Origin of the sequence: Salinisphaera dokdonensis CL-ES53 (assembly GCF_040361215.1) — a bacterium.
GTDB lineage: Bacteria > Pseudomonadota > Gammaproteobacteria > Nevskiales > Salinisphaeraceae > Salinisphaera > Salinisphaera dokdonensis.
Genome location: NZ_APND01000001.1, coordinates 402088 through 629992, shown reverse-complemented (window position 1 = coordinate 629992; position 227905 = coordinate 402088). Strand labels below are relative to the sequence as shown.

The following is a 227905-nucleotide window of genomic DNA, read 5'->3' as shown; positions in this document are numbered from 1 at the left end:
TTCGCCGAAACCACGATGGACCCACCAGCCGTGCAGCTCCGGGTTGACCCAGCGATGCCCGTCGCCCGCGCGGCCGATCGTCTGCCGACTCATCTCCATATAGATACGGTCCAGATGCGTCGTGAGCAGCAGCGAGACGGAATCGAGTTCCGTATGCAGCGTTGCCGCCAGCCCGAACGACAGCTCGCTCGAGCGGATGGTCTGACCCTCGAAATGCATGATCAGCTCGTTCTCGCGGGCGGCGAAAGCGATCAGCTCCAGCAGGTAGCCGACGTCATTCTGGGCCCACAAACTGATCGCGCGCGCTGCCTGACAGGTCGGGTTGTGGCCCTGGTCCACGCCGCGCGGCTGGCCAAGCACGGACAGCGTGCCGGCCAGCAGCAGCACGTTGGCGTCCGGCGGATCCTGCCATTCGCTGGCGCCACGCAGCTGTTCACCCACGCTGGGATGAATCGCCAGCACCATCAGGCGGCGCAGGCCGGGCAGCACGGGCCGGATGAACGTCATGCCCTGTTCGAGCAGTTTCGACAGGCCGTAGATCGAGCGGGCAGTTTCCCGCCAGATCGCAAAACGAATCAGATCCGAGATCAGCGTCTGATGGGCGCCGAGACTCACCTTGCCGACCGCGTTGAGAGCCAGCGCAGGCCCAACCAGTTCGGGGGCGTTGTCCACCAGATGACGCAGAAGATCCGCGTGATGTGGGGACACTAAGCCCGTACGAGCCATCGCCTGCCCGAAGTTGTGGGCTTCCTCGGCGAGCGCGTTGATATCCAGCTTGGTGAGCGCCGCGGCGTAATCGTCACGCGTGCCCGCTCGCGACAGCGGCGTCGGCCCGTTGAGCGCGTGCATCCATTCGCGCGCGCGGGACACGGACGGATCGTCGTCGGGGAGTTCGTGGGTGGCGCGGTCCGCGGCCCGTAGCAGGGCTTCGACACGCTGAACCATGATCGGACGCTGCAACAGGACGCGCTCGGCTTCCTGGATCAGCGAATCGAGGATGGCTGCGGTCCCCAGGCGCTCGAGAATGAAATCGAACAGGTTCTTGACCCGTTCTGCAGCCGCCGGGTCGGCCTCGCGGGTTTCCTCGGTGGCCACCGGGAACAGCAGGTCGAGATTGCTCGCCAGGATTTTTTGCAGAAAACGGCGGGCGTCTTCCGGCGGCATGCCGGCATGCTCGCTATGCCCTTCGGCAATGGCGAGCATGCGCAGCTCACTCAGGCATTCGAGTGTGGCGTTGATGCCGCCGCCGCGCAGGGTGCCGCTCACCAATGCGGGTTGCAGCATCCGGGGCTTCTCCCAGTCGCCGCCCGCGAATACGCCGCCGGCATCGAACCTCGGCGCGAATGCATACAGATGGGCAATACCTTCCGGGCTGCGCAGCAGTTTTTGTGCGCGGGCCATCAGCTGTTGCTGTTGCATGGCCTTGCCGAAGGTACGGGCGGCTTCCAGGCGTTCCAGCACCTGTTCGAAATCTTCGGCCTGGCGGGCCGGACTGTTCACGCCGCCGCTTGTGACTTGGGCCATGGATCGCCCTCCAGTGATCTGAATGGCCACTCGGGCCATCGCAATCGGGTGTCGGCGCCGGGCACGTTCGCCGTTACCCCAGCCGCTGAGGCGGCGTTCAGATGGTAGCGGATGGTCGTGATCCGGTCGGATCCCCGTGCAAATGAAAGAGGCGACGTTAACACAGCCGGGCAGGCGCTCCTGGGCGCACGCGAGTGCTTGTCATGGCAACGTTATCGGCGCTGGGCGGCGTATCTAAAGTCCGCTTTGAGAACGGGCGATCATGGGCGTCCGGGCATTGGCAGGCCGGAGCTTGGCTTGAGCGGTCGGCTTCGAGGCGCTCAGGCCGGCCTGCGATCCGCCCAGCGCAGCCAGCGGCGGACGAGTCGGATGCTCAGCCATAAGGTGACGAGGAGCCAGCCTGCCGTCGCGATGAACAGCGCCAGCATCAGCGTGCCGATGCCGAGTTCCGGCCAGGCGGCGGCGAGTGTTTCCATCGGATACGGCGCATAGGCAAGCGTATTGAGCACCGTCATTGCACTGTTGTAGAGCGTCGGCAGGGCAGCCAGCGGCGCGAACAGCACCAGGAGCAGCGCCAGTACCGAGATCGCATGATGGCGGCCCAGCCAGCGGTGATGGGAGTTCACCAATGGTGTCTGTCCTGCGGCCGCCCACCAGTGAACCAGTGCGATCACGGCCATGAAGGGTATGAGGAGCAGGCCGACGCCCAGCCAGAGTGCTGCGGTCAGAGCACCTGCGCCGATATAGCCGAAGGTCACGCCGAAGTTGCTGTCTTCCCCGGCCAGGGGCGGATCGTTCTCGCTCATCGCGTGGGACCGGGCATTGCGCGATGTTCGGCGAATGCCAGCACGCCGCGGATGAAGCGGTACAGCCCCCAGCACCAGAGAATCAGGTAACCGAGAAAGCCGATCATCACCGTGGTGAGCACCAGGCACACCAACGACCACAGCACCGTGAACCAGAAGGTACGCATCAGCCAGCGATGGTGGCTGTAGGCGACGGGGTCGCGGCAGTCGCGAAGCTTGACGTGGTTGATGATCACGCCGGCCACCGCAGTGATGCCCGAGAAAAAGCCCAGCCCGTAAAGCACATAGGTCACGAGCAGCACATTGCGCTCGACTTCGCTGCGGGTGACGGGGGTGTTGTCTATTTCCTGGTTCATTTGCGGGCTATGCGAATCGAAAGCGGGTGGATCAGTCGTGTCGGTGAAGTACCGTGAACGTGGTGGCGCGGTTTTCGCGTGTCGGCGTTTGCTAGAATCGCGACATCACGAAACGTTCACAAGCCCGGTCACGGCATGCTTCAACTATTCACGCACCATCGCAGTGTGTCAGCGCACCGCGTGCGCATCGCGCTCAACTACAAGGGCGTGTCGTACAAGTCGATCTTCACGGATATGGATCATGCCCGTGGCGATCGGTTGAGCTATCTCAACGTCAATCCGCAGGGCCTCATTCCGGCGCTCTGGGCCGAGAATGATCTGGTCATATCCCAGTCTTCGGCCATTCTAGAATATCTGGAGGAGCGCTATCCTGAACGCCCGCTCCTGCATGGCGACATTGCCGAGCGTGCGCGTATCCGCTCCTTTGCCCAGATCGCGATCGCGGATACCCACCCGCTGAACAACCTGCGGGTGCTGCGCTATCTGCGCGACGGCATGAACGTCGATTATGAAAACCGCCGCAAATGGTTCGAGCACTGGATCCACAAGGCGTTCGCGCCGATGGAGTCCATCCTGGCCAACCAGGCGCGCGAGAACGACGAGAACAGCTACTGCTTCACTGCGCGCCCGAGTCTGGCCGATGTCTGTCTCGTGCCGCAGGTGTCGCTGGCCGAGCGCTATGACGTCGATCTGAGCGGCTATCCGACCATCCGTCGCGTTCATCGTGCCTGCATGACCCTGGCCGCCTTCCAGGCCGCCGACCCGGACAATCAGCCGGATACCAAATAGCCTGGATGCCAGCCTGAAAACCGCGCCCCGCGCGGTTTTGGTCACGGCATGGCGCCGCGTCTGTGCGAGTTCGTTTCGTCACCGGCAGAGCGCGGAAGGCGACACGCCAAGTTTTCCCTTGTAACCGCGCTGTGCGCCGCGCTTGTTAATGCCATACACCCGGGTCTAGGGTGGCGGCATCGGACAACGCGTATCCAAAGGGCGGCGGGTGATGAGCACGATAGCCACGATAGTTGCAGACGTCCGTGCCCGGGCGGGCACCTACGAGCCGGCAGCGCAGCGAGACCTGATGCTGCGCTTTGTCGATGCCTGGTTCGAAGGCATCACCGTCGACGCCATCGCGGCGCGCTCCGTGGATGCGCTCTATGCCGCGGTGTGTGACCAGTTCGAACTGCTGTGCAAGCCGCGCCAACCCGGCGAACCCCATATCCGCGTGCACGAACTCGATGGACGCGAAGGTCATTGCGACACCACCCTCATCGCCGTCGCCGACGACATGGCGTTTCTGGTCGACACCATCAGCATGGCGGTCCGCGAGACCGGAGCCGATATCGACTGGATGATGCACCCCATCATGCGGGTCAGCCGAGACGAGTCCGGGGCGCCGACCGACATTCGCTCCGCGGCCGATAGCACGACCCATGGCGACGAGGAGTCGCTCGTGCGGCTCGAATTTGCCGCGCCCGCGGGGCTCGTGGGTGAGGCGCTGGTGGAGTGCGTGGCCCGCAATCTCGGAGACCTGCGGGCCGTGGTCGGCGACTGGCAGGGCATGCGCCGTCAACTGCAGAAAGTCGTTTCGGAACTCGATACCGTGCCCAGCGGCGTGGATATCGATGAATGCGAGCAGACCCAGGCGTTCCTGCGCTGGCTCGCAGACGACCACTTCACATTGCTCGGCTATCGCCAGCGCGAGGTCCGCGCGAGCGATGGCGATGCCGAAGTCATGGCGGATACGCCCGGCTCGAGCCTTGGCCTGCTGCGCGAAGATCGCGCCGGCCTGGATCCGGACGGTTATGTCGCACCGGCCGCCGCGCTCGACAAGTACACCCAGTCGCCACGTATTCTCGTCGTCGCCAAGGCCAACAGGCGTTCGTGGATTCATCACGCCGAGACGATGGATGTGATCGCGATCAAGCGCATGGACGACACCGGCAACGTGATTGGCGCACATCGTTTTCTCGGCCTGTTCTCGGGCGAAGCCTATGCCGTGAGCCCGCGCCAGATCCCGTTGCTGCGCCAGAAAGTACGCGACGTGGTCGCGCGTGCGGCATTGCGCCCGCGCTCGCACAGCGCGAAGAGCCTGCGCTATATCCTCGAGACCTTCCCGCGCGACGAGCTGTTTCAGTCATCGGAAGACGAGCTCTACAACACGGTCATGGGCGTGCTGGGCATGCGCGAGACCGAGCGGCTGCGGCTGTTCATGCGCCGCGACCGCTATGCGCGTTTTCATTCCTGCCTGGTCTACATGCCGCGCGAGCGCTACACGTTGGAGCTGCGCGAACAGATACAGGCCGAGTTGGAACGCCGCCTGGATGGGGTCGCCCAGGAATCCGATGCGCAGTTCCTGCGCAGCGCGCTGGTACGTATCCATTACCAGATCGCGATCGACAGTGATGGCGATCACGACTTCGATACGCGCGAGCTGGAAGCCCATCTCATCGCGGCCACCCGCGCCTGGCCGGATCGCTTCGCCGCGGCGGCCGAATCTGCCGGCTCGCTCATGCCCGCCTACGCTCGCGCTTTCGACGCCGCCTACCGCGAGCGTTTTTCGGCCGAAGCCGCTGTCGACGATGCCTGCGTGCTGGCGGGTATCTCGGCCGGGGATACGCCGGTGCTCCAGGTTATCGGCGTCGAAGACGGCGACGTGCAACTCAAGCTCTACGGCAGCGGCGAGGAAATGCCGCTGTCCACGACGATGCCGATCCTCGAGAACTTCGGCCTGTCGGTCCACACGCAGCGGCCGTATCTCGTGCAACGGCCCGGCAATGCGCCGCAGTGGATCCACGAATACGAAGCCGATCATCCCCAGGCCGATGCGCTGACCGACGTGAGCCGGCGCGAAAGCATCGCCGACGCGTTTGCTGCCGTGATCGCCGGCAGCGCCGAGAACGACGGTCTCAACCGGCTGATCATCAGTGCGGGCTTCACGCCGCGTCAGGTTGTGCTCGTGCGCACCATCACACGCTATCTGCTGCAGACCGAGCTGCCGTTCTCGCCGGACTATATCCAGGAACAGCTGGCCGGCCACGCGGAGCTGGTCGCGCGTTTCGTTGCCCTGTTCGAGTCGCGCTTTGATCCGGATGTCCAGCATGCAGGCGTTGCCGACGACGCGGGCGTGCCGGACGATGACGATATCGCGGCGCGTCTGGATGCCGTGGCCAGCCTCGACGCGGATCGCGTGCTGCGCGCTTTCCACGGCGTGATCAGTGCGACCCTGCGTACCAACTATTTCCAGCCGGACGGGCAGGGCCGGCCCAAGCCCTATGTCAGCATCAAGCTGGACCCGAGCGGCATGCCCGAGCTGCCGCGGCCGTTGCCGATGTTCGAGACGTTTGTCTACGCGCCGGAAGTGGAAGGCGTGCATCTTCGCGGTGGCAAGGTCGCCCGCGGCGGGCTGCGCTGGTCGGATCGGCGCGAGGATTTCCGTACCGAGGTGCTGGGCCTGATGAAGGCGCAGATGGTCAAGAACGCGGTTATCGTGCCGGTCGGCGCCAAGGGCGGTTTCGTGGTCAAGAACGCGCCCGTCGACGAATCCCGCGAAGCCCGCCAGGCGCGCGGTATCGCCTGCTACAAGACCTTCATCCGCGGTCTGCTCGACATCACCGACAACCGCATCGGCGACGCCGTGGCGCCGCCCGAGCGTGTGGTGCGGCGCGACCCGGATGATCCCTATCTCGTGGTCGCGGCCGACAAGGGCACGGCCACCTTCTCGGATATTGCCAACGGCCTGTCACAGGAATACGGCTTCTGGCTCGACGATGCCTTTGCGTCGGGCGGTTCCGCCGGCTATGACCACAAGGCCATGGGCATCACCGCGCGCGGGGCCTGGGAAGGCGTCAAACGCCATTTCCGCGAGCTGGATCACGATATCCAGACCGAGCCGTTCACGGTGGTCGGAATCGGCGACATGGGCGGCGATGTGTTCGGCAATGGCATGCTGCTGTCGGAACAGATCCGGCTGGTCGCGGCCTTCAATCACCTGCATATCTTCATCGATCCGAACCCCGATCCGGCGACAAGCTTTGCCGAGCGCAAGCGCCTGTTCGAGATGCCGCGCTCGGCGTGGAGCGACTACGACGAGTCACTGATCTCGGCCGGCGGCGGCATCTTCGATCGCAGCGCGAAGACCATCGAACTCTCTGACGAGGCCCGTGCTGCGCTCGGTATCGAGGAACGACGGCTGTCGCCGACTGCACTCATGCATCAGATCATCAAGGCGCCGGTCGATCTGCTCTGGAACGGCGGTATCGGCACTTATGTGAAGGCGCGCTCGGAAGCCCATGCCCAGGTCGGCGATCGCGCCAACGACGGGCTACGCGTGGACGGGCGCGACCTGCGGTGCAAGGCCGTCGGTGAGGGCGGCAACCTGGGACTGACCCAGGCCGGGCGAATCGAATACGCGCTGGCCGGCGGGCGGCTGAATACCGACGCCATCGACAACTCCGGCGGCGTGGATTCGTCGGACCTCGAGGTCAACATCAAGATCGCGCTCGGCACGGTCGAAGCCGCCGATGCGATCGGCCGCGAGGACCGCAATACGCTGCTCGCGAAGATGACGCCCGACGTGATCGATCTGGTGCTGGCGACCAACTATCTTCAGACCCAGCAGATCAGCCTGATGGAAGCCGAAGGGCTGACACGCTTCGACGAACAGATCAGCTTCATGCGCGCACTCGAACGCGACGGCCGGCTGGACCGGCGGCTCGAGCGCTTGCCTGACGACGAAACCATCGAAGAGCGGGCCCGGAACCGCCAGGGGCTGACCCGCCCGGAGCTGGCCGTGCTGATCTCCTACAGCAAGATCGCGCTCGCCGATGCAGTGCTGGGCGGCGATCTGCCGGACGATCCGTGGTTCGAACATCTGCTCGAGGCCGGTTTCCCGCCGGCACTGGTCGAGCGTTTCCCGCAGGCCGTGCTCGATCATCGTCTCAAGCGCGAGTTGATCACCACGTTGGTGACTAACCAGATGGTCGATCGCCTGGGCATCGCCACCGCCCACCGGCTGCCGGCCGGCTTCGGTGCGCGCATGGACGCCGCGGTACGCGCCTATGTGCTGGCCGATGCCTGGCTCGACGGCGAAGCGCTGTTCGGCGAGATCGAATCCTGGGACAACCGTCTGCCGACCGAGCATCAGTACGAGCTGCACAAGATCGTGATCGCCATGCTCAAGCACGCGATGAGCTGGTGGCTGGGCACGCCGGGTATCGAGGGCGATCTGTCGTCGCTGGTATCCCGCTACCAGGGCGGCGCCCGCCGGCTACTCGAACAACTGCCCGATTTCCTCGTCGGCGGCTATGCCCGGCGCTGGCAGGCCGATCGCACGGAATGGATCGAAGCCGGTGTCGACGAAGCCTTTGCCTGCCGAATCGCCAGTGCGGATGCCGGCGGCGGCATCATGGATATCGTCTCGCTCGCCGAGGACCGAGGTCGCGATATCGACGAGGTCGCCACGCTGTATTTTGCTCTTGGCGACGAGCTGTCGGTCGACTGGCTGCAGCACGCCATTCACGGCCTGCCCGCGAACGGGCGCTGGGCCGCGTTGGCGCGCAGCAGCCTGCGCAGCGACAGTTACCGTATCCATCAGCAGATCGTGGCCCAGGTGCTCGATGTCGACAGCGCCGAACCATTGACGGAATGGCGCGCAGCGCACGAGCGCACGCTCGCCTTTGTCAGTGCCCGCATGGGCGAACTGCAGGCGATCGATCAGCCGGGCCATGCCCATCTCACCGTTGCAGTACGCGATATGGCGCGTCTGGCCACGGCCGGCCCGACGAGTCTGGGCGGCGCCGCCTGAAATTTACCGGGTCGCGGTTATCTCGAGACACCCCGCGAGGGCGGCAGTCTAGTGCTGCCGCCGCCAGGCCAGCGGGGTCTGCCCCTGCCAGCGCCGGAATGCGCGTTGGAACACGCTTTGCTCGGAATAGCCGAGCCGGTGACTGACATCGCCAATCGATAGTCTGCTGTCACGCAGGTGGCGTAGCGCAAGTTCGTGCCGCGCTTCGTCGACACAGCGGCGAAAGGTGGTGCCGCCGGTCTGCAGGCGCTGCTGGAGAACGCGTTCGCCCAAGCCCAGCGCTTGGGCGGCGCGGCCGAGTTCGGGCGTGGTGTTGCCGATGGTTTGCATGAGCCAAGCCTTGAGTCGGATATGGACATCGCGATCGCCAGCCGCCCGGGCGCGCGCTTCGACCCGGTCGCTCAGATGGGCGGCGAGTTGGGCGTCGGGCGTGCGCAGGGCCACGTCGAGCAGGGCGGGGTCGAAACACAGGCGACAGGCCGGGGCGCAGAACACGACCGGGCAGTCAAAGAACGCTTCGTAGAGCGCCGGATCACCCTGGGCCCGGTGCGAAAATTCCACCAATGTCGGCGATTCCTCCCGCCCACTGGCCCAACGGGCAAAGCGCACCCAGGCGCCGAAGGCTTCCTCCACCAGTGCCGGCATCTGCGAACCCGCGCTGTGCCATTCGAGCGCGACGTGGTGCTCGTGTTCGACGAAACGCCCTTCGCCGACGGCGTTCACTAGATGCGCGAAACGTGCCTGATAGGACAGCACCTCGCCGAGCGTCGCGCAGTGGCGCAGTAAAAAGCCCAGCGTGCCCCAGCGATCCGGTTGGGCTGCCATACCGAATTCGAGGCCGAGCAGCGGGTTGTGCAGGGCGACGATACCGGCCTGCATGAGGCGTTCGTAGTGGCTGGCATCGACCGTGCGCTCGGGATGCGCCAACACCTCGCGATTCAGCCCGGACGCTCGAGCGAGTGCGTCCGTATCGAGGTCCTGCGTGCCGAGATAGGCGAGCAGCGCACGGAGCATGGAAACGGCAACGGTCGCTTCGGGCATCGGCTGGAGGCGAAAGGGTTGATCACGCTATTGCCGATCAATCTGCGCGTGAAGTCAATTTTTTTGACGTGGCCATTGTTTAGCCTCGACCGCGTTCTTCGATCAAACACCACAGGCACGACACGATGCGGCGATGGAACGGCTGGGGCGACGACACTTTCGACAAGCCGGTACCGGACAGCGCGCGCGCGTTTCTGGAATCGCGCCTCGGTCGCGGTGAGGTCGGCAGCGATGCCAGTCTCGACAGTGCCTGCGCGCAGGTGCCCGAGTCCCGACTCGGCGCGATCGCCGGTTTCGATACGTCTGCTGAAGCGCGTCTGCGCCATGCCCACGGCCAGAGCTTCGCCGACTGGGCGGCGCTGCGCCATGGTCACGTCGGCCCGTTTCCGGACGCCGTCGCCACGCCGGCGACCCACGACGAAACCCGTGCCGTGATCGATGCCGCCCGCGCGGCCGAGGCGGTGGTGATTCCCTATGGCGGCGGCACCAGCGTGGTCGGGCATCTGAAGGTGATCGATGACGGCCGGCCGGTGGTCAGCGTGGATACGAGCCGCAATGCACGCTTGCTCGATCTCGATACGCATAACCACATCGCGCGGCTGGGCGCCGGGGCCGCCGGCCCGGTGGTGGAGGCGCAGCTGCGCGCGCACGGTTTCGTGCTGGGCCACTATCCGCAATCGTTCGACTATTCCACGCTCGGCGGCTGGGTCGTCACGCGCTCGGCTGGCCAGCAGTCGCGCCGCTATGGCCGAATCGAACAGCTGTTCCATGGCGCGCGGCTGGCCTGCGCGGCCCGCGATTTCGAGGTGGGCGGCCAGATCGCCTCGTCGGCGGGGCCGGACCTGCGCGAGCTGGTGCTGGGCAGCGAAGGAAGACTTGGCATCGTCACGGAAGCCGCGGTGCACGTGACGCGGGTGGCGGAGCGGGAATCCTTCCATGCGGTGTTCTTCGCCGACTGGAATGCGGCACTCGAAGCGGCGCGCGCGATCACCCACGCCGAGGTGCCGGTTTCCATGCTGCGTGTCTCCAACGAAGTGGAGACGGATACCCAGCTGCGTATCGCGGGCCACGAGTCCGCCATCGCGTGGTTGCGACGCTATCTCGGTGTTCGCGGGTTGGGCGATCGGCCGGCCATGATGATGTTCGGGGCCACCGGTAGCCGGAAACAGGTGTACCGCATCAAGGCTGATGCCCTCGCGACTACGCGGCGCGCCGGCGGTGTGCACGTGGGTGCGGCCATGGGGCGGATCTGGGCCAAGAACCGTTTTGCCGGCGCCTATCTGCGTAACGGCTTGTGGGATGCCGGTTTCGCGGTCGACACCATGGAAACCGCTGTGCCCTGGTCGCGTGCCACCGCCACCATGACGGCCATGCAGCAGGCCGCGCATATCGCCCTCGATACCTTCGATGAACGCGCCATCGCCTTCGCCCATCTGTCGCATGTCTACGATGCCGGCTGCAGCGTGTACATGACGGTGATCTGGCGTCGCGGCGCGGATTACGCCACCGACATCGGCCGCTGGCGCGCGCTCAAGCAGGCGGTCAGCGAGGCGATCGTTGCCCATGGGGGCACCATCAGCCACCAGCACGGCGTGGGCGCAGACCATGCGCCGTACCTGGCCGCAGAGAAGAGCGAAACGGGTATCGCCCTGATCCGGGCTGCGCTTGCCGAGCTCGATCCGCACGGCATGATGAACCCACACAAGTTGTTCAAGGATTCGCATGTGGACTGAAGGCTGGCGGTCACGCTTCAAGGCGGCGGCCGAGACGCATTTCGATGTGCTGATCATCGGCGGCGGCATCTCCGGCGCCGGCATTGCGCTGGAAGCTGCGCGTGCGGGCCTGCGGGTCGCGCTGGTGGAACAGAACGACTTTGCCTCGGGCACGTCGAGCTGGTCGTCCAAGCTAGTCCACGGTGGGCTGCGTTATCTGGCCAGCGGTGACTGGCGGCTGACCCGCGAGTCGGTACACGAACGTCAGCGCTTGATGCGCGACCTGCCCGGGCTCGTCGAGCCGCTGGATTTCATGCTGCCGGTCTATGCCCACGACAAACCCGGCCGCTGGGCGCTGGGCGCCGCACTGGGCATGTACGACCTGATGGCCGGCAAGCGTTACTCGCATTACATGAAGCCGTCGACTTTCGGCACCCACATGCCGTATCTCAACAGCGGAGACCTCAAGGGCGGTTTCGTCTATCGCGACGCGGTGACCGACGACGTCGGCCTGACCCTGCGCGTGCTCATCGAAGCACATGAATATGGCGCGCTGGCCGCGAACTATGTCCGCGCCGATGAATTCATTTTCGACAACGACAAAGTCGTCGGCGCCCGGGTTACCGACAGCGAAACCGGAGACGCTTTTACGATCCAAGCGTCCAGCGTAGTCAATGCAACCGGGCCGTGGAGCGACAAGCTACGCGAGCGCGTCGACGGACGACCACAGCTGCGCCCCTTGCGCGGTTCGCATTTCGTTTTTCCTTTCCATGCGCTGCCGGTCGCACGCGCGATCACGCTGTTTCATCCCGACGATCGCCGACCGTTGTTCGCGATTCCCTGGCAGGGCGCGACGGTGTTCGGCACGACCGACCTTGACCACGAACAGCCCATGGACGAGCCATCGCGCATGAGTGCGGCCGAGTCCGACTACCTGATCGCCGCGGCGCGGCATTATTTCCCGTCACGCGACCTGTGTGCGGCCGACGCGTTCTCGGCGTTCGCCGGCGTGCGCCCCGTGGTACGCGGCGAGCCGGGCGCGTCGGCGTCCGAGGAGTCGCGTGAATCGGCGATTGATGTGGAGAAGGGATTGATCACCGTCACCGGCGGCAAGCTCACCACCTTTCGTGTCACCGCCCACGAGGTGTTGGAACGGGTGGCCGACGCGCTGGGCCGCCGGTTCACGCTCAATACCAAAGCGCCGATCGTCCACGCTGGCACGGCTAGCGCTCACACCAGCCTCGAAGTTGCTCGCGGCGTGCGCCATGGTCCGGCCTATGCCGGCATGCCGGCGGGACAGAGCGACGCGACGCGTCTGGGCACGACGGACTACTGCCTGCGCGAACTGCGCTTTGCGCTGACGCACGAGGCGGTCGCGCATCTCGATGACCTGATGCTGCGTCGGACCCGGGCAGGACTGTTGCTCTGCAAAGGCGGGCTGCACCAACTGCCGCTGATCGAACCGCTGGTTCGTGATGCACTCGGCTGGAACAGTGCGCAGTGGGACCGCGAGGTCGAGCGCTATCTCGCCCATTGGCAGGCCGTGCACGCGCCCGCATGAGTACGTCGGACCGCCTGCTCGCGATCGATGTCGGCACGCAGAGCGTGCGGGCGCTCGTCTTTGATGACGTCGGTACGCTCTGCGCGCGCGCCCAGGTGCCGATCGAGCCGCCTTATCACGCGCCGCAGCCTGGCCATGCCGAGCAGGACCCGGCCGTGTTCTGGGAGGCGATCGCTGCGGCCTCTCAGAAGCTTTGGGCTGCAGACCCGGCGCTAGCCGAACGTATCGCGGGCATGGCCTTGACCACCCAGCGGGCGACGAGCGTGTTCGTGGACGACAACGGCGAACCGGTCGGCCGTGCTATCTCGTGGCTCGATCAGCGCCACGCGGCTCGCGTGCCGCGGCTGCCTACGTTATGGCGCGGTATTTTCGGCGCGCTAGGTCTGGCGTCCACTATCGATACCTTTCAACGTCTATCGCCGGCGAACTGGCGTGCGGCCCATGCGCCGGATCAGCACAGGCGCATGCGCTACGCGCTGCTGCTTTCGGGCTATCTCGTGCAGCGTCTGACCGGCGCCTGGCGCGATAGCGTCAGTGCGCAGGTCGGCTATCTGCCATTCGATTACAAGCGCCGGCAATGGGCAAAGAAGGGCGACTGGAAATGGCGGGCAATTGAGATCGAGCGCGACCATCTTCCGGAGCTTGTCGAACCTGGCCAGACGCTCGGCACGCTCGACGCCGCGGCCGCCAAAGCGCTGGGCCTGAGCGCCGGCCTGCCGCTGTTCAGCGCTGGCGCCGACAAGGCCTGCGAGGTGCTCGGCTCCGGCGCAATCACGCCCGAGACAGCCTGTGTGTCGCTGGGTACGACTGCGACGATCAATACCTGCCGTGATGCCTATCGCGAAGTCACCCGCTTCGTACCGGCCTATCCGGCAGCGATGCCGGGCGCCTTCACCGACGAGATCCAGATCTATCGCGGGTTCTGGCTTGTATCCTGGTTCAAGCAGGAATTCGCTGTTGATACGGTCGATGCCGCGGCGCGCGAACAGCGTGCGGCCGAGGCGTTGCTGGACGAGCGCATCGCGCCGATCGCACCGGGCAGCGACGGTCTGCTGATATTGCCGACCTGGTCGCCCGGCGTGCGTGTGCCGGGGCCGGAGGCGCGTGGGGCCATGGTGGGTTTCACCGATACGCATACCCGCGCCCATGTGTATCGCGCGATTCTGGAAGGTCTGGCCTACGCGCTACGCGAGGGCCGAGAGCGTATCGAGAAGCGTACGAAAACACCGATCACACGGCTACGGGTGTCCGGCGGCGGTTCGCAGTCCGATCAGGCCATGCAGATTCTGGCCGACGTGTTCGATCTGCCCGCCGAGCGCAGCCATACCCACGAGACCAGTGGGCTGGGGGCCGCTATCAACGCGGCTGTGGGGCTGGGCTGGTATGCCGATCACCGTGTGGCGGCGCGGGCCATGGTCCACTCCGGTGCGCGCTTCGAGCCCCGGCCCGAAGCCGTGGCGACTTACGAACGCTTCTATACCGAGGTGTTCGGCGCGCTCTACGGTGACCTCAAGCCCACCTTCGAGCGCATTCGAGCCATCATCGATCCGACGGGGCACGCTCGCGCATAGGCCGTGGCCGCATGTCGAGCTCGCCGCGCCGCGACCAGTTGAGCAGGCGCCAAGCCATGACCGACAGCGTGGCGGCGATGAACGGGTTCACCGAGAAGCGAAAGCGCTGGTTTTCGTCCACCTCGAAAGCGTTGCCGATCACGCTCACGTACATGATGTTCAGCCACAGGAAGATCAGCGTGGCATCGGTAGCGCTGACCTCGCGGCGAATCGCGAACTTGATCAGCAGGAACAGGCCATAGAGCACGCTCAAGGTATAGCCGATCGCGACCATCACGCCGATCTGGCCCATCTCGAGATCGAAACCGGGCTTTTCCGGATATTCCGGCTGGCCGGCGAGCAGTAGTGAAAACGCGCGGCTGTAGGGGTCGATCGCCTGGCGGTTTTCATGCAGGAACGGGTAGTCGCTGGCCGGGCGAAGGAACATCAGCCAGGCCGTGCCCATGGACTGCAGATAGATATCGGGACGGACTCGCACCGCGGCGATCGCGTCCTCGAGCGCCTGTTCGGAAACGTCCGCATACGCGAGATGGTTGTAGTTCACGTGGCCGGTGGATTTGCGCTTTTGATCGAGCACGGTGATGCCGGTCGGCTCGACGGCGTCGAAGAATTCCGCGTATTCCTCGGGCGTGTTGAAGGGGAAATCCATCAAAGACATCTCGGAAATCAGGCCGCTGTCGGCCATACGCTGGCGCTCATCCTTGTCGATGGCCAGCGTGGTGAGCTTGGACAGGCTCATGCCCATCCAGTCCGAGGTGGCGAAATGGCCGGTCACCATCAGGTTCTTGCCATAGAGCGCGAACACGATTGCCAGCGGCACGATGGCCGCGCCCAGTACCGCCTTGCGATAGCCGGGCAGTACCAGCGCGCAGAATATGGCCAGCACCACGAACCACTGCCACTGGAACATGGAGCGCGTGTAGATCAGTGCCGCCATGGCCAGGAACATGGCGAACGCGCGGCCGAAGGTGAAACGCTCCATGCAAAGATGGAACAGCCAGGCAATAACGCCCAGCAGCGCCAGGATCATCAGCGTGTAGTAGGGGATCGCTTCGTAGAGCACGAGCGCCGGCGTGAGCATAAACACCAGCGCCACGCCGAAGGCGAGCCACAGACTGCCGGTGAGCTTGCGGATCAGGCTATAGAGCAGCAGTACGCTCGCGATGGCCAGCGCGCCGTAGAAGCAGCGAAACAGCGTGGCGAGTACCAGCGGGTCGTCGCTGATCTTGAGCACCGCGCCGAGTACGAGGTTGTACAGCGGCGGCTGGCCAGGCATGTAGAACAGGCTTTCCAGCAGGTTTTCGCGCAGCAGCACCGGGTCGAGTATCTGCCAGGATGTGTCGATTGGCGCCAGGTCGAAGCGCACGCCGGCAGCGAAGAAACACAGCCGCGAGAGCACGTAGAAACCCACCAGCCAGAGCGCCGGCCGGGGTTGCGGATAAACGAGCCCGTCTTTTTTCATGGTTCGGTTCACAGGCCGGTGCGATGAAAGATCGCCCGCGGCAGGGCGGTGATGATGGTCATGATCAGCCGCCAGAAGCCGGGCGTGTAGCACACGGCCGTGCCTTTCTCGATCGCTGAGTGGATGTCCGCGCCGACTTTTTCCGGGCTGGCGAACAGCGGGCCTTTGTCGAAGTCGGCGGTCATCGGCGTGTCGACCATGCCGGGGCGGATCGTCACGACTTTTACGCCCGCCTTGAACAGGCGATGGCGCAGGCCGTCCATGAACGCATTCAGTCCCGCCTTGGCGCTGCCATAGACATAGTTGCTCGCACGCCCACGATCGCCGGCGACCGACGAGATCGCGGCGATCGTGCCGTGGCCCTGGCGTTCGAAACGGTTGGCGATATCGGTAAGCAGCGCGACCACGCTCACGGCGTTGGTATGCCAGGCGGCGACAGCCGTGGCCGGGTCGGCCGCGCAGGCGGTTTGATCCGGCAGGGTGCCGTAGGCGACCAGTACCGTATCCAGTCCGCCGAGTGCGGCTTCGGCGGCATCGATCGTAGCGCCGTGGGCGGACAGGTCGTCGGCGTCCATCACGCGTGCGGCGACCGTGGGCGCGCCGCGCACCTGCAGATCGTCCGTGATCGCGGCCAGGCGCTCTTCGTTGCGGCCGGTCAGAAACAGCGAGTCACCGGCGGCGGCGAACCGGCGAGCGGCCTGTTCGGCGATGGTCGACGTGGCGCCGACGATCAGAACCTTTCTCATGAATCCTCTCCTGTCACCCGCCGCCAGAAATCCGAGGAAAAGGCGGGGTCGACGAATGCCTTGAAGCGTTCGGTGGCCGGGAAATACTGTTTGAATGCGGCCGCGCCCATACGCGCGTCCTTGGCGGGATAGACCGCACCACCGGCGGCCCGCACGACGTCGTCCAACCGGTCGAGCAGGGTGAAAGTCTGGCGACCCCGATTGGGGAAATCCAGCGCCAGCGTCACGCCGGGCCGCGGGAACGACATCAGCCCCGGCGATTCCACATCGCCGAACACCTTGAGCACCGACAGAAACGAGCCGGCGCCGGCCGCGGCGATGCGCTCGAGCAACTCGGCGATCGACGCGCGCGCATCGGCGTGCGGCACCACGCACTGATACTGCAGAAAGCCTTTTGGCCCGTAGGCCCGGTTCCAGTGCTTGATGCCGTCCAGCGGATAGAAATATGGCTGGAAATGCTGTGTGTCTCGACTGCACGGCTGGCGCTTGCGATGGAAGTACAGCGTATTCAGCGGCCGTAGCGTGGCACCGTTGATCATCGAGATCGGCGTGACAAACGGAAACGTCGGCCCGCCGCGTTTGCGCGGATCCGGCTGTTGACCGAGCGCCGGCTTGTGATTGGCACGCATGAACCAGCCGCGCCCGAGCTTGCCGCCGCGGGCGGTGCAATCCACCCATGCCACGGTGTATTCGTAGTCGCTATCCGAAGCCGCCGAGATGGCAAAGAACTCGTCCAGATTGCGGAAGCGAAGCGTGTCGACATCCATGAACGGGCCTTCGATGCGCTTGAGCGCGATCGTGGCCTTGGTGACCAGCCCGGTCAGCCCCAGGCCGCCGACCGTGGCCGCGAACCATTCGGCGTTGTCGTTCGGCGTGCAGGTCAGCGCCGTACCGTCCGAACGCAGCAGGTCCAGCGAACGCACATGCCGGCCGAAGGTGCCGGCCCCATGATGATTCTTGCCGTGCACGTCGTTGGCGATTGCGCCGCCGACCGATACGAACTGGGTGCCCGGCGTGACCGGCAGGAACCAGCCCTGCGGTACCACCAGTTCGAGGATGTCGGTCAGCAGTACGCCGGATTCGCATTCAAGAATGCCGGTCGCCGGATCAAAGGAAATAAATCGATCCAGGCCGCCGATGTCGATGAGCAGGCCGTCGTTGTTCAGGCAGCTGTCGCCATAGCTGCGCCCATTGCCATAGGCGAGCATCGGCGTGCTCGAGGCGGGCAGCGCAGCGGGCCGTGCTGCGGGGCGTTGCACGGCCGCCGGCTGGCTCGCCGGGTAGCGGCCCCAGGACGGGTAATTCGATGCGCTCATGGCAGAAGTCTAACGATCGCGGGCAACTCGATCAGAGCGCCATGAACATGATCAGCGCGCCCAGCAAGACACAGATCCGGCTGCCGTTGTCCTTGGCCGCGAACACGATCGGGTCGTCGTGCATCTGGCCGCGCAGCGTTTTCAGCCAGATCCGGCTGATCCAATACAGCACCACCGGGCAGAGCACCCAGATTCGTGCCGGATGCTCGTACTGGTTGGTGATGTCCGGGCTGTTGATATACAGCGCTAGGATAACGACCGCGGTATAGCCGGCGGCGGTGCCGAGGCTGCGCAGCGGCGGCAGGTCCGACGCAATATAGCCGCGCCCGAGCGGTGCATCGCCGCTGTGTTCTTTCATCACCAGCAGTTCGGTGCAGCGCTTGGCCATCGCGAGGCTGAGGAAGATCGACATCGACAGCGCCAGCAGCCAGAACGACAGCGGAATGCCGGTGGCCGCGCCGCCCGCGATGATGCGCAGGGTGTAGAGCGCGGCCAGCGTGAGCACGTCGATAAGCGCGATCTGCTTGAGACCGAGGGAATAGGCCAGCGTAAGCGCGTAATAGCCGAGCAGTACCGCCCAGAAGAACGGCGGCAGGAAAGCTGCGATCACCACCGCCGCGCCGAGCAGTATGGGAATGGCGATAACCCCCTGCAGGATCGGTATCCGACCGGACGCGAAGGGGCGCTCGCATTTGCGCGGATGCTGACGGTCGTCGCCGAGATCGACCAGGTCGTTGAGGATATACACGCTCGACGCCAGCAGGCTGTAGGCGACGAAGGCCAGCACCGCAGCCATGATCATCCCGAAATCGGCGTACTGATGGGCGGCCAGCAGCGGCACGAAGATCAGCGCGTTCTTGGCCCACTGGTGCACGCGTAGGGCCTTGGTCCAGATCCGCCAGTCGGTTTTCTCCGGCGGAAAGCTGGCGCCCACGTCGAAGGATTCGTTCGCGCTGCGTTCGAGCTTGTCGCTGGCATTGACCAGAACCGCCTTGCGGGCGTGGCGCCAGATCGCGTTGTCCACTTCGTGATCGCCCGCGTAGTCGAACGGTCTGTCGCCGACTTCGGCACGGATGGCGGCGAGTTTCTCGTCTCCTGCCAGGTTGGTCTGGCCATCACTGGCGAGCACGGTATCGAACAGCTGCAGATGTTCGGCGACCTGGTGGGCGTATTTCTCGTTCGCTGCAGTCGCCAGAATCAACCGGCGGCCCTTGGCCTTTTCTTCGTGCAGGTATTCGATCAGCGGCCGGTTGTAGGGCAGCTGCTCGATACCCAGGTCCGCGCGCTGCGCGATTTCGGCCTTGAGCGTGGCCTTGCCGGCGCGCAACCATATCGGTAATCGGATCAAGCTCTGCGGCGAGCTCTTGGCCAGCACGAAGGCCGATTCCACGAGTAGGTCGGAATGTACCAGCGTGCCGTCGATATCGACGACCAGTGGTATCGCGGCGATATCCGTTGTGCCGGCGGACTTGGGCGAGGGCGTAGCCTGAGAACTCATCCGGGATTCCTGTTCGAAACGTTGCGATTGGTAGCCGAGACCGCGCGGCGCCGATCGAGTTCGATCGCGGCCAGCGAAATCAGTCCGAGCACGACGGCAAACCAGAGCGTGGCCACCCGTGCGATCAGCGTCATCGCCAGCGCGGTGGTGGCATCCACGCCGGACAGCTTGAGCAGCAGGACCATCACCGCCTCGGTACTGCCGAGACCGCCGGGAATGAACGACAGTGCGCCGACGAGCATGCTTACTGCGTAGATCCCGATGGCGGTGGTCAAGGCCAGCTCGATATCCAGCCCGTGGGCGATCACGTATAGCGACACGCCTTCGGCCGCCCAGGCCACCAGGCCAACGCCGAGCCCGGCATACAGCGGGCGTCGGCCGAGCAGGGCAAAGGCCTGATTCCAGGCCGAGACCAGTCCGTAGAGCAGGGTCTGAATCTTGCCGTGGGGATTGGCGGTTCGGCGCTGCATATGCTCCAGCAAGCGCCGTTGGCGGATCGCGATCAGCAGGCCGGCGAGTGCGGCCAGCGGTGCGACTACCCACCACACATAGTTCGAGAAGGCGATCAGAACCAGCATCGACAGCAAGGCGATCGACAGCAGGTCAATGAAGCGCTCGGCAAAGAAGGCGGCAAGGCTATGCGCATAAGGCACGCCGTGGCGGGCCAGATAGAATGAGCGCATGCCTTCGCCGGCCTTGCCGGGTGTCGTGGTCAGTGCGAAGCCGGCGATATAGATGAGCCCGTCGCGCCAGAGTCCGACGCGATCACCGAGCCAGCGCAGATAACCGTGCCAGCGTATGAAGCGCAGCCCGTAGTTGAACAGTGACAACGCCAGAATCGCCAGCCACCAGCGCATATCCAGCTTGCGCATGGCGGCAAGCGTGCGCTCGGCGTCGATGCCGGCCACCAGGGTGGCGTACAGCAGTAGTGCCAGGGCTAGAGAAAAGACGATCGTTCGTATGCGCGGCAAGACACGGCCTCATTGCTATGACGCCGAAAAGGCGGCAGTCGTGGTGATTCGTTTCCGACAGACCGCAGCCGCAAGCCGGCGCGCGGTCGGGACGCGTTTCGCTCGCGCGCGTCCGCTCAAGAACCCCCAGTCGTCGTGCCTCGAACAAAGTGTTCGAATACGTTTAGCTTATCGCAAACGCCATAGCGTGGATCAAGTCGGGAATGTACGCAGGCCCGGTGTCGACAGGGCCAGTCGCGTCTGGCAGGCCGATCCGCCCGGCAATTCGGGTTACCGAGTGTCGGGTCCGTCGCGGTATCGGGCACCATGCCAAGACAGATGTGCGCCGCCGAGGGTTCCGCAGGTCGATGGTCGTTCGGTCGTGAACCTACGGGCTGTCAGTAATGGCGCTTTCCCATACCATGACCGGCGTATCCGGCGGCGCGCCTGTGCCGCTTCGTTCGTTTCAATAGACGAGAACAAACATGGCCGAATATCGAGCGCCCACCCGCGACATGCTGTTCATGCTCAACGAAGTGCTGGACGCGGATCGAATCCGCAGCCTGCCGGGCTATGACGACTACGATCCCGACACCGTTTCCGCGGTGCTGGATGAAGCGGGGCGTTTTGCCGGCGAGGTGCTGTCGCCGCTCAACCGCAGCGGCGACGCCGAGGGCGTGAAGTGGTCGGCCGAGGGCATCACGCCTGCGCAGGGGTTCGGCTCGGCCTATCAGCAGTTTGTCGAAGGCGGCTGGAACGGCCTGACCGGCTCGGCCGATCACGGCGGCATGGGCATGCCACGCGTGCTCGGCGCGGTGGCCACCGAAATGTGGAACGCCGCCAACATGTCTTTCGCGTTGTGTCCGGTGCTTACCGCCAGCGCGGTCGAAGCGCTCGAGAATCACGGCAGCGATTCGCTCAAGCAGACCTATCTCGACAAGCTCGTCACCGGTGAGTGGACCGGGTGCATGGATCTTACCGAGCCGCAGGCCGGCTCCGATCTCGCCCAGGTGCGGACCAAGGCCGAGCCCGATGGCGACGCCTATCGCCTGTTCGGCCAGAAGATCTATATCACCTGGGGCGAGCACGACATGGCGGATAACATCATCCACTTCGTGCTCGCGCGCTTGCCGGACGCGCCCGCGGGCGTGAAGGGCATTTCATTGTTCCTGGTGCCGAAATTCATTCTCGACGCCGACGGCAACCCCGGTGAGCGCAACGACCTCGCCTGTGCCTCGATCGAGCACAAGCTCGGCATCCATGCCTGCCCGACCTGCACCATGAGCTTCGGCGAGAGCGGCAAGGGCGCGCTCGGCTATCTCGTCGGCGAGGAGAACAAGGGCCTCGCGCACATGTTCACGATGATGAACGCGGCCCGTCATGCCATGGGCCTGCAGGGCCTCGGCATTGCCGATCGCGCTTACCAGCACGCGCTGGACTATGCCCGCGAGCGCCAGCAGGGCGGACGCGCCATTGTCGAGCATGCCGACGTCAAGCGCATGCTCCTGACGATGCGCAGCCAGACCGACGTGCTGCGCGCGCTGTGCCTGGATTCGGCTGCCGCCATGGATGTCGCCGAGCGCAGCGACAACCAAGAAGACCGCGCCGCCGCCCAGGCACGCGCCGACGTGCTCATCCCGGTGGTCAAGGCCTGGGGCACGGAACTGGGCGTGGACATCGCCAATACCGGTATCCAGGTACATGGCGGCATGGGCTTTGTTGAGGAGACCGGCGCGGCCCAGTATCTGCGCGATTCGCGTATCGCGCCGATCTATGAAGGCACCAACGGCATTCAGGCCATCGACCTGGTCGGTCGCAAGCTGATTCGCGACGAGGGTCGCGGCATGCGCGCGCTGATCGCGGATATCCGTGCCACCGCCGACGGCAGCGCAGAAGGCGCCAACGCACACCCGGCGTTGTCTGATGCGCTCGATCTGCTCGAACAGGCCACCGACACGCTGCTCGAAGCCGGCCGCGATGCTGCTATGGCCAACGCCTTCAACTACCTCATGCTTTGCGGCACCGTCTTCGGCGGCTGGTATGCCGCACGGATCTCGGACGTCGCCAAGGCCGCGCTGGCCAACGACACCGACGAGACGGACTTCTACGAAGCCCGTCAGGCCTGTGCGCGTTTCTATATCCGCCAGATCCTGCCGAAGGCGCAGGGGTACGCCGCGATGGTGGCCGGCGGTCCGGACGCGGTCGATACCGTGGACGCGGCACGCCATCTCTGAGCGTAGAAGAAGTAGAGGCCGCGTCGCGCCCTGACGCGGCCTCGCTGTAACGCAGATCGCAGCGTTTCCTCGCCTGGCAATCCGGGCGGGGCGCTGCAGCGTGCATGGGGTACCCCGAGGCGGGTCCTGTGCAGGCGCGACAATTTGTCACATTCCGCGGGGGCGACGCGCTATTTAGGCTTCTGATCTGGCTGGCTTTTTACGCCGGTATTTCGTGATCAATCGGAGCCGTCATGCCCCCACGCAACCACAAGCCGTGGTCCACCGCCCAATGGGCCGCCTCGGCCGTGCTGTGCCTGAGCCCGCTTGGCGTCGCTGCCCAGACCTCGACCGGCGCCGAAAGTCAGCGCAATACCACGGGCGACGACAGCGTGGTGGCGTTGCCGGGGCTGACCGTCAACGCCGAAGCGGGCGCGGCGAATGGGCTGGAAAGCCTAGAGACCCCGGCGCTCGGCGTCGCGATCGAAGCCGAGCAGATCGAGGCCACCAACACGATCAACACCGAGGACGCGATCCGCTATGCGCCGAACCTGATCGTGCGCAAACGCTATATCGGCGACGCCAACTCGACGCTGTCCTTTCGCAACACGCACACCACGCAGACGCCGCGCGCGCTGGTAACCGTCGACGGTTTTCTGATTTCCGACTTCCTCGGCGCGGGCTTCGACACCGCGCCCAAATGGGCCGTGTTGGGCCCCAGCGATATTGGCCGCGCCGAAATCATCTACGGGCCGACGTCGGCGCGTTATGCCGGCAACTCGCTGGGCGGCGTGTTGCGGCTGGAAACGCGCGACATCACCGAGCGCAAGCTGCGAGTCAACGTCCAGAGCTTCGCGCAGGACTACGACTACTACGACACCAGCGAGGATCTGCTCGGCTATGCGGTCGATACACAGATCGAAACGCCGGTGGGCGATGACGGCGGCGTGGCGCTGGCGTATCGGCATTTCAGCAACGAGGGCCAGCCGCAGCAGTGGCGTACCGCTGCCTCCGGATCGCCGTTCGCTGATCAGGCCACGGTGGACAACGAGCTCGGGTTTCCCCTGCGTATCGCGGCCCAGGATTCGGTGGTCGATTCCACCGAAGACCAGTTCCGCCTGCGCGGCGAGATCGGGCTGGACGACAACTGGCGCCTGCGTGGTCTCGGCGCGCTACTCATCGACCAGGAAGAACGGCTCAACCCGGAGAGTTTCCTCGTCGACGGCGCCGGCGATTCGACCTTCGTGGGTATCTCGGGTGTGCAGCGCTACACCTCGGAATCGACAGAGCTGCTGGCAGGCGTGGGCCTGGCCGGGCGGCTGGCCGGCTGGGATACGGATATCACCGTCAGCCGCTTCGAAACACTCGACGATCGCGCGCGCCAGTCCGACGCCGCGGACATCGACACCGGCATCATCCCGCGAACCGGACTGGTCACCGACAACGATTCCAGCTGGAACAATGCCGGCGTCACCGGCGAGCGCGGGTTCGGCGATCATGCGATCGCAACGGGCCTGTCCTATCGCAACTACAAGGGCAGCAGCCGTACCCGTACGACCGACGACTTTCTTGCGGCCACCAACCTGTCCGGTCGCAATGCGTCCGGCGGTGAGACGCGGCTGCTCGGCGCATTCGTCGAGGATGCCTGGGCGCTGGCCGAGCGTTTCACGCTGACGCTGGGGCTGCGTTACGAGCAGTGGCGTGCGAGCGACGGCTTCCTAGTCGACGACGACAACGACGTGACGTATCCGACCCGCCGCCGTGATGCCTGGTCGCCGAAGGCCGCTCTGACATTCACACCCGACGCCGATACCGAAATCGTGTTCTCGGCGGCCAAGGCGACACGCTTTCCGACGATCGGTGAGCTTTATCAGGCGGACCTGATCGCGTTCGGCCCCAACGTGGGCACGCTGGACCTCAACGGCTTCAACCCGGATCTCGAACCGGAGCGGGGTGTGGATCTACAGCTCACCGGTACCCGTCGCTTCGGCAATGTCGCGGTCACGCTGTCCGGCTATCGCCAGATGGTTAAAGACACGCTGTTCTCGCAGTCGCTGATCGTGCCGGATGCCGCGTCGGGGGATCCGACAACCCAGTCGCTGGTCACCAATATCGACGAAGTGGAAAGCTGGGGCGCCGACCTCATCGTGGCCGCAAACGACGTGTTCATCCCCGGACTCGGCCTCGATGCCAACCTGTCCTGGAACGATACGAAGATCAGCGAGAACGCGCTCAACCCCGAGCTCAAAGGCAACCGCTTTCCGCGGGTGCCCGAGTGGCGGGCCAATGTCTCGGCGCGCTACGCAGTCTCGCCGAAACTCGATCTCGCAACCCATTTCCGCTACCAGAGCACGCCGGAGCGCAACCTTGAGAACGACAGCAGCTCGCGCTGCGAGACGTACTTCTGTGTCTCCTCGTTCCACTTCGTGGACATGAAGGCCACGGTGCATCTGGATTCTGTGGATCTCGACTTCGGCGTCGACAACGTCTTCAACGAAAAGGCGTTCGTGTTTCATCCCTACCCGGGCCGTACCTTCGTTGCCGGGCTGCGCTATCGCGGAGACTTCTGATCGCTACCGTCAACCCGACCGACGCCGGCCGCGAGGACACGCCGCCACGAACCGAGCGCTGGTATCGCACGGTGTGGCGCTGGCATTTCTATGCCGGCCTGTTCACCGTGCCCTTCATCCTGTGGCTGTCGGTGACCGGCGGCATCTATCTGTTCAAGCCGCAGATCCAGGCACTGATCGATCGTCCATACAACGATCTGGCGCTCGAGCGGCAGCCGTTGCCGCCATCGGCGCTCATTACGGCCGCGCAGAGCGCGGTGCCGGGGTCCGTGCTGCATCGCTATGTATTGCCGGCGGCCGACAACGATGCCCGCCAGATACTGGTGGGCGAGGGCGCGCAGCAGACGCGTGTGTACGTGCACCCGGCCACCGGCGCTATTCTCAAGCAGGTAGAGGAGCAAAGCCGTTTCCTGCGCCTGGTGTTTCATCTGCACGGTGAGCTGTTGGCGGGGCGCTGGGGCTCGATGCTGGTCGAGCTGGCCGCCAGCTGGGCGATCGTGATGCTGCTGACAGGGCTGTTTCTGTGGTGGCCGCGACAGACGACCCGACTGGCCGGCGTGCTTTACCCGCGGTTGCAACGGCGCGGGCGCATATTCTGGCGCGACATGCATGCGGTGACCGGCGTGTGGGTATCGCTGTTCGCGATCATCCTGATTCTGTCGGGGCTGCCCTGGGCCAAGAACTGGGGCAGCTATTTCAACGCCGTGCGCAGCCTGACCGGCACCGCGTCCGTTTCCCAGGAGTGGTCGCGTGGCAGCGCCGCCGAGGCCGAACTGCGAAGTCGCCTCGATACGGGCGCGCGTGCGGCCCTTGCGACCGACGGCTCAGCGCCCACCAGCGGCAAGGCTTCATCGGTCAGGATCGATCGCATGATCGCGAAAGCCGGTACGCTCGGCCTCGCGCCTCCTGTCGAGATCTCCCCACCGGCCGACGGAAAGCGCTACTGGCTGGTGAAATCGCAGACCGCCAATAGGCCACAGCGCAGCAGCGTGGAGATGGACCCGACGACCGGGCGGGTGATGGGCCGGAGGGACTTCGCAGACGGGCACTGGATCGATCGCACGGTCGGCTACGGTATTGCGCTGCACGAAGGCGCGTTCTGGGGTCTGGCGAACCAGCTATTCAATCTGGTCGTGCTGCTCGGCCTGGTGGTGCTTTCTGTCTCCAGCGTCGTGTTGTGGCTGCGGCGCCGACCACAGAAACAGCTGGGCGCGCCGGAGCCCAAGGGAAGACGGCCGCGCAGCGTGATGCTGGTTATCGCCGTACTGGCGCTGGTCGTGCTCGTGCCGCTGTTCGGTGCCTCGCTCGCGTGCGTGCTGATGGTCGAGCGTCTGCTTCTTGGCCGCTGGAAAAGTGCGCGGCGGTTTCTGTCGTTACGGAACGTTGCGCGCGGCTAGCGCCGTAGATGACGAAGGTGCGGCGACCGAGGCCTTGAAAGTGCGGCCTGGCGCCTGGGATCAGCGTTGCGCCTTGCTGCCTTTCTTCATTCTTCGGCAGAACGATGCGTGCCGAAGAAGTCGGGCATTCAAACGGACAGGTTCAGGTCGGCCAGAATCGCTTCGATCGCGCGGATGATCGCTTGCGATTTCGCCTCGTCGAGGGCGTCGTCATGGGGCCGGCCGAATGCGCCCTTGTCGTTGTCGAAGTACTTTCCGGAAGCCGTCGAGAATTCATCATCCAGCGCGGCGCGCACCAGTATGTCTGCGCCTTGTCGCACGTCGCCGCCATTCATACCGAAAGCCTCGCTCACCATTTTCGTGCCCAGCAGCGAGCCGGGATTCACGGCGATGATTGCCGGGCCGCTGTCTTCGAGCGACAAGGCCAGGCTGCGAGACCACATGGTCAGTGCCAGCTTGCTCTGCGCATAAGCGGCGTTGTCGGATAACCGGCCTTCGCCGCGCAACGCGTTCGAATCAACCGGCGATTGCGCCGCCGAGGACAGGTTGATCACACGCCCCTGCGGTCCGAGCAGCGGCAGGAGTCGCTGCGTCAGCAAGTAAGGGGCGATCGTGTTGACCGCGAACCGCACATCGAGCCCGTCCGGCGTGAAGGGTTCCGGCGTTTTGTAGACGCCCGCATTGTTGATCAGCACATCGAGCGCCGAGTGTTTTTCTGTGAGCGCCTGGGCGAACGCTTCCACGTCGGCCATACGCGACAAATCCGCCACGATACTTTCAACGCGGCCGGCGGTGGCCATCGCAGAAAGCGTTTCAGCGGCCTGTGCCAGCTTCGCGGGATTTCGCCCGTGTACCAACACGTGGTGGCCTGCCGAGACCAGCAGTTTCGCTGTTTCCAGGCCGATACCGTCCGTCGAGCCGGTCACGAGAATCGTCTTCTTCGTTGCCATGCGCTGTGCTCCAGTAAGCCGTCAGTGCGGTTGTTTTGTAATCAACGGATATCAATAACTACCTTGCCGATGGATTGTCCTCCCGTCAGCCGATCGTAGGCCTGGCCGACTTCTTCGAGATTGAATCGCTGTTCATCCAAGAGTGGCTTGAGAGCGCCGGCGTCCACGATCTCGCTGAGCTGGTTCAGGATCGTGCCGTGCGCTTCGCGCCGGTGGTTGTGCAGCATCGGGATCAGCATGAATACGACGTGCAGCGACAAGCCTTTGAAGTGTGCGGGCGTAAGATCCAGTTCTGCCATGGAGACCGTCGTGGCCACGTGGCCGTTCAACGCCGCCGCTTCGAAAGAGTTCGTCAGGTTGGCGCCGCCCACCGAGTCGAAAACCACGTCGAAGCCCGCGCCTTGGGTGTATTTTTCGACATAGTCCGCGACGGCCTCGGATTTATAGTCGATGGCGGGCACGCCGTAGTTCTCGATCACGCGGAGCTTGTCGTCGCCCGTGCCGGTGGCATAAACCTCGGCGCCGAAATGCTGGGCCAGTTGCAGGGCGACATGGCCGACGCCGCCCGCGCCGCCGTGGACGAGCACTTTCTGGCCGTCCTGGATATTGGCTCGCTTCAAGCCTTCATAGGCGGTGATGCCTACCAGCGGCAGTGCTGCTGCATCGCGCATGGACAGGCTCCGGGGCTTGTGCGCGATCAAGGCCGCGTCGGCCCGCATGTACTCTGCGAGCGCGCCGCGCAGATCCGCGAGCCCACCGGCACAGCCGTAGACCTCATCGCCCGGCGCGAACGCCGTCACGCCTTCGCCTACGGCTTCGACCGTACCGGCGAAATCCATGCCCAGAACCGCGGGCAGATCCGGCGCGAGCGGCAGATTGTCCTGGCCCAGCTGGCGAATCATCGTATCGACCGTGTTCACACTGGTTGCGGCGATGCGTATCAGCACGTGCCCGGCCGTTACCGCAGGCTCGGGAACTTCAGCGGCCTGGAACTGGGCGTGTTCGCCGTATTCATAAAGAGTCATTGCTTTCATCGGATATCTCCTTAGCGCTGCACTCGAACCGTGGTTCGGCGATATCGGGCGTAGCGCGGGCGTTGAGCGTGATTGGGGTGTGAGATGGAGGTCGAGCCGGTCGCAGGCCTGCTCGCCCACCGGGTTAGCGGTTCAATAGGTGCGGGCGAAACATCCTGTTACGGGTTCGATGGATCGCTTCGAGTTTCGGATCGTCGAGATCATTCAGAATCAGGCAGCCTCAGTACCTGACGAGCGCTCGGCTTTCGATGCTCTTTCTCGGTATTTCAGCGCTGTGGTCGCACACCATGTCGAGCGCACTGTGTGCAATCGAGGGCTTGCCCTGGTTGTCGTAGATGTTGAAGAACGCCACTTCATCGGGCGTCATGTCCGACAGATACACCCATTCATGGGCGTTGTTTGCGACCAGGCCCAGGATAGAACCCACCCGGTCGGGATAGATCAGCTTGATCGTGAGCCAGTCCTTTTCGGCGACCGAGCGCGGGCGCACGAAGCCGAGCGGAGCGTTCGTGATCGGATTGCCGACCGGGCGCCATACATTGACGAAGCTGAAATGCCCAGCTTCCCAAGTCTTGGCTTTTTCATCACCGAGTAAGTCTCTCAGTCGGCGGTGGGCCCCTTCCGGGCTGTAGTCGCTATGGACGTTACGAGCCGGCTTGCGCGTGGCGTCCGGATCGTTGACTCGAACGGTGTGGTCGAAAATGACGACTTCCCGCGCGCCGGCTCGTTCGGCTAGCAGGTCCGTGAGCTCGCTGTTGTATGCTTTTTCCCAATCGATTGTTACATCGAATTTTTTGACAGCCGAGACGCTTTTAACGAAGGACACGCTGTCCGCAGCAAAACTGACCGGCTCCAAGTCTTCGCGCGCGTCCGTAACCAGGATCTTGGTCGGCACGAGTTCGGGCGAGATAAGGTTGCCCACTACGCCGCCGGCGTCGATATGAAACGCCTGCTGCTCGGGGCTGGCTATATGGTAGTTGACCGTTGCTGTGGCTTGCATAGGTTGTTTCTCTCCATCTCGTAACGGGGCCGCACCGACGAACCGCCGGTGTAGCCGTTTTCGGGGCCGCTCGGCTTAATCCGCTAATGCGTCTTCGCCTTTGATAAGCACGTGGTGGCTTACGGAACCTTCGGTCCGTGCCTGGAGATGTGGCCTGTACTCTTCATCACTCACAAAAGCCTTCGCGGCTTCTTCGGATGGCCACTCGATGATGATCTGCAGCGCTGCGTCTTCGCGGTTTCCTTCGAGACGCTCGTGGTTCGAGGTGCGTGCAAGAAATTTTCCGCCATGCGCGGCGACGCGCTGATTTACGACGGGGATGTAATCGGCAACCCATTCATCGGTGATGGGCGTGACGGCGAGGATCGAATAGTAGGTCGTTTGTTCCTGGGCAGACGCCGAGGAAACGACCATGCCGAAAACGGATGCGAGTAATAACTTTTTCATTGTTGCGTTCCCTTGCTTGAATATTTCTCGATCGATGGTCTCGCTGTGGGCGACACGGCACGGCGTCACGCGCGATCAGGCGAGGTCGTCCTTGGCTTCGATAAGAAAATGGTGGCTGATCGATCCGGCGGTCCGGGCCTCGCGGTGGGGCACATAACCGGGATCGTTCATGAAGGCCTGGGCGGCCGACTTCGAAGGCCATTCGATGATGATGCGAAGGGCAGCGTCTTCGCCGCTGCCTTCCAGGCGTTCGTGGCTTTCGGTCCGGGCCAGGTACTGGCCGCCGTGCCTGGCGACGAGTTCGTTCGCCGGCTCGATATAGTCCGGAATCCAGTCCTCGTTGGTGGGCGTGACTTCCAGAACGGAGTAGTAGGTCATGGCGCATCTCCCGAGAGGGCGAATCCCCCTGATGCATCGAAGACTATCCTTATCCCAATGAAAGATAATCAGGCTTGTGGCGTTTTTATAATTCGGACATTTTTGATAAATGGATATCCTGTCTCTTCGCCTGTTTCTGCGAGTTGCCCATCTAAGCGGTGTGTCGGCGGCGGCGCGGGACCTGTCGCTATCGCCCGCGACTGCGAGCGCGCGACTCGCCAAGCTCGAAGAGACGGTGGGGGCCCGCCTGTTCAACCGCACGACACGCGCGGTGTCGTTGACGACGGACGGTGCTGCGTTCCTGCCTTATGCGCAGCACACCATCGAGACGATCGAGGCAGGCCTCGGCGCCGTCAGCGGGAAGGGCGAAGAAGCACAGGGTCTGTTGCGCATGACGATGCCCGGCTCCTTTGGCCGCATGCATATCGTTCCGGCTCTAGCTGCGTTTCAAGATCGCCATCCGCGCGTCAGTCTCGACTTGCGGCTATCCGACGAGGTACTCGACGTGGTCGAGGGTGCCTATGACCTGGTGATTCGGAATGCACCGCTGGCGGATAGCAGTCTGGCCGTAAGACAGCTCGCGCCTGATCGCCGTCTGCTGGTCGCATCGCCCGGCTATCTGGTTCAGCACGGCACGCCCGTCACGCCGGAAGAGCTGATCGAACACCGCTGCATCACCTTTCCTGGCGGCGGGCAGTGGAAATTCGTGAACGGCCAGTCGATCCGCGTGCCGCGGTCGTTCGTCGTCAACGACGGCGAGGCCATGCGCAACATGATCGAAAATGGCCTGTGTGTAGGGGTAAAATCGGTCTGGAATGCCTACGAGAGCTTGCGCTCAGGCCGGCTCGTCCAGGTACTGCCGGACTACCCGTTGATCACGACGTCGTCGATCTCGGCGCTGTATCCGAGGAATCGGATCGTCGCACCGAAGGTTCGCGCGATGATCGATTTCCTCGTCGAGCAGTTCGCGCCGGTCCCCCCGTGGGAGCGCTAGATCCCTGCGAGAGTTGCCTTTCGCTCGACGGTGATTCTGATGAGGTCTATGGATGCATCCTCTCGAATTCGCCACGAGCGCGGTCCCTGGACGGCGTATCGGGTGCGTGACGGGGCGACAGAATCGTCGGGCGTTTATCGATTTTCTCGAGTCCGGGACGCGGGCACGGCCATGAGCTGAAACAGCCACAAAAATTTAATCTTCCAGCCTATTCAGAATGGCTTGCGTTAGCCGTAATATACCGGCGACAAAGCTACTCGGCGCTCGCCGAGCGTCGTCCATCAGCTTCAGTATTTGCCGTGAAAGCGCTGATTTCGTTCGGTCTGACCCTCTATCGCGATTGCGCGGCGGCGTACCGGCGTCTGTCTCGCGTGCGCGCGCTGTTTGCCTGGTGGTGGATGTTGCGTTCCCGGCGCTACATCGTGCTGCGCAATCTCGTCATCCAGACGCCCGGTACTGCGATCCACGTCGGGCTGGTCGTCGTCAGCACGCGGGGACTGTTCATTGTAGAGACACTGGATGCCCGGCAGCCACAGGAATCGGGTTCTGCCCATTGGTTCGAGTGCGGTCGGTCCGTCGTCAGCTGCTATGACGACCCGATGCATCACTGCATCGAGCAGGCTCGCCAGATTGCCGATGTAATCGAGGAAAACGTCAGCTTTGTCAGTCCGGTGTTGCTGATCGCCGATGCCGGCGCTTTGCCCGAAGATCGGCCGCCTCATCTCGTGAGCGATCGCGGGCTGGTCGACTATATCCGCAGTTTTAGGGTCGAGGTGTTTTCCAGTCGGCGCACACAGCAGATCGTGTCGCAGTTGTCGGCGGGCACGGCCGAGCCGGTACGCCTGGCTGCCTGAGCCCCCGTATTGCGTGCGGAAGGCCTGTTGTCGTTCAGTCGGGGACTCGAATGCGTCGTTGGCGTGGCCAGGCGTCCCCACGCGCGTGTGAATTTTTCGCTGCGAGCCAACAATTAACCGGGCTGCGCTGAGACGGTTACCCAATCGGCAGCAGGCACGAAAAAGCCCGGCCGCCGTGAGGCAGACCGGGCTTGTACGCGTCGCTTAAAACGCTAGGCGTTGTCGAACAGCTTCTTGCGCAGGTCAAGCTTGCTGAACTTGCCGGTCGACGTGCGCGGGATCTCGTCCACGAACACGTAGTTGTCCGGCACCATCCATTTCTCCATGCGCTCACGCAGGTAGGCCGCGAGATCCTCGGCGGAAAGCTCTCGGCCTTCGCGCAGAACGACGGCGGCGAGAGGGCGTTCGCCCCATTTCTCGTCCGCCTGGGCGACAACCGCGGCTTCGGCGACGTCATCGTGGCCCATGATCTCGTTTTCGAGCTGCACGGAGGAGATCCATTCGCCGCCGGACTTGATCACGTCCTTGGTGCGGTCGGTGATCGTGATATATCCGTCGGTGTCGATGGTGGCGATGTCGCCCGTGCGCAGCCAGCCATCAGCAGTGAATTTCTCTTCGCTATTCTCGAGACGGTAGTAACTGCCGGTGATCCACGGCCCGCGGACCTGGATTTCGCCCATGTCCTTGCCGTTCCAGGGCAGGGATTGGCCGTCATCACCCATGATGCGGGTATCCACGAAGGGCACCGGCATGCCGGCGGTCGCGCGGCGGGCGTATTGCTCGTCCTCCGACATCTTCTGGATCGCCGGCTTCAGGCGCGCGGCTGAGGCCAGCGGTGAGGTCTCGGTCATGCCCCAGGCCTGCACGATCTTGCAGCCGTACTTGTCGAAACGGCGAATCATCGACTCGGGCACCGCAGAGCCGCCGACCGTCATGCTCATGCCATCGACCAGCTTCCAGCGATTAGGTTCGGCGTCCAATGCGTTGAGGATGCCCATCCAGATCGTCGGCACGCCGGCGGTGACGTTGACCTTTTCGCCCTCGTAGACGTTGAGCAGGCTTTCCGGATCCATATGCGGACCCGGGTAGACCTGCTTGGCGCCGGTCATCGTCGATACATAGGGCAGGCCCCAGGCGTTGACGTGGAACATCGGCACGACGGGCAGGATCACGTCGTTATAGGACAGATTCAGCGTGTCCGGCGTGGCTGCGGCCATGGCGTGCAGCACGCTCGAACGGTGCGAATAGACCACGCCCTTGGGCTTGCCGGTGGTGCCGGAGGTGTAGCACATGCCACAGGCGTCGCGTTCGTCTTTTTCGGGGTAGACGAATTCGCCTTCGGCCGAGGCCAGGAAATCCTCGTAGCTCTCCATGCCGTCGGGCACCGGCTTGCCGGCCAGCGGCACGACGATGATCTTCTCGAAGTTCACCTTGTCGGCGAACTTCTCGTACAGCGGTAGCAGTACGTCGTCGATGATCAGAATGCGGTCTTCGGCGTGATTGACGATCCATGCCACGTCGTCCGGCGGCAGGCGCAGGTTGAGCGTATGCAGTACCGCGCCGGTAATCGGAATGCCGAAATAGGCTTCCAGATGGGCGTGCGTATTCCAGGAAAAGGTTGCAACCCGGTCGCCGTGCTTGATGCCGGCCTGGGTCAGCGCCTGGGCCAATTGCTTGGCGCGCCGGACCATATCCGCATAGGTCTGCCGGTGCAGCGACTTGTCCGGCATGTGGGTGACGATTTCGACGTCGCCGAACTGAGCCCCCGCGCGCTCAAGAATGTCGTCGAGCAGCAGCGGTCGGTCCATCATCGTGGATTGCATGAGATCTCCTCTTGTCAGTGTTTAACGGTGTAACGATTTGTTCTTGTCACCGCCACCGAGCATCGCATTGGCGTTGATCGATCGTCCATATTCGTTGGTCTATACCTATAACCGGTGCACGCCAAAAGCGGTAATCATCGTTACAAAAGGCCGTCAGAATGCCGTTTCGACAGGGTGAATGCGGAACCGGCGGCGATATTCAGTTGCCATATGGCTGACGGCGTAGTCTGTGTGCCGGGCGGCGGTAGCGCGCATATCGCGCTTCGGCGCCGAACTGACGGAGGAAGTACGTCATGAAGAAACAACTGTTGTCTCTACTGTTTTCCACCGCTCTGGCCGTAGGCCACGCCGGCGGCGTGATGGCCGGTGAGTTGAATGTCGACGAGATGCAGGCCGAGCTGGATGCCGCCACGCCTGAACAGCCGGCAGACTTTTCCGGCCACGACCTGAGCCGGCTGGATCTGTCCGGCATGGATCTGTCGGGTGTCAATCTCGCGGGCGCCAATCTGAGCAATGCGCGGCTGGAAAACACGAACCTCGAAGGGGCCAATCTTCTGGGTGCGAATCTCGATGGCGCCTGGCTGATCGGTGCGAACTTCGCCAACGCGAATATGCAGGACATTCATCTGTTCGGGCCGGTGGTGGCGCGGGGTCTGGAACCGTCGCGTGAGCAGTCGCCGGTATTCGCGGGCGCTGATTTCAGCGGTGCACGCGTGATCGCCAAGCTGTCGCAGGGCAATAGTGATGGCGCGAACTTCAGCGGAGCCAACCTCGGCGCGGACATGAAAAACCAGTCCATGGGCCTGATGCGCTTCGAAGCCGAAGGCGCCCAGCTGGCCGAGGCCGATTTTTCGGGCGCCAAGCTCAATCATGCGTTGTTTCGGTTCGCCAACCTGACCGGCGCGGACTTCAGCGATGCCGATATCCGCAGCGCCGAGTTCAACGGCGCGGACCTGAGCGGGGCGAACTTTACCGGGGCGGATGCGACCGGCGCGGACTTTTCCGATGCGATCCTGACCGACGCTGAAGGCATGGACAGCGCCACCGGGATGAGCGTCGAGAACGCGGGCTAGCGCCGCGTTCTAACGCGGCCAGGCCAGCGCCAGCCCGGCAACCAGCAAAACGACATAGACCACTCGACGAAAGCGCAGCTCGTCGATGCGATCGTGCAACCGTTCGCCAACGAATACGCCGAGCACCAGTAGCGGCAGGTAGAGCGCGATATGGCCAAGCGCCGGGCCCAGGCTGCCGTCGAGCGCGAAGGCGAGCGTAAGTGCGGCGTTGAGCGTGAACCACACCACCACCAGAGTGGCGCGAAACCGTGCCTTGTCCAGATCGACACCAGCGAGCGCATAGACGAGTAGCGGTCCGCCCGAGGCGAACAATCCGTGGGTGATACCGGCGACAAACGTCCAGAACCGCGTCCACCATGTTGGGCGCGCGGGCGCATGTTTTGAGTTCAGGCTTGCCCAGAGCGCACGTGCCGCAAACCAGACGACCAGCAGGCCGAACAGATGCTTGAGCAGGTCTTCGTCCAGCCAGGGCCGCAGTGCGTAGCCGGCCAACGTGCCCAACGCCATCAACGGCAGCACCACGCGCAGCAGCGTTGGTAGATCGATATGCTGGCGGTACTTCAGCGCCAGATAACCGGTCATGACGATATTCAGCGGTACGAGTACCGGTAGCAGCGCCGGTATCGGCAGCAGCAACGCGCCCAGCGACAGCGAGATCACGATGCTGCCGAAGCCGGTCATGGCCTCCACGGCGTAGGCGAGCAGGATGAATACGCCGAGCAGCAGCCACGGCGTGGCGAGCAGTTCGGGCGTCATCGCGGTTCCAGTTCGCTCGCGAGCTTGCGCGTCATCAGATGCTGATAGAGATCGGGCGCGAGCCGCCAGAGCAGGCTGGAGAACCAGGTCAGCCGATCGGGGAAAAGCCGGCGCTCTCGTTTTTTGGCGGCGGTCACGATCCGCTCGGCCATCCAGCCGGCGCTGCGGATGCTGCCCACGGTCGACCGCTTGTGGGCAGCGGGCCGGCCGTCGCCGCCGAGCGCGTTGGTCTCGATCGGGGTATCCAGAAAGCTCGGGTAGACCATGAGGATACTTACGCCGTCCGCCGCGATCTCGCCGCGCAGGGTTTCGAAGAACTGGCCGAGCGCGGCTTTGGCGCTGCAATAGCCGGCGCGCCCGAGAACCGGCATCCAGCCGGCCATCGAACCGATATTGATGATCTGGCCGCGGCTGGCACGCAGCAGCGGCATGAGCGCGAGCGTGAGTGCCACCGGCGCCTGCCAGTCCACTGCCATGACCTGACGCAGCACGGCCATGTCGGTCTGGCAGGCGAGGCTGCGATGGGTGATGCCGGCATTGTTGATCAGCACGTCGAGCCCGCCGATGTCGGCTTCGATAGCGGCGATGAGTTCGGCCACCGCCTTGTCGTCGGTGAGATCCACTGCGTAGTGGTGGATCCGCTCGGGTGCCGCCGCGGCGAGATCCGCGGCCCGCTCGAGCAAGCGTTGCCGATCGATATCCACCAGAATCACGTCGGCGCCGCCGGCGAAGAACCGTTGCGCCAGCGCCCAGCCCAGCCCCGACGCGGCGCCGGTGATCAGCACGCGTGTCACAGCTGGGCTCGCCGGCGGGCGTGTTCGAAGAAATAGTCGAATACTTCGGCGCTGGTCTTGGCCGGGGTGAAGCCGAATTCCTGCTTGAGCCGTCGGTTCGACAGCACCGGCCGGTAGCGCAGGAAATCGATCTGGCTCGGGCGATGCCGGGTCAGCCCCAACGCGTGGCCGAGCCACAGCCCGGCCTTGACCACGGCGGCCGGCACGCGCAGCAACGGCTTGCCCAGCCGGGCCGCGATCTCGTCGATGGTCAAAGCGCCGTCGCCGGCCATGTTGTAGATGCCGCGGGCGCCGGTTGCGATGCCGCGCAGGATGGCATCGACCACGTCCGCGTCCCAGATGAACACGAAGGGCGAGTCTGAACCCGTGATGGCGAGCAGCCGTCGGCCGCTGAACAGGCGCGTGATCTGGTTGTCGGTGTGCGCGCCGAGCACCGTGCCCGGGCGGAATATCAGCTGGGACAGTTCGGGGCGTGCGCCGCGGTATTCGGCCAGCAGGGCCTCAACCGCCCGCTTGTGGTCCGCATAGGCGAACTCGGGATTGCCGCGCAGGGCGTCTTTCTCGTCCAGCCAGGCCGGGTTGTCGGCGTGATAGCCGTAAGCCGCGCCCGAACTGGTGACGATCAGCTGGCGAACGCCGGCCGAGACACAGGCCTCGAGCACGTTGCGGGTGCCGTTGACGTCGATATCGTAGTCACGAGCGCGGTCACCGGAATCTTCCAGTACCGCGGCGAGATGCACGATCTGGGTGATGCCCCGTTCGCGACAGATCGTGGCCAGCTGCGCGTCACGGATATCGCATTCGATGATCGGGCACGGCGGGTCGGCCGGCACGCGGATATCCAGCCCCACGACATCGTGGTCGGCTGCCAAACGCTGCGCCAACTGGCGGCCTATATAGCCGGCGGCACCGGTGATCAGGATGCGATTAGTCATGGCGTTCGTCCGCGCTGCGCGACCAGAGCAGGGCGAGCGTGAGTCCGGAGACCAGATGCCAGGTCCCCCAGAAGGCCGCGATCAGGATCATGCCGGAGGCCTGCGGAAAGAAGGTGAACAGGATCGACAGCCCGAGCCCCGAATTCTGGATGCCGACCTCCATCGTGACTGCCCGCCGGTCGCCACGCGAAAGGTGCAGGGCATAGCCGCCGGCCGCGCCCAGGCCCAGCGCCAGCGCGTTCTGGCCAACCACGAGCGCGACGATGCGCTCGGCGTTGGCCAGAAACACGTCCATGTTCTGGGCAAATGCGATGGCCACGAAGCCCAGCAGCACGAACAGCGACGCCAGCCGCAGAGGCTTCTGGGCGCGTTCGGCGAAACGCGGTGCATGCCGAGCGGTGAGCATGCCCAGCAGCAGCGGCAGAGCGAGCACCGCGGCGACCAGCATGAGGATATTGAGCGGGTCGAGCGCGATCTCGGTGACCAGCGCACGGGTCTGCGGATTCAGCCAGCCGTAGAAGGCGAAGTTGAACGGTGTGAGCACGGTCGCGGCCAGGCTGGAGACCGCGGTCATGCTCACCGACGCGGCGACGTTCGCCCGTCCGATCCAGGTCATGATGTTCGAAAACGTACCGCCCGGGCAGGCCGCCACCAGCATCATGCCCAGCGCCAGCTCCGGGTCCACGTTGAACGCCCAGGTAACCAGACAGGTGGCCGCGGGCAACAGCAGGAACTGGGCCAGCAGCCCGACCAGCGGCGCGCGCGGATCGCGCACGATACGGGCGAAATCGTCGACCTTCAGCGACAGGGCAACGCCGAACATCATGCACGCCAGGATGGCGTTGAGCACGATCAGCGCGGCGGGATCGAACTGCATGATCGGTCAGGCCGCCGTGTTCTTTTCGAGCGCCGCGATATGGCCGCGCACCTGCTTCAGGTAGCTGTCCTTGTGCACGTAGTAGGCCATGCGCGGCAGGGGCAGGTAGGCATAGCCGCCGTCGATACGGTCGGCCGCGTGCGCTTTCTTGCGCTGCTGGAGCTCGCGCGCGCCGGACTGGTCGGCGGCGAGCTGGCGAATATAGAGCGCGACCATCTGTGCTTGCAGGTTGCGGCCTTCCCAGCCCAGGCCGGTCGCTTCGATCATGCCCATTAGGAACAGGTTGTCGTGCTCGGGATGGAAGACGTTGAGATACAGGCTCGGCGCATCGCCAGACGACCAGTTCAGATGCTGCGCGTCGATGAACGGGTAGTGCAGCTTGTAGCCGGTGGCCAGCAGAATCAGGTCGTAGTCGGCCTGCTCGCCGTCGGTGAAGGTCACGGTATGGCCCTGCATGTCGGCGATATCGCGGCGTGGGGTGATATCGCCGTGGCCGAGATGATGCAGTACCAGTGAGTTGATCACCGGATGTGATTCGTACATGCGGTAGTCCGGATCGGGCAGGCCGTAGTCGCTGGGCTTGCCGACCACCATCTGGATCAGTTTGGCGTCGAGCCGCTGCTTGAGCCCGCGCGGCAGCTTGAACTTGCCGCCGAGCGTGTCGGTCGGGCGTCCGCCGATGAACTTGGGCAGGAAATGATAGCCACGGCGTACGGATAGATCGACGCGCTTGGCGTGATGCACGGCATCGACGGCAATATCGCAGGCGGAGTTGCCGCACCCGACGATCAGCGCCCGCTTGTCCTTGAACATGTCAGGCGAACGATAATCGCTCGCGTGCAGTAGCGCGCCGTCGAACTCGCCCGGCAGATCGGGCCGGTTGGGTTCGTGCAGCGTGCCGTTGGCGATGAGCACGCCATCGAAAACACGAAACTGACGGTTGCCGGCGTGTTCGGTCAGGATCTGCCAGCCGTCAGCATGCCGCTCGATCGACACGACGCGGGTGGCGAATTCATAGCGCCGGTAGAGATCGAAATGGCGCGCGTAGTCGCGGAAATACTGCTTGAGCTGCCGATGCGTGGGGTAGGTCGCCATCGACTCCGGCATGGGGAATTCGCTGAACTCGGTCATGCCCTTGGACGAGATCAGGTGCGCGCTTTCATAGACCGTGCTGTGCGGGTTGTCGATATCCCACAGCCCGCCGACGTCGTCGTGCAGTTCGAAGCCGACGAAGTCGATGTCGTAGCGATCTAGGTTGCGGGCGCTGGCCAGGCCCATGGGCCCGGCGCCAATAACGGCATACATCGAAAGGCATCTGTGGCGGTTTTGCTATGGTCTCGACTGTAGAACGCTGCGGAGTCAAGCGACATGGCATTTCGGGACAGCCCCGCCGTCTATTCGGGACATCCGGGCGATCGGCCGGCCTCGGCGGGTATTCGCTGCTAGCGTCATGTCTGCACGCGCTTTCCGCATCGAACCCACGGTCACCCCGCGCTTTACCCGCGCCCTGCTGCAGGCCGCAGTACGGCGGGACATAGCGGTGCCGCAAGCGTTGGTCGCGGAGCTGGAAGCCGGCGATCGTGTCGCGCTGGCTGCACAGGACCGGCTCTGGGGTTATCTGTGCGCCCACGATGACGACCCCTTGATCGGTCTAGAGCTCGGACTGTCGATTCAGGTCGGGCATCTGGATACCGCCGGCATGCTCCTTATGAGCAGCAACACCATCGGCGAGGCGCTTGATGCGCTGCTCGAATACCACCCGATCGTCGGTGAAGGCGGCAGCTTTGCCCTGCACCGCGGCGATAACCTGTGCACGCTCATCTACGAACCGCACTACGCCACGCGCTGCAGCGAACGCGTCGAGGCCGTCATGGGTTGCCTGCTTGCCTTGACCCGCTGGACCACGGGCGAGACCTTCCGGCCGGCGGCGGTGACCTTCGTCCACGCGCCGCTGGCCGATCCCGCGCGTTATGAACAGCGGCTGGGCGTGCCGGTACGGTTTCGCGGCGCCAGCAATGCGTTGTCCTTCGATGCCGCCAATCTCGCGTTGCCACTCAGCCAGGCCAATCCGGCGCTGTACGGGCATCTGCAGCGATTGGCGACCGACGAACTCGACGCCTTGGGCAGCCGCTCGCTGGCTGCGCGTATCGGTCATATTCTGGCTGCTCATCCGAGCTGGGGGCGCGAGCGCGTCGCGGGCGAACTCAACATCAGCGCGCGCCATCTGGTGCGCCGGCTGGCCGCCGAAGGCGAGAGTTTCAAGCAGCTCCACGATGGTCTGCGTCGGCAGCTCGCCGAGCGCGCCCTGCGTGACAACGAGCGTATCGGCGATATCGCCCAGCGCCTCGGCTTTGCCGACGAAAGCGCGCTGGCGCGCGCCTTCAAGCGCTGGACCGGCGTCACCCCGGCGCGTTTTCGCGAACAGGGCCGGCCGACGGAAGAAGCGCGTATCGGGAGCGTGGACGGCGGTTGAGTCCGCGCTGCGTTCTCGATTGGCCTTTGCTCACCCATACTTGGCGGTATAGTTCTGCGCTGTTGTCGAACACGGGACAGGCGCATGCGCTACTGGGAAGATTTCGAACTGGGGACGGTGGAAAGCTACGGCGCCTACGAGGTGACCGAGGCCGAGATCATCGAATTCGCGACGGCTTACGACCCCTTGCCGTTTCATGTCGACCCCGAGGCCGCGAAGGACAGCCCCTACGGCGCGTTGACCGCGCCGGGGCTGCTCACCTGTTCGATCTTCATGCGTCTGCTGGTCGATCATCTGTTGCTGGACGCTGCTTCGATGGGATCGCCCGGGGTGGATTCGGTGCGCTGGCTCAAGCCGGTCTATGCCGGCGATACGCTGTCGGTGCGCCAGGAGGCGCTGTCCAAGCGGGTTCTGGAAAGCCGGCCGGAAATGGGTCTGATCAAGAATCGTTTCGAGGTGCTCAACCAGCACGGCGAGCCGGTTTGCGATATCGCTTCCAACGGCCTGTTCCGGCGTCGCGACAGCGAAGGAGCCCCGGCATGATCCACTACGAGGATCTCAACATCGGCGACAGCGTCGATCTCGGGCCGACCAGCGCGAGTGCGGACGAGATGGTTGCCTTCGCGAGCCGCTACGACCCGCAGCCGTTTCACCTGAGCGACGCGGGTGCGGCGAACACCTATTTCGGCACCTTGGCGGCGTCGGGCTGGCATACCGCGGCACTGACCATGCGTCTGATGATGACCGGCCGCGACGAACCGTTGGCCAGTCTCGGTTCGCCTGGTTTCGAGAATCTGCGCTGGCGCCGGCCGGTGTATCCGGACGATGCGCTGACCGCGCGGGTGACGGTCGCCGACAAACGGCTGTCGAAGTCTCGCCCGGAGATGGGGTTGGTGCAGTTTGAAGTCGAGACACGCAATCAGGACGAGGTCGTGGTGATGAGTTTCGTATCCACTTCGATGATGGCGCGCCGCGAGCCCGACTGACTCCGCGTCAGCGACCGGCGCTCATCGGGTCGAGCCGCAGGCTGCAGCCGGGCGTGAACGTGCCGGCGCGTTCGGCTACCAGGCATACGGCCCGCGCGACCAGTGCCGGTTGTTCCAGCTGAATATAGTGACCACTGTCGCGGGCGATGAAATGCACGGTGCCCGGATGGGCGTCGACATACTCCTGCTGCAGTCGTCGCCATAGCCGTTCGCTGGCGGGCGGGTAGTCGGCCGAGGTGCCGATGCGCGCGCCGCGACTGACGACCACGATCGGGATATCCGGCAGCGGCGGCGCGATGGCCACCTGATGTTCGCTTTCACGAAAGCCCGCCAGTTCGTGATGCGCGGTACGCCAGGTCACCGGATCGTGGCTGAGTGCGCGGGCCTGCGCCGCTTCGGCCGGCGCCAGATTGGGTGGCACATGGCTGTTGATCGAGATATGAAATACGCCGGTGGGCGCGATGCGCACGCCCAGCTCGGTCTCGTAGCGCGCAATCTGGTTCACCTGGCTGCTGTCGACCAGCACCAGTCCGGCCGTGTCCTGCGAAAAACGTGCGGCGAACAGCTGCATGTTCCAGCCGCCGAAGGAATGGCCGACGAGCAGGTAGGGCGGGGCAATGCCGGCGCGCTCGAGCAGGTCGTGCAGCTCATGAACAATCACGGCACTGGTGCGGGGTGGCAGCGCGGCGTCGCTTTCGCCGTAGCCGGGTCGATCGTAGCTGCACACGGGCAGACTCTCGGCGATCATCGGCTGCAGGCGCGACCAGACCAGAGCGCTGTCGCCGAGTCCGGAATCGAGTATCACCGTAGGCTCGCCCGGGTCGGCGGCCGGGCCGCTGCACGTGAGTTGCACACGGCCGGCGTCGGTATCCACGAACCGAACGTGTTCGATCGCGTCCGCGCTGATCGCCCAGAGCAGAACCCATCCGGCGGCTAGCCACACGGCTGCGCAAACATGGCGGCCTCCACGACCGCGATTCGAGTCGAAGCCTGCCATCTCGACCCCCTGACGCTTGAGGTCCTGATATTACGATGATCAGGCGCAGCGGGTTGCGTGCCTTGCGCACGCCAAGGCGTCAGGCGCGGTGGGACTCGCCGAGATATTCGTTCGAGCTCATCTCCTGCAGGCGGCTGGCGGTACGCTCGAACTCGAACTCCAGGTGCGTACCCTGATAGAGATCGTCGGGTGCGGCTTCGGCCGTGCAGAACAGGTTCACGCGCCGGTCGTAGAACTCGTCGACGGCGTTGATAAAACGGCGCGCGGCGTTGTTCTCGTCGTCGTCGAAGACCGGCACGTTGGAGACCATGATGGTCGAGTACTCGCGCGCCATTTCGATGTAATCGTTGGCCGAGCGATTGCCGCGGCAGAGGTCCTCGAACTCGAACCAAACGACGCTGTCCGCGCGCTGGCGCACCGGAATCTTGCGCCCAAGGATCTTCACGTTGCCGCCCTCGACCGGCCGGCCGGTTGCGAGCCGGTCGAAGTGATCGGCGAGCACACCGTCGGCGTCGTCACCCGTGGGCGTCTGGTAGGTGGCGGCATCGTCGATGCGATCGAGCCGGTAATCCGTGCCGTCGTCCAGATGCATCACCGTGCAGTATTGCTTGATGCGTTCGATCGCCGGCTTGAAGCGTTCACGCTGCAGGCCGTCCTTGTAGAGATCGTTCGGATCCACGTTCGAGGTGGTCACGAGCGTCACGCCGCGCTCGAACAGCTCCTCGGTCAGGCGCGCGAGGATCATGGCGTCGGCCACGTCGGAGACGAAGAACTCGTCGAAGCACAGCACGCGATCGCTGGCCCATTCCTTGGCGATGAGCTTGAGCGGGTCGGTCTTGTTCGCGTATTTCTTGCGCGCCTCATGCACCTTCTGCATGAAGCGATGGAAATGCAGACGCGACTTTTCCTCGAACGGCAGGTTCTCGTAGAAGCAATCCATCAGATAGGTCTTGCCGCGACCCACGCCGCCCCAGAGATACAGCCCCTTGACCGCTTCACGTTTGGATTTTCCAAACAGGCTTTTCTTGGTCGTGGGGTTTGCCAGAAGTTCGTCGTGAATCGCCTGGAGCGCGTCGACGGCTTTCTCCTGTGCCGGATCGCGTACGAAGTCGTCGCGCGCGAGATCCGCGTCGTAGCGCGCGCGGGGCCCCGCGGCGCTGTCGGCTGACACTGCCATGCAAACTCTCGTCGTCTAAATGAAAACTATTATACGCTCCGCGCCATGGCCGCTATCGATGCCCTAGACGACGAAACCGCCCGGACGATCGAGTCCTTTCTCGATGGCCTTTGGGCCGAGCGCGGCCTGTCCGATGCCACGCTCGGCGCCTATCGCAACGACCTGGCACATTTCGCCAAATGGCTGGACGGCCGCACCGGGCTGGTTAAGGTCGGCCGTGCCGATATCCAGGCCTATCTGGCCGCTAAGAACACGCCGGGTTCCAGCCCGCGCAGTGCGGCGCGCCTGTTGTCCAGTCTGCGCCAGTTCTATCGCTACCAGCTTCGCGCGAACACGATCGACGAGGACCCGACCGCGTTGATCGCGATGCCGACCCAAGGGCGACGGCTACCCAAAACGCTCACCGAGGCCGACGTCGAGGCGCTGCTTGCGGCTCCGGATACCGACAGCGATATCGGCCTGCGCGATCGCGCGATGCTGGAACTGATGTATGCCGCCGGGCTGCGCGTGTCGGAACTGGTCGGTGCCACCCGTGCGCAGGTGAATACGCGCCAGGGCGTGATCCGTGTGACCGGTAAAGGCCAGCGTGAACGCCTTGTGCCTTTGGGCCTGGCCGCGATCGATTGGCTCGAGCACTACATGCGCGAAGCGCGCGGCCTGTTGCTCGGCGCGAAACAGAGCGACGCACTGTTCGTGACTGGCCGAGGCGGCGGTATGACCCGCCAGAATGTCTGGTATCGAATCCGCGACTATGCCGCCCAGGCGGGCATACGTGGGGACGTTTCGCCGCATGGATTGCGTCATGCCTTTGCCACCCATCTGCTCAACCACGGCGCCGATCTGCGCGCGGTGCAGATGCTGCTTGGGCATGCCGATCTGTCCACCACCCAGATCTATACCCATGTCGCCCGGGCGCGTCTGCAGGCGCTGCACGCGACCCATCATCCGCGCGGCTGATAGGCGGCATGGCGCGCAATATCGAGATCAAGGCTGTGGTCGCCGACCCTGCCGCGCTACATCGGCGTGCTGTGGCACTCGCCACGGATGGTCCGTATGTGCTCGAACAGCACGATACGTTCTTCGAATGCAGCCGAGGTCGGCTCAAGCTGCGTCGGATCGACGACGGAACCGCCGAGCTGATCTTCTATCGGCGGCCGGATGCGACCGGGCCGAAAACCTGCGAATACGAACGCAGTCCGGTAGCCGACCCGGAGGCGCTGGCCGACGTGCTCGCCCAGGCCTGGGGCGTTCGCGGCGAGGTACGCAAGACGCGCACGCTCTATTTCGTCGAGCGTGCGCGCATTCATCTCGACCAGGTCGAGCGGCTTGGCGACTTCATGGAACTGGAGGTCGTGCTCGGCGCTGATGAATCGATCGCTCAGGGCGAGCGCGAGGCCGAGCGCCTGATGGCGGCACTCGGCATCGCGGATTCAGACTTGCTGGAGGGCGCCTATATCGATCGGCTGTCTGGCAAAGCCGATCCGGGCACGCGGGCCTAGCGCTCGAGCAGCTCGAGTTTGTTCGGCTTGTCGGCCCATTCGTCGGCATCGTCCGGCGCCGGCTTGATCTCGGTGATCACCGGCCATTTTGCGGCCAGTTCGGCGTTGAGCTCGAGGAAATGCGCCTGGTCTTCAGGCAGGTCGTCCTCGGAGAGGATCGCCTCGACCGGGCACTCCGGCTCGCAGAGGGTGCAGTCGATGCACTCTTCCGGATCAATCGCGAGGAAGTTCGGGCCCTCGTGGAAACAGTCCACTGGGCAGACCTCCACGCAGTCGGTGTATTTGCACTTGATGCAGTTCTCGGTGACTACGAACGTCATCCTGGATCGGGCCTCGTAACGGAACCTAAGATAGGCGACAGTTTATCAGGAGCTGCCGGTCTCTACGTTCGCCACGCGGTCCAGATTCATGGCCCGCCAGTCGTCGGCGCCGAGGTTGTCGATATGCAGCTCGAAGCGCCCGCGCCTGCGGTCGGCGAAATACTGGCTGAGCGCGCGGTAGATCGTGGGGAAGGCCAGCTGGGACCATTCGATCTCGTCTTCGCCGAGCAGGTCGACGAACTGACTTTCCTGGCCCGCGCCATAATGGCTGCCCGACAGCGTCGCGCGATAGAAGATATGCACCTGCCCGATATGGGTGACGTCGATCATGGTGAACAGTTCGGCGTCGGTCACCTCGGCCTGCGCTTCCTCGCGGGTTTCGCGCGCCGCGCCTTCGAAGATCGTTTCGCCGAGTTCCAGGAAGCCGGCCGGCAGGGTCCAGAACCCCAGTCGCGGCTCGATTGCGCGCCGACACATCAGGATCTTGCCTTCGTGCTCGACGATGCAGCCGACGACGTTGCGCGGGTTGTCGTAGAAGATCTCACCCGTCGCCGTGCAGATGTTGCGCTCACGATCGTCGCCGGTCGGAATCTTGTATTCGGTGGGGGCGCCGCAGTTGGGGCAGTAGGTCATGGGTTTCGGCATGGCGGAAGATTAGCAGACAAGAAGAGGCCGTCCCTGCACTGCTATGGTCTTAAACGGCACGAACCATGCAGCCCGGAGAGCCATGAATCCTTCGATCAATGAAAAGCATCCCGCCATGAGTCAAACCGATGTAGCCGCTCACGACGAAGCCCTGCGTGCCCAGGTGCGGGCGGCCGGGGTCCTGCTGGGCGACGTGCTGCGATCGCAGGCGCGCGACGGCGTGTTCGATACCGTCGAAACGCTGCGCCGCGGTTATATCGCGCTGCGCGAACAGGACGACCCCGACAAGCGCGCCGAGTTGCAGGCGCTGGTCGCGGACCTGCCGGCCGAGACCATGACCGAGGTCACGCGCGCCTTCGCCATCTATTTCAATCTCGCCAACCTGCTCGAGGAACTGCATGCGCATCGCACACGGCGCGCGCTGGCCGCCGACGGCAATCCGCAGTGGACCGGTTCGTTCAACCGTAGCTTCACCGATCTGGCGGCCGAGGGCGTGAGCCTGGAAGACGCGTTGGCGCGGCTCGAGCGGCTGTCGTTCATGCCGGTATTCACCGCGCATCCGACCGAGGCCAAGCCGCGCGCCGTGCTGGATGCGCTGCGCCGGTTGTTCGAATGGTTCCGCGAACTGGCTTTCGATACGCCGGACGAGCGCCGGCACGCCGAGATCGAGGAGCATATCCGCCAGAACATCCAGGTGCTCTGGAAGACCGAGGAACTGCGCGGTTCGCGCCCGACGGTCGAAGACGAGATACGCAACGGCCTCTATTATTTTCGTGCCTCGCTGTTTGCCAGCGTGCCGGTGATCTATCGCAATCTGGAACGCGCGCTGTCCAACGCCTACGGCGAAACCGTGGAGCCGCCCACGGTGCTCGATTTTGGTTCCTGGATCGGCGGCGATCGCGACGGCAATCCGTACGTCACCGCGCGCGAGACGCGCTACGCGCTTCGCATGCAGGCGCGCGAAGTGCTCACCGAATACCTGCGCCGTATCGACAATCTCGCCAGTCGGCTGTCGTTTTCTGCGCGTTGGTGCGAACCCAGCGACGCGTTCTGGCAATCGCTGGCCGACGACGAACAGCGCCTCGCGGCCCATACCGGCGTGCGTGCCGAACGCTTCGCAGCCGAGCCGTACCGGCGCAAGCTCTATCTCATGCGCCAGCGCATTGCGGCGATGGTCGATCAGCTGCAGACCGAGCTGCGCCTGCGCGCCGAGCGCAGCGAACGCAGCCCACTGGCCTACGACAGCGCCGCCGCGCTGATCGACGAACTCAGGATCATGCGCGAGTCCATGGTGGGCCACGGCGATCAGGCGATTGCCGATGACGAGATCAAAGATCTGCAGCGGCTTGTCCAGACCTTCGGTTTTCATCTGGCGCGGCTGGATCTGCGCGAGGAATCCACGCGCCACACCCAGTGCGTGCACGAACTGTTCGCCGCGCTGGAGATTTGCGCAGATTACGAATCGCTGGACGATGCGGCGCGCACGAAGATTCTCGCCGTCGAGCTGGCCCGCGACGAGGTACCGGATGTCGCCCGCGTCGACGTCTCCGGCGAGGTGGGCGATACGCTCGACAGCCTCGCCGTGGTACGCGAATTCACCCGCACGCTGGGCGGCGATGCCTTTGGCAGCTACGTGATTTCGATGACGCACAGCGTGTCGGACATGCTCGCCTTGCTATGGCTCATGCGCGCGACCGGCGTCTACGAGCCGGGCGAGGGCACGCCGCCGCTATCGATCGCGCCGCTGTTCGAGACGGTGGCCGATCTCGAGCATATCGAGCCGGTACTCGACGGCCTGCTCGCCCAGCCGGCCTATCGCGACTTCCTCGAAGCCCAGGCGACCGACGGCACGCGCCGGCAGGAAGTGATGCTCGGCTATTCCGATTCCTGCAAAGACGGCGGGATCATGGCCTCGCGCTGGCAGCTCTACAAGGCGCAGCAGCTGGCGGTCGCGGTCTGCGACCGGCACGACGTGGACAGCCTGCTGTTCCACGGCCGAGGCGGTACGGTCGGGCGCGGCGGCGGGCCGACCCATCAGGCGATCGTGTCGCAGCCGCCGGGCACGGTGCGCTCGCGTATCAAGTTTACGGAGCAGGGCGAGATGATCTTCGCCAAGTACAGCAATCCGGAAACCGCGGTCCACGAACTCACGCTCGGCATCACCGGCACGCTCAAGGCCAGCGGCTTTGCGACAGACGATACCGATCACTCGCGCGTCGCCGCGGCGCTGTCGGATACCGGCGAGCAGTTCTATCGGCGTCTGACTGAAGACACCGACGGCTTCTTCGATTACTTCTATGCGGCCACGCCGACCGCGGAGATCGGCGCGCTCAACATCGGCTCCAGGCCCGGCCATCGCAAGGCAGTCCGCGGCAAGTCGTCGATCCGCGCGATTTCCTGGGTGTTTGCCTGGGCCCAGTCGCGCCACACATTGCCGGGCTGGCTCGGCGTGGGGGCCGCGTTGGCCGACGGCGGCATCGACAACGAAGAGCTGGTTGCCCTGTATCGCGATTGGCCGTATTTCCGCACGATTATCGACAGCGTGCAGATGTCGCTGGCCAAGTCCGACATGCGCATCGCGGCGACCTATGCCGAGCTCGCGCCGGACAACGCCGAGGTGTTCCAGGCAATCCGCAGCGAGTACGAGCGCGCGGTTGAGCATATCCTTGCAATAACCGGGGAAAGCGAACTGCTGGACGACGACGTGGTGCTCAAGCGCTCGCTGGATCGGCGCCGGCCGTATCTGGATCCGCTCAATCATATCCAGATCACTGCACTTACGCGCTATCGTGAGGCCGGAGATCGGGCATGGCTGGATCCGGTGCTGCGCTCGATCAACGCCATTGCGGCCGGTATGCGCAATACCGGCTGATTTCCATGTCATCTGCCACAAGAAGAAGATAACGACGCCATGATTGCAACCAACGCCTTTGCCCGCGCGTTCTCGCTGCTCGGGTTGATCTGTCTGCTCGCTGTCGCGCCCGCGGCGATGGCGCAGAACGGGGAGAGCGCCCAGCCCGCGCCGAAGACACAGCGGCCGGTCTATCTCGATATCGTCCCGGTCGCCGACGCGCGTTACTCGATGCTGCCCGAGGAACTCGTCGCCTCGCTCGCGAACGAAGCACTTTCGGACGCGCGCCAGGCCACGATCCGCATGAAGGGTCAGGACCTGCCGTCCGGCGTGCGCGTGCTGCGCATCATGTACATCGTCCACCAGCAGGAAGAGTCGGATGGCGTGACTGCCGCGGTGGCCGCGTCCACGGAATTGCTGCGCACGTCCGCCGAGGGCGACGGCGATATCCAGACGTTCTCGATCTACAACGGCCTGCAGCAGACGCTGGTGCAGGGCCCGGACGTCACCCGTGCCCGTGAGCAGCTGCGCATTGCCTTCAAGAAAGAGTTGCAGGCGCGTATCAGTTCGGCCTTCCAGAACGCGGAAGCGCTATAGAGCTCCAGGAGCGGCCCCGCACGACGACGTTTCGGCCGGTGCGAGCCGGCCGGCTTAGCCCCGGCGGGCTGCGCTGTTATCCTTGCCGCCATTGTTTTTGACGCTCAAGGAAAACGTCATGGCCGAAAACGAAATGCCCGAGATCAAGGTCGATGCCGACAGCATGTACCGCGAAGAGTCCTTCACGGACCTCAAGGTCGGCAGCATCCGTCGCCTGACGCCCGTAACCCGGGACGGCGAGGACGACAACTCGCGCGATATCATCTTCGAAGGTTCCGCCAGCCTGATGACCCCCGCCGGCAACCTGCCGCTGTCTTTCGAGCTGGAGGCAGACACGCTTTCCGGCGCCATCGACAAGTTCCCGGACGCGGTCAACGCCGCCGCCGAGCGCGCGATCGAGGAACTCAAGGAAATGCAGCGCCAGCAGAGCCAGCAGATTCAGGTGCCGGGGCAAGGCGGCTACGGTGGCGGCGGCCAGGAAGGTGGCGGCCGCATCCAGTTCTAGCGGCGCCAGTCAGACGGTGCAGCGGATGAACGCCGCCGCGGCTTAGTAATGCGGCGGCGTTTCATCGGTCTCGTTGGCGTCGCCGCCTTCGGACAGCGAAGAAATCCGTGATTCCAGCTGTTCGCAGCGCAGGGTAAGACGGTCCAGCGCGCGGGCCTGTGCGTAAATCGTATCGCTGAGCTGATTCAGCGTGTCGTCGATATACGCCATCCGCATTTCGAGTTCCTCGAGGTTGTTCGTCGGCATCGGATTGTCTCGTATCAATTCAGGGCGCTTCGGCGGGCCTTGGCACCGCCGGCACCGGATAAAGGCTGTTCTCATGCATCGTCGGATTCGTGTTCTTGTTCTTCTTCTGTCGAGCATTGTATTGGCAGGCTGCGCCGCAAACAGCCAGCGGCCTTCAGCGGCTGCCGGAGATGCGACCACCGTCAAGGGCCAGATCGCCTATCGCGAGCGCATTGCCCTGGTTCCCGGCAGCCATGCACGGGTCCGTGTCGAGGATGTCGCCATCGCCGATCGCAAGGCGCCCGTGATCGCGAGCCAGACCCTCGATCTCGCCGAGCGCGGCGTACCCGCTGCATTCGAGTTGGTTATCCCGCGCGACAAGCTGGCACCGCATGGCCGTTACAGTCTGCGCGCGATGATCATCGGCCCGGATGGTCGGCTGCTTTGGACGACCGACACCCACCATCCCGTGCATTCCGACCGGCGCGTCAACGATCTCGGTCTGCTGATGCTCAAGCGCGTGCATTCCGATTCGCGTGATCGCGAGGCCGCAGACAGGCCGCTGACGGGCGTTGAGTGGGTGGTCGAGGATATCGCCAATGCCGGCATCATCGACTTCTCCCGCGTGACCCTGAACTTCGACACCGATGGCCGGCTGTACGGGCGCGCCAGCTGCAATCAATACAGCGGCACCTACGAACTCGAAGGCGATCAGCTGAGCGTGGGCCGCACCACGGTCACCATGAAGGCCTGCGCGCCGGCGCTCAACAATCAGGAGCGCCGCTTTCTCGATGTACTTGAGGACGCGCGCGGTTTCGAGATCGATGGCACCGAAAAATTGATCATCCATACGGCCGCCGGGTCGACGCTCGAGGCGTATCCGCAGCGATAGCGCGCGGCGGAAAAGGCGCCGGTCAATCGGTCGCGCCGTCCTCGGCTGTCAGGTTCAGTTCGCGCGTGAGCGCCTGGCGGAGCGCGTCGATCTCGTGGTGCTCGTAAGCCCGCCCGGACTCCAGGTTGCCCCACACAGGCTTCGGCCAGCAGGGATCATCCGCGTGGCGTGCGATCACATGCACATGCATCTGGCGCACCTGATTGCCGAGCGTGGCCACATTGAGCTTGTGGGCGTCGAACCAGTGCGCCACGAAGTTTGAAAGCGAGCGGACCTGCTTGCTCACGCGGTCATGTTCGGCATCGTCGAGTTCGTGCCAGTCGACCGCGTCCGTATCCACCACCAGAATCAGCCAGCCGACGGCCGCATTGCGATTGAGCAGCACGCTGGCGCGGTCGAGCGTGCCGAGCACGTGGCAATCCGCGAGCAGTTGGTCGTTGATTTGCATGGGCATTCGCCTGGCGGCTCGAAAACGATCGGCGCGCTCGGCGCCGAGCGCGCCATTGTATAAGATCGCTCCGGGGCGCACTGTTTCGTGGGCGCGGTCGACGCGCCTGCCGTGGATCAACCGGGGGCACAATGGAAGTAATCAGAGGCTGGATCGACGTTATTCAGGGTGGCGGCTGGTCCGGCCTGCTCATGGCGGGTTTCGCCGTCGTCGCGGGGATGTTCATCTTCGCCTTCGTATCCAACAAGTACTTCTGGATCGTGCTGGCGGTGGTCGCGGCCGTGCTCGGCGCCTGTTTCTATTTCGGCGTCGATCTCTCGTTCGACTTCGACTTCCTGCGCTGAAGTCTTCGTCAGTGTGCCTGGGGTGACAGCGCCAGGCGCAGGCCAAAGCCGACCAGCACACTGCCGGTGATGCCATCGAGAGCGCGCGTCGTGCTCGGACGCGCCAGCGCGCGCGCGAAAGGGCGGGTCGCGAGCGTGAGCAGGATGAACCAGATCAGACTCAGCGCCGCATGAATGGCCGCGAGTAGCGCGCTGAAGGCGACCACGTTCACGTCGGCCGGCATGAACTGCGGCAAAAAGCTCACATAGAACACGCCGACCTTGGGATTGAGCAGGTTGGTGGTCAGCCCGCGAAAGAACCAGCGCAGGCCGGTTTCGTCGTTCTGGGCCTGCGCTTGCAGCGTGTGACTGTCGTTCCAGTCCGTACGCGCACCACGCGTGGCGGCATACAGCATCCGCCCGCCGAGCCAGATCAGATACGCCGCGCCAGCGAACTGCAGGATGCGATAGGCGATTTCGGATACGGCCAGTACCGCGCCCAGGCCAAGTGCGGCCAGCAGCCCCCAGGCGAGCACACCGATGACTACGCCAAAGGCGGCAAACAGCGCATTGCGCGCATTCTCGACCGCGGCGGTGCGCAGCACGAGCGCGGTATCGATACCCGGGGTGAGCGTCATCAGGCCTGCCGCCAGGGAAAAGCTGATCAGCGCAGACGAAATATCCATGGGCGGCTCCATCGAAACGCCGCGAGACGCATCAGCGTTTTCGGTCGGACAAGCCGTTCAGTGGTGCCCAGGGCGAGAATCGAACTCGCACTCTGTTGCCAGAACCGGATTTTGAATCCGGCGCGTCTACCAGTTCCGCCACCTGGGCCGCTGAACGCCGCGGAGTATACCGCTGTGACCGGGCGCGACCAATGCTTGGCGCAAAAAGAATCCCGAGTCCGGTCAGTAGTCGGCGAGAATCGCCTCCATATCGGTCTGGTAAGCCGTCACCGTCTGGCGATAGCTCAGCGACGGGCGCGAGCGGGTGCCGTTGATCACGAAGGCGAAGGCGCCGTAGCCGCCGCTCTGCAGCCGGAAATAACCGGCCAGCGCGCGCACGGTCACCGGCTCGCTGAGCGTGCCGGTCTTGGCATTGATACGGGTCAGCCAGTCGAAGTTGCCCTGCTTGAGCGTGCGCGACGGCGCCGACAGTGGCACCGGAATGCTGCCGTAGAAGGCGGGAAAGAGCGACGGCTGGCGATACATATAGGACAGCAGCGCAACCAGATCGCGCGCCGAGAGCTTGTTGCTCACCGCCAGACCGCTGCCGCTTTCGATTATTGGACCCGTGCCGGCCGTGGCCTGGCTTGGGAAGTTCTCGCGCAGGGCGCGATCGGCGAGCGCTTCAAGCGACTGCGAGGCGAGCGGCAGCGTGAGCGGGCGGTTGTAGCCGCTGTCGGCGGCGAGATCGAGCGTGAGCGTATCCGCCATGTAGTTGTTGGAGTAGGCCATCAGCGGGATCAGCTGTTCGGCGAGGGTGCGGCTTTCGACGTAGGCCAGCGTGTCGCCGCCGCCGGCATTGGTCTGCACACGCGGCTGGCCGCTGACCGAAATGCCCATATCTTCCAGCATGGCCATAAGCACGCGGGCCGTGTCGTTGGCCGGGCCGGTGACCGCGCGATGGACTTCATAGGGGCCGGTGCCCATCGGTAGCGCGCCGCGCAGATGCAGCGTCGAGCGGCCGCCGTCGTAGGTGCGCCAGACGCGCAGGCTCGGTCGGGTATGCGGCAGCCCGGTCGTGACCTCGTTGTCGATGTTGTAGCCGGACAGTCCGATGGGATGCAGGGCCACGCGAGCGGCATCGCCGGAACGCTCTCCGGGATAGACATTCGCCTGAATGGTTGCGAAATTGACGCCTGCCGAGGACAGCGGCGAGCTGTAGGCATGGGAGGCCACGCGCTGGGCATCGCAGCGGTCCTTGGTCAGACACGGCACGCTGCCGAACAGGCCGTCGTCGACGATCAGGTTGCCGTTCACCCGGTTGATGCCGCGTTCGCGCAGCCGGTTGATCAGCGACCACAGGCGCGGGTTGTCGAGCGCTGGATCCCCGCCGCCTACGAATACCAGGTCACCGTTGAGAGTATTGCCGGAGACGCTGCCGTGGCTGGTCAGGCGGCTGGTGAATCGATGCGCCGGGCCGAACTGTTCTAGCGCCGCGCTGGCGGCATAGAGCTTGCTCACCGAGGCCGGCGTCAGGCGCTGGTCGGCGTTGATCTCGTCGATCACCGACATGTCGTCGAGACGGATGACCAGTGCGCTGACATCGGCGCGCTGCGAGAGCTCGCGCAGCGAGTCGAGATAGGGCGCGGCCAGCGCGCTCGTGCTGAACAGCAGGGCGGCGAGCGCCACGGCCATGGCCGGTACGACACCAGAAACAGACTGGCCTCGGGCCGGTTTGCGAGCAATGAACATGTGTTCCCCATTGGGGCCGGTGAGCCCGGTGCGGCGCGGCGAAAGCGGCAGTGTAGGGGTAGCGTGGGCGCGGACTCAATTTGACGAATTGCCGCATGCCGGCGTCGACGCCATGCGATGGCGTGTCTACACTGCGCCGCCATGCATCTAGAACGTCTGGCCCAATCCGGCGACGCCCGTCGCGCCCGCCTGTCCCTGCCGCACGGCGTGGTCGATACCCCGACCTTCATGCCGGTAGGCACCTACGGCACGGTCAAGGGCATGACGCCCGAGGAACTCGAAGGTCTCGGCGCCCAGATCGTGCTGGGCAACACCTATCACCTGATGCTGCGCCCGGGCACCGAAATTGTGGGCCTGCACGGCGGCCTGCACGACTTCATGCACTGGGACCGGCCGATTTTGACCGACTCCGGCGGTTTCCAGGTCTGGAGCCTGGCCGAGATGCGCAAGCTCACCGAGGACGGTGTGGCCTTTCGCTCGCCGATCGACGGCTCCTCGCAGTATCTGTCGCCGGAGCGCTCGATCGAGGTCCAGCATGCGCTGAACTCGGATATCGTCATGTGCCTGGACGAGTGCACGGACTACCCGGTCGCCAAGGCAGACGCCGCGACCTCCATGCAGCTGTCGATGCGCTGGGCGGCGCGTTGCCGCGAGGCCCACGGCGACAGCAGCAACCTGCTGTTCGGCATCAATCAGGGCAGCGTGTTCGACGATCTGCGCGCCGAGTCCATGGCCGCGCTGGTCGATATCGGCTTCGATGGTTATGCCATTGGCGGCGTGTCCGTGGGCGAATCCTGGGAGCTCAAGGCACGCGTGCTCGAAGGCGTGTTGCCGGTGACGCCGGCGGATTATCCGCGCTATCTGATGGGCGTGGGCACGCCGTCGGATCTGGTCGCCGCGGTGTCCTTCGGTATCGACATGTTCGATTGCGTCATGCCCACCCGCAACGCGCGCAACGGCTATCTGTTCACCTCCGAGGGCGTGGTCAAGATCAAGAACGCCGTGCACAAGCGCGACACCGGCCCGCTGGACCCGAACTGCGGCTGTCCGACCTGTGCGAATTACAGCCGGGCTTATCTGCACCATCTGTATCGCTGCGGCGAGATTCTGTCCGCGCGGCTGAATACCTGGCATAACCTTTACTATTATCAGGCGCTTATGCAGCGCATACGCAGCGCGATCGAGGCGGATCGCTATGCCGACTTCATGCGCGAATTCTTCGATTCGCCTGAAGGCGCGGGCACGGCCCAGGCCGCCTGGTTTGGCTACGGAGCCGCCGGTGCCTGAGGCGGCAAATCGTAGCTCGGGGGTGAGATCGGCTGTGGCATACTACGCCGCTTGTTCAACGCCTGAACCACTAGTCATCGAAAGAGGCGACCTATGGATTTTCTGATTTCTCCGGCCTATGCACAGGCGGGCGGCCAAGCGGGCGGCATCATGCCCACGCTCATCATGGTCGGTCTGTTCTTCGTGTTCATGTACTTCATGATCATCCGGCCGCAGATGAAGCGCCAGAAGGAGCACAAGAAGTTGCTCGAGAGCCTGGACAAGGGCGTCGAGGTCGTTACCTCGGGTGGCGTAGCCGGCAAGATTCGCCAGGTCGGCGAAAACTTCATCGTCGTGGAAGTATCCGACGGCGTTGAAATCCGTATCCAGAAGAACGCTGTTGCCAGCGTCGTGCCCAAAGGCACGCTGGAATCGCTCTAGAGCGCATCCTCGTTTGGTCTGTCCGGCCGCGTGACGAGGCGTGGGTCGGGCAGGACCGTAGACCTTTGGTCGGGGCCCTATGAATCGCTATCCGTTGTGGAAATACCTGCTGCTGCTGTTCGTGCTTGCGGCGGGCGTGCTTTATGCGTTGCCCAACCTCTACGGTGAGCAGCCGGCGGTGCAGGTATCGCAGGCGAGCGGCGACCCGGCCAGCCAGGCGCTCGTGCAGCGCGTGCGCCGGACCCTGACCGAGGCGGATGCCGCGCCCAGAGACATCACGCTCGAGGAAGGGCGTCTGCTGGCGCTCTACGAGAACACCGAGTCCCAGCTCAAGGCCGCCGGCGTGCTCAAGCGCCAACTCGGTAACGATTTCACCATCGCGCTCAATCTCGCCCCGAGCACGCCGGACTGGCTGCGCGCGGTCGGTGCGGAGCCGATGGCGCTGGGCCTGGATCTGCGCGGCGGCGTGCATTTCCTGCTCGAAGTGGACATGGAAACGGTCTTCAACGAGACCTATGACCGCTACTCCCGGGACCTCCCGCGTTTCCTGCGGGACGAGTCGATCCGCTACAGCCGCGCCACACGCGACGGCGACACCGTTCGGCTGCAGTTCCCTAACACCGATGTCATGAGCGAAGCGCGCAATGCGCTGACCAGCGAATTCAGCGTGCTCGAATTCCGCGAGGCCTCGGGCGGCGACAACATGCTCGTGGCCACGCTCAACGAGACCGAGCAGCAGCGCATCACCGATTTCGCGCTGCAGCAGAACCTCACCACCCTGCGTAACCGTGTGAACGAACTCGGCGTGGCCGAGCCGTTGGTGCAGCGTCAGGGCGATTCGCGCATCGTCGTCGAGCTGCCCGGCGTGCAGGACACCGCCGAGGCCAAGCGTCTGCTCGGCAAGACGGCAACGCTGGAATACCGGCTCGTTGCCCAGGGCAAGGACGCCCAGGCCGCGCAGTCCAGTGGCACGGTGCCGGCCGGCACGGAGCTCTACCAGACCCGCGATGGCCGTCCGCTGCTGCTCGAGCAGGATGTGATCGCCTCGGGTGATCAGCTCGTCGATGCGTCGTCCGGTTTCGACCAGCAGTCGGGTAGCCCGGCCGTGTTCGTGACCCTGGATGGCCAGGCCGCGAGCAAGATGTTCGACGTCACCTCGGCGCATGTCGGTGATCCGATGGCGGTGCTGTTCATCGAGAACAAGATCGAGACCCGCTACGAAAACGGGGAAGAGATCCGCGAACGCAAGAAGGTCGAAGAGGTCATCAGCGTCGCGAATATCCGCAGCGCCTTTGGCAAGCGGTTCCAGACCACCGGCCTGGAGCGCAAGGAAGCCGCCGATCTGGCCCTGCTGCTGCGCGCAGGCGCGCTGGCCGCGCCGGTGAACATCGTCGAAGAACGCACCATCGGCCCGAGCCTGGGTGCTGACAACATCGAGCAGGGCCGCATGGCGGTGGTCGTGGGCTTCCTGCTGGTTGTGGTGTTCATGGTCATCTACTACCGCGGTTTCGGGCTGTTCGCCAACGCCGCGCTGTTCATGAACCTGATCCTGATCGTGGCGCTGCTGTCGTTGCTGCAGGCCACGCTCACGCTGCCGGGTATTGCCGGCATCGTGCTGACCGTCGGTATGGCGGTTGACGCCAACGTGCTGATATTCGAGCGAATACGTGAGGAGCTGGACGCGGGGAATACCCCGCAGTCTGCGATCAAGGCCGGTTATGACAAGGCGTTTTCGTCGATTGCCGATGCCAACGTCACGACCCTGATCGCGGCGGTTGTGCTGTTCGGCTTCGGTACCGGCCCGATCAAGGGCTTCGCGGTGACCCTGTCGCTGGGCATCGTTACCTCGATGTTCACCGCCATCGTCGGCACCCGCGCCATCGCCAATCTGGTCTACGGCCGCAAGCGTCGGCTCCAAGGCCTTTCCATCTGAGTCGTCCGATATGCGCCTGATCAAGCCCAATACATCGATCGACTTCGTCAGCTACGGCAAGTACGCGATCGTTTTCTCGGCACTGCTTGTGCTGATCACTTTCGTGTCGTTCTCGATGGAGAAGCTGTCCTTCGGTGTGGACTTCACCGGCGGCGTGGTGGTCGAGGTCGGCTACCCGGACGCGGTTCCGCTTGAGGATGTCCGTAGCGCGTTGGGCGAAGGCGGCTATCCGGATGCCACGGTCCAGCATTTTGGCGCTTCCGATGCGGTGATGATCCGTCTCGCCAGCGAAGAGGGCGCCGAGAGCTCCGAAGTCAGCACGCAGGTGATGCAGTCACTCCAGGGCCAGAACAGTGAGGCCGAACTGCGCCGCGTCGAGTTCGTTGGCCCGCAGGTGGGCGACGAGCTGATCAACAAGGGCGGCTTGGCGCTGCTCTATACCGTGATCGCGATCCTGATCTACGTGATCGTGCGTTTCCACTGGAAGCTGGCCGCGGGCGCGGTCGCCGCTCTCGTGCATGACGTGCTGATCACGCTCGGCGTGTTCTCATTGTTCCATCTGGACTTCGATCTCACCGTGCTGGCGGCGCTGCTGGCGGTGATCGGTTACTCGCTCAACGACACGATCGTGGTCTACGACCGTATTCGCGAGAACTTCCGGCGCATGCGCAAGGCAACGCCGACCGATGTGGTCAATGCCTCGATCAACCAGACGCTCGCGCGTACGTTGATGACATCCGGCACCACGATTCTCACGTTGCTGGCACTGTTCTTCCTCGGCGGCGAGATCATCCACGGTTTTGCCACCGCGCTGCTGATTGGCGTGCTGATCGGTACCTATTCGTCGATCTTCGTCGCCAGCGCGCTGGCGCTACGGCTGGATATCAACGCCCACGACCTGTTCCCGCCGAAGGAAGAGGACGCCGAGAAGGCGGCGCGGGTTACGCGTTAGCTTTTCTGGGCGGAGTGGCGTACGGCGAAAGCGGAGCTCGTCTGGAAGAGCTGAAACGCTGGTGGTGTGAAGCAATGAGTTCTGAATCAACGGCGTAGGCGGGCGCCGCTTGGGGTTTCGCACTGCTGTGCGAGTGTCTTTTATTTGCTTGTCCAAATAAAAGTCACCAATACAAAAGACACCCCGTCTTGCGTCGGCGCTTCGCGCCGATGCCCTGCGCTGCTCGCCCGGCCGGGCGCAGCCGGAACTCGCTTCGCTCAGACATCCGGCTGCTTGATCCCGGCCGCGCTCCGCTGCTCGGCGCTACGCTAAAGGGGCCCCAATACAGGCAGGCTCGCTGTCACTCGCTTAATCCGACAAGAGCAGAGTCGCACGCCTAATTTCTGTTCGGCAGGCGACGCGACTCTCGCTTTTAGCTTGGTGTCTTGTATCGGGTCCCGTTGCACGGCGACGGAGGCACGTAGTGGCGGCGGGTGTCCGGCGCACTGCGCCGGTGCGTACAGCATGTTTGAGGATCGCCAAAGCGATCCGAGTTCTGTACGCATCCCGTCGCCGCTGCGTGTTGGAGTGCACCGGCGCAGCCGGCGCCGTGCCCGGGTGTCCTTTCTCTTGGGCACTTCTCTTTGGACAAGCAAAGAGAAGTGACTCGCACAGCAGTGCGAAACAAAAGGTCCGTCAAACTCGTGAGCGCCGAAAGACTTGCGGCCCGAAGTTAGCGGTTCTTGAGCGTGATGACCGCGTTAAAAGAGCGCCGCTGGTGTGACCTAAGAAGCGCGCCCGCTCGGCGTGCGCTCGATCTTCTCGATCAGCTGCGGATAGAGTTTGGGATTGGACGCAATGACATTGCCGGTTTCCATCGGATCACGATCCTTGATATCGCCAGCGATACCGCCCGCGCCGCGCACCATGAGTATGCCCGCCGCCATATCCCAGGGCGCCAGACCCATTTCCCAGAAGCCGTCGAGGCGCCCGGCGGCAACATAAGCCAGGTCCAGTGCAGCCGAGCCGGCACGACGGATGTCCGAGCTCGCCGACAGCAGGCGGTTGAACACCGGCATATGGGTGGCGATGTCCTGTTTCTTGCGATAGGCAAAGCCGGTCGCGAGCAGGGCCTGGCGCAGACGCACGGTACGAGTCACGCGGATACGCTTGCCATCCAGGCTGGAGCCGGCACCGCGATCGGCGGTGAACAGCTCATCCTTGACCGGATCGTAGATCACCGCGTGTTCGAGCACGCCGTTGACCTGGCAGGCGATCGAGACACAGAAATGCGGGATGCCGGCAATGAAATTGGCGGTGCCGTCGATGGGGTCGATGATCCAGACGGTGTCCGAATCGCCGGCTTCGCCCGATTCCTCGGCCATGAAGGCATGATCCGGGTAAACGCGGCTGATGGTGTCGATGATCACCTGCTCGGCGCGCTGGTCCGCTTCGGTGACGAAATCGTTGCGGCCGCTCTTGGCGGTCACCTCGCCGGTATCGCCACGCCGGTAGTAGCCCAGGATCACGTCCCCGGCACGGCGGGCGGCCGTTACGGCGATATTGGTCAACGGTTGCATCGGCGAATCCTTGTCGAACCCCGGCATCGATGTGCCCGGCGAGCCATGAAAAGCCGGGTAGCGTACCATCTGCACGCCTTATGCGATGCGAGACGCGGTTATGACGGACCCGGCCACGCCCGAAAATCCGACCTTCGACGCGGCCCGCCTGGGCCGACTGCGGATTGTGCTGGTCGGCGCCCAGCACCCCGGCAATATCGGGGCGGCGGCTCGCGCCATGAAGGTGATGGGTCTGCACGACCTGGCGCTGGTCGCGCCCGAGCGTTATCCGGATGCGGAGGCGACGTCCCGTGCCTCCGGCGCCGACGACGTGCTCCAGAATGCGCGCGTGGTCGATACGCTCGAAGAGGCGATCGGCGATTGCGTGCTGGCGATCGGCGCGAGTGCGCGCCGACGCAGTACCCATTGGCCGTTGGTCGATGCGCGTACGGCCGCCGTGCGCGCGGTCGAGCTGGCGCAGGATCAGACCGTGGCGCTCGTATTCGGGCGTGAACGCAGCGGTCTGGAGAACGCTGAGCTTGATCTGTGCCAGCTGCATCTGCAGGTGCCGACCAATCCGGACTACCGCTCGCTTAATCTGGCGGCGGCCGTGCAGGTTGTGGCCTACGAGCTGCGCATGGCGGCGGGCGACGCGCCGGAAGCCGTGCCGGCGCACGAGCCGGTATCCACGGCCGACATGGAGGGCCTGTTCAGCCACTGGCAGGACGTACTCGAGACCAGCGGTTTTCTCGATCCCGAAGCGCCGGGTGTACTGATGCGCCGGGTGCGTCGACTGTTCAATCGCGCCGCGCCGGATCGTACCGAACTCAATATCCTGCGCGGCGCGCTGCGCGCGCTGGACCCGCGCCGGCGACCGCTTCGCGGCGCGATGGATACGGGCGATACGCGCACCGATCAGAACTGACTGTCTGTCGAAGAACGACTCGTAAGACTTGATCCGGTGGCGCGCGACCCGAAATAGTGGGGTACTGACCGAATAACGCCCGATCGGCGCGAGGACAACAGCATGAATCAGCACGATTCGCCATCAGTCGCGCAGGCGCCTGCGCTGGCTGCGCTTTGGGGCGCGAAATGATCGCCCGCATGCGCGAAGACATTCAGACCATCTTCGAGCGCGACCCCGCCGCGCGCAGCGTCTGGGAGGTGGTCTTCTCTTATCCTGGCCTGCACGCGCTCTGGTGGCATCGCGTCGCGAACTGGTGCTGGACGCACCGGCTGAAATGGGTCGCGCGCTTCGTATCGCACATGTCGCGCTGGGTGACGGGCATCGAAATCCATCCGGGCGTGACCATCGGCCGGCGGTTCTTCATCGACCACGGCTTTGGCGTGGTGATCGGCGAGACCACCGAAATCGGCGACGACGTGACGCTCTATCAGGGCGTAACGCTCGGCGGCACCAGCTGGAATCCCGGCAAGCGCCATCCCACGCTGGCCAACGACGTGGTCGTGGGCGCGGGCGCCAAGGTTTTGGGTCCGTTCACGGTCGGCGCCGGCGCGCGGATCGGCTCCAATGCGGTGGTGGTCAAGGAAGTGCCGCCCGGCTGCACCGCAGTCGGCGTGCCGGCCAAGCTGGTCAAGTGCAAGGACGGCACCCCTGAGGATCGGCGCCGCGAGACCGCCGATCGAATCGGCTTCTCGACCTATGGCGTAGCCCAGGACATGCCCGATCCGGTCGCCAACGGCATCGACGCCATGCTCGATCATATCGACTCGCTGGAACGTCGCCAGGACGAGCTGGAAGCGCTGACGAAGCGTCTGTCCGAGCAGCTTGGCGAGCAGCAGACAGACAAGGCCTGATTCAGGTCGCCCCCGCGCCATGAGCATCTATTTCGACCACAACGCGACCACCCCGATGCATCCCGATGTATTCGAGGCGATGCGCCCGTGGCTGACCGAACGCCACGGCAACGCGTCGTCGCTGCATCGTGCCGGTCGCGAGGCACGCGCCGCGGTCGACGAAGCGCGCGGGCGGGTGGCGGACTGCGTGAATGCCCATCCGTCGCAGGTGATCTTCACCGGTGGCGGTACCGAGGCCGACAACATGGCGCTCAAGGGCGTGGCGGCCATGCGAAAACCGGGTCGGATGCTGATTTCGCCGATCGAGCATCCCGCGATCACCGATGCGGCGGAAGCGCTCGAGCGCGACGGCTGGCGGGTCGACCGTCTTAAGGTCGATAGCGAAGGGCGGGTCGATACGGCCGATTTGGAACGCGAACTCGCGGCCCGCGACGTCACGCTGGTCTCGATCATGGCGGCGAACAACGAAACCGGCGTGATCCAGGATATGGCTGCGATCGCGAAGATCGTGAGCGCGGCCGGGGTGTGGCTACATACCGACGCGGTTCAGGCGATCGGCAAGCTGGGCTTCGATTTCGCGGCCAGCGGCGCGCATTGCGCGAGCCTGTCGTCGCACAAGATCCAGGGCCCGAAAGGTGTGGGTGCGCTGATCGTCGACAAGCAGATGGACATGGCGCCGCTCATCCACGGCGGCGGCCACGAACAGGGTCTGCGCTCGGGCAGCTACAACGTCGCCGGGATCGTGGGCTTCGGCGCGGCGGCGAAACGGCTCATGGTCCATCGCGACACCGAGATCGCGCACATGCGTGATCTGCGCGACAAGCTGGAGGCCGGGCTGGACGCCATGCCCGGTATCACCCGCTTCTCGGCACATGCCGAACGTCTGGCCAACACCTGCCAGTTCGCGGTCGCCGGCTATGACGGCGAAGGCCTGCTCATGCTGCTCGATCGCGAGGATATTGCGGTGTCGTCCGGCTCGGCCTGTGCTGCGGGCACCGGTGAGCCAAGCCCGGTGCTGCTGGCCATGGGCATCGACCCGGCCGTTGCCCAGGGCGCGATTCGCGTCAGCCTCGGGCCTCAGAACACGCTGGAGGAAATCCAGCAGTTCCTGCTTGTGCTGGGGCGCCTGTCCGATGGCGGCGGTGTAGCCATGCCCGGAAGCATCAGCGCCTCCGTGCTGGGATGAGCGCGGCGGGCGACGTTCTATATCTCGACCATGCTGCGACCGCGCCGCTCGCGCCCGGCGTTTTCGCGGCCATGCAGCGAGCGCTGCTCGATACGTCTGCAAATCCCGCTTCGCTGCATGCCCCGGGTCGCGCGGCCGCTGACGAGGTCGCCGCTGCCGCTGCAGGATTGGCCGGGCTCGTCAACGCCCGGCCGCGCGACCTGATCTGGACATCGGGCGCGACCGAATCGATCAATCTCGCGCTCAAGGGCGCGGCAGAATTCGCCGGCGGCGATGCGCACGTCGTGAGCGTGGTCACGGAACACAGCGCCACGCTCGATACGCTGGATTGGTTGGAAAAACGTGGGGCCCGGGTGACGCGTCTGGGCGTCGATGATCACGGTCGGCTTGATCTCGAAGCGCTCGATCGCGCCATTGCCGACGGCGCGACGCTGGTCTCGGTGATGCATGTGAACAACGAAACCGGCGTGATCCAGGAGATTGCCGCGATCGGGGACCTGTGCCGCGAGCATGGCGTTGCATTGCACGTCGACGCCGCCCAGAGCCTCGGGCGGTTGCCGATCGATATGGACGCCATGAACATCGCGCTGCTGTCGGTTTCGGCTCACAAGATCGGCGGGCCGAAAGGCATCGGCGCACTGTTCGTGCGCCCGCGCACCGGCATTGCTGCGCAATTGCATGGCGGCGGTCAGCAACGTGGATTGCGTTCCGGCACGCTCGCTACCCATCAGATTGCGGGCTTTGGCGCCGCGGCGGATCATGTCGCAGCGACGCGTGGCGAAGAGCAGGCGCGTCTCGGCGCGCTACGCGATCGCCTGTGGGGGCAGATCGACAGCCTCGAAGGCGTGATGCGCAACGGCGCGCCCGCGCAGGTCGCAGCGCCGTTTCTCAATGTCAGCGTGGCCGGCGTGCATGGCGAAGCGCTGCTGATCGGGCTCACCGAGGGCACACCGGCGCTGGCGGTCTCGTCGGGCGCGGCCTGTAGCGCGGCCAAGGGGCAGTCGTCCTATGTGCTACGCGCGATGGGGCGCACGCCGCGCGAAGCGGGCGCAAGTATCCGTTTCAGTCTCGGCGCGAACACGGACGACGCCACAATCGAGCAGGCGGGCAGGCGTTTCGTGGCCGAGGTGGAGCGGCTGCGCGCGCTGGCGCCGGCGGCATGAGCGCGTCGACGGCGGAGGACCCTTGGCTGGCGCGTTTTCTCGCGCCGAGACACGCGCTCGCTGAATGTGCCATTATTCAATGGCAAGGTGTGGGCGATGCCGACACCCCGGGCGAGGATGCGCACTGTCGAATCCATCTCGCCTGCGAGCAGGAAGACAACGAACGGCGTATCGTCGCGGCGGCGTTCGCGGCATTCGGCCCACCGGTGGTGGTGGCCTGTGCGGACTGGCTCTGTGAACAGTTGCGCGACCGAACGATCAATGACGCCCGCAGTCTAAAACTGCGGGACATCGAACAGGCACTGGCTCTTGCGCCGGGCGAGCGCTATGCGGCGCTGCTCGCAATCGACGCATTGGCCAGCGCACTGGGCAATCTGGGATGATGAGGTTATGAGTGAAACAGCAGTCGAAACCGAGGAAATAACGCTGACGCAGGCCGCAGCCGAGCGGATCAATGCCCAGCTGGCCAAGCGGGGCAGTGGCATCGGTCTGCGGGTGGGTGTGCGCAAGTCCGGGTGCAGCGGTTATATGTACACGATGGACTATGCCGACGAGATCAGCGCCAACGACGGCGTATTTGAAGGCTTTGGCGCAAAAGTCGTGGTCGACCGCAAGCACCTGGCGGTGTTGAGTGGCACCACCCTCGACTTCAAGTCCGAAGGTCTCAACCGCATGTTTCGATTCGATAATCCGCGCGCAAAGCATGCCTGCGGCTGCGGCGAGTCGTTCACGGTCTAGCGCGCGGCGGCGCGGCGCGCCCTGACAAGCGGTGGGGCAGAACGCTACAATGGGAGGTTAGCCATCGCGCCAGCCACTCGCTGGTGCGCATTTTTTAGCGATTTGCCGTTCCAGTAGGAGAGACCATGGCCGTTGAGCGCACCCTGTCCATCATCAAACCCGATGCCGTAGCCAAGAACGTTGTTGGTGAGATTCTCAGCCGTTTCGAGAAGGCCGACCTGCGCATCATCGGTGCACGCATGGTGCATCTGTCCCGCGAGGATGCCGAGAAGTTCTACGCCGTGCATTCCGAGCGCCCGTTCTTCGATGCGCTGGTCTCCTTCATGATCTCCGGTCCGGTGATGGTGCAGGCTCTCGAAGGCGAGAACGCCATCGCCAAGAACCGCGACCTGATGGGCGCGACCAATCCGAAGGAAGCCGAAGCCGGCACCATCCGTGGTGATTTCGCCGAGTCCATCGACGCGAACGCCGTGCACGGTTCGGACGCCCCGGAAACCGCCGAGCAGGAAATCGCGTTCTTCTTCGGTCAGGATGGCCTCTGCCCGCGATAAATCCGAAACGCGTCGTCTGTCCATGAGCACGAAAGCAAGCGAAACCAAAACGACCAGCTCCGCCGCCGCGAAAGCGACGCGCGTCAACCTGTTTGGTCTGGACCGCGAGGCCATGGCGGCCTTCTTTCGTGAGCACGGAGAGTCGGCGTTCCGGGCCAAGCAGGTCATGCAGTGGATCTATGCCCGCGGCGTGACCGACTTCTCGGCGATGACGGATCTGAGCAAGGCGCTCCGAGAGCGTCTGCCCGACATCGCCGAGATCCACCCGCCGGCCAAGATTCGCGAGCAGAAGGCTACCGACGGCACCCGTAAATGGCTGCTGGCGGTAACCGAGGATCTGGATCCGGATAACGCCATCGAGGCGGTTTACATCCCCGAGGCAGACCGCGCGACGCTGTGTATCTCGTCGCAGATCGGCTGCGCGCTGGATTGCTCTTTCTGTGCGACCGGCAAGCAGGGCCTCAACCGTAACCTCACCACGGCCGAGATCGTCGGCCAGGTGTGGATGGCCGAGCACGACCTCCGTGCCCAGGGCCTGGTCCACGGCGATCGGGCGCTGTCGAACATCGTGTTCATGGGCATGGGCGAGCCGCTGGCCAACTACCGCGCGGTAGTGCCGGCGATTCGTATCCTGCTCGACGATTACGGATTCGGCCTGTCTAAACGGCGGGTTACGGTGTCGACTTCGGGTATGGTGCCGTTCATGGATCGCCTGCGCGAAGAAGTGGATGTCGCCCTGGCCGTGTCGTTGCACGCGCCGACTGACGATCTGCGCGACGAACTCGTGCCGATCAACCGCAAGTATCCGCTGGCCGAGCTCATGGCGGCCTGTGATCGCTATGTCGAAGACAAGCAGCGACGGGCCCACGTGGTCTATGAATACGTGCTGCTCAACGGCGTCAACGACAATCCCGAGCAGGCACGCGGGCTGGTCAAGCTGCTGGCCAATCGGCCGGCCAAGATCAATCTGATCCCGTTCAACGCTTTCGAAGGCAGCGGCTACACCCGCCCCGACGAAGCGCGAATCCGCCAGTTCCAGGACATCCTGCACAACAAGGGGCTGCGCACCACGGTGCGGCGTACCCGCGGTGACGATATCGACGCGGCCTGCGGGCAGTTGGTCGGCCGTGTGCGGAGCAAGCAGAAACGGCACTTTCGCGATGTGCCGATCCGGGTCGAGTCCAAGCCGGTTGCGTCGGTATGAGGCAGCGGCGTGCTGTAGTCCTGTTGTTGCTGTTGGCCGTGCTCGTGGCGACTGCCGGCTGTGCCGGCAGCCGTAACGCGGTCGACAACCAGCGCGCGGCCGAAGCCAATGCCAGCCTCGGCGCGGATTTTCTGCGCAAGGAAGACAACGAACAGGCGCTGTCGCGTTTTCAGCGCGCCCTGGGGTATGACAGCAACAACCTGGCCGCGAACTGGGGCATGGCGATCGTGAGCGATCGGCTGGGCGAGACCCAGGACGCCGAGCGCTACTACGAAAAGACGCTCGACCTGCAGCCTGGTGCGCCCATCTACAACAGCTATGCCGCGTTCCTGTGCAAGCAGGGCGACGTGGATCGTGCGGTGAAGTATTTCAGTCGTGCATCCAAGGACCCGCGCTACGCCGGGCGTGCGGACGCACTCGCCAACGCCGGGCTGTGCCTGCATCGGGCTGACCGAGTGGAAGCGGCCGAGCGTTATCATCGTCAAGCATTGGCGGCCAACGCCGATCAGTTCACCGCGCTGTCGGACATGGCGCGGCTGAAGTTTGAACAGGGTGATTTTTTGCGAGCCCGCGCTTTCAATGAGCGAGCGGACTCGGTCAGCCAGCTCGCCCCCGAGCAGCTTTTGCTCGGCGCGCGTATCGAACTGGCCCTGGGCGATCGCGAGGCCGCAAGCGCCTACGTCGAACGCCATAACAGCCGTAAACCGAGTGCGACGCTGTCACTGCGCCAACTGGAGCAATCGCGCTGATGAACGAATCCATGCAGCCTTCCGATGAAAGCGTACCCGAGCGTCCTGCGCGCAACCGGTCCGACATGAAGTCGCCCGGCGAGTTGTTGCGCGAGGCGCGTCTGGCGCACGACTGGTCGGTCGAGGATCTGTGTGCCGAAACCAAGCTCTCGGAAAAGTCCGTTCACGCGCTCGAAAACAACGAGTTCGACCAGCTTTCGCAGCCGATCTTCGCCGGCGGTTACTACCGCCAATGCGCCAAGGTGCTCGACATCGACGCCGAACAGATGAATCAGGCTTATGCGGCCTGGGGCGGCAAGAAGACGTCGTCGCAAACGGCACCGCCGGCCGCCGTCGACGTGGTACCGCAAGACGTTACACCGCCGAACTGGCGCGCCTTCGGCATCATCGGCCTGGTTGTGCTGGCCCTGGTGGTTGGCGCAGTGTTTCTGTTCATGCCGGACGGCGACCTGCCGGAAGAAAATGCGGGCGCAGATGGCGATACGGCGGCGCTGGCCAGCGGCCAGGGCGGCAGCAGCTCTGGCAACCGTATTGGCAGCGGCAACAGCAGCGCGACAGGCAATGGTCGGCCGACCTCGCAACGTTCACGCGAGACGGGCACCAGCCTGCGCGTCTCGCCCGGCGCCTCGGATGGTCCGGGCAGTGCCGATCGCAGCGCGATGCCCAACACCGGGCAGCGCAGCGGCGGGCGGAACGTGAACGATACGCTCGGCATCGACCGCGAGGCCGAGCGCCGCCGGCGTGAAGCCGAGCAGGCGCCGCCGGAGCCGCAGGTTGCGCCCAACCATCTGGCCGTGAACTTTACTGATCGCTCCTGGGTGGATATCCGCGATGCCAACGGCTCGCGGCTGCTCACCGGCATTTACGAAGCCGGCGAGACGCGCGAGTTCGAAGCCGACGCGCCGTATCGCATCACGCTCGGCTATGCGCCGGGGGTGAGCATGCAGATCGGCGGCCAAGACGTCGACGTGCAAGCCCAGACCACGAGCAACAGCACCGCCCGACTCACCGTCGAAGCCCGCGACAACTAAAAGCCCGACTCGACCCATGAGCCAGCGTATCCAGTCCATCCGCGGGATGAACGACATCCTCCCGGCCGACAACGCGGCCTGGGCAACGCTCGAACGCGTGGCCGCGCGCGTGTTCGCCGGCTACGGCTACGAACAGATCCGGCTGCCGATCATGGAGCGCACGGGGCTGTTCAAGCGCGCCGTCGGCGAAGTCACCGACATCGTCGAGAAGGAGATGTACACCTTCGAGGATCGTGGCGGCGAATCGCTGTCGCTGCGCCCGGAAGGCACGGCCGGCGCGGTGCGTGCAGGCATCGAACACGGCCTGCTGCACAACGCCACCCAGCGTCTCTGGTACACCGGCCCGATGTTCCGTTACGAGCGGCCACAGAAGGGCCGTTATCGCCAGTTCCACCAGTTCGGTGTCGAGGCCTTCGGCCAGACCGGGCCGGATGTGGATATCGAACAGATCGCCATGGCCGCGCGTCTGTTCGCCGCCCTCGGCGTGACCGGCATGCGCCTCGAGATCAACACCCTCGGCACGCCGGACGAACGCGCCGACTACCGCGATGCGCTGCACGCCTATTTCAGCGCGCGTCCGGATACGCTGGACGAGGACAGCAAGCGCCGTCTCGACCGCAATCCGCTGCGTATTCTCGATACCAAGAACCCGGCGATGGCCGAATTGGTCGAGAAGGCGCCGACACTGCGCGAGCATCTCGGCGACGAATCCACCGCACATTTCGACGGCCTGTGCGAAGGCCTGGACGCGCTCGGGATCGATTACACGATCAATCCGCGGCTGGTGCGCGGGCTGGACTACTACACGCGCACGGTGTTCGAGTGGATCACCTCGGACCTCGGTGCTCAGGACGCGGTCTGCTCCGGCGGGCGCTTCGACGGTCTGGTCGAACAGCTTGGCGGCAGCGGAACGCCAGCCATGGGTTTCGCCCTGGGTGTGGAACGCCTGATTGCGCTCATGCTTGATCAGAACGTGCCGCTTGATGATCTCAAGCCGCAGGTCTATCTCATCCATACCGGCGATGCGGCGAGTGCCCGTGTGCCGGCCCTGGCCGAGGCATTGCGTGATGCATTGCCGGAGCTACGCCTGCGTGTGCATGCCGGCGGCGGCAGCATGAAGTCGCAGTTCAAGCGCGCCGACAAGAGCGGCGCGCAGTTCGCGCTCGTGTTCGGCGACGACGAAGCCGCGGCCGACGAAATCCAGATCAAGCCGCTGGCGGATCGGCGCCCGCAGGAACAGGTCGCCATTGATCAGGCCGCCGAACGGCTGGCTGCGCTGCTGGCCGGCGAGTGAATGAACCTGCTGGCTTGATTGCAGTCTTTACAACGTCTTTCTCCAATAACAACGCAAAGCTCGACGCATGGCCCAATTCGAAAACGAAGAAATGAACAGCCTCAAGCGCTGGTGGGATTCCAACGGCATGGCACTGGTAATCGGTGTCGTGGTCGGGCTGGTCGTGATCATCGGCTGGCAGGGTTGGCGCTGGCATAGCGAGAACCAGGCCACCGAGGCGGCCGACATCTACCAGCAGGTAGAGCAGGGCGTCGCCAATGGCGAGGTCAACGAGACGGTGCTGGAAACTGCGACCCGTCTGAAGGACGACTACGCAGGCACGCCGTATGCGGCCAACGCCGCGCTGCGCCTGGCCGGTCACTATGTGGAACAGGAAGATTACGCCAAAGCGCGTGAGCAGCTCGATTGGGTGGTGGAGAACGCTGCCAGCGAGGGTGTATCCCACATCGCGCGGGTACGTGCCGCACGTTTGGCATGGACTGAAGGCAACGCCGACGAGGCCCTGAAGATGCTCGACGCCGAGCATCCCCCGTCGTTCGACGCACTCTATGCTGAGGTGCGGGGCGATATTCACGCGGCCCAGGGCGATCGTGAAGCGGCCTACAAGGCCTACCAGCTGGCCCTCGAGAACCTGCCGCAGGACACCCCGAGCCGTGCGCTCGAGACCAAGCTTGCCGATAACGCGCCGGCCGATGCGGCCGACGCGCCGACCGATAAAGAGAGCGCTTCTGCATCATGAATGATCGACGCACGAATTCTGTTCGCACGACCGGCCTGATCGCCGCGCTGGCCCTGTCGGGTGCGGTACTCACGGCCTGTGGCGGTGGCGCCAATGTGACCGAGCCGACCCCGTTGACCGAGCTCAACGCGCCGGCCTATCGCATGAATACGGTCTGGAAGACGGACGCAGGTGAGGGCGCCGGCGAATACGTCAGCGGTTTTGATCCCGCGATCAAGAACGATCGGGTCTATGTGGCTAACAGCGACGGCTATGTCGTCGCGCTCGACTTGGCCAGCGGCGATCGCATCTGGCGTTCGCGTACCGGCGATCGCCTGATCTCGGGGCCGACGGTGTCGGGCGGCCTGCTGCTCATGGGCACGCGTGACGGCGAGATCGTCGCGCTGTCGGCATCGACTGGCGAACGCGAATGGACCGCGGAGCTGTCGAGCGAGATCATCGCTGCACCCGCCGCCAACGGCGAGCTGGCCGTGGCGCGTACGCTGGACGGCCGTCTGGTCGCCCTTGACCTGGCCACCGGCAACCGCCGCTGGACCATCGAGCGCAGCGTACCCACGCTGACCCTGCGCGGCACGTCGTCGCCGGTGATCGACGGCAATACCGTGTATGCCGGGCTCGACAACGGCAAGGTGCTCGCGCTGGACGTGAACACCGGCGAAGAGCGCTGGTCGCAGGCGATCGCTTTTCCGAGCGGCCGCTCCGAGCTCGAGCGTATCGTCGATATCGATGCCGACCCGCTGGTGATGGACAACGAACTGTACGCCGTAAGCGCCGGCGGTCAGCTCGCCTCCCTGGCGATCACGTCGGGCCGCGTACGCTGGAAGCACGAGATCGCCTCCGAGCGGGCGCTTGGGCACGACCAGCGAAATATCTATGCCGCTGATCGCGACAGCGACGTCTCTGCGGTCAACCGTCTCACTGGCAGTGAAACGTGGAAGCAGGAAGGCCTCAAATATCGTGAGCTCACCGGTCCCGCGCTTTACGAGGGCGATCTGGTAGTCGGCGATTACGAAGGCTATGTGCATTGGTTGTCGGCTGACGACGGCAGCGTGATCGCCCGCGGGCACGTCTTCGACGAGCCGATCCGCTCGCAGCCGATCGTGACGGGTAACCATGTGATCGTGCTTGGCGCCTACGGCGAGATCGCCGCGCTGCGTTTCACGCCCAGCGGCGATCGATAACCGCAACGCCGAGGCTGGCCCCATGGAATCCGTACTACCCGTGGTGGCCCTTGTGGGTCGGCCCAATGTGGGCAAGTCCACGCTGTTCAACCGCCTCACGCGCACCCGTGACGCATTGGTGGCCGATCAGCCGGGCGTGACCCGCGATCGCCACTACGGCTTCGCCGTGCATGCCGGGCGGCGCTACATTGTCATCGATACCGGCGGTATCGGTCAGGACGACGAGGATATCGACAGCCAGGCGTTCGCCCAGACCCGCGCGGCTCTGGAAGAAGCCGATGTCGTGCTGTTCGTGGTCGACTCCCGCCAAGGCCTGCTCGCCGGCGACGAGACCATCGCGGAGCAGCTGCGACGGATCGATCAGCCCGTGCATGTCGTGGTGAACAAGAGCGAAGGCCAGGTTGCGGTCAGCGCATCGGCCGAGTTCCATGCACTGGCTCTGGGCGACCCCTGGGCCATTTCCGCGACCCACGGCGATCGTATTTCGGCCGTGCTGGAACATGTCTTCGCCAGCTTGCCGGAGCCGCGTGCCCAGGTGCTTCCGCATCATCGCGATGCCATTCGTCTGGCCCTGCTGGGGCGGCCGAATGCCGGCAAGTCGACGCTAGTCAATCGTCTGCTGGGCGAAACCCGCATGCTGACGCAGAACGCGCCGGGCACGACGCGCGACGCGGTCGCCAGCGAATTCACCTTCGACGACAAGCCGTACGTCATTGTCGATACCGCCGGGGTGCGTCGGCGCTCGCGTATCGACGACCCGGTCGAGAAGGTCAGCGTGGTCAAGGCCATGCAGGCGGCCGAACAGGCGCAGGTGGTGATCGTGATGCTCGACGCGGCCAGTGGCCTGTCCGCCCAGGACGTGCGCCTGCTCAGCCTGGCGATCGAGCGTGGCCGGGCGGCCGTGATCGCGGTCAACAAATGGGACGGCCTCAAGAGCAAGGCGCGCGAAAAGCTGCATGCCGAGCTGGTCGAGCGTATTGGCGCCTTCGATTACCTGCCGCTGCTGTTCATCTCCGCACTGCATGGTTCCGGCCTGCGCGAACTTCTCGATGCGGTGCAGGCTTCGCATAAAGCCGCGTTTGCCGAGATGACCACCAACGCGCTGTCGCGCACGCTTGAAGATGCGGTCGAGGGCCATTCGCCGCCCGCCGTGCACGGCCGGCGGATCAAGCTGCGCTATGCGCACCAGGGCGGCCGCAACCCGCCGACGATCGTGATTCATGGCAATCAGACCCAGCGCCTGTCCGACGAGTACAAGCGCTATCTGATGCGTCGCTTCCGAGAGAAATTCAATCTCTTCGGCACGCCAATCAATCTGGTGTTCAAGAACAGCGATAATCCTTATGTGAAGGACGGCCGAGGCGGCAAGAGCAAAAGCGGCTCCCCACGCCGTAGTCGCTAACGTAGGCGCACCAACCTCGCGCCTAATAGAGCAGGGTTGGAACACGCGACAGGGCGTCGAGCAAGTCCTGTCGTGGGCGCCTGCGCGCACGACGAGCCCGGCCCCTGCATTGGCCAGCCGCGCAGCAGCGCTCAGCCAGCGCCATCCGCATTCCCGCGGTGGTCCGGTTAGCAGGCACCCCGGATTGACGCTGATCAGAGACCTGACTCTAGACGCGTTTTAGCGCGGTCGTCGTCAGCGCGATCTGCTGAAAGCAGACATAAAAAAACCGACGCCGGCACGGATAAACGTGTCGGCGTCGGTTTCCAGAAATTGCCGGGCGACAGCGCGGCCGTACCGCAACGGATAGCTCGCCCTAGGTTTGTCTCCGCTGGCAGGTGATCGATCGTTCTGGCAATACGAACGAAATCGAACCCTGCGGAACGGCCGCTACGCGGCGGCCGTTCCAGTCTCAGCGGTATCTATTTCTCGTGCTTGAGCAGGAAATTGGCGACCCAGCCCTTGCGGCCGTCCTCGAACTCGACGTAACGCCAGTCGCGGTCTTCCTTCAGGATAGCGACCGAATCGCCTTTCTTCGCCTGCCAGAGCACGTCGGAATCCGTGGTCGCACGACTGCGGATGTTGACCACATTGCCTTCGATCTCGGCACGCGGGGCGCTTTCCTCCTCCTCGGCAGCTTTCTTGTCTGCTGCCGCGGCCGCCTTCTCGGCGCTCGCTGCCGCGGAAGCCGCTGCGGCCTCTGCCTTGCTCTCCGCTGCCTTGGCCGCCTGGCTGCTTTGCGCGGCCGCCGGCTTCGAAGCCGTCTTCGGCGTATACGGCTCGGTATGGCCGTCGGCGAACATCAATACCGGCTTCATTTCCTGCGGCACGACTTCGAGCGGACCGGTGGCGATACGCGTGTCGTCGGCGTTGGGCAGGCTCGTCGGCTTCTCGCCGTCGATATAGAACTGCCAGAGTTCGACCACCAGCGTGTCGCCCTTGGGCTTCCAGCCCACGACGAGGCCATCGTTGGTGTAGCTATAGCGAAGGCGACGGATCTGCATCCAGATCATGGCGTCGTCCACGGTCTCGAAGCGGCGCTGGCCTTCCTCGATATCCACCTTCGTGATGCCGTCGGCGGCTTCCCATACGGGCGGCTGGCCTTCGTAATGGATGCCCATGCTGCCGGCAAAACGTTCCGTGCGCGGCTCGAGGATCACACCTCGACGATGGCCACGCCAGGTGTAGACGCGACGCATGCCCGGCCCGGCTTCGATCTTGATCCGGCCCCAGGGCGCGGCTGCGACGAGCTGGGTGCCGTCTTCCAGCACGACTTCGTTATTTTCGGGTACGGCCTCACCGCCTTCAGGAATGGCGGGCGGCTCGGGGGTGACGACTTGCGGGCCCGTCACACAGCCACTGAGCAAAAACAGGGCCGCGAGTGCGGCGACGATCGTCGAACGGCCGCGCAGGGCGGCGGGCGAAGGTTGGAACATAGGTCTGAAAAACCCCTTTGACGTTGATTTCGCTTGGCCGGCTGACACATACCCCTCGCATCACGCGCCGCCGGCTTTGCGGCAGTGATCAGGTAGAGCGTTCTCCCGATTCGGCATGAACCGCGCGCACCTCGCAGTCGAGGCGTCCGCGGGCCAGATCCACGCTCAGGCGATCGCCCGGTCCTACTGTATCGGCCGATCGTACGACATGAGCATGATCGTCGCGGGCAATAGCATACCCGCGTTCGAGTGTCTGCAACGGGCTGACCGCATTCAGGGCGCGCCCGGCGTTGCTGAGCTGTTGTTCGGCGTTGCGCAGCCGCGCGCGCATGGCGGTTTCCAGACGACGGGCGAGCGTATCGCGCTGCAGGCGCGCGGCTTCAAGGCGTCTCTGCGGCGATGCCTGTCCGAGGCGCCGGCCCAGTGTGGCAACGCGCTCCTGCGACAGAGCAAGACGACGGTTCATCGCCCGCTGCAAGCGCTGTTCTGCCATATCCAGGCGCTGCATGGGCACTTCCAGGCGTCGGCGCGGATGCTGTCGCGCCAGACGTGCTTCTAGGCTGGCCAGGCGCTCGCGCGCGGCCTGCAGGCGTGCGGCCATGCGTGCGCTCAGACGCTCGGCGATACGTGGCAGGGCTGCCGCCTGGGCGGTGAGATCCGGGCAGACCAGCTCGGCGGCAGCAGAGGGTGTGGCGGCGCGTACGTCAGCCGCGAAATCGGCGATCGTCACGTCGACCTCGTGGCCGACGCCGGATACCACCGGCACACGGCTGGCGACGATCGCGCGGGCAACGTTCTCGTCGTTGAAGCCCCAGAGGTCTTCCAGCGAGCCGCCGCCACGCACTAGCAGCAGTACGTCGCAATCGGCACGCGCGCTGGCAAGCGTGAGTGCTTTCACGATGGCCGCGGGGGCGGCGTCGCCCTGAACCGGCACCGGGTACACACGCACCGCGCCAAGCGGATAACGCCGCGACACCACGCTGAGCACGTCGCGGATCGCCGCGCCCGTGGCGGAGGTGATCACGCCAATACGCTGCGGCGCAGCGGGCAGGGCACGCTTGCGTTCGGCTGCGAACAGCCCCTCGACATCGAGTTTGGCCTTGAGCTGCTCGAAGGCGCGGCGCAGGGCGCCGTCGCCGGCCGGCTCGACGTGCTCGACGATCAGTTGATAATCGCCGCGCGCCGCATACAGGCTCACGCGCGCTCGCACGCGCACCTGGTCGCCATCGGCCAGCGGTGTGCGAATCAGCCGGGCCTTGCCGCGGAACAGTGCACAGCGCACCTGCGCGTCGCCGTCCTTGAGGCTGAAATACATATGCCCCGAGCGCGGACGGGCAAGATTGGAAATCTCACCTTCGACCCAGAGCAGGCCGTAGCTGTGCTCGAGCAGCTGCCGCACCGACGAATTCAGCTCGCTGACGCTGAATACGATGCGATTGTCCTGGCCGTTCTGCTGGGAGGCGCTGGTCATGGGCGGCGATGTTCCTGGCATTGGCGACCGTGGTAAAGACTGCAATCGGCCGCGCTCGATAGACCGCGCTGCGCGGCCGGGGTTCGCATCTCGCGCGACAGCGCGCGATCGTTTAGATATCGGTGTATCAAAGCCGCCAGTTCTGCTTCGGCGACGATAAGCGGTTCAGCCCCGACATGGCGCCGCGAGCGCGTTTCGGGCGATGGCTGCCGTGCGGCGGCGTACCTGAACGCGCAGCCTCGGGCGTGTATGAATAGGTCCGGGCTTCCTTTATAATCCGCGGTCTTTGCGGCGGCGATACTGCTCTTGTAAAGCCGCCCACTGCCGGCGAGCCTATGACCCTGAGAATCAGCGAGCAAGCCCTGACGTTCGACGACGTCCTGCTCCAGCCCGCCTATTCCGACGTTCTGCCGCGTCACGTCGATCTTTCGACGCGCCTGACCCGCGACATCACCCTGAATCTGCCGCTGATCTCCGCGGCGATGGATACGGTGACCGAAGCCGGGCTGGCGATCGCGCTGGCGCAGGAAGGTGGCATCGGCATCATCCATAAATCGATGCCGCCCGAGATGCAGGCGCAGCACGTGCGCACCGTCAAGAAATACGAATCCGGCGTGATTTCGGACCCGATCACGGTCGGACCTGAGGCGACCATCCGCGAAGTGCTCGAACTCACCCGCCGCAGCCGCATCTCCGGCGTGCCGGTGGTGGACAAGGGCATCCCGGTGGGCATCGTCACCAGCCGCGATCTGCGTTTCGAGACCCGTTTCGACGCACCCGTGACCAGCGTGATGACGCCCAAGGATCAGCTCATCACCGTGCGCGAAGGCGCCGACCGCGACGAGATCCTCGGCCTGTTCCATCATCACCGCATCGAGAAGGTGCTCGTGGTCAACGACGACTTCGAGCTGCGCGGCATGATTACGGTCAAGGACATCCAGAAATCCTCCGACTTCCCCAACGCCTGCAAGGATGCTCAAGGCAGCTTGCGTGTTGGCGCCGCGGTTGGTCCTGGTCCGGAAACCTTTGCCCGTGTGCAGGCACTCGCCGAAGCCGGCGTGGACGTGGTGGTGGTCGATACCGCCCACGGCCATTCCTCCGGGGTGCTCGATACCGTGCGCCAGCTCAAGCAGCGCTTCGGCGATCTACAGATCATCGGCGGCAATGTCGGAACGGCCGAAGGCGCCAAGGCGCTGGTCGAGGCTGGTGTGGACGCGGTCAAGGTGGGTATCGGCCCCGGCTCGATCTGCACTACGCGTATTGTCGCCGGCATCGGCGTGCCGCAGATTTCCGCGGTCGCCAACGTCGCGGCCGCGTTGGAAGGCACGGGCGTACCGCTGATCGCCGATGGCGGTATCCGTTATTCGGGTGACGTATCCAAGGCAATCGCCGCCGGCGCCTATTCGGTGATGATCGGCGGCATGTTCGCCGGCACCGAAGAAGCTCCGGGCGAGATCGAGCTTTACCAGGGTCGTTCCTACAAGGCCTATCGCGGCATGGGCTCGCTCGGCGCCATGAGCGGCGATTCCGGCTCGGCCGATCGTTATTTCCAGGACCCTTCCGAGGAAATCCAGAAGCTTGTCCCGGAAGGCATCGAAGGCCGCGTGCCGTACAAGGGCCCGCTCGGCGGCATCGTGCACCAGCTCATCGGCGGCCTGCGTGCCTCCATGGGCTACACCGGCTGCCACGACATCACCGAGATGCGCACCCAGCCGACTTTCGTGCAGATCACTTCGGCCGGCGTGAAGGAATCGCATGTGCACGATGTGCATATCGTCAAGGAAGCGCCGAACTATCGCGTGGATTGATCGACGGCGGAATTCGGAATGAAAGAGGGCGCGGGCCGCAGGGTTCGCGCCCTTTTTTGTTTCGCGGATCAGCCAGCCGCTTAACGGCTGAGTCGGCAACTGGAAGAGCCGGCTTGTCAATGGTCGTAGGTTTAATTCGACGGGAACGTGGCGCGAGCTATAGCAAATGATGCGAAGCGCTTATGGCTAACGGTCGCTGGATCAACGGTTAGGGAGTAATCGACTCGGGGTTTCGCGCTGCAGTGCGAGTGTCTTTTATTTGCTTGTCCAAATAAAAGTCACCAAAAAAAAAGACACCCCGTCTTGCGTCGGCGCTACGCGCCGATGCCCTGCGCGGCTCCGGCCGAAAGCGTGCCAGCCGGAAACTCGCTTCGCTCAGACATCCGGCTGTCTTTTTCCGCTTTCGGCCTCCACTGCTCGGCGCTACGCCCAAGGGGCCCCAATACGGGCAAGCTCGCTATCGCTCGCTCAATGCCGCGCTCTTTTATATCGGATTAGGCAAGGCCTAATCCGATGGGAGCGGAGTCGTACGGTCAATTTCGGTTTGGCAGGCGGTATGGCCTTCGTTGTTGCTGTGGCGTCTGTATTGGGCCCCGTCGCCGCTGCGTGTCGGAGTGCACCGGCGCAGCCGGCGCCGTGCCCGGGTGTCTTTTTGTTTGCTTACTTTCTTTTGGACAAGCAAAAGAAAGTGAGTCGCACAGCAGTGCGAAACAAAAGGTACGAAGAGCTCGTGAGCGGCTATTAGACGCTTAGCCTAAAGCCGCGATTGCTGAATCGACGCTATACGAATCAGTCGGCTCCACGGCTCCCAGCGCAACTACCGCAGGCTCGCTCAAACCTAGAACACAAACAAATGCGCGATCGCCACGATGATCGGGAACGTGATCACCGTGCGGATCAAAAAGATCGAAGCCAGCTCGAAAATGTTCAGCGGCACGTTCGATTTCAGAATCACCGCGCCGACCTCGGACATATAGATCAGCTGCGTCACCGAAAGCGCGGCAATCACGAAGCGCGTGAACTCGCTTTCGATCGAGGTGGCCAGGATGGCCGGCAGGAACATATCGGCAAAGCCGGCGAGCAGGGCGGGCGCAGCGGCGGCCGCCTCAGGTACATGCATGGCTTCCAGCACGGGCACCAGCGGGAAGGTCAGCCAGTTGAAGATCGGCGTGTACTCCGCAATCGCGATGCCGGTGGTCCCGATCGCCATGATCAGCGGCAGCAGGCCGAACAGGATCTCGGCATAAGTGCTCGCGCCGTCGCGCAGCAGCTGGCCGAAACCCGGTGAGTGCGCGGCGCGCTTCATGGCGCGCTGCAGACCCCAACGAAACAGCGACAGCCCTTCGCCGGTGTCTTCCGGCACTTGCTTGCCCGTCGCCGGCCAATAGTCGTCACGCTTACGCGACAGCGGCGGCAGACGCGGCACTATGATCGCGGCAACCAGCCCCGACGCCGTAACCGTGAGATAGAACGGGATGAACAGATGCCCGATCTCGGTGAAGTTGGCTACCAGCAACGCAAAGGTAATCGACACGATCGAGAAGTTGGTCGCGATTACGGCCGACTCACGCGCCGAGTAGTAGCCCTTCTCGTATTGCTTGGAGGTGATGATCACGCCCACCGTGCCGTCGCCCAGCCACGAAGCGGTCGCATCCACTGCCGAACGGCCGGGCAGTCGGAAGATCGTGCGAAAGGTTCGGTGTAGCAGCGTGCCGACGAACTCCATGCCGCCGAAATCGGTGAGTAGCGGCAGCAGGAACGACGCGAACAGGAAGAACGCTACGAGCGCGGCGATCACGTCGAACAGCACGACCTGGCCGGTATTTTCGCCGACGATCCATTCCGGGCCGACGCCGAACAGCGTCATCGCCGCGAATATCGCGCCCACGATGCGCACGATCACGAACGGCTTGCCGATATCGAACAGCGAAGCGAACAGAGCGCCGTGTTTTTTGCCGGCGCCGGTGGCGTTCGCGTAGATCGATAGCAGCGCCGACACTGCGAGCACCACGCCGGCGATCGGTCCGAGCCAGCCGTCCATGAGCGCGGCCAGCGCGTTCGACAAAATCGCCAGGCCGATGGTGATCTTGCCGTCCTCGAACATCGGGGTCAGGAACGCCAGGACGCCGAGCAGCGACGGGATCACGAAGCGCAGGAATAGGCGGCGGCTGGAAGTCGCAGGCGCGCTCGCGCCAGCGGTCGAGGAATCGGAGTCGGCCATGGGTTGTCCGTTGGGCGTGGCTTGAATGGCGGCGCGGCTTTCGCCTGTGCGTGGCACATGAACGCAGGCTGCAACGCCGCAGTGCAGCGCAAAATGTCGCGTGATCGGGATGACCAGGCGGGCGTATCGCAAGCCGCAAAGGCCGCAGGCCGCCTGTCATCAAGGCGTTATTCTATCGGGCCGCAGGGTGGGCGCGCGAGCGCTGCCGCGCACGCAGTGATTCGGTATCCTGCCCGGCTTAGTAACTTGTTACTGATCCAGTCCATCAGCCGAGCACGACACTGCGCATGACCCAGGATATCCACGCCGAAAAGATCCTCATCCTCGACTTCGGCAGTCAGTACACCCAGCTCATCGCCCGCCGCGTGCGCGAGGCCAACGTCTACTGCGAGATCTACGCCTGGGACGTGGCTGATCACTACGTGCGCGACTTCAACCCCAACGGCGTCATCCTGTCCGGCGGGCCGGAATCGGTGACGGCAGAAGAGGGCCCGCGTGCCCCGGCAGCCGTATGGGAACTTGGCGTGCCAGTGCTCGGCATCTGCTACGGCATGCAAACCATGGCCGCCCAGCTCGGCGGCGAGGTGGAAACCTCCGAGGTGAAGGAATTCGGCTATGCGCGCGTACGCGCCCGCGGCCACTCGAAACTGTTTACCGATATTCAGGATCACGTCAACGAAGAAGGCCACGGCCTGCTCGATGTCTGGATGAGCCACGGCGACCGAGTTAAAACGCTGCCCGAGGGCTTCAAGGTCATCGCCACCACCGATAGCGCACCGCTGGCCGGCATGGCCGACGACGAACGCGGCTACTACGGCATCCAGTTCCACCCGGAAGTCACCCATACCGCCCAGGGTAAGCGCATCCTCTCGCGCTTCGTCCACGAGATCTGCGGCTGCGGCGAACTGTGGACTTCCGAACACATCATCGAAGATCTGGTCGCGCGCATCCGCGAGCAGGTCGGCGATCAGCGCGTGCTGCTTGGCCTGTCCGGTGGCGTGGACAGCTCTGTGACCGCGGCACTTATTCATGAAGCCATCGGCGACAACCTCATCTGCGTGTTCGTCGACAACGGCCTGCTGCGTCTAAACGAAGGCGACGAAGTCATGGCCACCTTCGCCGAGCACAAGGGCTTGAACGTCATCCGCGCGGATGCGGAAGACCAGTTCATGAGCAAGCTCGAAGGCGTGGAAGACCCGGAAGCCAAGCGCAAGATCATCGGCAACACCTTCATCGAAGTCTTCGACGCCCACGCCGCCGAACTCACCAATATCGACTGGCTTGCCCAGGGCACCATCTACCCGGACGTCATTGAGTCCGCCGGCTCGGCCACCGGCAAGGCGCATGTCATCAAAAGCCACCACAACGTCGGCGGGCTGCCTGAAGACATGAAGCTCGGCCTCGTCGAGCCGCTACGCGAACTGTTCAAGGACGAAGTCCGCGAACTGGGTCTGGCGCTCGGCCTGCCGCGCGACATGCTGATGCGCCACCCGTTCCCCGGTCCGGGCCTCGGCGTGCGCATCCTCGGCGAAGTGAAGAAGGGATACGCCGACAAGCTCCGCAAGGCCGACGCCATCTTCATCCACGAACTGCGCGAATCCGGCTGGTACGACAAAGTCAGCCAGGCCTTCGCCGTCTACCTGCCCGTCTCCAGCGTCGGCGTTACAGGCGACGGCCGCCGCTACGAACATGTCATCGCGCTACGCGCCGTCGAAACCATCGACTTCATGACTGCCCGCTGGGCGCATTTGCCGTACGAACTGCTCGAACACGTCTCCTCGCGGATCGTGAACGAGGTGAGTGGGATTTCGCGGGTGGTCTACGACGTGACCGGCAAGCCGCCGGGGACGATTGAGTGGGAGTAGCGATGCTACTAATCGGTTAGGTTTGAAAAGGGCCGCTGTTTCGCAGCGGCTTTTTTCGTTATTCGGCCTTGGTGCGGCAGGGGGCGTGAAGACGGCGCGTCTCGCAAGCAGATTGAAAGAACGATACAGAGACAGCGGGTGCAACCTATTTTCAACCAGCCCAGAAAAGCCGTAAAGCCTGACTCTTATTGCTTATTGTTGCACTATGACGGTCGTGGCTGACGCTACGCTATCGAGTCCGACGTCTAGGTCGCAGGTCGTTCTGCGGATGCATTGGCTGCCGCTAAAAATTCGATATCGCCGATGGAGTAGGGCTGTATGAAAGAAATTGATGTTTTCTGGTCTTTTAGAAGTCCTTACTCGTATCTCGCGACGCCCGGAATACTCGAAGTTCAGAAGAGCTATGACGTTCGCGTGAATATCCGGGTGGTGTTTCCGATCGCACTCAGAAGTCCCGATATCCTCTTTACCAAAGAGAACTTGAACAAGGTCAAATACATTCTGCTGGACTGGGAGCGCCGGGCTGAATTCCTGGGGATGCCTCATGCTTGGCCGTCTCCTGACCCGATCGTTATGGATATAGAAAATTCCACTGTGTCTTCGGAGCAGCCCTATATCTACTGGTTGAGTTGTCTCGGCGTCGAAGCGCAGCGTCGAGGCCTCGGGCCGGGGTTCGCCGCGGAAGTGTCGAGACTCATTTTTGGTGGTTTAAGGAATTGGCACGAGGGTGATCACCTCACCGGCGCCGCGCGAAAAGCCGGCCTGGACTTACGGGAAATGGAGGCCTCGATCGGCGATGGCGCAAGCCATAGAGATGAGATAGAAGAGAATCAACGCATGCTTGCAGACGCTGGCCATTGGGGTGTGCCGACTTTCGTGATCGATGGCGAACCGTTCTTTGGACAGGATCGGATCGAAACGCTGAAGTGGCGGCTTGGTCAGATGAACTTGGCTCGATAGCCGTAATGGTCGCGACCTCCAACCTGCCAACGGCTGGTATACATATGCCGAACCAAACCTCTTATGCGCTACCGGCATAGCGCTACTCGCACTCCATCCTAATCGCCGTGCCTAACCCGTCGGCAATCAAACCACGCGAGAGCGAGTGTCAGGTCTTGTATTGACCGTGCCCGCCGTTCTACTTACCCCACACCATTAGCAATCCGTTTACGTAACAGATCGATATGCAGCCGCGCATCGTAGGCGTATCCGCGATATGTCAGCGGCAGGTTCAGGCTTGCGATTTCCCGGTCCAGCTCGGCGAGTTCGGTTTCCAGTTCTCGCAGTTGTTGCGGGTCGTTGGTCTCGGCGGCGGCTTCGTCGATTTCGCGGATGCGGGCGTAGTGGCGGAAGACGCGGTTGCGGATACTCCATTTGTAGAGGCCGGGCAGCGTGCGTAGCAGCGGCAGCAACAGAAACACGATGGGGAGTAACAGGATTGCGAAGCGGCTGATCTGGGCTACGACCCAGTAGGGCAGAAACGCATTCAGCGGGCTCGGTCCGTCGGCGATCAGGTCGCGGGCGTAGGCGTCCTGTGGCAGCGAGGTGTTGTCCATTGAGGGGAACTGGCCTTCGGGCGTGATGACGTCGCCGGGCTCGTGGACTTCCCGCGCGGCTTCGACCAGCCGGTCGACGATTGCGGGATGCAGTTCTGGTTGTGCGACGATCCGGGCGACCAGCCCCAGCAGCTGGCGTTCGCGCACGGGCAGCGGCGGGTCGAGGGCGAAGGCGCCGGAGGGCACGTCGACCAGTATCGATTGCGGCATCCGCCGGGACAGCGCGACGATATGGTCGAGTTGCAGCAGGGTCGCGTCGCCGTCTGCCAATAGCTGCGAAAGATAGGGCGCCGACAGCGGCGCGACGAACAGCGCGACATCCGCATCGCCGGACGTCAACGCCTGGGCTGCATCGGCGCCGCCGAGCGGCAGCAGGGTATTTGCGTTGCCGGACAGACCTGCCGCTTTCAGAAACGTCTGGGCCGCGGCCCGCGTCCCGGAGCCTTCGTCGCCCGCCGCGATCCGCAGGCCGGACCATTGCGCGGGGTTGCGCGGCACGTCCACGTCCGCGGTCGGGCGTGCAAAGATAAGAAAAGGCTCGGTGAATACCGCGCCCAGAGTCTGGATATCGTCGCCGACGGCAATGCCGCCTTGCAGCAGCGCGGCGTCTGCTTTGCCCTCGGCCATCAGCCGCGCATTCTCGACCGAGCCGGCGGTCGCGATCAGGTCCAGATCGATGCCGTCTCTTTCGAGTATGTCGCGATACTGCGTGGCGATCCGCCAGTAGCCACCGCCCTCGACGCCGGCCGCGAAGCGAACGGTCGATGGCGGGATAATATCCCGGCTCAGCCACCACAGCGCCGTGGCCGCCAGGACAACCGCGAGGATCAGAGCGGACACGCGAACCATGGAATTCCTTTGCTGGGGGTATTGACGCCAACCGCATCAAAACGCGATCGGCTACGCTTTTGCAACCGCGGCCTGGAACACTGGGGCAGGGGCCGTTGTTCGTGAAAGGATAATAGAGTGACCGGCCACGGTTCTTCATCTCGGCGCGTGCTCGCGGTGCATCCCATCGCCCCTGCCCGATAGGCCGGTATTCAACTCAATGGAGACAACCTTGCCGACGCTGTCTGCGATTTACCGCTACCCGATCAAATCGACGGCCGGCGAGTCGTTGCGCCACGCGCGAGTTTTCGAAGAGGGGCTGGAACAGGATCGTCGATTCATGGTGGTCAAACCGGACGGTTCGTTCGTGACCGCCCGCAAGTATCCGGGACTGCAGCGGGTCGTCACGCGGTTCGACGGCGACCGGCTTTCAGTGATGCATGATGATCAGGTCGCGCTCACCGAGGCGCGGCATGCCTTCGAACTTAAACCGTTCGATACCCATGTCTGGGCCGATGACTTCCCGGCGCTGACCACGACGATTCGCCTAGACGCCTGGTTCAGCCGTGTGGTGGGCGAGCCGGTGAGCCTGCTATGGCTGGGCGAGCGATCGAGCCGCTACCGCAGTGCAACCGAAACCCGCGTGAGTTTCGCGGATGGTTATCCGCTACTGCTTACATCCGAAGCTTCGCTGGCGGATGTGAATTCGCGTACCGATGGCTCGCATGTGATGGCGCAGTTCCGGCCCAATCTCGTGGCGAGCGGTACACAGGCGTTTGCCGAGGACGGCTGGCGGCGGGTTCGTATCGGCGACGTCGTGTTTCGCGTGGATGCGCCCTGTGCGCGCTGCGTGATGATCACCGTCGATCCGGAACGCGGTGAGCGCCGGCCGGACGGGCAACCCATGCACGCATTGATGCGCTATCGCAAAGGCACGGATAACAACGTCTATTTCGGGCAGAACCTCGTGGCGGAGAATCGCGGCGAGGTGATTCTGGGACAGGCTATTGAAGTGCTCGAGTGATCGCGTCTTCGAGTTTGTTCTCGGGCGTTTCTATGCTCGTAGCGACGGGGTCGTAGACAAGCGGCAGGCGCGTCTTGTTGCTGAATTTCAGCCCGACCGTCGCCGGAAAATCCCTGGCGTTATCGACGGGTCATCCGCCGAAGGCATAGAGAGGTGAAATTCGCGCTTTTAGCGCTCGGCCGGTCACTGATTCGTTCGACATGCGGCTGTGTATTGCATGTCCGCTGTCTGGACGCCAGGCCGTATCGATCGGCGCTTTCCTCGCGCGACGTTCTGCTCCGCGATATTTGCTCATGACGACGGCCGGCCGTATCCGATAGGGTTTATGGCTTCACCGCGGCCGGTGGCCGCCCATCGCGCAAGGGAGAACAAGTGACAGCGGATATTCTGGTCGTGGGAAGGATGCCGCCGAACGTCCTGGGGCAATTGGAGTCGGCTTTCACGGTTCATGTATTGCCGACGCAGGAAAGCGAGGCCGAAACGATGCTTCGCGACGTCGGCCCGCGTATACGCGGTCTGGCGACCAATGCGGTCCAGGCGCCGCCGGTGGCGGTGCTCGACGTCTTGCCCAATCTGGAGGTGATCGCCTCTTCCGGTATCGGCACGGACGCTTTGAACGCCGATTATGCGCACGGCCGCGGAATCGTGGTCGCCAATACGCCCGACGTGCTCTCGGAAGACGTGGCGGATGCGGGGATCATGCTGATGCTGGCGGTTTCGCGACAGCTGCTGCATGCCGATCGCAATGTTCGCGACGGCCTTTGGCTCAAGGGGCTTTCGCTGGGGCATCGCGTCAACAACAAGCGGCTCGGTATCGTCGGGCTGGGCCGTATCGGCCGCGCGATCGCGCGTCGCGCCGAGGCTTTCGATATGGTCATTGCTTATCACCAGCGACGGGCCGACCACGAGCTGCCGTACCGTTATTACGACGATGTTGCCGCCCTCGCGGCCGACAGCGATTTCCTGATGGTGGTTGTGCCAGGCGGTCCGGCGACCGAGAACATGATCGATCGGCGGGTGCTGGATGCGCTAGGGCCGCAAGGCGTCCTGATCAACGTCGGCCGTGGCTCCACGGTGGACGAGCCGGCGCTGGTGGCCGCGCTCGCGGAAGGCCGTATCCGGGGCGCCGGACTGGACGTACTCGCCGATGAGCCGAACGTGCCCGAGGCGCTGTGCACGATGGACCAGGTCGTACTGGCGCCGCACTATGCGAGCGGCACAGTGGAGACGCGCCTGGCGATGGGGCAGCTGGTGGTCGACAATCTGCGGGCTCACTTTCGCGGTGATCCGCTACTGACGCCGGTGACGTGAGCTCACCTTTTGCGACGATTTGCGGGATGTCGTCCCGGGTTGCGGCGCACCGGTTCCCGTAGGACGCGCGTCGAGTCCTTGCAGCGCCCACCGGCGCTTTGCGTAGGGAGACAGGCCGGTAGCCGGCTCTCTTACAATAGGCCCGATTTACCGCTGCCTTCGCCGTAATGAGTTCGCACCCTGCCGATCCACCGCCGCAGAGCGGTTCGCTATTTCCTGAAGACGACACGAAGCTGAGCGGCGTCGCGCCGGCCACGTTCGATGCGTCGATCGTGGATCTGGCTCAACGCATGCCAAGCGGGCTACGGCTGGGCACGTCGTCCTGGTATTTTCCGGGCTGGGCCGGGTTGGTCTGGGATCGGCTGTATAGCGAAAAGCAACTGTCGCGCGACGGTCTGGCCGCGTACGCACAGCATCCGTTGTTCGGTGCCGTGGGGCTGGATCGCGGTTTCTATCGCCCGCTGACGGTTTCGCAGTACGCCGCCTATGCTGACGACGTGCCCGATGACTTCCGGTTCGTGGTCAAAGCGCCGAGTCTGGTCACCGATGCGCTGGTGCGGGAGCCGGGTGGCCAGGGCAAGCAGGCGAATCCGTATTTTCTGGATGGCGATCTGGCGTGGAGCCAGTTCGTCGCGCCGGCATTCGAGGGCCTCGGCGACAAGGTCGGCGCGCTGGTGTTCCAGATCAGCCCGTTGCCGCGCCCACGGCTCGGGCAGATCGATACGCTGATCGAGCGCCTGCATGCGCTGTTGCGAGTGGTGTCCGAGGCCCGAAGCCGTTCGCCCGATGCCGTGATCGCGGTCGAGGTGCGTAACCCCGAGTGGCTGACGCCCGCATTCGTGGATGCCTTGAAAGATGCGGGTGCGACCTACTGCCTTGGCCTACATCCCAAGATGCCGCCGATCGACGCGCAGTTGCCGATTCTGCGGCGGCTGTGGCCGGGGCCGTTCGTGTGCCGGTGGAATCTCAACATCAAGCACGGTGCCTTCGGCTACGAACGGGCGCGTGACCGTTATTCGCCGTTCGACAAGCTGATCGATCCCGATCCGGATACGCGGGCGACGCTCGCTCGGGTGATCGCGGGCACGGTCGGCGCCGGTCAGCCGGCGTTCGTCACCGTCAACAACAAGGCCGAGGGCAGTTCGCCGTTATCCGTACGCGCGCTGGCCGAGGCGGTGTCGGCTCTTCGGAATTGATGCAGCCCCGCGGTTCGAGAAAGCGCCGACATGCGTCGCTCAGTTTCGCCCGTTTGGGTTGAGGCTCGCCGAATCCTCCTACGGGCGATCAAGCCGCTGAGGATGCCGTGACGCGATGTCCGAGTCGCTCGGTCTGGGTGTCGGAAATCGAGACACTTTTGGATCTTCTTTTGAATCATCACGCAGCATTCGCCGATACTGGCGTCAATGCATGAGGTGGTGATAAAGAATGCGCTTATAGGGGCGCGCTTTCGTGGCCGATTTAATAGGCGCTGGCGTGCTGTTGAATCTGGGGTATGATCGATAAATCGCCGATGAAATAATGGATGGCGGCTTTAGCGGTTTAACTCGAGCGTTCTGAAAACGATGTATTCAGTCTTTTCGTTCTTTCGCTGCGCGAAGCCGTGACTAATATGAATTTATTGGTTATATGGAAACATCTTTAGCTGCGATTTTCGATTCTTCTTTGTTTTTCTACGAGTGGGGAGGGAAGTTTCATAAAGGCCGGTTTATTCTGCGCTCCGTGGGGTTGGAAGCCGCTGAATTGCCAGAAAATAAATACTATAAAAAGCGACGAGGGGATTTATGAAAAACAAGAATGAGAAGTCTGGGCGCTTGGGACGCTGGCTGAACAGCTGTGTGCTATCGGCTTTGTGTCTGACGTTAGTGGCCTGCAGCGACAGTGGCAGTAATAATGATGGTGGTTCCGACTCGGAATCTCCATCGATGACCGTGGCGGTTGTGTCTGGCGATGCCGCGCGGGTCACCGGTGGTGATATGCGCGTGCGGGTCGAGTCGGAGGGTGAGACTCTCCAGCCGGAAGTGCGTGTGTTGGCCAACGGCACCGAGCTGGCGGAGAACGTGACTCTGGAAGATCGCGGCGATGGTCTGTCCGGCGTGATTTCCGGTTTGCCGCTCGGCGATAATCGCGTTGTCGTTGAGGCAACGACGACGGATGGCGAAGCACTTAGCGCCGCGGTCGACGTGGTCAATCATCCGATCACCGGCCCGGTGTTCTCCGGTCCGCACCTGACACCGTTCGAATGCCGCACGGTCGAATCCGACCTCGGCATGCCGCTGGACGCCGATTGCTCGGTGGAAACCCGGGTCGATTATTTCTATTTCAATCAGGACGGCGACCGTCAGCTCTTGGCCGACCCTTACGGGCCCCGGCCTGACGACATGGCCATGGTTACCACTTTATCCGGCGACACTGTGCCTTATATCGTGCGGGTGGAGTCGGGCACCATTAACCGCTCCATCTATCGCATTGCCGTTCTTGAGGACCCTCAGACCGAAGGGGGCTGGAATGACAGCAGCTGGAATGGCCGGCTGGTGTTCCGCTTAGGCGAATCGACGGCGGCCCAGTACAACCAGGGCGATAACGATTTCGGCGACGTATTCGATGACGGTGCCAGCTTCCGTGCCATTACGGAAGGCTATGGCTATATCGTTTCCACGCTCAATATAAACAAGGTGAACGTGAACGATGTGGTCGCGGCCGAGACCATGATGATGGTCAAGGAACGCTTTATCGAAACCTACGGTGTGCCGTTGTGGATGGTGGGCCTGGGCGGTTCCGGTGGCGCCATTCAACAGATATTGATCACGCAGAATTACCCGGGCTTGATGGACGGCATCCTGCCTGGCGCCGCTTTCCCCGGTGTGTTCGGGACCGCTTTGGCGGTCTCTGACTGTCGGCTTCTGAACCGTTACTTCACCGCGAACCCGGCCGGGGACTCCGTACGCCAGGCGTTCGAAGGGCATCTGCCCGGAACCTGCAGAAACTGGGATTTCGGCAATGGCGACGCGATTGTCGCCACCGACGGTTCGGCGTCACCCGTGTGCGGGTTGCAGCAGGCCGGTCTGGTGTATGACCCGGTGACCAATCCCGACGGCGTGCGTTGCTCGCTGTACGACATCAATATCAATACGCTGGGCATCGATCCGGAAACCGGTTTCGTCAGAAGACCTCTGGATAACGTAGGCGTCCAGTACGGGTTGGAGGCCTTGCGGGCCGGCACCATTACCGTGGACGAATTCCTGGATGTAAATGAAGGCGTGGGCGGCTTCGATGTGGACGGCAATCTCGCCCCCGCGCGTACCGAAGCCAATCTCAAGGCGCTGGAGCTCGCCTACGGTCGCGGTCGCGTCGGTAGCGGCGGTGGTGGCCTGGCCGTTACGCCGATCTTCCACCGGCGTTTCTATGCCGAGCCGGCCGGGGATATTCACACCATCTATAACGACATCCAGATTCGCGAAAAGCTGATCCGAGAGAACGGCCGCGCCGACAACCAGGTGATCTGGTTATTTCCGAATCCACAGTTGGCGCTTCTTCGAGGTTTCGGAGAAGAACAGGCCGCGGCGCTGTCGACATTGAGCGCGGAGGTCTCGGAACAACAGTTTGATCTGATGCGCGATTGGCTCGATGCGATTGTCGCCGACCCGGCACCGTTAAGCGCGGACAAGGTCGTCGCCCACAAGCCGGCGGCGGCAGTGGATGCTTGCTGGCGGGTGGACGATGGCGAACGCGTCAATGAAGTGGCGACCTTTGATGACGAGGGCGTGTGCAACGATCTCTACCCGAAGACACCGACGCCGCGGATCGCCGCGGGCGGGCCGGTCGTCGATGACATCATCAAGTGCCAGCTCCAGCCCACGGCCGACTTCGATTACGGCACCGCTGTCTTCACGGTCGATCAGCAGACGCGTTTGAATACCGTGTTCCCCGAGGGCGTGTGTGATTACAGCGGCACAGGCGTAGGCCAGCGTTCCGTGGACGGTACGTGGCTTGATTACAGCGAAGGAGCTTCGGGCGGCTAAACGGAAATGGAAAATCGGGTCTTGCGTTGTGCTTTCCGGCTGCCGGAGTAGAACGCGAGACTCGATTCTTGAGCTGTTGGCGGCGTTGCTCCGCAGGACCTTTTCGGTCCCGTCGTCCACGGGGCGGTGGCAAGAGTTTCCGAGGTAAGTGTCTTAGGTCGAAGTTTTTCGATCTGGCAGCGTATCCGGCGATCTCGTCAGAGAAGTTCTTGATGGCGCGAAACTGCGGACGTTGAATCGCAGAGCACCATGGTCGCCGCAATCAAGTCAGCCGTGGTGACGTATTGAGTTGGTGTCCGGAGATGTGAGCGCGCATCGTGCGCTTGCATTCTTCGCGCCGCTCAAAGTGGGAGGCCCGTTCGCTGGCAAAACCATCGTCGAGCGATTGTTCACTGAAAGGAGCAGGGACGAAAAGGTGCGACGTATTTAAACCTCGTCGTCCGTGACAACGGCGATTCTGCAGCCGATTGATTTTCGTGGCGGGCGCTTCTCGCCACGGAGTAAACGTAAAACGGGGCAGGTGAGTTACACCTGCCCCGTTTCGTTTTTACGCCAAGTTGTCTTGGACGATTTAAGTCGCCCCTGCCTGCTTCTTCTCCAGCAGCGTCAGCAGCTTGTGCTCGTGCTGAATGCCCTTGAGCAGGGAATAGCACATGAGCAGCAGGACGAAGGTAAACGGCAGCCCGGTTGTGACGGATGCCGCCTGCAGGGCCGACAATGCGTCGGCGCCACCAACCACCAACAGTGCAGCGGCAATGAGGCCTTCGGCCGCACACCAGAACACACGCTGCGCGGCGGGGGCTTCGGTCTTGCCGCCCGCGGTGATGGTGTCGATCACCAGCGAGCCGGAATCGGACGAGGTGATGAAGAACACCAGCACCAGAACGATCGCCAGGAAGGACGTGACGCTGGTCAGTGGCATGTTGTCCAACATGCGGAACAGCGTCAGCGACGAGTCCTGAATACCGCCGGCCAGCGAGCCGACGCCGTTGAGCGCCTGGTCGACGCCGACGCCGCCAAAAGCGCTCATCCAGATGCCGGTCACGACCGTCGGCACGATCAGCACCGCGGTGAGGAATTCACGCACGGTACGACCACGCGAAACACGTGCGATGAACATGCCCACGAACGGCGACCAGGAAATCCACCATGCCCAGTAGAAGATGGTCCAGGAGTGGTAGAAGCTCTGGTCTTCACGGCCGACCGGGTTGCTCAGCGGCAGCAGGTATTCGAAATAGCCGGTGTAGGTCGTCAGCAGGTTGCCCGCGAAGGCCACGATCGACCCGGCGACAATGACGAACAGCAGCAGGATGCCTGCCAGGCCCATGTTGATGTTACTGAGCAGCTTCACGCCGCCGTCGATGCCACGCAGCACCGAGACGAGCGCAACCGCGGTCACGCCGGCGATGATGCCGATCTCGAGCGGCAGGTTGGCCGGGACACCGAACAGGAACTCGATGCCGCCCGCGGCCTGCTGTGCACCGAAGCCGAGCGAGGTCGCCAGGCCGAAGATGGTCGCGAGCACGGCAAGCGTATCGATCACGTTGCCGAGCGTGCCCCAGACGCGTTCGCCGAACAGCGGGTAGAACGTCGAGCGGATCGACAGCGGCATGCCCTTGTTATAGGCAAAGAACGCCAGCGATAGTGCGACCACGCCGTAGATCGCCCAGGGATGCAGCGCCCAGTGATACATCACGGCGCCCATCGCTGCGGTCTTGGAGGCTTCATCGCCGCCGGGGACGTTAAGCGGCGTGCCGGCCCATTCGGTGAAGTAACCCACCGGCTCGGCCACACTCCAGAACATGAGCCCGATGCCCATGCCGGCTGCGAACAGCATCGCGAACCACGACATGAGCGAGAAATCGGGCTTGGCGTCCTGACCGCCAAGGCGGACGCGACCGTATGGCAACACGATCAGTGCCAGGCAGAAAATCACGAAAATGTTGCCGGATACCAGGAACAGCCAGTCGAAGCTGTTGATCACCCAGTCACGTGCGCCGGCCAGGCCGGTCTTCGAGACTTCGGGGAACAGCATGGAGCCGATGACGAACACCAGAATGAGCACGGAGCTCCAGATGAACACCGGGTTATGCAGATCCAGCCCGAGCGGGTGGATATTGTCTTCGCCGATTTCGTAATCGAAATCATAGCGTTCTTCGAGTTCGTCGACCCGTTCACTCGTATTCATACGCTTCCCCGTAGCTTGATGGGCCCGCCGGCACCGATCCTCACGCGAGCGAGCATGGGCTCAAGATGCAGTAATCGCGGGTATTCGCTGAAAGAGCGTATGGGCCCGGAGGTCTGGTGTCAAAACCGGCCGGTGCCGCGCGGCAGCGTATTCGAAGCGCGTGCTCGCTCTATCGAGCGCGGGCAAAATCAGTTGTGGCGCGCAGGCATTGGTGTGCTTTACGCAAGAGCCGAATGTCTTGTAACGCCATGGCCAACCTACCGAAACACTCGGGTGTCGAAGGGACTGGAATCCGTACGATCTACTGCCGAAATCACGGTGTTCGCTTACGAGTTTCAGCCCCTTGTGGTGGTATTTGGGCAAGCTGTTATTTCATTTTTGGTATCGAGGATTATCGATCAACAAGCCTCGAATCCCGATAGCAGGTTGACCGTGTTGGTGCCGATCTCATCCACGGCATAACCACCTTCCATGAGGAACAGTGTCGGCAGGCCCGCTTGTTTCAGGCGCTGGCCGCAGTCAGTGAAATCGTCGCTTTTCAGGCGAAACGAACTGATCGGATCGTGCTCGAATGTATCCACGCCAACAGACACGATCAGCAAGTCGGGTTGGTAGTCGGAAAGGCGGTCTATGGCGTCGTCGAGTGTGTCGCTCCATTCGGGATAGGCGGTGCCGCTGGCTAGCGGGTAGTTGCAGTTGAAACCTTTGCCCGCCCCGCGGCCGGTTTCGTCGGCGTGGCCGAGGAAGAACGGGAACTCTTGGCGTGGATCGCCGTGGATGGACAGGAACAGCACGTCGTCGCGCTCGTAGAAGATGTCCTGCGTGCCGTTGCCGTGATGGAAGTCGATGTCGAGGATCGCGACTCTGTTGGCGCCCGTATCCAAAGCGCGTTGAGCCGCGATGGCGGCGTTGTTGAAAAAGCAGTAGCCGCCGTACTGATCGATCGCGGCATGGTGACCCGGGGGCCGGCAGAGGCCGAAGGCGTGCTCGCCAGTGTCGAGAACGTGATCGAGTGCGGAGAGGGCGACGTCCTTGCTGGCCTGGGCAGCCTCGAAGGTGCCGGCACATAGCGACGTTTCGGCAGCGAGTGCGTAGTAGCCGACCTTGCCGGCGATGTGGTCGGGAATGGCGTCCGCCCGAAGCCGCCGCGCGGGCCAGATCGACGGGATGGGTTCCCCGTGCAGGCCCGCCGCCACCCAATCGTGCCAGGCCTGTTCGAGAAACATGACGTAGGCCGCGTCATGCACGGCCAGCACTGGATCGAGGCCGTATGCCTGCGTCGAGCGGATCTCGCCGAGGCCACGTTGGCGTACCGCGTCGATGATCATGTCGACGCGCTCCGGGCATTCGTATGGCGTGACCAGTCGACCGCCGTCGAGTTCGGTTTTCGCCTGGCGCTTCTTGGTGTCTTGGGAATGGAACGTCAGCATGGGCCGTCGGTTACGTAAGCGAACTTTGGCCGAGTCTCGCATGCCGCGCCGCCCGATCAATCCGATGCGGTACGAGAACAAACCGTCAGGGCCTGTAGCGAACACGTCGTTTGCATGGATATTCCGTTAGGACGATGTCTCGCGTCGAACGAGGTCCTTACGCGAGATGGAGCCTGCGGCGCGCCCGAGGCACCGGTTCTAGGGCAGATGCCCCGCACGAACTGTCAGAATCGCGCTCTAATCGTTATTCCTACCGTTCAAGACCGGAGTGCATATGGACGAACAGACCCGTGTCGAAGCCGAAGCCGCCGCGTTTCGCGGCTTGATCAATCATCTGCAGACTCGTACCGACGTCCAGAACATCGACCTGATGAACCTAGCGGGTTTTTGTCGTAACTGCCTGGCCAAGTGGTACCGCGCCGAAGCCGAGTTGCGCGGAGAAGCCATGGATTACGATCAGGCGCGTGAACATATCTACGGGATGCCGTACGCGGAATGGAAGGATCGCTACCAGGATGAAGCCAGCACGGAACAAAAGCAGCGATTTGAAGCCACCCAGGCAGAACACGCGGATACGCGTGCCGGTAACTGATCGCTTTCGGCAAGATTGGATTGTCTACGGGGCTCTAGCGTTCCCGCGTCAGAGCGTTTTTTCGGCAATCAAGCGCAGCCCGAACGCAGCCAGCACGGTGCCGATGCAGCGTTCGATCACGCCCGCAAAACGCCGGTAAACACGCTGTGCCGGTGGAGTCGCGAGTGTCGCCGCGGCCATGTTGTACCAGCCAAGCTCCAGGACGAAACCGCCGGCGACGATGGCCGTCTTTGCCCAGAGGGCTGTATCCGCGGGTATTGCGACCGCATAGAGACTGACAAAGAAGGCGATCCCTTTAGGGTTGGAAAGATCGACGAGCAGGCCGGTGCGAAAGCCGCGCCACGCTTTGTTGGTCGTGTGTGTCGGACGCTCGGCCTCCGGCGCGGGCTTGTTGCCCCAGGCACAAAGACCAAACCAGACCAGATAACAGCCTCCGGCAATCTGGATCAGGTCGACTAGGCTGCCCATGCGCTGGATCATCAGCGCCAGTCCGGTCATGGATAGCACGGCGTAGAAGGTCGCGCCGACCGCGAACCCGAGTGTGCAAGTGAAGGCCTCGGCCCGCGCGCCCGACAGCGCCAGGCGCGAAACCAGGGCGAAACCCGGCCCGGGGCTGACGACGAGCCCGGCATAGAGGCCAAGCGTTGCCAATACGGTGATCAGATCTTCGGGCATGGGCGCTTCAGCACTGCAGGCGTGGCTTGATCCGCCTGATTGACCTTGCCGCTTTTAGAACTTTTGGCCAAGCGAGAGTCGACCGCCGCCGCGCGTGGCGACGACGGTCGTGTGCCGGCTAGCCTTCCTGCGAACGCAATATGTACAAGAAGTGCAGGTGGTTTTCGTACTGGTCGAGCACGTCCGCGATCAATTGCTGATGGCTGTAGCTGATCACGTTGTAGCGCTGGCCACCTTCGCGCAGATAGATCTCGGCGCGGTAGTGACTGTCGTCGCCCTTGTGGGCACGACTGCTCATGCCCGACAGGGCGAAGGCCGGCGGCACGAAGCGGCGGGCACGGATGCCGTAAACGAAGTCCACCTCGGCGCCGTGGTCCACTTCCAGCCGGACACGGCCTTCCTCGATACGCAGCTGCGTGGACATGGAACGCGCTTCGAAGTGGGCTGCGACTTCGCGCAGGGCCGGTTCTGCAACGCGATTCAGGAATTCCTGCACATGGTCAGACTTGGGCGAGCTGACGAGGGAGTCCAGTCGTGTTTTCCAGTTTCGGCCTTCGCCCAGCGTCGCGGGCACGCCGACGGGATAACGCAACGTATCCTGTTTGATGGCTTCCACGCGCAGCGAACGATACAGGCAGTACATCATCACGAGGATGATCACGCAGAAAGGCAGCGCCGAGGCCAGTGTGGCGGAGCGCAGTGCACCCATGCCGCCGGCCAGCAACAGCACAGAGGCGACGATACCTTCCAGCACGGCCCAGAAAACGCGCTGCCACACGGGCGGCTCGGCGCCGCTCTTGGCGGTAAGGATGTCGATGACCAGCGAGCCGGAATCCGAAGACGTCACGAAGAACGTTATGACCAGCACGGTAGCCAGCAAAGAGGAAATGGCGCTGAGTGGGAAGTAGTCCAGGAAGTGGAATAGGGCGGTCGAGGCGTTGTCGCTGACCTGGCCGACCAGATCGGTCGCGCCCTGGGTCATGATCAGGTGCAGGGCGGTATCGCCGAACACCGTGAACCAAACGAACGTGGCGAAGGTCGGCACCAGCAGCACGCCGAGCACGAACTCGCGGATGGTACGACCACGCGAGACGCGCGCCACGAACATGCCCACGAACGGCGACCAGGACACCCACCAGGCCCAGTAGAACAGCTTCCAGTCCACCAGGAAGGCGTTCTCCTGCTCGCCGCCAAGGTAGCGATAACCGGTCATGGAGATGGCCGGCAGGCTCACCAGGTAGTAGCTGATGTTCTCTACCAGCATGTTGCACAGGTATAGCGTGGGCCCAGCGATGGCCACGAACAGCAGCAGGATCACGGCCAGACCGATATTGAACTCGGACAGGCGCCGGATGCCCGCATCCAGACCCAACACCACGGACAGCGTGGCCATGGCTGTAATGATTGCAATCAGTCCCAGTTGGACGATGGTGCTGTCCGGCACGCCGAACAGCAGATTCAAACCGGAGTTGACCTGTTGCGAGCCATAGCCGAGCGAGACCGCCACCCCGAACAGCGTGCCGAACACCGCGACCACGTCCACGGTATTGCCGATCGGTCCGCTCACGCGCCGGCCGAGCAGGGGGTATAACGCCGAACTGATACGCAGCGGCAGGTTCTGGCGAAAGCCGAAATAGGCCAGGCACAGGCCGACGACCGCGTACACGCCCCAGCCGTGCAGACCCCACATGAACATGGTGTCGCGCATGGCGTCGCGTGCTGCGGCAGCGGTCTCGGGATCGACCGTGGAGGGGGTCTCGTAGTGCAGCACCGGCTCGGCTACACCGTAGAACATCAGGCCGATGCCCATGCCGGCCGAGAACAGCATTGCGAACCAGGAGGGGTACGAGAAATCCGGTTCGCTATGATCCGGGCCGAGCTTGATCTGCCCGTGACGCGACAGCGCCAAGGCGATCGCGAACACGAGGAAGGCGGTCACGCAAACAAGATAGAACCAGCCGAAGGTCGAGACCAGCCAGGACTGCATCGCCGAGAAGAAGGTGCCGGCTGCGTCCGGGAAGATGGCGCCGAAGACCACCAGCAACCCGATGAGAATCACTGCGGGGTAGAACACCGGCGGATTGATGCCCGGCTGGATTTCCTTGGTTTGCGACATGTTTTCGAGCGTCTCCCTTGGATGGCCGGCGGAACGACGGCACAGCGCCATGGCGGCGATGCGTCAGGTGTCGCATCGCGCCGTAGTGTGCGTGGGTACCCCGCCTGATAAAGGAACTATCGCCCTATACCAGCCTAGGTACAAATACTGTGTGTGCCATCGGTCGTTCGCCGGGACGGCGGCACACGGGCATGTAGAAGGATTCGTTAAGCCATTTCGAGCACCCCGGCCGCGCGTGATGGCGGTAAAAGTGCTCAGGCGGCGCGGATGCGGTTCCGGCCTTCGTGCTTGGCGAGATAGAGCGCTCGGTCAGCCTGGTCTATCAGCTGATAGATGCCGGCGTCGCGCGCATCCGGCGCGCAGGCCACCCCGATGCTGATGGTGACGTGCAGCGATTTGGCTGCGCCCGCATCGATGGAGGTTCGCTCGACGTAGCGACGGATCTGCTCCGCAAGCGCGCGCGGGCGGGCCGCATCGCTACCCCGTATCAAGACCGCGAATTCCTCGCCGCCGTAGCGGCAGAGCAGATCGTCGTCGCCCAGCTGGCTCGCCAGCGCCCGAGTGACCTGGCGCAGGATCTCGTCGCCGGTCTGGTGGCCGTAGGTGTCGTTAACCCGCTTGAAATGGTCGATATCGATGAACAACAAGGCGACCGGCCGGGCGTCCGCGACGTGCTCCGCGGCGGCCTCCATCAGTGCGCGGCGGTTCGGCAGATCAGTGAGCTCGTCGGTACGCGCGAGCCGATAGAGTTCGTTCTCGGTTTCATCGAGCCGGCGAATCAGTGACAGCAGGCCGGCGACCATGGCCGGCATGATGCTCACGGAACAGGTGAACGCGATGATATAGCCCAGCGGCCGGTGTTCGTGCCCGGCGATTTCCATCGCCATGCCGGTGATTGCGAACGCGATCAGCGTGCTTGCGGTCGTGAACAGAAGAACCCCGCGCCAGACGCCCATGCGCCGGACGAACTGACGTAGGCGGCCGGGGCAGGCGCGGTACACGCAGGCGCGATCGTAGGGGTCGCTGGGCATTTCGGTTGTCGGGTGCTTGGTTTGTTGTCGGTCGCCGGCTCAGCGCTCAGGCATGGCGCCTGCTCGGCGAGCCGGAAGGCCACGGACTGGCTATGCCGAGCGATGGGGCTGTGATTCGTGCCTGTCGAGTCTGGAACCCGATTTATATTTCAAGGTGTTATCGGCGATCGGGTGAGGAACCTTAGAAAGTTTTATTGAAATGGCATTTCGCGAACGAATTCGCCGGTCGCCGCGAACTATTTGAAAATCTGCCGCCGCACTGCGTTTATTCGGCGATGGCGGGCAGATGACGGGCGGCGGGAACCCTTGGAATCCCTGGAGAACCGATGACGGGCGAGTGGCTCGCGGCGTTTTGATTGCTGCGGTGCGGTCGTGCTATTGCTTTAATAAACCAATCGGTCAGTTAACCGCCATGCCACTCTTTCGCTGGTTTGCGGCGTCGTCCGCGCTCGTCGTTCTATTGATATCTGCCAGCCAGACCGCGTGGTCCGAGGCCGAGCCCGTGCCGCGAACCAGCCCGCCGCAGACGCGGGAAGGCTTCGGTGCCCCCTTGCCGGACCTGACCGACGAACAGCGGGCCCGGTTTCAGGCAGGCAAGGCGGCGTTCGAGCGCGTGTTCACGCCGCGTACCGGCCTCGGTGCCGTATTCAATGCTCAGAGCTGTGCCGAGTGTCACGCCCAGCCGGCCACCGGCGGGGCTCACGATACGATCACGATCACCCGATTCCGCACGCCGCTGTCGCTGAACTTCGCTGCCGGGTTGGTCACCCAGGCGAGCGGCAGTCCGCATATCCAGAGCCGCTCGGTCGCGGACGAGTTTCCCGACCAGGTGCCCGGCTGTGACGTGGCGCCCGAAACCGCGCCCGAGAGCACATTGGCGAAAACCGTGCGGGTCACGCCGCCGTTATTCGGGCTCGGGCTGATCGAAGCGATCCCGGATTCGACGCTGATCGAGAACGGCTATGCGTCGGCCGATCGCCATCCGGATGTGAACGGCCGCGGCGCGGATCCGAGCGTCACGGGCCGCGCCGGCCTGCTTTTCCCGGGCGGTATCAATGATCTCGGCAGTCTGGGCCGGCTAGTGGGGCGGTTTGGCGCGCGCGGCTTCGTCGCCGACATCCCGAGCTTCACGCAAGGCGCCTACCGCACCGAAATGGGGATCGCCACGCCGCACCCGCTGTTCTTCCTGCCAGTGCGGCCGCAGGGTACATTCGCGCCCCGCGACTGCACGCCGTTCAGTGGTACAGCGGTATCGCTGGCGGAGGTCCGCGAGGTCGTCGACTACATGCGTTTTCTGGCACCACCACCGCGTGGCCCGATAACGCCTGCGGTGGAACGCGGCGAAACCGTTTTTTCGGATATTGGCTGCGCCAGCTGTCATACCCCCACGCTCGAGACCGACGGCAATACCGTCGCTGCCTTGTCGTATCGCGACGTGCCGCTCTATTCGGACCTGCTGCTGCACGACATGGGCGAGGCCCTTGCCGACGGTGCGCCTGAGGGGCTGGGTACGAGTCGCGAATGGCGAACGACACCGCTGTGGGGTATCGGTGGCATGGCCAAACCGTTGATGCACGATGGCCGGGCGGGGCGCGACTTCGTCCGGGCGATTGAACTGCACGGCGGCGAGGCGGCCGGTACGCGATCACAGTTCAATGACTTGCCCGTTGCGGACAAGCGCGCCCTGGTGCGCTTTCTGGAGTCGCTTTGATCCAGCGCTAAAAGGTGACCGGCGCGGCCTGGAGGAGGCCGTGCCCGTCGTTGGCTAGCGCTAGACCTTGAGCACGAGCTTGCCGAAATTGCTGCCGTTGAACAGTTTCAGCAGCGTATCGGGAAAATTCTCGAAGCCTTCCACGATGTCTTCCTTGTGCTTGAGCTTGCCGTCGCTCAACCAGCCGGCCATCGCCTGGGCGCCCTCGCCATAGCGGCTGGCGTAGTCGAAGACCACGAAGCCTTCCATGCGGGCCCGGTTGACCAGCAGCGACATGTAGTTCTTGGGCGCGTACATGCCCTCGGTGGCGTTGTACTGCGAGATGGCGCCGCAGATCACCACGCGACCCTTGAAGGCGAGATTGGCGAGCGCGGAATCCAGGATCTCGCCGCCGACGTTGTCGAAGAACACGTCGATGCCGTCCGGGCAGTGCTGCTTCATGCCCTTGTAGACGCTTTCGTTCTTGTAATCGATGGCGGCGTCGAAGCCGAGCTCGTCGACGACATAGCTGCATTTCTCTGCGCCGCCGGCGATGCCGACCACCCGGCAGCCTTTGAGCTTGGCGATCTGGCCGACCAACGCGCCGACCGCGCCCGACGCGGCCGATACGACGACCGTGTCGCCGTCCTTTGCGCCACCTACGTCGAGCAGGCCGAAATAGGCCGTCATGCCCGGCATGCCCAGCACGCCCAGATACGAGGGCAGCGGCGCGATGGACGTATCCACCTTGCGCGCTTCCTTGCCGGCGACGACCGCATGGGTCTGCACGCCGAAGTTGCCGCTGACCTTGTCGCCCTCGGCGAAATCCGAGTGGTTGGATTTCAGCACCGTGCCGACGGTGCCTGCGCGCATCACTTCACCGATCTCGACGGGCTTGATGTACGAACGACCGGCATTCATCCAGCCGCGCATCGCCGGGTCCAGCGAAATATATTCGACGGCCACCAGGATCTCGTCGGCGCCGGGGTCAGCGACGGCTTCGGTGACGAAGTCCCAGTCGCTCGTCTTGGGAAGTCCCTCGGGACGCTTGGCCAGACGGAACTGGCGATTCTGATCTGCTTGGCTCATGGCAATACGCCTTGTTGAACGGTATTTCGTGGGAGCACCTTAGAAGCTCCGGCGGGGCACGGCAAGCGAAATCGAACGATCGTTCACCGTGGCGCGACGCCCGTTATGGTCGTCGCGAGATCACGCTACGCTGGCGCGGTGCCGCGATAGCTCATGACAAGCGAACAGGGAGACGGGTGATGATTCATGCACTGGCAGCCGACGCGGTCCTGGTCGTGCATCTGTGCTTCATCCTGTGGGTCGCGCTCGGCGCGGTGGCGGTCGCCTGGCGTGCGTGGATTGCGGCGCTGCATCTGCCGGCGTTGTGCTGGGGCGTCTATGTATCGCTGGCCGGGCGGATCTGTCCGCTCACGCCGCTGGAGCAGCAGCTAAGAAGAGCTGCGGGCGAGCAGGGCTACAACGGCAGTTTCATCGACCACTATCTAGTGCCGTTGATCTACCCGGAAGCGCTCACGCGTTCCGGACAAGTCGCGCTGGGCGTCTTGGTGATTGGGTTCAATCTCGCGATATACGCGATCGTGCTCTATCGGCGGCGTCGCAGAGTGGCCTGACGTGCCGAGTGGCGGTCCAAGCTGAAGTCAGCGGGCCCGGATCAGCAGATTCTGATGCGCTACGCCGATCCGGCCTTCGCTGTCATACAGCGTAGATGTACTCAGGCCTACGCCATTCGGCTGCGCGATGGTTTCGGCGTCCAGGCCGATCCATTCGCCGATCGGCGCACGATGAAGATAGACAGTCAGATCGGTATTGGTGAACAGATACTCGTCGAACGGTAGAACCCAGCTCAGCCCGTTGCCGAAATCCGCGGCCGCTGCGGCGCGCATCGTCGGTGTGGTTTCGACCCCGTCGATCATCGGGTAGCGCAGGCGAAGCCATGCCGCCGCGCGTCCGGGGACGTGCGTGCTGCCATGCGCCACCCGGATATCCATGGTTTCGTGATGAAAGAACTCGCCACTGGGCATGCCGGGCGTCGCAAAGCGCTCGTCGCATTGACCGGGCGCGGGTTCGAGCCGTTGTTCGGTCGCGGCCGGCACCATGACCGGTTGTTCACGCAGCATGAGCGCGATTGCACGGCCGATCGTCTGGCCGTTGTGCTCGAGGGTGAGATTGACGCGCCGTGCCGTGCGGCCTTTGCTGGCTTCGGCACGCACGGTGAGCGCTGCGATCGGCACCGGGCGAGACAGCTCGAAGGTGAGCCGGGCGAGGAAGAACTCCTCGCCGGCAGACTGCTGTGCGACATGGGCCAGCAGCGCGGCCGGTGCACCACCGTGCTGCGCGTTCTCGTCCCAGGGGCCGCGCGACAAGCCGGTCGGCACGAAGGTTTCGCCCTCACGAATGAATACACTTTGTGCCGTGGTGGTCGTCATGGGGCTACTCCTGTCGTCCGTGTGCCGGCTGATTCGGTGCGCATCCTGCCACGGATTTTCAGGCGACGGCGTGGTCAGTGCATGCTTCCGGATGGCTGAGTTGTTGCCGAACGATCGTTCGATTTCGTGCGATATATGCTTGACGTCGCTCACGCGAGCCAAAGATACTCGCCGTCGAAACGCGATTTCACAAATAAAAATACGCAGGTGATGCATGAGCGATTTGGAGGAGTTCCGAGCCGAGGTTCGTACCTGGCTGGAAGACAATTGTCCCGAGGAGATGCGCCAGCCCCTGGCATCGGATGCTGAACACGTCTGGGGCGGACGCAAGTGGGAATTCTCGTCGGACGCTCAACGGGTCTGGTTCGACCGCATGGTCGGAAAAGGCTGGACCGCACCGGCCTGGCCGAAAGAGTATGGCGGTGGCGGCATGAGCGCGGACGAGCACGACGTGTTCAAGTCCGAAATGAACCGCATCAACGCCCGCAGCCCGGTCAGCAACTTCGGTTTCTGGATGCTGGGCCCGGCGTTGCTCAAGTTCGGCTCCGAGGAACAGAAACGCGAACACCTGCCGGAGATCGCCCGCGGCGAGATCCGCTGGTGTCAGGGTTATTCCGAGCCCAACGCCGGCTCCGATCTGGCCAGCCTGAAGACCTCGGCCGAGATCGACGGCGACAACTTCGTGGTCAACGGCCGCAAGATCTGGACGTCCTACGCGGATCGCGCCGACAAGATGTTCTGTCTGGTCCGCACCGATCCGGACGCCAAGAAGCAGGCCGGCATCTCGTTCATCCTCCTGGACATGGACACACCCGGCGTTTCGACCCGACCGATCCAGCTCATTTCCGGCGAGTCGCCGTTCTGTGAAACCTTCTTCGACGACGTGCGCGTGCCGCGCGCCAATCTCGTCGGCGAGATGAATCAGGGTTGGACGATCGCCAAGTACCTGCTCACCCATGAGCGCGACAACATCGGCGGCGAGCCGCCGGGCCTGCTCAAGGGCCGCGATCTGGCCCAGATGGCGCTCGAAGCGGTGGGCGCCGATGACCAGGGCCGTCTGGACGATCCGATGCTGCGCGCCGATATCGCGCGTCTCGAAATCGATGCCATGGCGTTTCGCGCTCTGGTCGAACAGACCCGCGCCAAAGCCGAGGCCGGCGAGGGCGTGGGCGCGCGTTCGGCGATGCTCAAGTACTACGGCACCGAACTGAACAAGCGTCGCTACAACCTGATGATGGATGCCATGGGCGGGCTCGGCCTGGAATGGGAGAGTGAACAGACCGGCGGCGGGCGCTATGCCCGCGAATGGTTGCGTTCCAAAGGCAACTCGATTGAAGGCGGCACCTCGGAGATCATGCTTGGCATCATCTCCTCGGCCGTGCTCGAACTCCCCAAAGGTTAACGAGGCATCCCAATGATTTTGAATGAAGAACAGCAGATGCTCGCGGACCTTTCCGAGCGTCTATTCGCCGACAAGGCCAGCGTCGATACCCTGCGCGCGATTCGTGGCGGCCGCCATGACGCCGACTACGACACCGCACTCTGGCAGGCGATGGTCGAATCCGGTCTCACCGGCATTCTCGTGCCCGAAGCGCATGGCGGCATGGACTTCGGCCTGGTCAGTGCCGGGCTCGTCGCACGCGAGACCGGCCGCCGGCTCGCGTTGACGCCGTTTCTGTCGACCGCCGTACTCGGCGCGATCGCGATCGGTCGTGCGGGACATGCCGAGCAGCAGAAACAATGGCTGGGCCCCATCGCCGAAGGCAGTCTCATCGTGGCCTTGGCGATCGACGAGACCGGCAAGCACCGGCCCGAGCGCGTCGCCACCCAGGCCAATGCCGAGGGCGATGCCGTCACGATCAGCGGCGAGAAGACGCTCGTTGTCGATGGCCCGAACGCAGGGCTTTTCGTGGTCAGTGCCATGCACGACGGCAAGCCTGCTCTGTTTGCCGTCGAAGCCGCGGATTCGGGCGTTACGGTCAATGCGGTCACATCCATCGATACCCGCAGCATGGCCAACGTACGTTTCGACAACGCCAAGGCTCAACGCCTCGATGCGAACGACAACGCGTTCGACGACGTACTGAACGCCGGCCGCGCGATGCTGGCAATGGAACTGGTGGGGCTGTCGCGTGCGGTGTTCGAGCGCACGCTGACCTATCTCACCGAGCGCAAGCAGTTCGGCCTGCGGATTGGTGCTTTCCAGGCGTTGCAGCATCGCGCGGCGCATCTGTCGGTGGAGATCGAGATCAGTGAAGCGATGGCCTTTCAGGCGCTGGCAGCGTTCGACGCCGGCGCAGCCGACGCCACCCAGCAGATCCTGGCAGCCAAGGCCCGCGCGGCAGATACGGCTCGCCTGGCTGCAGCCGAAGGCGTGCAGATGCATGGCGGCATGGGGATGACCGACGAGTTCGATATCGGCTTCTTCATGAAGCGGGCACGGGCGGCCAGCGAACTGCTGGGCGATGCCAACTTCTGCACGGAACGTTTCGCACAGGCTAAAGGCTACTAGCCGGCGTTGCCCACGATGATGCTGTGAACCGCGGCGCGGGCCGTTAAACGACCCGCGTCGCTTTCATGGCGCGCTGCCGGGCGGCGCGGCTACTTGTTTGGTCGTGCGGGTTGCAGCTTGCCCTGCGCGTCGACGCCCGTGCCCTTGACCCGTTCCATGGTGCCGTCGGGATAGACCTTGTAGGTCTCGCCGCCGGACACGGGTGGGCCGATCGCACCGCTACTTGCAGCGGCCTGCATGCCGGCTTCGAACTGCTCCACGGTGAGACCGCCGGGCCGCGCGTTCTGTGCGCTGTCCTCGATCGTGCCGGTGGTATCGAACGATTCGTAGGCGGCGCCGACGGTCGGGTCGGACTCGGCTTCGGTCTGGCTGAGCAGGCCGTCGCCATTCCTGTCGAGTTCTGCGAACTTGTCGGCGAGCGAGGTGACGACGTCACCGGTGGTCGAAGCCTGGCCTTCGGTCTGGGTCATGGCAGACGCATCCGCCTCGACGCCTTCGTGGTCGTCTGCCAGTGCGGTGCAAGTCATGCTGCCCATTATCGCGAGGCCCAGTGTGGTCACGATCCTGTGGTGAAACATGGTCTGTCCTGACGCCGTTCTTGTTGTGCTTTCGAATCTACCCCGGTGCGGTCATATGTTCCAGTGCTGGCTATCGCTGAGCGCGATAGCTCAACGTTCGATCAGGGCCGGCTTAGCACTGCATTGACGTGGACTTCGATCTGTCGTGAAACCCATTCGCCTTCTGGATCGGACGACATGCCCAGATCCGCCGCGGCCCGGTCGACTACGGTTTGGCCACGAATGGTCGCGGTGTCGCCGTTCAACGTCAGGCGCAGGCTCGGCACGGGGATGTCGTTGTTCTTGATGGTGAGCACGCCCGCGATTCGATAACCGCCCTCGGCGAGTGGCTCGATCTCGGTGCTGCGATAGCGCGCGTACGGATACGTGTCCGGGTCGAACCATTCGCTCTCGGCCAGAGTGCGATCGTGCAGGGTGTTCCCGTCGGTCGCAGACGCTGTTTCTATTTGCGCCTCGATCCGGGCTTCCTCGATATTCTCGGGATCGAGACTAATATCGACGGTCCAGCGTTCGAAGCGGCCTTCGAATACGCTACCACCCTGGCTGCCCGAGAATTCTATAGCGCTTGCTGCGCGATCCAGCACCCAAGCATCGGTCGTGGCCTCGGCTGTCGGAGAGTCGCCGGACGTTGAGGCCGGTGTGGCTGGCGGTGCGGCGGTCGAGCGCTCCCCGCGGGGTATCGGTACGGGCTGCCATAGCAGCGCGATGATCGCCAAGACGGTCGCCGCTATGGCCGCGCCGCCAATCCGGAATGCGAAGGTGCGCTGCGGACTGCGTTCCGGATTCCGCGCGAGCGCCGGAATCATGCGGGCCAGCACGCCGTCGCGATTCACGAACTGATGCTTGAGCGCGGCCGCCACATGCAGCGCGAGCAGCCCCGCCATGCTCCAGGCCAGGGCCCAGTGGGTATCGAAGCTCCAGCCCGCCCATTGTTCGCGCAGGGCGTTCGATGCCTGGTCGAGGCCGAACAGATGGGGCACCTCGAACAGTCCGAACCAGAGGGTGGGGACTTGCAAAGGCGTGTCGCCGCGCCATTGGGTCGAGACGTAGACCCAGCCGCTCAGCGGTATCGCGATCATCAGGCCATAGAACAGACCATGCGTGGTCCGTGCCCCGAAGCGCTCCAGGCCGGACATTCCGCCCGGCAGTGCGGGCGGCGGATGGCCGAGTCGCCAGCCCAGACGTATAACGCTCAGCAACAGAACCGTCAGCCCGATCGACTTGTGGATCTGGAATACGGCGACCGCGGTCGAGCGGGTTGCGCTGTGCTCGATAGCGCCGTGCATCCACCAGCCGAGGCCGAGATTGGCGAGGATCGCGAAGGCGATCATCCAGTGCAGCAGAATGGCGACAACGGTATAGCGCGGGCTGGAGCTGGACATGGTCTGATCCCGGTTCAAGTGACGCCGGGTTGGGCATGATGCGCCCATTTTGAGCCGTTGCGCGCGCATTGCATGCTTAAACGGGGCGCGAGGTAATGCATTCCATCATCGGTGGCGGCGCTTGCGTTGAGTGATCACTCATGTATTGTCGAACACGGTTTTTTTGCCCAATCGATTCAACTTGGCCAGCCGGAGTGCCAAATGATCAAATTCTATTATCACCCATCTCCCAATCCCGCGAAGATTGCGCTGTTCCTCGAGGAATCAGGCCTCGACTACGAGCTGATGCCGGTGGATACGCGCAAGGGCGAACAGTTCGACCCTGAGTATCTCAAGATCAATCCGAACGCCAAGACGCCCGCGATTGTGGATACCGACACCGGCGCGACGGTGTTCGACAGCACCGCGATCCTGCTTTATCTCGCCGACAAGACCGGCCAGTTCCTGCCCGAGGATAACGCGGTCGTACGCGCCGAGATGCTGTCGTGGTTGATGCTGGTGGGCACCGGGATCGGTCCATACGCCGGCCAGGCCGTGCACTTCAAGCACTTTGCGCCGGAGAAGCTGGATTATGCGATCAACCGCTACGACTTCGAGGCGCGGCGCCACTGGGGCCTGATCGACGCCCATCTGGCCGACCGCAAATACATGTGCGGCGATACCTACACCATCGTCGACATGGCGGTCTGGGGCTGGGCCGGCCCGGTGCCGTTCGTGCTGGGCGAAAACGCCTGGGACGAATTCCCGAACGCCAAGCGCCTGTTCGACGAGATCAGCGCTCGTCCGGCCGCCCAGCGCGCCGGTGAACTCAAGCAGAAGCATGCGTTCAAGACCGAGATGGACGAGGACGCGCGGCGCCACATGTTCCCGCAGAACAAGGCGTCGTAACCTGATCCCGGACCGTCGGCCCAGAAAGCCCGGCGGTCCGGTTTCCCACAGTCACGGCAACGTGTGTCGTGACGGCGCGGGATCTGCCCTGTCTATTGGCGCCGCGGGTCGGTGACGTGCTCGGGATTGTAGGGCCCGAGCGGCAGGCCGGTCTGGCTGTTGCTCACCATGTTGAAATTGGCCTGTCTTGCCACTTCGTGGCTGCGATCGGCGGTCGTATCCACGATCTGATCCACCAAGGCCACGATCACCGCGGCCAGCAGGCCACCCTGGCCGTTGCCGGAGCCTTCCACGGCATGGGCGGAGCCATCCCAGAGCAGCACACCCGTATCGGTATCGATGAGTCGTGCCTTGACCTCGACGGTCGTGTCCGACGAAAGCACCCGATATTTCTGCCCCCACTGCTCGATGGTCGTGTAGAGCACCGCGTCCGGCCCGATTATGTCGTCGATCTTGTCGAGCGGTACCGACTGCATCTCGGCCGGATCGGGCAGGCCGTTTTCCTTCATGAAGGCGTCGACCACCGCTACGGGATAGACGTAATAGCCCGCCTCGGCCAGCGGCCGGGTCACCGTCGAGATATACACATAAGGCGCGTCGACCTCGACCGTGTTGTTGATCGGCGGCAGCACGAGAATCGAACGCGGCGGGTCGGCGCGATAGGCGCTGTAGTCGTAGCCCGGCGCGGTTGCACAGCCGCTGACCAGCAGCACGGCGAGGAGCAGGGTGATCGTCGCCAAAGGTTGATATCGCATGCTCAGCTCCCGGCCTCGAGGCGCTCGATGAAAGTGTTCATGAAGGTCACCGATTCCGGATATAGCCGGCGCTCGGTGGCGAACTCTTCCGCCGCGGCGCCGTCGTTGCCCTGCAGGAACTGCATGTAGCCCAGCTGGGCATGCACGCCCGGCGGAACGCGCTTGCCTTCGGCGATGGTGCGTTCGATATCTGCCGAGAGTTTCTGCACCTGCAGCCCCGGTTCGGCTTCGCCGGGTTTCTTGTACATCTTGTAGACGAGGCTTTCGTACTCGCCCCAGCGATACAGCGGCTGCGTCTGCTGGGCCGCGCAGCCCGACAGCAGGGCGAGAATAAGCAGCGCGGCGATGCAAGCGCTGCGTGTGGGTTGGATTGCTACGCGCATGATCAGCGGGCCGGCGACCAGGCGCCGTTCTCCATGCCGCCAGTGAGCTTGTTCACGGCTTCGGTGATCGCGAAGTTGAGCACCTTGCCGTTGAGCGTGGCGTCATAGCCGGCGGTACCGCCAAAGCCGGCGACCTGGCGATTGCTCAGCTGATACTCACCGGCACCCTGGACCGAATAGATGATTTCGGAGGTGTTCACGTCGACCACGTTCAGCGCCACCTTGGCGTAGGCGACCTGGGTCTTGCCGGCGCCGAGGATGCCGAACAGCTGCATGTCGCCGGTGGTCTTGCGGCCGAACTCGGTCACGTCGCCGCTGATCGCAACTTCGGCACCCTTGAGGTTCTGTTTCTGCCCGCGGATCGTGGCCTCTTCGGCGATCTGGCGCATGTTGTCGCGGTCCACCACCGAGAAGCGATTGGTCTGCTGCAGATGGGTCTTGAGAATGGTCTTGGCCTGGCTGCCCAGCCGATCGGTGCCGTCGCTGAACAGGCCCTGTCGATAGGTCGACCGATTCTGGAAGTTGCCGACGACCAGTACATAACGCGGGCCGTTGTAGGCGGTGCCGTAGCTACTGACCGTTTCGGCCTGCACGCTGCGGTGTGACTCGGTGGCGCAGCCAGCCAGCAACAGCACGCTGACCCCGAACAAAAGACAGGCGCGCGTGGCCCGTGCCGAAATCGACTGATTCATTGTTTTTGACCTGTAGCGGTAGGGCGGTACCGGATGGGTTGCCTGATTCCCGTCGGCCGTGCGAGCCGGCCCGCCTGTGTTTTCCCCGTTGTGCAGCGTTGCCGACCCGGCAAGGTCGGCCTGCACATCCCCCGAGGAAAATATAAGCATTCCCTGTATTCGCCAGGCAAGCGGCATGAGCGAGGCGGCGCGTCGAGGGGATAGCGCATCCATTACCGGACAAGTGATGCCGCCAGGCGCGAAATTTTGTTGCTTACGAAGCGCGCGTCCGGCGCCGCGGCAGAAACGCGCGTTACACCGTCAGCGTTACGCGCCAGTCCGGATTCGGCAACGGCTTTTGCGCACCGTCAGAGGGGTTGATGCAGCCAGGCTGCGACGCAAGGCACGAGCGGCGTTGCCGGTTCAGCGCCGGCGCGGTTTCGCGGGCGGTTTTCTGGTCGTGCCGGGGTGTTTCTTTGCCGCACTCTGGCGCGCGGTCTGAGTTGCGAGTTGACCCGCGGCACCGGCGATCTCGTCGCGCAGCTTCTGATAGTTGGCAAAACGTCCGGGCTCGAGCGTGCCCGCGTCGATGGCGGCGCGTACCGCACAGCCCGGTTCGCTGGCGTGTCGGCAATCGCGGAAACGGCACTCTGTAGCGAGCGCTTCGACGTCGGCAAAACCGTCTTCGGCCAGATCCTCTTCGCCGGTCGGCTTCAGCTCGCGCATGCCGGGCGTGTCGATCAGGCAGGCTCCGGACGCCAGCGGTATCAGAGCGCGGTGCGTCGTTGTGTGACGCCCGCGTGCGTCGGTCGCGCGCACGGCGCCGGTCTTCATGCGTTGTTCGCCGAGCAGCGTATTGGTCAGCGTGGACTTGCCTACGCCGGAGCTGCCGACCAGCACGGCGGTCGTGCCAGGGCCGAGCCAGGCCCGCAGTTGCGCGACGCTGGCGGCATCGGTGGCGTTGACGTTACAGACGGCGACGTCCTGTGCCTCCAGCTCGGCTACGGCGGCGCGAGTATCGTCCACTCCGCTCGGATCGCGTTCGGCGGCGATATCTGTTTTTGTCAGCACGACCACCGGGCGCGCGCCGCCGCGCACCAGCAGCAGGTAGCGCTCGATCCGGCGTGGATTGAAGTCGCCGTCGAGGCTACAGACGATGAACACGATATCGATATTCGCGGCGATGAGTTGCTGGCCGTAGTGCTTGCCGGCGCTGCTGCGCTTGATCGTCGTGCGCCGTGGCAGCAGGGCAGCGGCCTGTGCGTTGCCATCGGGGCCGCCGGTAACCAGAAGCCAGTCGCCAACGGCCGGGCGCTGGTCCGAGGGCAGCCGGGGGCGTTGCCAGTCGGGCAGGGACTCGACGGCGTAACTCGTTTCGATGTTCTCGGCCACGATATAGCCGCTGCGGTGCTGTTCGACCACGCGCGCGGGCCGCGCCGCGGCGTGGGCCGCCATCAATTCGGCCCAGTTGCTGTCCGCCGGCGCGCCTTCGTGAGGCCAACCGATGGCGCGCAGCGCGGGATAGTCGGGCGTCAAATCTGGGTCGCAACTTTGTTCATCCGCGAATTCTAACGATTGGTGCCGCCGACGTGTTGGTACGTACGTTGGCGTTCTTCGTTAACTGCCCGTGTTTGCGAAGCGCCCGCGGTCTGGTCATGCAACACTGGCGAATCCGAATCGCCCACCGGAAAAGCGTATGAGTCTGGAACAGCGTGTAGCCGACGGCATGGCGCGCGTGCCGCAGCTTGCCGATCTTACCGTCGACAAGGCGGGCGCGCAGCTGCGCCCGCTCTACGACGATATCGAGCAGACGCTGCGGGTGCCGTTCGTCAATTTCATATTTCGCATGCTCGCGAATTTTCCAGCCTATTTCGAGCCGGCCTGGCGCGGACTTGCGCCCAATCTGCGCACGCTGGAATTCGAACAGGCGGCCGACCGGCTGCGTGCTGCTGCGGTGCCGGATATCACGGTCAAGTCGATCGCGAACGACAAGCTGGCGCCGGACGACCGGCAGGCCGTGCTCGATTTCACCGATTCGATTCACTATGTGCTGCCCAAGCTGCTGCTGGTCGCGACGTGTCTGGATCTGCAGCTGGGCGGCGCGCGCCCTGGGCGTGCGACAGCGCTTTCGCCGCGCACGGTCGACGGCGTTGCCGAGGGCACGCGCGTGCTGAGCTTTGTCGACCCGGCGCAGGTAGACGATGCCGTGCGCCGCATCTTCGATGATATTCGCGATACGCATCAGCATCCGGGGGTCGCCAGCTATTACCGTGGCCTCGCCCATTTTCCGGATTTTCTAAATACGGCCTGGGCCGGCGTACGAACTCATGTGACAGCGCCGGCCTACACCGCGCGCAAACAGTCGGTGATCGAACTCGGTGAGACGCTCGCCAAGACGTTTCTGCCGGCCGACGCCGTCACGCTGGATGCGCGCGTGCGCAACGATATCCGCGCCGTCCTGGCGGTGTTCCGTTACCGGATCATCCCCGACCTGCTACTGGATGTGACCGTGATCAAGACGATGGTGGACGGCCCCGCCGCAGCGCGTCGGTCAAGGTTCAGCCTGGTCTAGCCGGCGGTTTGCAGATCGGTGAGTCCGGTCAGTGTTTCGATGGTGAAATCCGGACGGAAATCGAGCGTGTCCATCTGCATGCGCAATAGCCGGAACATCGTGCCCGGGCCGACAACCGATGCTGCACGTACTTCATCCCGCATCATCTGCGGCGGTACGCGTTCGATCCAGGCAACTTTGAAGCCGAAGCCCTTCGCGCCGCATACATCGAACGGATTGCAGGAAACAAAGACCACGTCATCCGTGGTTGCACCGATCGTGTCGCCGACCAGTTCGTAGGCGCTGTGGCTGGGTTTGAAGCGTCTGTTCGGGTCGATGCTGATTACGGCGTCGAGCGCGTGCTTCAAGCCCGTATTGGCGACCAGACGATCAAGCATTTCCTGGCTGCCGTTGGACAGGATAGCCAACGTATGACCTTGTGCCCGGAGTGCTTCGAGTGCGCCTAGTGCATCGGGGTAAGGGCTCAGGTGCAGATAGCGATCGAGAATATGGTCGAAGGTCGCCGGCTCGCAGGACAAGCCCAGGCTGTCGAGCGTATAGACAAGGGACTCGCGGGTGACTTCCCAGAAATTCACATAACGATCCATCAGCGTGCGCAACCAGGTGTATTCGAGCTGCTTCAGGCGCCAGACCTGGGTGATCGTTTCACCGTGGCCGGGGAAGGCCTGCTCTGTCGCTTCGGCGACCGAATTGACGTCATAGAGCGTGCCGTAGGCATCGAAGACAAACGTGCTCATGCTGTTTTCCTGGTGTGGAGTGACAAAAAAGGGTGCTCTTGGCGCCTCGCCGGCCTGCGGCTAGAAGAGTGAAAGCGATAGAAAGCTGACGCAGAACAGCCCGGCGAGAGCGACACAGCCCCAGACGCGCTGCCACGATTGAAAGTCGCTGGCCGCGTGCAACGTGTTGACGAGCAGTCGAAGAAAAACGCCTGCGCAGACCAATGCGAGCAACGCAGCGGGCAGACGCTGCGCCAGCACGCTGTTCTGGTCGGTTGCGATCAGGGTGGCCGGCAGTGCCAGCCATAACGGCGGTGTTGCTGCCGAAACCGCGAGCAGTGCGGCACGGAATCGAATGCGCGCGCCCACGGCCCGCGCCATCGTCCAAGTCACCGCGCCGACACCGACCCAGACGCCGCAGACCGTCAACGTGCCGCCGACAGACACCAGCAGAAGGGCCTGTGCGAGAGACACGTCGGCAGCCTGGATCACGTCAGCGTGCCGCCAGGCATTGGCCAGACTCCAGACCAGGGCAAGACCCAGAATGCCCGCGCCGGCGATATATCTGGGTAGGGCCAGCGAACGAATTACCATGGCGCCAAGCCCCAGACGAGTACCGGTACCCATAGCGCGCACAGGATCCAAAGCCAGGTCGATCCGGCATAGCGCAGACCGGAGATCTGTCGCCAGCCGTGCATGCCTTCGACGAGTTCATGGGCTCGTGCGATCACGTCGCGATATCCGGGCCCGGCGATCTTTTCATAGCCGATCGAGACAGCGACGGTCAGGATGAAGCCAAGCGGCACAGTGATAAGTGCCGCTGCAAAGCCGAGCTTCGCGCTGATGCCGGCACCGACCGCCACGCCTGAAAACACATAGGGCGAGACCACGATATAGACCAGCCCCGCGCCGATGCTGCCAGTAAAGGCGCCGACCTGATTGATGCGTGTCGACCAGGCCCCGAGCACGAGCATCGGCGTGATGGCGCTCGCGCACAGCCCAAATGCCCAGAAGATCGAGACTATGAGAAACGCGGGGGGATTCAGGGAGATGAGCAGTGAAACGATGCCGGTGCCGGCCAGCCCGATATAGCCCCAGCGAAGCCGCTTGCGGTCGTCCAGCTGCGGCTTGAGCATGCCCAGGATATCGTGCGCGATAATCGTGGCCACGCCGATCATGAGCCCGGCGATAGTCGAGACACCGGCCGCCAGAACGCCGGCGATCACGAATGCACTCACCCATTCCGGGTTATAGGCCAGATTGAGCAGCAGGGTGGTCTTGTCGGCGGCGTCCGGCGGCAGTTCCTGGCCGAGCGTCGCGAAGTGGTAGACGCCCGCGAAGCCCATCGCGTAGGTGGCCGAGAATGCCAGGCCGACCCATAGACAGAACCAGGGCACGACGCGCCGTGCGGCCTTGAGGCTTGCCGAGGTCAGCACGCGTTGTGCGAGCTGCGGCAGGCCGAGCACGCCGAGCGTCAGGGCCACGAACAGGGCAAGGTAGAAACGCGGGTCGTATTTCAGGCTGAAGAAGTCGGGGAACTCGGCCAGCATGACGTCGGTCATGTTGCCGTAGCCCAGTGGCGGGAACGCGTAGGCGGTCGCACCCAGTGCCTTGAGAATGGCCGCGAGCGGCACCAGTAGCGCCAGCAACATGACCACCATCTGGATAGCGTCGTTGTAGGTCGCCCCCTTCATACCGCCGATCGTGATATAGCCCGTGATCACGAGCGCCGAGATGATCAGTGAGGGCATGTAGGGCAGGCCGAGCAGCACCTCGAATACCTTGGCGACACCCACGAACTGGCCAATCATGTACATGAGCATGATCAGAAGCATCCATACGGCCGCCAGGTAAGCTGCCGGCTGGCCGTAGCGCACGCGCACGAACGATACCGATGTGAACATGCCCAGCCGCCAGAGCATGGCGCCGTAAAACAGCACCAGCAGCGGCACGCTCAGGATCAATTGGATCCACATGTAGACGAAAGGCATGTGCAATTGCTGAATCAGGCCGACCACACCCAGAAAAGTGGCCACGCTCATCCATGTGGCCGCAGCTGCGAGGGAGTTCATAACCGGCCCGATCGAGCGCCCCGCGACATAGAGATCAGCGGTGTTTTCGGTGCTTGAGCGCGAGTAGAACGCGACGGCGTAATACAGGAAAAACACGGCAACGGTCACGCCGATGCCGAGCCAGAGATTATCGAGTTGCCAGACGATTTCGTTCATTGCGCGCGCCCGGTGGAGGAATCCTGGGTGTCACGTTCCGCATAACCAGTCGTCGCGGGTCGGCCGCAGCGGTTGTCGGCGGTGGCCGCATCGTTTTCCCGCTCGATTTCCTCCTCGAGACGATCGGCGCATATGTTCCAGGCGATCGATACCGCCAGCACTCCGAACCAACCGAGGAATATCGCGATGAAGTAGTGCACGGGGTAACCGAACATCCGCACCGAGTCATCGATGCCCAGCAGAATCGCCCAGGGCGCGGTATGCGCCATGAGCAGGTAGGCGACGAAAAACCCTACGGTCATCACCGCTTCTTTTTTGTATGCACCCATACAGCTCCCCCTCTTATCGTTTTGTTCAGTGCGCTGGCCTGGATCGCACTGTGTTGGTGAACCGTCAAAGCAACGATCGCGCCATTAAATAAAAACTATAAAAAACAGAGCGATGAGTCTCCATCGCTCATATTCTAGTTTGTGTTTGATGCAGAAATGACGATGCTTGATGCAGTATTGACTCAAACGAGGCGCGGCCTCGCTAGTCGCTGGCGAGTCCGTATTCGCCTCAAGGCTCCGGTATACACCGGCGGCCGCGTTGGAGTACTCGATGCAGGATCAATACAGCGCGGCAACGCTGCTGGAGCAACTTCCCTTCGCGGTACTCGCTGCCGAAGCCGGGGGAAGCCTCTATGCCAACGCCGCGGCACGCGACATCGTCCAGTTCCTGCCGGAACATCTGGCGGCACTCGCCGAAAGCCACCCGTTGCTTTCAGATGTTCTGGCCGGGTCGGCGCCGCCGGCCGAGGCGATTTCGATCGGCCCGTGTCGATGCTTGCTGTATAGCTGGTCGATCCACGATGAGCAAAGAGCGGTCGTGCTCGTGCCCGTGTCCCTGCTGGACCGGATCGCGCCGTCGTTTTCGCAACTCGATCAGCTATGCAACGACTTCCAGGAGATCTTTCGCAACTCCTTCGACGGCATTTTCATCGTCGATGGCGACGGTCGGACGCTGATGGTCAACGAAGGCTGTGAGCGCAACTACGACCTCAAGGCCGAGAACATGGTCGGCCGTCACGTTTCCGAGTTCGAGGAGCAGGGGTTGATCAAACCGGTCATCGGCGCGCGCATCATCGCCGAGCGCCAGCGCGTGACTGCCGTGCAACACACGCACGCCGGCAAGACGATCATGGTCACCGGTATCCCGCTGCTGGACGCGGAAGGGCATGTGCGCAAGGTGATCATCAACTCACGCGACACGACCGAGCTGTTGGAACTGCAGGAGGAGTTGGCGCGTGCTCGGGATCATGTGCGGCGTATGGAATCCGAAGCCTACGAGTTGCGACTGGAGAATCTAAAACTGGGTGGCGTCGTGCTCGACAGCGCCGAGATGAAGCGTATTGCAGCGCTATCCGCACGAGTCGCGAAGGTGGACACGACGATTCTGATCACCGGTGAATCCGGGGTGGGCAAGGAAGTGATTGCGCGCTTCGTGCACCGGGAAAGTCATCGCGTGTCGGGGCCTTTCATCAAGATCAATTGCGGAGCGATTCCGCGAGAGCTGCTCGAGTCCGAGCTGTTCGGCTACGAAAGTGGCGCATTCACCGGCGCGTTGCGTCAGGGCAAGGTCGGCCTGGTCGAGACTGCCAGCGGTGGCACGCTGTTCCTGGATGAGGTTGGCGAGTTGCCGCTCGATCTGCAGGTCAAGATTCTTCAGGTGCTGCAGGACCGCAGTTTCTCGCGGGTCGGCGGCACGCGCAGTATAGAAGTGGACCTGCGGATCATCGCCGCCACTAATGTCGATCTCGAAGCCATGGTCGAAGAGCGGCTGTTTCGCAGTGATCTTTACTATCGGCTCAACGTGGTTCGAATCGCGATTCCGCCGCTCAAGTCGCGTCGCGAGGATGTGCTGCCGTTGATCCGGCAATATCTTGACGAGTTCAACAGCCGCTACGGATTCGAAAAACGCATATCCGAATCGGCGCTGGGTCATCTGCTGGAATACAACTGGCCCGGTAACGTGCGCGAACTGCGCAACATCATCGAGCGTCTGGTCGTGACCACTGCAGACGTGCTTATCGAGACCGACGATTTGCCATCGCAGATCCTGCCCGCACCGGATAGATCGGAAGAGGAGGGCCTCGACTATCGTCAGCGTGTCGCCCGTTTTGAATCCCGCCTGATCGAGCGTGCGCTAAAGAAATATGGCACCACGCGTTCGGTGGCCGCGCGGTTGAACATCAGCCAGTCAACCGTGGTTCGAAAACTCAACGGCCAGGGGCCGACGCGCTGAACACGATCCGCCCGATGCGCGAAGCGTGGAGAACCGATACCCGGCATATAGCCGGGCATCGGTCAGGCCGCGGACGCTCAGTTGACTGCGGTCTTGCCGAGCGACTCCTCTACGCGCGCCATCTCGGCCTCGCTGAGCATGCCGTCGTTGTTGGCGTCGACGGCGCGGAAAATACGGTCATGCGCCTGCATGAATTCGTCGCGTGAGCACATGCCGTCGCCGTCCTTGTCCAGCATCGGCATCAGCTCGTCGTGATTGCTCATCATCTGTTCGGCGAATAGCGAATTGTAGTCCTCGACGGCTTCCGCCTGCGCCAGGACGATATAAGCGTTGGTATCGGTGAGCGCGGCCTGATCGTCGGCGAGCGCGGCGCCCGAGAATGCGAGGCCGCCGAGCAGAGCGGCGGTGATCAGCGTGGTCTTGTTCTTCATGGTCGTCTCCTGGTGTGGGTTGTTTGAACATCAGCGAAGCCAAGAGGTCGCCGAGGTGTCGAGAACTGCCTGGGGGCGTGTTGCTAAAGGGAATGCTGATGGCCGGGTCAGGGGGAGATCGGTCATCCGCTCAGCGCGCCGTGGACCAAGTGCATCACGGGGTCCGGCCAATGGATTTCCGAGTCTCTTGGTTAGTAGACCGGGACAACACGGTTTTCATTACCGACGATCGGCCAATGGGTTTGCTTCGGCCTCGTTGATCAACCGCGCAGGCTCATGGAGGCCCGCACGTTGGCCGCGAAGCGGCGAAGCATCTCGCGATCCGGGCAGAACACGCCGATCACGCCGCCGTCGAATGGAATGAGCATGCCGGGCATGCCGTTGGCTTCGACGTCGTGGGTGGTGGCCAGCCAGGTGTCTGGCACCATGAAAACGCTGGCACGCTCATCGCCGTGCACGATCTCGAATTCCGCTGCGCGCCGGCCGAGCATCGGCCGTTCACGAGCGGATACGATCGTGCCCATGTTCTCGGCTTCAAGAAACGCTTCGAGCCGGCCTTCGAGCCGAGCGAGGCGCGGATCGGTGACCGACTGAGCTGCAGCGGGCGTTGTCTGCATTCCACGCGCCAGCTGTGTACTGGTGCGGTACTCCCAGCCGCCCAGCGTCAGGCTCACGGCCACTACGCCTATCGCAGCCGCTGCCGCGAACCAGCGGGCCGGCCGGCGCCGCCGCATGCTCGCCGCAAAGCGAACACGGTCGTGCAGGTTCTCGGGTACCGGCACGCGCATGGCCGCGGCCAGCTGATGCTCGAAACCGCTCTGCTCACGCGCCAGCCGTGCGCAGCCCGGGCATTCAGCCAAGTGGGCCGCGATCTCGGCATCGCGCACCTGTGGTGTGGTCAATAACTGGCGACGGCAATCCATACAGTTCATCGCACACGCTCCAGGCGCGTACCGGCGCTGTTGTCGATCTGTTGCATCAGTTTCTTGCGGGCTCTGAACAGGCGTTGGGTGACGACATTCTCGGAAAGCTCCATCGCGATTGCGATCTCGCGCACGCTGCAGCCCAGGATGACCTGCAAGGCCAGCGGTTCGCGGTACTCGGGCTGGAGGGCGCGGATACGTTCGCGCAGCCACTGTTGCTCGGTGTGTGCTTCCAGGTCGTCGGGATTCGGGTCGGCAAGGGCCATCAGGTCGTTGTCGGCGTAGTCGAAGCGCTTGCGCTCGTAGAGACGGGCGTGTTCGCGCCGCAGCGTAGTGATCAGCCAGGCCTTTACCGCACTCGTGTCGTGGAGCGAATCCATGAATCGCCAGGCGCGGATGAGTGTTTCCTGGACCAGATCCTCGGCCGTATGGCGATCGCCGCTGAGCCAGCAGGCATAGCGGAACAGATCGTCGGTCAACGCCCCGATCAGCGCATCGAAGCGTCTTTGCTTTGCGCCCATCATCGGCGTTCCCGGGGTATGCGAGCGTTCATGGAAGAGTAGACCGGCGAGGGCCGGAATTCCTTACCGCGATCACGAAAATAACCACTCGGGATGTGAACGTTCGCCCGCGTCGTCGGAAAAGAGAACTTGTCGAAATGCCGAAACCCCGGTTCTAATGTCTGACGAAGGCAGGGGGCTGTAAGAGTTGCCGCGCCGGATCGCGAACTAGGGGAGAGGGATATGGACCGGATTCGATGGATCGCCTGGGCGGCGCTGCTGGTGATCAGCCTGGCGCTGGTCGGCTGCAAGGATGAGGCAGACGTGGTGCTCGACGACGGGAGCAGTAGCGCGGGTACGCCGTCGCTGGAAGCAGGCGAGCCCGACGATACCGACGAAGAGGCGCCGCCGCTGCCCGACGAATCCGAGGGCGACGACTCCGATCCGCCCCTATTGCCGGAACCGGACGGCCAGGGTGAGCCGGGACCGGGCGAGGACGAGCAGCGCGCCGGCATCAGTTACGACGTCACGCTTACCGGTTTCGACGGCGAAACCATCGCGTTTACCGTGCACGAGCCTGAAACGCTGGTCGGCGGGGAAGCTTACCCTCTACTGCTGTTCGGCCACGGCTTCGGCGCCCAGCGTATTCCGGCGCTGGGTCGAGACACGCCGCTGTCCAACCAGCCGGGGATCAGCATCGTCGGCCCGCCGCAGGCTTACCTGCAGGCCGGCTACGGCGAGATATCCATCGACCAGCGCGGTTTCGGCCAGTCCACTGGCAGCGTGCGGGTGCTCGATCCGGAGATCGAGGGCCGCTATCTGGTCCAGATCGTCGACTGGGCCGAAGCCAATCTCGACTGGCTTGCCTACCGCGACGACAACCTCGTGCTGGGCGCGCGGGGCGGCTCCTACGGTGGCGGTTATCAGCTGCTGCTGAATAACGTCGATCCGCGCAAGCGCCTCGACGCGATCATTCCGCAGATCACCTGGTACGACCTCAACTACAGCCTCAACGTCGGCAACGTGCCCAAGTCAGGCTACGCGACGGCGCTGACCGGCTTGTCGGGCACCGGCGGCTCATTTCTGGACGAGCAGTTCGTCAATGCACTGACTCAAGGTCTGGCGACCGGCACGATCGGTGATTCGGCACAGCAGGAATTCACCTACCACAGCAATCGTTATTTCTGCGAGAACATCGATCAGCCCGGACGCACGGTGGCGTCCGATTCGCCGCCGCCGGTCGATGCGTTGTTCCTGCAGGGCTCGTTCGACGTGTTGTTCAACATGAACGAAGCGCTGGCGAACTATCAGTGCATGGAAGATGCCGGCGGCGACGTGCGCCTGTATACCTATCCGGTCGGGCATGTGCTGCCCAGCGGCGGCTCGATCCTGCTCACGCCGCCCGATATTCGCAATGCCGGCCTGTTCCAGTGTGGATCGCTCGACGAGTTCACGCTGTCGATGAACTGGTTCGATGCCAAGCTCAAGCGCGATCCACAGGCGATCGCGTATGTCGAGAATCTGCCCGAGCATTGCCTGGTCACGGATGGCACGGGACGCGGTGTAGTCGTCGACGAGGTCACCGTCGGCGGCACGGCCACGCCGGCATTCGACATGACAGTCGCCCAGGGGGCGCTCGCGCTGCCCACGGGTGTACCGGTCACGCTCTATACCGCAGAGGAACAGGGCGAGGTCGTCGCCGGTATTCCGACCGCCACGATCACGATCGAGCCGCCGCCGGTCATTGGCGACCCCGATGGCGACGCCATTATTTTCGTGGCGCTGGCCCGCGGCCGCGCGGGTCAGCCGGGTAATCTGGAGATCATCGACGATCAGGTGCGCCCGGTACGTGGCCTCGGCGAACACGAGATCGAATTGCACGGTATCGCGGAGCGATTGAATGCCGGTGACGAGATACAGCTCATCGTCTCCGGTACCGCATTGCCGCAGTATCCGCTCCAGTTCAATCGCAACCTGCAGAACACCACGGTGCGCGTGTCGGGCGTTGTGAATCTGCCTCTGCTTGGCGTGTTGCCCGAAGCCCCCTGACGCGCCGTCCGCGTGCCGCCGGGTTGCAACGAAAGGAGTGGCAGGCTTTCATGGCCGTAGCGCAATACAGCAATAAAACGCGCTAGCGACCTCGGTATCTCCGGGCGTGCCGTGCGTTAGGAGAGGATGAATGGACACGGGGGTAACGCGTGGCGTGCCAACGCCGTCGGGCTATACCGTGCCCGTCACCTGGTTTGCCGGCCGCGATGGCGCGCCGGTGATTGTCGTGATGGCCGCACTCGGCCTTGCCGGGCGTTTCTATACGGGACTCTGCGAGCGACTGGCGCACGAAGGCTTCAATGTATCGCTTGTCGAGCAGCGCGGCCACGGCGAAAGCGAATTGCGGCCTTCGCGCCAAAGCGACTGGGGGTTCGCCGAGGTGCTACGCAATGATTTGCCGGCTGTAATGTCTTGGGCGCGCTCGGAAGGCGCGCCGCTCTATCTCATGGGCCACAGCCTGGGCGGCCACTATGCGGCAATGGCTACCGGACTCTATCCGCAGCGTGTCGACGGTCTCATTCTGGTCGCGACCGGCAGCCCATGGCGCGGGGCGTTTCATGGCGCGATGCGTCGGAAGCTGTACTTTCTGATTGCCGCGATACCGGTCTGCCATCTGTGCCTGGGCTATTACCCGGGACGGCGTATTGGTTTCGGTGGCGATGAAGCGCGTTCGGTGATGGACGACTGGCGGGTGCTGGCCTGCCAAAATCGTTATCGCGCCTCTGGCCTCGACGAGAATCTGGACGCCCGGATCGCTGGCTACTCGTCACGCGTGCTTGCTATTCGTCTGGCTGACGATTCATTCGCGCCGGCATCATCCGTCGAAGCAGTCACGCAGAAATTCGTCAGCGCGCGCCTGACCGAGAAAACACTGGATGCGGCTACCCTCGGTGAACGCGCCGATCACTTTCGTTGGGCACGCAGCCCGGTCGCCGTCACCCGGGTCATTCGCGACTGGTCCGGTGCCTTTGTCTGAACGGCGGGCGCGTACGCCCGCCGATGTTCACCACATCAAATCGTCGGGGACCTGGAATGCGGCGTAGGGATCGTCCGGATCCGGCGTATCGTCCTCGGGCGCGGCGAGCCAGACGCGGTTAGGGATAAGCGGCTGCAGGCGCTCGGCGATGGCCGACGTGACCAGGGCCGCCTTGCCGCGATGGCGCACGATCGCCATGCGCCCGGCCGCGAGATTGCGCCGCTGGGCATCGCTGACCATGAGTCGTTTGATCTTGCCCTTGTCGGTGTAGTTGTAGGCCACGGCGTTGTCGCCGTCGCCCTCGGGCTTGATCTGATTCTGTTCGACAATCTGCGCAGCCTTCTGCTGCTTTTCCTGCGCCTCGCGCTGCGCCTTGCGCTGCTCGTTGAGCCGCCGGTCGTAGTCGCGCTTGCCGGCATCCTTGGCTGCGATCTCGCGCGCCAATGCGTCCTGTTCGCCGGTTGTCTTCGGATCACGGCGGGCGGCCTGGGCCTGGCGTGTCTTCTCGCGGCGGGCCTTCTTGGCCTGTTTGGGCTTCGCAATGCCGGACTGGAGCAACTGCTCCTGTAGTGATTTCGCCATCGGTGGTCTCGTTCGGTGGCTGCGGTCGATGGCGCTATTCTATCGAAGCGTCGGGCGAGGGCGGAATCCGGCGTGCTTCCGGCGGACGTAGATTCAATGGCGGATCATCGATTCGCGGAAAACCGAGACGGATTACGCTCGCCAACAGAGGCTTCCTCCATGAAAAGAACAACCATGAAAATGACCGCTGCACTGCTGCTTGGCCTGCTTTTCGTCACGGCCAATCCTTCCCTTGCCAAGCCCGCTGGCGAGACCGCGCTCGAAACGGATGAAGGCCCGGTAACGCTGTACCCGATCAAGCACGCCAGTTTCGTGCTCGAGTGGAAAGGTCAGACGATCTATGTGGACCCCACCGGTGGCGCGCAATCCTATGCCGGCCTGGAGACCGCCGACGTGATACTGCTCACCCATTCGCACGGCGATCACCTCGATCGCGACACGCTCGCCGGCCTCGACACTCGCAGCACCATCGTGGTGATGCCGCAATCGGTAGCCGACGAGATCGGTGAGGAATACGGCCAGACGCAAACCGTGATGGCCAATGGCGAGACCGTGCATACCGACGCTGGCCTCGGCATCCACGCCTTGCCCATGTACAACCTGCCGCAAGGTCCGGAGTCACGTCATCCCAAGGGTTGGGGCAATGGTTATGTGCTCACCCTGGGTGACAAACGGGTTTATATCTCCGGCGACACCGAAGGCATCGACGAGATGCGCGCCCTCGAGAACATCGATGTGGCCTTCGTATGCATGAACCTTCCGTACACCATGGGCGTGGAACAGGCAGCCGACGCGGTCGTGGATTTCGCGCCTGCGGTTGTTTATCCGTACCACTATCGTGGCCAAGACACGGACAAGTTCCGCGATCTGGTCGCCGCAGCGGACGTCGCAACCGAAGTGCGACTACGCGACTGGTACGCGCAGTAAGCGTTCGCGCGGCTGCGTGAAGCGCAAACATCCGATAGTGCTGCGGTAGGCGCCGATCAGGCGTTGGCGACCTGGTCGCGGCCTTCGCGCTTGGCGGTGTACATGGCGAGGTCTGCACGCGCGACGAGCGAGCGTAGCTCCTCGCCTTTCTGATACTCAGCCGCGCCGACGCTGATGGTGCAATCGATCGCGTCTTCGCCGGGACGGATCGTGTGGCGTGCCACGTCCGCGCGAATGGTGTCGGCCACCAGCACGGCGTTCGCCAGCGTGCAGTCGCCCAGCAGGATCAGGAATTCGTCGCCGCCCCAGCGGCAGACCGTGTCGTTGTCCCGCAGATGCGATCGGACGATATCGGTAAGCGTATGCAGCACCAGATCGCCGGCCGCGTGGCCGTGCTGGTCGTTGATCTGCTTGAAGCGGTCGATATCGATGGCCAGCAGCGACAGCGGCACATCATTGCGTAACGCATTCTTGAGCGCCTGGTTGAAAATGGCCTCGAAAACGCGGCGGGTGGTGCAGCCGGTGAGCGCATCGGTGCCGGCCATCTGCTCGAGCCCCGCCTGGTAGTTGCGTACCGAGAACCAGCCGATGACGCCGACCACGGCGGCTATCGCGAGGGCGACCGCGATATTGATCAGCAGCGCGCCCAGCACACGGGCCTCGGCCGAGGATTGAGCCTGCTGGACGATCAGGTACCAGTCGAACTCCGGGATCAGCCGGCTGTTCACATAGACCTGTCGACCGTTATGGCCTTCATAGCTGACCGATGCGCTCGGGTTGGTCAGAATGGTGGTCGCGATCCCTTGCATGCCGTGCCGTTCGCGAAGCGTTTCGGGCCCTTCGAAGCCTGGGCCGCGCAGGGTGACGTGGCCTTCCCGGTCGGTGAGGTAGATTTCGCGCCCGTAGCGGTTCTGGTAGCTCGCGATCAGGCGGGCCACGGCATTAACCGACAGGCCAATGCCGGTCACGCCGATGAAGCGATCCTGATAATCGGTGACGCGATAGTTGACGAAAATGGTCAGCCGGCTGGGATCGGCGGTGTCGGTATCGACATTGATTTCGTAGGGCGCGTTCATGTTTCGGGCGCGAAAATACCAGGCGTCCTGATCATCGTCGGCCGCGACCTGCTTGAGCACGCCGTCGGCATGATAGTAATTGCGGGTCTGGTCGGAGACGTAGAAGGCCGTGGTGGTCTCGTGTTTGCGCTGGATTTCCTTGAGATAGCGCACGATCTGGGCCGGGTCGGCTTCGCCGGCCAGCGTCCAGTCACGTAGCAGGGTGTCGTGCGCCATCAGTGAGGAAATGAGAACCGAGCGCAGAAGATCCTGTTCGATCTCGGAATAGATGTTGTCGCTGGTCAGCGGCAGGGTTTCCCGGGCGATGCGGTTACTGACGGAGTCCTGGGCCAGGAAATAGCTGATCACGCTGGTCGCGATGAAGCCAAGCACGAGCACGCCGGCGAGCGCGATCGCCGAAAAGAGTTTCTTTTGAGCCAGCATGGATTGGTTGTTTCCGAAATCGGTCGGATGGCCGCAGGCCACCGGAATGCACCGGTTGCCGTATCGCCCCACAAGTCCCTGACTGGAGCTTAATCGCTTGGTCACGCCTTGGGTAGCGTGCGCGGATTACCCCGGCTGGCCGGGTTGGCTATACCCTTGTCTTCAACATACCGATCGGCCGATATCCTGCGATGATCACTTTTCCACTGTCCCGTCCAGGCCGACGCCTGCTGGCCACTGCGGCGCTGCTTTCTACGCTCATTTTGGCCGGCTGTTCCGACACGCCGAACACGGACGATCTGCAACCGTTACTGCAACAGCAGCTGCGAGAGAGCGTGGCGAACTACGAGTCCACGATGCGAGCGCTCGGTGGCGAGCAGGGCGTCGAATTCATGCGAGCACTCGGCGCACCCGAGGCGGAACAAATTACGGTCGAGAACGTCGAGATATTCGACACGCGCGAACTCGACAATGGCGACTACGAACTCCAGATCCGCTACGACGTCGTCGCCGGCGACAGTCGCGAGATCGAGACGTCGACGGTGCGTATGGACAAGGCCGACAGCGGCTGGCGGCTGCTGCCGAACTGAGGCGACTCTTCGGCCAGCCGTGCGTTATTCGTCGTCGCTGTCCTTGGGCGGCGTGTCCTTGAGATCTGTTTTCGTACGGCCGTAGAACAGGATCGACGAGCGGTCGTAGTGTGAGTAGCCGTACAGCGGCATGCCGCCGCTCTGCAGCGTGCCGGTCTCGGCGTCGTAGAAGGTGAGCAGGACTTTGGCGATGCCGGTGCGCTTCTTGCTTTTCCAGAGTGCGACTTCCGGCGTGGAAGCCGTGCCGGCCAGCGGGATCGGTACATCGGCACTCGGGATGCCGAACAGTTTTTCGGTGCGATCGATCGATAGCGCGCCGTTGCTGATATCGAGGATGGTGTCGGCGTCGCCGATCTCGCGCGCCAGCCCGTAGCCCTGGCGCAGCAGCGCGGCCTTGATCGCACTGATCACGTACTGGCTGCGGTATTCACCTTCCGAGCCGAAGTTCGTGGTGTCCACATAGATACGCGTGCCGGCCGGCAGATTCGGCGCGATCTGGGCGCCGACATCATCGGCGGCATTGGTCAGTAGCATCTGGTGCCGCGCAGTCTGGCCGGGCTCGGTCTCGCGAATGGTGGTGCAGCCGGCGGCGACCAGCAGCACGGGCAGGAGCAGCGGTAGAAATCTATACATCGATCGGTCGGTGATGAGGGATGGTAATCACGCTAACAGACCCGCCAGCTCGTTGCCTCCGGCTTTCGTCGTACTGCCGCTGGGCGGATAGGGCCGCTCGGGCTGGCGTGAAGCCTGCTCGCTGGCGCGTATGGGAAGCGCGCGAAAAACGCGGGAATTCGTGTTTTTAAGCGCCCGGTGGGCAGCGGGCCAAGGACGCCGCCAGGCCCCGCGACAGGGTGGCTCCGCCGTGATCCGCGTCGCAGGTAATGGATGAGCAGATGCGGCTATGCAGATGAGAACATGATAATAGTTGATACCAGACACATCGGCGTTTCGCGTGATTCGCCGGCATGGAGGATTCGATGACGAATACGCAGATCGTTCCCGCACGTGGCGCCTGGATCGCAGGACTCGCCCTGGCGTTCGGCGTGATGGGCTGCGCCAGCGAAGAGGCCGACAGCGCGGTCGCCTGGGAAACGATGGAGGTCACGGCCACCTCGTTCACCCTCGCCGAGGAGGAGACCAAGCGCGGCAACGTAGGGCTGACGGCCTTCGGCGATCAGCTCGAGCCGGGCGACAAGGCGCTCGCCGTCTCGCGCGATCTTATCCGCATGGGTCTGACCCATGGCACGAAGGTACGCGTGGAAGGCTTGCCGGGCACCTATACCGTGCAGGACAAGATGAACAAGCGCTGGCGCAACAAGATCGACATCCTGTTCAAGAAGCGCTCACGGGCCTTGGAGTGGGGCCGCCAGAAGATCGAGATCGAGTACCAGGTAGCCGACGCCTCATGACTTGAGGCGGTAGCCCGTCTTGAATATCCACGCCACGATGACGAGGCAACTCGCCAGAAACACGCTGATCATCAGCAGGCTGATGCCCACGTTGACGTCGGCCACGCCGTAGAAGCTCCAGCGAAAACCCGACACCAGATAGACCACCGGGTTGAGCAGGGTGATTTTCTGCCAGATGTCCGGGAGCATATCGATCGAATAGAACGTGCCGCCCAGAAAGGTCAGCGGCGTGACGATCAACAGCGGCACGATCTGCAGCTTCTCGAAATTATCCGCCCAGATGCCGATGATGAAGCCGAACAGGCTGAAGGTGATCGCGGTCAGGGCCAGGAACAGCAGCATCATGAACGGATGAGCGATGCTGATATCCACGAAGAAGAACGACGTGCCCAGAATGATCAGGCCCAGCACGGCGGACTTGGTCGCGGCGGCGCCCACATAGCTGATCACGATCTCGACATAGGAGATCGGCGCCGAGAGCAGCTCGTAGACGGTGCCGATGAACTTGGGGAAATAGATCGCGAACGACGCGTTGGAAATGCTCTGGGTCATCAGCGACAGCATGATCAGGCCGGGCACGATGAATGCGCCGTAGCTCACGCCCTGGACCTCGTCGATGCGCGAACCGATAGCAGAACCGAAGACCACGAAATACAGCGAGGTGGAGATCACCGGCGATACCACGCTCTGGAACAGCGTGCGCCAGGTACGGGCCATTTCGAACTTGTAGATGGCCGCGATGGCGTGGAAATTCATGCGTTGTCCTTGGCTGTGGCCTGCGCGCCAGACGTCGATTCGGGTGTCGGTGTCTTCACCAGATCCACAAAAATCTCTTCCAGCGAACTCTGTTTCGTATCCACGTCGCGCAGTCGGATGCCCGCGCTGTCCAGGTCGCGGAACAGCGAATTGATACCGGTGCGCTTGTCGTTCGCGTTGTAGGTATAGAGCAGCGCGTTGCCGTTATCGACCAGGTCGAGTTCGTGGCGCGCCAGTGTGTCGGGCACGCGCTCGATCGTGTCCTCCAGCTGCAGGGTGAGGCGTTTCTCGCCGAGCTTGGACATCAGCTCGTTCTTGTCTTCGACCAGGATGATCTCGCCGGCGTTGATGACGCCGATGCGGTCGGCCATCTGTTCGGCTTCCTCGAGATAATGGGTGGTGAGGATGATCGTTACGCCGTGTTCGCGCAGCGATCGAACGACCTCCCACATGCTGCGGCGCAGTTCCACATCCACGCCGGCCGTGGGTTCATCCAGGAACAGGATCTTCGGCTCGTGCGAGAGCGCCTTGGCGATCATCACGCGCCGTTTCATGCCACCCGAGAGCGTCATGAGCATGTCGTTGCGCTTGTCCCAGAGCGACAGGTCCTTGAGCACTTTTTCGATATGCGCCGGGTTCTTGGGCTTGCCGAATAGCCCCCGCGAAAAGCTTACCGTCGCCCAGACGGTCTCGAACGCATCGGTGGTCAGCTCCTGGGGTACCAGGCCGATCCGTTCGCGGGCGCCGCGATAGTCGCTGATGATGTCGTGGCCGTCGACGCGTACTTCGCCGTCGCTGGGATTGACGATCCCGCAGATTACGCTGATCAGTGTGGTCTTGCCCGCGCCGTTGGGGCCGAGCAGGGCAAAGATGTCGCCGTCGGCGATATCCAGGTCCACATTCTTCAGGGCATGAAAGCCGGACTCATAGCGCTTGTTGAGTCCCCGGATCGAGATAATCGGCTGCACCGCGTCATCCTTGTCACTGAGTTCGCAGGCCCGCCTTCAAGGCAGAGCGCGCCCGGCCGAAGGGGCCGAAAGGGCGTTAGGTTACGGCGGTACGAGACAAAGCGAAACGTGGGATGCAGACCGGCGTGCGACGCCTGCTGTCTCGAGCCACGGCGGTAGGCGTTTGCCGCGCGTCGCGCTCGTGTACGCTCAGCGCTCGACAACAAGAGGAGAGGCCGATGATCGGCTATGTGACGATTGGCGTGAGCGACATGACCCGCGCAAAAAGCTTTTACGAATCCCTGCTCGCGGATCTCAATGCCCGCGTGCTGCTGGATATGGGTCGTATCTGTTTCATCGGCGAGAAGATGAGCAAGCCGATGCTTGCCGTCTGCATTCCCTACGACGAGCAACCGAATCACCCGGGCAACGGCAACATGTTGGCGCTGCATCCGGGATCGAAGGAAGCGGTAGACAGCTTCTATAAAAAGGCTATCGATCTCGGCGCGACCTGCGACGGCGAGCCCGGCCAGCGCATTCCCGACCAGTTCTACGGCGCCTACATCCGCGACCCGGACGGCAACAAGATCGCCTTCTTCCATTTCGGTTGATCTGCGTCGGTCGCCGTTCTGCGCGATGGCAGGGCGGCGACTTGTCGGCGCGGCCTGGCGTAGACGTCCAATCGACACGGCCTGCGGGACGGACACGTTCGAACCGGGTGTGCCGCGCGATCGGACGGTCGTCTTTTACTCCGGGATGACGGGCTTTCCCGACCCTTGAACGCCGCTTACTCGAACAGTATTTCTGCGGATAGGCCTGTAGTGCGGGCGGGCGCATACTGAACGATCAGTCCCGCCAAGGGTCTGACTGATAGCGGCTCTCTGCCGCCGTATGCGCCAAGCCGTCCTGCCTGGACGAACCGGTTGGTGTATCCGAGAACCATCCCGTCGAACGTTGCAGGACCCACGTCGACATCACACGGAGTAAATCCATGGTTGATGAGCATCGCAAGAAAGGCACCGCCGAGCGCGTCAAGGGCGCAGTTAAGGAAGGTATCGGCAAGGTCACCGGTGACGAAGAGAAGGAAGCCGAGGGCAAGGCCCAGCGCAAGAAGGGCGAAGTCCAGGACAAGTACGGCGAAGCCAAGGACAAGGTGCGCGACAAGCTGTAATCGGCTTGCGTTGAACGCACGACAAACAAGCGCGTCGGGTTCGTCCCGGCGCGCTTTTTTTTGCCCGACGATTGCTGCGGGCCGTGGAGGATAGCGGTGGTACTACGGCTCGGTGGACTCGGCCTGTTCTGCCGCCTCGGCCGGCAACAGTGTGCTCTCGGTCCAGCTCACCATCAGAATCTTGCGGCGATTGAGATGCGAGAACCCGTAGACCGGGCCGATCGTATCCTGCAACTCGCCCGTCTGCGCGTCGTAGAAGCTCAGGCCCAGCTTGGCCACGCCGGTGCGATCGATGGTGCGGAACAGATCCAGACCCGGGGTCTCCAGCGGCCCGGCCAGCGGAACCGGCACGGTGACGCTGGGGATACCGAACCACAGCTGGCTTGCCTTGTTGATCGACAGCGCACCGGAACGAATGGCCACGATCGTATCCGCCTCGCTACGCGACGGCACCAAATGGTAGCCGCGTTCGAGCAACCGGTCGTTGATGGCACTAATCGCGTAATGGCGATCCGATTCGGTCTTGAAGTCGGCTTCGTCGACGAACACGTTGCTGTCGCTGGCGACGGTCGGGTCGATCTGGTCCGTGGCTTCGTCCACGGCCTTGGAGAGCAGCAGCTCCTCGTTCGCCGTGCGTGGCGGCTGAGTCTCGCGCGTGGAGGCACAGCCGGCGAGGGCGGCGGCCAAGAGCAGGGTCGTGATCAGCGTGGGCCAGCGCATGGGCTCCTTCAGCAAGAATCGAGGTTCTTCGCTGTGACAGAAGGCGTCGCCGAAAGTTTTATGCGGCCGTACCGTCCGGCGCGGCGCCAGTGATCCTGCGTTTGGTTTCGATCAAGGGATGGGGTCCAATCAGGAGCCGCTTTCGAATTCCCTGCGGCGTTGGTCGATCTTGTCGCTCAACGGTCGCGAATCGCTCTTGAAACGCTCGCGGCGCTCCGTCACGGCGCCGCTGGAGCCGCTCGTTCCGTTACTGATCGAGCCGGTGTTGCCCGTCGCGGGCGCGCTTTTCAGCCGGGCGGGCGCGGATTCGCGCTGCTGAGTCGGCGGCGTGATCGCACGGCCGCTGCTCGAGGAATCCGGCTGAATGGCGCGCTGGCCGGATGCAGCGCCGTTGATGGCGTCTGCCGCAAACACCGGCATCGCGAAAAGACCGGCGATACATACGAACAGAACAGGTCGCAGGGTCATGAAACTACTCCGAACGCGCGCGCTCTGGTTCGGCGCGCGCTGTGGATAATCGATCATTCGATTATCAGACGCCGAGCCGGGCCGCTTGTAAAGCGTTGTGGCCCGCCCCGATCAAGTCTTTAGGGGGGATCGTTGCATGACCGCTACGCCCCAGATCGCCAAACCGCCGAGCGCCAGCGCACAACCGACCAGCCCGGTGGACGACAGACCATAGCCCGCGGCGAGCGCCAGGCCAGCCAGCCATGGCCCGAGGGCGTTCGCGGCATTGAACGCGACATGGTTGAGGGCCGCGGCGAAATTCTGGGCGTCACCGGCCACATCCATCAGCCGTGTTTGCAGTACCGGGCCGAGCGCACCGCCAATGCCAATACAGAACACATCGATACTGATGCCCACTGCGCTGTGCGCGACCAACGGGAACAGGGCCAGCGATACCGCGCTCCAGACCAGTAGCCCGCCCGCGGTGGGCATCAGGGCGCGATCGGCCAATCGCGGCAGCACGATGTTGCCGAGCGTCATGCCAGCGCCGAACACCGCAAGTACGAGCGGCATCCATGCCGCGGTCATGCCCGTGACATGCTCGAGCGTGGAGGTGAGATAGGTATAGACCGCGAACAGGCCGCCAAAGCCGACCGCGCCAATCGCTAGCGTCAGCCACACCGAAGTGCGGGCCAGGGCGCTCAGCTCGCGCAGCGGGCTGGCCGTAGACGAAGCCTTGTCGCGCGGTGCAAAAAGCGCGATGAGCGTGGCTGCCAGAAGGGCGAGTGCGGTGATCACCCAATAGCCCGACCGCCAGCCGGCAAGATTGCCCAGCCAGGTCGCCAGCGGTACGCCCACCACCGTGGCCACGGTCAGCCCGAGCATCACGTAGCCGACTGCCTGCGTGCGCTTGCCGGGGTCGACCACCGACGCCGCAACCAGCGAGGCCAGTCCGAAGTAGGCCCCGTGCGGTACGCCGCTGAGAAAACGGAACAGCATCAGCCAGCCGTAGCTCGGCGCGAGCGCGCTCAAGGCGTTACCCAGTGCGAAGACGGCCATCAGCACGATCAGCAACGGTTTGCGCGCCACGCGCGCGGCCAGCACTGTGATGATCGGCGCGCCGAAGACCACGCCCAGCGCGTAGGCACTGATGATATGACCGGCCGTGGACGGGTCCAGGTCGAATCCCCGCTGGATGAAGGGCAGCAGGCTCATGGTGGCGAATTCGGTCGTGCCGATCGCAAAACCGCCGGTGGCGAGCGCGATCAGAACGGGCAGGGCACGAGTCGGGCTCGACATGGGGCTCCGGGGAGTGACACAGAACGGAGGTAGATCGTTTCTGTATGCAGCAATTTCAAGGCCAGTCGAACGATCGATTCATATCACGCGCCGTGCACATGCCGATGCGCCGGCATGGCGCGATGATGACCTGCGCGCTGTAGGTCTGCCGCGTCAGGCGGCTAGGGCTGCGCGTGCCGGGTGAGCAGCTCGGCCGGCAGGCGGTCGGCGCCGCGCACACGGGCGAGCAGCCATGGGTCCAGGGTGTCGCCCTCGCAGAGCACCGAGCAGTCACCCGTGGTCTCGAACACCACGGCGATCACCTGGCGCCGATCGGTGACGCCGGCCATGCGCAGCTTCGAGCGCAGGTCGTCTTCGGTGACGCGCGCGGCCCGCAGGTTGTCCTCGAGGATTTCTTCGCCGGCCATCAGCAGCAGCGGCTCGTTGTCGACCAGACGCTGAATACGCGGGCTGAAGTGCCGCGCACGCGAAACCGCGTATTGCAGTCCGTAGAGCACGACGAGCCCGAAGGCCGCACTCGCCAGCGGCGGGTTCCTGGACAGCAGTGTGGACGCGATGATCGAGCCGAAGGCCACGGTGGTGGCGAAATCGAAGCTCGACATCTTCGAAAAGCTGCGCAGCCCGGCCAGCCGGGTCAGCGCGAGCAGCACGATATAGATGCCTATGCCAGAGACGAGGACCATCGCGAGGGTCGTGCCGGTAGTCGTGATCCATTGCCAGTTCATGCGGGGTCGGTCCTGTAGAGCGGTTGTGGGGCGGCTGTGTCCGCTATGGGCGTATGGACGAAAGTCGCGTAGGGCACGCGGCCCGGTACTGCTAGCTTCACGCCCACGATAATGCACGAGGAGATGGGTATGGCACGTTCTATTTCACATCGTGGCGGGGTGCGTATGGCCGCCGCGACCGCACTGCTCTTATTGCTGGCAATACCGGGCTGGGCGAACGCCGCCGCGGAGTCGCATCGCGTACAGAGCACGACCGACAAGAACATCGAAATTCATGTAAGCGAACGCGCGCCGGCCACAGCCAATGCGCGCGATGCTGCCGTACTGTTCGTCCACGGCGCGACTTATCCCAGCGTGACTTTCGACACCCCATTGGCCAACGGGCCAAGCTGGCTCGAGCGCACCGCGAACGATGGCTACCACGCCTTTGCCATGGACGTGCGCGGCTACGGCCACTCAACACGCCCGGCGGCCATGAGCGCGCCGGCCGGAGACAATGCACCCTTCGCCCGCGCCGAAACCGTGATCCACGATATCGACGACGTTGTGGAATTCATCCGCGAGCGCACCGGCGTGAGCAAGGTCAACTTGGTTGGCTGGTCCTGGGGCACGGTGACCACCGGCATGTACACCGCCAGCCACGGCGACAAGGTCGAGCGGCTGGTGCTCTTCGCTCCTGTATACAGCGCGAACAATGAAGCGTGGACGGCGAAGCTCGCCGATCCCGACAACCCGGATCAACTCGCCGATATCGGTGCTTATCGCACGGTCACCCGCGAACAGGCCGACGAACGCTGGGCCGCCCAGATCGATGCCGAAGACCCGACCGATTGGCGCGATCCGGCCGTGTTCGACGACTGGTACAGCGCGATGCTGGCCATGGAACCGGACGCCGGTGCCAAGCAGATCAAGGCACCCAACGGCGTGCTCGTCGATATCTGGGAGATATTTCACGACCGCCCGGTTTATGACGCGTCGAAGATCGACGTGCCCACACTGGTCATCCGCGGCGACGACGATCCGACCTCGACCGATGCGGACGCGCGTGGGCTCTACGGTGAACTGTCCTCGGCGACCAAGCGCTATGTGGTCATCGGCGACGGTACTCACTTCGTCTGCATGGAGAAGCACGCACCGCAGCTGTTCGCGGAAACAGCGCTGTTTCTCAACGCCGAGCAATAAGCGACGAGGAAACGCAAGCGCGCCGCCCGGTTCGATTGCCGGGTCAGGCGCGCTTTTGCTTGGGCGTCACCCACATGGTGATAACCGCACGAAACACGGTCTTGCCGTGGGTATCGGTGACGTCGACCTGAACCGGGTAGTCCTCGCCCCCGTCAGCGTTTGGCACATCGCCGGCCGAGGCGGTCGCAAGCAGGTCGGTCTCGGCCTTCGCCAGGTATTCAACTGTCATGCCCTTGGGGATCCAGCGATGGCTGGGCGGCACGGTGACGTCCGTCAGCACGCCGCCGGCGAGTTCGGCCATGTTGCACATCGCGATCGCGTGCACCGTGCCGATATGGTTATGCACCGCGCGGCGCTTGCGCATGCTCACCTGCGCATGGCCGGGTTCGAGCGCCTCGAACTTTGGCCGGATGCTGCCGAAATAGGGGGCACGCAGGCAGATCATGCGCGTGAACAGCCATTTGCCGCGCGGCTTGCCGGCCATGCTCTGCCAGAGTTTGAGAACGCGGTTATTCGTGCCGGCCATAGTCGATTCGCTGCTTGTGAAAGGCAATTCGCCATCATAAGCCGAAACAACGCTGACTTTTGCACACCGGCTCTGCACAGCACTGTGGATAAATCGTGTACGCAGCCGCCGATCGCTTATGTGCCAATGGCTGCATCTGTTCTGATCAATTTTTGACCAGTGCGGATAGTCGGCGACGAAGATGCCAGGGCGAACCGTGACCAAGCGGCGAATAACGGTGGTGTGAAGGGACTTGGTCGCCCGGCAACAGGCGCGGCGCACAAGCGCCGCGCTCGCCGGTAGGGCAATTGACGAACGGCCGCCGGCGAGATTGCCGGGAAGGCAGGTGGGCCGGCCCGGCGTATCGCGTCGCCGGGCCGCGCAGTTGCGTCAGTCGTCGCGGCTGACGCGGTAGATCACGCCGTTTTCGTCGTCGCTGAACAGCAGCGATCCGTCTTCGGCCACTGTCAGGCCGGCCAGCCGGCCGATCTGCTGCCAGCCGTCATCGGTCTGTTGCACGAAGCCGGTGATGAACGGTTCGATGGACTGCGGTTCGCCGTCGTCAAAATCGACGCGCACGATCTCGTAGCCGGAGGGCGGCTTGCGGTTCCAGGAACCGCGCATGGCCACGAACGCGTCGCCGCGATACGTCGCGCCCAGGGCATCGCTTTCGTAGAAGCGCATCTGCATGGGCGCGGCGTGGGGTGTCCACATCAGGATGGGTTCGACGCTCTGCTCGGCCCACTGCCTGCTTGTACCCTCGGGCGGTACGTCCTGCGGGTTGAGCTGGCTGTCGGCATAGACATAGGGCCAGCCGTACTGCTTGCCCTGCTGGAGATGGTTGAACTCCTCAGGCTGTTCGTCGTCGCCGAGCCAGTCGATACCGTGGTCGAAACCGTAGAGTTCGCCGGTCTGCGGTTCGAAGTCGAAACCGATGGTGTTGCGCAGGCCCGACGCGAAGATCTCGCGCTCGCTACCGTCACGGGACATGCGCACCATGGTGGCGCTGAGCTTTTCTGTTTCGCCACAGGCATTGCAGGTCGAGCCCACCGAGACATAGAGCGCGTCGTCCGGGCCCAGCGCCAGCGTGCGATTGGGATGCTGGCCGCCGGAGGGAAAGCCCGTGGCGATCTTTTCGAGTTCGCCGAAACTGCCGTCGTCCTGGATCGTGGTCCGATACACGTCGTTGACGGTCATCAGCCAGGCTGTGTTGCCGTCGATTTCGATGCCGTGCATCGCGTCCTTCTTCGCCACGACCTTGCGATCGTCCGCGCGGCCGTCGTCGTCGCTGTCGACGAGCATGAGCACGTCGCCTTCCTTGCGGCGCGTGACATAGATTGCGCCGTTAGGGCTCGTGGCCATCATGCGTGCATTGCCCAGACCCTCGGCGAATACATCGACCGAGAGCCCGTCGGGTACCGACAACCGAGCACGGTTGGACGCGTTCGGGGCTATCGGTGTGGGCTTGAAGACATGGCCGGTCACGGTGACATCGGCGGTCTTGGGGTCGTCGAGTTGCTCCGGGACGTTCGAAGGATTGCTGCCGTTTTCGGCGGCGATGCCCGCACGGGCGTTCGAGGATGACGTATCGGCTGCTGCGGCCAGCCCAGCCGCGGCCAGCAGGCTGCCGAGCAGACAGGCGCGGGATCGATTCGGGTTCGGTTTGATCATCATTCGTTTCGAAGGTGGCTCGTTTACAGGCTCTTAGTAGTAATCTTGATTGCCCGTGCTTGTCTACCGCTCTCCGGCACGTTTTGGGGTACTTCGCGCGGGATCGTAGGCCGCGAATACCTGCCGATAGCACACGATGTAAGCGCTGAAGAAGCCGGCCGCTATATAGAACGGCGCCGCGAGCATGCCGCTGCCGAAGAACAGGCCGGCGAACAGCGGCCCAGCCGCACGTGGTAGCTGGATTGCCACGCTGCCCGTGCTCACCGCGGCGCCGCGCCGGTGGGGCCGGACCAGGCTCACGGTCAAGGCCTGACGTGCCCCCGCCGTGCCGCGATTGAAGGCCGAGCGGACCACATGCAACGTGGCGGCCATCCAGAAACTGGGCACCAACGGCATGGCGACGAGAATCAGCACGCCTATCGCGCGCATCCATACCACGGCGCGGATCACGCCCACCCGCTGAACAAGCCGTCCGGCCCCGACCGAGGACAGTGCCGTCGCGCCGTAGGCCAGCGCCATGACCGGGCCGATATCGGCCGGCCCCTGGCCGAAGCGCACAGCGAACCAATAGGCCATCAGTGGGCCGATCAGACCGATGCCAACGCCGTTGAGCGCATTGATACCGAACAGTCGCAATAGAAGGCCGTTCTCTTTGCGCTGGGTCGCGGCGTCCTCGTTGGCAGTATCGCGGTCCTTGGGCGGTTCCGGTGGTGGCGTGGCGCGATCGGGGGTGAGCGCGAGCAGGCCGAAACAGGTCAGCGAGCCGAGCAGCGACAACAGGAAAAGCGGTCGATAGGCCAGTGCGCCGTCGAGCACGCTGTCGAACAGCTCGGGCAGCCCGCCCAGCAGGGCGCCAAGAGCCATACCGCTGAATCCCACCGCCATGTTGAGGCTGAACACCGGCCCGCGCGCCCGCGCCGACAGCGTCTGACTCAGCCACGACAGTTCGACCGGTGCGAACGGCCCGCTGCCGCCGTTTGCGCCGCGCCCGAAGCCGCCGACAACGGCCGCGCCTGCAACCAGAGTTGGGGCGCTGGTCGTGATCGCGATCAACGCAGCGATCGCCTGTGCTGCCTCGTATACCAGTAGAAAACGCTTGCGCCCGACGCGATCGCTCAAGGGGCCGAGCAGGGTGATCAGCGTGGCGTCGACGAGCAGACCGGCGGTGAACAGGCCGCCGATCGCCGGCGCCGACCAGCCGAGCGCGCGTAGATAAAGCGCAAAGGTGACGATGAGTGCGCCCTGGCCGATGCTGCGGGCGGCGCGCGCGCCGAGCAACAGGCGGGTATCGCGGGGCAGCGCGGCCCAGGTCTTGAACATGGCGGGTGACGAGCGAACCGGAGGAGCGCGAGCCTAGCATCGGTGGGTCAACGAGCGGGGCCGGGCACTCGTCCGATATCGTAGTGGCATGACGACCTCGGGTATTCGCAGTTCATGAGCAGCGCGCTTCAGCCGTTACGCCCGGTGCTGGCGACATTCGTGTTGTTGGGGCTGCTCTGGTGGGGCTTCGATACGTTGCTGAACCAGCGTGCCCATCCCAATCGCACGCTTGCGACCGGCGCGGACGGCGCACAGCGTTTGGTGCTCGAGGCCAGTCCCGGCGGCCACTATCTGGTGCCGGGCGAGATCAACGGCGAGCCAGTCAGCTTTCTCGTGGATACAGGCGCAAGCCACGTTGCCGTCCCGGCCCATCTTGCCGAGCGGCTGGGTCTGTCACGAGGCCGGCGTATTGCCGTGAACACGGCAGCCGGTCGGGCAAGCGCCTACGACACCACCATCGACACGATTGCGATCGGCGGGCTGTCGGTGTCGCGGGTTGGTGGTTCGATCAATCCCGCGATGAACAGCGACTTCGTGCTGCTGGGCATGACCTTCCTGCGGCATGTCGATCTGCGCCAACGCGGTGGCCAGCTGATCATCGAGGCGGCCGGTGGCGCGCAATAAAGAGCGTCAGATGACATGCAGGCAAGCGCTATACAAAGCGCTGATCAAGGCAGCTTGTAGAAACGTCATGCGGGCCATCTAAAGCCAGCTGTCACAGCCCGCGAGTCGAGGAGGGGGCAGCGGTGATGTGTCGACGCTCCCGGTGGACGCGGCTTGCGGCTGGTTGAAACCCGGCCTCGCATCGGTAATGCTGATCGTTCACCATATTCGGGAGCGAACCATGGCGACCGGTTGGGCGCGCGAAGGCGCGGTACAGGAACAGATCGACAGTACGGTGGCCGAAGGCGTGGAGCTTGCCCGCGCAAGGCTGGGTCAGGCCGGTGAGAGTCTTGAGCACTGCGAGGAATGCGGCGACGACATACCGCAGCGCAGACGCGAGGCGATCCCCGGCGTGCGTCTGTGCGTGGCCTGCCAGGAAGCCGTCGACCAGGATCATCGCAGCAACGCCGGCTTCAACCGGCGCGGCAGCAAGGACAGCCAGCTGCGCTGACCATTGCCGGTTTTGTGCCACACGGCACAGGGCGGGCCGCCCCTTAGAGAACGTAACGAAATCGGAAACCGCATGCGCTTCATCTGCGAGATCGCCAATCAGGAGCACCTGATCGACGCCGAGAGCTTCGAGGACGCCGCGCGCGCCGCAGCGGAGCGCCACGCCACGGAACAGGGCACCGACAGCGGCACCTTCACGGTGACCGTCTCCGAGGCGAACGAAGCCGATTTCCCTCTCATTGCCGGCAACGACTACACCGTGACATTGCCCGCCTGAACCTTGGCCTCCCGCGCGAGAGTACTGGCGCGGTTCGAGGCTATTTCGTCTGTCCGCGCCTGCGCGCGCCGAGTTGGTCGCTCATACCGCGACATCGGATAGATCACGCCCGGCCGACTGATGGCCAAGTCCAGCATGGGCCTTGGGTTATGGCACGATGCGTCCTAGTGATTTTGAGGAGAGCCGACCATGGGCGAGTCCAACCCCTTCGAGAGCCTGCCGCAGAACGCGGCTAACCATGCCGCGCTGTCGCCGACCAGTTTTCTTGCCTGGTCGGGCGAGGTGTATCCCGATCGCACCGCCCTGATCCACGGCGAGCTGCGCCAGACCTGGGGCGAGACCTATAGCCGGTGCCGGCAGATGGCCAGTGCGCTGGTAAAGCGCGGTATCAGCGCTGGCGACACGGTGGCGGTGATGGCGCCTAATATCCCGGCCGCCTACGAGATGCACTTCGCCCCGGCGATGATCGGCGCCGTGCTCAACGCGCTCAATGTGCGTCTCGATGCCGCCACGTTGGCCTTTATGCTCGAGTTCGGCGAAGCGAAGATGGTGTTCGTCGACCGCGCCTTCGCGCCGGTGATGGCCGAAGCGATCGAGCAGATGGACAATCCGCCGACCGTGGTGGATATCGACGACCCGGTCTACGACGGCGATGAGTCGCTGATCGGCGAGATTGAATACGAGGCCTTCCTCGCGGAGGGCGACGCCGACTTCGAATGGCGCCTGCCGGAAGACGAGTGGAACGCCATCTCGCTGAACTTCACCTCCGGCACGACCGGCAACCCGAAGGGCGTGGTCTACCACCATCGCGGTGCTTATCTGAATGCCATGACCAATGCCATGGCCTGGGACATGCCCACGCATGCCGTTTATCTGTGGACGCTGCCCATGTTCCACTGCAACGGCTGGTGCTTCCCCTGGACGCTGGCGGCAAAAGCCGGCACCAACGTCTGCCTGCGCCAGGTCGCGGCAGACCCGATCATCGACGCCATGAGCGAACACGGCGTGACCCACTACTGCGGCGCGCCGATCGTGCACTCCATGCTCATCAACGCCGAGGCCGACAAGCTGGCCGGCATCAAGCAGACGGTCTACGGCCTGGTCGCGGGCGCCGCGCCGCCGGCTGCCATGATCGAGGGCATGGAGCGTATCGGCTTCAAACTCACGCATGTCTATGGCCTGACCGAGACCTACGGCCCGGCCGCGCTCTGTGCCAAGCACGAAGCCTGGGACAACGTCAGCCTCGACGAGCGGGTGCGCCTGAACGGCCGCCAGGGCGTGCGCTATCCGACCCAGCGACTGCTCACGGTGGTCGATCAGGAGACCGGTGAACCCGTACCGCACGACGGCAAGACCATGGGTGAGCTGGTGTTCGCGGGCAATATCGTGATGAAGGGCTATCTCAAGAACCCGTCTGCCACCGAAGAAGCCTTCGCCGACGGCTGGTATCACACCGGCGATCTCGGCTATGTCGAGCCCGACGGCTATATTAAGATCGCCGACCGCGCCAAGGACGTGATCATTTCCGGCGGCGAGAACATCTCCTCGCTGGAAATCGAAAGCGTGCTCTCGCGCCATCCGGCCATCGCCGCCTCGGCCGTGGTCGCCAGGCCCGACGAGAAATGGGGCGAAACGCCCTGTGCCTTCGTCGAGTTGCGCCCCGGTGAAGAAACCACCGAGGACGAGATCATCGCCTACTGCCGCGAGCGGCTGGCGAAGTTCAAGTGCCCGAAAACGGTCGTGTTCGGCGCGCTGCCGACGACGTCCACCGGCAAGGTGCAGAAATACGAGCTGCGTTCCAGCGCCGAGCATCTGGACGACTGACGGGCGTCGCCCGCCGGACGGGGCGACGAAGTAATCGCGGCGACACTGCAGGCATGCCAGGCGCGCCTGCGGCGCCTACGCCGCCATGCCTTAGCGGATCAGCTCTTAAGACGCCGGTTATAGGTCGTCTCGTCCAGCTCGCCCTCGCTCTTGCCGACCAGCACCGTGACCATGAGATCGCCGGCCACGTTCACGCTGGTGCGGGCCATGTCGAGGATGCGGTCGATACCGGCCACCAGGCCCACGGCTTCCAGCGGCAGGCCGACCTGGGTGAGCACGATCGAGAGCATTACCAGCCCCGCGCCGGGCACGCCGGCCGTGCCGATGGAGGCGAGCGTGCCGGTAAGAATGATCATGCCGTAGTCGGCCCAGGAGAGATCGATGCCCACGAATTGGGCCACGAACAGCGCGACCACGCCCTGGTAGAGCGCGGTGCCGTCCATATTGATGGTCGCGCCTACCGGCAACACGAAACCGGACACGCCCCGCGATACGCCCAGATTGTCCTGCGCACAGCGCAGCGAAACGGGCAGCGTGCCCGACGAGGAGGCCGAGGAGTAGGCAACCACCAGCGCATCGATACTGCCGCGAAAATAGCGCACGGGGTTGAGCCGGCCGAGCAAGGCGATCAGCCCGGTATAGACCACCAGCACGTGCACCACACACGCCAGATAAGCCACGCCGATCACCTTGGCCAGCGGCAGGAGTACGTCGAGCCCATACTGGCCGGACACATTGGCGATCAGCCCGAACACGCCGAACGGCGCGAAGGCCATGACAATCTCGGTGAGCTTGTACATCGCCTCGGCGAAGCTTTCGAACACGCGCGTCATCGGCGCGCCGCGCTCGCCGATCAGCAGCAGCGAAATGCCCAGGCCGATGGCGAAGACGATGATCTGCAGAATGTTGCCGTTGGCCAGCGCATCGATCGGGTTCTGCGGCACGAGGCCGACCAGGATCTCGACCAGCGATGGCGCCTCCTTGGCTTCGACCGAGGCGTCATAGGTCAGATCCAGGCCCGCGCCCGGCTGGAAGATCGTGGAGGCCAGTAGGCCGATCGCGATCGCGAACGCAGTCGTGAACAGATACAGCGCGATCGTGCGCAGGCCGATCCGGCCCATCTTCTGCGGATCGCCCATGCCGGTGATGCCGACCACCAGCGTGGAAAACACCAGCGGTACGATCAGCATCTTGATCGCGCTGATGAAGATATCGCCGAGTGGCTTGAGCACGGTGGCGTTGTCGCCTAGCAGCGCGCCGGCGATCGCGCCGAGCACCAGCCCCGCCAGAATCTGGGCCCAGAGCGGCACGCCCGGGATGAAGCTCATGGGCGTTTTCTTGTCGTCGTCGCTCATGCTCGAAACTCGTTGTTCGGTCGATCAGTTTTGATTGTGCGCGTCGGCCGGGATTCACGAAAACGGCGCGTCGAGGCAGGGCCGATCCTGCCCGCGCTTATGCCCAGGGCAGGCGCTGCAGATCGACGTTGCCGCCGGTCAGGATCACGCCTACGCGCTTGTCCGCAAATACATCGCGATGGCGCAGGATCGCCGCCAGTGGGACCGCGCAGGAGGGCTCGATGATGATCTTCATGCGCTGCCAGGTCAGGCGCATGGCTTCGACGATCTCGGCTTCATCGGCGAGCAGGATATCGTCGATCTCGGTGGCCACGAACTGCCACGTCAGCTCGCCCAGCGAAGCCTTGAGGCCGTCGGCGATCGTGTTCGGCGCATCCTCGACCAGACGTTCTCCGGCCTCGCGCGAACGCTTGGCATCGTCGGCGTTGGCGGGTTCGGCAGCGATCACCCGGGTGGCGGGCGACAGCGCGCGAGCGCTGAGCGCCGTGCCGCTAATCAGCCCACCGCCGCCGACCGGGGCGATGACAATATCCAGATCGGGCACGTCCTCCAGCAGTTCCTTCGCACAGCTGCCCTGGCCGGCGATCACGCGCGCATCGTCGTAGGGCGGCACGAAGTTCGCGCCGCTGTCGGCGATCACCGCGTCGAGGGTTTCCTGGCGTGCGGCGTTGCGCGGTTCGCAGAACACGATCTGCCCGCCATAGCCGCGGACCGCGTCGATCTTGGGCTGCGGGGCGGTTTCGGGCATGACCACCGTGCAATCGATGCCGCGACAGGCCGCGGCGCGCGCCAGCGCCATGCCGTGGTTGCCGCTGGAATGGGTGGCCACGCCGCGCTTCGCTTCCGTCTCGCTCAGGCCGAACACCGCATTCACCGCGCCGCGTGATTTGAAGGCGCCGGCCTTCTGAAAGTTCTCGCACTTGAAGAACAGCTGCGCGCAGCTCATCGCATCAAAGGTTTCGCTGGTGAGCACCGGCGTGCGGTGAATCCACGGGGCGATGCGATCCTGCGCGCGGCAGACGTCGTCGAAGCTGGGAAGGGACATGGGCAACTCGGCTGTGATCACCCGCGCCATTCTGCCGGAGGGTTTGGAATCAAGGAAAAACGTGGTGATCGACAAGACGTTCGAGCGGGGACAGCGTGCGCCAGTTGTGCGCCATCACATCGTGCTTGAATTGCTGCACCCCGGCGCTCTAATAATGCGATACCGCCCCTGTACCGGCAGACCGCTGCCCGAGGACTTCATGAACGATGTGTCGACAGCCCAGTCGCCGCGCGAGGATATCGATGGCCAGGCGCCCGCGGATGCCGCGCGTACGCTGAGCAGCCTTCCGCCAGACGAGATCCAGGCGTTGTTGGCCCAGATGCCTCACGACGAGGCGCTGGCCGTGGCCGCCCAGCTGTCCGGCGCGGCGACCGCACAGGCCAACGACGCGAGCACCGAGGCCGCTGCTGCGGATATCGATGCGCCGATCGACGATCTGGTCATGCCGGCGCCGGCCGTGTTGCCGTCGTCGCATACCGCTGCGCAGGCGGTGGCGTTTCTTGTGCAGAGCGGCGAATCGGTTGCCGAGATCACCTATATCTTCATCGTCGACGACGAAAAACTCGTCGGCGTGGTGGGCATGCGCGATCTGGTACTCGCGCGCCCCGGCCAGCCGCTGTCCGAGATCATGGTGCCGGAGCCATTCCGCTTCAAAAGCGGCAGCGGCATCGACGACGCCGTCCGCGCGGCCCTCGTCAAGCACTACCCGGTTTATCCCGTAGTCGACGAGGAGGATCGGCTGATCGGCAGCGTGCGTGGCTGGCAGTTGTTCCAGCGCGTGGTGGTCGAGGTCACCGGTCAGGCGGGCGCCCAGGTCGGTGTATCGCGCGAAGAACAGATCACCACGCCGATTCTCAGCGCGTTCCGTATGCGCCATCCCTGGCTGCAGGTGAACCTGCTCACGGCGTTCGCGGCCGCCTTCGTGGTCGGCATGTTCGAAGACACCATCACCCAGATCGTCGCGCTCGCCGCTTTCCTGCCGGTGCTTGCCGGCCAGAGCGGAAATACGGGCTGCCAGGCACTGGCGATTACCCTGCGTGGTCTCACGCTCGGCCAGCTCGACGAATATCCGGTGCGCAAGCTGTTGCGCAAGGAGATCCTGCTCGGCGCGCTGAACGGTTTTGTGGTCGGTATCGTTGCCGGTATCGCGATGTGGCTGTATGCCTCGATGTCGGGCGAAGCAAACGCGATGATGCTCGGTCTGGTGATTCTGGTCGCCATGCTCGGCGCCTGTACCGGCAGCGGTATCTTCGGCGTGGTCGTGCCGCTCACGCTCAAGCGTTTTGGCGCGGACCCGGCTATGGCCAGTAGCATCTTCCTGACCACCTTCACGGATATTCTCGGCATGGGCCTGATGCTGTTTCTCGCCAGTTCGATTCTGTTGTGAAGCTATCGGACGAGAATGAAACCTTCGGCTGGCACTACCGCGGCGGCGAGCGTCCGCCGTTCGCGATCGCGCCGCAGGCCGGTCAGGAATCGGTCTGGGACTACCCGCGACCGCCGGCCATCGTGGCCAGCGACCGGCGCGTCGAGGTGCGCCTGGACGGGCGGGTGATCGCCAGCACGCGCGCGGCTTTTCGTGTACTCGAAACCGCCGGTGCGCCGACGTATTACCTGCCGCCTGAGACGGTTGATTTCGATGCGCTGGTCGCGGGCGAGTCCCAAAGTTTCTGCGAATGGAAAGGCGTGGCGCGCTACTGGGATGTCACCGATGGGCGCCGCACCGTGGCGCGAGCGGCCTGGAGTTATCCCGATGCCGGCGGGCGTTCAGCCGCGATTGCCGGCTGTATCGCCTTCTATTGCGATCGGCTCGATTGCCGTGTCGACGGTCAGCGTGCTTTTGCCCAGCCGGGCGGCTTCTATGGCGGTTGGGTGACGCCGGACGTGGTCGGCCCGTTCAAGGGCGAGCCGGGCACCGAAGGCTGGTAGTGGTCGCTCAGCCGACGCCGCGCTTGGCGACAAACACGCGGTAGTCGCGTTTCATGCAGCGGGCGTAGGTAAACGCCAAGTCCACCACCATGGCCTTGAACGCCTCGCGATGGTCGTCGCAGCGCGACAACACGGCGCGGGCGAAGTACGCTGGATCGTCCGGGCGCAGCGCGTGCGCACCGCGGATATGCTCGCGCGCGAGGATTCGCCCCCACTGCTGGGTCAGGCGTCGGTACTGTTTGAAGCCATCGATCTTGTGGGTCGGGAAGTCCTTCTTGTAGGGAGAACGCTGGCGCACCGAGTACACCTTGTGGCCGAGCGTGATCCAGCCGAGATAATCGTCCGGGTGATTGGCCAGGGCCTGAAAGGCCAGGGCGTGGCGCTGGGCTTCGTGGTCGAACGTCTGGCGCCAGGCGCGTTTTTCGCGCGCGTTCATGAAGCGATAGGCCGGCGGCGCGGTCTGCTGCTTGATATCGAGGATGATGTCGTCGTCGACGCTCTCGCTATCGCCTTCGATCAGCGCGTAGTAGCGGGCCAGGCCGAGCGAGCCGGTGCCGGCATTCAACCGACGGGCGATGTCCTTGACCGCGAAATGCGAGCGCGGTCGGTCGGTGCCGCCCTGCAGGGTCTGCGGATATTCACGGTCGAGTGCCGCGATGATTCGCCGGCGTTCGACGGCGCTCACCGCGCTCATCTTCTTCTTGCCGAGATCGAAACGGCGCTGTCCGTCATCAGCGACCGTCGTCCATTTCGCCAGGTGCTTGGCATGGCCTTTCTTGCGCATCACCTTGCGGATGAAAGGGCCAAGCGGCTTCTTGATGTATTTGACGTGGATGTCTTCCGGGCTGCGGCCGTCGGCGTGGTCGACGAGCGTATCCAAGTAGGTGGTCAGCAGATGCCGGATCGCACGCGCGGTCTTGTCGGGCGACAGGCCGGCGTTCTCCTCGGCGTCTAGCACCATGCTCGCGGCATGGCGCCAGAGGTCGTACTGGTAGTCGCCGATCACGGCATCGTCGAAGTCGTCCATGCCGTAGTGCACGCCCTGGCGCGGGTCGCCGTAGGCGCCGTGGTTGTGCACGTGCGCATCGCCCTGCAACCAGGTCTGGGTGTCCTTGAGACCGCCGAACAGGTAATAGCGCCAGTCCTGCCAGACATCGCCCCAGTACAGATGATTGGTGCCGCGAAAGAAGCGATAGGGCGAGCGCGACATCTTCTCGTACTTGCGCGCCCGGTCGGCGCGGCTAAGCCGTCGGTTGTGGGCATCGATCTCGTCGAGCACCAGTTCCTCGCGGCTGAAACGCATGAAATGAAAGCCCATCGGCGGTTTCCTGAAGACGTGATCGCAACGATTGGAAAAGACGCAGCAGGAATCGAGCCGGGCCTGCCGAACGCTTGGTGCTAGCCCGGTTCTTGACCGCGCAACTCGCCGACGAACGCTGCGATACCGGCACCGATCTCGGCCGGTGAATCCTCTTGCACGAAATGCAGGCCGGAGACCGTAATCTCTTGCTGGCGCGGCCACGTCCGGCAGAACTCGCGCTGCTCGCCGATCAGGACGATGCCGGGTTCGGCATTGATGAACAGCTTGGGCGGGCTCTCGTCGCTGGCCAGCCACTGGCCGTAGCCGTCCATCACGTCATGCACCGCGGCCGGCTCGCCGTCGAAGGGAATCTGGCGCGGCCAGGACAGGGTCGGGCGACGCGCTTCGCCGGCGTCCGCAAAGGGACGGCGGTATTCGGCCATTTCGGTGTCGGTGAGGTCGCGCAGAATCGAGCTGGGCAGGATCTTTTCCACGAACACGTTCTTGTCGAGACAGATTTCCTCGCCGGCGGCGCTGCGCATGGTGGCGAAGATATCCTTGGCGCTGGCCGACCATTCGGACCACGCGAGTGGACGAACCAGGGCCTCCATATAGACGATGCCCTGAACCCGGTCGCGATGACGGTTGGCCCAGTCGAAACCCAGCCCCGAGCCCCAGTCGTGGACGACCAGAATCACGTTCTCGGTGACGCCCAGGGCGTCGAGCAGGCCGTCGAGATAGTGGCGGTGCTCGAAGAAATCGTAGGCATCGGGCCCGGTCGAGCCCCTGGGTTCGGAATCGCCCATGCCGATCAGATCCGGCGCGATGCAGCGGCCGAATGCTTCGGCATGCGGGATGATGTTGCGCCAGAGATAGGACGACGTGGGATTGCCGTGCAGGAACACGATCGGGTCGCCGGTCCCGCTCTCGACATAGGCCATGCTTCGGCCGTTGACCGTGACATGGCGTTTTTCGTAAGGCATGACTTCGCCGCTCATCGCGTATCCGCTCGCAGGGTGAACAGATTCACCCTAGCAGAGCGGGTCTGCGACACACGGGGGTTGGCTCAGCACACCCCGTCGCTGCGCTTGGGCACGCCAAGGCCGAACAGCGGTCGTAGCTTGATGCCGACCACGGTGCCGCCGAGCGCGACCACGCCCCAAAGCCAGCCGTGCAGGCTGAACGAGGCGATGCCACCGAAATAAGCGCCGATATTGCAGCCGAAGGCGATACGCGCGCCATAGCCCATGAGCACGCCGCCGATGATGCGGGCGATCACGGTGCGCCAGGGAATATGACTCGCGATGGTAAAGCGCCCGCCGATGCTCGCTGCGGTCATCGCGCCGAGAATGATGCCGAAATCCATGACGCTCGTGCGATCTGCGAGAATCGGCTTGTCGAGCGCGCCCGCGTGCAGTTCGGACCAATAGAACCACTGGCCGACATCGGCGCCCGTCGCCGCCACAGCCTTGGAGCCCCACAGCGCGAACGCGCTGGTGATGCCCCAGGGCTTGCCGCTGGTCCAGAGCGTTAGCGCGTTGAGCGCGGCGAGTGCGATCGCACCGGCCCAGAGCGGCCACGCACCACGCAGCACCCGCGCCCAGCCGTTGGCATGCGGCGGCGTCTGCCGACGCGGCGGACGCAGGCGTTTTTCGATTGCGTACGTTGCCGCGGCGATGACCGCAAACACGCCCAACTGCATCACGATCGCACCCGGATAGCCCCAGCTCGTGTCGGCCAGCGACACGGTGCGCCACTGCAGGTCGGGCTGCATCCAGAACGCGAAGTCGTGGGCAGCCCAGACGGACCCGGCGATGAAGCCGAGCAGGGTGATCACGATCGAACTCTGGCCGGAGCCGACGGTATACAACGAGCCGGAGGCGCAGGAGCCGCCGAGCTGCATGCCGATCCCGAACATGAAGCCGCCGACGGCCACGCCCATGCTGATCGGGAACACATAGCCCTGCAGCTCACCCCCGAACAGGCTGCTGCCGTAGGCCAGCAGCGGGGCGAACAGGATGCAGGCCACGGTGAGCATCAGCAGATGCGCACGCAGCGTCGTACCCTGGCCGACGGCCATGAGCTGGCGAAACGCCGACGTGAAGCCGAAGCGGGCGTGATAAAGCGACACGCCAAGCCCGATGCCGATCAGAAAGAACAGGCCCTGCTCGAGGCCGTGCATGGCGAAGAGCCAGGCGCCGAGCAGCGCGCTGGCGCCCAGGCCGACCGTGGTGGCGCCGACTTGGGGGGCCGGCAGGGCGGTGGTGTTGTCGGACGAAAGCGTGGTCTGGCTCATGGCGATCGGTGATCGGAATGCTGGAGTCGAGCATAGCGCGGGATTTACCGCACAAGGCTCGTGCATTGCTGCCGAAACGATGAATGCGCCGTACCGAAAACGCGATACGGCGCATTCGTGAGGCCATCAGTGGTGAGGCATCAGGCGATGCTGTCGACCACGCCACCATCCACGCGCAGGGCTGCGCCCGTGGTTGCCGAAGCCTGTTCGGACACGGCGTAGACCACCATGTTAGCGACTTCCTCGACCGTGGCCGCGCGCTGGATGATCGAGCTCGGGCGGGCCTGCTGCACGAACTCGGCAGCGACTTCTTCCATCGACTTGCCGCTTTCGGCCTGCTTGTCGGCCAGCATGGACTGCACGCCTTCGGAGAGTGTCGGGCCCGGCAGCACGGCATTCACCGTCACGCCGGTGCCGGCCAGGCGCTTGGCGAGACCACGCGAAACCGACAGGTTGGCGGTCTTGGTCATGCCGTAATGGAGCATCTCGTCGGAGATGTTCAGGCCGGACTCCGAGGACATGAAGACCACGCGGCCCCAGCCGGCCTCGACCATGGCGGGCGTGTAGGCGCGCGACAGGCGCACGCCGGACATGATGTTCACGTCGAAGAACTGCTGCCATTCGTCATCCGGGATCTCGTAGAAATCCTTGGGACCGAAGATGCCCAGGTTGTTGACGAGGATATCCACGCGCGGCTCGGCCTCGACCACCGTATTGCAGCCCTCGGCGGTGCCGAGATCGGCTGAAATACCGCGCGCGTCGGCGTTCGGCACGGTCTCGCGCAGTTTTTCCAGTGCCGCATCGACCCGATCCGGCTTGCGGCCGTTGAGGATGACGGTCGCGCCGGCGCGGGCCAGCCCGGTGGCGATAGCGAAACCGATGCCGTGCGTCGAGCCGGTGACGAGGGCGGTCTTGCCGTTGAGTTCGATCTGCATGATGGATTCCTGAAGCGTTGAAAGAGTTATCGAGTTGGAAAATGCGTTCGGTCGTGGGTCGATCAAGTCCCGCTGCCGCGTTCGACCAGTTCGATACGAATGCCCGTGGGTGATTCCACGAACAGGCGGCGTTCGCCCAGTTCATCGATACGGCTTTCGGCATGGCGGTAGCCGGCGGCCTGCACCCGCGCGCGGGCGGCTTCGATATCGGTGACAGCGAAGGCCACATGATCGATCGTTTCAGCGTCGCAGCGGTCTTTGTCGCCTGTCGCGCCGGCCGGTATGAGATGAACCAGGGGCGTGTCGCCGGCATAGAGCCAGTCGCCTGGAAAGCCGAAATCGGGCCGGTAGCCGGTCTGCAGGCCCAGCAGACACGCGAAGAACTGCCGATGTGCGGCAAGGTCCGTGGTGCGCAGCGTGGCGTGGTCAAGCGTCACGGCCGGGCCGCTTGTCGCAGGCCACGCCTGATTTTCTGCTGTGCTGGTCATGGTTTTAGTGTGGGTTTTGTTGCCGGCAGGGAGAACGCACAGAATCGCCAAGGGTTTGTTGTGCATTGTGCAATAATCCGCCCGTCGCCCATTTCTGCCCCACGCGGCGGTTGGCGACGCTGATCGAAACGAGAGGACAGCACACCGATGGCAGACCAGCTCATCCAGATGCGCATATTCGTGCAGGTGATCGAGGCCGGCAGCCTGTCGGCCGCGGCCCGCGAGCTCGGCCTGTCGCCGGCGGTGGTGAGCCGGCGGCTCGCCGCGCTGGAAAAGCGCCTCGGCGTGCGCCTGATCAACCGCACCACACGCAGCCTGTCGCTGACCGACGAGGGCGCGGATTTTCAGGCGCGTTGCCTGCGCATCCTGGCCGAGATCGAAGAGGCCGAAACCCAGGCCGCGATTGGCGCGCGGGCAACCAGTGGCGAACTGCGTGTGACCACGTCTGTGGCCTTCGCACGACGCCTGGCGCCGCTGCTGCACGATTTTCAACAGACCCACGAGGGGCTAAGTGTACGCCTGCACGCCAGCGATGCGGTCGTGAATATCGTCGAAGGCGGTTTCGATCTGGCGGTGCGTTTTGGAACGCTGGCCGATTCGAGTCTGATTGCCCGCGAGGTCGCGCCGAATCGCCGGGTGATCTGTGCCGCGCCGGCCTATCTGGCGCGCCATGGCCGCCCGAGCCACCCGGACGAGCTCGTGCATCACGATTGTGTGTTGATGGGCGATCCGCCGCTGGCGACCTGGCAGTTCGCGGACGGTACCAGCGTGCACGTCAACGGCCGCTTCACTTCCAACGACGGCGAGATCGCCCATCTCTGGGCACTGCAGGGCGCTGGACTGGTGCTCAAATCGATCTGGGACGTGCAGGAGGATCTCGCGAGTGGCCGTCTGAAGACGGTGCTCGATGCGCATCCGCTGCCCTGTGCGGCTATTCATGCCATGTATCCGCATCGTCGATTCGTCGCACCCAAGGTGCGTTTGTGTGTCGATTACCTGCGCGAGCGGTTGGCCGAACAGGCGGCTGCATTGCCCGAAATGACGGCGATTCCGGCCTGACTGGCCGGCATTTGGCGGCCACAGAGGGCGGCTGGCGTGCTCCTTGCGTTTATCGGGGCCTCGACTAGACTCGATTCATGGCCAATTCGCGCTCGCGAAGGCCGAACTACATAAAACACAGGGGGCCGTCATCATCATGTTTTCCCGAATTCTCAAGACGCTCGTCGTTGCCACGCTGGTCTTCGGCTGTGCGCAACTCGCCAGCGCGCGCACGTTCATCACGATCGGTTCCGGTTCGACCACTGGTCTCTACTACCCGACCGCGGTCGGCATGGCCAAGATCGTGAACGAGGCCGGTATCGATATCCGCGCCAACGCGCGTTCCACCGGCGGCTCGGTATTCAACGACCGTGCGGTCGGCGCCGGCCAGCTGCAGATGGGCGTGAGCCAGAACAACGTTGCCTATTACGCCTACAACGGCACCGGCGTCGAGGCGTTCAAGGACAAACCGATCGAAAACCTGCGCGGCGTGGCCGTGCTCTATCCGGAAACGATCCAGGTGCTGGCCCGCAAGGACGCGGACATCGACAGCCTCGACGACATGAAGGGCAAGCGGGTCTATGTCGGCGATATCGGCTCGGGCACGGAACAGGACGTGAAGAACCTGTTCGGTGCTTTCGACATGAGCATCGAAGACCTCAAGGCGCCCGTGCGCGGTAGTGCCGGCAGCGCCGTGGGCCTGCTGCGCGACGGCCAGATCGATGCCATGTTCTATACCGTGGGCCTGGGCGCATCCGCCATTACCGAAGCCGCACAGACGGCGCCGATCGAGCTGGTCTCGGTGTCACCGGAAAAGATCGAGCAGCTGCACGCCAAGTATCCGTTCTATACCCAGATCGATATCCCGGAAGGCACCTATCCCAAGATGGGTAAAGCCACCGCGGTGACGCTCAAGGCCATGCTCGTGACCTCGTCCGAGCTGTCCGAAGACGCGATCTACCAGTTCATGAATACGGTCTTCAACGAGAAGAAGGACGCGTTCTACAACGATATCCAGAACCCGAACCTGAAGAAATACTTCACCCTCGACAGCGCGCTGGAAGGCATGTCCATCCCGCTGCATCCCGGTGCCGTGAAGTTCTTCAAGGAACAGGGCATCGAGATCAACGACAGCCAGATGCCGCCGTCCTGATCGGTCCGTAAAGACCGGACGGAAAAATCCTGAACCCCGGTCGCTGCGGCCGGGGTTCTTGCGTTGTGGTCGGGGCGTTGCCCGCGGTCGGTGCAGGCGGGCCATGAAATTAGCCCGGATAAGTGCAGGGATGATCGATGACTGAACATGTAAAGCCAGAAGCCGAGGACATCGTAAAAGCCAGCGAATACGGCGGCCGCGCGCCGGCGATCGCCTGGCAGCGGTGGCTGCTGGTCACGATTGCGGTGTCGTGGAGTCTGTTCCAGCTGTATGCGAGCTATTTCGGCACGCTCAATCCGCAGAAGATCGGCTCGATCCATCTGGCCTTCGGTTTTGCGCTCGCCTTTCTGGCCTACCCGCGCAAGGGCGGGCCGCTGGATCGTATTCCCTGGTATGACTGGCTGCTGGCCGCCGCGAGCGTGGCCAGCGCGCTTTATATCCTGTTCAGCTACTACAACATCGTGGTGTTGCAGGGCGGTCTGCCCGAGCCGCGCGATATATGGGTCGGCACCGCGCTGCTGGCGTTTCTCGCCATCGGCGCGACCCGCCTGCTGGGCTATGCGCTGCCGATCATTGCTGCACTGGTGGTCATCTACGGCATCACCGGGCCGGCCGGCATCATCCCGCTCACGCCGCCGGACGTGATCTATCTGCACAACGGCTATGACTGGGCGCAGATCATCCAGCAGCTCTATATCACTACCGAAGGCATCTGGGGCACACCGATCCAGGTCTCGGCAACGTTCGTGTTTCTGTTCGTACTGTTCGGCGCGCTGCTCGACAAGGCCGGGGCGGGCCAGTATTTCGTCGATCTCGCCTATAGCGGCCTGGGCACGTTCCGCGGCGGGCCGGCCAAGGCATCGGTCGTGGCCAGTCTGCTCACCGGCGTGATTTCGGGCTCGTCGACCGCGAATACGGTCACCACTGGCACATTCACCATTCCGCTGATGAAGAAGATCGGCTATCCGCCCGTCAAGGCGGGGGCAACCGAGGTGGCGGCGTCCGTCAACGGCCAATTGATGCCGCCGATCATGGGCGCGGCGGCCTTCATCATGGCCACCTTCATCGACATGCCGTACTCGCAGCTGATCATCCATGCGCTGGTGCCGGCGGTGCTGACCTATCTCGGCCTGCTCTATGTCGTGCATCTCGAAGCGCTCAAGCTCGGCCTGCAGGGGCTGCCGCGTTCCGAGTTGCCGCCGTTCTGGAAAACCTTCGTAAGCGGCGTGCATTACCTGATCCCGGTCGCCTTCCTGCTCTATGAGCTGATGTGGGCGAACCTCACCCCGGAACGCAGTGCGCTCAATGCCACGGTGGTTCTGGCAGGGCTCATCCTGGTTCAGGAGCTGGTCAAGGGCGTGCGCAGCGGCAACCTCGCGGCCGGCCTGTGGCAGGGCCTGCGCCTGATCGTGTCCGGGCTGGAAACGGGTGCGCGCAACATGACCACGATCGCGATCGCCACCGGTGCGGCCGGCATCATCGTCGGCATGGTCACCATGACCAATCTCGGCTATGGCCTGACCCAGGTGCTGGACGTGCTCTCCGGCGGCAATATCTGGATCGTGCTCGTGCTGTCGGCGATTACGTCGCTGATTCTCGGCATCGGCCTGCCCACCACCGCGAACTACATCGTCATGGCCGCGCTGGTCGCGCCGGTGATCGTCAATCTTTCCGGCGAGGCGGGTCTGGTCGTGCCGCTGGTGGCGGTTCATCTGTTCGTGTTCTATTTCGGTATTCTCGCCGACGACACGCCGCCGGTCGGCCTGGCCGCCTATGCAGCGGCCGCGATCTCGCGGGCCGACCCCATTGCGACCGGCGTGCAGGGCTTCATCTACGACCTGCGTACCGCAATCCTCCCGTTCATGTTCTTCTTCAACCCGGAACTACTGCTGATCAATGTCGGCAGCTGGTACTACGCGGGCTGGGTGATCGTCACCGCGCTGGTCGGCATGCTCGGCTTCGTTGCCGCGACGCAGGGGTATCTGAAGATCCGCATGCACTGGTACGAGCGGCTGCTGATGCTCGTCGGCGCGCTGCTGCTGCTCAAGCCGGGCAGCTGGACCGATCTGGCGGGCATCGGATTGCTGGCCGTCGTGGTCTTCTGGCACCGCCATCGCGCCGGGGCGCCGCTGGTGCCGACGGCTGGTTGAGAGCGGGCCTGCGAGTGGGGATGCCGCGCTGCGCTGTCAGTGACGGTATCCTCTCGTCGCCATGAACGAGATCACGCCAGACGACAAGCCACCGGTCAGCGAAGCCGACGAGCGCTGGATGCGCCATGCGCTGGATCTCGCGCGGCGCGCCGAAGCAGCAGGCGAAGTGCCGGTGGGCGCGGTTGTAGTGCGTGACGACGTATTGCTCGGCGAGGGCTGGAACTGCCCGATCGCCGAGCACGACGCCACCGCCCATGCCGAGATCCGTGCGCTGCGTGCGGCCTGTGCCGAGGCCGACAACTACCGGCTGCCCGGGGCGACGCTCTACGCCACCCTGGAGCCTTGCGCGATGTGCGCGGGCGCGATTGGCCATGCCCGTATCGAGCGCGTGGTCTACGGCGCGGACGACTTCCGTGCCGGCGCGGTGCATTCGATCTTTTCGGTGTTCGACGAGGCGCGGCTGAATCATCGCGTGACCCATGTCGGCGGTGTGTTGGCCGAGGAGAGTGCCGCGCTTCTGCGGGCCTTCTTCCGGGCGCGTCGCGCGCGCCGCTGAGACGGTCGCAAAAAAGCCCTGCGCAGGGCGCGACGACAGTGATAGCCTGCCGCCATGAACAAGCAAAAGACATGGCACGTCGCAGTCCTGCCCGGCGACGGTATCGGTCCGGAAGTGATCGCCCAGGCCACGCGCGCGATTGACGCGCTCGTCGCAGCCGACCCGGCACTGGCGATTGAATACGAGACCTTTGAGTGGCCGTCCCACGCCTGGCACGAGAAGCACGGTGAAAGTGCGCCGGCGGATTATCTCCAGCGACTGGAGAAATTCGACGCGATCCTGCTCGGCGCGCTCGGCGATCCGGGCCCGGCTGACGATCCGAATCGCTATCTGCTGTCGGACGCGGTATCGCTGTCGCCGCTGCTGGAAATCCGCAAGGGTTTCGACCAGTGGTGCTGCGAGCGGCCCTGTCGGCCGATGAAAGGCGCGCCGCAATATCTGGCCGACGAGCGCGCCAACGATATCGACATGCTCGTGATTCGCGAGAACAGCGAGGGCGAGTACGTCAATCAGGGCGGCCGCATGGCGGTCGGCACGAAGAACGAGATCGCGACCCAGGTCGCGCTGTTCACCCATCGCGCCACCGATCGCATCATCCGGCATGCCTTCGAACAGGCGCGGGTGCGAGCCGCCGAGCGCAAGGCCGAAGGCCGGGAGCGCAGCTTCGGACGTGACGGCAAGACCAGTCAGGTCTGTGTGATCACCAAGCGCAACGCGCAGCGTTTCTGGGGCGATATGTGGACCGACATGTTCGCCGAGATCGCGAAGGATTATCCGGATGTCGCCACCCATCACGAACTGGTGGATGCCGCCTGCATGAAGTTTGTCAGCCATCCGTGGATGTTCGACGTGGTGGTGGCATCGAATCTGTTCGGCGATATCCTCACCGATCTGGCCGCCGTACTGAACGGCGGCATGGGCGTGTCGCCGTCGTCCAACGTCAATCCGTCGGATCGCTCGCGCCCGCCCATGTTCGAACCGACCCACGGCAGCGCGCCGGATATCGCGGGCAAGAACATGGCCGGCCCCACCGCCATGCTGCTGACCACGGCCATGATGCTCGACTGGATGGGCGTCGAAGACGAAGCCGCCGCACGTGCGGGCAACCGGCTTCGCGACGTGGTCGCGGCCGACCTGGCCGATCACGGTCGTGAGCGGCGGGCCACTGATGAAACTGGCGATGCGATCGTCGCCGCCCTCTGATTTATTGTTTGCGGGCACGCGTTTGTCGTGCTCCGAAAGCGCGTGCATTGAAACTCGGAATCATCGCGTCTAGGCTCGCGCGCAAAGTATCCAAGGATCACCCAGGAGACCCGTCATGATCGGAAGCAACAAGAGCAATCTGTCGCCCCTGCTCCAGCAGGCCACCGACGTTCACGTCGATCGCGGCGAAGGCTGCTACCTGTTCGACACTGACGGTAAGCAATATCTCGACTTTACGGCCGGCATCGGTGTGACCAGCACCGGCCACTGTCATCCGAAGGTTGTTGCCGCGGCCCAGGAACAGATCGGCAAGCTGATCCACGGTCAGTACACGACCATCATGCACAAGCCGATTCAGGATCTGTCGGCGCGTCTGGCCGAAAAGATGCCGGGCGATATCGATTCTGTCTTCTATGCCAGTGCCGGCACCGAGGCCGCCGAATCGGCCATGCGCTTGATGCGTCATGCCACGGGCCGCCCGAACATCGTGGTCTTCCACGGCGGTTTCCATGGCCGCACCATGGGCTCCGCCTCGATGACCACCTCCGGCACGGCCTACACCGCCGGTCTGCAGCCGATCATGGGCGGCGTCGTGGTCGCACCGTTCCCCAACGCCTACCGCTACGGCTGGTCCGAAGATCAGGCCACCGAGTTCTGCCTGCAGGAACTGGATTACATCCTGCAGACGATCAGCGCGCCGGGCGATACTGCGGGTATGCTCATCGAGCCGATCCAGGGCGAGGGCGGTTTCATTCCGGCCAACACCAAGTTCATGCAGGGCCTGCGTGAGCGGTGTGACAAGCACGGCATGCTGCTGGGCGCGGACGAAGTCCAGGCGGGCTATGGCCGGACCGGCAAGTTCTGGTCGCATAGCCATTACGACGTGCAGCCGGATATCGTGGTTACGGCCAAGGGTCTGGCCAGCGGTTTCCCGCTGTCGGCCTGTGCCGCACCGCGCAAGATCATGGAGAAAGGCCTGGCCGGTTCCCAGGGCGGTACCTACGGCGGCAACGTCGTCGCCTGCGCCGCAGCGCTGGCTACGCTCGACGTGATCGAGGAAGAAGGCCTGGTCGAGAATGCCGGCGCCCAGGGCGCGCATCTCAAGGAGCGCCTGGATCGGCTCGCCGACAAGGACAAAGGCATCGGCGACGTACGCGGTAAAGGCCTTATGACGGGCGTTGAGTTCCAGAAAGACGGCAAGCCGGACGGCGACCGTGCCGGCAAGATCGCCAAGGAGTGCGAAAAGCATGGCCTGTTGTTGCTGCGTTGTGGCCCCGGCAAGCAGGTCGTTCGATTCCTGCCGCCGCTGGTCGTGACCCGCGAGCAGATCGACGCCGGCGTGGATATCTTTGCCAAGGCGGTCGAAGCTACGGCATAGGGCGCGCCAGCCCTTGAAAGCCGAGAAGGCCGCCATCTTCGGATGGCGGCCTTTTTTTATGTTCGCCGTCCGCCGTGCGATCACCTGGCGCAGCGCATCGCTACAATAAAATCCTTTGTGCCGGAACGCTGATCGATGCGCATTCATCTTGCCGAGTTCATGGAGCTGGCCCGCTCCAGTTTCTGGTTCCTGCCGAGCGTGATGATGCTCGTCGGCGTGCTGCTGTTCAGCATCACGCTTGGGCTCGATCGCAGCGGCCTGGCCGACGCGTGGCTGACACGCGTGTTCTATTCGGGCGGCGTCGAGAACGCGATCTATCTGCTGCAGACGCTCACCGGCGCGATGGTCGCGATCGCTACCGTGGTGTTTTCCACGTTGATGCTGGTGCTCACGCTCGCAACCAGCCAGTTTGGCCACCGGCTGATTCGCAGTTTCATGCGCGATCGTGCCAACCAGGCCGTGCTCGGCATCTTCCTGAGCACCTTCGTCTACTGCATGCTCGTTTTCCACATGGTGGGCAACGACCCGGCCAATGAATTCGTGCCGGGGCTGTCGGTCACCGTGGGCTTTGCGCTGGCGCTGTTTGCCAGTTGCACGCTGATCTATTTCACCCATCACATCGCGCAGCTCATCGCCGCTCCGGAAGTACTTGAGACGGTCGCGGTTGAACTCGACGGCGCCATCGACCGGCTCTACCCCGACGCCGATTGCGACGATGCGCCGGTCTGCGACTGGCCTGAAACCGGCGGTGTTGCCGTGCGCGCGACGGGCGGCGGCTACCTGCAGACGGTCGGGCTCGAGGCGCTCGTCGAGATGGCGAAATCCCATGACGTGTTGATCGAGTCAGTGGCCGAATATGGCGAATACCTGCTGCCGGGCGGGATACTGGCTCGGGTTCACGGCAAAGATGGTACGGACGATACGAGCGACGAACTCGTCGACGCCGTCACGCGTGCGTATGTGCTGGGCAATACGCGCCTTACCGAGCGCGATCTGTTGTTTGCCACCAATCAGTTGGCCGAGATCGCGGTGCGCGCGCTTTCGCCGGCGCTGAACAATCCGTTCACGGCGGTGGACTGTATCAATCGGCTGGGCTTTTCCCTTGCCATGCTCGCGCGGCGGCCGCGCCCTTCGTTTGCGCACTGTGACGACGGCGGTACGCCGCGGTTCCTGTTGCGTATTCCCGGCCTCGAGGATGCGCTCGACGCCGCCTTCATGCCGATTCGTCACTACGGCCGCTCGAGCGTAATGACCAGCCGTCAGATGCTGCGCGTGATCGCGCGCCTGGCGCCGGTTGCCGCGCGGGCGGACGAAAAGGTCGCTCTGAGTCGCCATGCCGAAGTGATCTGCGACGCGGCCCACAACGGTCTGAGCGAGACCCACGATATCGAGCTTATCGATCGCGAGTTCGAGTCGACCATGCAGGCGCTACAGGCCGAACGAACCGGCTGAGTGCTTTGCTCTCAGCGCGCAGGCGCGAGCAGGGCACGCATCGCCTCGAAGATCGCGGCCATTGACGCCGGCTCGCGACCGGGGCCGCCGGCACAATGGCCCCAGTCGGATTCGAGCACGCGGCATTCGGCGCCGGGTATCTGCGCGGCGTCGTTGCAAGCGTCCTCTGCCATGAAGTACAGGTCGGTGCGGGACGGAATCAGGATGGTGCGCGCGCGGATCGTGGCCAAGGCTTGTGCCGTGTCGCCGGCGAAGCGTGGCATGGCGGCAATATCGGCTTGTTGCCAGGTATCGAGCATGGCGAGCAGGTCATGGGCGTTCTGGGCGAGATGGTCGGTCTCCCAGTGGGCGAGCAGGGCGGCGATGCTTTCGAAGCCGAGCGCGCGATATAAGCCGTCGCGAAAGAAGCGCTGCGAATAGGCCCAGCCGGCATAGACATGGGCGAAGGCGCGTAGCCCGCGTGTGGGCGTCTCGCCACGTGCCAGCGCGGGATCCGTTTCGAGTGCGGCTTTTACACCGTCGAGGAACAGCGCGTTGTGCGGGTAGCAGTGCGCGGTCGCGCAGACCGCCAGTATGGCGTCCACGTGCTGCGGATACAGCGCCGCCCATTGCAGCGCCTGCATGCCGCCCATCGACCAGCCGGCAACCAGTCGCGGGGCGGCTTCTTCGAAGCGTGACGTAATCAGCTGCTGCTGGGCGCGCACGTTGTCTGCCAGCGTGACGCTGGGGAATTCGGCGCCGCGCTGGGGCGGGGCAGCGTTGCTCGGCGAAGTCGATTCGCCGTTGCCGAACAGGGCCGGGGCGACGACACAGTAGTCGCCGGCGGCGAGCGGGCTGCCCGGATGCTCGACCCAGGTGCGATTGCTTGCCATCGCACCGCCATAGTGCGTCGGTAGCACCACGAGGTTGTCTCGTTTCGTGTTCAGCGGGCCCTTCGCCAGGTAGGCGATCCGGGCGTCCTGCAGAACAGTGCCGCTGTCGAGCGTGAAATCGCCAAGCTCGAAATAGTCCTCAACCCATTGTTCTTCATTCATATTTCTGTTCGTCATCTGCGTCGTCGTTAATGGGGTATTCGAATTAAATATACAGGCTGGCATGTATATTGTAAGTCCTGGTTTGGAACGCGGTGCAGCTGCGTTCGAGGTGCAGGGCGATTCTGCTCTGCCGTTTCATACCGGAACCAAGGACCGATTCGATGGGAAATGTCGTGGATACCGCTTCGCTGCAGGCGAGTCTTGCAGAACAGGGCGTGAAGTACGCGATGGCCAGTTATGTGGATATCCACGGCTGCGTGAAAGGCAAGTTCGTGCCGCTCGACCATCTGGACAACATGTTCAAGGGCAGCGAGCTGTATACGGGGGCGGCGCTCGACGGCGTGCCGCAGGATATTTCCGATAACGAAGTCGCCGCCATGCCGGATGCCGACTCGGTCGCGGTCTGCCCCTGGGACAACCGTCTGGCCTGGTTCGCGGGTGATCTGCATCTCGACGGCGAGCCCTTCGAAGCCTGCTCGCGCACCATTCTCAAGCGTCAGCTTGATCGCGCGAAGGCGATGGGCTTCACGTTCAATCTCGGTATCGAGACCGAGTTCTTCCTGTTCCGCGAAACCGAGGACGGCGGCTTCGCGCCGATCAGCAAACGCGATTCACTGGCCAAGCCCTGCTACGACCCGCGCGGGATGATGGACAACCTGGAAATCATCGACGAGCTGGTCGAGGCCATGAACGGCCTGGGCTGGGATGTCTATTCCTTCGACCACGAAGACGCCAACGGCCAGTTCGAGACCGACTTCAAGTTCGCCGACGCGCTGACCATGTCGGACCGTTTCGTGTTCTTCCGGATGATGGCCAACGAGATCGCGCGCAAGCACGGTGCGTTCGCAAGCTTCATGCCCAAGCCGTATTCCGACAAGACCGGCAGCGGCGCGCACTACAACATGTCGCTGGCCGACGCCGAGACCGGTGAGAATCTGTTCTCACCCGACGCCGGCGACCCCTACGGCTGCGGCGTATCCGAATTGGGCTATCAGTTCATCGCCGGCGTGCTCAAGCACGCGCGGGCGATCAGTGCGGTGATCGCGCCGACCGTGAACAGCTACAAGCGCCTGGTACGCCAGGGCAGCATGTCCGGCTCCACCTGGGCGCCGGTGTTTGCCTGCTACGGCAATAACAATCGCACCAACATGATCCGTATTCCCGGCGTCGGCTCCCGCGTGGAGTGCCGTGCAGCGGATATTGCATGTAATCCCTACCTGGGTGCGGCACTGGTGCTGGCAGCGGGTCTCGAAGGCATTGAGAACGCGATGGATGCTGGCGAGCCCCACCGAGAAAACATGTATCGCTACAGCGATCAGGAGATCGATGCGATGGGCGTGACCATGCTGCCGCGCACGCTCGGCGAGGCAATTACCGATTTCGCGGCCGATCCGCTGGCCCGCGAAGTCTTTGGCGAGCGCATGTTCGGTGCCTATGTCGATTTCAAGCAGGACGAATGGGAGAGCTATCACACCGGCGTCTCCGCCTGGGAGATCGAGCGCTACCTCAAGTTGTTCTAGACCGTCTTTTCATCGAGGCCACTGAATCATGAACCGGGAGAACCGACCGATGCACCTCAAGAAACGCCTGATGCTCGCCCTAGTGGCGATCGCACTGACCACCCTGACCCTGGGCAGCGCCCAGGCCGCCGAGAAACGCGATTCGTTCCGGATCGCCTGGACGATCTATGCCGGCTGGATTCCCTGGGACTATGTGAAGACGTCGGGGATTATGGATAAATGGGCCGACAAGTACGATATCGATGTCGAGATCGTGCAGATCAACGACTACATCGAGTCCATCAATCAGTACACCACCGGTCAGTTCGACGGCGTGGTTGCGACCAGCATGGATGCGTTGTCGATTCCGGCCGCGTCGGGTGTGGATACCACGGCGCTGATCGTCGGCGATTATTCGAACGGCAATGACGGCATCGTCTCCAAGGATGCGGAATCGGTCGCCGATCTCGAAGGCGAGACGATCAATCTCGTGCAGCTGTCCGTATCGCACTATCTGCTGGCTCGTGCGCTGGAAGAGAACGGCCTCTCCGAGCCGGATGTAAACCTGGTGAACACCTCCGATGCCGATATCGTCGCGGCGTTCCAGGGCAAGACTGTGCGTACGGTCGTGACCTGGAACCCGCTGCTCAGCACGGTTGCCGAGACACCCGGCGCCAACGCCATCTTCGACTCCAGCCAGATCCCGGGCCATATCAAGGATCTGACCCTGGTGAACACAGAAACGCTGGCAGCCAACCCGGCGCTGGGCAAGGCACTGGTCGGCGCCTGGTACGAGATGATGGGCGATCTGGGCGCGGATACTGACAAGGGTCGCGAAGTGCGTGCCTACTTGGGTGAAGCCTCCGGTACCGATCGCGAAGGCTACGAGGCGCAGCTCGACGGCATGAAGATGTTCTGGACGCCGGACTCTGCGATCGAGTTCATCTCCAGCGACGAAGCGTTCGACGCCATGGACAGCGTGCGCCAGTTCTCTTTCCAGAAGGGCCTGCTGGGCGAGGGCGCACGTAGCGCCGACTTCGTGGGTATCGAATTCCCCGACGACAAGATTCTCGGCGACGAGAACAACGTCAACCTGCGTTTCGATACCACTTACATGCAGATGGCCGCCGACGACGCGCTTTAGACAGCACGTCGCCTGAACCGTAGGCCAGGAAACTGGCGGCCGGCATGAAAACCGGCCGCCTTTCTTGCGTGCAACCACCGCACTTGTCGATCATGACGCCATGAGACGTACCCCCGAACAGGCCGAACAGACCCGGCTCAAGGTCATCGACGCCGGTCTGCGGCTGTTCAGCCAGTCGGGCTATTCCGGCACCACGCTGGCGATGATCGCGAAAGAGGCCGGCATGAGCCGTGGCCCGATCTACTGGCATTTCGAGAACAAGGATGAGCTGTTCGAGGCCGTCATCGCCTATTCGCAGACGCCGCTGCAACGGCTTGTCGATGCCGCCCGAGCCGACACGCCGGACCCGGTCGCGCGCATGAGCGCTTTCATCCAGGGGTGGTTCGATCTGCTGGTGAGCGATAAACGCCATCGCCAGTCGTTCGAGATCCTGATGAACAAGACCGAGCTCACCCAGCGCATGGCGCGTACCGTGCGCCGCGAACGCGAGCTCACCCGTGCCATCATCACGCTGTTCGAATCGCTGGTCGACGATGCCCGCGCACAGGAGCTGTTGCCCGCAGGCGACCCCGCCGATCTGCTCGCGCTGCAGACCTATACCTACCTCATGGGCGTTACCCAGACCTGGCTGTTTTCCCCGCGGTTGTTCTCGCTGCGCAAGCACAAGGATTATTTTCATCGCAAGTGCCTGGCCACGCTGTTCGATAATGCGGCCACAGTTCTGCACCCCGGGAATACCGGAAGCGGCTGACGCCGGGCGATCGTCCGCGTTTTCGCTGCGCTGTCATCGTCCCGTGATGCCCGGGACCGCAACCTGTCATGCAGGAGCTGCAGGCTGGACGAATTCGACAATGCCCGGGGGGATTTCATGGCATGTTCATTCTGTGCGCTGCGCGCACTTCGTCTGGCGGCAACAGCGCTGGTTGCTTGTGTCGCGACCAGTGCTTACGCGCAGTCGTCGATTCTCATCAACGAACTGGATGCCGATACGCCCGGCATCGACAGTGCCGAGTTCGTCGAACTCAGCGATGGCGGCGCGGGCAACACCGCGCTGGACGGCTTCGTGCTGGTTTTCTACAACGGCAGCAACGACGAAAGCTACGCCGCCTACGATCTAGACGGCGCGGTAACGTCCGCCAACGGTTACTACCTGCTGGGTAATGCCGGCGTGCCCGGTGTCATCACGACCTTCGGCAGCAATGGCCTTCAAAACGGCCAGGATGCGATCGCGCTCTATCGGGCCGACGCCGACGATTTTCCCACCGGTACGGCGGTAACGACCGAAAATCTTGTCGATGCTGTGGTCTATGGCACCGACGATAGCGATGACCCCGAACTGGCCGTACTGCTCGCCGACGGCGCGCCGCAGCTCAACGAAGCAGCCAACGGCGATAAGGACAACGAATCGCTGCAGCGCATGCCGGACGGCAGTGGCACCGGCCGCGACACGAGCGTGTTCATGGCCGCGCTTGCCACGCCGAATGCAGAGAACGGCAGCGGCGGCGGGTCCGGTGATCCGGGTGACGACGACGGTATCCCTGCGGATGCGATTACCGGCCTGCGGATTTTCGATATTCAGGGCGCGGGCCATCTTTCGCCGCGGGCCGGCAACGCGGTCGCGGGTGTGCCGGGCGTGGTCACGGCCGTGACCGGCAACAGCTTTTATTTTCAGGACCCGGCCGGCGACGGCGACGATGCCACCAGCGATGCGGTGCTCGTATTCACCGGCGGCACACCGATGCGCTTCGACGGTATGCCCGTCGCGGTCGGCGATGTGGTGGCAGTGGCCGGCACGGTCACCGAGTTCTTTCCCGGTGGCGACGAAACCAATCTGCCGACCACCGAGATCGCGACCGGCAGCGATGGCAGCACGCGCCTGATCGCCGATCCGGGCGCGGTGTTCGACAATACCGATATCACCCCGGTCACGATCGGCCAGGCCGGCCGTCAGGCGCCGAACGCGATCATCGACAACGATACGAATGGCAACGTGATCGACAGCACGGGCGCGACCTTCGACCCGGCGGAAGACGGCCTCGACTTCTATGAAAGCCTGGAAGCTATGCGCGTGCGCGTTGCCCAGGGCATGGCCGTGAGCCCGACCAGTCGCTTCGGCGAGGTCTTTCTGGTGCCGGATGCCGGCGCCAACGCGACCGGCATCAATACCCGGGGCGGCATCACGCTGGTCGAGCGTGGCGATGCGGTCGACTATAACCCCGAGCGTATCCAGATCGACGACACGCTACTCGACGACGCGATGCCGGCCGTGAATACCGGCGCGCTGTTCCGTGAGGTAGTCGGTGTGCTTGGCTACGGTTTCGGCAACTTCGAAATTCTGCCCGACACGTTGGCCGATCCGCAGCCGTCCGCACTGTCGCGCAGCGGTATCGGCGTGCTTGCCCGTGGCGACACGCTCACCGTGGCGGGTTACAACGTCGAGAATCTCGATCCCAACGATGAAGACGGCGATACCGACGTGGCTGACGGCAAGTTCGAAGCCATTGCCGCACAGATCGTCGACCGCCTCGGGGCGCCGGATATCGTGGCCCTCCAGGAAGTGCAGGATAACGACGGCTCGGCCGGCAGTTCGGTACCGGAGGGCGGCTCGGCCGACGATCTCGTCGTCGATGGCGACGAGACGCTGGCCCGTCTGGCCGATGCAATTGTCGAGGCGGGCGGACCACGCTACGCCTATGCCGAAGTCGCGCCCGAAGCGTTGGCCGATGGCGGCCAGCCGGGCGGCAATATTCGCGTCGCCTATCTCTATGACGCTACCCGCGTGAGCCTGGTCGAGGGCAGCGACGGGGCCGGCGATGCCAACACGGCGACCGCGGTCTCCGCCGATGCAGAGGGACAACTGGCACTCACGCTCAATCCCGGGCGCATCGCACCCACCGATCCGGCTTTCGAGAACAGCCGCAAGCCGGTTGCCGCCCTGTTCGCCTTCAAAGACGAGCGCGTGCTGCTGGTCAACAACCACTTCTCCTCGAAAGGCGGCAGTTCGCCGCTGTTCGGCACGCTTCAGCCGTACGAGAACGGCTCGGCCGACGCACGTACGGCACAGGCGGCAGTCGTCAACGCTTTCGTCGACGACGCGCTCGCCACCGTATCGCAGGCGCATATCGGGCTGGTGGGCGATTTCAACGAGTTCGGCTTCCTGCCGCCGATGGCAACGCTTACGGGCGCAGACGAGGCCGTGCCGGTGGTCGCCGATCTGCTGGACAGTCTCGATGCCACCGAGCGTTACACCTACGTCTTCGAGGGTAATTCCCAGGCGCTGGATCATTTCTTCGCCAGCCCGGCACTGGCCGCTACTGCGACGGCACGGGTCGCCCATGTGAACGCCGAGTTCGCCGACCAGGTCAGCGATCACGATCCGATCGTGGCCAGTTTCGATCTCTCGCGCGCCAGCGAGGGCGGGGACGAAGGGGCCGGCGGCAATGACAACAATGACGATGGCAGCGGATCGGGCGGCGGCTGCACCCTGGGCAATGGGCGCGACGCCAGCCTGGTGTTGCTGCTATGCGCGGCAGCACTCACCCTCGGCTGGCGTCGTCGGCGGCGCCACGCGATGCCAGCCATCATCTGAATAAAGCTGACGTCGCTGCGTTCTAGTCGCGGTGCGCCGACCGGCGATGGCCATCATGATCTCGACGGCCGCTGGTCCGTCCGCGGTGCTCCCGGCGGTCGTCACGACTGTCGTGGCGTGAGTGCGCCACGCGACGCTGGGTAGCCTTGTGCGAGCGGCGCTTCTGTACCGCGCGTTCGTGCCGTCGCCTTTCGGCGGCATGGTGACGGGCCCGGCGTTCGCGATAGGCGTCCTGACGGCGCTTGTGACTGTAGCCGTGATGCTTGTTGTCGCGCCGATGCTGATTGGTGTGGCGATAGACGGGCTGATGCCGTCGGTGGTCACGGCGGTCGTCGTAGTAGTTGCGATGGGTTACGTGGCCGACGTTGTGATGACCCGCATAGCGGCCCTGGCCGTCGTAGGCGCAGCCGGCGAGATAGACCAGCAGCAGCAGGCAGAGGATTTTCTTGGGCATGACGTGTCTCGGTAGCAGAGCGCCTAACGAGCGTTGCGCGACCGGCCTGAACGGCGCGTGAAAGCAATCCGTCCGGGAACTGAACAAGCCTGCACGACGTCCTAAACGCTTGAGAATGCTTGCCGCAGTTTGTCTCTGCGGCCTGCTGCGGTCATCATACGCAGCATATTACGGTCGGCCTGCGCCCTGTCGGTGCGCGAAAAAGGCCGCCTTTGCTCTCTGGTATCTGCCGAGGAAAGACGCACCATGAATCGAGCCTGTGCTTCGCGAACGGCCTTTGACGCCCTGCGGATATTCGTTCTTCTCGTCACGATTTCGCTTTTGGTCATGGCGCCCCAGGCCATGGCGCAGCAGCAAGGTGAAGCACCCAACGGTGACAACGCCAGCGAAGTGGTGCCGCTCAGCCAGCTCGCCGATCTGCTCGAGAACGACGAAGCACGCGAGGAGATCGTAAACCGCCTGCGCGAAGCCGCTGGCCCGCAGGCAGAAGCAGACCCGGCGCTGCCGGCGCCGCCTGAGGAAGGCAGCGATCCCGCGCTTGAGCAGGCGCCGTCCGACGACGCCAGTGCGGCCACGGTGGAGCAGGCGGCAGCCAGTGAGCAACGCGTTTCGTTTGCGAGACGCTTCGCGCAGACCACCGCAGACTGGGCCGAAGTGATCGGCGAGCGGGTTTCTGCCACCTGGGCGATGCTCACCTCGATCAACGAGGATCGCGGCCCCGGACCGGAATTCAATGCAGGCCTGTTTTTCGCGGCAGTCACGGCGTTTGCGCTCGTGGCGGTGTCCACCGTGGCGGCGTTCTTCGTGCTGCGTTTTCTGGCGGGCACGCTGTTTTCTGCGATCGGACGCTTTTCGCAGCGCGCGGAGACCGGCGCTGGCGTACTCATTCGACGGGGCACCGCCATCTTCATGGCTCTGGTGGTGGACATCGCCGTGGTGCTGCTCGCCTGCGGTGCCGGTTATCTGGCCGGGCTGTATGCGTTCGGTGAAGCCGGCAGCATGGGCACGCGCGAATCGCTGTTCATCAACGCCTTCGCCCTTATCGAGCTGACCAAGGTCGCGATTCGTGCCGTGTTTGCCGCACGTTACGAAAACCTCCGGCTGCTCAATATCCCGAGCTCTATCGCCGGCTGGTGGAGCGTACGCCTGCGCTGGTTTGTCGGCGTGATCGGCTACGGCCTGCTGGTGTTGGTGCCGATCGTGAACGTGCAGCTGTCGTTCTTTGTCGGCGCGATCGTGAGCTTCCTGCTCATGGGCGGCGCCTATATCTACGCGTTGAGCGTGATCTTCAAGAATCGCAAGCTGTTCAACGCGCGTCTCAAGAGCATGGCGGATAATGCCTCCGTCGGCTTCTTCGGCGTGCTGTTCAAGCTCGCCTCCAAGCTCTGGGTATTGCTGGCCGTCGCCTACTTCACGACGTTGTTTGTATCCAGCCAGATGGATCCGACTGGCGCACTACCGTTCATGCTCAACGCGACGATGCAGACGCTGGTCGCAGCCGCTGTCGGCTTCGGTGTGTCTGGCATGCTGTCCAAGGCGATTGGCAAGCGGGTAGCGTTCTCGGACAACGTCCGCGAGAAGCTGCCGATGCTTGAGGCACGTGTAAATTCCTACGTGCCGAACGCACTCAAGGTGATTCGTGTCGTGATCCTCGTCGCGGTGGCGCTGGTCGTGGCCAACGCCTGGCATCTGTTCGATCTCGGCGCGTGGCTCGCCTCGGATGTCGGCCTGCAGACGGTTTCGACGCTGACCCGCGTAGCGATCGTGCTGGTCGCCGCAGCGCTGCTGTGGCTGATTGCGGCGAGTGTGATCGAACACCGGCTGAATCCGAACACTGGTGGCGGCAAGCCCACAGCCCGTCAGGAAACGCTGCTCGAGCTGTTCCGCAACGCGCTGGCTATTCTGATCCTCACCATGACGCTGATGATCGCCTTGTCGCAGATCGGTGTGGATATCGGCCCGCTGATCGCTGGCGCTGGTGTGCTCGGCCTGGCGATCGGTTTCGGCGCCCAGAAACTGGTGCAGGACATCATCACCGGCGTGTTCATCCAGCTCGAAAACGCGATGAACACGGGCGACGTGGTAACCGTCGGCGGTGTGACCGGTACGGCCGAACGCCTGACCATCCGCTCGGTGTCTATCCGCGATCTGGACGGTGCGTATCACATCGTGCCGTTCTCCTCCGCGGATACAGTGACGAACTACATGCGTGAGTTCGCTTACTTCCGCACCGAGTACGGTATTGCCTACCGCGAGGATATCGACAACGCGATCTACCACCTGCGCGAGGCCTTCGCCGAGCTCAAGGAAGATCCGGTCGCGGGCGCCAACATTCTCGAGGACATCGCGGTCCCGGGTGTGACCGCGCTGGCCGACAGCTCGATCAATATCCGCATCATGATCAAGACCATGCCCGGCACCCAGTGGGGCGTTGGCCGTGCCTTCAACCGGCTGGTCAAGATGCACTTCGATCGAGCGGGTATCGAGATCCCGTTCCCCCATCAGACCCTCTACTTTGGCGAGGATCGCGACGGCAAGGCGCCGCCGGCGAACCTGCGCATCATCGAGGGGGCGGCCGATGGCGGCGAAGACGCGCCGCTCAAGGCACGCCGCGAGGGCGACGATGCGGCGCCGTCCGAAACGGGGGACGCGCCGGCCGACAACTGATCCGCTGCCGCTATCCTCAGGCAGACAACCCGCGGTCCTTCGGGGCCGCGGGTTTTTTTATGCGTGTAGTGAAAAATCAGGCCCGGTGCGGAATTTTTTTATCGGCCAGACCGACAATGGCCCGTTCGGGCGCACCGTTGCGCGACGCAGCATGTCGCGGGGCAGCGGTAGCCGGTTTTTGGACAGAAATTCGCCGCCGGTGGTCTGGGCCTATGACGACCGGGGTTCTACGGCTTTGTGCCCGCGTTGTCCACAATGTTATCCCGAGGCCGTGTGCACAAACACACAGGCGATCGAGGAGGGTGGCGAGACCCACGAAAACGCCGGCCGTCAAGGCCTCCCGCGTGTTGATCAATATGTGATCAGAGATGGGCGAGTGCCCGTCGGCAAAGCGCTAGGGGTAGTTGCCGACGGGTTGTCCACAGGCTTGTCCCATGGCGCTGTGAAAAGAGTTCAGGCGGGCTGCGCCTCGGTTTCGGTCCAATCCTTGGCCCAGCCTTCATCAGCACGAAACATTTCGTCCCCCGCGTGCTGGGTGAATTCGATAGCCATGCGATCGCGGGGCAGTTCCAGGTGTTCAGATACCAGGTCGAGCAGTGCAACCGCGAGTTGCTCACGCCACTCGGTAGGCCGGCCGCGACGGATATCGCACATCAGAACGACGCCCGGTACCGGGTCGCCATCGGCGCAGCGCCAGAGGCTGCCATTGGTGAGCTCTCGAAAGCCGACGCTGACCCGGTACGGCGTGGTCTGCATGAGCCGAGCGTAGGTCGCGCCCAGTTTGGCGGCCAACGCTTTCTTGGTCGCCTCAGGGTATTCCGTTGGCACATCGAGTTGCAGGTAGGGCATTGAAGTTCCGGTTCGGAGACTGAATTGGCCCCCATCAATCGCATAGCGGCCCCGACATTTGCAACGAGCAGCTTTACCGAGGGACGGTCCGTGGGTTTATAGATGCGGCTGCGGGGGAACGCTGTTCGGCTATCGATTCCGTTCCGTACCCAGGCCGTATTGGTCAATATTTAACCATTCAAGGCTCAAGGCCTGCCATGAGCGTATTTCAGGCGCTTGCGCCCGGTTCGTCCACAAGGTTGCCCAGAGGTTCTGGGTAAAACATCACAGGATCGGTCTGCAGTACGCGGCAGCGGTGATGCTGCAGCTTGAGTTCGCTCGTTGCGCATCTGTGCGCGCCGGGCCGACCATTGCGTTCGTTAATGGAACGTGCCGGAGGTTTCGCGGACGACTACCGCCGCTGGATCACATGTGAGCGGTGTTAGAATAAGGAAAGCGCAAAAAGTTATAACGCTGTGGCTGTTCCAGCCGGTTACATACGCGTTTCAGCAAGGACGATATGCAAGAGAACGCCCCGGAAGTTGTCGGCTTCTACGATGAACCCACAGGTAGCGTGCAGTATGTGGTGATCGACAATGCGACGAAGCGTTGCGCGATCATCGACCCGGTGCTGGATTTCGATCCAGTGGCGGCTCGCACCGGCACGGTGCATGCCGACGCGATCGCGGCTTTCATCCGGACACGCGAACTGCAAGTCGAGTGGATTCTCGATACTCATCCACACGCCGATCATTTTTCAGCAGCCCGATACCTCCAGTCGCTGTTCGACGCGCCACGCGCCATTGGTAGCCAAATCACGGCGGTGCAAGCGCTGTGGAAAGAGATCTATAACTTCGGCGCCGACTTTCCAACCGACGGGCGGCAATGGGATCGACTGTTCGATGACGGGGATCGATTCACGATTGGCAGTCTGGCCGGGCAGGTCATGTTTTCACCCGGGCATACCCTGGCGTCGATCACATATGTCGTTGGCGATGCGGCATTCATCCACGACACCCTGTTCATGCCCGATTTCGGCACCGCACGCGCCGATTTCCCCGGCGCCGATGCGCGCACGCTGTATCACTCGATCGAGGCGATCCTGGCGCTGCCGGACGAGACCCGTCTGTTCACCGGCCACGACTATTGCCCGAATGGCCGCGCGCCACGCTGGATGGCCACCGTGGCCGAACAAAAACAGGATAATCCACACCTGCAGAACATGAACGAGCAGCGATTCGTGGCCATGCGAGAGGAGCGCGACGCCGATCTGCCGTTACCCGAGCGGATGCTCGCCGCGTTGCAGATCAATACACAGGGCGGTGCGTTACCGCCGGCGGAATCGAACGGTCAGCGCTACCTGAAAATTCCTCTGGACCAGTTCTAGCAGCGCGCGGCTCGTTCGGTTCAAAACTGGTTAATTAATAACCAGTTCGCTCGCAGGGCCCGACATGAAAGGGCTGGCGGCGCCCGCCAACGGCTTGTCCACAGGCTTGTCAAAAGCCGGTGTGCAAAACACTATGCAGGGATAGCCGTTTTGAACGTGCGTGGCTCATGCCTCTTCGGGTAGCCTGCGCGGCCCATTGGCCGCTGTGACAGCGCACAGCAAGAAGGAAGCTTGATATGAGTCATGCACACGATCGGCTGTTGTGGATCGACGGCCGTGCCGTGAAAGCCAAAGGCGGCGCCTGGTTCGACACCTTCAATCCAGGAACTGGTCAATCGATCTGCCGGGTCGCCCAGGCCAGCAGCGCGGATGTAGACACCGCGGTTGCCGCCGCGCGACGCGCTTTCGGTGAATGGAAGCGCATGAGCGGCGTGGCGCGTGGGCGCGTTTTGCGGGCCCTAGCCGACAAGCTGCGTGAGCATCGGGACGAACTGGCAGAGCTGGAAACCCTCGACGGCGGCAAGCCGATCGCCGAGACGCCCGAGGCCGATGTGGATTCCGGCGCGGATTGCCTCGAGTATTTCGCCGGTCAGGCAGCCTCGATCCAGGGCGAGTATCAGGAGGTCGACGAAGGCTTCTTCTATACCCGGCCCGAGCCGCTGGGGGTGGTCGGCGCGATCGGGGCCTGGAACTATCCGCTACAGATCGCCTGCTGGAAGAGCGCGCCGGCGCTGGCCGCGGGCAACACCATTGTATTCAAGCCCTCGGAACTCACGCCGCTGTCGGCGCTGCGTTTCGCCGAACTGGCAAAAGAGGCCGGCGTTCCGGATGGCGTGATCAACGTCATCCCCGGTTTCGGCGATGTCGGCCAGGCGATGACGAATCACCCCGATATCGACAAGATCTCGCTGACCGGCGGCGCAGATACCGGCAAGAAGGTGATGGCCGCCTCGGCATCCACGCTCAAGGCGGTGTCGCTGGAACTCGGCGGCAAGTCGCCGCTGATCGTGTTCGACGACGCGGATATCGACAACGCCGTGTCCGGCGCGCTGATGGCGAACTTCTTCACCCAGGGCGAGATCTGCACCAACGGCACGCGCGTGTTCGTGCACGAATCGATCCGCGAGACGTTTCTCGAACGCCTGCTGGACCGCACGAAGAAGCTGAAGATCGGTGCCCCGATGGCCGCCGATACCGATGTCGGCGCGATGATCAGCGAATCGCATATGCAGCATGTGCTGTCGTATATCGAGGCCGGCAAGGCCGCAGGGGCCAAATGCCTGATCGGCGGCGCGCAGGCTACCGTCGCCGGCTGCGAAGGCGGCTGGTATGTGGAGCCGACCGTGTTCGACGGCTGTAGCGACGACATGCAGATCGTGCGCGAGGAGATCTTCGGGCCCGTAATGTCGGTGCTGTCGTTCACCGACGAGGACGAGGTCGTGACGCGCGCCAACGACACGCCGTTCGGCCTGGCGGCCGGATTGTTTACCCGCGATATCGAGCGCGGGCATCGCGTGGCGGCCGATCTCGAAGCCGGCATCCTCTGGATCAACCACTACAACATCACGCCGATCGAGATGCCCTTCGGCGGGATCAAGGAATCCGGTATCGGCAAGGAAAACAGCCGCCGCGCGCTGGAGCACTACATCCGCCTGAAAAGCGTGTTCGTCGCCCGGGGCGCGGTCGACGCGCCTTATTGAGAGAGCCGCCGATGAAACTCGAGAACAGTTACGACTATGTCATCGTCGGCGCCGGCTCGGCAGGCGCCGTGCTGGCCAATCGACTCACCGAGGACAAGAACGTTTCGGTGTTGCTGGTCGAAGCGGGGCCGATGGATTACAGCATCTATATCCATATGCCCTCGGCGTTCGCCTATCCGCTGGCCGACGACAAGTACAACTGGTACTACGAGACCGATCCCGATCCGCATATGGACGATCGAAGGATGTACTGCCCGCGTGGCCGCGTGCTGGGCGGGTCGTCGTCCATCAACGGCATGGCCTATGTGCGCGGCAACGCGCTGGACTATGAAGGCTGGGCGGACGATTTCGATCTGGACGACTGGCGCTATGCCAACGTGCTGCCGTATTTCCGCAAGGCCGAGGATTTCGACCAGGGCGAGAACGACTATCACGGCGCCGGCGGGCCGTTGCATGTCACCACGGGCCCGATGAAGAATCCGCTTTATCACGCCTTCGTGGAAGCCGGCATGGCGGCCGGCTACCCCTACACCGACGACATGAACGGCCACCAGCAGGAAGGCGTGGGGCCGATGTTCATGACCACGAAGGACGGCGTGCGCTGGTCCACGGCCAATGCCTATCTGCGCCCGGCCATGAAGCGCGGCAACCTCACCATTGCAGTGAAGACCTTTACCAACCGAATCCGTTTCGATGGCCGCCGGGCCGTGGGTGTGGAACTCGAGCATGGAGACGAGCGGGTATCGGTCGATGCCAAAAAGGAAGTGCTGGTCTGTGCCGGCGCGATCAACTCGCCGCAGCTGCTGATGCTCTCGGGTATCGGCCCTGACGATGAATTGACGAAACACGGCATCAGCCCGGTGGCCACGCTCAACGGCGTGGGGCGCAACCTGCACGACCACCTCGAGGTCTATGTGCAGTACGAGTGCAAGGAGCCGATCACGCTCTACGGTTCGCAGCGGCTGCACAACATGGCCAAGATCGGCGGCCAGTGGCTGCTCACCCGCAAGGGCCTGGGGGCGACCAACCACTTCGAGTCCGGTGGCTTCATCCGCAGCGAGGCGGGCGTACGCTTTCCCGATCTGCAGTATCACTTCCTGCCGATGGCGGTCTCCTACGACGGCTCCAGCTCGGCGGTCTGTCACGGTTTCCAGGCCCACGTCGGGCCGATGCGCCCGCAAAGCCACGGCCGGCTCACGCTGCGTGATGCAAATCCCAAGAGCGCGCCGCATTTTACCTTCAACTACATGGGCACCGAGCGCGACCGCTTCGAGATGCGCGAAGGCGTCAGGCTCACGCGCGAGATCATCGCCCAGTCGCCGTTCAACCGTTATCGCGGCAAGGAACTGGGGCCGGGCGCCGACGTGCAGTCCGACGCCGAAATCGACGCCTGGGTACGCGAGAACGGCGAAAGTGCCTATCACCCCTGCAGCACCTGCCGCATGGGGACCGATGACGACGCCGTGGTCGACGGTGAGGGCCGGGTGCACGGCGTCGAGGCGCTGCGCGTGATTGATGCCTCGATCATGCCGCGCATCACCTCGGGCAATCTCAACGCGCCGACCATCATGATGGCCGAGAAGCTCGCCGACGCGGTACGCGGGCGCGAGCCGCTAAAGCCGTCCAGCCAGGGCTGGTACGAGCCGTCCAACTGGCAGACCAGCCAGCGCTAAGCCGAACCAGACACGATTTCCAGCCGGCGGGTATGCACTGTCGGTTCATCAGGGGGACGACATGAACGATCAGAAATCCACGCCGAGCGGCGACCGGATCAATCCGGTTGTGTTCTACGGCTCATCGCTGGGCATTCTGCTGTTCGCGCTCTGGACCATGATCTTCACCGAGTCGGCCCAGGCCTTCATCGACACGATGCTGGGCTGGGTCTCGAACAGTTTCGGTTGGTACTACTTCCTTGTCGTATTGATCTATCTGTTCTTCGTGATCGGCATCGCGCTGTCACGCTATGGCGACATCCGGCTGGGCCCCAAGCACTCGCGACCGGAGTTCAGCATGCTGTCCTGGGCCGCGATGCTGTTTTCGGCCGGTATCGGCATCGACCTGCTGTTCTTCTGTATCGCGGAGCCGGTCACCCAGTTTCTTGCGCCGCCGGTCGGTGAGGGCGGTACGGTAGAAGCCGCGCGCGAGGCGATGAAACTCACCTATCTGCACTGGGGTTTGTCTGGCTGGGGCGTGTATTCGCTGGTCGGCATGTCGCTGGCGTTCTTTTCCTACCGCCACGGGCTGCCGCTCACGATCCGCTCGGCCCTGTACCCGATCTTCGGCAAGCGTATCGAAGGGCCGATTGGCCATACCGTGGATATTGCCGCCGTGCTGGGCACCGTGTTCGGCATTGCGACCAGCCTGGGTATCGGCGTGATCCAGCTCAACTACGGGCTGAACCTGATGTTCGGGATCGCGGAGAGCACCGTCGTGCAGGCGGTGCTCGTCGTGCTCATCATCGTGTTCGCAACCCTGTCCGCAATCAGCGGTGTGGACAAGGGCATCCGGCGGCTATCCGAGTTCAACATGCTGTTGGCGCTGGTGTTGATGCTGTTCGTGCTGTTCAGCGACAAGACGCTGTTCCTGCTCAATGCCCTGGTGATGAACGCGGGTGACTACCTCACCGGTTTCGTCTCGCTGTCCACCAATACCTATGCCTTCGACCCGCCCAGCGATTGGCTCAATGCCTGGACGCTGTTCTTCTGGGCCTGGTGGATTGCATGGGGCCCGTTCGTCGGCTTGTTCCTCGCGCGTATTTCGCGTGGGCGCACCATTCGCGAGTTCGTGGCCGGCACGCTGATCCTGCCGATGGCCTTCATGATGGTGTGGATGTCGATCATGGGTAATTCCGCGATCGACATGGTCTTGCAAGGCGCCGGCGATTTCGGCGACGAGGCCATGAACAATCCCGCCTCGTCTATCTACCTGTTTCTGCAGCAACTGCCCTGGGCTGGGCTGACCACCATCGTGGCAACGATTCTGGCGATCGTGTTCTTTGTCACTTCCGGTGACTCGGGCGCGCTGGTGCTGTCGAACTTCACCTACCGGCTGGAGAACGTGAACAACGACGCGCCGGCCTGGATGCGTACCCTCTGGGCCGCGATTATCGGGGCGCTCACACTATCGTTGTTGATGGCCGGCGGCTTGAACGCACTGCAGAGCGCGGTGGTCGTGACCGGCCTGCCGTTCTCGATCGTGCTGTTCTTCATGATGTTCGGGCTCTACCGTGCGCTGCGGACCGAAGGCTTCAAGGAACGCAGCCATATCGCCGCGATGTCGGGCTATCTGTCCGGGCGTATCTCGGACGGCGGCGCCGAGCCGGGGGCCTGGCGCAAGCGTCTGTCGCGGGCGATGCGTTTCCCCGATCGCGCCGAGGCCGAGCGATTCATGGGCGAAACAGCCCGCGCGGCGATGAACGATGTTCGCGAGGCACTCGGCGGTCAAGATGTTGCCGCCGAGATTGAAAGCGGCGCGGGCGACCGGAATGGCTTGGTGCTAAGGGCGGCGATGGCCGATGAGCAGGATTTCATCTACGGCATCTGGCCGACGCCGGCCATCAAGCCCGCGTTCGCGACGCGGCCGCAGTCGGGCAAGACCGAATACTATCGACTGGAAGTCCACCTGATCGACGGCAGCCAGGGCTACGACCTGATGCATTACAGCCAGGCCCAGATCATCGACGACATTCTCGATCAGTACGAACGTCATCTGACGTTCCTGCATATGCGTCGTCAGGCGCTCGGTGGCATCAAGCCGATTGCGGGCGAACAAAGCTGAGGGCAGGGCGCCCGGGCTTGTGATCACAGGCCCGGGATGCGTTTCAGAGCGGCCAGACCCACGGCACAATGAGCAGCGTCATCACGCCGACGAGCAATGTCAGCGGCGCGCCCAGGCGCAGGAAGTCGGTAAAGCGATAGCCGCCGGGGCCGTAGACCATCAGGTTGGTCTGATAGCCGATCGGGGTGAGAAAGCTTGCCGATGCGGCAACCAGTACCACGATCGCGTAGGGCATGGGCGACTGCGAGGCGCCTTGCGCGAGCGAAACGGCGATCGGAAACATGATTACCGCTGCGGCATTGTTAGTGACCATCGAGCTGATCAGCACCGTGGTGACGAACAGCCCGGTGAGTGCCGCATACGTGGACGAACCCGCGAGGCCGATGAAGCCGCCGGCGATCGCCTGAGCCAGCCCGGTCTGTTCCACCGCCGCCCCAATGCCGATAGCCGCACCGATGGCGACCAGCAACGGCCAGTCGAGCGTCTTGCGTGCCGAGCCGAGCGTGCAACAGCGCGCGAGCAGCATCAGCGCCGCGCCACCGAGCGCCGCATGCAGGATATCCGTCAGTCCGACGGTGACCACGGCGACCAGCCCCGCGACGATGGCGATCGCTGCATAGGCGCGGTGATGCTGCGGCGGCTGTGAATCCGCGACCTGGCTGACGAGGAAGAAATCGCGTGAATGCCGCTGTTGGGCCACGAACGAAGGGCGTGCCTCGAGCAGCAGCGTATCGCCGGGCTGGAGCACGATATCGCCGATCTTGCGCTGGATACGTGCACCGTCGCGGGCGACTGCGAGCACCACGGCGTTGTATTGGCCGCGAAAGCCGCCGTCGCGGATCGTCATACCCACCAGCGGGCAGCTGTGAGACACCACCGCCTCGACCAGCACGCGGGCCCGCCGTGGCGTGTCCAGCTTGAAGATCTGTTCGGTCGCCGGTACCAGTCCGCGGGTCTTTTGCAGGTCGACTACCGAATCGACGATGCCCACGAACACCAGTCGATCCTCGCCCTGCAGTGGTTCGCGTGGCGACACGGCCGGCAGGATATGGCCGTCGCGCTCGATTTCCGCGAGATACATGCCGGGCAGCTGGCGCAGCCCAGCCCCTTCGATCGTCTGACCTTCCAGCGGCCCGCCGGCGGCGACCATCATTTCCACGCTGTATTCGCGCGGGTTGTCCATGCGGCCCAGCGCCGGCGTGCGATCGGGCAGAAGCCAGTGGCTGGCGCCGATCATGAACCCGATGCCGAGCAACGCGATGGGCAGGCCCACCCAGGCCAGCTCGAACATGCCCAGCCCGTCGCTGATGCCCTGCTGCACGAGCAGGCTGTTGACCAGCAGGTTGGTGCTGGTACCGATCAGAGTGCAGGTGCCGCCCAGAATGGCGGCGAAGCTCAACGGCATCATCAGCTGCGATACCGACAGGCCGTGCTTGCGGCACCAGTCGGAGACGGCCGGGATCAACGCAGCCACCACCGGTGTATTGTTCAGAAACGCGCTGAGCAGGGCGGTGGGTAGCACCAGTTGCGCCTGCGCATGGGGCACCGAGCGCGGCCGGCGCAGCACGCGCGTGGCCAGCATCTGCGTGGCACCGGTATCGCGCAGGCCGGCGACGACGATATAAAGCGCGGCGATAGTCACCAGGCCCGGATTGGAAAAGCCCGCAAACGCCGCTTCGGCATTTACGACGCCCGTCAGCAACAGCACGATCAAGCCACCGACCAGCACCGCGTCGACCGCGATGCGTGTGAGCGTGAGCATGGCAAATACGCCGACGAGCACGCCGAGCGTTAGGAGCGCGTCGAGGCTCATGCGTGGTTCGCCAGGCCGCTATAAGCGGGTGCAGCGGGGGACGACAAGCCGGGCATTCTCGCTACTGAATCAAGGCGGTATGCAGAGCATAGCGCGTCGGCTCAATGTGCTCTCGAACGTGGGGCGAGCCGATGGCGGCTCGGACGCCGCTCAGTCGCGTGCGACCTCGCCGACGTCTTCGCACCAGCGGGTGAAGCCACCGTCCAGGTCGGCCACCTGTTCAAGGCCCATGTCGAGCAGGGTGGCGGCCGCCAACGCCGAGCGCCAGCCCTTGTTGCAATAGAGGATCAGCGACTCCGCCTTGGCCAGTTCGGGCTTGTGATACGGACTGTCCGGGTCCACCCAGAACTCGAGCATGCCGCGTGGTACGTGCATCGAGCCGCGGATATAACCTTCGCGCTGGCGTTCGCGCACATCGCGCAGGTCGACCAGGATCACGCCGGGCAGGTCACGCTGGCTGGCGACTTCCTCGGGCGTCAGCGAAACGATACGTGCACGGGCATCGTCGACGAGTTGGCTGGCGGATTTGGTGATGGGCATGGCATCGGTGGGATCGAAACGGCACGCCTGATATAGCACGCCGGGGCGCGGATGGCGAAACGGATAGGGGCAGCTTCAGGGCGAGCGGCCTGCTCGTGCGGCCGAGCAGCCCTTACAAGCGTTATGCTGTATAGGCCCAATGTCACCAACTGCTGATCGCCGAATGACCCAGGACGCCAAGCGACCGCTCTATATCCCCTATGCCGGCCCAACGTTGCTGGAGATGCCGTTGCTCAACAAGGGCAACGCTTTCGACGCCGACGAGCGGGTGGCCTTCAACCTGGTGGGCCTGTTGCCGCAGAACGTGGAGACCATCGACGAGCAGGTCGAGCGCGCCTATCAGCAGTACCAGACCTGCACCAACGATCTGGACAAGCACATCTACCTGCGCGGCATCCAGGACGACAACGAGACCATGTTCTTTCGTCTGCTCGAGGATCATCTCGAGGAGATGTTGCCGATCATCTATACGCCGACGGTCGGGCGCGCCTGCGAGAAGTTCTCCGAGATCTATCGCAACCATCGCGGCATCTTTGTTTCCTATCCCGATCGCCACCGCATCGACGACATCATCCGCAGTGCGACCAAGGACAACGTCAAGGTGCTGGTGGTCACCGACGGCGAGCGCATTCTGGGCCTGGGCGACCAGGGCATCGGCGGCATGGGCATTCCGATCGGCAAGCTGTCGCTGTATACCGCCTGTGGTGGCATCAGCCCGGCCTACACGCTGCCGGTGGTGCTGGATGTCGGCACCAACAATCAGCAACTGCTCGACGATCCCATGTACATGGGTTGGCGCCACGAGCGGATATCCGATGCAGAGTACGCCGAGTTCGTCGACCTGTTCGTGCAGGCGATCCGGCGCCGTTGGCCGAACGTGCTGCTGCAGTTCGAGGACTTCGCGCAACGCAACGCCATGCCGCTGCTGGCGCGCTATCGCGAGCAGATGTGCTGTTTCAACGACGACATCCAGGGCACGGCGGCCGTGGTCGTCGGCTCGCTGCTGGCAGCCTGCAAGGCCAAGACCGAATCGATCGCCGATCAGCGGATCGCTTTCGTCGGCGCGGGTTCGGCCGGCTGCGGCATCGCCGAACAGATCGTGGTGGCGATGACCGATGCGGGGCTCACCGAAAAGGAAGCCCGCGAACGGATCTACATGATCGACCGCGACGGCCTGATCACCGACGCCATGAGCGGTCTGTACGATTTTCAGCGCCGTCTGGCCCAGCCTCGGTCGCTTGTCGAGGGCTGGCCAGAGGCCGGAGACGACGCGCTGTTGCATGTCATCGATAACGCGCGGCCGACGGTGCTGATCGGCGTGTCCGGTCAGCGCGGGCTGTTCTCGCAGCAGGTGATCGAGACCATGCATGCGCACTGCGCGCACCCGTTGGTAATGCCCCTGTCGAACCCCACTTGGAAGGTCGAGGCCACGCCACAGGAGATTCTCGACTGGACCCATGGCGATGCGCTGGTGGCGACCGGCAGCCCGTTCGACCCGGTGACGGTGGGCGAAGAGCAGCGCCCGATCGCCCAGTGCAACAACGCCTATATCTTTCCCGGTATCGGCCTCGGCGTGATCGCCGCCCGGGCGACGCGGGTGACCGACGAGATGCTCATGGCCGCCTCCCGGGCACTGGCCGAGAATTCGCCGCTGGCGATTCACGGCGAAGGCGCGCTACTGCCGCCGCTGGATGCGGTACGCGAACTCAGCCAGGCGATCGCCGTTGCCGTGGCCAAACAGGCACAGGCCGAAGGCGTGGCGCTCAAGTCCAGTGACGAGGCCATTCGAGAAAGCGTCGAGCGGCATTTCTGGTACCCCCGCTATCGGCGCTATCGTCGCGCTGCCTTTTAGAACGCCGCACGGCCTGCGCTGTTTGATCGTGACGCCCGTTATCAGCGCGTATCGGGCGCGACTCGAGGCGCGTGAGCGCCGCTCCGACCAAAGTCGATAAGCCCCTCGGCCTGGGTGCTCACGTGCGCGAATCCGCTCGTGCGCGCTGTCTCTGCGAACGTTTGTCGAACCCGTGCCGGCTCGTTCGTTCTGTGTCGCTTGTCTTTGCCCGCCGTTGTTGCGCTAATCGGGTGATCACAATAGCGGGCGTCCAGCGCTCGCAGCGGCAGGCATCGGCGGATGCCGGAGGAGCGACAACATGAGCACGGCCGAGCCGAGCTATACACACGGGGCCCACTCGAAAACGCTGCTGGGCGACACCATCGGCAGAGCGTTCGATCGCGCTGTGGATCAATGGCCGGATAACGACGCGCTGGTCAGCTGTCACCAGTCGATTCGATGGAGTTATGCCGAGCTTGGCGAACAGGTGGATCGCTATGCGGCTGCCTTCGTCGCTCTGGGTCTCGAACCGGGCGACCGGATCGGCATCTGGGCGCACAACTGCGCCGAATGGTTGATCACCCAGTACGCCAGCGCCAAGGCCGGGCTGATCCTGGTCAATATCAATCCGGCCTATCGGCGTGCCGAGGTCGAATACGCCCTCAACAAGGTCGGCTGCCGCGCGCTGGTGGTTATGCCGCGCCATTCCAGCAGCGACTATATCGGCATCCTCCAGTCGCTCGCGCCGGAACTCGAAGCCTGCACGCCCGGCGCGCTTGAAAGCAGTGCGCTGCCCACGCTTGAAATGATCGTCCGGCTCGGCGAGGAACGCACGCCGGGCATGCTCAATTTCGACGAGCTACCCGAACGGGTCGCGCCCGAGCACGTCACGCGGATCGCCGAACTCGCGCCGCTGTTGCAGACGGACGAGCCGATCAATATCCAGTTCACCAGCGGCACCACGGGCCGGCCCAAGGGCGCGACGCTCTCGCACCACAACATTCTCAACAACGGCCTGTTCGTGGGCGAGGGCATGGGACTGACCGATAGCGACCGTATCGCCGTGCCGGTGCCGCTGTATCACTGCTTCGGCATGGTGATGGGCAATCTGGGTGCGCTTACCCACGGTGCCGCGGTGATCTACCCGGCGGCATCCTTCGAGCCGGTGGCCACGCTTGAGGCAGTCGCTGCCGAGCGTTGCACCGCGCTCTACGGCGTGCCGACCATGTTCATCGCCGAGATGGGCCAGCCGGACTTCGCGGACTACGATCTCGCCAGTCTGCGTACCGGCATCATGGCTGGGTCGCCGTGTCCGCAGGCCGTGATGCAGCGGGTGATCGACGAGATGCATATGGACCAGGTAACGATCTGCTACGGCATGACCGAGACCTCGCCGGTGAGCTGCCAGACCGCGGTAGACGACGAAATGCAGGCGCGCGTATCCACGGTCGGGCGCGTGCATCCGCATCTGGAGATCAAGATCGTGGACGTCGAGGGCCGGGTGGTCCCGCGCGGCGAGCCGGGCGAATACTGCACGCGCGGTTACAGCGTGATGCTGGGTTATTGGGACGATGCCGAACGCACCGCCGAGTCCATCGACGCCGCGCGCTGGATGCACACCGGCGACCTGGCGGTGATGGACGAGGCCGGTTACTGCCAGATCGTCGGCCGACTCAAGGACATGGTCATCCGCGGCGGCGAGAACATCTACCCGCGGGAGATCGAGGAGTATCTCTATCGCCATCCGGCGGTGGCCGATGTGCAGGTGGTCGGCGTGCCCGACGAGAAATATGGCGAGGCACTGTGTGCCTGGGTACAGCTCGCCGCCGATCAGACGCTCGATGAGCGTGAATTGCGCGCCTTCTGCGAAGGCGAGATCGCCCACTACAAGATCCCTCGCTACGTGCGCTTCGTGGAGGGCTTTCCGCTGACCGTGACGGGCAAGGTGCAGAAATACCGCATGCGCGAGCAGATGATCGAGGAGTTGGGGCTCAAGCGCGGCTGAGCACGCTCGATCCGACCAATCCGAGTTTGTGCTCGCCCAGGAACGCTTCGGCGCGCTCAGGACGCCCGGGTTAAACGCCCAGGCGCGCGCGCGGATTGAAAGCCATCTCTTCGGCCATTTGCTCGTAAAGAGCACGTTGCTTTTCGCCGGCTTCCCCCTCGCTGGTGGACGGCAGGGTGATTACGAGCGATACATAGAGATTTCCCGGTGTCTTGCCGGGCATGCCGCGGCCTTTCAGCCGTAGCCGTTTGCCCGCGTTCGAGTTCGGCGGGATACGCAGGTCTACTGCGCCGGCAGGGGTGGGCGCTTTCACGGTCGTGCCCAGCGCCGCTTCCCAGGGCGCGACCGGCAGTTCGAGTATGAGATCGGCGCCATCGACCGTGAAATAGGGATGCGGCCGCAAGGCGATCTCCAGGTACAGATCACCCGCGGGGCCGCCGTGCTGGCCGGGCGTACCCTGGCCGGACAGGCGCAGGCGCTGGCCTGTGCGGGCGCCCTTGGGGATGCGCACTTTTAGAGAGCGTTCGCGTTCCACGGTGCGACCGCGGTCGTCGAGCGTGGGGGCGCGCAGACGGATGGTACGGGTGCCGCCGCTGAATGCGTCCTCGAGATCGATTTCGACCCGAGAGACATGGTCCTGGCCTTTCACGCCGGCTTGCCGGCGCGTGGCACGTGGGCCACCGCCCATGCCGCCGAAACCTTGCCCGAACATGGATTCGAAGAAGTCGCTGAAGTTCGCAGAGGCATCGTCGGCGGGCCCGGCGCGCCGAAAGCCCGCACCGCTGTTCCAGTGGGGCGGTTGCTGGAAACCCTGACCGGCGTGTGGGCGGCTGGGATCGATCTGGTCGTAGGCGGCGCGCTTCTTCGGGTCCTTGAGCACTTCGTAGGCCTCGTTGGCCTCCTTGAAGCGCGTGTCGGCGTCTTTTTCCTTGCTTACATCGGGGTGGTACTTGCGCGCGAGCTTGCGATAGGCACGCTTGATCTCATCGTCTGTCGCTTTACGCGTAACGCCGAGAATCTTGTAGTAGTCCTTGTATTCCAACCCATTGCTCCGTGCGGCCGACACGCCGCGGCTGACTCTTCAAGCTATATATGGCGCCTGTCGAGCCGAATCAAAACTATTGTGCAAAGCGTGCCAGCCCTGCGGCCGGCGCGTACCGAAGCGTGCAAGCAAGCGCCAGTTGCCCGGCCCGATGATCGGGCCGATATGTCAGCCGCTCGCTCTTTTCTGTCCGCGTTTCGGCTTGCGCCGGACGTAGAGCTGCTTGCGCACCCGGGCCACGACCGTGCCGTCGGCGGTAACGATATCGTTCTCGAACCAGCGCAAGTGCTTCTTGCCCGTGCGGGTCGCCTCCCGCATCTCGTCGCAGGTGGCTTCGTCGAGACGGAAGTCGGTATGCACGGTTTCGCGTCCCGGGGCGAGAAAATCGATCGCCCCGGCGGCATCCCAGACGATATAGTCACGCCCCATGCGGTGCAGCGCCATGATCGCCCAGAACGGGTCGCACATCTTGAACAGATGGCCGCCGAACTGGGTGCCCATATAGTTGCGGTTCCAGGGCCGGAGCTTCAGCTCCACCCGCACGTGCGACCAGTCCGACGCCATGTGGGTGACATGGATACCGCTGGCGGCAAAAGGCGGCCAGACGTTCATCATCCGGCGGAGTACGGCGGGGCGCATTGGGGGGTTCCCGGCTGGAAATATCGGTTCATTCTAGCGTCTGGACAAAGGACCACCTAGCATTGCCGGCACAGACCGCACCGCACTGCATCGCAAGAGGCCAGATCGTCGTACGACGCCGACAGCTACGAACGCGTCAGCGGGTGTCGAAAATCCGTCAAAGATCGTATCGTGACTGCGTCCCGTGCCCCTTGGCTTCAACGACGGCCTGCTGCTGTCCACCACCCATCTGCGTGCAATGATCGATTACCTCAGTGGCATCGCCGAAGCTCACGCCGTGGACCCGTTGTTGTTCGTCCTGATCTATCTGGTCAGTACCGGCCCGTTCCTCGTTGTCAGCGGCTGGTTGTTTCACCACATACGCAAGCAGCGCCCGCTGGCCCTGCTGATCTTCTGCTGGGCGCTGTGCTACACCGCGCCCTATCTTTACGTGTTGGCGGTGGGTCGTGATCTGCCGCTGTGGGTCTACGGAATGGTTGCGCTGCTTATCGTCGGTGGCCTGACGCTTGCCGCACGCGGCCTGATGTATCGCCTGCGCCACCACGAGGACCCCGAATAGGCGCGAGACCCGTCAGCGATACGCGATGCGGTAGGCGTACTCGCTGGCATTCTTCACCCGGCGGTTGTGCAGCATGCCCTGACCGGCGCGTCCGTGGTCGTTGTCGATGAGGTCGACCGTGGCATCGTCGAAATGCTGATGCACCTCGGATTCGGGCACTGCGAAAGGCGGGCCTTTCATCTCGTTCTGATCGTAGTCGAGGGTGATCAGCAGCCCTTTCGCGCGGGGCGTCAGCAGTCTGCCCAGATGCTGCACGTATTCGCGGCGCATTTCTTCGGGCAGGGCGATCAGCGCGGCGCGGTCATAGAACGCCTCGAAACGCCCGAGCGTCGCGATATCGGCAGCGAAGAAATCGCCTACCCAGATGTCGATGCCCGCGGCGCTGTATCGGTTGAAGCGGCCCACGCGGTCTACGCTGGCGGTCAGTGCCTGTTCGTTGAAGAAATCCTGCGCGGCGCGCTCGCTGAGTTCGATGCCGGTCACCGGGTAGCCCTGGCGTGCGAGCCATCGCAGATCCGGTGTCTTGCCGCACAACGGCACCAGCACAGGCGTGCCCGGCGCAATATCGAGCGTTGGCCAGTGGGTGGCCAGCATGGGATGTCCTTCCGGCTGGTGAAAGCCGATCTGCTGCTGAGCCCAGCGTTCGTGCCAGAAGTCGTGATCCATGCGGCGTCCTTGCAAGCGGCCGTCAGGCCGTCGAATCCAGTTCGGGATAGTGCCGGAATATGCCGTCTTTGTTGAATCGCATACGCCGAGGCGAGGCCAGATAGCTGGCGAGGCGCTCGCGTTCCGCCACGCGCTCGACGAGTGCCCGCACGCGCCGTATACGCCCCCGCTGCGAAGCCATGGCGTTAGGCAACGCGTAGTCGAGACCGACCATGATCTGAAACAGACTCAGGTCGGCGGTTGTGCAGCCATCCCGCACGAGCCAGCGGTCGCCCTCCGGCTTGGCGGCCAGTACCGACTCGAAGTAGTCGAGAAACTTGGGCAGTCGCGCGTCGATGAATACGGCCGCTCGGCACTCGGCCTCGGCGCGTTGCTCCTCGTAGTAAAGCCCGGGGCCGAGCGGATGATGGGTGTCGTGAATCTCGGTGACGAAGTCGGCGAGCGTGAGTTGCAGGCCGTGGCACCAGAGCCGGTCGGCCTCGCCGGCCGGTGCGAGACCCAGACGCGGGCCGAGGAACTGCAGGATATTGGCCACATGCGACACCTCGATATCGCCCGCGCGCAGGTAGGGTGGGGCGAAGGGCGCACGGGTGTTGTTCTCGAATCGCAGACCGCCGCCGACGGCATCGAGTCCGCCCCGGTTCCCGTGCGTATCCCTGACGATATCGATGTAATCGGCGCCGGCGTCTTCGAGCGCCAGCCGCACGAACTCGCCGCGCCCGGGAATACCGGGCCAGTAGTAAAGCTCGTAGCGCATGCTCATATCCCCGGTCTGGCCTCGTTTGGTTATCGCAGCAGGGCCCGAGTGAGGGGTCAAGTACGATCTTTGATTGCCTTGTTTCTGCAGGTGATGAGTGCTTGGTACTGGGGACGCGGCCTGCGTGCCGCAAGCGATCGCGCCACCCGTGGACGTCTGCCGGCCCGCCGTTGCGCGGCTAGATCAGGCTCGGTTGCAGGGCTTCCTCACGTCCATCCACGAAGCCGGACAGCCCCACGCCCACCAGCCGGTAGCGGGTGCGGGCGTCAGCCTCGACGCGGTCGCGCAGGGCACAGGCGATCTCGGCCACCTCGGCTGCCGAGGTCGGGCGGCTGAGCGGCGTAAAGCTACGGGTGAGAATCTGGAAATCCGTGGTCTTGAGCTTGAGTACTACAGTGCGCGCCACGCGCGGCTGCTTGCGTTCGTGATTGGCCCAGGTCTTTTCGGCGAGGCGCTGGATATGCGGCGCCAGATCCTCGATCGGCAGATCTTCGCGGAGCGTGTCCTCGCTGGAAACCTGAACGGAGTCGCGCTTGGGCTGGACCGGTCGTTCGTCGATACCCCGGGCCAGTTCGTACAGACGACGCCCCCACCGCCCATAGCGCTTGACCAGTTCCTCGCGCTGGAAAGCACGTAGATCGCCGACCGTGTGCACATCCAGCGCGGCGAGCTTCTCTTTCATCTTCGGGCCCACGCCGGGCACCTTGCCGATCGGCAGCGGCAGCAGAAAGGCTTCGACACGACGCGGCGTGATCACGAACTGGCCGTCGGGCTTGCGCCAGTCGGAGGCGATCTTGGCCAGGAACTTGTTGGGTGCAATGCCGGCCGATGCGGTCAACCCCGTCGCGGCCTTGATCTCGGCACGGATCACGCGCGCGGCTTCGGTGGCCGAGGGCATACCGGTGTGGGTAACGGTGACGTCGAGATAGGCCTCGTCCAGCGACAGCGGCTCGACCAGATCGGTATGGCGCAGAAAGATCGCGCGAATCTGACGTGAGACTTCGCGGTAGCGGTCGAAATGCGGATCCACGAAGATCGCCTGGGGGCACAGCCGTTCCGCGCGTACGGCCGGCATGGCCGAGCGCACGCCGAACACGCGTGCCTCGTAGCTGGCGGCGGTTACCACCGAGCGCAGTCCGCGCTTGGCCACCACCACGGGCTTGCCCTGCAGACTGGGGTCGTCGCGCTGCTCGACCGACGCATAGAAGGCGTCCATGTCGACATGCACGATCTTGCGCAGTGTTTCGCTCATAGAGCGGGCGTGCGCTCGCTGTACATCACCGTGATGCGAGCGACGAAATCGCGCGTTTCTCGCGCTACCATAGGCGGCTTTCTGGCCGGCCGCGCTTGCGCCTGACCTGTGTTCATCTCAACGGTTTCATCATGGATCGTCCGCGTCATTTTACCCTGCGTTTTTCCTGTCCTGACCGCGTTGGCATCGTCTCGCGCGTGGCGAGTTTCTTTGCCGACAATGGCGGCTGGATTCTGCGCTCTAGCCAGCATTCGGATGAAGACAGCCAGCGTTTCTTCATGCGCGTCGAGGTACGCGCCGACTCGCTGGATTTTCATCTGAGCGAGTTGCGCCGGCGTTTCGAGCCGGTTGGCCGCGAACTCGACATGGACTGGCAGATCAGTGACAGCGCGGTAAAGAAGCGCGTCGTGCTTCTGGTGTCGAAACAGATGCACTGCCTCTACGACCTGCTCGAGCGCTGGCAGTCGCGGGAACTCGATATTGAGATTCCCTGCGTCATCTCCAACCATGCCGACGCGCGCGGCCTGGTCGAGTGGCATGGACTGCGCTTCCACCACGTGCCGATCACCAAGGACAACAAGCCCGAGGCCTGGGCCGAGATCGAGCGGCTGTTCACAGAATCCGGCGGCGAGACCATGGTGCTCGCGCGTTTCATGCAGATCCTGCCGGCCGACCTATGCGATCGCCACCCGGGGCGCATCCTCAATATCCACCACAGTTTTCTGCCCAGCTTTGTCGGCGCCCAGCCGTACCTGCAGGCCTACCAGCGCGGCGTGAAGCAGGTCGGGGCGACCTGTCATTACGTCACCCCCGAACTTGATCAGGGGCCGATCATCGATCAGGACGTGACCCGCGTCGATCATGGCGACACCGTTCGTGATCTGGTGCGCTACGGCAAGGATATCGAGAAGGCGGTGCTCGCCCGGGGCCTGCGCCATCATCTCGAGGACCGTGTGCTGATCAGCGGGCGACGCACGGTCGTGCTCTAGGGCCTACTTAAAGCGATTGGCCGCCGGTCAGCTCGATCCGCTGGCCGTTGAGCCAGGCGAAATCGCTGGACAGCAGGCCGGCGACCGCGGCGCCGATGTCTTCCGGTTTGGCGGTGCGCCCCAGCGGCGTGATCGAGGCGAAATGCTCGTTCAGTTCCGGGGTGTCTCGCACCGCGCCGCCGGCGAAGTCGGTTTCCACCGCGCCCGGCGCGATCGCGTTCACCGTGATCTGGCGGTCGCCGAGTTCCTTGGCCATGTAGCGGGTGGTCACTTCCAATGCGCTCTTCATCGCCGAATAGGCGCAGTGGTTTTCGAGCACGAAGCGGGTCGCCGCGGTTGAGACGTTCAGGATGCGACCGCCGCGCGCGATCATCGGCAGCAGCGCCTTGCTGAGCAGGTACGGCCCCTTGAAATGCTCGCGATAGAGCGCGTCCAGATCGTCCTCGGTGGTTTCCTCGTAGGGCGCCAGAATGCCGTTACCGGCGTTATGGATCACGAAATCCAGATCGCTGCGGCCGAATGTGGTTTCCAGCGTTCGGGCGAGGTCTGTTTTCAGCGTTTCGAAACCACTGCTGTCGCCGACATCGAGCTTCAGCATGGCGGCGGTGCCGCCGGCGGCTTCGATTTCGTCTGCCACTGCCTTGGCCTCGTCGGCATGGCTATTGAAAGTGCCGATCACGTCGACGCCGCTGGCGGCCAGATGCAGCGCCATGCTGCGGCCAAGGCCACGGCTGGCGCCGGTGATGAAAGCGATCTTGCGGGACATACCGCACTCCTGGATAGAAACGGTTTGGCAGCGTGTGCCCTTCAGCTGTGCGGGCGTAGCCTGCGAGATCAAGCACGGGGCGCCAAATCCATGCGTTGCACATTGAAGCGTGTCGATCGCTGCCGCATTGCAGGCTCGTGCACCTCATCGTGCGGATTCGCGTGACGTCGGTCGTCGAGCTGTGTCGGGCCGGGGTTATTGCGGGCGTACTTCGAGTGTGCCGCAACTAGCGGCGAGCGCAGCCGGACGGGAGAAGGTCGCTTTGGAAGTCTGTAGACCCACGCTGAGGCGATACAGGGGCGCGTTGAAAGAAACGGTCGGCCGCCCGGATCATGGGCGAAACAGGGCGGCCCGACCGTGTCACAGATGGCGTGTCAGCCCATCTTGGCCAGTTCCTGGCCGGTCATGATTGCTTCTTCGCGGGTCTTGGGCATGCGATCGGCGGCGGGGCGGCGCGGTTCGGCATTGTTGTCGAAGCGCACTTCGATTTCCCAGCCGTTCTCGACTTCGCGGCCCAGGATCTGGTGCCCGCGCGTGTCGTCGCTTTCGAGGGTTTCCCAACCGGTCATGTTCTTGGTCATTCGTGACTGCTTCTTTCGTGATTGAAGCGACACAGGCTAACAGTGGGCAACCGCGATACGCCTCCGTAATTGTGCGGGTTTTCATGCCGCGCAGAACGGCCGGTCGGCTCTTTTGAGCGAGCTTTCGACCGTGCAGTGCCGGGAGCATGGCGCCGGGTGCCGCGAGGCCGCCGCCCGGCGCCTGACGATCACTAGCGCTCGAGCAGACCGGTGAAGAACTGGGTGGCGTTGGTTTCCAGGCTGTCGACGTCGTAGCCGCCTTCCTGGATCACGCAGACCGGCATGTCGAGGCCGGCCATGGCCTTGCCGATACGATTGAAGCCTTCACTGGTGACCGAGACCTTGGCCTGCGGATCATCCTTGTAGATATCGAAGCCCAGCGGCAGCACCAGTACGTCGGCAGCGAACAGCTTGATCGCGGCCACGGCCTCGTCGAGTTTCTCGAAGAAGGTCTCTTCCGGTGAGCCGTGGGGCATCGGCAGGTTGATGTTGTAGCCATAACCCAAGCCGGCGCCGCGTTCGTCTTCATGGCCGGTGACCACCGGATAGAAGTTGGTCGGATCGCCGTGAATGGAGATATAGAGCACGTCGTCTCGCTCGTAGAAGATCTCCTGAATCCCCTGGCCGTGGTGCATGTCGGGGTCGAGAATGGCCACGCGATCGAACTTGGTGCGCAGCGCCTCGGCGGCGATCGCGGCGTTGTTGAGATAGCAGAACCCGCCTGCGCCGTCGCGGCGAGCGTGATGGCCCGGCGGGCGGCACAGTGCGTAGCTGGTGCGTTCGCCGGCGAGGATGTCGTCAGCGGCGGTCAGTGCAGTCTGTGCCGATGCGTAAGCGGCCTTCCAGGTGCCCGGGCCGATCGGGCAGCTGCCGTCGGCCTGGTAGCGGGCCGACTCGGCGAGGATGCCCTTGAGCGGGTTCGGCGAGCGCACGAAGATGTTGGACATCACCTCGTTGCCCCAGTCGTCCGGGATCTCCATCCAGCGGCGGTGCGCGGACTCCAAAAAGCGCAGATAGCCCAGATCGTGCACCTGCGAGATCACCGACATGCCGTGATCGACCGGCTTGCCGACCTCGATATCGAGACCCTCGAGGGCTGCAACCAGCGGCGGGGTGCGGGCCGGGATTTCCTGCGGGGCGCGCATCTGACCGCGGGTCAGGTAGCTCTGGGGCACATGCTCGTTCTGGATCGGATCGAAATAGGCTTTCACGGCGACGATTTTCCGGTTGTTCAACAAATGGATCGGCCGGGTACTGTATCGGCCGGACCGCCTCGCAACATACGCCCGCAATGCTTGTCGCTGCAATGCTTTGACGGCGACGCGCGAAGAGCGGGCATGAAAAAGGCCGACGAGCGGACTCGCCGGCCTGGATTACCTGCGGCGCGTTGTGGCTACTTGCCGCGCGGCACGGTCTGGGCTTCGGTGAATTCCAGAATGCCGTCGTCGCCGCCTTCACGGCCGATGCCCGACTGCTTCATGCCACCGAACGGGGCATGCGGGGCCGGGCCGGTGCCGGTGTTCCAGCCACAGTGGCCGAAGTGCAGGCCGCGGATGGTCTTCTCGGCGCGCTTTTCGTCCTTGGTGAACACATAGGCCGCAAGACCGAACTCGGTGGTGTTGCCCAGTTCCACGATCTCGTTCTCGTTATCGAACTCGATCATCGGCACCAGCGGGCCGAAGGTCTCTTCCTTGCAGCAGGCCATGTCGTGGGTCACGCCGGTGATCACGGTCGGCGTGTAGAACAGATTCTTCTCGGCGTCGAGCTCGTCCGGGTGCTTGCCGGCGACCAGCTTGGCGCCTTTCGACAGGGCGTCCGCAACGTGGTTCTGGACTTTCTCGAAGCCGCCCTTGTTGATCAGCGGGCCGACGTCGATGTCCTCGTCCATGCCGTCGCCGACCTTGAGCGCCTTGACCTTCTCGACCAGCTTGTCGGTGAATTCCTTGTACACGCCGGACTGCACGTAGATGCGGTTGGCGCAGACACAGGTCTGGCCGCCGCCGCGGAACTTGTTGCCCAGCAGCTGGGTGGTGGCATGGTCGATGTCGGCATCGTCAAAGACGATGAACGGCGCGTTGCCGCCCAGTTCCAGACCCAGTTTCTTGACCTGATCGGTGCTCTGCTCCATGAGCAGCTTGCCGACCTCGGTGGAGCCGGTGAACGACAGCATCGGCACGTCGACCGAGCTGGTCAGCTCGCCGCCGATCGCGCTGGACGAGCCCATCACCAGATTCACATAGCCTTTGGGCAGTTCCAGGCGCTCATGGAAGAGCTGGAACATGGCGATCATGGTCAGCGGCGTTTCGGTGGCCGGCTTGATCACGCTCGGGCAATCCGCCGCGATCGCGGGAGCGATCTTCTTGGCGATCATGCCGATCGGGAAGTTCCACGGGGTGATCAGGCCGACTACGCCGATCGGGCGGTGGTGGATCGTCCAGGTGCAGTCCTTTGCCTTTTCCTCGAGCTCGTGCGGCTTGAGGATGTCGATGTTCTTTGCGCAGTAGTCGAAGAAGCCGGCCGCGTATTCGACTTCGCCCTGGGCTTCCTTCCACGGTTTGCCGTGTTCGAGACACAGGATGCGGCCAATCTCTTCCTTTTCGTCGATCAGCGCGTCACGGATGTCCTCGAGCCACTCGCGCCGGGTCTCGATATCGTTCGGCTCGGCAAGCGTGGCCTTGGCGGCGGCGATCGCGCGCTGCGTCTCGGCTTGGCCCATCTTCGGGATCTTGGCCAGCGTCTTGCCGTTGGCCGGGTTGAAGACATCGACCGTTTCGCCGGAGTCGGCCTCGACCCACTGGCCGTCGATATAACCTGAAATATTCTTGAGCAGATACGATTCGATCATGGGTGTCCTCGGTCCTGTCTTGGCGACGAATTCGTGAGCGGTGCAATGCGAGCGGCTTGAATAGCCATCGTGGATCGCATCGACGCGTAATGTCTGAGTGATCGGGGCGAAATCCCCGGATTAAAGCCTGTATGCGGATTCACCTGGCTCAACCGCGGCCCGGCGCGTAGCCGTGGCTCTTGCTGACCTCGTTGAATAGCGACTCACCGGCGCGCCAGTGCTCCAGATTGGCCAGGAACTGGTCCATTAGCGCATCGCGCCAGCCGATGAAGTCGCCGGCCATGTGGGCCGACATGAGCACGTTGTCCAGGCCCCAGAGCGGGTGGTCTTCCGGTAGCGGTTCCTGCTCGAACACATCGAGTGCTGCGCCGGCGATCTGTTCGTTGACCAGGGCGTCGACGAGATCGTCGGTGACCACGATCGGCCCGCGACCGATGTTGATGAAACGCGCGTGGGACGCCATCGAGGCGAAGCGCTGCTTGTCGAACCAGTTTTCCGTGGCCTCGGTCAGCGGCGCGGCGACGACCACATAGTCGGCGTCGGGCAGGTGCGCGTCGATATCGTCGGCTGCATGGACGGCCGAGAACACATCGTCCGCATCGCGTGCGCGGCGCGCGATTCCGCTGACGTCCATGCCCACGGCCTTGCACAGGCGACCTATCTCGCGGCCGATGGAGCCGGCACCGGCAACGAGCACGCGCTTGCCGTGGATCGACTCGGTATCGCGGTGAACCCAGCGCCGCTCCTGCTGATAGCGGATGTTGTTGCGCGTGTCCTTCGCGAACATGAGGATCGCGCCGAGCACATACTCCGCGATCGAGCGATCGAATATGCCTTGCGCGTTGGTGACCGGAATATCCGAATCCACCAACGCGTCGAACATCAGCTGATCGACGCCCGCGCTCGCTGCATGCACCCAGCGCAGCGAATCGGCTGCGGGCCAGGCGGCTTCCAGCGCTTCGGTACGGAAATCGGTAACCAGCAGAATATCGCTGCCGGGTAGCGACTCGCGCAGGCTGGTTTCGTCATGTGCGAGACGAATTTCGCCGTAATCGCGCAGCCGATCGACAGACGCCGGACCCGCCGGGCTGTCACTCAGAACCGTGATCCGGGGTCGCGGCTCGTCGCTGTCGGCCGCGCCGTCGGCGGGCGAATTTTCGAGGGTCTCGTGGCTCATGTGCGCTCCCGGGCGCTCGCGGACATGAACCGCGCGGGGTCAATGATCATGCCGCACGGTACCCAGACCCCGAGGCAAGCGTCAATAGGGCCCGCAAAGCCTGTTCGAACCTTGTCTTGACCCCGCTCGCAAGACCTGACTACGCTCGCCGAATTACACCGGCTCCGGCCGTCATCATCTGGTCGCAAGGGACAGTCATGGTCGCGAATCTGAACAAGAGCAACGAGCTCCTATCGTCGGATCCCGACGAGCGCTATGTGCGTGATCGTCTGGTCTGGAACCCCGCCATGCACGCGATTCCGATCTCGGGTATCCGGCGCATGGTCAATCGGGCCGCCGAGCTCGACGATGTGCTGCATCTGTCGATCGGCCAGCCGGACTTTCCGACCCCGCGCCACATCATCGATGCGCATATCCACGCGCTGGAAGCCGGCCAGACCGGCTACACCATGGATGCGGGCCTGCCGGAGCTGCTGACCGCGCTCAAGGACTACTACAACGACAAGTACCGCAGCACGCTCTCGGAAGACAACTTCCTGATCACCACCGGTGCCACCGAAGGCATCTACCTGATGATCACGGCGATGGCGGCTCCCGGCCGCGAGTTCATCATCGCGGATCCGACCTTCCTGCTGTATGCGCCGCTGATCCGCATGAACGGCGGCCAGGTGCGCACGGTGCCGACCAAGGCCAGCGAAGGCCACCAGATCGATCCCGAGCGCATCATCAACATGATCGGGCCGAATACGCACGCGATCATCCTCAATTCGCCGAGCAACCCGACCGGTACGGTGTATCCGCGCGAGACCATCGAATGGCTGTGCCAGGAAGCCGCCTATCGCGGCGTGGAGATCCTGTCCGACGAGGTCTATGACCGCCTGATCCTGGACGATATCGACTACCCGAGCGTGCTGTCCTGTGCGACCGACCTCGACGGCGTATCGGTCGTGTCCAGTTTCTCCAAGACCTATGCCATGCCCGGCCTGCGCGTGGGCTGGATCGTCGCCGACCAGAACACCATTCGTACGCTGCGCCGCTATCACATGTTCACCACCACGGTGGCGAGCACACCGGCACAGTGGGCGGGCGTCGCTGCGCTGCTGGGCGATCAGAGCTGTGTCGACAGCATGGTGCGCGAATACTCGCGTCGCCGGGATCGGGTGGTGGACCTGGTCGCCGATACGCCGGGGCTGACCGGCTACTGGCCGCAGGGTGCGTTCTATATTGCGCCGTCGCTGCCCAACGGCGTCGATGCCGGCAAGCTGTGCATGCGCATGCTGGAAGAGACCGGCGTCTGCGTGATCCCCGGCGATGCCTTCGGCGAAGCCTCGAACAGCCTGATGCGCATCAGCTACTCGACTTCGATGGAGAATATCGAGGAGGCCTTCCAGCGGCTGCAGCCGTGGATGGCGCGTCAGCCGGAACTGGAAGGGCACGGCTAGGCGCGGCCGAATAGCCAGAACCGAAAAAGCCCGGCCTCGTCAGCGAGCGCCGGGCTTTTTTGTGCGCGCGTGGCGCGCTATGCAGATCAACTGTTGCTCGAGCCGCACTCGGCAGCCGGGGCGCCGGCCTGTTTCGCCTCGTTCGGCATTTCGCTCGCATAGGTCACCCGTACCGGATAGACGTCGCCGGCGGCGTTGTGCATATTGCCGATGCCGCGATACTCGAGCAGGCGTTTGGTCTCCGGGTCATAGGTGAGCTGTAACGAATCGACGAAGAAGTTCACCAGGAACATGTCCAGTTCGGCGTCGAAGACCACGGCCTCTTTACCTTCGAACTGGGTCGTGCCGGTCTGATTCGCACGCAGTTTTACCACCGCCTGACGTCCGGCGGCCGCGAAGTTGAAGGGCACCGTTTCGCCGGCGACCAGCGCGTCGAAGTTCTCGCGTACCAGCATGTCGAAGCCGGAATCGGCGGCCATCGGTTCCTCGATGCTGAAGGGCTTGGTCTTTTCCTCCGCATCGGCGTTGTCGCGACGGAACATCACCCACTGGTTGCCGTCGCGGCGGATGCCTTCGCGGTAGCCGTCGGCCGGGATCTCCAGTGTGTAGGTCGGTACGGTGTCGTTCGCACCGAACTCCAGATGCTTTTGCGCGATCGATTCGCCGTCGGTGCCGACATAGTCCACGTCCCAGCTCGTGATCTTCCCGTTGCTGCGCTGCTGCTCGTGGTGCTCGGTGTAGCGGTATTCGCCGCCCTGCAGCGTATAGGCATAGCCGTTGAAACAGCGCGAGCCGCTTACGTCGTCGGCCTGGGCCAAGGCTACGGAGGCCGTGCCGGCAAGCATGAAAAGGGCGCCGCTCAGCGCCAGCACAGGAGTTGTCTTCATCGGGTGGTCTCCAGTTTCACGACGAGGCGTCGCGACGGGGCAGGAACACGTAGTGCGCGACGCCCCATTCGTTGCCGTCGGCATAGCCGAACAGTTCGGCCACGGCCATGAAGAACATGCGCCAGCGATGAAACCAGCGCTCGGCGTCGGCGCCGTAGGTATCGCGGAAGATCGCCATGATCGGTTCGCGGGCCGCGTCCATGCGGTCGAGCCAGGCGTTGGACGTGTCGCGATAGTGGTTGCCGGACAGCCACCACTGGTTGTGCAGCACTAGATCGTTCTGGAACCGCGCGAACAGGTTTTCGCTGGGCATGACGCCGCCGGTGAAGAAATGGCGCGCCATCCAGTCGTATTCGCCGTCGTCCTGGAATTCGTAGGCGAGCAGCTTGTGTGCGAATACGTGTACGAACAGGCGGCCGTCGTCGACCAGCCAGCGATTGATACGCGCGAACAGCTCGCGGTAATTGCGCATGTGCTCGAACATCTCGACCGACACGATCCTGTCGAACTGGCGCTCGCCCGGGTCGAAGGCGTTGATGTCGCAGGTCTCGACGGTCAGGTTCTTGATCCCGCGCTCGCCGGCCATGCGCTCGATCGCGGCACGCTGGGCGTTGGAGTTCGATACCGCCAGAACGCTGGCGCTCGGATAACGCTTGGCCGCCCAGAGCGCGAAGGAGCCCCAGCCGCAGCCCAGATCCAGAATACGCTGGCCGTCGTGCAGGCGCGCGCGCTCGGCATACAGCGCGAGCATGGCGTGCTCGGCCTGGTCGAGCGATTCGATACCCGGCTCGAACAGGCAGCCGCTGTACTTGCGGTGCGAGCCGAGCACGTGCTCGAAGAACGACGGCGGCAGCTCGTAATGCTGGCTGTTGGCGTCTTCCGTGTGCTGAGCGATCGGGCCGGTTGATGCGCGCTCGATGAAACGGCGCATCTGTTTGCTGCGCCATTCGGAATCCAGCGCCTCGCGGCTGGTCAGCCGGGTGGCGATCAGGCGGCGCATGCCGGCACGGGCGATCGGGTCGGGGATCATGCCCCGTTCGCACATCTCAATCGGCAGGCTATCCAAGTGCGCAGTCCTCTTTTATCTTCGAAATCAATCTTTCGGCGGCCAGGGAATGAAGGCGCTGGTGCGGCGCATATACTCGTCGTGACCGCGCCGTTTTTCCGATGCCTGTTTGTTCTCGATCGTCGGAATCCCCGAAACCCGAAGCAACAGCCACGCCATGATCACGGGGCTGGCCAGCGTTGCCCACCAGTACGGCGCGCCGATCGCCAGAACAACATACGTTACCCAGTGAAGCGATTCGAAGAAATAGTTCGGGTGCCGTGAATAGCGCCAGAGCCCCTCGGCGCAGACATGACCGCGATTTTCCGGCTTCTGCTTGAAGCGATGCAGTTGGGCATCGGCCGTACCTTCGCCGACCACCGATACGAACCATACCGCGATTGCAGCGAGTGCCACGCCGAGCGAGGGCGCTTCCGGCATATAGGCGATCACCAGAAACGGGATCGACAGAATCGAGGCGATCAGCGCCTGGAACAGGAAGAAACCGAACATGTAGAGATCGGCCTTGGCACCCCAGGACTCGCGCGCGGCGGCGTAGCGCGAGTCCTCCGGCGCGCCGCGCATGCGCTTGGCCAGATAGCTGGCCAGTCGAAACGACCAGGCCAGTGCCAGCGCGGCCAGCAGGATACGGGTGCCCGCCGGCGCGTCGCCCAGCAGGGCATATTCTGCGGCGATGATGCCGACAGCTGCCGACCAGACGGCGTCCACGAGCCCCGCATTGCGGGTAAACAGTTGGATGACCCAGACGATGGTGAGCAGTACGGCGGCCGTGGCCAGGCCTACGCCGAATGCGGCGAGCGGGGTCATGGGATGTCCTTCGAAAAAGAAAGCGAATCAGCCTACCACCCGCGGCAGGCGCCTCATGGCTCAGCTTACGTCGAAGATCGGTAGTGCGATGCGGCCGGTCACGGCGATTCGGCCGGGGATAGCCGAAAAGCTGGCCAGATACTGTGGATGATAGCCGTAGACCATCAGGCCCAGCTCGTCGCCCGCATGCAGACGATGGCTTACGCCGTTGAGCTCGAGGCTGCGGCGGCCCGCGCCGCGGATAGGCCGGACCTGCTTATTGAGCAGGATCGTCGCACCGCCGGCGCTGCGACGGACACCAATGCCCACGAAGGCAATCGGCTTGGAATCGTCGCCGCTGACCTCGATCTCGGCATGCGGCACGCCCGCGATCGCCTGGTCATCGCGCTCGATGGTGGTCAGCGGAAGAAACGTGCCGCCGCTGGCCAGCTCGTCGAGATGATCCGAGGGCAGGGCGTTGACCAGCCGTGCGATCAGCGCGGTTTCGTCGCCGCTGGCCGGTTTTTCACTGTCGAATACGCGCTTGATCACGTTCAACGCATTGGCCGCCGTGCCAGTGACCAGCGACCACAGCCGCGACACGCTCTGGCGGCGCAGGATGCCCAGCAGCAGGTCCAGCCCGCCGGTGGTGGCCTCGCCCGCGAATTCGACCGTCGGGCCATGATCGCCGGTGCCCACGGGGAGCGTGTCGAACGTCAGGCTGGTTTCGTCGTCGAGGATGATCGTATGCCGCGGTATCGGCCGTTCCGGCGTGCGCCCCTTGAGTTTCCAGTCCAGCCAGGCGAGTTCCAGCGCCGCGGTTTCGTAGGTCTCGCCGTCGATATGCAGCGCGGCGTCGGTCTGGTAAGCGATACGATCGATGTCCTGCAGGAACGGCAGACTGTGGCCGTACTGCATGGCAATCAGCTGCACGTCGTTGCCCGCCGCACGCAGGGCTTCGGCGTTGTGCAGCGCTTCGTTGAGATTGAACAGCGTGTCGCCCACGCCCTGCACGAGCAGCGCATCGACCTTCGGGGTGCGCCGATCCGGATCGGCCACGCGCTCGCCATCACGCGCGATCTCGCCGTCGTAGAATGAAACCGGGCTGCTGTTGTAGAGCCGATCGGTGATCGCCTGCGACAGGCCACGGCCGGTCAAGGGTGAAATCAGCCCTTCTAACAGCGCGCGATACAGCATCGGGTCCAGGCGCACGCCGGACGTCGGCACGCCGAGTGCGACCAGGGCCGCGCCCCAGGCCGTCTTCACCACGTTGTCCGGAGCCAGGCTGTAACGCAGGTCGTACCAGGTAGCGGTCGGCACGATGGCGTCGAAGCGCGGGTCCATGCAGGCGCCGATCAATTGAAAGCCGCCGCCGTAGGACAGGCCGAGCCCACCGACCAGCGGGTCGCCGTCGTCGCAGGCCAGACGCTCGCGCTCGGACATGTTCTGCATCGCCCAGTCGAGAATCGCGCTGATATCCGCGCCTTCGATGGCCGGATCCATGATCTCCACGCAGCCGCCGGATTCGCCAAAACCGCGCTGGTCGAAACTGATCACGAAATAGCCGGCGTCAGCCGCGCGGCGCGCGGCTTCGGTCGACGGCAGAATGCCGCCCGACAGCGTTTCGTAGACCGAGCGTTCGTGGCGGTTGCGCAGGCGCGCGCCGCCGAAGCCGTGGCCGTGCAGGATCAGCGGCGCGTACTCGCCGGCGGCCAATGCCGGCTGCATGACGGTCAGCGCGATCTCGACGCCGTCGTTCGGGTTGATGGCGGTCGCGCGATAATCGCGCGCAGACAGGGCAGCGGCGCTCATCGGCGGCTAGCTCTGATCCGTGTCGGGTTGGGCGATCGCCTGAAGCGCGGCGCGCAGGGGTTCGGGGATCGGCGCAGCGCGGTTGGTCGCGCGGTCGACGAACACATGCACGAAGTCGCCATGCGCGGCGGCGGCGTCTTCGCCCGCCTTGAATATGCCGATGCCGTAAGTCGTCGATCGATTGCCCAGATGCTTGACCACCAGCCCGGCCTCGAGTTTTTCCGGGAAGGCGACCGGCGCGTGGTATTGGCAGCGCGACTCGACCACGAAGCCGACCACCGGCGCGTTGTGGATATCGAGCCCGCCGACCTCGATCAGGTAGCGGTTGGCGACGGTATCGAAGTAGGAATAGTAGGTGACGTTATTGACGTGTCCGTAGACGTCGTTGTCCATCCAGCGGGTCGGCATCTCGCAGAACCACTGATAGTCGGTGCGAAGCGGGCATTCTCGGGACATGGCTTTGGCTCTCGTTCAAAAAAGAAGCCGGGCAGTGCCCGGCTTCCTGTCATGCATCTTTATCAGTCTACGACTGAACCTTCCAGGTGCCGTCGGACTGGCGGCAGGCGGTGCCTCGGACCTTGTCCGGCTTGCCGTTCACGTTGGCGTTCATGGTGAACTCGCGGCACGGCTGGTTGCCATTGTTGTAGGTGTTCGTCGGCGTGACCGAATAGTTGTCGTTGGTATCCGGATTGGTCCAGCTGGAGGTGCTGCCGGTCTGGTTCGATTCCAGTGCGGTGCCGAACTGCTGGCGGTCACGCTGACCGAAGTTGTCGCCGACCCGGCGGCCAAGCGCCGCACCCGCGAGGGTGCCGACCACGGTCGCAATGGTGGTGCCGCTGCCACTGCCGATCTGCGAGCCGGCGGCGCCGCCGGCGATGCCGCCGATCACGGTGCCGGTGTCGCCCGAACTCCAGTTCGCACAGCCGCCGAGCAGCCCGACTGACAGCGCCAGTGCGCTGATGAAACTCAGAGTCTTGGTCATGATGTTCTCCCGATGTCGCAGGCTGTAAAAACCTGTCCGCTATCAATAACGTTCCACTCAAGTGTAACCAAAATCATGGCTGGCGGCTGAACGTGGCCTCGGGCTGGCCGGTGGCCTTCGCGAACGCCGCGGCGTAGCCTTGCCGATCGCTCGTTGTGCCGGGAGAGATGCATGCAGGGTTGGTGGCTACTCGCTGTCGCAGTCACGCTGGAAGTCGCCGGCACGACGTGCATGAAACTTTCGGACGGCTTCACGCGGCTGTGGCCGTCGCTTGGCATCGTGGTGTTCTATCTCGCCTCGTTCGCCTGCCTCACGCTCGCGCTCAAGCGCATCGACGTGAGTATTGCCTATGCGATCTGGGCCGGGCTCGGCATCGTGCTGATCACTTTCATCGGCGTGTCCTTCTTCGACGAGCCCATGACGCTCTGGCGCGCCGGCTGCATCGCCCTGGTGCTGATTGGCGTGATCGGATTGAACCTGTCGCACAGCTAGTGGGCGCCGGCGTCTTGCCAGCAGGCATGGCCGGGGGCGAGGATGCGGGCATCCCGAACCATTCCAGGAGAACAACATGCGTGCATGGCTGGTAGAAAAACCCGGTGCGCCGGAAGCACTCGAACTCAAGACCGTCGACACGCCCGAGCCGGGCCCCGACGAGATTCTGGTCGACGTGCGCGCGGTGGGCATCAACCAGGCCGATGTGCTGCAGCGCAAGGGCGGCTACCCGCCGCCCCATGGCTACGACGTGCGTCGGCCCGGCCTCGAATACGCGGGCACCGTGGCTGCCGTGGGTGACCGAGTGAAAAGCCGTGCCGTCGGCGACCGTGTGATGGGCCTGATCGGCGGCGGTTCCTATGCCGAGCAGCTCGTCGTCCACGAGCACGAAGCGCTCACGATTCCCGCGCACTACGACTTCGAGCAGGCCGCGGCCATGCCGGAAGCGTTCCTCACCGCCTATCGCGCATTGTTTCTGGTGGGCGAACTCGCGGCGGGCCAGTGGGCGCTGGTACGCGGCGCGACCTCCGGCGTCGGTCAGGCCGGCCTGCAGCTGATCAACGCGCTGGGCGCTCGCAGTATTGCGACGAGCCGCAAGCAGGCGCGTCTCGACGAGCTCGACAAGCGCTTCAAGGCACTCGGTTTCGACTGCGCCTTCGATATCGGTCTCGAGGACGGCGACGCCGGCGTGGCCAAGGCCGTGCGCGAACAGACGGGCGGCGCCCACGTGATCATGGATTTCGTCGGTGGCCCGGCGCTGGACGACAACATGAGCGCGCTGCGCGACGAAGGCCGGCAGGTCCAGGTCGGCCTCATCGGCGGTCGCAAGAGCGAAATCGATATGGGCAAGCTGCTCATGCGTCGCCTGAGCATTAATGCCATGACCATGCGCAGCCTGCCGCTGGAGCGCAAGATCATGCTCGCCAAGATGTTCAACGATCGCCTGCTGCCGCTGTTCGAGGCCGGCAAGCTCAAGCCGATGGTCGACCAGGCCTTCGCCTTCGATCAGGCGGTCGAGGCGCATCGCATGATGGAATCCGGCGAACACGCCGGCAAGCTGGTGCTGGTGCGCGAATAGCGCCCTCCTGATCGGGTGCCGGGCCCTGTGCCCGGCGCCTTCCAGCTAGCGCTCGCCGTGCCCCGCGATGAGCCGCTGCACGCAGGTATCGACCACGCCCTCCAGCGGCGGCGCGATGCTTACCCGGATGGCCTCGTCGTCGCCCGGCGCTTCCAGCGTTTCGAACTGGGTCTTGAGCATGGCCGGCGAGAAGAAATGATCGCGCGCCTGCATGCGCGCCAGAATCAGTTCGTAACTGCCGTCCAGATAGACAAATGTCAGGTCTTCATCGCCGCCGCGCAGCTGTTCACGATAGCGGTGCTTGAGCGCCGAACAGCCGATCAGCAGCGAGTCGTCGTGTTCACGGCTGCTGCGGATCAGATCCGCAAGCGTATGCAGCCAGCCATGGCGGTCGGCATCGGTCAGCGCCTCGCCGTTGGCCATCTTCTCGATATTGGCCGGCGGGTGGTAGGTATCGCCATCGAGATAAGGCACGCCGAGGCGCGCGCCCAGTGCTTCGCCGAGCGTCGATTTGCCGCTGCCCGAGACTCCCATCACCACGATGCGGCGCGAGCGCGTGAGCCCGAGAGAATCACCGGCGACGTTATGTGTCATGGCCTGCACCGCGCGCGTATCAGACAACGGACGTCATGCCGCCGTCGACAAAGATATTCTGGCCCGACACGAAGCTCGATGCATCGCTGCACAGATAGACCAGCGTGCCCACCAGTTCCTCGATCCGCCCCCAGCGCGCAGCCGGCGTGCGTTTTTCGATCCAGGCGTTGAATTCGTCGTCCTGCCAGAGCTGGGTGTTCATGTCGGTCTGGAAATAGCCGGGCGAGATACAGTTCACCTGAATCCCGTAACGGGCCAGATCGGCCGCCATGCCGCAGGTGAGCATCGCGACGCCGCCCTTGCTCGCGGCATAGGGCGCGATGGTTTCGCGCGCGAGCTTCGACTGTACCGAGCCGATATTCACGATCTTGCCCGAGCCGCGCTCGCTCATGCGCCGGGCCAGCGTCGAGGCCATATAGAACGCGCTCGACAGGTTGGTCGCGATCACCGCATCCCAGTCGGCGGCTTCGAATTCGGCCAGCGGCGCGCGCCGCTGCAGACCGGCGTTGTTGACCAGGATATCGGGTAGGCCGTGGGCGGCCACGACTTCATCCAGACCGGCCTTCACGGCCGCGGCGTCGGTGACGTCGAAGGCGACATAACCGATCTCGCCGCTGGTCACCGCCTGCATGACCCGCGCGACCTCGGCCAGCTTGTCGGCATCGCGGCCGTGCAGCACGACCCGCGCGCCGCGCTCTGCCAGGCCTTTGGCGAGCGCGTGGCCCAGTCCGCGCGACGAGCCGGTCACGAGCGCGAGCCGGCCTTCGATATCGAACAGAGAGTCGGCCATGGGATTGATCTCCGAAAAATGTGGATCAGAACAGAACGAACAGCAGGTAGGTGAACACGAAGGCCAGCATCGATTCGAGCGCCTGCTGCACGGTCCATGTCTTGAGCGTGGTCTTGACGTCCATGCCCATAAGGCGCCCGACCAGCCAGAAGCCCGAGTCGTTGACGTGGCCGGCAAACACCGAGCCGCCCGCGGTCGCGAGCGTGATGGCGACCACCTGCATGGCCGAGAAATCACCGGCGGACACGGCCGGCGCCATCAACCCGGCCGCGGTCACCAGTGCCACGGTCGCCGAGCCCTGCGCGAGCCTTACCAGCACGGCGACGATATAGGCGGCCACGATCACCGGCAGGCCGATATCGCCCAGCGATCCGGCCAGCGCATCGCCGATACCGGAGGCTTCAAGCACGCCGCCGAACATGCCGCCGGCGCCGGTGATCAGTACCACCGAGCAGATCGGGCCGAGCGAATTGTCGAGGATCTTCTCCAGTGCGCTGCCGTGCTCGCCACGCCGCCAGCCCAGCACATAGCACGCGACCAGAACGGAAATCAGCAACGCCACCGGCGTGTTGCCGAACAGCACCAGCAGCTGCACCCAGCCCTGTTCGCCGTCGATCATCCCGACAGATGCCGCGAACAGCAGGCTCGTGTTCATGAAGATCAGCACCAGCGGCAACAACAGCAGCGCGATCACCGTGGAGACCGCTGGCGGGTTCTCGATCTGATCGGTATCGACCTGGCCGAACAGACCGGCGCCGATGCCGAACGGGTGGCGCGCGGCGGCGAAGCGGCCCCAGAGATAGCCGCTGAAATACCACAGCGGAAACGCCATCACGATGCCGACCAGCAGCACCAGGCCGGGATTGGCCCCGTAGAGTTCGATCGCCGTGACCGGCCCGGGATGTGGCGGCACGAATACATGCATCACCGAAAATGCCGCCGCAGCCGGCAGGCCATAGAGCAGCACCGGCCCGTCCAGGCGACGCGCGACCGCGAAGATGATCGGCAGCATCACCACCAGGCCGGCGTCGAAGAAGATGGGAAAACCCATGAACAACGACGCCAGGCCGAGCGCGAACGGGGCCCGTTGCTCGCCAAAGGTGGCAACCATGCGTTCGGCCAGCGCGTGCGCGCCGCCGGAATGCTCCACCAGTTTGCCGAGCATCGCACCGAAACCGACCAGCAGCGCGACCGAGCCGAGCGTCTCGCCGAAACCGCCGACCAGCACATCGACAATCTCGCCGGCCGGGATGCCGGTCGCGAACGCGGTCGCCAGACTGACCAGCACGAGGGCCAGAAAGGCGTGCATGTTGAAACGGATGACCAGGACCAGAAGGAGCGCGATTGCGGCAATCGCGATGCCGAGAAGGGGTCCGGCCGACAGGGTCTGCGACCACTGATCCATGGCGTTCTTCCCTGAGAAACTGTGGTGGCTGGGCAGACGGGCAGCGCCCGCGCATCGGAACGTCGGCATCGTCCCAGATGTGTACACGCGATTACATGAGACGAAAGTCTGTGTATTGTGAAAGCGACAGACTTCTTTAGCCTGTGTCGGTTTTCGCGGCGGCGGTGCCGGTTTTCGCGCCTGATTCGGCCGCCTGCTCTCGAACGATGGCAGGCTGTTTGCTTCTTCAACGAGTGTTCGTTCTTTCAAGCGAGGATCGTCATCACGCAATCCGCCTCTCATGGCAGCGCCGCCGGGCGCACGCCAACGCCATACGACATGGAACACGCTGCCCATGGCTGAATTCGTACCCGTCGATGCTTTCGACCTGCTCATATTCGGCGGCACCGGCGATCTGGCGCGGCGCAAGCTGCTGCCGGCGCTGTTCCATCGCGATCGCGACGAACAGTTCAGCGCCGACAGCCGCATCATCGCCGTCTCGCGCGGCGAGATGGACGATGCGGCCTATGCCGAATGGGTCCACGACGCGCTCAAGGAACAGCTCACCACGAAGGAACTCGAGCCCGCGGTCTGGGAACGCTTCGCCGTGCGGCTGTACCACTACAGCCTCGACATGCAGGATGACAGCGGCTGGGCCGGGTTGGGCGACAAGCTCGACGACACCCACAGCCGCAACCGCGTGTTCTATCTGGCCACTTCACCGTCGCTGTTCGGCACCATCGCCGGCCAGCTCGCCCAGGCCGGGCTGACCGACGAGCGCTCGCGCATCGTTCTGGAAAAGCCGGTCGGCCACGATTTCGATTCCGCGCGCGAGATCAATGACGCCGTCGGCGAGGTGTTCGCCGAATCGCAGATCTATCGCATCGATCATTATCTCGGCAAGGAGACGGTGCAGAACGTGCTGGCGCTGCGTTTCGGCAACTCCCTGTTCGAGCCGCTCTGGGCGCGTGGGGCCGTGGATCACGTACAGATCACGGTGGCCGAGAATCTCGGCGTCGGTCAGCGCTTCGATTTCTACAACCGCACCGGCGCGCTGCGCGACATGGTCCAGAACCATATGCTGCAGCTGTTGTGCATGGTCGCCATGGAGCCACCGGCGAGCATGGACCACGACGACATCCGCAACGAAAAGATCAAGGTGCTGCGTGCGCTCAAGCCGATCACGCCGGAGGTGGTCGACCGCGTTACGGTACGCGGGCGCTATACCGCCGGTATCGTCGGCGGCGAGCCGGTGCCCGGCTATCGCGAAGAGGGCGACGACCCGGAGGTGAAAACGGCGGAACAGGACACCGAAACCTTCGTCGCCATCAAGGCCGAGATCGACAACTGGCGCTGGAACGGTACGCCGTTCTATCTGCGCACCGGCAAGCGCATGGCGCGCAAGCTTTCCGAGATCGTGTTCCAGTTCAAACCGGTGCCGCATTCGATCTTCGGCGATCAGCCGCTCACGCCGAATCGGCTCGTGCTCAGCCTGCAGCCGGAAGAGGGCGTGCAGCTCACGCTGATGACCAAGGAGCCGGGGCCGGGCGGATTCCGTATGCGCTCGCTGCCGCTCAATCTCAATTTCCCGGACGCGTTTTCGGTTACCTATCCGGATGCCTACGAGCGGCTGCTCATGGAAGTGCTGCGCGGCAACCCGGCGCTGTTCATGCGCCGCGACGAGATCGAATCCGCCTGGCGCTGGATCGATCGCATCATCGACAGCTGGCATACGCGCGGCGTGCGTACCCACGAATACATGGCCGGCAGCTGGGGGCCGACCGATTCCTTCGTACTGCTCGACCGCGACGACCGCCGCTGGGCACAGCCGGAATGAGCATGCCCGCATTGCACGAATACCCGAGCCGCGGCACCTGCGCGCAGGCGCTCGCCGATGCGTTGGCCGAACGGCTGCGTGAAGGCATCGCCAAGAACGGCCGCGCAACGCTCGTGCTCAGTGGCGGCTCGTCGCCGATCGATCTGTTCGAACGCCTCGCGCTGATCGAGCTGGACTGGTCGCGGGTGACCGTCCTGCCCAGCGACGAACGCTGGGTGTCGTCCGACCACGCCGACAGCAACGAGGCCGCGCTGCGCCAGCATCTGCTGTACGGGCCGGGCAACGCCGCCCGGCTGTTCGGCCTGTATCGCGACGCGCCCACGCCCGGCGAAGCCCTGTCCGATCTGAATACGGCGCTGGCAGAATTGCCGCGGCCGTTCGATGCGGTCGTGCTCGGCATGGGCGACGATGGCCATACCGCGTCGCTGTTCCCGGACGCGTCGAATATAGAAGCCTGCTTGGCGAGTGATGCCGACTGTGTGGTGCCCGATCGGCCGAACGACGACGGGCCCGCCCGTATCAGCTTGAGCTTGAAGCGCCTGCTGGCCACGCGTTCGCTTTATCTGTTGTTCTTCGGCGACGACAAGCGCCGCGTATACGACAAGGCCTGCCGGCCCGGCCCGGCCACCGAATTTCCCGTACGGGGCGTGATCCAACAGGATGACGTACCCGTCGACGTCTACTGGTCCGACTAGAAGCGGGCGGCCTGCCCGCCGGAGCGACAAGCAATGAGCCTGCATCCCGTCATCGACGAAGTGACCGAACGCGTCATCGCGCGCAGTCGCGCGCCGCGTGCCGAATACCTGGCCAAGATCGAACACGCCCGGCGTATCGGCCCGCACCGCGGCGAGTTGTCATGTGGCAATCTCGCCCACGGTTTCGCGGTTGAAGACAAGCCGGGCAAGGACGCCCTGGCCGGCAGCAAGCGGCCGAATATCGCCATTGTCTCCGCTTACAACGAGATGCTGTCGGCACACCAGCCGCTTGGCGATTTCCCGCCGCTGATCAAGGAGGCCGCCTGGGCCGCCGGCGGCGTCGCCCAGTTCGCCGGTGGCGTGCCGGCGATGTGCGACGGCGTCACCCAGGGCCAGCCGGGCATGGAGCTGTCGCTGTTCTCGCGCGACAACATCGCCATGGCCACCGCCATCGCGCTCACCCACAACATGTTCGACGGCGCGCTGTGCCTGGGCGTATGCGACAAGATCGTGCCGGGGCTGATGATCGGCGCGTTGTCGTTCGGCCATCTGCCGGTGTTGTTCGTGCCGGGCGGGCCGATGACCTCGGGGCTGTCGAACAAGATCAAGTCGCAGGTGCGCCAACGCTTCGCGGCCGGTGAGATCGGCCGCGACGAGCTGCTCAAGGCCGAGTCCATGTCCTATCACTCGCCGGGCACCTGCACCTTTTACGGCACCGCCAATTCCAACCAGCTGTTGATGGAATTCATGGGCCTGCATCTGCCGGGCTCGTCGTTCGTGAACCCGAACACGCCGCTGCGCGATGCGCTCACACGTCGGGCCGGCGCCCATGTCGTCGGCCTCTCGGCGATGGGCGACAACTACCGGCCGATCGGGCGCATCGTCGACGAAAAAGCCGTCATCAACGGCATCGTGGGCCTGCTCGCCTCGGGCGGTTCCACCAACCACACCATGCATATCGTCGCCATGGCGCGCGCTGCCGGGGTGAAGATCGACTGGACCGATTTCGCCGAAATCTCGGCCGTGGTGCCGCTGATGGCGCGGGTCTATCCCAACGGCGTGGCGGACGTGAACCATTTCGCGGCGGCCGGCGGCATCCAGTTCATGATTCGCGAACTGCTCGCCGCCGGTCTGCTGCACGACGATGTCTCCACCGTGGTCGGCGACGGCCTGCATCGCTACACGCAGGAACCGTTTCTCGACGGCGATGAGCTGGTCTGGCGCGAAGGCGCGAGCGAAAGCCACGATACCGATGTGCTGCGCGGCGTGGCCGAACCGTTCGCGGCCACCGGCGGGCTGCGCGTGCTCACCGGCAATCTTGGCCGCGGCATCATCAAGATTTCGGCGGTCGAGAAAGAACACCGCACCATCCATGCCCCGGCGAAGGTCTTTCCGAGCCAGGAACATGTGCTCGAGGCCTATCAGGCCGGCGAACTCGAACGCGACACCGCGATCGTGGTCATCAACCAGGGCCCGCGGGGCAACGGCATGCCCGAGCTGCACAAACTCACACCCTCGCTCGGCGTGCTGCAGGACAAGGGCTATCAGGTCGCGCTCATCACCGATGGGCGCATGTCTGGCGCTTCCGGCAAGATCCCGGCGGCGATCCAGATCACGCCCGAAGCACGCCTCGGCGGGCTGATCGGGCGCATTCGCGATGGCGACATGATCGCGTTGGACGCCGAGGCCGGGAAGCTGCGCGTCGAGGTCGACGACGCTGAACTCGAGGCGCGCGAGCCGACCACGTTCGAGGATAAGCCGGAAACCGAATTCGGCTTCGGCCGCGAGCTGTTCGCGGTATTCCGCCGCAACGTCGGCTCGGCCGAAGAGGGCGCCTGTGCGCTGCTCGATGCCCAGCCGGCCGAGACCGAAACACGCACCACGGTCGCGGAGCAGGAGCCGGCCGAATGAGATACAACGAAACACGCGACGTGATGGCGATCGCGCCGGTGATCCCGGTCGTGGTCGTGCCCGACGCCGCCTCCGGCGTCGAGATCGCCCGTGCGCTGGTCGCAGGCGGTATCGGGGTGATCGAGGTCACGCTGCGAACCGAGGCCGGGCTGGCCGCGATCGAGGCGATCGCCAACGAGGTTGACGGTATCTGTGTCGGCGCCGGCACGGTCTGGACTGCGGCCCAGGCGGCCCGGGCCATCGATGCAGGCGCCGAGTTCATGGTCTCGCCCGGCATCGCCGATGAGGTGAACGGCGTTGCCCAGACCCGCGATGTGGCTTATTTGCCGGGCGCGCAGACGGTCAGCGAGATCGCGCATCTCAGACGCCAGGGCGTGGATGCGACCAAGCTGTTTCCAGCCTCGGTCGTGGGCGGGCCGGCCGCGATCAAGGCGTTTTTAAGCGTGTTTCCCGATCTGGTGTTCTGTCCGACTGGCGGCATCAAGGAAGACACGGCCAATGATTATCTGGCTCTGGATTGTGTGCCCTGTGTGGGGGGGAGTTGGTTGGTCTCGGCGGATGCTGTGAACGCTGGCGATTGGGAAGCTGTTCGGGCGGCTGCCGAGCGGGCGGCTGCCTTGTAGGGCTCTTGAGTAACACAAGAGGGCGGCGTCACTCCGCGAGGATCGTGATCGACTGCGGCGCTTGATTTTAGCTTGGGGTTTCGCACTGATGTGCGAGTCACTTTCATTTGCTTGTCCAAATGAAAGTAACCAAAGCAAAAGACACCCTGTCTTGCGTCGGCGCTTTGCGCCGATGCCCTGCGCGGCTCCGGCCGCAAGCGGGCCAGCCGGAAACTCGCTTCGCTCAAACATCCGGCTGTCTGTTTCCGCTTTCGGCCTCCACTGCTCGGCGCTACGTCCAAGGGGCCCCAATACAGGCTGGCTCGCTGTCGCTCGCGGAAGGTCACGTCACCATTTCTCTAGCTTGGACTAGCCGGAGGCGTGATCCAGCGGGAACGCGGGCAGGCGCACTCAATCCATCTCTGTAGTTGCGCTGGCCTGACGTTCTGAACCGCGGCGCCTGTATTCAGGCCCCTTCGCATGGCGACGGAGACGCGCAGCGGCGAAGGGTGTCCGGCGCACTGCGCCGGTGCGGCCAGCTGTTTGAGGATCGCCAAAGCGATCCGAGTTCTGGCCGCATCCCTTCGTCGCGAGCATCGGAGTGCACCGGCGCTTCGCGCCGGCGCCGTGCGGGGTGTCTTTTTCTTTGCTTCCTTTCTTTTGGACAAGCAAAAGAAAGGGAGTCGCACAACAGTGCGAAACGAAAGGGCCGACAAACTCGTGAGTGCCGAAGAACTCGTGGCTTGAACCCGCCGAGTCAGGACCGAAGACTGCACTAGATCGACTACGGTTTCAGCGCGTCAGCGAGCGACTCAATCTTCCAACTCAGTCGCCCGCCACATAAACCAACTCCCCACCGACCGATAAGGCCGCCAGATCTCACATTCGCGTTCCAGCTGCTTCGGCTTGGGAAGCTCATCGCGCCCGTAGGTCATCGCATAACCCTTGCGCACGCCCAGATCGTGAATAGGCATCACGTCCGGCCGGCCGAGATGGAAAAGCAGCAGCATCTCCACTGTCCAGCGGCCAATGCCGCGAATGGCGGAATAGCGTTCGATCAGTTCGGCGTCGTCGTAATCGTCGAGCCGCGATTCGTCCGGCAGTTCGCCGGCCAGCTGTGCGGCGGCGAGCGCCTGTAGGCTGAGCATCTTGTTCTGCGACAGCCCGGCACCGCGCAGGGTAGCGTCCTCGGCTGCGGCAATGCGTTCGGCACCCGGCGTATCGCCGCCGTCGAGCGCGGCGAGCACGCGCCGATGAATGGTGCCCGCGGCCTTGCCGGAGAGCTGCTGATAGACGATCGCGCGCATCAGCGCATGAAACGCATCGGGCGCCGCCACGGTCTGCGGTGAATACGGGCCGACGCGTGCGATCAGTTTGCCGAGCACCGGATCGGCCGCGCTCAGTTCGTGTACGGCTTTTTCGGCGTCAAAACTCAGCGGCGTGGCCCGGCCAGCGGTGTAGGCCGTGCCCACTTCCTGCTTGGAAGAATCAGCCATCAGACGCCCCGCAACGCCTTCTCGATCGGCGTATCGCCGGCGAGCATCTCGTAGTGCTGGCCGATCGTGCTCGGCGAATCCAGCGTGAGTAGCAGGGCGTGTGCCACGTCTTCACGTGTGACCTCGCCGTAGCGGTTCAGATCCTTGGCGATATCGGCGGTGCCGGTGGCTTCCTCGTCGGTCAGCTTGCCGGGGCGCACGATCGTGTATTCCAGATCACTCGCGCGCAGGTGATCGTCCGCGGCCTTCTTCGCCTCGAAGTAGTGGCGCATCTTCTCGGGGCCTTTCTCCGGCGTGTCCGCGTTCATGGACGACACCAGCAGAAAACGGCGTACGCCCGCGCGTTCGGCCTGGTCGATAATCGAGATCGCGCCGTTGCGATCCACGTCTTCAGTCTTTTCCGGGCCGGTATGCGCGCCGGAGCCTGCGGTGAAGATCACCGCATCGCAGCCGGCGAGCGCATCGCTCACGTCGCCTTCGAGATCGGCGACCACAACCTCTGCGGCTCCGAGCGCGAGCATCTCGTCACGCTGAGATTCGTCGCGAACCATCGCGCGAGCGGTATGTGCGCTCTTGGCCATCTGGCGTACCAAACGCTGGCCAATATTGCCGTGGGATCCAACGATCAATACGTTCATGTCAGACCTTCCTGTCGTGCTGTGCTTGTATGAGCGGCCCACGGCATCGCCGCGAGCGGTTGAAATCATTGCTGCACCGTACAACCTTAGGTTGGGTCAACGATTTGCAAGCGACCGTTTTCTACGGCGAAGGACAATCAATGATCGATCTCTATACCTGGACCACGCCCAACGGGCACAAGATCCACATCATGCTCGAGGAAATCGGGCTGGAATATAAAGCGCACCCGATCAACATCGGTAAGGGCGACCAGTTCGGCGAAGACTTCTTAAGAATCAGCCCGAACAACAAGATTCCGGCAATGGTCGATCACGACGGCCCCAACGGCAAGCCGTATTCGATGTTCGAATCCGGCGCCATGCTGATCTATCTGGCCGAAAAGACCGGCCGTCTGCTGCCGACCGATACGGTCAAGCGCAACGATGTCATGCAGTGGTTGATGTTCCAGATGGCCAGCGTCGGCCCGATGCTCGGCCAGGCGCATCACTTCAACAAGTATGCGCCGGAGAAGATTGAGTACGCGGTCAAGCGTTACGAGAACGAAGCCAACCGTATTTACGGGGTCATGGATCGTCGCCTGGCGGACTTCAAATTCCTCGCCGGCAACGACTATTCCATCGCCGATATCGCGACTTGGCCGTGGCTGCGCAGCGCCGAAACCCAGGGCGTGAATATCGACGATTATCCAAATGTTCGCCGCTGGTTCGAGATGATTGGTGACCGTGAGAACGTGAAGAAGGGCTTGCAGGTGCTGGCGGATCATCACACGGATCTCAGCAAGGACAAGGATGCTTTGGAGAATATGTTTGGTAACAAGCAGTACGAGAAGCGTTGATCTGTTTCGTTAAGGGGACGGGCTGACCGGCCTCGCTTTCGATGTCAGAAAAGCCTGGAAGCCGGTTTTCACTTAATGGAAACCGGCTTTTTTTATGGCTTGAGAATTGCTGTGGGTGTAGACGAATTGGTGCTTTAGGTACGCGGCTATCTCGGCTCACCAGTCAGTCGCGCCTTTTGTTTCGCACTGCTGTGCGACTCACTTTCTTTTGCTTGTCCAAAAGAAAGTAAGCAAACAAAAAGACACCCGGGCACAGCGCCGGCTGCGCCGGTGCCCTCCGACACGCAGCGGCGACGGGATGCGTACAGAACTCGGATCGCTTGGGCGATCCTCAGACATGCTGTACGCACCGGCGCAGTGCGCCGGACCCCCGTCGCCACTACGTGTCTCCGTCGCCGTGCAACGGGGCCCGAATACAGGCACCGCGGTTCGGGGCGTAAGGACGGCGCAACTACGCAGCCGGAATGAGGGCGCTTGTCCGCGTTTCCGCCGGATTGCGCCTCCGGCTAATCCGAGCTACAGAAGTAGCGACGCTACCTCCAGCGAGCGAAAGCGAGCCTGCCTGTATTTGGGCCCCTTGGGTGTAGCGCCGAGCAGCGGAGCGCGGCCGGGATCAAGCAGCCGGATGTTTGAGCGCAGCGAGTTCCGGCTGCGCCCGGCCGGGCGAGCAGCGCAGGGCACCGATGCGAAGCATCGGCGCAAGACGGGGTGTCTTTTGTTTTGGTGTCTTTTATTTGGACAAGCAAATAAAAGACACTCGCACAGCAGTGCGAAACCCCAAGTTGAATTCGCCTGGATGCGCAATTCAACGCTCACAAACTAAGTCGATTGTTTTTTAACCTAGTTTATATCCGGCGCGTGTTACCGGCTATCACCGTCGCCTATCCAGACAGTGTCACATTTGATAAAAGAGTGGTGTGACGATCAAGAGAGCAGCTGTGACTTAGAATGCGAGATCCAATCAAATCTCTTTTGACCTCTCTCTATGGCTCAATCGGTTCTGACCCTGTTGCTTTTCTGAGATCATGAATACGACCAAGAAGGGAGATCGGCTCGAAGATCGCGCCTTTTCTGATATTAAAAAACAGATCGCAGAAGATCGCTTTTTCGCAAAGAAAGAATACTGCGAAATATTCAGAAAAAAGGGCTACTACTCTAGAGACCGGAAGAAAAACATAGTATTCGATATTTCCGTTGAGGTAACGTTGGCGGGCGAGGATCGTTACTCACTGTTATTCCTGTTTGAGTGCAAAAATTACGGCCACAGCATTCCTGTGGACGATGTGGAAGAGTTTTTTTCTAAAATACAACAGGTCTCGGGTGCCAACTGCAAAGGGATCGTGCTTTCAGAAAGTTTTTATCAAGAAGGATCGTTTGAATTCGCTAAATCCAAGGGTATAGGTCTATTGCGCTATTTCGGCGACGACGACCGCGAATGGGTTCTGACACGTTCGCCTTCCAGTATGGCTTTAGCTAAATTTGGGTCTTTCGATAAATCCAGTATTTATCAAGCTCTCCGCGATAAAGACTATAAAAGCAAATATTTCGATTTTTACGGCTATGTGGGTGGAGCCTACACGGTCTCTTTAAGAGAGTTTTTTCAATCCCTGGCTAAGTTTTCAGCGAGCTCCGCTACCCTTGATGCTCTCTCGCATGTTGAGAAAGCGACTACAGATCTTAAGCCGTTTGTTCCTTATTTACATGAGGGGCAAATCGAACAAGTCGCACTCCATCTTCTGACGGAAGTCAATTACGAGACCGGCTCCGTACCATTAAATGAAGTCTGCCATTTGTTCCGCAAGCGATTTGGTCTTGTGGTTGAACATGGTTCGAGGCTCGAGACTGGAGTGCTTGGCCAGATATCGTTCGAGCCAGACTTAGTTTCGATAGACACGTATCAAGCTTCAACGCCAGAGCGAGGGAGATTTACCCTCGCCCACGAGTTGGGGCATTTTTCTTTGCGGCATCGCGAATTCATGAGGCGTGAAACGTGCCATGAGGAAGACATTGAGATTGAGAGCTCCGGTGGCGTGGAGCTGCGAGATATCCGGCGACTGGAATGGCAGGCTAACTATTTTGCATCTTGTTTACTGTTGCCGAAAAAACAATTCGAGGAGGAGTTGTTAAAACAGGTTTCGCTACATGGTCTATTCGATCGAGGCTATGGTTTGCTTTACCTCGACCATCAACCTTGCAACATCGCAACATTCTGTAAGGTGACCGCACCTCTTATGCGGCTGTTTCAAGTGTCGAGAAGCGTTGTGAAGTTGCGCCTATTGAAGCTCGGCTTCCTAAATGAATTAGTAGTTTCGAAGCACTAACCCTTATTTGTATATAGGTTCGGGTCTCGGGTGATGCACCTGCGTGGGCGGAGGTGTGGTTTCGGAGCAACAATAATCAAGCGCGTACTGTGGTCCCTAAGCCGATGCCCAGCCTCCCGGTGCATGTATACGGCGTCCGGCTAGCGCGCTCGGTATCATGAGTCCTTCCGAGCGCCTGAAAGACTCCAATGACCATCCAAAACCAACGCGATCTCGACGGCATTCTGGCCATAGGCCGAATCGTTGCCGAAATCCGCGACGCCATGCTGGCCGCAATCGAACCAGGTATGACAACCGCCGAACTCGATGAAGTCGGCGGTCAGATGTTGTCGCGCCTGGGCGCAACCTCGGCACCGATGAAATGCTATGACTTCCCGGGCTTCACCTGCATCAGCGTGAACGAAGAGGCCGCCCATGGCGTGCCCGGCGCGCGGGTGATCGGCGCGGGCGATATCGTGAACGTCGATGTGTCCGCCGAGCGTGACGGCTATTTCGCTGATACGGGCGGTACGACCGTTGTTGCCCCGGTGGCGCAGGAAAAAGCGTCGCTATGTCAGGCCACGGAGCTGGCGCTTGAGCGCGCATTGGCCGAGGTGCGTGCGGGCGCGCGGATCAACAGGATCGGCAAGGCGATCGAGCGGGTGGCGAAATCGCATCGGCTCAAGGTGATCGAGAATCTGGCCGGGCATGGTCTGGGCCGCTCCCTGCACGAAGAGCCGGAAGCCATTGTCGGTTTCTACGATCGCAAGGATCGCCGCCGACTGGAATACGGGCAGGTGATTGCCGTGGAGCCTTTTCTGTCGACGCGCAGCACGTTCGTGTCGGAAATGGACGATGGCTGGACGCTGGTGGGCGATCCGAACAGCCGCTCGGCGCAGTTCGAGCACACCGTGATCGTGACCGATGGCGCGCCGATTATCGCGACACGTTCGCAGGCCGCCGCCTATGCGTAGTGGGGAAGGACGTACGATTTCCTGCCGGCGCGCTCGCTCGCCGCGGAACCGCTAACGACTCTCCGCTTTTTCCGCTTCCCGAAGCACGCGCTGACTGGTTCGCGCCACGGTCCACCCGATCAGCACGACGACCACAATCGTCGCGACCAACCCACCGCCGTAGAGCAGCCATTCGTTGCCGCCCCATTCGGAGGGCTTGGTCGCGCCCAGCAGGTGCTGGCCGCTGGCGCCGAGCCAGATCAGAAACAGCTTGATCGGCAACATGCCGAGGAGCGACGCGACGATAAAGGTCGTCCACCGGATCGTGCTCGCACCGAGCACGTAGCTGGTGAGGTTGAACGGCACGGCGGGCGACAGGCGGATCAGCACGGTGATCCAGAAGCCGCGCTGTTCCACGGCGGCTTCGATCTGCTGCGCGAGGCGTTTGCCGTCCAGCTTCTTCGCCACCCAGTCGCGCGCGAGCCAGCGCCCGCAAACGAAGCCCACGTTGGCAGCGAGTAGGGCGCCCGCGAGGACCGCCGCACTGCCCGTCCAGAAGCCGAAGATCGCGCCCGCGATCAGTTCGACCAGACCGGTGGGCGCGGCGAGTGCGCCCAGCGCGCCGTAGATCAGCGCGAACAGTACCGGGCCGGCCCAGCCCAGGGATTCGAACTGGCTGCGGGTCGCCTGGAACAACTGCCCGATATCGAAAACGGTCGAGCCGAGCACGAAGATGAGTAGGGCGACGGCAAGCAGGGCCAGCCGGAGCAGGGTCTTGTTCGACAAACGATGTTCCTCGCGGCGGGGCGCGCAGCGCTTGCGCATCGAAACGCAGCCGGGTGGGGTATGCGTGGCGCGTGCAATACGCGGCCGAGCGAGAGTATGCCGGTGTAGCGGTTGTGGGTCAGCGGGTGGCCGGCCGAGTATCGCTATATCGAAGCCCCCAGAATCACCAGCAGCGTCAGGCTGAACGGAATCAGCACCGCGACGACGAAGATATCTGCATAGCTCTGCCGATGGGTAAGCCCCGTGATGGCAAGCAGGGTGATGACCGCGCCGTTGTGCGGTAGGGCGTCGAAGCCGCCGGACGACAGCGCGACCACGCGGTGCATGATTTCGGGATCGATGCCGGCGGCCTGGGCACGGCTCATGAATTCGCCGCCGAGTGTTTCCAGCGCGATCGACATGCCGCCGGAGGCCGAGCCGGTGATGCCGGCAAGCACGTTAGTCGCCACCGCGGATGACAGCAGCGGGTTGCTGGAAATACCGAGCACCGCGTCGCGTATCACCATGAATGCCGGAAGCGATGCGATCACTGCGCCATAGCCGACCTCGGAAGCCGTGTTGAACACCGGCAGCAGCGAACCGAGCGTGCCGCGGTTGAAGCTCTGCTTGAGATCGTCGAAGCGCGGCCAGTTCAGCGCCGTGACCAGCGCGATGGCGAAAACCAGCGAGGCGATGATGGCCCAGATGCCGCGCACGTCGCCGATTTCAGCGCCGCCGTAGTCCTCCTGGCTTAGATAGCTGGTGTCCATCCAGGGAATGACGAGGTAGGTGAACAGCGCATTGAGCGCGATCACGGCCACGACCGGCAGCAGTGCGCGCCAGATCGGCGGCAGCGTAGCGGGCCGGGTCTGGGCGTCGGAATCGGTGGGTTCGTGTTGCCCGTAACCTTCACCGTTGGCCGCCGCACGCGCACGGCGGCGGTTCAGCCAGAGGGTGCCGAATATCAGCATGCCCAGCCCGGCCAGCGTGCCGAAGATCGGCGCGGCGAACGGCGTGGTGTTGAAGTAGGGCATGGGGATCGCGTTCTGGATCGCCGGCGTGCCGGGGAACGCGGTCATCGTGAAGGTGAAGGAGCCGAGCGCGAGCGCGGCCGGCAGCAGGCGCTTGGGCGTCTCGGCGCGTCGGAACAGCTCATTGCCGATCGGGTAGACCGCAAACGCGACCACGAACAGCGACACGCCGCCATAGGTGAGCACGCCGCAGGCGAACACCACGGCTGCGATCGCGTGCTTGGCGCCCATCGTTTCGGTGAACCATTCGGCGATGGTGCGCGCGGAACCCGAGTCCGCCATGAGCTTGCCGAAGATCGCGCCGAGCAGGAACAGCGGGAAGAACTTGACCAGGTAATCACCCAGCGCCGGCATGAAGACCTGGGTATAGGTCGCCAGCACTGGCAGCCCGCCGGCGAACAGCGTGGCCAGCAAGGCCAGCAGCGGCGCAAGAATCAGTACGCTGATCCCGCGATACGCCAAAAACATCAGAAGCGCGAGCGAAAGAAAGATGCCGATCAGGCCCATGGTGTATTTTCCTGTGTCCGGCGCGGCCGGCGTTCGACGGTTCGAGCGGGTGAATCGCTGCCAACATGCGGCAACTGGTTGATTGACCAGCGGTCAGCCGATGAAACGCGGGCGCGTGGATTCTGCTTGGGTCGTAGAGCCTGCGGGATACAACCCGATCGCGTCTCGCATTTACGACTAGAGTCGGAGTCGTCGATCGGCTACAGCCTCCGAGTTGTGCCGCGAAACCAACAGATCAGTAGAAGGAGCGACAGTCCGCCACCATGAGCAATCTTTCCAAACTCGCCGCCGTCGTGGGCGGCCTGGTGCTTCTCTTCGCGCTCGGCTTGATCGGGTATGTCGTGGCGCCGTACTTCGTCGGTGAATCGACCGAGGATCGCACCGCCTTCCTCGACAAGGTGTCGGCCCAGATCAACACGGACCTGCCCACGAAAGTGGATGAAAGCACGCGCCTGGACAGCACCTCGGTCGACGGCGAGACGCTGCAGTTCAACTACACGCTGCTGCCGCCGCTCGCGGACACCCTCGATACGCAGAATTTCATGTCGCAGTACGGGTCCGGTATTCAGCAGATCATCTGCGCTAAAGGCCGGCTGCGGCGGATGCTGCAGAAAGACTTTCGTGTGGCCTACCGGTATCAGCTGGACGACGGCACGGCGCTGGGCGATATCGGCGTCGCGCGCGCCGACTGCGACGTCTGAACAAGACCGTAGGCGAACACGCATAAAAAAGGCGGGGCCGATCGGCCCCGCCTTTTTTCGTCTAGCGTCGTTCGAAAACCCTGACTAGAACATCTCCGACGCATCGATCTCGCGCTCGCCGCCGGACGGGTCGTAGCGATTGTTGATGTGGTCGCCGGTGATCATCTCCCGATAACCCTTGCCGGGGCCGACCATCGGATAGACGCCGGCGTCGGGGTCGATCATCACCTCGAGGAAGGCCGGGCCACGGAATTCCAGGAATTCCTTGACCACGCGTTCCATGTCGGCCGGATCGCGCAGGCGTGCGGCGTATTCGAAGCCGTCGGCCTCGGCGGCCTTGATGAAGTCCTTCTTGTGCAGCGACTTGTCCGACGCGGACAGGCGGCCCTTGAAGAACAGCTTCTGCCACTGCTTGACCATGCCGTCGCCGTTGTTATTGAGCACGACGACCTTCACCGGCAGGTTGTAGGTGGTCACGGTTTCCAGCTCGCCGATGTTCATGCGGATCGAGGCGTCGCCGTCGATATCGATGACCAGCTTGTCGCGCCGCGCGAATGCAGCGCCGATGGCGGCCGGCAGGCCGAAGCCCATCGTGCCCATGGAGCCGGAGGTCAGCCACAGGCGCGGTTCGCAGAAGTCGAAATACTGCGCGGCCCACATCTGATGCTGGCCGACGCCGGTGGCGATCACCGCCTTGCCCTCGGTATGACGGTTGATCTCCTCGATCACCGCATAAGGCTGGATCATGGCCGTGTCCTGCGCATAGCCCATCGCGTAGTCGCGCTTGAGCGCTTTCACGTGCTCATGCCATTCGGCGTAGTCGGCCGAGAAACCCTGTTCGCGGCCGTAGGCCAGTACGCGCGACAGCGACTGCGAGAACAGGCCGACGTGGTGCCATTCCACTGCCTTGACCTTGTTGATCTCGGAGGCGTCGGCATCGAAATGCACGAGCGACTTCGCGTTGGGCGCGAACTTCTCGGGCACGCCGGCCACACGGTCGTCAAAACGCGCGCCGACCGCGATGAGCATGTCGCAGTCCTCGACCGCGTAGTTGGCAAACGCGGTGCCGTGCATGCCGAGCATGTGCAGCGACAGCGTGTCGGTGGTGTCGAACGCGCCGATGCCCATCAACGTGGTCACCACCGGGATGCCGAACGCCTGGGCGAAGGCCGCCAGCTCGCGCGCGGCATCGGCGTTGATCACGCCGCCACCGGCATAGATGAGCGGGCGCTTGCTCTCGGCGAGCAGGGCGAACAGTTCGGCGCACTTGTCGTCGGTGAGCTTGTTCTCGCGCAGGGCCCGCATACGCTGGCGATAGCCGGGCACCGGCAGCAGGCCGGAACCCTGGAAAGCGCCTTCCCAGTTCTGCACGTCCTTGGGCACGTCGATCACGACCGGACCGGGACGGCCGGAGCGCGCGATCTCGAAGGCCGTGCGCACTGTGGCTTCGAGCTTGTCCGGGTCGGTGACCATGAACACATGCTTGGCTGCACTGCTCATGATGTTGGAGACCGGCGCTTCCTGGAATGCGTCGGTGCCGACGGCGGCACGCGCAACCTGGCCACAGATGAGCACGATCGGCACGGAATCGGCCATGCAGTCGCGCACGGGCGTCACACAGTTGGTCGCGCCCGGGCCGGACGTGACCATCGCTACGCCGACCTTGCCGGCCGCGCGCGCATAGCCGGCCGCCATGAAGCCCGCGCCCTGCTCGTTGGCGGGCACGATCAGCGGCATGCGGTCGTGATTGTCTTCGTTGTAGCGGAAGATCGCGTCGTAGGTCGGCAGGATAGCGCCGCCGGAATAGCCGAAAATGGTGTCGACGCCTTCGTCGGCCAGTACCTGTACGATCGTGTCCGCGCCCGAAAGCACGGTTCCGCTGAGCGGATGAGGATCGGTCGAGGCGGCGGACTGGGCGTTGCGCATGATTGCACCCTGTTACGGCGTGGAAAACGGCGGATTATAGCCTACAAGAATCATGCACCGGGGCAGGTTTTGATGATCCGGTTGCTTCGACCGGGTATTGGGCGTATTTTGCGCGGTTTCCACGGGCCGGCAGGCAATTTTCAGGCATGCGACACGTCATATCCGTTCTGATGGCCAATGAGGCGGGCGCGCTCGTGCGCGTGGCCGGCATGTTCTCGCAGCGCGGCTTCAATATCGAAAGCCTGAACGTGGCGCCGACCGAGGACAGCGCGGTATCGCGCCTGACGCTGGCGACCAGCGGCACCGAGGACGTGGTCGAGCAGATCAACCGCCAACTGCTCAAGCTGGTCGACGTGATCGATGTCATCGACATGACCGGCGACGAACACCTCGAACTCGAACTGGCGCTCATCAAGGTGCGTGTCGAAGAAGGTGGTACGTCGATCAACGCGCTGGCCGATCCCTATGATGTGGCCGAGATCAGCCGCCACGGTGATCTCGTCACGCTGCGTTATCTGGGCGAGGGCGATGACTTGAACACCTTCATTGCCACGCTTGAGAACGCCGGCATTCTGGTCGAGCTCGCACGCAGTGGCGCGGTCACCATGACGCCCGGCGCCGAAGGGCTGCACTATCACGATCCCAACGGCGAAGCGCTGGCGCACTTCTAATTCATTCAAGACGTCGTGACACGCACGGGGCGTGTCCTTACCTATAAAGCAGGAGAAAGACCTTGAGCATGAACGCGTATTACGACAAGGACGGTGACCTGTCCCTGATCCAGAGCAAGAAAGTAGCCATCATCGGTTACGGCTCGCAGGGCCACGCCCATGCCAACAATCTCAAGGACTCCGGCGTCGACGTAGTCGTCGGCCTGCGTGAAGGTTCTTCCTCGGCCAAGAAAGCCGAAGCCGCCGGCCTGAAGGTCGCCAGCATCGAAGACGCCACCGCGAGTGCCGACGTGGTCATGATCCTGACCCCGGACGAGCACCAGGTGTCGCTCTACAACGAGCAGATCGAGCCGAACATTCAGCAGGGCGCGGCCCTGGGCTTTGCTCACGGTTTCAACGTGCACTTCGAGCTGATCGAGCCGCGTGCCGATCTCGACGTGATCATGATCGCGCCCAAGGGCCCGGGCCATCTCGTGCGTGCCACCTACGAAAAGGGCGGCGGTGTGCCGAGCCTGATCGCGGTCGCACAGGATGCATCCGGCAAGGCCAAGGACGTGGCCCTGGCCTATGCCGTGGCCAACGGCGGCGGCCGTGCCGGCATCATCGAGACCTCCTTCCGCGCCGAGACCGAAACCGATCTGTTCGGTGAGCAGGCCGTGCTGTGTGGCGGCACCATCGCGCTCATCCAGGCCGGTTTCGAAACCCTGGTGGAAGCAGGCTACGAGCCGGAAATGGCGTACTTCGAGTGCCTGCACGAAGTGAAGCTGATCGTGGACCTGATCTACGAAGGCGGCATCGCCAACATGCGCTACTCGATCTCCAACACGGCCGAGTACGGTGACATCACGCGCGGTCCGCGTCTGATCACGGACGAGACCAAGGCCGAGATGCGCAAGATCCTTTCCGAGATCCAGACCGGCAAATTCGCGCGCGAGTTCATCGGCGAGCATCAGGCCGGCAATCCGACGCTCAAGGCGAGCCGTCGTCTGGCCTCCGAGCACCCGATCGAGCAGGTCGGTGACAAACTGCGCGGCATGATGCCGTGGATCGCCAAGGACAAGATCGTCGACAAGTCGCGCAACTGATCGGCTTGACGACGCAACCGTCCCTCTAGAACGGATTCCGCCGCATGCGGCGCAAGACGCTCTTCCATCTGGTACCCGAAGGTTGGGTCGTGCTCATCGGGCTGACCGTGGCGTTCTTCATCGTGAACGCCACGGTCAGTTTCTGGGCCGCCAGCCCGCTATTGCTGCTTTTGATCGGCGGCGGGCTGTATTTTCGGGACTCGCCGCGCAACGTGCCGGCCGAGCCACTGGCGATCATCGCGCCGGTGGACGGGCGCGTCGTACATCGGCGCGAGTGCTATGACCCTTTCCTCGACCGTGAAGCGATCAAGCTGTCGCTGCAGGTCGATGTGTTCGGCAATTACCTGATCCGTTCGCCGGTCGAGGGCACGGTACTCGAACTCACCGGTGAGGCCATCGAGCAACTCGATGGCTGCGCATCACGCATTCTCACCGACGAGGGCGACGATCTGGTGATCGTCATCCGCGAAGGCAGCCTGTTCGGCCTGCGCCCATGCCGTAGCAACTACGGTGAGCGTGTTGGCCAAGGGCGCTGCTGTGGCATGCGCCGGTTGGCGCGCCGTGTCGAACTCTACCTGCCGGTGAATTCCCGGGTGGAAGTCGAACTCGGCGACCGCGTCCGTGGCGGTGCCTGCGTGCTGGCCAAGCTGGTGCACAAGAGCAGCAACGGCCGCGGGGATAATGACGCGGGATAAGAGCCTGTCAGGTTTCCGACGCAAATCACGGCGACAATGATAGGTCTGCCGGCCGCACTGCTTTAGACTCTGTTCCATGAATGATTCCGACACCGTCCGGGAGAGCCGCCGCAAGCGCGGTATCTACCTGCTGCCCAATCTGTTCACGACCGGCACGCTCTTCGCCGGGTTCTACTCGATCATTGCCGCCACCCAGGGCCGGTTCGAGGTTGCGGCCGTCGCCATCTTCGTGGCGATGCTCACCGACATGCTCGACGGGCGTGTTGCACGACTGACGCATACCGAGAGCGATTTCGGCATTCAGTACGACAGCCTGGCGGATCTGGTCGCTTTTGGTCTGGCCTCCGGTCTGCTGGCTTATCTCTACAGTCTGGAAAGCCTGGCTTACTACAGCGACGTGGCCGGCAAGCTGGGCTGGCTGGCGGCGTTCTTCTATGCGGCCTCCGCTGCGCTGCGCCTGGCACGTTTCAACATCACGCGCGGCGGCGCAACCGAGAAGAAGATCTTTCTCGGTCTGCCGAGCCCGGCGGCGGCTGGCCTGTTGGTGGGTTTTGTCTGGGTGGGTGCCGATTTCGGTATCCAGGGCAGTAATCTGGTGGTGTTCGTGTTCGCGCTGACGGTTGCTGCCGGCGTGCTCATGGTCTCCAACGTGCGCTACGACAGCTTCAAGGATCTGAACTTCGGCGAGCGCGTGCCGTTTCGCTACATCCTGTTCATGCTGATCGTGTTCGTGCTGATCGTGATCGACCCGCCGCGTATTCTGTTCCTTGGCTTCCTCGTGTATGCGTTGTCGGGCCCGGTCCAGGCATTGCGTCGGCGCCGTCGGCGTCATCAGCCGCAAGCCTGAGTCCGTCCGGCAGCCTCGGCGCGGTAACGGCTGGCAAACCTCAAGCGAGCGGGTAGGCTAGATTCATGACACCCGGCGAACGCAAGCACATGCTCTCGGCCCTCGGGCTGGTCGACTGGCGGACGCGGCCCGACGGTGTGCTCGCTCGATCGGCGCTTACAGAGGCGCCCGAGGTCGTGGCCACGCCGACGCCTGTCGAGCCCGAGCACTCCAGCGAAGTACAGAAGTCGGAGAGCAACGCCGCGACACAGGTCGACAAGCCGGTCGAGGCCGCGGCGTCCGAGTCGGATGCGAGCGCTGAAGAGTCTCTGGAAATCTCGCCTGAAGCCGACGCGCCGGTTGAAGCGACGGTGGTCGAGGGCGGCGGCGAGTTTGGCCCGGTCTCGTCAATGGACTGGGACGCGCTGGAAGCCTGGCTCGCCACGCGCGATCATCGCGGCGCGACGCGGCCCGTGTTCGGCGTGGGCGCGCGTGATGCCGACGTGCTGATCGTCGGCGAGGCGCCGGGCGCCAGCGAGGATGAACAGGGCGTACCCTTTGTCGGCCGTGCCGGCAAGCTGCTCGATCGCATGCTGTTCGCCATCGGCTGCTCGCGCGCGACCAACGTCTATATCACCAACATCTGCAAGTTCCGGCCGCCCAACAACCGCGACCCGAATCCGGATGAAGTGGCTGCGGACTGGCCGATCCTGGAGCGTCAGATCGAGTTGATGGACCCGAAGCTGGTC

Annotated in this window: 205 protein-coding genes and 1 tRNA gene (2 of these 206 running past the window's edge); 104 read left to right on the top strand and 102 right to left on the bottom strand. The window is 63.6% G+C overall.

What is annotated here, in order from left to right; translation table 11 throughout:
* From SADO_RS02860 to SADO_RS02850, 3 genes are all read right to left on the bottom strand, one after another.
* On the bottom strand, window positions 1–1524 hold the 5' portion of the coding sequence (locus SADO_RS02860) for a hypothetical protein (protein ID WP_353109049.1). It extends 465 nt beyond the left edge of the window; 1524 of the gene's 1989 nt are visible here — the first part of the coding sequence; it begins with the start codon at window positions 1522–1524; its stop codon lies off the left edge, out of view.
* 320 nt (window positions 1525–1844) lie between these two features.
* Window positions 1845–2330 (bottom strand): hypothetical protein, encoded by a 486-nt coding sequence (locus SADO_RS02855; RefSeq protein WP_353109047.1) that lies wholly within the window; start codon window positions 2328–2330, stop codon window positions 1845–1847.
* Window positions 2327–2686 (bottom strand): DUF4870 family protein, encoded by a 360-nt coding sequence (locus SADO_RS02850; protein ID WP_353109045.1) that lies wholly within the window; start codon window positions 2684–2686, stop codon window positions 2327–2329. The genes SADO_RS02855 and SADO_RS02850 overlap by 4 nt, the downstream gene beginning before the upstream one ends.
* Window positions 2687–2821: 135 nt before the next feature.
* On the opposite strand from SADO_RS02850, the gene maiA reads away from it, so the two are divergent.
* On the top strand, window positions 2822–3475 hold the full coding sequence (gene maiA, locus SADO_RS02845) for a maleylacetoacetate isomerase (protein WP_353109043.1): 654 nt from the start codon (window positions 2822–2824) through the stop codon (window positions 3473–3475).
* A gap of 211 nt (window positions 3476–3686) precedes the next feature.
* On the top strand, window positions 3687–8489 hold the full coding sequence (locus SADO_RS02840) for an NAD-glutamate dehydrogenase (protein WP_353109041.1): 4803 nt from the start codon (window positions 3687–3689) through the stop codon (window positions 8487–8489).
* Between the two features lie 48 nt (window positions 8490–8537).
* Here SADO_RS02840 and SADO_RS02835 read toward each other — a convergent pair whose 3' ends face one another.
* The gene (locus SADO_RS02835) at window positions 8538–9503 is read right to left on the bottom strand and encodes an AraC family transcriptional regulator (RefSeq protein WP_353109040.1); all 966 of its coding nucleotides are present in this window, start codon (window positions 9501–9503) and stop codon (window positions 8538–8540) included.
* A gap of 152 nt (window positions 9504–9655) precedes the next feature.
* On the opposite strand from SADO_RS02835, the gene SADO_RS02830 reads away from it, so the two are divergent.
* The 3 genes from SADO_RS02830 to SADO_RS02820 are packed head-to-tail and all read left to right on the top strand — an operon-like array spanning window position 9656 to window position 14374.
* Window positions 9656–11263, top strand: coding sequence for an FAD-binding oxidoreductase (locus tag SADO_RS02830; protein WP_353109038.1), 1608 nt, complete (start codon window positions 9656–9658; stop codon window positions 11261–11263).
* Window positions 11253–12803: a glycerol-3-phosphate dehydrogenase/oxidase gene (locus SADO_RS02825; RefSeq protein ID WP_353109037.1), complete on the top strand. Its 1551-nt coding sequence runs from the start codon at window positions 11253–11255 to the stop codon at window positions 12801–12803. Before SADO_RS02830 ends, SADO_RS02825 begins: the two co-directional genes overlap by 11 nt.
* Window positions 12800–14374, top strand: a complete 1575-nt coding sequence (locus SADO_RS02820; protein ID WP_353109035.1) for an FGGY-family carbohydrate kinase — start codon at window positions 12800–12802, stop codon at window positions 14372–14374. Before SADO_RS02825 ends, SADO_RS02820 begins: the two co-directional genes overlap by 4 nt.
* Here the strand turns inward: SADO_RS02820 and SADO_RS02815 are convergent.
* Genes SADO_RS02815 through SADO_RS02795 form a run of 5 tightly spaced genes read right to left on the bottom strand, consistent with a single transcriptional unit; the run spans window position 14343 to window position 20367 of the window.
* Window positions 14343–15836, bottom strand: coding sequence for a hypothetical protein (locus tag SADO_RS02815; protein WP_353109033.1), 1494 nt, complete (start codon window positions 15834–15836; stop codon window positions 14343–14345). The two genes, SADO_RS02820 and SADO_RS02815, sit on opposite strands and share 32 nt — an antisense overlap.
* A gap of 8 nt (window positions 15837–15844) precedes the next feature.
* Entirely contained in the window at window positions 15845–16582 is a 738-nt protein-coding gene (locus tag SADO_RS02810) for an SDR family oxidoreductase (RefSeq protein ID WP_353109031.1), read from the bottom strand.
* A complete protein-coding gene (locus SADO_RS02805) occupies window positions 16579–17898 on the bottom strand; it encodes an FAD-binding oxidoreductase (RefSeq protein WP_353109029.1) in 1320 nt (439 codons plus the stop codon). Before SADO_RS02805 ends, SADO_RS02810 begins: the two co-directional genes overlap by 4 nt.
* A gap of 31 nt (window positions 17899–17929) precedes the next feature.
* Complete coding sequence (locus SADO_RS02800; RefSeq protein ID WP_353109027.1) at window positions 17930–19396, bottom strand: UbiA family prenyltransferase; 1467 nt, start codon at window positions 19394–19396, stop codon at window positions 17930–17932.
* Window positions 19393–20367, bottom strand: a complete 975-nt coding sequence (locus SADO_RS02795) for a lysylphosphatidylglycerol synthase transmembrane domain-containing protein (RefSeq protein ID WP_353109025.1) — start codon at window positions 20365–20367, stop codon at window positions 19393–19395. Before SADO_RS02795 ends, SADO_RS02800 begins: the two co-directional genes overlap by 4 nt.
* A 464-nt stretch (window positions 20368–20831) precedes the next feature.
* Here SADO_RS02795 and SADO_RS02790 point away from each other — a divergent pair, with 464 nt between their 5' ends.
* The 3 genes from SADO_RS02790 (at window position 20832) to SADO_RS02780 (ending at window position 26526) form a co-directional block, all read left to right on the top strand.
* Window positions 20832–22580, top strand: coding sequence for an acyl-CoA dehydrogenase (locus SADO_RS02790; RefSeq protein WP_353109024.1), 1749 nt, complete (start codon window positions 20832–20834; stop codon window positions 22578–22580).
* A gap of 233 nt (window positions 22581–22813) precedes the next feature.
* Window positions 22814–25129, top strand: a complete 2316-nt coding sequence (locus SADO_RS02785; RefSeq protein ID WP_353109023.1) for a TonB-dependent receptor — start codon at window positions 22814–22816, stop codon at window positions 25127–25129.
* A gap of 71 nt (window positions 25130–25200) precedes the next feature.
* Window positions 25201–26526, top strand: a complete 1326-nt coding sequence (locus SADO_RS02780) for a PepSY-associated TM helix domain-containing protein (protein WP_353109021.1) — start codon at window positions 25201–25203, stop codon at window positions 26524–26526.
* 128 nt (window positions 26527–26654) lie between these two features.
* Here SADO_RS02780 and SADO_RS02775 read toward each other — a convergent pair whose 3' ends face one another.
* The 5 genes from SADO_RS02775 to SADO_RS02755 form a co-directional block, all read right to left on the bottom strand.
* On the bottom strand, window positions 26655–27476 hold the full coding sequence (locus tag SADO_RS02775) for an SDR family NAD(P)-dependent oxidoreductase (RefSeq protein ID WP_353109020.1): 822 nt from the start codon (window positions 27474–27476) through the stop codon (window positions 26655–26657).
* A gap of 41 nt (window positions 27477–27517) precedes the next feature.
* A complete protein-coding gene (locus SADO_RS02770; RefSeq protein WP_353109018.1) occupies window positions 27518–28510 on the bottom strand; it encodes a zinc-dependent alcohol dehydrogenase family protein in 993 nt (330 codons plus the stop codon).
* 220 nt (window positions 28511–28730) lie between these two features.
* Window positions 28731–29510: a CmcJ/NvfI family oxidoreductase gene (locus SADO_RS02765; protein WP_353109016.1), complete on the bottom strand. Its 780-nt coding sequence runs from the start codon at window positions 29508–29510 to the stop codon at window positions 28731–28733.
* A 75-nt stretch (window positions 29511–29585) separates the two neighbouring features.
* A complete protein-coding gene (locus tag SADO_RS02760; protein ID WP_353110067.1) occupies window positions 29586–29924 on the bottom strand; it encodes a DUF1330 domain-containing protein in 339 nt (112 codons plus the stop codon).
* A 108-nt stretch (window positions 29925–30032) separates the two neighbouring features.
* Window positions 30033–30335 (bottom strand): DUF1330 domain-containing protein, encoded by a 303-nt coding sequence (locus tag SADO_RS02755; protein WP_353109014.1) that lies wholly within the window; start codon window positions 30333–30335, stop codon window positions 30033–30035.
* 109 nt (window positions 30336–30444) lie between these two features.
* On the opposite strand from SADO_RS02755, the gene SADO_RS02750 reads away from it, so the two are divergent.
* A complete protein-coding gene (locus SADO_RS02750; protein ID WP_353109012.1) occupies window positions 30445–31329 on the top strand; it encodes a LysR family transcriptional regulator in 885 nt (294 codons plus the stop codon).
* A gap of 299 nt (window positions 31330–31628) precedes the next feature.
* Complete coding sequence (locus SADO_RS02745; protein ID WP_353109011.1) at window positions 31629–32183, top strand: nuclease-related domain-containing protein; 555 nt, start codon at window positions 31629–31631, stop codon at window positions 32181–32183.
* A 212-nt stretch (window positions 32184–32395) separates the two neighbouring features.
* Here the strand turns inward: SADO_RS02745 and SADO_RS02740 are convergent, their stop codons facing one another.
* Window positions 32396–34006: a long-chain fatty acid--CoA ligase gene (locus SADO_RS02740; protein ID WP_353109010.1), complete on the bottom strand. Its 1611-nt coding sequence runs from the start codon at window positions 34004–34006 to the stop codon at window positions 32396–32398.
* A 293-nt stretch (window positions 34007–34299) separates the two neighbouring features.
* Here SADO_RS02740 and SADO_RS02735 point away from each other — a divergent pair, with 293 nt between their 5' ends.
* The gene (locus SADO_RS02735) at window positions 34300–35079 is read left to right on the top strand and encodes a pentapeptide repeat-containing protein (RefSeq protein WP_353109008.1); all 780 of its coding nucleotides are present in this window, start codon (window positions 34300–34302) and stop codon (window positions 35077–35079) included.
* A gap of 9 nt (window positions 35080–35088) precedes the next feature.
* Here the strand turns inward: SADO_RS02735 and SADO_RS02730 are convergent, their stop codons facing one another.
* Genes SADO_RS02730 through SADO_RS02710 form a run of 5 tightly spaced genes read right to left on the bottom strand, consistent with a single transcriptional unit; the run spans window position 35089 to window position 39746 of the window.
* Window positions 35089–35835 (bottom strand): sulfite exporter TauE/SafE family protein, encoded by a 747-nt coding sequence (locus SADO_RS02730; RefSeq protein ID WP_353109006.1) that lies wholly within the window; start codon window positions 35833–35835, stop codon window positions 35089–35091.
* Entirely contained in the window at window positions 35832–36629 is a 798-nt protein-coding gene (locus SADO_RS02725) for an SDR family oxidoreductase (protein WP_353109004.1), read from the bottom strand. The genes SADO_RS02730 and SADO_RS02725 overlap by 4 nt, the downstream gene beginning before the upstream one ends.
* Window positions 36626–37564 (bottom strand): SDR family oxidoreductase, encoded by a 939-nt coding sequence (locus tag SADO_RS02720; RefSeq protein WP_353109002.1) that lies wholly within the window; start codon window positions 37562–37564, stop codon window positions 36626–36628. The genes SADO_RS02725 and SADO_RS02720 overlap by 4 nt, the downstream gene beginning before the upstream one ends.
* Window positions 37557–38441: a bile acid:sodium symporter family protein gene (locus SADO_RS02715; RefSeq protein WP_353109001.1), complete on the bottom strand. Its 885-nt coding sequence runs from the start codon at window positions 38439–38441 to the stop codon at window positions 37557–37559. The genes SADO_RS02720 and SADO_RS02715 overlap by 8 nt, the downstream gene beginning before the upstream one ends.
* A gap of 6 nt (window positions 38442–38447) precedes the next feature.
* Window positions 38448–39746 (bottom strand): flavin-containing monooxygenase, encoded by a 1299-nt coding sequence (locus SADO_RS02710; RefSeq protein WP_353108999.1) that lies wholly within the window; start codon window positions 39744–39746, stop codon window positions 38448–38450.
* Between the two features lie 145 nt (window positions 39747–39891).
* Between SADO_RS02710 and SADO_RS02705 the strand changes: the two genes are divergently transcribed.
* The 3 genes from SADO_RS02705 (at window position 39892) to SADO_RS02695 (ending at window position 41900) form a co-directional block, all read left to right on the top strand.
* Window positions 39892–40914, top strand: a complete 1023-nt coding sequence (locus tag SADO_RS02705; protein WP_353108997.1) for an AraC family transcriptional regulator — start codon at window positions 39892–39894, stop codon at window positions 40912–40914.
* An 84-nt stretch (window positions 40915–40998) separates the two neighbouring features.
* Window positions 40999–41457, top strand: a complete 459-nt coding sequence (locus SADO_RS02700; RefSeq protein ID WP_353108996.1) for a MaoC family dehydratase — start codon at window positions 40999–41001, stop codon at window positions 41455–41457.
* Window positions 41454–41900 (top strand): MaoC family dehydratase, encoded by a 447-nt coding sequence (locus SADO_RS02695; protein ID WP_353108994.1) that lies wholly within the window; start codon window positions 41454–41456, stop codon window positions 41898–41900. Before SADO_RS02700 ends, SADO_RS02695 begins: the two co-directional genes overlap by 4 nt.
* Before the next feature lie 7 nt (window positions 41901–41907).
* Here SADO_RS02695 and SADO_RS02690 read toward each other — a convergent pair whose 3' ends face one another.
* Complete coding sequence (locus SADO_RS02690) at window positions 41908–42843, bottom strand: alpha/beta fold hydrolase (protein ID WP_353108992.1); 936 nt, start codon at window positions 42841–42843, stop codon at window positions 41908–41910.
* A 133-nt stretch (window positions 42844–42976) separates the two neighbouring features.
* Window positions 42977–44074, bottom strand: coding sequence for a cell division protein ZapE (gene zapE / locus SADO_RS02685; RefSeq protein ID WP_353108990.1), 1098 nt, complete (start codon window positions 44072–44074; stop codon window positions 42977–42979).
* Between the two features lie 45 nt (window positions 44075–44119).
* Between zapE and xerD the strand changes: the two genes are divergently transcribed.
* Both xerD and SADO_RS02675 read left to right on the top strand, forming a co-directional pair.
* On the top strand, window positions 44120–45031 hold the full coding sequence (gene xerD / locus SADO_RS02680; RefSeq protein ID WP_353108988.1) for a site-specific tyrosine recombinase XerD: 912 nt from the start codon (window positions 44120–44122) through the stop codon (window positions 45029–45031).
* Window positions 45032–45039: 8 nt separating this feature from the next.
* On the top strand, window positions 45040–45573 hold the full coding sequence (locus SADO_RS02675) for a class IV adenylate cyclase (protein ID WP_353108986.1): 534 nt from the start codon (window positions 45040–45042) through the stop codon (window positions 45571–45573).
* Here SADO_RS02675 and fdxA read toward each other — a convergent pair.
* Both fdxA and SADO_RS02665 read right to left on the bottom strand, forming a co-directional pair.
* Complete coding sequence (gene fdxA / locus SADO_RS02670; RefSeq protein WP_353108984.1) at window positions 45570–45893, bottom strand: ferredoxin FdxA; 324 nt, start codon at window positions 45891–45893, stop codon at window positions 45570–45572. The genes SADO_RS02675 and fdxA overlap by 4 nt on opposite strands.
* Before the next feature lie 45 nt (window positions 45894–45938).
* Window positions 45939–46526, bottom strand: coding sequence for an NUDIX hydrolase (locus tag SADO_RS02665; RefSeq protein WP_353108983.1), 588 nt, complete (start codon window positions 46524–46526; stop codon window positions 45939–45941).
* A 127-nt stretch (window positions 46527–46653) separates the two neighbouring features.
* Here SADO_RS02665 and ppc point away from each other — a divergent pair, with 127 nt between their 5' ends.
* From ppc to SADO_RS02650, 3 genes are all read left to right on the top strand, one after another.
* Window positions 46654–49410: a phosphoenolpyruvate carboxylase gene (ppc, locus tag SADO_RS02660; RefSeq protein WP_353108981.1), complete on the top strand. Its 2757-nt coding sequence runs from the start codon at window positions 46654–46656 to the stop codon at window positions 49408–49410.
* A gap of 39 nt (window positions 49411–49449) precedes the next feature.
* Window positions 49450–49986, top strand: a complete 537-nt coding sequence (locus tag SADO_RS02655; protein ID WP_353108980.1) for a hypothetical protein — start codon at window positions 49450–49452, stop codon at window positions 49984–49986.
* A gap of 118 nt (window positions 49987–50104) precedes the next feature.
* Window positions 50105–50491 carry a hypothetical protein gene (locus SADO_RS02650; protein WP_353108978.1) on the top strand — a complete coding sequence of 129 codons (387 nt, stop codon included), beginning with the start codon at window positions 50105–50107 and terminating at the stop codon, window positions 50489–50491.
* A gap of 42 nt (window positions 50492–50533) precedes the next feature.
* On the opposite strand, the gene SADO_RS02645 is transcribed toward SADO_RS02650, so the two are convergent.
* Complete coding sequence (locus tag SADO_RS02645; RefSeq protein ID WP_353108976.1) at window positions 50534–50737, bottom strand: SlyX family protein; 204 nt, start codon at window positions 50735–50737, stop codon at window positions 50534–50536.
* Window positions 50738–50810: 73 nt separating this feature from the next.
* Here SADO_RS02645 and SADO_RS02640 point away from each other — a divergent pair, with 73 nt between their 5' ends.
* The gene (locus SADO_RS02640) at window positions 50811–51608 is read left to right on the top strand and encodes an META domain-containing protein (RefSeq protein WP_353108974.1); all 798 of its coding nucleotides are present in this window, start codon (window positions 50811–50813) and stop codon (window positions 51606–51608) included.
* 22 nt (window positions 51609–51630) lie between these two features.
* Here SADO_RS02640 and SADO_RS02635 read toward each other — a convergent pair whose 3' ends face one another.
* Entirely contained in the window at window positions 51631–52056 is a 426-nt protein-coding gene (locus SADO_RS02635; protein ID WP_353108973.1) for an HIT domain-containing protein, read from the bottom strand.
* A 131-nt stretch (window positions 52057–52187) separates the two neighbouring features.
* Here SADO_RS02635 and SADO_RS02630 point away from each other — a divergent pair, with 131 nt between their 5' ends.
* Window positions 52188–52400, top strand: coding sequence for a hypothetical protein (locus tag SADO_RS02630; RefSeq protein WP_353108971.1), 213 nt, complete (start codon window positions 52188–52190; stop codon window positions 52398–52400).
* An 8-nt stretch (window positions 52401–52408) separates the two neighbouring features.
* Here the strand turns inward: SADO_RS02630 and SADO_RS02625 are convergent, their stop codons facing one another.
* The 3 genes from SADO_RS02625 to dacB form a co-directional block, all read right to left on the bottom strand.
* Entirely contained in the window at window positions 52409–53065 is a 657-nt protein-coding gene (locus tag SADO_RS02625; RefSeq protein ID WP_353108970.1) for a LysE family translocator, read from the bottom strand.
* Window positions 53066–53126: 61 nt separating this feature from the next.
* Window positions 53127–53213, bottom strand: a tRNA-Leu gene (locus SADO_RS02620).
* A gap of 74 nt (window positions 53214–53287) precedes the next feature.
* Window positions 53288–54796: a D-alanyl-D-alanine carboxypeptidase/D-alanyl-D-alanine endopeptidase gene (dacB, locus tag SADO_RS02615; RefSeq protein WP_353108969.1), complete on the bottom strand. Its 1509-nt coding sequence runs from the start codon at window positions 54794–54796 to the stop codon at window positions 53288–53290.
* A gap of 141 nt (window positions 54797–54937) precedes the next feature.
* Between dacB and tgt the strand changes: the two genes are divergently transcribed.
* The 4 genes from tgt (at window position 54938) to secF (ending at window position 59388) form a co-directional block, all read left to right on the top strand.
* A complete protein-coding gene (gene tgt / locus SADO_RS02610) occupies window positions 54938–56083 on the top strand; it encodes a tRNA guanosine(34) transglycosylase Tgt (protein WP_353108967.1) in 1146 nt (381 codons plus the stop codon).
* Window positions 56084–56176: 93 nt separating this feature from the next.
* The gene (yajC, locus tag SADO_RS02605) at window positions 56177–56503 is read left to right on the top strand and encodes a preprotein translocase subunit YajC (protein ID WP_353108966.1); all 327 of its coding nucleotides are present in this window, start codon (window positions 56177–56179) and stop codon (window positions 56501–56503) included.
* 79 nt (window positions 56504–56582) lie between these two features.
* Entirely contained in the window at window positions 56583–58436 is a 1854-nt protein-coding gene (gene secD / locus SADO_RS02600) for a protein translocase subunit SecD (RefSeq protein WP_353108964.1), read from the top strand.
* A gap of 10 nt (window positions 58437–58446) precedes the next feature.
* On the top strand, window positions 58447–59388 hold the full coding sequence (secF, locus tag SADO_RS02595) for a protein translocase subunit SecF (RefSeq protein WP_353108962.1): 942 nt from the start codon (window positions 58447–58449) through the stop codon (window positions 59386–59388).
* A 764-nt stretch (window positions 59389–60152) separates the two neighbouring features.
* On the opposite strand, the gene SADO_RS02590 is transcribed toward secF, so the two are convergent.
* Window positions 60153–61016: an inositol monophosphatase family protein gene (locus SADO_RS02590; RefSeq protein ID WP_353108960.1), complete on the bottom strand. Its 864-nt coding sequence runs from the start codon at window positions 61014–61016 to the stop codon at window positions 60153–60155.
* 31 nt (window positions 61017–61047) lie between these two features.
* Here SADO_RS02590 and SADO_RS02585 point away from each other — a divergent pair, with 31 nt between their 5' ends.
* The 14 genes from SADO_RS02585 (at window position 61048) to der (ending at window position 73982) form a co-directional block, all read left to right on the top strand.
* Window positions 61048–61851 (top strand): RNA methyltransferase, encoded by an 804-nt coding sequence (locus tag SADO_RS02585; RefSeq protein WP_353108959.1) that lies wholly within the window; start codon window positions 61048–61050, stop codon window positions 61849–61851.
* 167 nt (window positions 61852–62018) lie between these two features.
* Window positions 62019–62744: a serine O-acetyltransferase gene (cysE, locus tag SADO_RS02580; protein ID WP_353108957.1), complete on the top strand. Its 726-nt coding sequence runs from the start codon at window positions 62019–62021 to the stop codon at window positions 62742–62744.
* Window positions 62745–62763: 19 nt separating this feature from the next.
* The gene (locus SADO_RS02575) at window positions 62764–63930 is read left to right on the top strand and encodes a cysteine desulfurase family protein (RefSeq protein ID WP_353108955.1); all 1167 of its coding nucleotides are present in this window, start codon (window positions 62764–62766) and stop codon (window positions 63928–63930) included.
* Complete coding sequence (locus tag SADO_RS02570) at window positions 63927–65093, top strand: cysteine desulfurase family protein (RefSeq protein WP_353108954.1); 1167 nt, start codon at window positions 63927–63929, stop codon at window positions 65091–65093. The genes SADO_RS02575 and SADO_RS02570 overlap by 4 nt, the downstream gene beginning before the upstream one ends.
* A complete protein-coding gene (locus SADO_RS02565) occupies window positions 65090–65476 on the top strand; it encodes an iron-sulfur cluster assembly scaffold protein (protein WP_353108953.1) in 387 nt (128 codons plus the stop codon). The genes SADO_RS02570 and SADO_RS02565 overlap by 4 nt, the downstream gene beginning before the upstream one ends.
* Window positions 65477–65483: 7 nt before the next feature.
* Window positions 65484–65831, top strand: a complete 348-nt coding sequence (locus SADO_RS02560) for a HesB/IscA family protein (RefSeq protein WP_353108951.1) — start codon at window positions 65484–65486, stop codon at window positions 65829–65831.
* A gap of 125 nt (window positions 65832–65956) precedes the next feature.
* On the top strand, window positions 65957–66382 hold the full coding sequence (ndk, locus tag SADO_RS02555; protein WP_353108949.1) for a nucleoside-diphosphate kinase: 426 nt from the start codon (window positions 65957–65959) through the stop codon (window positions 66380–66382).
* Between the two features lie 22 nt (window positions 66383–66404).
* A complete protein-coding gene (gene rlmN, locus SADO_RS02550) occupies window positions 66405–67586 on the top strand; it encodes a dual-specificity RNA methyltransferase RlmN (RefSeq protein WP_353108947.1) in 1182 nt (393 codons plus the stop codon).
* Complete coding sequence (gene pilW, locus SADO_RS02545; protein ID WP_353108946.1) at window positions 67583–68335, top strand: type IV pilus biogenesis/stability protein PilW; 753 nt, start codon at window positions 67583–67585, stop codon at window positions 68333–68335. The genes rlmN and pilW overlap by 4 nt, the downstream gene beginning before the upstream one ends.
* A complete protein-coding gene (locus tag SADO_RS02540) occupies window positions 68335–69366 on the top strand; it encodes a helix-turn-helix domain-containing protein (RefSeq protein WP_353108944.1) in 1032 nt (343 codons plus the stop codon). The genes pilW and SADO_RS02540 overlap by 1 nt, the downstream gene beginning before the upstream one ends.
* Window positions 69367–69382: 16 nt before the next feature.
* Window positions 69383–70660: a histidine--tRNA ligase gene (gene hisS / locus SADO_RS02535; RefSeq protein ID WP_353108943.1), complete on the top strand. Its 1278-nt coding sequence runs from the start codon at window positions 69383–69385 to the stop codon at window positions 70658–70660.
* 67 nt (window positions 70661–70727) lie between these two features.
* A complete protein-coding gene (locus tag SADO_RS02530) occupies window positions 70728–71399 on the top strand; it encodes a tetratricopeptide repeat protein (RefSeq protein ID WP_353108941.1) in 672 nt (223 codons plus the stop codon).
* On the top strand, window positions 71396–72580 hold the full coding sequence (bamB, locus tag SADO_RS02525) for an outer membrane protein assembly factor BamB (RefSeq protein ID WP_353108940.1): 1185 nt from the start codon (window positions 71396–71398) through the stop codon (window positions 72578–72580). The genes SADO_RS02530 and bamB overlap by 4 nt, the downstream gene beginning before the upstream one ends.
* A 22-nt stretch (window positions 72581–72602) precedes the next feature.
* Complete coding sequence (gene der, locus SADO_RS02520) at window positions 72603–73982, top strand: ribosome biogenesis GTPase Der (protein WP_353108938.1); 1380 nt, start codon at window positions 72603–72605, stop codon at window positions 73980–73982.
* A 461-nt stretch (window positions 73983–74443) separates the two neighbouring features.
* Here der and SADO_RS02515 read toward each other — a convergent pair whose 3' ends face one another.
* Together SADO_RS02515 and xseA are read right to left on the bottom strand one after the other, a co-directional pair.
* Window positions 74444–75457 carry an SH3 domain-containing protein gene (locus SADO_RS02515; RefSeq protein ID WP_353108937.1) on the bottom strand — a complete coding sequence of 338 codons (1014 nt, stop codon included), beginning with the start codon at window positions 75455–75457 and terminating at the stop codon, window positions 74444–74446.
* 88 nt (window positions 75458–75545) lie between these two features.
* Entirely contained in the window at window positions 75546–76928 is a 1383-nt protein-coding gene (gene xseA, locus SADO_RS02510; protein WP_353108936.1) for an exodeoxyribonuclease VII large subunit, read from the bottom strand.
* 341 nt (window positions 76929–77269) lie between these two features.
* On the opposite strand from xseA, the gene guaB reads away from it, so the two are divergent.
* Entirely contained in the window at window positions 77270–78736 is a 1467-nt protein-coding gene (gene guaB / locus SADO_RS02505) for an IMP dehydrogenase (RefSeq protein ID WP_353110066.1), read from the top strand.
* A gap of 838 nt (window positions 78737–79574) precedes the next feature.
* Here guaB and SADO_RS02500 read toward each other — a convergent pair.
* Window positions 79575–80957, bottom strand: coding sequence for a YjiH family protein (locus tag SADO_RS02500; protein WP_353108934.1), 1383 nt, complete (start codon window positions 80955–80957; stop codon window positions 79575–79577).
* Window positions 80958–81244: 287 nt separating this feature from the next.
* Here SADO_RS02500 and guaA point away from each other — a divergent pair, with 287 nt between their 5' ends.
* Together guaA and SADO_RS02490 are read left to right on the top strand one after the other, a co-directional pair.
* Entirely contained in the window at window positions 81245–82822 is a 1578-nt protein-coding gene (guaA, locus tag SADO_RS02495) for a glutamine-hydrolyzing GMP synthase (RefSeq protein ID WP_353108932.1), read from the top strand.
* Window positions 82823–83140: 318 nt separating this feature from the next.
* Complete coding sequence (locus tag SADO_RS02490) at window positions 83141–83782, top strand: 2-hydroxychromene-2-carboxylate isomerase (RefSeq protein WP_353108931.1); 642 nt, start codon at window positions 83141–83143, stop codon at window positions 83780–83782.
* 182 nt (window positions 83783–83964) lie between these two features.
* Here SADO_RS02490 and SADO_RS02485 read toward each other — a convergent pair whose 3' ends face one another.
* Window positions 83965–85227, bottom strand: coding sequence for a TAXI family TRAP transporter solute-binding subunit (locus SADO_RS02485; RefSeq protein ID WP_353108930.1), 1263 nt, complete (start codon window positions 85225–85227; stop codon window positions 83965–83967).
* Between the two features lie 199 nt (window positions 85228–85426).
* Between SADO_RS02485 and SADO_RS02480 the strand changes: the two genes are divergently transcribed.
* The 4 genes from SADO_RS02480 to SADO_RS02465 all read left to right on the top strand — a co-directional run bounded on the left by SADO_RS02480 (window position 85427) and on the right by SADO_RS02465 (window position 91560).
* A complete protein-coding gene (locus SADO_RS02480; RefSeq protein ID WP_353108928.1) occupies window positions 85427–86230 on the top strand; it encodes an MOSC domain-containing protein in 804 nt (267 codons plus the stop codon).
* A 372-nt stretch (window positions 86231–86602) separates the two neighbouring features.
* The gene (locus SADO_RS02475; protein ID WP_353108926.1) at window positions 86603–87541 is read left to right on the top strand and encodes a 2-hydroxyacid dehydrogenase; all 939 of its coding nucleotides are present in this window, start codon (window positions 86603–86605) and stop codon (window positions 87539–87541) included.
* A 167-nt stretch (window positions 87542–87708) separates the two neighbouring features.
* Window positions 87709–88737, top strand: coding sequence for a DUF72 domain-containing protein (locus tag SADO_RS02470; protein WP_353108924.1), 1029 nt, complete (start codon window positions 87709–87711; stop codon window positions 88735–88737).
* A 726-nt stretch (window positions 88738–89463) separates the two neighbouring features.
* Window positions 89464–91560: a DUF6351 family protein gene (locus tag SADO_RS02465; protein ID WP_353108923.1), complete on the top strand. Its 2097-nt coding sequence runs from the start codon at window positions 89464–89466 to the stop codon at window positions 91558–91560.
* A gap of 571 nt (window positions 91561–92131) precedes the next feature.
* Here SADO_RS02465 and SADO_RS02460 read toward each other — a convergent pair.
* Both SADO_RS02460 and SADO_RS02455 read right to left on the bottom strand, forming a co-directional pair.
* Complete coding sequence (locus SADO_RS02460; protein ID WP_353108922.1) at window positions 92132–93748, bottom strand: BCCT family transporter; 1617 nt, start codon at window positions 93746–93748, stop codon at window positions 92132–92134.
* Window positions 93749–94146: 398 nt separating this feature from the next.
* Window positions 94147–95178 (bottom strand): histone deacetylase family protein, encoded by a 1032-nt coding sequence (locus SADO_RS02455; RefSeq protein ID WP_353108920.1) that lies wholly within the window; start codon window positions 95176–95178, stop codon window positions 94147–94149.
* A gap of 274 nt (window positions 95179–95452) precedes the next feature.
* On the opposite strand from SADO_RS02455, the gene SADO_RS02450 reads away from it, so the two are divergent.
* Window positions 95453–95770, top strand: coding sequence for a DUF1244 domain-containing protein (locus tag SADO_RS02450; RefSeq protein WP_353108919.1), 318 nt, complete (start codon window positions 95453–95455; stop codon window positions 95768–95770).
* 48 nt (window positions 95771–95818) lie between these two features.
* On the opposite strand, the gene SADO_RS02445 is transcribed toward SADO_RS02450, so the two are convergent.
* The 3 genes from SADO_RS02445 to SADO_RS02435 form a co-directional block, all read right to left on the bottom strand.
* Complete coding sequence (locus SADO_RS02445) at window positions 95819–96445, bottom strand: LysE family transporter (RefSeq protein WP_353108917.1); 627 nt, start codon at window positions 96443–96445, stop codon at window positions 95819–95821.
* Between the two features lie 118 nt (window positions 96446–96563).
* Window positions 96564–98561: a BCCT family transporter gene (locus SADO_RS02440; protein ID WP_353108915.1), complete on the bottom strand. Its 1998-nt coding sequence runs from the start codon at window positions 98559–98561 to the stop codon at window positions 96564–96566.
* Window positions 98562–98815: 254 nt separating this feature from the next.
* Window positions 98816–99592, bottom strand: coding sequence for a GGDEF domain-containing protein (locus SADO_RS02435; RefSeq protein ID WP_353108913.1), 777 nt, complete (start codon window positions 99590–99592; stop codon window positions 98816–98818).
* Window positions 99593–100094: 502 nt separating this feature from the next.
* Between SADO_RS02435 and SADO_RS02430 the strand changes: the two genes are divergently transcribed.
* On the top strand, window positions 100095–101303 hold the full coding sequence (locus tag SADO_RS02430) for a di-heme oxidoredictase family protein (RefSeq protein ID WP_353108911.1): 1209 nt from the start codon (window positions 100095–100097) through the stop codon (window positions 101301–101303).
* Window positions 101304–101363: 60 nt separating this feature from the next.
* On the opposite strand, the gene SADO_RS02425 is transcribed toward SADO_RS02430, so the two are convergent.
* Window positions 101364–102371, bottom strand: coding sequence for an NADP-dependent oxidoreductase (locus tag SADO_RS02425; RefSeq protein ID WP_353108910.1), 1008 nt, complete (start codon window positions 102369–102371; stop codon window positions 101364–101366).
* Between the two features lie 179 nt (window positions 102372–102550).
* On the opposite strand from SADO_RS02425, the gene SADO_RS02420 reads away from it, so the two are divergent.
* Window positions 102551–102922 carry a DUF2784 domain-containing protein gene (locus SADO_RS02420; RefSeq protein WP_353108909.1) on the top strand — a complete coding sequence of 124 codons (372 nt, stop codon included), beginning with the start codon at window positions 102551–102553 and terminating at the stop codon, window positions 102920–102922.
* A gap of 27 nt (window positions 102923–102949) precedes the next feature.
* Here SADO_RS02420 and SADO_RS02415 read toward each other — a convergent pair whose 3' ends face one another.
* Complete coding sequence (locus SADO_RS02415; RefSeq protein WP_353108907.1) at window positions 102950–103738, bottom strand: thioesterase family protein; 789 nt, start codon at window positions 103736–103738, stop codon at window positions 102950–102952.
* Window positions 103739–103952: 214 nt separating this feature from the next.
* Here SADO_RS02415 and SADO_RS02410 point away from each other — a divergent pair, with 214 nt between their 5' ends.
* Window positions 103953–105140, top strand: coding sequence for an acyl-CoA dehydrogenase family protein (locus SADO_RS02410; RefSeq protein ID WP_353108905.1), 1188 nt, complete (start codon window positions 103953–103955; stop codon window positions 105138–105140).
* 12 nt (window positions 105141–105152) lie between these two features.
* Complete coding sequence (locus SADO_RS02405; RefSeq protein WP_353108904.1) at window positions 105153–106250, top strand: acyl-CoA dehydrogenase family protein; 1098 nt, start codon at window positions 105153–105155, stop codon at window positions 106248–106250.
* An 89-nt stretch (window positions 106251–106339) separates the two neighbouring features.
* Here the strand turns inward: SADO_RS02405 and SADO_RS02400 are convergent, their stop codons facing one another.
* Both SADO_RS02400 and SADO_RS02395 read right to left on the bottom strand, forming a co-directional pair.
* Complete coding sequence (locus SADO_RS02400; RefSeq protein ID WP_353108902.1) at window positions 106340–106828, bottom strand: hypothetical protein; 489 nt, start codon at window positions 106826–106828, stop codon at window positions 106340–106342.
* A 101-nt stretch (window positions 106829–106929) separates the two neighbouring features.
* Window positions 106930–108210 (bottom strand): cytochrome b/b6 domain-containing protein, encoded by a 1281-nt coding sequence (locus tag SADO_RS02395; RefSeq protein ID WP_353108900.1) that lies wholly within the window; start codon window positions 108208–108210, stop codon window positions 106930–106932.
* A gap of 201 nt (window positions 108211–108411) precedes the next feature.
* Between SADO_RS02395 and SADO_RS02390 the strand changes: the two genes are divergently transcribed.
* A complete protein-coding gene (locus SADO_RS02390) occupies window positions 108412–109098 on the top strand; it encodes a glutathione S-transferase family protein (protein WP_353108898.1) in 687 nt (228 codons plus the stop codon).
* Window positions 109099–109190: 92 nt separating this feature from the next.
* Here the strand turns inward: SADO_RS02390 and SADO_RS02385 are convergent, their stop codons facing one another.
* The 4 genes from SADO_RS02385 to rsgA all read right to left on the bottom strand — a co-directional run bounded on the left by SADO_RS02385 (window position 109191) and on the right by rsgA (window position 112443).
* Window positions 109191–109853 (bottom strand): DUF799 domain-containing protein, encoded by a 663-nt coding sequence (locus tag SADO_RS02385; RefSeq protein WP_353108896.1) that lies wholly within the window; start codon window positions 109851–109853, stop codon window positions 109191–109193.
* A gap of 2 nt (window positions 109854–109855) precedes the next feature.
* Window positions 109856–110236 carry a DUF4810 domain-containing protein gene (locus tag SADO_RS02380; RefSeq protein ID WP_353108895.1) on the bottom strand — a complete coding sequence of 127 codons (381 nt, stop codon included), beginning with the start codon at window positions 110234–110236 and terminating at the stop codon, window positions 109856–109858.
* 2 nt (window positions 110237–110238) lie between these two features.
* A complete protein-coding gene (locus SADO_RS02375; RefSeq protein ID WP_353108893.1) occupies window positions 110239–110928 on the bottom strand; it encodes a CsgG/HfaB family protein in 690 nt (229 codons plus the stop codon).
* Window positions 110929–111330: 402 nt separating this feature from the next.
* On the bottom strand, window positions 111331–112443 hold the full coding sequence (rsgA, locus tag SADO_RS02370; protein ID WP_353108891.1) for a ribosome small subunit-dependent GTPase A: 1113 nt from the start codon (window positions 112441–112443) through the stop codon (window positions 111331–111333).
* A 160-nt stretch (window positions 112444–112603) separates the two neighbouring features.
* On the opposite strand from rsgA, the gene SADO_RS02365 reads away from it, so the two are divergent.
* Window positions 112604–113479: a halocarboxylic acid dehydrogenase DehI family protein gene (locus tag SADO_RS02365; RefSeq protein WP_353108890.1), complete on the top strand. Its 876-nt coding sequence runs from the start codon at window positions 112604–112606 to the stop codon at window positions 113477–113479.
* Here SADO_RS02365 and SADO_RS02360 read toward each other — a convergent pair.
* From SADO_RS02360 to SADO_RS02345, 4 genes are read right to left on the bottom strand one after another with little or no spacing between them, the layout of a single operon-like run.
* Window positions 113476–114216 carry a haloacid dehalogenase type II gene (locus SADO_RS02360; RefSeq protein ID WP_353108888.1) on the bottom strand — a complete coding sequence of 247 codons (741 nt, stop codon included), beginning with the start codon at window positions 114214–114216 and terminating at the stop codon, window positions 113476–113478. The genes SADO_RS02365 and SADO_RS02360 overlap by 4 nt on opposite strands.
* 60 nt (window positions 114217–114276) lie before the next feature.
* Window positions 114277–114789, bottom strand: coding sequence for a hypothetical protein (locus tag SADO_RS02355; RefSeq protein ID WP_353108886.1), 513 nt, complete (start codon window positions 114787–114789; stop codon window positions 114277–114279).
* On the bottom strand, window positions 114783–116423 hold the full coding sequence (locus SADO_RS02350; RefSeq protein ID WP_353108884.1) for a sodium:solute symporter family transporter: 1641 nt from the start codon (window positions 116421–116423) through the stop codon (window positions 114783–114785). Before SADO_RS02350 ends, SADO_RS02355 begins: the two co-directional genes overlap by 7 nt.
* Window positions 116420–116752, bottom strand: coding sequence for a hypothetical protein (locus tag SADO_RS02345; protein ID WP_353108882.1), 333 nt, complete (start codon window positions 116750–116752; stop codon window positions 116420–116422). Before SADO_RS02345 ends, SADO_RS02350 begins: the two co-directional genes overlap by 4 nt.
* Before the next feature lie 271 nt (window positions 116753–117023).
* On the opposite strand from SADO_RS02345, the gene SADO_RS02340 reads away from it, so the two are divergent.
* Window positions 117024–118706, top strand: a complete 1683-nt coding sequence (locus SADO_RS02340) for a sigma-54 interaction domain-containing protein (protein WP_353108881.1) — start codon at window positions 117024–117026, stop codon at window positions 118704–118706.
* 77 nt (window positions 118707–118783) lie between these two features.
* On the opposite strand, the gene SADO_RS02335 is transcribed toward SADO_RS02340, so the two are convergent.
* The 3 genes from SADO_RS02335 to SADO_RS02325 form a co-directional block, all read right to left on the bottom strand.
* Window positions 118784–119137: a hypothetical protein gene (locus SADO_RS02335; protein WP_353108880.1), complete on the bottom strand. Its 354-nt coding sequence runs from the start codon at window positions 119135–119137 to the stop codon at window positions 118784–118786.
* A 260-nt stretch (window positions 119138–119397) separates the two neighbouring features.
* On the bottom strand, window positions 119398–120069 hold the full coding sequence (locus SADO_RS02330) for a DUF3379 family protein (RefSeq protein WP_353108879.1): 672 nt from the start codon (window positions 120067–120069) through the stop codon (window positions 119398–119400).
* The gene (locus SADO_RS02325) at window positions 120066–120581 is read right to left on the bottom strand and encodes a sigma-70 family RNA polymerase sigma factor (RefSeq protein WP_353110064.1); all 516 of its coding nucleotides are present in this window, start codon (window positions 120579–120581) and stop codon (window positions 120066–120068) included. The genes SADO_RS02330 and SADO_RS02325 overlap by 4 nt, the downstream gene beginning before the upstream one ends.
* A 222-nt stretch (window positions 120582–120803) precedes the next feature.
* On the opposite strand from SADO_RS02325, the gene SADO_RS02320 reads away from it, so the two are divergent.
* Window positions 120804–122609: a CocE/NonD family hydrolase gene (locus tag SADO_RS02320; RefSeq protein ID WP_353108878.1), complete on the top strand. Its 1806-nt coding sequence runs from the start codon at window positions 120804–120806 to the stop codon at window positions 122607–122609.
* 130 nt (window positions 122610–122739) lie between these two features.
* A complete protein-coding gene (locus SADO_RS02315; RefSeq protein WP_353108877.1) occupies window positions 122740–123585 on the top strand; it encodes an alpha/beta hydrolase family protein in 846 nt (281 codons plus the stop codon).
* A 27-nt stretch (window positions 123586–123612) separates the two neighbouring features.
* Here the strand turns inward: SADO_RS02315 and SADO_RS02310 are convergent, their stop codons facing one another.
* The gene (locus tag SADO_RS02310; protein WP_353108875.1) at window positions 123613–124167 is read right to left on the bottom strand and encodes a DUF2058 domain-containing protein; all 555 of its coding nucleotides are present in this window, start codon (window positions 124165–124167) and stop codon (window positions 123613–123615) included.
* A 174-nt stretch (window positions 124168–124341) separates the two neighbouring features.
* Here SADO_RS02310 and SADO_RS02305 point away from each other — a divergent pair, with 174 nt between their 5' ends.
* Window positions 124342–125094 carry an MBL fold metallo-hydrolase gene (locus SADO_RS02305; RefSeq protein ID WP_353108873.1) on the top strand — a complete coding sequence of 251 codons (753 nt, stop codon included), beginning with the start codon at window positions 124342–124344 and terminating at the stop codon, window positions 125092–125094.
* A 56-nt stretch (window positions 125095–125150) separates the two neighbouring features.
* On the opposite strand, the gene SADO_RS02300 is transcribed toward SADO_RS02305, so the two are convergent.
* Window positions 125151–126593 carry a sensor domain-containing diguanylate cyclase gene (locus tag SADO_RS02300; protein ID WP_353108872.1) on the bottom strand — a complete coding sequence of 481 codons (1443 nt, stop codon included), beginning with the start codon at window positions 126591–126593 and terminating at the stop codon, window positions 125151–125153.
* A 191-nt stretch (window positions 126594–126784) separates the two neighbouring features.
* On the opposite strand from SADO_RS02300, the gene SADO_RS02295 reads away from it, so the two are divergent.
* Window positions 126785–127183, top strand: a complete 399-nt coding sequence (locus SADO_RS02295; protein ID WP_353108870.1) for a hypothetical protein — start codon at window positions 126785–126787, stop codon at window positions 127181–127183.
* 24 nt (window positions 127184–127207) lie between these two features.
* On the opposite strand, the gene SADO_RS02290 is transcribed toward SADO_RS02295, so the two are convergent.
* Window positions 127208–127816 (bottom strand): DUF6655 family protein, encoded by a 609-nt coding sequence (locus SADO_RS02290; protein ID WP_353108868.1) that lies wholly within the window; start codon window positions 127814–127816, stop codon window positions 127208–127210.
* Window positions 127817–128160: 344 nt separating this feature from the next.
* Between SADO_RS02290 and SADO_RS02285 the strand changes: the two genes are divergently transcribed.
* Window positions 128161–128592, top strand: coding sequence for a 3D domain-containing protein (locus SADO_RS02285; protein ID WP_353108866.1), 432 nt, complete (start codon window positions 128161–128163; stop codon window positions 128590–128592).
* Here the strand turns inward: SADO_RS02285 and SADO_RS02280 are convergent.
* Together SADO_RS02280 and SADO_RS02275 are read right to left on the bottom strand one after the other, a co-directional pair.
* Complete coding sequence (locus SADO_RS02280; protein ID WP_353108864.1) at window positions 128587–129348, bottom strand: ABC transporter permease; 762 nt, start codon at window positions 129346–129348, stop codon at window positions 128587–128589. The two genes, SADO_RS02285 and SADO_RS02280, sit on opposite strands and share 6 nt — an antisense overlap.
* Window positions 129345–130316, bottom strand: a complete 972-nt coding sequence (locus SADO_RS02275; protein ID WP_353108862.1) for an ABC transporter ATP-binding protein — start codon at window positions 130314–130316, stop codon at window positions 129345–129347. The genes SADO_RS02280 and SADO_RS02275 overlap by 4 nt, the downstream gene beginning before the upstream one ends.
* 218 nt (window positions 130317–130534) lie before the next feature.
* Between SADO_RS02275 and SADO_RS02270 the strand changes: the two genes are divergently transcribed.
* Together SADO_RS02270 and SADO_RS02265 are read left to right on the top strand one after the other, a co-directional pair.
* Window positions 130535–130906, top strand: coding sequence for a VOC family protein (locus SADO_RS02270; RefSeq protein ID WP_353108860.1), 372 nt, complete (start codon window positions 130535–130537; stop codon window positions 130904–130906).
* A gap of 380 nt (window positions 130907–131286) precedes the next feature.
* Window positions 131287–131466 (top strand): CsbD family protein, encoded by a 180-nt coding sequence (locus tag SADO_RS02265; RefSeq protein ID WP_353108858.1) that lies wholly within the window; start codon window positions 131287–131289, stop codon window positions 131464–131466.
* Window positions 131467–131568: 102 nt separating this feature from the next.
* Here SADO_RS02265 and SADO_RS02260 read toward each other — a convergent pair whose 3' ends face one another.
* The 4 genes from SADO_RS02260 to SADO_RS02245 all read right to left on the bottom strand — a co-directional run bounded on the left by SADO_RS02260 (window position 131569) and on the right by SADO_RS02245 (window position 134657).
* Window positions 131569–132186: a DUF6655 family protein gene (locus SADO_RS02260; RefSeq protein WP_353108856.1), complete on the bottom strand. Its 618-nt coding sequence runs from the start codon at window positions 132184–132186 to the stop codon at window positions 131569–131571.
* Between the two features lie 129 nt (window positions 132187–132315).
* Window positions 132316–132654: a hypothetical protein gene (locus tag SADO_RS02255; RefSeq protein WP_353108855.1), complete on the bottom strand. Its 339-nt coding sequence runs from the start codon at window positions 132652–132654 to the stop codon at window positions 132316–132318.
* Window positions 132655–132765: 111 nt separating this feature from the next.
* Window positions 132766–133932, bottom strand: a complete 1167-nt coding sequence (locus tag SADO_RS02250) for an MFS transporter (RefSeq protein ID WP_353108853.1) — start codon at window positions 133930–133932, stop codon at window positions 132766–132768.
* A 161-nt stretch (window positions 133933–134093) separates the two neighbouring features.
* Window positions 134094–134657, bottom strand: a complete 564-nt coding sequence (locus tag SADO_RS02245; RefSeq protein ID WP_353108851.1) for a DUF421 domain-containing protein — start codon at window positions 134655–134657, stop codon at window positions 134094–134096.
* Between the two features lie 129 nt (window positions 134658–134786).
* On the opposite strand from SADO_RS02245, the gene SADO_RS02240 reads away from it, so the two are divergent.
* The gene (locus SADO_RS02240) at window positions 134787–135839 is read left to right on the top strand and encodes an alpha/beta hydrolase (RefSeq protein WP_353108850.1); all 1053 of its coding nucleotides are present in this window, start codon (window positions 134787–134789) and stop codon (window positions 135837–135839) included.
* Between the two features lie 43 nt (window positions 135840–135882).
* Here the strand turns inward: SADO_RS02240 and SADO_RS02235 are convergent, their stop codons facing one another.
* The 3 genes from SADO_RS02235 to SADO_RS02225 form a co-directional block, all read right to left on the bottom strand.
* The gene (locus SADO_RS02235; RefSeq protein WP_353110063.1) at window positions 135883–136365 is read right to left on the bottom strand and encodes a hotdog fold domain-containing protein; all 483 of its coding nucleotides are present in this window, start codon (window positions 136363–136365) and stop codon (window positions 135883–135885) included.
* Between the two features lie 369 nt (window positions 136366–136734).
* Window positions 136735–138018, bottom strand: a complete 1284-nt coding sequence (locus SADO_RS02230) for a PQQ-dependent sugar dehydrogenase (protein ID WP_353108849.1) — start codon at window positions 138016–138018, stop codon at window positions 136735–136737.
* Window positions 138019–138078: 60 nt separating this feature from the next.
* Complete coding sequence (locus SADO_RS02225; protein ID WP_353108847.1) at window positions 138079–139335, bottom strand: MFS transporter; 1257 nt, start codon at window positions 139333–139335, stop codon at window positions 138079–138081.
* 114 nt (window positions 139336–139449) lie between these two features.
* On the opposite strand from SADO_RS02225, the gene SADO_RS02220 reads away from it, so the two are divergent.
* The 4 genes from SADO_RS02220 to SADO_RS02205 all read left to right on the top strand — a co-directional run bounded on the left by SADO_RS02220 (window position 139450) and on the right by SADO_RS02205 (window position 142549).
* A complete protein-coding gene (locus SADO_RS02220; protein ID WP_353108845.1) occupies window positions 139450–139959 on the top strand; it encodes a retropepsin-like aspartic protease family protein in 510 nt (169 codons plus the stop codon).
* A 220-nt stretch (window positions 139960–140179) separates the two neighbouring features.
* A complete protein-coding gene (locus tag SADO_RS02215; RefSeq protein WP_353108843.1) occupies window positions 140180–140449 on the top strand; it encodes a DksA/TraR family C4-type zinc finger protein in 270 nt (89 codons plus the stop codon).
* Window positions 140450–140521: 72 nt separating this feature from the next.
* On the top strand, window positions 140522–140725 hold the full coding sequence (locus SADO_RS02210) for a hypothetical protein (RefSeq protein WP_353108841.1): 204 nt from the start codon (window positions 140522–140524) through the stop codon (window positions 140723–140725).
* A gap of 189 nt (window positions 140726–140914) precedes the next feature.
* Complete coding sequence (locus SADO_RS02205) at window positions 140915–142549, top strand: acyl-CoA synthetase (protein WP_353108840.1); 1635 nt, start codon at window positions 140915–140917, stop codon at window positions 142547–142549.
* A gap of 98 nt (window positions 142550–142647) precedes the next feature.
* Here the strand turns inward: SADO_RS02205 and SADO_RS02200 are convergent, their stop codons facing one another.
* On the bottom strand, window positions 142648–143904 hold the full coding sequence (locus SADO_RS02200; protein ID WP_353108838.1) for a dicarboxylate/amino acid:cation symporter: 1257 nt from the start codon (window positions 143902–143904) through the stop codon (window positions 142648–142650).
* A 97-nt stretch (window positions 143905–144001) separates the two neighbouring features.
* Window positions 144002–144949, bottom strand: coding sequence for a beta-hydroxyaspartate dehydratase BhcB (gene bhcB / locus SADO_RS02195; RefSeq protein WP_353108837.1), 948 nt, complete (start codon window positions 144947–144949; stop codon window positions 144002–144004).
* Between bhcB and SADO_RS02190 the strand changes: the two genes are divergently transcribed.
* Complete coding sequence (locus tag SADO_RS02190; protein WP_353108835.1) at window positions 144948–146336, top strand: magnesium transporter; 1389 nt, start codon at window positions 144948–144950, stop codon at window positions 146334–146336. The genes bhcB and SADO_RS02190 overlap by 2 nt on opposite strands.
* Window positions 146333–146878: a DUF427 domain-containing protein gene (locus SADO_RS02185; protein WP_353108833.1), complete on the top strand. Its 546-nt coding sequence runs from the start codon at window positions 146333–146335 to the stop codon at window positions 146876–146878. Before SADO_RS02190 ends, SADO_RS02185 begins: the two co-directional genes overlap by 4 nt.
* 7 nt (window positions 146879–146885) lie before the next feature.
* Here the strand turns inward: SADO_RS02185 and SADO_RS02180 are convergent, their stop codons facing one another.
* The 5 genes from SADO_RS02180 to SADO_RS02160 form a co-directional block, all read right to left on the bottom strand.
* Window positions 146886–148196 (bottom strand): DUF2252 domain-containing protein, encoded by a 1311-nt coding sequence (locus SADO_RS02180; RefSeq protein ID WP_353108831.1) that lies wholly within the window; start codon window positions 148194–148196, stop codon window positions 146886–146888.
* 80 nt (window positions 148197–148276) lie between these two features.
* A complete protein-coding gene (locus SADO_RS02175; protein WP_353108829.1) occupies window positions 148277–149176 on the bottom strand; it encodes a haloalkane dehalogenase in 900 nt (299 codons plus the stop codon).
* Between the two features lie 68 nt (window positions 149177–149244).
* Window positions 149245–150474, bottom strand: a complete 1230-nt coding sequence (locus SADO_RS02170) for a YeeE/YedE family protein (protein ID WP_353108827.1) — start codon at window positions 150472–150474, stop codon at window positions 149245–149247.
* A gap of 140 nt (window positions 150475–150614) precedes the next feature.
* Window positions 150615–151409 (bottom strand): SDR family NAD(P)-dependent oxidoreductase, encoded by a 795-nt coding sequence (locus SADO_RS02165; protein ID WP_353108825.1) that lies wholly within the window; start codon window positions 151407–151409, stop codon window positions 150615–150617.
* A 62-nt stretch (window positions 151410–151471) separates the two neighbouring features.
* Window positions 151472–151846, bottom strand: coding sequence for a VOC family protein (locus SADO_RS02160; RefSeq protein ID WP_353108823.1), 375 nt, complete (start codon window positions 151844–151846; stop codon window positions 151472–151474).
* A gap of 198 nt (window positions 151847–152044) precedes the next feature.
* Here SADO_RS02160 and SADO_RS02155 point away from each other — a divergent pair, with 198 nt between their 5' ends.
* The 7 genes from SADO_RS02155 (at window position 152045) to SADO_RS02125 (ending at window position 160827) form a co-directional block, all read left to right on the top strand.
* Entirely contained in the window at window positions 152045–152956 is a 912-nt protein-coding gene (locus SADO_RS02155) for a LysR family transcriptional regulator (protein ID WP_353108821.1), read from the top strand.
* A gap of 136 nt (window positions 152957–153092) precedes the next feature.
* Window positions 153093–154088: a TAXI family TRAP transporter solute-binding subunit gene (locus tag SADO_RS02150; protein ID WP_353108820.1), complete on the top strand. Its 996-nt coding sequence runs from the start codon at window positions 153093–153095 to the stop codon at window positions 154086–154088.
* 137 nt (window positions 154089–154225) lie between these two features.
* Complete coding sequence (locus tag SADO_RS02145; protein WP_353108818.1) at window positions 154226–156238, top strand: TRAP transporter permease; 2013 nt, start codon at window positions 154226–154228, stop codon at window positions 156236–156238.
* A 61-nt stretch (window positions 156239–156299) separates the two neighbouring features.
* Entirely contained in the window at window positions 156300–156794 is a 495-nt protein-coding gene (gene tadA / locus SADO_RS02140) for a tRNA adenosine(34) deaminase TadA (protein ID WP_353108817.1), read from the top strand.
* A gap of 54 nt (window positions 156795–156848) precedes the next feature.
* Window positions 156849–157997, top strand: a complete 1149-nt coding sequence (locus SADO_RS02135) for an isocitrate/isopropylmalate dehydrogenase family protein (RefSeq protein WP_353108815.1) — start codon at window positions 156849–156851, stop codon at window positions 157995–157997.
* A gap of 115 nt (window positions 157998–158112) precedes the next feature.
* Window positions 158113–159375, top strand: coding sequence for an aspartate aminotransferase family protein (locus SADO_RS02130; protein WP_353108814.1), 1263 nt, complete (start codon window positions 158113–158115; stop codon window positions 159373–159375).
* A gap of 135 nt (window positions 159376–159510) precedes the next feature.
* Window positions 159511–160827: a DUF2254 domain-containing protein gene (locus SADO_RS02125; protein ID WP_353108812.1), complete on the top strand. Its 1317-nt coding sequence runs from the start codon at window positions 159511–159513 to the stop codon at window positions 160825–160827.
* Between the two features lie 11 nt (window positions 160828–160838).
* Here the strand turns inward: SADO_RS02125 and SADO_RS02120 are convergent, their stop codons facing one another.
* Window positions 160839–161861: an alpha/beta fold hydrolase gene (locus tag SADO_RS02120; RefSeq protein WP_353108810.1), complete on the bottom strand. Its 1023-nt coding sequence runs from the start codon at window positions 161859–161861 to the stop codon at window positions 160839–160841.
* A gap of 161 nt (window positions 161862–162022) precedes the next feature.
* Between SADO_RS02120 and glnT the strand changes: the two genes are divergently transcribed.
* From glnT to SADO_RS02100, 4 genes are all read left to right on the top strand, one after another.
* Entirely contained in the window at window positions 162023–163381 is a 1359-nt protein-coding gene (glnT, locus tag SADO_RS02115) for a type III glutamate--ammonia ligase (RefSeq protein ID WP_353108809.1), read from the top strand.
* Between the two features lie 28 nt (window positions 163382–163409).
* On the top strand, window positions 163410–164504 hold the full coding sequence (locus tag SADO_RS02110) for a putative urea ABC transporter substrate-binding protein (protein WP_434547876.1): 1095 nt from the start codon (window positions 163410–163412) through the stop codon (window positions 164502–164504).
* 100 nt (window positions 164505–164604) lie between these two features.
* Window positions 164605–165255, top strand: a complete 651-nt coding sequence (locus SADO_RS02105) for a TetR family transcriptional regulator (RefSeq protein ID WP_353108807.1) — start codon at window positions 164605–164607, stop codon at window positions 165253–165255.
* A 117-nt stretch (window positions 165256–165372) separates the two neighbouring features.
* On the top strand, window positions 165373–168093 hold the full coding sequence (locus SADO_RS02100) for a DUF8508 domain-containing protein (RefSeq protein WP_353108806.1): 2721 nt from the start codon (window positions 165373–165375) through the stop codon (window positions 168091–168093).
* A 22-nt stretch (window positions 168094–168115) separates the two neighbouring features.
* On the opposite strand, the gene SADO_RS02095 is transcribed toward SADO_RS02100, so the two are convergent.
* Window positions 168116–168547: a hypothetical protein gene (locus SADO_RS02095; protein ID WP_353108804.1), complete on the bottom strand. Its 432-nt coding sequence runs from the start codon at window positions 168545–168547 to the stop codon at window positions 168116–168118.
* Window positions 168548–168889: 342 nt separating this feature from the next.
* Between SADO_RS02095 and SADO_RS02090 the strand changes: the two genes are divergently transcribed.
* A complete protein-coding gene (locus SADO_RS02090) occupies window positions 168890–171214 on the top strand; it encodes a mechanosensitive ion channel domain-containing protein (RefSeq protein WP_353108802.1) in 2325 nt (774 codons plus the stop codon).
* A 453-nt stretch (window positions 171215–171667) separates the two neighbouring features.
* Here SADO_RS02090 and SADO_RS02085 read toward each other — a convergent pair whose 3' ends face one another.
* The gene (locus SADO_RS02085) at window positions 171668–172063 is read right to left on the bottom strand and encodes a hypothetical protein (RefSeq protein WP_353108800.1); all 396 of its coding nucleotides are present in this window, start codon (window positions 172061–172063) and stop codon (window positions 171668–171670) included.
* 499 nt (window positions 172064–172562) lie between these two features.
* Here SADO_RS02085 and SADO_RS02080 point away from each other — a divergent pair, with 499 nt between their 5' ends.
* The 4 genes from SADO_RS02080 (at window position 172563) to betT (ending at window position 178906) form a co-directional block, all read left to right on the top strand.
* The gene (locus SADO_RS02080) at window positions 172563–173429 is read left to right on the top strand and encodes an MBL fold metallo-hydrolase (RefSeq protein ID WP_353108798.1); all 867 of its coding nucleotides are present in this window, start codon (window positions 172563–172565) and stop codon (window positions 173427–173429) included.
* A gap of 236 nt (window positions 173430–173665) precedes the next feature.
* Entirely contained in the window at window positions 173666–175129 is a 1464-nt protein-coding gene (betB, locus tag SADO_RS02075; protein ID WP_353108796.1) for a betaine-aldehyde dehydrogenase, read from the top strand.
* Between the two features lie 11 nt (window positions 175130–175140).
* Entirely contained in the window at window positions 175141–176802 is a 1662-nt protein-coding gene (gene betA / locus SADO_RS02070; protein ID WP_353108794.1) for a choline dehydrogenase, read from the top strand.
* A gap of 61 nt (window positions 176803–176863) precedes the next feature.
* Complete coding sequence (betT, locus tag SADO_RS02065) at window positions 176864–178906, top strand: choline BCCT transporter BetT (protein ID WP_353108792.1); 2043 nt, start codon at window positions 176864–176866, stop codon at window positions 178904–178906.
* 43 nt (window positions 178907–178949) lie between these two features.
* Here betT and SADO_RS02060 read toward each other — a convergent pair whose 3' ends face one another.
* Both SADO_RS02060 and SADO_RS02055 read right to left on the bottom strand, forming a co-directional pair.
* Window positions 178950–180719: an SLC13 family permease gene (locus tag SADO_RS02060; RefSeq protein ID WP_353108790.1), complete on the bottom strand. Its 1770-nt coding sequence runs from the start codon at window positions 180717–180719 to the stop codon at window positions 178950–178952.
* 150 nt (window positions 180720–180869) lie between these two features.
* Window positions 180870–181259: a rhodanese-like domain-containing protein gene (locus SADO_RS02055; RefSeq protein WP_353108789.1), complete on the bottom strand. Its 390-nt coding sequence runs from the start codon at window positions 181257–181259 to the stop codon at window positions 180870–180872.
* Window positions 181260–181422: 163 nt separating this feature from the next.
* Between SADO_RS02055 and SADO_RS02050 the strand changes: the two genes are divergently transcribed.
* Both SADO_RS02050 and SADO_RS02045 read left to right on the top strand, forming a co-directional pair.
* Window positions 181423–183111, top strand: a complete 1689-nt coding sequence (locus SADO_RS02050; protein ID WP_353108787.1) for an NAD-dependent malic enzyme — start codon at window positions 181423–181425, stop codon at window positions 183109–183111.
* A 298-nt stretch (window positions 183112–183409) separates the two neighbouring features.
* A complete protein-coding gene (locus SADO_RS02045; protein ID WP_353108785.1) occupies window positions 183410–185095 on the top strand; it encodes an AMP-binding protein in 1686 nt (561 codons plus the stop codon).
* Window positions 185096–185165: 70 nt separating this feature from the next.
* Here the strand turns inward: SADO_RS02045 and SADO_RS02040 are convergent, their stop codons facing one another.
* Window positions 185166–186137: a DnaJ C-terminal domain-containing protein gene (locus tag SADO_RS02040; protein ID WP_353108784.1), complete on the bottom strand. Its 972-nt coding sequence runs from the start codon at window positions 186135–186137 to the stop codon at window positions 185166–185168.
* A gap of 168 nt (window positions 186138–186305) precedes the next feature.
* Window positions 186306–186776 (bottom strand): DUF4442 domain-containing protein, encoded by a 471-nt coding sequence (locus SADO_RS02035; RefSeq protein WP_353108783.1) that lies wholly within the window; start codon window positions 186774–186776, stop codon window positions 186306–186308.
* Window positions 186777–186960: 184 nt separating this feature from the next.
* Here SADO_RS02035 and SADO_RS02030 point away from each other — a divergent pair, with 184 nt between their 5' ends.
* Window positions 186961–187335, top strand: a complete 375-nt coding sequence (locus SADO_RS02030) for a hypothetical protein (RefSeq protein WP_353108781.1) — start codon at window positions 186961–186963, stop codon at window positions 187333–187335.
* A 12-nt stretch (window positions 187336–187347) separates the two neighbouring features.
* On the opposite strand, the gene tmpT is transcribed toward SADO_RS02030, so the two are convergent.
* From tmpT to dinB, 3 genes are all read right to left on the bottom strand, one after another.
* A complete protein-coding gene (gene tmpT, locus SADO_RS02025; RefSeq protein WP_353108780.1) occupies window positions 187348–188001 on the bottom strand; it encodes a thiopurine S-methyltransferase in 654 nt (217 codons plus the stop codon).
* 22 nt (window positions 188002–188023) lie between these two features.
* Complete coding sequence (locus SADO_RS02020; protein ID WP_353110059.1) at window positions 188024–188758, bottom strand: glutathione S-transferase; 735 nt, start codon at window positions 188756–188758, stop codon at window positions 188024–188026.
* Window positions 188759–188936: 178 nt separating this feature from the next.
* A complete protein-coding gene (gene dinB / locus SADO_RS02015) occupies window positions 188937–189998 on the bottom strand; it encodes a DNA polymerase IV (RefSeq protein ID WP_353110057.1) in 1062 nt (353 codons plus the stop codon).
* Window positions 189999–190141: 143 nt separating this feature from the next.
* Between dinB and purU the strand changes: the two genes are divergently transcribed.
* Window positions 190142–190999 carry a formyltetrahydrofolate deformylase gene (gene purU / locus SADO_RS02010; RefSeq protein ID WP_353108778.1) on the top strand — a complete coding sequence of 286 codons (858 nt, stop codon included), beginning with the start codon at window positions 190142–190144 and terminating at the stop codon, window positions 190997–190999.
* Between the two features lie 7 nt (window positions 191000–191006).
* Here purU and SADO_RS02005 read toward each other — a convergent pair whose 3' ends face one another.
* From SADO_RS02005 to SADO_RS01985, 5 genes are all read right to left on the bottom strand, one after another.
* The gene (locus SADO_RS02005) at window positions 191007–191765 is read right to left on the bottom strand and encodes an SDR family NAD(P)-dependent oxidoreductase (protein WP_353108777.1); all 759 of its coding nucleotides are present in this window, start codon (window positions 191763–191765) and stop codon (window positions 191007–191009) included.
* Window positions 191766–192139: 374 nt separating this feature from the next.
* Complete coding sequence (locus SADO_RS02000) at window positions 192140–192346, bottom strand: hypothetical protein (RefSeq protein WP_353108775.1); 207 nt, start codon at window positions 192344–192346, stop codon at window positions 192140–192142.
* A gap of 191 nt (window positions 192347–192537) precedes the next feature.
* Complete coding sequence (locus SADO_RS01995; protein ID WP_353110056.1) at window positions 192538–193557, bottom strand: histone deacetylase family protein; 1020 nt, start codon at window positions 193555–193557, stop codon at window positions 192538–192540.
* A gap of 182 nt (window positions 193558–193739) precedes the next feature.
* The gene (locus tag SADO_RS01990; RefSeq protein ID WP_353108773.1) at window positions 193740–195191 is read right to left on the bottom strand and encodes an NAD-dependent succinate-semialdehyde dehydrogenase; all 1452 of its coding nucleotides are present in this window, start codon (window positions 195189–195191) and stop codon (window positions 193740–193742) included.
* 148 nt (window positions 195192–195339) lie between these two features.
* On the bottom strand, window positions 195340–196368 hold the full coding sequence (locus tag SADO_RS01985; protein WP_353108771.1) for a D-2-hydroxyacid dehydrogenase: 1029 nt from the start codon (window positions 196366–196368) through the stop codon (window positions 195340–195342).
* Window positions 196369–196565: 197 nt separating this feature from the next.
* On the opposite strand from SADO_RS01985, the gene SADO_RS01980 reads away from it, so the two are divergent.
* Complete coding sequence (locus tag SADO_RS01980; protein WP_353108769.1) at window positions 196566–197810, top strand: pyridoxal phosphate-dependent aminotransferase; 1245 nt, start codon at window positions 196566–196568, stop codon at window positions 197808–197810.
* 86 nt (window positions 197811–197896) lie between these two features.
* Here the strand turns inward: SADO_RS01980 and SADO_RS01975 are convergent, their stop codons facing one another.
* From SADO_RS01975 to SADO_RS01950, 6 genes are all read right to left on the bottom strand, one after another.
* Window positions 197897–198697, bottom strand: coding sequence for a hypothetical protein (locus SADO_RS01975; protein WP_353108768.1), 801 nt, complete (start codon window positions 198695–198697; stop codon window positions 197897–197899).
* A 16-nt stretch (window positions 198698–198713) separates the two neighbouring features.
* A complete protein-coding gene (locus SADO_RS01970; protein ID WP_353108766.1) occupies window positions 198714–199763 on the bottom strand; it encodes an SAM-dependent methyltransferase in 1050 nt (349 codons plus the stop codon).
* Window positions 199764–199790: 27 nt separating this feature from the next.
* Window positions 199791–200570 (bottom strand): DUF1295 domain-containing protein, encoded by a 780-nt coding sequence (locus tag SADO_RS01965; RefSeq protein ID WP_353108765.1) that lies wholly within the window; start codon window positions 200568–200570, stop codon window positions 199791–199793.
* Window positions 200571–200630: 60 nt separating this feature from the next.
* The gene (locus SADO_RS01960) at window positions 200631–202361 is read right to left on the bottom strand and encodes a CocE/NonD family hydrolase (protein WP_353108763.1); all 1731 of its coding nucleotides are present in this window, start codon (window positions 202359–202361) and stop codon (window positions 200631–200633) included.
* Window positions 202362–202367: 6 nt separating this feature from the next.
* Entirely contained in the window at window positions 202368–202817 is a 450-nt protein-coding gene (locus SADO_RS01955) for an acyl-CoA thioesterase (RefSeq protein WP_353108761.1), read from the bottom strand.
* Window positions 202818–202884: 67 nt separating this feature from the next.
* A complete protein-coding gene (locus SADO_RS01950) occupies window positions 202885–203343 on the bottom strand; it encodes an RT0821/Lpp0805 family surface protein (protein WP_353108760.1) in 459 nt (152 codons plus the stop codon).
* A gap of 171 nt (window positions 203344–203514) precedes the next feature.
* On the opposite strand from SADO_RS01950, the gene SADO_RS01945 reads away from it, so the two are divergent.
* Together SADO_RS01945 and SADO_RS01940 are read left to right on the top strand one after the other, a co-directional pair.
* A complete protein-coding gene (locus tag SADO_RS01945; RefSeq protein ID WP_353108758.1) occupies window positions 203515–203835 on the top strand; it encodes a DMT family transporter in 321 nt (106 codons plus the stop codon).
* A gap of 76 nt (window positions 203836–203911) precedes the next feature.
* Complete coding sequence (locus tag SADO_RS01940; protein ID WP_353108756.1) at window positions 203912–204913, top strand: NAD(P)H-quinone oxidoreductase; 1002 nt, start codon at window positions 203912–203914, stop codon at window positions 204911–204913.
* Between the two features lie 45 nt (window positions 204914–204958).
* Here the strand turns inward: SADO_RS01940 and SADO_RS01935 are convergent, their stop codons facing one another.
* The 3 genes from SADO_RS01935 to SADO_RS01925 are packed head-to-tail and all read right to left on the bottom strand — an operon-like array spanning window position 204959 to window position 207702.
* Window positions 204959–205507, bottom strand: a complete 549-nt coding sequence (locus SADO_RS01935; RefSeq protein ID WP_353108754.1) for a gluconokinase — start codon at window positions 205505–205507, stop codon at window positions 204959–204961.
* Between the two features lie 19 nt (window positions 205508–205526).
* Window positions 205527–206297 carry an SDR family oxidoreductase gene (locus SADO_RS01930; RefSeq protein WP_353108752.1) on the bottom strand — a complete coding sequence of 257 codons (771 nt, stop codon included), beginning with the start codon at window positions 206295–206297 and terminating at the stop codon, window positions 205527–205529.
* A gap of 25 nt (window positions 206298–206322) precedes the next feature.
* The gene (locus SADO_RS01925) at window positions 206323–207702 is read right to left on the bottom strand and encodes a GntP family permease (protein ID WP_353108750.1); all 1380 of its coding nucleotides are present in this window, start codon (window positions 207700–207702) and stop codon (window positions 206323–206325) included.
* Between the two features lie 334 nt (window positions 207703–208036).
* Between SADO_RS01925 and zwf the strand changes: the two genes are divergently transcribed.
* Genes zwf through SADO_RS01905 form a run of 4 tightly spaced genes read left to right on the top strand, consistent with a single transcriptional unit; the run spans window position 208037 to window position 212747 of the window.
* Window positions 208037–209518 (top strand): glucose-6-phosphate dehydrogenase, encoded by a 1482-nt coding sequence (zwf, locus tag SADO_RS01920; protein ID WP_353108749.1) that lies wholly within the window; start codon window positions 208037–208039, stop codon window positions 209516–209518.
* Window positions 209519–209520: 2 nt separating this feature from the next.
* Window positions 209521–210213 carry a 6-phosphogluconolactonase gene (gene pgl, locus SADO_RS01915; RefSeq protein ID WP_353108747.1) on the top strand — a complete coding sequence of 231 codons (693 nt, stop codon included), beginning with the start codon at window positions 209521–209523 and terminating at the stop codon, window positions 210211–210213.
* Window positions 210214–210246: 33 nt separating this feature from the next.
* A complete protein-coding gene (gene edd, locus SADO_RS01910) occupies window positions 210247–212124 on the top strand; it encodes a phosphogluconate dehydratase (RefSeq protein ID WP_353108745.1) in 1878 nt (625 codons plus the stop codon).
* A complete protein-coding gene (locus SADO_RS01905; RefSeq protein ID WP_353108743.1) occupies window positions 212121–212747 on the top strand; it encodes a bifunctional 4-hydroxy-2-oxoglutarate aldolase/2-dehydro-3-deoxy-phosphogluconate aldolase in 627 nt (208 codons plus the stop codon). The genes edd and SADO_RS01905 overlap by 4 nt, the downstream gene beginning before the upstream one ends.
* 791 nt (window positions 212748–213538) lie before the next feature.
* On the opposite strand, the gene SADO_RS01900 is transcribed toward SADO_RS01905, so the two are convergent.
* Together SADO_RS01900 and SADO_RS01895 are read right to left on the bottom strand one after the other, a co-directional pair.
* Window positions 213539–214222 carry a DNA-3-methyladenine glycosylase family protein gene (locus tag SADO_RS01900; protein ID WP_353108741.1) on the bottom strand — a complete coding sequence of 228 codons (684 nt, stop codon included), beginning with the start codon at window positions 214220–214222 and terminating at the stop codon, window positions 213539–213541.
* Window positions 214222–214860: an SDR family oxidoreductase gene (locus tag SADO_RS01895; protein WP_353108740.1), complete on the bottom strand. Its 639-nt coding sequence runs from the start codon at window positions 214858–214860 to the stop codon at window positions 214222–214224. Before SADO_RS01895 ends, SADO_RS01900 begins: the two co-directional genes overlap by 1 nt.
* A 140-nt stretch (window positions 214861–215000) precedes the next feature.
* Here SADO_RS01895 and SADO_RS01890 point away from each other — a divergent pair, with 140 nt between their 5' ends.
* The 3 genes from SADO_RS01890 (at window position 215001) to map (ending at window position 218970) form a co-directional block, all read left to right on the top strand.
* Window positions 215001–215696, top strand: a complete 696-nt coding sequence (locus tag SADO_RS01890) for a glutathione binding-like protein (protein ID WP_353108739.1) — start codon at window positions 215001–215003, stop codon at window positions 215694–215696.
* A 1025-nt stretch (window positions 215697–216721) separates the two neighbouring features.
* Window positions 216722–218017, top strand: coding sequence for an ImmA/IrrE family metallo-endopeptidase (locus SADO_RS01885; RefSeq protein ID WP_353108738.1), 1296 nt, complete (start codon window positions 216722–216724; stop codon window positions 218015–218017).
* A gap of 188 nt (window positions 218018–218205) precedes the next feature.
* Window positions 218206–218970, top strand: coding sequence for a type I methionyl aminopeptidase (gene map, locus SADO_RS01880; RefSeq protein WP_353108736.1), 765 nt, complete (start codon window positions 218206–218208; stop codon window positions 218968–218970).
* 51 nt (window positions 218971–219021) lie between these two features.
* Here the strand turns inward: map and SADO_RS01875 are convergent, their stop codons facing one another.
* Entirely contained in the window at window positions 219022–219774 is a 753-nt protein-coding gene (locus SADO_RS01875; protein ID WP_353108734.1) for a TVP38/TMEM64 family protein, read from the bottom strand.
* Window positions 219775–219878: 104 nt separating this feature from the next.
* Complete coding sequence (locus SADO_RS01870) at window positions 219879–221252, bottom strand: GntP family permease (protein WP_353108733.1); 1374 nt, start codon at window positions 221250–221252, stop codon at window positions 219879–219881.
* Between the two features lie 263 nt (window positions 221253–221515).
* Between SADO_RS01870 and SADO_RS01865 the strand changes: the two genes are divergently transcribed.
* On the top strand, window positions 221516–221953 hold the full coding sequence (locus tag SADO_RS01865) for a DUF8479 domain-containing protein (RefSeq protein WP_353108732.1): 438 nt from the start codon (window positions 221516–221518) through the stop codon (window positions 221951–221953).
* An 84-nt stretch (window positions 221954–222037) separates the two neighbouring features.
* On the opposite strand, the gene ilvB is transcribed toward SADO_RS01865, so the two are convergent.
* Window positions 222038–223879, bottom strand: a complete 1842-nt coding sequence (gene ilvB / locus SADO_RS01860; RefSeq protein ID WP_353108731.1) for a biosynthetic-type acetolactate synthase large subunit — start codon at window positions 223877–223879, stop codon at window positions 222038–222040.
* A 146-nt stretch (window positions 223880–224025) separates the two neighbouring features.
* On the opposite strand from ilvB, the gene ilvN reads away from it, so the two are divergent.
* The 5 genes from ilvN to SADO_RS01835 form a co-directional block, all read left to right on the top strand.
* Window positions 224026–224550, top strand: a complete 525-nt coding sequence (ilvN, locus tag SADO_RS01855; RefSeq protein ID WP_353108729.1) for an acetolactate synthase small subunit — start codon at window positions 224026–224028, stop codon at window positions 224548–224550.
* A gap of 68 nt (window positions 224551–224618) precedes the next feature.
* The gene (ilvC, locus tag SADO_RS01850) at window positions 224619–225635 is read left to right on the top strand and encodes a ketol-acid reductoisomerase (RefSeq protein WP_353110055.1); all 1017 of its coding nucleotides are present in this window, start codon (window positions 224619–224621) and stop codon (window positions 225633–225635) included.
* Window positions 225636–225679: 44 nt separating this feature from the next.
* Window positions 225680–226330 (top strand): phosphatidylserine decarboxylase, encoded by a 651-nt coding sequence (locus SADO_RS01845; RefSeq protein WP_353108728.1) that lies wholly within the window; start codon window positions 225680–225682, stop codon window positions 226328–226330.
* 76 nt (window positions 226331–226406) lie between these two features.
* Complete coding sequence (pssA, locus tag SADO_RS01840) at window positions 226407–227177, top strand: CDP-diacylglycerol--serine O-phosphatidyltransferase (RefSeq protein WP_353108727.1); 771 nt, start codon at window positions 226407–226409, stop codon at window positions 227175–227177.
* Between the two features lie 65 nt (window positions 227178–227242).
* On the top strand, window positions 227243–227905 hold the 5' portion of the coding sequence (locus SADO_RS01835; RefSeq protein WP_353108725.1) for a uracil-DNA glycosylase. The gene runs 207 nt beyond the window's last position; the window shows 663 of its 870 coding nt (coding positions 1–663); the start codon lies at window positions 227243–227245; its stop codon lies off the right edge, out of view.

What these genes read in the sequence shown, in the direction of transcription:
- SADO_RS02855 (WP_353109047.1), bottom strand. Translation starts at nt 2,330, where the DNA reads ATGAGCGAGAACGATCCGCCCCTGGCCGGGGAAGACAGCAACTTCGGC.
- SADO_RS02850 (WP_353109045.1), bottom strand. Translation starts at nt 2,686, where the DNA reads ATGAACCAGGAAATAGACAACACCCCCGTCACCCGCAGCGAAGTCGAG.
- maiA (WP_353109043.1), top strand. Translation starts at nt 2,822, where the DNA reads ATGCTTCAACTATTCACGCACCATCGCAGTGTGTCAGCGCACCGCGTG.
- SADO_RS02840 (WP_353109041.1), top strand. Translation starts at nt 3,687, where the DNA reads ATGAGCACGATAGCCACGATAGTTGCAGACGTCCGTGCCCGGGCGGGC.
- SADO_RS02835 (WP_353109040.1), bottom strand. Translation starts at nt 9,503, where the DNA reads ATGCTCCGTGCGCTGCTCGCCTATCTCGGCACGCAGGACCTCGATACG.
- SADO_RS02830 (WP_353109038.1), top strand. Translation starts at nt 9,656, where the DNA reads ATGCGGCGATGGAACGGCTGGGGCGACGACACTTTCGACAAGCCGGTA.
- SADO_RS02825 (WP_353109037.1), top strand. Translation starts at nt 11,253, where the DNA reads ATGTGGACTGAAGGCTGGCGGTCACGCTTCAAGGCGGCGGCCGAGACG.
- SADO_RS02820 (WP_353109035.1), top strand. Translation starts at nt 12,800, where the DNA reads ATGAGTACGTCGGACCGCCTGCTCGCGATCGATGTCGGCACGCAGAGC.
- SADO_RS02815 (WP_353109033.1), bottom strand. Translation starts at nt 15,836, where the DNA reads ATGAAAAAAGACGGGCTCGTTTATCCGCAACCCCGGCCGGCGCTCTGG.
- SADO_RS02810 (WP_353109031.1), bottom strand. Translation starts at nt 16,582, where the DNA reads ATGAGAAAGGTTCTGATCGTCGGCGCCACGTCGACCATCGCCGAACAG.
- SADO_RS02805 (WP_353109029.1), bottom strand. Translation starts at nt 17,898, where the DNA reads ATGAGCGCATCGAATTACCCGTCCTGGGGCCGCTACCCGGCGAGCCAG.
- SADO_RS02800 (WP_353109027.1), bottom strand. Translation starts at nt 19,396, where the DNA reads ATGAGTTCTCAGGCTACGCCCTCGCCCAAGTCCGCCGGCACAACGGAT.
- SADO_RS02790 (WP_353109024.1), top strand. Translation starts at nt 20,832, where the DNA reads ATGGCCGAATATCGAGCGCCCACCCGCGACATGCTGTTCATGCTCAAC.
- SADO_RS02785 (WP_353109023.1), top strand. Translation starts at nt 22,814, where the DNA reads ATGCCCCCACGCAACCACAAGCCGTGGTCCACCGCCCAATGGGCCGCC.
- SADO_RS02775 (WP_353109020.1), bottom strand. Translation starts at nt 27,476, where the DNA reads ATGGCAACGAAGAAGACGATTCTCGTGACCGGCTCGACGGACGGTATC.
- SADO_RS02770 (WP_353109018.1), bottom strand. Translation starts at nt 28,510, where the DNA reads ATGAAAGCAATGACTCTTTATGAATACGGCGAACACGCCCAGTTCCAG.
- SADO_RS02765 (WP_353109016.1), bottom strand. Translation starts at nt 29,510, where the DNA reads ATGCAAGCCACAGCAACGGTCAACTACCATATAGCCAGCCCCGAGCAG.
- SADO_RS02760 (WP_353110067.1), bottom strand. Translation starts at nt 29,924, where the DNA reads ATGGTCGTTTCCTCGGCGTCTGCCCAGGAACAAACGACCTACTATTCG.
- SADO_RS02755 (WP_353109014.1), bottom strand. Translation starts at nt 30,335, where the DNA reads ATGACCTACTACTCCGTTCTGGAAGTCACGCCCACCAACGAGGACTGG.
- SADO_RS02750 (WP_353109012.1), top strand. Translation starts at nt 30,445, where the DNA reads ATGGATATCCTGTCTCTTCGCCTGTTTCTGCGAGTTGCCCATCTAAGC.
- SADO_RS02740 (WP_353109010.1), bottom strand. Translation starts at nt 34,006, where the DNA reads ATGCAATCCACGATGATGGACCGACCGCTGCTGCTCGACGACATTCTT.
- SADO_RS02735 (WP_353109008.1), top strand. Translation starts at nt 34,300, where the DNA reads ATGAAGAAACAACTGTTGTCTCTACTGTTTTCCACCGCTCTGGCCGTA.
- SADO_RS02730 (WP_353109006.1), bottom strand. Translation starts at nt 35,835, where the DNA reads ATGACGCCCGAACTGCTCGCCACGCCGTGGCTGCTGCTCGGCGTATTC.
- SADO_RS02720 (WP_353109002.1), bottom strand. Translation starts at nt 37,564, where the DNA reads ATGACTAATCGCATCCTGATCACCGGTGCCGCCGGCTATATAGGCCGC.
- SADO_RS02715 (WP_353109001.1), bottom strand. Translation starts at nt 38,441, where the DNA reads ATGCAGTTCGATCCCGCCGCGCTGATCGTGCTCAACGCCATCCTGGCG.
- SADO_RS02710 (WP_353108999.1), bottom strand. Translation starts at nt 39,746, where the DNA reads ATGTATGCCGTTATTGGCGCCGGGCCCATGGGCCTGGCCAGCGCCCGC.
- SADO_RS02705 (WP_353108997.1), top strand. Translation starts at nt 39,892, where the DNA reads ATGTCTGCACGCGCTTTCCGCATCGAACCCACGGTCACCCCGCGCTTT.
- SADO_RS02700 (WP_353108996.1), top strand. Translation starts at nt 40,999, where the DNA reads ATGCGCTACTGGGAAGATTTCGAACTGGGGACGGTGGAAAGCTACGGC.
- SADO_RS02695 (WP_353108994.1), top strand. Translation starts at nt 41,454, where the DNA reads ATGATCCACTACGAGGATCTCAACATCGGCGACAGCGTCGATCTCGGG.
- zapE (WP_353108990.1), bottom strand. Translation starts at nt 44,074, where the DNA reads ATGGCAGTGTCAGCCGACAGCGCCGCGGGGCCCCGCGCGCGCTACGAC.
- xerD (WP_353108988.1), top strand. Translation starts at nt 44,120, where the DNA reads ATGGCCGCTATCGATGCCCTAGACGACGAAACCGCCCGGACGATCGAG.
- SADO_RS02675 (WP_353108986.1), top strand. Translation starts at nt 45,040, where the DNA reads ATGGCGCGCAATATCGAGATCAAGGCTGTGGTCGCCGACCCTGCCGCG.
- fdxA (WP_353108984.1), bottom strand. Translation starts at nt 45,893, where the DNA reads ATGACGTTCGTAGTCACCGAGAACTGCATCAAGTGCAAATACACCGAC.
- SADO_RS02665 (WP_353108983.1), bottom strand. Translation starts at nt 46,526, where the DNA reads ATGACCTACTGCCCCAACTGCGGCGCCCCCACCGAATACAAGATTCCG.
- ppc (WP_353108981.1), top strand. Translation starts at nt 46,654, where the DNA reads ATGAGTCAAACCGATGTAGCCGCTCACGACGAAGCCCTGCGTGCCCAG.
- SADO_RS02655 (WP_353108980.1), top strand. Translation starts at nt 49,450, where the DNA reads ATGATTGCAACCAACGCCTTTGCCCGCGCGTTCTCGCTGCTCGGGTTG.
- SADO_RS02650 (WP_353108978.1), top strand. Translation starts at nt 50,105, where the DNA reads ATGGCCGAAAACGAAATGCCCGAGATCAAGGTCGATGCCGACAGCATG.
- SADO_RS02645 (WP_353108976.1), bottom strand. Translation starts at nt 50,737, where the DNA reads ATGCCGACGAACAACCTCGAGGAACTCGAAATGCGGATGGCGTATATC.
- SADO_RS02640 (WP_353108974.1), top strand. Translation starts at nt 50,811, where the DNA reads ATGCATCGTCGGATTCGTGTTCTTGTTCTTCTTCTGTCGAGCATTGTA.
- SADO_RS02635 (WP_353108973.1), bottom strand. Translation starts at nt 52,056, where the DNA reads ATGCAAATCAACGACCAACTGCTCGCGGATTGCCACGTGCTCGGCACG.
- SADO_RS02630 (WP_353108971.1), top strand. Translation starts at nt 52,188, where the DNA reads ATGGAAGTAATCAGAGGCTGGATCGACGTTATTCAGGGTGGCGGCTGG.
- SADO_RS02625 (WP_353108970.1), bottom strand. Translation starts at nt 53,065, where the DNA reads ATGGATATTTCGTCTGCGCTGATCAGCTTTTCCCTGGCGGCAGGCCTG.
- dacB (WP_353108969.1), bottom strand. Translation starts at nt 54,796, where the DNA reads ATGTTCATTGCTCGCAAACCGGCCCGAGGCCAGTCTGTTTCTGGTGTC.
- tgt (WP_353108967.1), top strand. Translation starts at nt 54,938, where the DNA reads ATGCATCTAGAACGTCTGGCCCAATCCGGCGACGCCCGTCGCGCCCGC.
- yajC (WP_353108966.1), top strand. Translation starts at nt 56,177, where the DNA reads ATGGATTTTCTGATTTCTCCGGCCTATGCACAGGCGGGCGGCCAAGCG.
- secD (WP_353108964.1), top strand. Translation starts at nt 56,583, where the DNA reads ATGAATCGCTATCCGTTGTGGAAATACCTGCTGCTGCTGTTCGTGCTT.
- secF (WP_353108962.1), top strand. Translation starts at nt 58,447, where the DNA reads ATGCGCCTGATCAAGCCCAATACATCGATCGACTTCGTCAGCTACGGC.
- SADO_RS02590 (WP_353108960.1), bottom strand. Translation starts at nt 61,016, where the DNA reads ATGGTACGCTACCCGGCTTTTCATGGCTCGCCGGGCACATCGATGCCG.
- SADO_RS02585 (WP_353108959.1), top strand. Translation starts at nt 61,048, where the DNA reads ATGACGGACCCGGCCACGCCCGAAAATCCGACCTTCGACGCGGCCCGC.
- cysE (WP_353108957.1), top strand. Translation starts at nt 62,019, where the DNA reads ATGATCGCCCGCATGCGCGAAGACATTCAGACCATCTTCGAGCGCGAC.
- SADO_RS02575 (WP_353108955.1), top strand. Translation starts at nt 62,764, where the DNA reads ATGAGCATCTATTTCGACCACAACGCGACCACCCCGATGCATCCCGAT.
- SADO_RS02570 (WP_353108954.1), top strand. Translation starts at nt 63,927, where the DNA reads ATGAGCGCGGCGGGCGACGTTCTATATCTCGACCATGCTGCGACCGCG.
- SADO_RS02565 (WP_353108953.1), top strand. Translation starts at nt 65,090, where the DNA reads ATGAGCGCGTCGACGGCGGAGGACCCTTGGCTGGCGCGTTTTCTCGCG.
- SADO_RS02560 (WP_353108951.1), top strand. Translation starts at nt 65,484, where the DNA reads ATGAGTGAAACAGCAGTCGAAACCGAGGAAATAACGCTGACGCAGGCC.
- ndk (WP_353108949.1), top strand. Translation starts at nt 65,957, where the DNA reads ATGGCCGTTGAGCGCACCCTGTCCATCATCAAACCCGATGCCGTAGCC.
- rlmN (WP_353108947.1), top strand. Translation starts at nt 66,405, where the DNA reads ATGAGCACGAAAGCAAGCGAAACCAAAACGACCAGCTCCGCCGCCGCG.
- pilW (WP_353108946.1), top strand. Translation starts at nt 67,583, where the DNA reads ATGAGGCAGCGGCGTGCTGTAGTCCTGTTGTTGCTGTTGGCCGTGCTC.
- SADO_RS02540 (WP_353108944.1), top strand. Translation starts at nt 68,335, where the DNA reads ATGAACGAATCCATGCAGCCTTCCGATGAAAGCGTACCCGAGCGTCCT.
- hisS (WP_353108943.1), top strand. Translation starts at nt 69,383, where the DNA reads ATGAGCCAGCGTATCCAGTCCATCCGCGGGATGAACGACATCCTCCCG.
- SADO_RS02530 (WP_353108941.1), top strand. Translation starts at nt 70,728, where the DNA reads ATGGCCCAATTCGAAAACGAAGAAATGAACAGCCTCAAGCGCTGGTGG.
- bamB (WP_353108940.1), top strand. Translation starts at nt 71,396, where the DNA reads ATGAATGATCGACGCACGAATTCTGTTCGCACGACCGGCCTGATCGCC.
- der (WP_353108938.1), top strand. Translation starts at nt 72,603, where the DNA reads ATGGAATCCGTACTACCCGTGGTGGCCCTTGTGGGTCGGCCCAATGTG.
- SADO_RS02515 (WP_353108937.1), bottom strand. Translation starts at nt 75,457, where the DNA reads ATGTTCCAACCTTCGCCCGCCGCCCTGCGCGGCCGTTCGACGATCGTC.
- xseA (WP_353108936.1), bottom strand. Translation starts at nt 76,928, where the DNA reads ATGACCAGCGCCTCCCAGCAGAACGGCCAGGACAATCGCATCGTATTC.
- SADO_RS02500 (WP_353108934.1), bottom strand. Translation starts at nt 80,957, where the DNA reads ATGGCCGACTCCGATTCCTCGACCGCTGGCGCGAGCGCGCCTGCGACT.
- guaA (WP_353108932.1), top strand. Translation starts at nt 81,245, where the DNA reads ATGACCCAGGATATCCACGCCGAAAAGATCCTCATCCTCGACTTCGGC.
- SADO_RS02490 (WP_353108931.1), top strand. Translation starts at nt 83,141, where the DNA reads ATGAAAGAAATTGATGTTTTCTGGTCTTTTAGAAGTCCTTACTCGTAT.
- SADO_RS02485 (WP_353108930.1), bottom strand. Translation starts at nt 85,227, where the DNA reads ATGGTTCGCGTGTCCGCTCTGATCCTCGCGGTTGTCCTGGCGGCCACG.
- SADO_RS02480 (WP_353108928.1), top strand. Translation starts at nt 85,427, where the DNA reads ATGGAGACAACCTTGCCGACGCTGTCTGCGATTTACCGCTACCCGATC.
- SADO_RS02470 (WP_353108924.1), top strand. Translation starts at nt 87,709, where the DNA reads ATGAGTTCGCACCCTGCCGATCCACCGCCGCAGAGCGGTTCGCTATTT.
- SADO_RS02465 (WP_353108923.1), top strand. Translation starts at nt 89,464, where the DNA reads ATGACCGTGGCGGTTGTGTCTGGCGATGCCGCGCGGGTCACCGGTGGT.
- SADO_RS02460 (WP_353108922.1), bottom strand. Translation starts at nt 93,748, where the DNA reads ATGAATACGAGTGAACGGGTCGACGAACTCGAAGAACGCTATGATTTC.
- SADO_RS02455 (WP_353108920.1), bottom strand. Translation starts at nt 95,178, where the DNA reads ATGCTGACGTTCCATTCCCAAGACACCAAGAAGCGCCAGGCGAAAACC.
- SADO_RS02450 (WP_353108919.1), top strand. Translation starts at nt 95,453, where the DNA reads ATGGACGAACAGACCCGTGTCGAAGCCGAAGCCGCCGCGTTTCGCGGC.
- SADO_RS02445 (WP_353108917.1), bottom strand. Translation starts at nt 96,445, where the DNA reads ATGCCCGAAGATCTGATCACCGTATTGGCAACGCTTGGCCTCTATGCC.
- SADO_RS02440 (WP_353108915.1), bottom strand. Translation starts at nt 98,561, where the DNA reads ATGTCGCAAACCAAGGAAATCCAGCCGGGCATCAATCCGCCGGTGTTC.
- SADO_RS02435 (WP_353108913.1), bottom strand. Translation starts at nt 99,592, where the DNA reads ATGCCCAGCGACCCCTACGATCGCGCCTGCGTGTACCGCGCCTGCCCC.
- SADO_RS02425 (WP_353108910.1), bottom strand. Translation starts at nt 102,371, where the DNA reads ATGAGCCAAGCAGATCAGAATCGCCAGTTCCGTCTGGCCAAGCGTCCC.
- SADO_RS02420 (WP_353108909.1), top strand. Translation starts at nt 102,551, where the DNA reads ATGATTCATGCACTGGCAGCCGACGCGGTCCTGGTCGTGCATCTGTGC.
- SADO_RS02415 (WP_353108907.1), bottom strand. Translation starts at nt 103,738, where the DNA reads ATGACGACCACCACGGCACAAAGTGTATTCATTCGTGAGGGCGAAACC.
- SADO_RS02410 (WP_353108905.1), top strand. Translation starts at nt 103,953, where the DNA reads ATGAGCGATTTGGAGGAGTTCCGAGCCGAGGTTCGTACCTGGCTGGAA.
- SADO_RS02405 (WP_353108904.1), top strand. Translation starts at nt 105,153, where the DNA reads ATGATTTTGAATGAAGAACAGCAGATGCTCGCGGACCTTTCCGAGCGT.
- SADO_RS02400 (WP_353108902.1), bottom strand. Translation starts at nt 106,828, where the DNA reads ATGTTTCACCACAGGATCGTGACCACACTGGGCCTCGCGATAATGGGC.
- SADO_RS02395 (WP_353108900.1), bottom strand. Translation starts at nt 108,210, where the DNA reads ATGTCCAGCTCCAGCCCGCGCTATACCGTTGTCGCCATTCTGCTGCAC.
- SADO_RS02390 (WP_353108898.1), top strand. Translation starts at nt 108,412, where the DNA reads ATGATCAAATTCTATTATCACCCATCTCCCAATCCCGCGAAGATTGCG.
- SADO_RS02385 (WP_353108896.1), bottom strand. Translation starts at nt 109,853, where the DNA reads ATGCGATATCAACCTTTGGCGACGATCACCCTGCTCCTCGCCGTGCTG.
- SADO_RS02380 (WP_353108895.1), bottom strand. Translation starts at nt 110,236, where the DNA reads ATGCGCGTAGCAATCCAACCCACACGCAGCGCTTGCATCGCCGCGCTG.
- SADO_RS02375 (WP_353108893.1), bottom strand. Translation starts at nt 110,928, where the DNA reads ATGAATCAGTCGATTTCGGCACGGGCCACGCGCGCCTGTCTTTTGTTC.
- SADO_RS02365 (WP_353108890.1), top strand. Translation starts at nt 112,604, where the DNA reads ATGAGTCTGGAACAGCGTGTAGCCGACGGCATGGCGCGCGTGCCGCAG.
- SADO_RS02360 (WP_353108888.1), bottom strand. Translation starts at nt 114,216, where the DNA reads ATGAGCACGTTTGTCTTCGATGCCTACGGCACGCTCTATGACGTCAAT.
- SADO_RS02355 (WP_353108886.1), bottom strand. Translation starts at nt 114,789, where the DNA reads ATGGTAATTCGTTCGCTGGCCCTACCCAGATATATCGCCGGCGCGGGC.
- SADO_RS02350 (WP_353108884.1), bottom strand. Translation starts at nt 116,423, where the DNA reads ATGAACGAAATCGTCTGGCAACTCGATAATCTCTGGCTCGGCATCGGC.
- SADO_RS02345 (WP_353108882.1), bottom strand. Translation starts at nt 116,752, where the DNA reads ATGGGTGCATACAAAAAAGAAGCGGTGATGACCGTAGGGTTTTTCGTC.
- SADO_RS02340 (WP_353108881.1), top strand. Translation starts at nt 117,024, where the DNA reads ATGCAGGATCAATACAGCGCGGCAACGCTGCTGGAGCAACTTCCCTTC.
- SADO_RS02335 (WP_353108880.1), bottom strand. Translation starts at nt 119,137, where the DNA reads ATGAAGAACAAGACCACGCTGATCACCGCCGCTCTGCTCGGCGGCCTC.
- SADO_RS02330 (WP_353108879.1), bottom strand. Translation starts at nt 120,069, where the DNA reads ATGAACTGTATGGATTGCCGTCGCCAGTTATTGACCACACCACAGGTG.
- SADO_RS02325 (WP_353110064.1), bottom strand. Translation starts at nt 120,581, where the DNA reads ATGGGCGCAAAGCAAAGACGCTTCGATGCGCTGATCGGGGCGTTGACC.
- SADO_RS02320 (WP_353108878.1), top strand. Translation starts at nt 120,804, where the DNA reads ATGGACCGGATTCGATGGATCGCCTGGGCGGCGCTGCTGGTGATCAGC.
- SADO_RS02315 (WP_353108877.1), top strand. Translation starts at nt 122,740, where the DNA reads ATGGACACGGGGGTAACGCGTGGCGTGCCAACGCCGTCGGGCTATACC.
- SADO_RS02310 (WP_353108875.1), bottom strand. Translation starts at nt 124,167, where the DNA reads ATGGCGAAATCACTACAGGAGCAGTTGCTCCAGTCCGGCATTGCGAAG.
- SADO_RS02305 (WP_353108873.1), top strand. Translation starts at nt 124,342, where the DNA reads ATGAAAATGACCGCTGCACTGCTGCTTGGCCTGCTTTTCGTCACGGCC.
- SADO_RS02300 (WP_353108872.1), bottom strand. Translation starts at nt 126,593, where the DNA reads ATGCTGGCTCAAAAGAAACTCTTTTCGGCGATCGCGCTCGCCGGCGTG.
- SADO_RS02295 (WP_353108870.1), top strand. Translation starts at nt 126,785, where the DNA reads ATGATCACTTTTCCACTGTCCCGTCCAGGCCGACGCCTGCTGGCCACT.
- SADO_RS02290 (WP_353108868.1), bottom strand. Translation starts at nt 127,816, where the DNA reads ATGTATAGATTTCTACCGCTGCTCCTGCCCGTGCTGCTGGTCGCCGCC.
- SADO_RS02285 (WP_353108866.1), top strand. Translation starts at nt 128,161, where the DNA reads ATGACGAATACGCAGATCGTTCCCGCACGTGGCGCCTGGATCGCAGGA.
- SADO_RS02280 (WP_353108864.1), bottom strand. Translation starts at nt 129,348, where the DNA reads ATGAATTTCCACGCCATCGCGGCCATCTACAAGTTCGAAATGGCCCGT.
- SADO_RS02270 (WP_353108860.1), top strand. Translation starts at nt 130,535, where the DNA reads ATGATCGGCTATGTGACGATTGGCGTGAGCGACATGACCCGCGCAAAA.
- SADO_RS02265 (WP_353108858.1), top strand. Translation starts at nt 131,287, where the DNA reads ATGGTTGATGAGCATCGCAAGAAAGGCACCGCCGAGCGCGTCAAGGGC.
- SADO_RS02260 (WP_353108856.1), bottom strand. Translation starts at nt 132,186, where the DNA reads ATGCGCTGGCCCACGCTGATCACGACCCTGCTCTTGGCCGCCGCCCTC.
- SADO_RS02255 (WP_353108855.1), bottom strand. Translation starts at nt 132,654, where the DNA reads ATGACCCTGCGACCTGTTCTGTTCGTATGTATCGCCGGTCTTTTCGCG.
- SADO_RS02250 (WP_353108853.1), bottom strand. Translation starts at nt 133,932, where the DNA reads ATGTCGAGCCCGACTCGTGCCCTGCCCGTTCTGATCGCGCTCGCCACC.
- SADO_RS02245 (WP_353108851.1), bottom strand. Translation starts at nt 134,657, where the DNA reads ATGAACTGGCAATGGATCACGACTACCGGCACGACCCTCGCGATGGTC.
- SADO_RS02240 (WP_353108850.1), top strand. Translation starts at nt 134,787, where the DNA reads ATGGCACGTTCTATTTCACATCGTGGCGGGGTGCGTATGGCCGCCGCG.
- SADO_RS02235 (WP_353110063.1), bottom strand. Translation starts at nt 136,365, where the DNA reads ATGGCCGGCACGAATAACCGCGTTCTCAAACTCTGGCAGAGCATGGCC.
- SADO_RS02230 (WP_353108849.1), bottom strand. Translation starts at nt 138,018, where the DNA reads ATGATGATCAAACCGAACCCGAATCGATCCCGCGCCTGTCTGCTCGGC.
- SADO_RS02225 (WP_353108847.1), bottom strand. Translation starts at nt 139,335, where the DNA reads ATGTTCAAGACCTGGGCCGCGCTGCCCCGCGATACCCGCCTGTTGCTC.
- SADO_RS02220 (WP_353108845.1), top strand. Translation starts at nt 139,450, where the DNA reads ATGAGCAGCGCGCTTCAGCCGTTACGCCCGGTGCTGGCGACATTCGTG.
- SADO_RS02215 (WP_353108843.1), top strand. Translation starts at nt 140,180, where the DNA reads ATGGCGACCGGTTGGGCGCGCGAAGGCGCGGTACAGGAACAGATCGAC.
- SADO_RS02210 (WP_353108841.1), top strand. Translation starts at nt 140,522, where the DNA reads ATGCGCTTCATCTGCGAGATCGCCAATCAGGAGCACCTGATCGACGCC.
- SADO_RS02205 (WP_353108840.1), top strand. Translation starts at nt 140,915, where the DNA reads ATGGGCGAGTCCAACCCCTTCGAGAGCCTGCCGCAGAACGCGGCTAAC.
- SADO_RS02200 (WP_353108838.1), bottom strand. Translation starts at nt 143,904, where the DNA reads ATGAGCGACGACGACAAGAAAACGCCCATGAGCTTCATCCCGGGCGTG.
- SADO_RS02190 (WP_353108835.1), top strand. Translation starts at nt 144,948, where the DNA reads ATGGGCAACTCGGCTGTGATCACCCGCGCCATTCTGCCGGAGGGTTTG.
- bhcB (WP_353108837.1), bottom strand. Translation starts at nt 144,949, where the DNA reads ATGTCCCTTCCCAGCTTCGACGACGTCTGCCGCGCGCAGGATCGCATC.
- SADO_RS02180 (WP_353108831.1), bottom strand. Translation starts at nt 148,196, where the DNA reads ATGGGCTTTCATTTCATGCGTTTCAGCCGCGAGGAACTGGTGCTCGAC.
- SADO_RS02175 (WP_353108829.1), bottom strand. Translation starts at nt 149,176, where the DNA reads ATGAGCGGCGAAGTCATGCCTTACGAAAAACGCCATGTCACGGTCAAC.
- SADO_RS02170 (WP_353108827.1), bottom strand. Translation starts at nt 150,474, where the DNA reads ATGAGCCAGACCACGCTTTCGTCCGACAACACCACCGCCCTGCCGGCC.
- SADO_RS02165 (WP_353108825.1), bottom strand. Translation starts at nt 151,409, where the DNA reads ATGCAGATCGAACTCAACGGCAAGACCGCCCTCGTCACCGGCTCGACG.
- SADO_RS02155 (WP_353108821.1), top strand. Translation starts at nt 152,045, where the DNA reads ATGGCAGACCAGCTCATCCAGATGCGCATATTCGTGCAGGTGATCGAG.
- SADO_RS02150 (WP_353108820.1), top strand. Translation starts at nt 153,093, where the DNA reads ATGTTTTCCCGAATTCTCAAGACGCTCGTCGTTGCCACGCTGGTCTTC.
- SADO_RS02145 (WP_353108818.1), top strand. Translation starts at nt 154,226, where the DNA reads ATGACTGAACATGTAAAGCCAGAAGCCGAGGACATCGTAAAAGCCAGC.
- tadA (WP_353108817.1), top strand. Translation starts at nt 156,300, where the DNA reads ATGAACGAGATCACGCCAGACGACAAGCCACCGGTCAGCGAAGCCGAC.
- SADO_RS02135 (WP_353108815.1), top strand. Translation starts at nt 156,849, where the DNA reads ATGAACAAGCAAAAGACATGGCACGTCGCAGTCCTGCCCGGCGACGGT.
- SADO_RS02130 (WP_353108814.1), top strand. Translation starts at nt 158,113, where the DNA reads ATGATCGGAAGCAACAAGAGCAATCTGTCGCCCCTGCTCCAGCAGGCC.
- SADO_RS02125 (WP_353108812.1), top strand. Translation starts at nt 159,511, where the DNA reads ATGCGCATTCATCTTGCCGAGTTCATGGAGCTGGCCCGCTCCAGTTTC.
- SADO_RS02120 (WP_353108810.1), bottom strand. Translation starts at nt 161,861, where the DNA reads ATGAATGAAGAACAATGGGTTGAGGACTATTTCGAGCTTGGCGATTTC.
- glnT (WP_353108809.1), top strand. Translation starts at nt 162,023, where the DNA reads ATGGGAAATGTCGTGGATACCGCTTCGCTGCAGGCGAGTCTTGCAGAA.
- SADO_RS02110 (WP_434547876.1), top strand. Translation starts at nt 163,410, where the DNA reads ATGAACCGGGAGAACCGACCGATGCACCTCAAGAAACGCCTGATGCTC.
- SADO_RS02105 (WP_353108807.1), top strand. Translation starts at nt 164,605, where the DNA reads ATGAGACGTACCCCCGAACAGGCCGAACAGACCCGGCTCAAGGTCATC.
- SADO_RS02100 (WP_353108806.1), top strand. Translation starts at nt 165,373, where the DNA reads ATGGCATGTTCATTCTGTGCGCTGCGCGCACTTCGTCTGGCGGCAACA.
- SADO_RS02095 (WP_353108804.1), bottom strand. Translation starts at nt 168,547, where the DNA reads ATGCCCAAGAAAATCCTCTGCCTGCTGCTGCTGGTCTATCTCGCCGGC.
- SADO_RS02090 (WP_353108802.1), top strand. Translation starts at nt 168,890, where the DNA reads ATGGCGCAGCAGCAAGGTGAAGCACCCAACGGTGACAACGCCAGCGAA.
- SADO_RS02085 (WP_353108800.1), bottom strand. Translation starts at nt 172,063, where the DNA reads ATGCCCTACCTGCAACTCGATGTGCCAACGGAATACCCTGAGGCGACC.
- SADO_RS02080 (WP_353108798.1), top strand. Translation starts at nt 172,563, where the DNA reads ATGCAAGAGAACGCCCCGGAAGTTGTCGGCTTCTACGATGAACCCACA.
- betB (WP_353108796.1), top strand. Translation starts at nt 173,666, where the DNA reads ATGAGTCATGCACACGATCGGCTGTTGTGGATCGACGGCCGTGCCGTG.
- betA (WP_353108794.1), top strand. Translation starts at nt 175,141, where the DNA reads ATGAAACTCGAGAACAGTTACGACTATGTCATCGTCGGCGCCGGCTCG.
- betT (WP_353108792.1), top strand. Translation starts at nt 176,864, where the DNA reads ATGAACGATCAGAAATCCACGCCGAGCGGCGACCGGATCAATCCGGTT.
- SADO_RS02060 (WP_353108790.1), bottom strand. Translation starts at nt 180,719, where the DNA reads ATGAGCCTCGACGCGCTCCTAACGCTCGGCGTGCTCGTCGGCGTATTT.
- SADO_RS02055 (WP_353108789.1), bottom strand. Translation starts at nt 181,259, where the DNA reads ATGCCCATCACCAAATCCGCCAGCCAACTCGTCGACGATGCCCGTGCA.
- SADO_RS02050 (WP_353108787.1), top strand. Translation starts at nt 181,423, where the DNA reads ATGACCCAGGACGCCAAGCGACCGCTCTATATCCCCTATGCCGGCCCA.
- SADO_RS02045 (WP_353108785.1), top strand. Translation starts at nt 183,410, where the DNA reads ATGAGCACGGCCGAGCCGAGCTATACACACGGGGCCCACTCGAAAACG.
- SADO_RS02035 (WP_353108783.1), bottom strand. Translation starts at nt 186,776, where the DNA reads ATGCGCCCCGCCGTACTCCGCCGGATGATGAACGTCTGGCCGCCTTTT.
- tmpT (WP_353108780.1), bottom strand. Translation starts at nt 188,001, where the DNA reads ATGGATCACGACTTCTGGCACGAACGCTGGGCTCAGCAGCAGATCGGC.
- SADO_RS02020 (WP_353110059.1), bottom strand. Translation starts at nt 188,758, where the DNA reads ATGCGCTACGAGCTTTACTACTGGCCCGGTATTCCCGGGCGCGGCGAG.
- purU (WP_353108778.1), top strand. Translation starts at nt 190,142, where the DNA reads ATGGATCGTCCGCGTCATTTTACCCTGCGTTTTTCCTGTCCTGACCGC.
- SADO_RS02005 (WP_353108777.1), bottom strand. Translation starts at nt 191,765, where the DNA reads ATGTCCCGCAAGATCGCTTTCATCACCGGCGCCAGCCGTGGCCTTGGC.
- SADO_RS02000 (WP_353108775.1), bottom strand. Translation starts at nt 192,346, where the DNA reads ATGACCAAGAACATGACCGGTTGGGAAACCCTCGAAAGCGACGACACG.
- SADO_RS01990 (WP_353108773.1), bottom strand. Translation starts at nt 195,191, where the DNA reads ATGATCGAATCGTATCTGCTCAAGAATATTTCAGGTTATATCGACGGC.
- SADO_RS01985 (WP_353108771.1), bottom strand. Translation starts at nt 196,368, where the DNA reads ATGAGCCACGAGACCCTCGAAAATTCGCCCGCCGACGGCGCGGCCGAC.
- SADO_RS01980 (WP_353108769.1), top strand. Translation starts at nt 196,566, where the DNA reads ATGGTCGCGAATCTGAACAAGAGCAACGAGCTCCTATCGTCGGATCCC.
- SADO_RS01975 (WP_353108768.1), bottom strand. Translation starts at nt 198,697, where the DNA reads ATGAAGACAACTCCTGTGCTGGCGCTGAGCGGCGCCCTTTTCATGCTT.
- SADO_RS01965 (WP_353108765.1), bottom strand. Translation starts at nt 200,570, where the DNA reads ATGACCCCGCTCGCCGCATTCGGCGTAGGCCTGGCCACGGCCGCCGTA.
- SADO_RS01960 (WP_353108763.1), bottom strand. Translation starts at nt 202,361, where the DNA reads ATGAGCGCCGCTGCCCTGTCTGCGCGCGATTATCGCGCGACCGCCATC.
- SADO_RS01955 (WP_353108761.1), bottom strand. Translation starts at nt 202,817, where the DNA reads ATGTCCCGAGAATGCCCGCTTCGCACCGACTATCAGTGGTTCTGCGAG.
- SADO_RS01950 (WP_353108760.1), bottom strand. Translation starts at nt 203,343, where the DNA reads ATGACCAAGACTCTGAGTTTCATCAGCGCACTGGCGCTGTCAGTCGGG.
- SADO_RS01945 (WP_353108758.1), top strand. Translation starts at nt 203,515, where the DNA reads ATGCAGGGTTGGTGGCTACTCGCTGTCGCAGTCACGCTGGAAGTCGCC.
- SADO_RS01940 (WP_353108756.1), top strand. Translation starts at nt 203,912, where the DNA reads ATGCGTGCATGGCTGGTAGAAAAACCCGGTGCGCCGGAAGCACTCGAA.
- SADO_RS01935 (WP_353108754.1), bottom strand. Translation starts at nt 205,507, where the DNA reads ATGACACATAACGTCGCCGGTGATTCTCTCGGGCTCACGCGCTCGCGC.
- SADO_RS01930 (WP_353108752.1), bottom strand. Translation starts at nt 206,297, where the DNA reads ATGGCCGACTCTCTGTTCGATATCGAAGGCCGGCTCGCGCTCGTGACC.
- SADO_RS01925 (WP_353108750.1), bottom strand. Translation starts at nt 207,702, where the DNA reads ATGGATCAGTGGTCGCAGACCCTGTCGGCCGGACCCCTTCTCGGCATC.
- zwf (WP_353108749.1), top strand. Translation starts at nt 208,037, where the DNA reads ATGGCTGAATTCGTACCCGTCGATGCTTTCGACCTGCTCATATTCGGC.
- pgl (WP_353108747.1), top strand. Translation starts at nt 209,521, where the DNA reads ATGCCCGCATTGCACGAATACCCGAGCCGCGGCACCTGCGCGCAGGCG.
- edd (WP_353108745.1), top strand. Translation starts at nt 210,247, where the DNA reads ATGAGCCTGCATCCCGTCATCGACGAAGTGACCGAACGCGTCATCGCG.
- SADO_RS01905 (WP_353108743.1), top strand. Translation starts at nt 212,121, where the DNA reads ATGAGATACAACGAAACACGCGACGTGATGGCGATCGCGCCGGTGATC.
- SADO_RS01900 (WP_353108741.1), bottom strand. Translation starts at nt 214,222, where the DNA reads ATGGCTGATTCTTCCAAGCAGGAAGTGGGCACGGCCTACACCGCTGGC.
- SADO_RS01895 (WP_353108740.1), bottom strand. Translation starts at nt 214,860, where the DNA reads ATGAACGTATTGATCGTTGGATCCCACGGCAATATTGGCCAGCGTTTG.
- SADO_RS01890 (WP_353108739.1), top strand. Translation starts at nt 215,001, where the DNA reads ATGATCGATCTCTATACCTGGACCACGCCCAACGGGCACAAGATCCAC.
- SADO_RS01885 (WP_353108738.1), top strand. Translation starts at nt 216,722, where the DNA reads ATGAATACGACCAAGAAGGGAGATCGGCTCGAAGATCGCGCCTTTTCT.
- map (WP_353108736.1), top strand. Translation starts at nt 218,206, where the DNA reads ATGACCATCCAAAACCAACGCGATCTCGACGGCATTCTGGCCATAGGC.
- SADO_RS01875 (WP_353108734.1), bottom strand. Translation starts at nt 219,774, where the DNA reads ATGCGCAAGCGCTGCGCGCCCCGCCGCGAGGAACATCGTTTGTCGAAC.
- SADO_RS01870 (WP_353108733.1), bottom strand. Translation starts at nt 221,252, where the DNA reads ATGGGCCTGATCGGCATCTTTCTTTCGCTCGCGCTTCTGATGTTTTTG.
- SADO_RS01865 (WP_353108732.1), top strand. Translation starts at nt 221,516, where the DNA reads ATGAGCAATCTTTCCAAACTCGCCGCCGTCGTGGGCGGCCTGGTGCTT.
- ilvB (WP_353108731.1), bottom strand. Translation starts at nt 223,879, where the DNA reads ATGCGCAACGCCCAGTCCGCCGCCTCGACCGATCCTCATCCGCTCAGC.
- ilvN (WP_353108729.1), top strand. Translation starts at nt 224,026, where the DNA reads ATGCGACACGTCATATCCGTTCTGATGGCCAATGAGGCGGGCGCGCTC.
- ilvC (WP_353110055.1), top strand. Translation starts at nt 224,619, where the DNA reads ATGAACGCGTATTACGACAAGGACGGTGACCTGTCCCTGATCCAGAGC.
- SADO_RS01845 (WP_353108728.1), top strand. Translation starts at nt 225,680, where the DNA reads ATGCGGCGCAAGACGCTCTTCCATCTGGTACCCGAAGGTTGGGTCGTG.
- pssA (WP_353108727.1), top strand. Translation starts at nt 226,407, where the DNA reads ATGAATGATTCCGACACCGTCCGGGAGAGCCGCCGCAAGCGCGGTATC.